This window comes from Microbacterium sp. SA39 (assembly GCF_000967865.1).
Classification (GTDB): Bacteria; Actinomycetota; Actinomycetes; order Actinomycetales; family Microbacteriaceae; genus Microbacterium.
In genome coordinates this window covers 166,839-392,256 of sequence record NZ_JXRU01000039.1, presented here as the reverse complement: position 1 = coordinate 392,256, position 225,418 = coordinate 166,839, and the positions used below count along the sequence as shown (strand labels likewise).

The 225,418-nt window shown below is 68.0% G+C and carries 227 protein-coding genes and 4 pseudogenes (2 of these 231 only partly in view); 101 read left to right on the top strand and 130 right to left on the bottom strand.

Features of this window, described 5'->3' with window-relative positions:
• Together RS85_RS18295 and RS85_RS18290 are read right to left on the bottom strand one after the other, a co-directional pair.
• A protein-coding gene (locus tag RS85_RS18295) for a galactose-binding domain-containing protein (protein ID WP_082087713.1) crosses the window boundary here: on the bottom strand, positions 1-2,213 show its 5' portion. Its footprint begins 460 nt before the window's first position; only the first 2,213 of its 2,673 coding nucleotides appear in the window; the start codon lies at positions 2,211-2,213; the stop codon falls past the left edge of the window.
• A 111-nt stretch (positions 2,214-2,324) separates the two neighbouring features.
• Entirely contained in the window at positions 2,325-3,224 is a 900-nt protein-coding gene (locus RS85_RS18290; protein WP_152642465.1) for a helix-turn-helix domain-containing protein, read from the bottom strand.
• Between the two features lie 93 nt (positions 3,225-3,317).
• Here RS85_RS18290 and RS85_RS18285 point away from each other — a divergent pair, with 93 nt between their 5' ends.
• On the top strand, positions 3,318-3,995 hold the full coding sequence (locus RS85_RS18285) for a response regulator transcription factor (RefSeq protein ID WP_046014852.1): 678 nt from the start codon (positions 3,318-3,320) through the stop codon (positions 3,993-3,995).
• Positions 3,988-5,325, top strand: a complete 1,338-nt coding sequence (locus RS85_RS18280) for a sensor histidine kinase (RefSeq protein ID WP_046014851.1) — start codon at positions 3,988-3,990, stop codon at positions 5,323-5,325. Before RS85_RS18285 ends, RS85_RS18280 begins: the two co-directional genes overlap by 8 nt.
• A gap of 92 nt (positions 5,326-5,417) precedes the next feature.
• Here RS85_RS18280 and RS85_RS18275 read toward each other — a convergent pair whose 3' ends face one another.
• Positions 5,418-7,631, bottom strand: coding sequence for a DUF7507 domain-containing protein (locus RS85_RS18275; RefSeq protein WP_046014850.1), 2,214 nt, complete (start codon positions 7,629-7,631; stop codon positions 5,418-5,420).
• 292 nt (positions 7,632-7,923) lie between these two features.
• On the opposite strand from RS85_RS18275, the gene RS85_RS18270 reads away from it, so the two are divergent.
• Together RS85_RS18270 and RS85_RS18265 are read left to right on the top strand one after the other, a co-directional pair.
• A complete protein-coding gene (locus tag RS85_RS18270) occupies positions 7,924-8,814 on the top strand; it encodes a hypothetical protein (RefSeq protein ID WP_046014849.1) in 891 nt (296 codons plus the stop codon).
• A 244-nt stretch (positions 8,815-9,058) separates the two neighbouring features.
• On the top strand, positions 9,059-9,850 hold the full coding sequence (locus RS85_RS18265) for a PepSY domain-containing protein (protein ID WP_046014848.1): 792 nt from the start codon (positions 9,059-9,061) through the stop codon (positions 9,848-9,850).
• A gap of 19 nt (positions 9,851-9,869) precedes the next feature.
• Here the strand turns inward: RS85_RS18265 and RS85_RS19135 are convergent, their stop codons facing one another.
• The 6 genes from RS85_RS19135 to RS85_RS18240 form a co-directional block, all read right to left on the bottom strand.
• The gene (locus RS85_RS19135; RefSeq protein ID WP_152642464.1) at positions 9,870-10,421 is read right to left on the bottom strand and encodes a CPBP family intramembrane glutamic endopeptidase; all 552 of its coding nucleotides are present in this window, start codon (positions 10,419-10,421) and stop codon (positions 9,870-9,872) included.
• Positions 10,400-10,558: a hypothetical protein gene (locus RS85_RS19800; RefSeq protein ID WP_160298656.1), complete on the bottom strand. Its 159-nt coding sequence runs from the start codon at positions 10,556-10,558 to the stop codon at positions 10,400-10,402. Before RS85_RS19800 ends, RS85_RS19135 begins: the two co-directional genes overlap by 22 nt.
• A gap of 346 nt (positions 10,559-10,904) precedes the next feature.
• On the bottom strand, positions 10,905-11,042 hold the full coding sequence (locus tag RS85_RS20225; RefSeq protein WP_160298655.1) for a hypothetical protein: 138 nt from the start codon (positions 11,040-11,042) through the stop codon (positions 10,905-10,907).
• 44 nt (positions 11,043-11,086) lie between these two features.
• On the bottom strand, positions 11,087-12,427 hold the full coding sequence (locus RS85_RS18250; RefSeq protein ID WP_046014846.1) for an aspartate aminotransferase family protein: 1,341 nt from the start codon (positions 12,425-12,427) through the stop codon (positions 11,087-11,089).
• A gap of 47 nt (positions 12,428-12,474) precedes the next feature.
• Positions 12,475-14,193, bottom strand: coding sequence for a glycoside hydrolase family 3 protein (locus RS85_RS18245; RefSeq protein WP_235282485.1), 1,719 nt, complete (start codon positions 14,191-14,193; stop codon positions 12,475-12,477).
• 98 nt (positions 14,194-14,291) lie between these two features.
• Positions 14,292-15,566: an MFS transporter gene (locus RS85_RS18240; protein ID WP_082087711.1), complete on the bottom strand. Its 1,275-nt coding sequence runs from the start codon at positions 15,564-15,566 to the stop codon at positions 14,292-14,294.
• Positions 15,567-15,662: 96 nt separating this feature from the next.
• On the opposite strand from RS85_RS18240, the gene RS85_RS19130 reads away from it, so the two are divergent.
• Together RS85_RS19130 and RS85_RS18230 are read left to right on the top strand one after the other, a co-directional pair.
• Positions 15,663-16,973, top strand: coding sequence for a TetR/AcrR family transcriptional regulator (locus RS85_RS19130; RefSeq protein ID WP_052703646.1), 1,311 nt, complete (start codon positions 15,663-15,665; stop codon positions 16,971-16,973).
• Positions 16,974-17,059: 86 nt separating this feature from the next.
• Positions 17,060-17,284: an RNA-binding S4 domain-containing protein gene (locus RS85_RS18230; protein WP_046014843.1), complete on the top strand. Its 225-nt coding sequence runs from the start codon at positions 17,060-17,062 to the stop codon at positions 17,282-17,284.
• Between the two features lie 10 nt (positions 17,285-17,294).
• Here RS85_RS18230 and RS85_RS18225 read toward each other — a convergent pair whose 3' ends face one another.
• Together RS85_RS18225 and RS85_RS18220 are read right to left on the bottom strand one after the other, a co-directional pair.
• Positions 17,295-17,792 (bottom strand): hypothetical protein, encoded by a 498-nt coding sequence (locus RS85_RS18225; protein WP_046014842.1) that lies wholly within the window; start codon positions 17,790-17,792, stop codon positions 17,295-17,297.
• 45 nt (positions 17,793-17,837) lie between these two features.
• Positions 17,838-18,377, bottom strand: coding sequence for a hypothetical protein (locus tag RS85_RS18220; RefSeq protein WP_052703645.1), 540 nt, complete (start codon positions 18,375-18,377; stop codon positions 17,838-17,840).
• A gap of 326 nt (positions 18,378-18,703) precedes the next feature.
• On the opposite strand from RS85_RS18220, the gene RS85_RS18215 reads away from it, so the two are divergent.
• The 5 genes from RS85_RS18215 (at position 18,704) to RS85_RS18195 (ending at position 21,986) form a co-directional block, all read left to right on the top strand.
• Positions 18,704-19,159 carry a hypothetical protein gene (locus RS85_RS18215; RefSeq protein WP_052703644.1) on the top strand — a complete coding sequence of 152 codons (456 nt, stop codon included), beginning with the start codon at positions 18,704-18,706 and terminating at the stop codon, positions 19,157-19,159.
• A gap of 144 nt (positions 19,160-19,303) precedes the next feature.
• Positions 19,304-19,738, top strand: coding sequence for a GPP34 family phosphoprotein (locus RS85_RS18210; protein WP_052703643.1), 435 nt, complete (start codon positions 19,304-19,306; stop codon positions 19,736-19,738).
• 115 nt (positions 19,739-19,853) lie between these two features.
• A complete protein-coding gene (locus tag RS85_RS18205) occupies positions 19,854-20,636 on the top strand; it encodes a DUF222 domain-containing protein (protein WP_046014840.1) in 783 nt (260 codons plus the stop codon).
• Between the two features lie 40 nt (positions 20,637-20,676).
• A complete protein-coding gene (locus RS85_RS18200) occupies positions 20,677-21,324 on the top strand; it encodes an HNH endonuclease signature motif containing protein (protein ID WP_052703642.1) in 648 nt (215 codons plus the stop codon).
• Between the two features lie 41 nt (positions 21,325-21,365).
• Positions 21,366-21,986, top strand: coding sequence for a cyclodeaminase/cyclohydrolase family protein (locus tag RS85_RS18195; RefSeq protein ID WP_046014839.1), 621 nt, complete (start codon positions 21,366-21,368; stop codon positions 21,984-21,986).
• Here RS85_RS18195 and RS85_RS18190 read toward each other — a convergent pair.
• From RS85_RS18190 to RS85_RS18150, 9 genes are all read right to left on the bottom strand, one after another.
• Positions 21,972-23,426, bottom strand: a complete 1,455-nt coding sequence (locus RS85_RS18190) for a glycoside hydrolase family 1 protein (protein ID WP_046014838.1) — start codon at positions 23,424-23,426, stop codon at positions 21,972-21,974. The genes RS85_RS18195 and RS85_RS18190 overlap by 15 nt on opposite strands.
• A 1-nt stretch (position 23,427) precedes the next feature.
• A complete protein-coding gene (locus tag RS85_RS18185; protein ID WP_046014837.1) occupies positions 23,428-23,790 on the bottom strand; it encodes a tautomerase family protein in 363 nt (120 codons plus the stop codon).
• 42 nt (positions 23,791-23,832) lie between these two features.
• Positions 23,833-24,786, bottom strand: a complete 954-nt coding sequence (locus RS85_RS18180) for an aldo/keto reductase (protein ID WP_200894869.1) — start codon at positions 24,784-24,786, stop codon at positions 23,833-23,835.
• 2 nt (positions 24,787-24,788) lie between these two features.
• Positions 24,789-25,559, bottom strand: a complete 771-nt coding sequence (locus RS85_RS18175) for a VOC family protein (RefSeq protein ID WP_082087709.1) — start codon at positions 25,557-25,559, stop codon at positions 24,789-24,791.
• Between the two features lie 105 nt (positions 25,560-25,664).
• The gene (locus tag RS85_RS18170) at positions 25,665-26,909 is read right to left on the bottom strand and encodes an ROK family transcriptional regulator (RefSeq protein ID WP_046014835.1); all 1,245 of its coding nucleotides are present in this window, start codon (positions 26,907-26,909) and stop codon (positions 25,665-25,667) included.
• A complete protein-coding gene (locus tag RS85_RS18165; RefSeq protein ID WP_052703641.1) occupies positions 26,906-27,688 on the bottom strand; it encodes a substrate-binding domain-containing protein in 783 nt (260 codons plus the stop codon). The genes RS85_RS18170 and RS85_RS18165 overlap by 4 nt, the downstream gene beginning before the upstream one ends.
• A gap of 48 nt (positions 27,689-27,736) precedes the next feature.
• A complete protein-coding gene (locus tag RS85_RS18160; RefSeq protein ID WP_046014833.1) occupies positions 27,737-28,525 on the bottom strand; it encodes a carbohydrate ABC transporter permease in 789 nt (262 codons plus the stop codon).
• On the bottom strand, positions 28,518-29,495 hold the full coding sequence (locus RS85_RS18155) for a carbohydrate ABC transporter permease (RefSeq protein ID WP_046014832.1): 978 nt from the start codon (positions 29,493-29,495) through the stop codon (positions 28,518-28,520). Before RS85_RS18155 ends, RS85_RS18160 begins: the two co-directional genes overlap by 8 nt.
• A gap of 37 nt (positions 29,496-29,532) precedes the next feature.
• Positions 29,533-30,906, bottom strand: coding sequence for an ABC transporter substrate-binding protein (locus tag RS85_RS18150; protein WP_046014831.1), 1,374 nt, complete (start codon positions 30,904-30,906; stop codon positions 29,533-29,535).
• A gap of 194 nt (positions 30,907-31,100) precedes the next feature.
• On the opposite strand from RS85_RS18150, the gene RS85_RS18145 reads away from it, so the two are divergent.
• Entirely contained in the window at positions 31,101-31,988 is an 888-nt protein-coding gene (locus tag RS85_RS18145) for a PhzF family phenazine biosynthesis protein (protein ID WP_046014830.1), read from the top strand.
• On the opposite strand, the gene RS85_RS18140 is transcribed toward RS85_RS18145, so the two are convergent.
• Complete coding sequence (locus RS85_RS18140) at positions 31,957-32,931, bottom strand: DMT family transporter (RefSeq protein WP_046014829.1); 975 nt, start codon at positions 32,929-32,931, stop codon at positions 31,957-31,959. The two genes, RS85_RS18145 and RS85_RS18140, sit on opposite strands and share 32 nt — an antisense overlap.
• A gap of 33 nt (positions 32,932-32,964) precedes the next feature.
• Between RS85_RS18140 and RS85_RS18135 the strand changes: the two genes are divergently transcribed.
• Both RS85_RS18135 and RS85_RS18130 read left to right on the top strand, forming a co-directional pair.
• Entirely contained in the window at positions 32,965-33,558 is a 594-nt protein-coding gene (locus RS85_RS18135; protein WP_046014828.1) for a TetR/AcrR family transcriptional regulator, read from the top strand.
• Between the two features lie 79 nt (positions 33,559-33,637).
• Complete coding sequence (locus RS85_RS18130) at positions 33,638-34,876, top strand: Fic family protein (RefSeq protein WP_052703640.1); 1,239 nt, start codon at positions 33,638-33,640, stop codon at positions 34,874-34,876.
• A gap of 70 nt (positions 34,877-34,946) precedes the next feature.
• Here RS85_RS18130 and pucL read toward each other — a convergent pair whose 3' ends face one another.
• From pucL to aceB, 17 genes are all read right to left on the bottom strand, one after another.
• Positions 34,947-35,894 carry a factor-independent urate hydroxylase gene (gene pucL / locus RS85_RS18125; RefSeq protein WP_046014827.1) on the bottom strand — a complete coding sequence of 316 codons (948 nt, stop codon included), beginning with the start codon at positions 35,892-35,894 and terminating at the stop codon, positions 34,947-34,949.
• A 7-nt stretch (positions 35,895-35,901) separates the two neighbouring features.
• Positions 35,902-36,246 (bottom strand): hydroxyisourate hydrolase, encoded by a 345-nt coding sequence (uraH, locus tag RS85_RS18120; RefSeq protein ID WP_046014826.1) that lies wholly within the window; start codon positions 36,244-36,246, stop codon positions 35,902-35,904.
• Positions 36,243-36,740, bottom strand: a complete 498-nt coding sequence (uraD, locus tag RS85_RS18115; RefSeq protein WP_046014825.1) for a 2-oxo-4-hydroxy-4-carboxy-5-ureidoimidazoline decarboxylase — start codon at positions 36,738-36,740, stop codon at positions 36,243-36,245. Before uraD ends, uraH begins: the two co-directional genes overlap by 4 nt.
• A complete protein-coding gene (gene bcp, locus RS85_RS18110) occupies positions 36,740-37,234 on the bottom strand; it encodes a thioredoxin-dependent thiol peroxidase (protein ID WP_046014824.1) in 495 nt (164 codons plus the stop codon). Before bcp ends, uraD begins: the two co-directional genes overlap by 1 nt.
• On the bottom strand, positions 37,231-39,717 hold the full coding sequence (allB, locus tag RS85_RS19390) for an allantoinase AllB (RefSeq protein WP_082087708.1): 2,487 nt from the start codon (positions 39,715-39,717) through the stop codon (positions 37,231-37,233). The genes bcp and allB overlap by 4 nt, the downstream gene beginning before the upstream one ends.
• Position 39,718: 1 nt before the next feature.
• Positions 39,719-41,500, bottom strand: a complete 1,782-nt coding sequence (gene gcl, locus RS85_RS18100) for a glyoxylate carboligase (protein WP_046014823.1) — start codon at positions 41,498-41,500, stop codon at positions 39,719-39,721.
• 39 nt (positions 41,501-41,539) lie between these two features.
• The gene (locus RS85_RS18095) at positions 41,540-42,418 is read right to left on the bottom strand and encodes a 2-hydroxy-3-oxopropionate reductase (protein ID WP_046014822.1); all 879 of its coding nucleotides are present in this window, start codon (positions 42,416-42,418) and stop codon (positions 41,540-41,542) included.
• A 65-nt stretch (positions 42,419-42,483) separates the two neighbouring features.
• Positions 42,484-43,287 (bottom strand): hydroxypyruvate isomerase family protein, encoded by an 804-nt coding sequence (locus RS85_RS18090; RefSeq protein WP_046014821.1) that lies wholly within the window; start codon positions 43,285-43,287, stop codon positions 42,484-42,486.
• A gap of 237 nt (positions 43,288-43,524) precedes the next feature.
• Entirely contained in the window at positions 43,525-44,355 is an 831-nt protein-coding gene (locus tag RS85_RS18085; protein ID WP_046014820.1) for a MurR/RpiR family transcriptional regulator, read from the bottom strand.
• Position 44,356: 1 nt separating this feature from the next.
• Entirely contained in the window at positions 44,357-45,382 is a 1,026-nt protein-coding gene (locus RS85_RS18080) for an ABC transporter ATP-binding protein (RefSeq protein WP_046014819.1), read from the bottom strand.
• Positions 45,379-46,239, bottom strand: a complete 861-nt coding sequence (locus RS85_RS18075; RefSeq protein WP_052703639.1) for an ABC transporter ATP-binding protein — start codon at positions 46,237-46,239, stop codon at positions 45,379-45,381. The genes RS85_RS18080 and RS85_RS18075 overlap by 4 nt, the downstream gene beginning before the upstream one ends.
• Positions 46,236-47,159: an ABC transporter permease gene (locus tag RS85_RS18070; RefSeq protein ID WP_046014818.1), complete on the bottom strand. Its 924-nt coding sequence runs from the start codon at positions 47,157-47,159 to the stop codon at positions 46,236-46,238. Before RS85_RS18070 ends, RS85_RS18075 begins: the two co-directional genes overlap by 4 nt.
• Complete coding sequence (locus tag RS85_RS18065; RefSeq protein WP_052703638.1) at positions 47,156-48,091, bottom strand: ABC transporter permease; 936 nt, start codon at positions 48,089-48,091, stop codon at positions 47,156-47,158. Before RS85_RS18065 ends, RS85_RS18070 begins: the two co-directional genes overlap by 4 nt.
• Before the next feature lie 5 nt (positions 48,092-48,096).
• Positions 48,097-49,665 (bottom strand): ABC transporter substrate-binding protein, encoded by a 1,569-nt coding sequence (locus RS85_RS18060; protein WP_052703637.1) that lies wholly within the window; start codon positions 49,663-49,665, stop codon positions 48,097-48,099.
• 160 nt (positions 49,666-49,825) lie between these two features.
• The gene (locus RS85_RS18055; RefSeq protein WP_046014816.1) at positions 49,826-50,662 is read right to left on the bottom strand and encodes a bifunctional allantoicase/(S)-ureidoglycine aminohydrolase; all 837 of its coding nucleotides are present in this window, start codon (positions 50,660-50,662) and stop codon (positions 49,826-49,828) included.
• A gap of 29 nt (positions 50,663-50,691) precedes the next feature.
• Complete coding sequence (locus RS85_RS18050; protein WP_046014815.1) at positions 50,692-51,945, bottom strand: DUF6986 family protein; 1,254 nt, start codon at positions 51,943-51,945, stop codon at positions 50,692-50,694.
• Entirely contained in the window at positions 51,942-53,567 is a 1,626-nt protein-coding gene (gene aceB / locus RS85_RS18045; RefSeq protein ID WP_046014814.1) for a malate synthase A, read from the bottom strand. The genes RS85_RS18050 and aceB overlap by 4 nt, the downstream gene beginning before the upstream one ends.
• A gap of 176 nt (positions 53,568-53,743) precedes the next feature.
• Between aceB and RS85_RS18040 the strand changes: the two genes are divergently transcribed.
• The 5 genes and pseudogenes from RS85_RS18040 to RS85_RS18020 all read left to right on the top strand — a co-directional run bounded on the left by RS85_RS18040 (position 53,744) and on the right by RS85_RS18020 (position 60,305).
• Positions 53,744-54,499 (top strand): IclR family transcriptional regulator, encoded by a 756-nt coding sequence (locus RS85_RS18040; protein ID WP_046014813.1) that lies wholly within the window; start codon positions 53,744-53,746, stop codon positions 54,497-54,499.
• Between the two features lie 275 nt (positions 54,500-54,774).
• Entirely contained in the window at positions 54,775-56,262 is a 1,488-nt protein-coding gene (locus RS85_RS18035; protein WP_046014812.1) for a xanthine dehydrogenase small subunit, read from the top strand.
• Entirely contained in the window at positions 56,259-58,652 is a 2,394-nt protein-coding gene (xdhB, locus tag RS85_RS18030; protein ID WP_046014811.1) for a xanthine dehydrogenase molybdopterin binding subunit, read from the top strand. The genes RS85_RS18035 and xdhB overlap by 4 nt, the downstream gene beginning before the upstream one ends.
• A gap of 17 nt (positions 58,653-58,669) precedes the next feature.
• The gene (gene xdhC / locus RS85_RS18025; RefSeq protein ID WP_046014810.1) at positions 58,670-59,533 is read left to right on the top strand and encodes a xanthine dehydrogenase accessory protein XdhC; all 864 of its coding nucleotides are present in this window, start codon (positions 58,670-58,672) and stop codon (positions 59,531-59,533) included.
• Positions 59,530-60,305 (top strand): annotated as a pseudogene (locus RS85_RS18020) (SDR family oxidoreductase). The gene xdhC and the pseudogene RS85_RS18020 overlap by 4 nt, the downstream one beginning before the upstream one ends.
• 153 nt (positions 60,306-60,458) lie before the next feature.
• On the opposite strand, the gene RS85_RS18015 reads toward RS85_RS18020, so the two are convergent.
• Positions 60,459-61,973, bottom strand: coding sequence for an NCS2 family permease (locus RS85_RS18015; RefSeq protein WP_082087707.1), 1,515 nt, complete (start codon positions 61,971-61,973; stop codon positions 60,459-60,461).
• A 12-nt stretch (positions 61,974-61,985) separates the two neighbouring features.
• Positions 61,986-62,516 carry a nucleoside deaminase gene (locus RS85_RS18010; RefSeq protein WP_082087706.1) on the bottom strand — a complete coding sequence of 177 codons (531 nt, stop codon included), beginning with the start codon at positions 62,514-62,516 and terminating at the stop codon, positions 61,986-61,988.
• A gap of 265 nt (positions 62,517-62,781) precedes the next feature.
• Here RS85_RS18010 and moaA point away from each other — a divergent pair, with 265 nt between their 5' ends.
• The 9 genes from moaA to RS85_RS17965 all read left to right on the top strand — a co-directional run bounded on the left by moaA (position 62,782) and on the right by RS85_RS17965 (position 70,096).
• On the top strand, positions 62,782-63,879 hold the full coding sequence (gene moaA / locus RS85_RS18005; protein ID WP_046014809.1) for a GTP 3',8-cyclase MoaA: 1,098 nt from the start codon (positions 62,782-62,784) through the stop codon (positions 63,877-63,879).
• A gap of 33 nt (positions 63,880-63,912) precedes the next feature.
• Positions 63,913-64,608 (top strand): spermidine synthase, encoded by a 696-nt coding sequence (locus tag RS85_RS18000; protein ID WP_046014808.1) that lies wholly within the window; start codon positions 63,913-63,915, stop codon positions 64,606-64,608.
• A 198-nt stretch (positions 64,609-64,806) separates the two neighbouring features.
• Complete coding sequence (locus RS85_RS17995; protein WP_046014807.1) at positions 64,807-65,049, top strand: hypothetical protein; 243 nt, start codon at positions 64,807-64,809, stop codon at positions 65,047-65,049.
• A gap of 44 nt (positions 65,050-65,093) precedes the next feature.
• Positions 65,094-66,203 (top strand): sensor histidine kinase, encoded by a 1,110-nt coding sequence (locus RS85_RS17990; protein WP_046014806.1) that lies wholly within the window; start codon positions 65,094-65,096, stop codon positions 66,201-66,203.
• Positions 66,200-66,817: a response regulator transcription factor gene (locus RS85_RS17985; protein ID WP_046014805.1), complete on the top strand. Its 618-nt coding sequence runs from the start codon at positions 66,200-66,202 to the stop codon at positions 66,815-66,817. Before RS85_RS17990 ends, RS85_RS17985 begins: the two co-directional genes overlap by 4 nt.
• A gap of 198 nt (positions 66,818-67,015) precedes the next feature.
• On the top strand, positions 67,016-67,258 hold the full coding sequence (locus RS85_RS19795; protein ID WP_046014804.1) for a hypothetical protein: 243 nt from the start codon (positions 67,016-67,018) through the stop codon (positions 67,256-67,258).
• Positions 67,255-68,385 carry a sensor histidine kinase gene (locus RS85_RS17975; RefSeq protein WP_052703636.1) on the top strand — a complete coding sequence of 377 codons (1,131 nt, stop codon included), beginning with the start codon at positions 67,255-67,257 and terminating at the stop codon, positions 68,383-68,385. The genes RS85_RS19795 and RS85_RS17975 overlap by 4 nt, the downstream gene beginning before the upstream one ends.
• A complete protein-coding gene (locus RS85_RS17970) occupies positions 68,382-68,999 on the top strand; it encodes a response regulator transcription factor (protein WP_046014803.1) in 618 nt (205 codons plus the stop codon). The genes RS85_RS17975 and RS85_RS17970 overlap by 4 nt, the downstream gene beginning before the upstream one ends.
• A gap of 95 nt (positions 69,000-69,094) precedes the next feature.
• Complete coding sequence (locus RS85_RS17965; protein ID WP_082087704.1) at positions 69,095-70,096, top strand: CPBP family intramembrane glutamic endopeptidase; 1,002 nt, start codon at positions 69,095-69,097, stop codon at positions 70,094-70,096.
• A gap of 84 nt (positions 70,097-70,180) precedes the next feature.
• On the opposite strand, the gene RS85_RS17960 is transcribed toward RS85_RS17965, so the two are convergent.
• Positions 70,181-70,888: an SDR family oxidoreductase gene (locus RS85_RS17960; RefSeq protein WP_046014802.1), complete on the bottom strand. Its 708-nt coding sequence runs from the start codon at positions 70,886-70,888 to the stop codon at positions 70,181-70,183.
• A gap of 78 nt (positions 70,889-70,966) precedes the next feature.
• Here RS85_RS17960 and RS85_RS17955 point away from each other — a divergent pair, with 78 nt between their 5' ends.
• Positions 70,967-71,512: a TetR/AcrR family transcriptional regulator gene (locus RS85_RS17955; RefSeq protein WP_160298654.1), complete on the top strand. Its 546-nt coding sequence runs from the start codon at positions 70,967-70,969 to the stop codon at positions 71,510-71,512.
• Between the two features lie 4 nt (positions 71,513-71,516).
• Here the strand turns inward: RS85_RS17955 and RS85_RS17950 are convergent, their stop codons facing one another.
• The 4 genes from RS85_RS17950 to RS85_RS17935 form a co-directional block, all read right to left on the bottom strand.
• Positions 71,517-72,677, bottom strand: a complete 1,161-nt coding sequence (locus tag RS85_RS17950; RefSeq protein ID WP_046014800.1) for a GDSL-type esterase/lipase family protein — start codon at positions 72,675-72,677, stop codon at positions 71,517-71,519.
• A gap of 46 nt (positions 72,678-72,723) precedes the next feature.
• Positions 72,724-73,362, bottom strand: a complete 639-nt coding sequence (locus RS85_RS17945; protein ID WP_046014799.1) for an ABC-2 transporter permease — start codon at positions 73,360-73,362, stop codon at positions 72,724-72,726.
• Positions 73,359-74,210, bottom strand: a complete 852-nt coding sequence (locus tag RS85_RS17940) for an ABC transporter ATP-binding protein (RefSeq protein WP_152642463.1) — start codon at positions 74,208-74,210, stop codon at positions 73,359-73,361. Before RS85_RS17940 ends, RS85_RS17945 begins: the two co-directional genes overlap by 4 nt.
• A 64-nt stretch (positions 74,211-74,274) precedes the next feature.
• Positions 74,275-74,898 (bottom strand): hypothetical protein, encoded by a 624-nt coding sequence (locus RS85_RS17935; protein WP_046014798.1) that lies wholly within the window; start codon positions 74,896-74,898, stop codon positions 74,275-74,277.
• A gap of 170 nt (positions 74,899-75,068) precedes the next feature.
• On the opposite strand from RS85_RS17935, the gene RS85_RS17930 reads away from it, so the two are divergent.
• Positions 75,069-75,737, top strand: a complete 669-nt coding sequence (locus RS85_RS17930) for a GOLPH3/VPS74 family protein (RefSeq protein ID WP_046015000.1) — start codon at positions 75,069-75,071, stop codon at positions 75,735-75,737.
• Positions 75,738-75,749: 12 nt separating this feature from the next.
• On the opposite strand, the gene RS85_RS17925 is transcribed toward RS85_RS17930, so the two are convergent.
• The gene (locus tag RS85_RS17925; RefSeq protein ID WP_046014797.1) at positions 75,750-76,184 is read right to left on the bottom strand and encodes a hypothetical protein; all 435 of its coding nucleotides are present in this window, start codon (positions 76,182-76,184) and stop codon (positions 75,750-75,752) included.
• Here RS85_RS17925 and RS85_RS17920 point away from each other — a divergent pair.
• The 3 genes from RS85_RS17920 (at position 76,171) to RS85_RS17910 (ending at position 78,898) form a co-directional block, all read left to right on the top strand.
• Positions 76,171-76,455: a hypothetical protein gene (locus RS85_RS17920; protein WP_046014796.1), complete on the top strand. Its 285-nt coding sequence runs from the start codon at positions 76,171-76,173 to the stop codon at positions 76,453-76,455. The genes RS85_RS17925 and RS85_RS17920 overlap by 14 nt on opposite strands.
• A 62-nt stretch (positions 76,456-76,517) precedes the next feature.
• Positions 76,518-77,216, top strand: coding sequence for an SDR family NAD(P)-dependent oxidoreductase (locus tag RS85_RS17915; RefSeq protein WP_046014795.1), 699 nt, complete (start codon positions 76,518-76,520; stop codon positions 77,214-77,216).
• A gap of 170 nt (positions 77,217-77,386) precedes the next feature.
• Complete coding sequence (locus RS85_RS17910) at positions 77,387-78,898, top strand: alpha/beta hydrolase (RefSeq protein WP_200894867.1); 1,512 nt, start codon at positions 77,387-77,389, stop codon at positions 78,896-78,898.
• Positions 78,899-78,956: 58 nt separating this feature from the next.
• On the opposite strand, the gene RS85_RS17905 is transcribed toward RS85_RS17910, so the two are convergent.
• Positions 78,957-79,397 carry a hypothetical protein gene (locus tag RS85_RS17905; RefSeq protein WP_046014794.1) on the bottom strand — a complete coding sequence of 147 codons (441 nt, stop codon included), beginning with the start codon at positions 79,395-79,397 and terminating at the stop codon, positions 78,957-78,959.
• Positions 79,398-79,654: 257 nt separating this feature from the next.
• On the opposite strand from RS85_RS17905, the gene RS85_RS17900 reads away from it, so the two are divergent.
• The gene (locus tag RS85_RS17900) at positions 79,655-80,875 is read left to right on the top strand and encodes a DUF418 domain-containing protein (protein ID WP_052703634.1); all 1,221 of its coding nucleotides are present in this window, start codon (positions 79,655-79,657) and stop codon (positions 80,873-80,875) included.
• Between the two features lie 80 nt (positions 80,876-80,955).
• Here RS85_RS17900 and RS85_RS17895 read toward each other — a convergent pair whose 3' ends face one another.
• The 5 genes and pseudogenes from RS85_RS17895 to RS85_RS17875 all read right to left on the bottom strand — a co-directional run bounded on the left by RS85_RS17895 (position 80,956) and on the right by RS85_RS17875 (position 86,144).
• Positions 80,956-82,791 carry an FtsX-like permease family protein gene (locus RS85_RS17895; protein ID WP_046014793.1) on the bottom strand — a complete coding sequence of 612 codons (1,836 nt, stop codon included), beginning with the start codon at positions 82,789-82,791 and terminating at the stop codon, positions 80,956-80,958.
• Positions 82,792-83,069: 278 nt separating this feature from the next.
• Positions 83,070-83,402 (bottom strand): annotated as a pseudogene (locus tag RS85_RS20125) (ABC transporter ATP-binding protein); the annotation flags it as partial.
• Positions 83,403-83,626: 224 nt separating this feature from the next.
• Entirely contained in the window at positions 83,627-84,358 is a 732-nt protein-coding gene (locus RS85_RS17885) for a helix-turn-helix domain-containing protein (RefSeq protein ID WP_046014792.1), read from the bottom strand.
• 42 nt (positions 84,359-84,400) lie between these two features.
• Entirely contained in the window at positions 84,401-85,528 is a 1,128-nt protein-coding gene (locus tag RS85_RS17880; protein WP_160298651.1) for a serine hydrolase domain-containing protein, read from the bottom strand.
• 139 nt (positions 85,529-85,667) lie between these two features.
• The gene (locus RS85_RS17875; protein WP_046014790.1) at positions 85,668-86,144 is read right to left on the bottom strand and encodes a carboxymuconolactone decarboxylase family protein; all 477 of its coding nucleotides are present in this window, start codon (positions 86,142-86,144) and stop codon (positions 85,668-85,670) included.
• Positions 86,145-86,307: 163 nt separating this feature from the next.
• Here RS85_RS17875 and RS85_RS17870 point away from each other — a divergent pair, with 163 nt between their 5' ends.
• The 3 genes from RS85_RS17870 (at position 86,308) to RS85_RS17860 (ending at position 89,400) form a co-directional block, all read left to right on the top strand.
• Positions 86,308-87,945, top strand: coding sequence for an alpha/beta hydrolase (locus RS85_RS17870; protein WP_082087700.1), 1,638 nt, complete (start codon positions 86,308-86,310; stop codon positions 87,943-87,945).
• A gap of 64 nt (positions 87,946-88,009) precedes the next feature.
• Positions 88,010-88,417 carry a RidA family protein gene (locus RS85_RS17865; protein ID WP_046014789.1) on the top strand — a complete coding sequence of 136 codons (408 nt, stop codon included), beginning with the start codon at positions 88,010-88,012 and terminating at the stop codon, positions 88,415-88,417.
• 32 nt (positions 88,418-88,449) lie between these two features.
• A complete protein-coding gene (locus RS85_RS17860) occupies positions 88,450-89,400 on the top strand; it encodes a CPBP family intramembrane glutamic endopeptidase (protein WP_082087699.1) in 951 nt (316 codons plus the stop codon).
• An 86-nt stretch (positions 89,401-89,486) separates the two neighbouring features.
• On the opposite strand, the gene bla is transcribed toward RS85_RS17860, so the two are convergent.
• Positions 89,487-90,431 (bottom strand): class A beta-lactamase, encoded by a 945-nt coding sequence (gene bla, locus RS85_RS17855; protein WP_046014787.1) that lies wholly within the window; start codon positions 90,429-90,431, stop codon positions 89,487-89,489.
• 1 nt (position 90,432) lies between these two features.
• Entirely contained in the window at positions 90,433-91,158 is a 726-nt protein-coding gene (locus tag RS85_RS17850; RefSeq protein WP_200894866.1) for a CPBP family intramembrane glutamic endopeptidase, read from the bottom strand.
• Between the two features lie 163 nt (positions 91,159-91,321).
• On the opposite strand from RS85_RS17850, the gene RS85_RS17845 reads away from it, so the two are divergent.
• A complete protein-coding gene (locus RS85_RS17845; protein WP_046014786.1) occupies positions 91,322-92,269 on the top strand; it encodes a GlxA family transcriptional regulator in 948 nt (315 codons plus the stop codon).
• 23 nt (positions 92,270-92,292) lie between these two features.
• On the opposite strand, the gene RS85_RS17840 is transcribed toward RS85_RS17845, so the two are convergent.
• Entirely contained in the window at positions 92,293-93,327 is a 1,035-nt protein-coding gene (locus tag RS85_RS17840) for a zinc-dependent alcohol dehydrogenase family protein (RefSeq protein WP_046014785.1), read from the bottom strand.
• 159 nt (positions 93,328-93,486) lie between these two features.
• Here RS85_RS17840 and RS85_RS17835 point away from each other — a divergent pair, with 159 nt between their 5' ends.
• The 3 genes from RS85_RS17835 to RS85_RS17825 all read left to right on the top strand — a co-directional run bounded on the left by RS85_RS17835 (position 93,487) and on the right by RS85_RS17825 (position 95,292).
• Complete coding sequence (locus RS85_RS17835; RefSeq protein WP_046014784.1) at positions 93,487-94,137, top strand: SDR family oxidoreductase; 651 nt, start codon at positions 93,487-93,489, stop codon at positions 94,135-94,137.
• A 75-nt stretch (positions 94,138-94,212) separates the two neighbouring features.
• Positions 94,213-94,950 (top strand): MerR family transcriptional regulator, encoded by a 738-nt coding sequence (locus RS85_RS17830; protein WP_046014783.1) that lies wholly within the window; start codon positions 94,213-94,215, stop codon positions 94,948-94,950.
• A 33-nt stretch (positions 94,951-94,983) separates the two neighbouring features.
• Positions 94,984-95,292 (top strand): hypothetical protein, encoded by a 309-nt coding sequence (locus RS85_RS17825; protein ID WP_046014782.1) that lies wholly within the window; start codon positions 94,984-94,986, stop codon positions 95,290-95,292.
• 5 nt (positions 95,293-95,297) lie between these two features.
• On the opposite strand, the gene RS85_RS17820 is transcribed toward RS85_RS17825, so the two are convergent.
• Positions 95,298-96,086, bottom strand: a complete 789-nt coding sequence (locus RS85_RS17820) for an enoyl-CoA hydratase/isomerase family protein (protein ID WP_052703631.1) — start codon at positions 96,084-96,086, stop codon at positions 95,298-95,300.
• 110 nt (positions 96,087-96,196) lie between these two features.
• Here RS85_RS17820 and RS85_RS17815 point away from each other — a divergent pair, with 110 nt between their 5' ends.
• Complete coding sequence (locus tag RS85_RS17815; protein WP_046014781.1) at positions 96,197-96,568, top strand: putative quinol monooxygenase; 372 nt, start codon at positions 96,197-96,199, stop codon at positions 96,566-96,568.
• Positions 96,569-96,615: 47 nt separating this feature from the next.
• Positions 96,616-97,218: a TetR/AcrR family transcriptional regulator gene (locus RS85_RS17810; protein ID WP_046014780.1), complete on the top strand. Its 603-nt coding sequence runs from the start codon at positions 96,616-96,618 to the stop codon at positions 97,216-97,218.
• On the opposite strand, the gene RS85_RS17805 is transcribed toward RS85_RS17810, so the two are convergent.
• Genes RS85_RS17805 through RS85_RS17795 form a run of 3 tightly spaced genes read right to left on the bottom strand, consistent with a single transcriptional unit; the run spans position 97,205 to position 99,586 of the window.
• Positions 97,205-97,993 carry an MBL fold metallo-hydrolase gene (locus tag RS85_RS17805; protein WP_046014779.1) on the bottom strand — a complete coding sequence of 263 codons (789 nt, stop codon included), beginning with the start codon at positions 97,991-97,993 and terminating at the stop codon, positions 97,205-97,207. The two genes, RS85_RS17810 and RS85_RS17805, sit on opposite strands and share 14 nt — an antisense overlap.
• A 2-nt stretch (positions 97,994-97,995) precedes the next feature.
• Complete coding sequence (locus tag RS85_RS17800) at positions 97,996-98,619, bottom strand: TetR/AcrR family transcriptional regulator (RefSeq protein WP_046014778.1); 624 nt, start codon at positions 98,617-98,619, stop codon at positions 97,996-97,998.
• A 55-nt stretch (positions 98,620-98,674) separates the two neighbouring features.
• On the bottom strand, positions 98,675-99,586 hold the full coding sequence (locus RS85_RS17795; protein ID WP_046014777.1) for an alpha/beta hydrolase: 912 nt from the start codon (positions 99,584-99,586) through the stop codon (positions 98,675-98,677).
• Positions 99,587-99,690: 104 nt separating this feature from the next.
• Here RS85_RS17795 and RS85_RS17790 point away from each other — a divergent pair, with 104 nt between their 5' ends.
• A complete protein-coding gene (locus RS85_RS17790; RefSeq protein ID WP_046014776.1) occupies positions 99,691-100,110 on the top strand; it encodes a MarR family winged helix-turn-helix transcriptional regulator in 420 nt (139 codons plus the stop codon).
• On the opposite strand, the gene RS85_RS17785 is transcribed toward RS85_RS17790, so the two are convergent.
• On the bottom strand, positions 100,107-102,860 hold the full coding sequence (locus tag RS85_RS17785; RefSeq protein ID WP_046014993.1) for an ATP-binding protein: 2,754 nt from the start codon (positions 102,858-102,860) through the stop codon (positions 100,107-100,109). The two genes, RS85_RS17790 and RS85_RS17785, sit on opposite strands and share 4 nt — an antisense overlap.
• A 166-nt stretch (positions 102,861-103,026) precedes the next feature.
• Here RS85_RS17785 and RS85_RS17780 point away from each other — a divergent pair, with 166 nt between their 5' ends.
• The 3 genes from RS85_RS17780 (at position 103,027) to RS85_RS17770 (ending at position 105,936) form a co-directional block, all read left to right on the top strand.
• Positions 103,027-103,788: a MerR family transcriptional regulator gene (locus RS85_RS17780; protein WP_046014775.1), complete on the top strand. Its 762-nt coding sequence runs from the start codon at positions 103,027-103,029 to the stop codon at positions 103,786-103,788.
• Positions 103,789-103,842: 54 nt separating this feature from the next.
• On the top strand, positions 103,843-104,985 hold the full coding sequence (locus RS85_RS17775) for a saccharopine dehydrogenase family protein (protein ID WP_235282483.1): 1,143 nt from the start codon (positions 103,843-103,845) through the stop codon (positions 104,983-104,985).
• Positions 104,986-105,069: 84 nt separating this feature from the next.
• Positions 105,070-105,936 (top strand): alpha/beta fold hydrolase, encoded by an 867-nt coding sequence (locus RS85_RS17770; protein WP_046014773.1) that lies wholly within the window; start codon positions 105,070-105,072, stop codon positions 105,934-105,936.
• Positions 105,937-105,961: 25 nt separating this feature from the next.
• Here RS85_RS17770 and RS85_RS17765 read toward each other — a convergent pair whose 3' ends face one another.
• Positions 105,962-106,864, bottom strand: coding sequence for an NADP-dependent oxidoreductase (locus RS85_RS17765; protein ID WP_046014772.1), 903 nt, complete (start codon positions 106,862-106,864; stop codon positions 105,962-105,964).
• 15 nt (positions 106,865-106,879) lie between these two features.
• The gene (locus RS85_RS17760; protein ID WP_046014771.1) at positions 106,880-107,617 is read right to left on the bottom strand and encodes an SDR family oxidoreductase; all 738 of its coding nucleotides are present in this window, start codon (positions 107,615-107,617) and stop codon (positions 106,880-106,882) included.
• Between the two features lie 70 nt (positions 107,618-107,687).
• Between RS85_RS17760 and RS85_RS17755 the strand changes: the two genes are divergently transcribed.
• Both RS85_RS17755 and RS85_RS17750 read left to right on the top strand, forming a co-directional pair.
• Positions 107,688-108,035 carry a MerR family transcriptional regulator gene (locus tag RS85_RS17755; RefSeq protein WP_046014770.1) on the top strand — a complete coding sequence of 116 codons (348 nt, stop codon included), beginning with the start codon at positions 107,688-107,690 and terminating at the stop codon, positions 108,033-108,035.
• 86 nt (positions 108,036-108,121) lie between these two features.
• Complete coding sequence (locus tag RS85_RS17750; protein WP_046014769.1) at positions 108,122-108,784, top strand: hypothetical protein; 663 nt, start codon at positions 108,122-108,124, stop codon at positions 108,782-108,784.
• A gap of 37 nt (positions 108,785-108,821) precedes the next feature.
• On the opposite strand, the gene RS85_RS17745 is transcribed toward RS85_RS17750, so the two are convergent.
• Positions 108,822-109,085, bottom strand: coding sequence for a hypothetical protein (locus RS85_RS17745; protein WP_046014768.1), 264 nt, complete (start codon positions 109,083-109,085; stop codon positions 108,822-108,824).
• A 13-nt stretch (positions 109,086-109,098) separates the two neighbouring features.
• Positions 109,099-109,812, bottom strand: coding sequence for an alpha/beta fold hydrolase (locus RS85_RS17740; RefSeq protein ID WP_046014767.1), 714 nt, complete (start codon positions 109,810-109,812; stop codon positions 109,099-109,101).
• Positions 109,813-109,969: 157 nt separating this feature from the next.
• Here RS85_RS17740 and RS85_RS17735 point away from each other — a divergent pair, with 157 nt between their 5' ends.
• Positions 109,970-110,215, top strand: coding sequence for a hypothetical protein (locus tag RS85_RS17735; protein ID WP_046014766.1), 246 nt, complete (start codon positions 109,970-109,972; stop codon positions 110,213-110,215).
• Between the two features lie 23 nt (positions 110,216-110,238).
• Here RS85_RS17735 and RS85_RS17730 read toward each other — a convergent pair whose 3' ends face one another.
• Entirely contained in the window at positions 110,239-110,838 is a 600-nt protein-coding gene (locus RS85_RS17730; RefSeq protein ID WP_046014992.1) for a TetR/AcrR family transcriptional regulator, read from the bottom strand.
• Positions 110,839-110,951: 113 nt separating this feature from the next.
• Here RS85_RS17730 and RS85_RS17725 point away from each other — a divergent pair, with 113 nt between their 5' ends.
• Positions 110,952-111,899 (top strand): alpha/beta hydrolase family protein, encoded by a 948-nt coding sequence (locus RS85_RS17725; RefSeq protein ID WP_046014765.1) that lies wholly within the window; start codon positions 110,952-110,954, stop codon positions 111,897-111,899.
• A 21-nt stretch (positions 111,900-111,920) separates the two neighbouring features.
• On the opposite strand, the gene RS85_RS17720 is transcribed toward RS85_RS17725, so the two are convergent.
• From RS85_RS17720 to RS85_RS17705, 4 genes are all read right to left on the bottom strand, one after another.
• On the bottom strand, positions 111,921-112,418 hold the full coding sequence (locus tag RS85_RS17720) for a universal stress protein (protein WP_052703629.1): 498 nt from the start codon (positions 112,416-112,418) through the stop codon (positions 111,921-111,923).
• Entirely contained in the window at positions 112,408-113,481 is a 1,074-nt protein-coding gene (locus tag RS85_RS17715) for a DUF5996 family protein (protein ID WP_200894865.1), read from the bottom strand. The genes RS85_RS17720 and RS85_RS17715 overlap by 11 nt, the downstream gene beginning before the upstream one ends.
• A gap of 16 nt (positions 113,482-113,497) precedes the next feature.
• Complete coding sequence (locus tag RS85_RS17710; RefSeq protein WP_162484841.1) at positions 113,498-114,235, bottom strand: flavodoxin family protein; 738 nt, start codon at positions 114,233-114,235, stop codon at positions 113,498-113,500.
• Positions 114,236-114,323: 88 nt separating this feature from the next.
• Positions 114,324-117,071 carry a helix-turn-helix transcriptional regulator gene (locus RS85_RS17705; RefSeq protein WP_046014763.1) on the bottom strand — a complete coding sequence of 916 codons (2,748 nt, stop codon included), beginning with the start codon at positions 117,069-117,071 and terminating at the stop codon, positions 114,324-114,326.
• A 163-nt stretch (positions 117,072-117,234) separates the two neighbouring features.
• Here RS85_RS17705 and RS85_RS17700 point away from each other — a divergent pair, with 163 nt between their 5' ends.
• Positions 117,235-118,062, top strand: coding sequence for a MerR family transcriptional regulator (locus RS85_RS17700; protein ID WP_052703628.1), 828 nt, complete (start codon positions 117,235-117,237; stop codon positions 118,060-118,062).
• Between the two features lie 30 nt (positions 118,063-118,092).
• Here RS85_RS17700 and RS85_RS17695 read toward each other — a convergent pair whose 3' ends face one another.
• Positions 118,093-118,656, bottom strand: coding sequence for an NADPH-dependent FMN reductase (locus RS85_RS17695; protein ID WP_046014762.1), 564 nt, complete (start codon positions 118,654-118,656; stop codon positions 118,093-118,095).
• Positions 118,657-118,874: 218 nt separating this feature from the next.
• Here RS85_RS17695 and RS85_RS17690 point away from each other — a divergent pair, with 218 nt between their 5' ends.
• Positions 118,875-119,270, top strand: a complete 396-nt coding sequence (locus RS85_RS17690; RefSeq protein WP_046014761.1) for a GNAT family N-acetyltransferase — start codon at positions 118,875-118,877, stop codon at positions 119,268-119,270.
• Positions 119,271-119,342: 72 nt separating this feature from the next.
• Positions 119,343-120,245, top strand: a complete 903-nt coding sequence (locus tag RS85_RS17685; RefSeq protein WP_046014760.1) for a CPBP family intramembrane glutamic endopeptidase — start codon at positions 119,343-119,345, stop codon at positions 120,243-120,245.
• A 238-nt stretch (positions 120,246-120,483) separates the two neighbouring features.
• Here the strand turns inward: RS85_RS17685 and RS85_RS17680 are convergent, their stop codons facing one another.
• The 4 genes from RS85_RS17680 to RS85_RS17665 all read right to left on the bottom strand — a co-directional run bounded on the left by RS85_RS17680 (position 120,484) and on the right by RS85_RS17665 (position 124,124).
• Complete coding sequence (locus tag RS85_RS17680) at positions 120,484-121,407, bottom strand: CPBP family intramembrane glutamic endopeptidase (protein WP_160298650.1); 924 nt, start codon at positions 121,405-121,407, stop codon at positions 120,484-120,486.
• 76 nt (positions 121,408-121,483) lie between these two features.
• Positions 121,484-122,365 carry a VOC family protein gene (locus tag RS85_RS17675; protein WP_046014759.1) on the bottom strand — a complete coding sequence of 294 codons (882 nt, stop codon included), beginning with the start codon at positions 122,363-122,365 and terminating at the stop codon, positions 121,484-121,486.
• Complete coding sequence (locus tag RS85_RS17670) at positions 122,362-123,027, bottom strand: NADPH-dependent F420 reductase (RefSeq protein ID WP_046014758.1); 666 nt, start codon at positions 123,025-123,027, stop codon at positions 122,362-122,364. The genes RS85_RS17675 and RS85_RS17670 overlap by 4 nt, the downstream gene beginning before the upstream one ends.
• Positions 123,024-124,124: an LLM class flavin-dependent oxidoreductase gene (locus tag RS85_RS17665; RefSeq protein ID WP_046014757.1), complete on the bottom strand. Its 1,101-nt coding sequence runs from the start codon at positions 124,122-124,124 to the stop codon at positions 123,024-123,026. Before RS85_RS17665 ends, RS85_RS17670 begins: the two co-directional genes overlap by 4 nt.
• Positions 124,125-124,179: 55 nt before the next feature.
• Here RS85_RS17665 and RS85_RS17660 point away from each other — a divergent pair, with 55 nt between their 5' ends.
• The 4 genes from RS85_RS17660 to RS85_RS17645 all read left to right on the top strand — a co-directional run bounded on the left by RS85_RS17660 (position 124,180) and on the right by RS85_RS17645 (position 126,927).
• Complete coding sequence (locus RS85_RS17660) at positions 124,180-124,668, top strand: MarR family winged helix-turn-helix transcriptional regulator (RefSeq protein WP_046014756.1); 489 nt, start codon at positions 124,180-124,182, stop codon at positions 124,666-124,668.
• A 109-nt stretch (positions 124,669-124,777) separates the two neighbouring features.
• Entirely contained in the window at positions 124,778-125,113 is a 336-nt protein-coding gene (locus RS85_RS17655) for a MerR family transcriptional regulator (protein ID WP_052703626.1), read from the top strand.
• A 72-nt stretch (positions 125,114-125,185) separates the two neighbouring features.
• On the top strand, positions 125,186-126,268 hold the full coding sequence (locus tag RS85_RS17650; protein ID WP_046014986.1) for an LLM class flavin-dependent oxidoreductase: 1,083 nt from the start codon (positions 125,186-125,188) through the stop codon (positions 126,266-126,268).
• Positions 126,265-126,927, top strand: coding sequence for an NAD(P)H-binding protein (locus RS85_RS17645; protein WP_200894864.1), 663 nt, complete (start codon positions 126,265-126,267; stop codon positions 126,925-126,927). The genes RS85_RS17650 and RS85_RS17645 overlap by 4 nt, the downstream gene beginning before the upstream one ends.
• A 4-nt stretch (positions 126,928-126,931) precedes the next feature.
• Here the strand turns inward: RS85_RS17645 and RS85_RS17640 are convergent, their stop codons facing one another.
• Positions 126,932-127,684 carry an SDR family NAD(P)-dependent oxidoreductase gene (locus RS85_RS17640; RefSeq protein WP_046014984.1) on the bottom strand — a complete coding sequence of 251 codons (753 nt, stop codon included), beginning with the start codon at positions 127,682-127,684 and terminating at the stop codon, positions 126,932-126,934.
• A 71-nt stretch (positions 127,685-127,755) separates the two neighbouring features.
• Between RS85_RS17640 and RS85_RS17635 the strand changes: the two genes are divergently transcribed.
• The 3 genes from RS85_RS17635 to RS85_RS17625 all read left to right on the top strand — a co-directional run bounded on the left by RS85_RS17635 (position 127,756) and on the right by RS85_RS17625 (position 130,004).
• Positions 127,756-128,736 (top strand): AraC family transcriptional regulator, encoded by a 981-nt coding sequence (locus RS85_RS17635; RefSeq protein ID WP_235282482.1) that lies wholly within the window; start codon positions 127,756-127,758, stop codon positions 128,734-128,736.
• 144 nt (positions 128,737-128,880) lie between these two features.
• Positions 128,881-129,273 carry an ester cyclase gene (locus RS85_RS17630; protein ID WP_046014755.1) on the top strand — a complete coding sequence of 131 codons (393 nt, stop codon included), beginning with the start codon at positions 128,881-128,883 and terminating at the stop codon, positions 129,271-129,273.
• Between the two features lie 44 nt (positions 129,274-129,317).
• The gene (locus tag RS85_RS17625; protein ID WP_235282481.1) at positions 129,318-130,004 is read left to right on the top strand and encodes a hypothetical protein; all 687 of its coding nucleotides are present in this window, start codon (positions 129,318-129,320) and stop codon (positions 130,002-130,004) included.
• 37 nt (positions 130,005-130,041) lie between these two features.
• Here the strand turns inward: RS85_RS17625 and RS85_RS17620 are convergent, their stop codons facing one another.
• From RS85_RS17620 to RS85_RS17615, 3 genes are all read right to left on the bottom strand, one after another.
• The gene (locus RS85_RS17620) at positions 130,042-131,238 is read right to left on the bottom strand and encodes a serine hydrolase domain-containing protein (RefSeq protein WP_052703625.1); all 1,197 of its coding nucleotides are present in this window, start codon (positions 131,236-131,238) and stop codon (positions 130,042-130,044) included.
• A gap of 131 nt (positions 131,239-131,369) precedes the next feature.
• Positions 131,370-131,657 carry a hypothetical protein gene (locus RS85_RS19925; protein WP_052703624.1) on the bottom strand — a complete coding sequence of 96 codons (288 nt, stop codon included), beginning with the start codon at positions 131,655-131,657 and terminating at the stop codon, positions 131,370-131,372.
• Positions 131,658-131,669: 12 nt separating this feature from the next.
• On the bottom strand, positions 131,670-132,554 hold the full coding sequence (locus RS85_RS17615; protein ID WP_052703623.1) for a serine hydrolase domain-containing protein: 885 nt from the start codon (positions 132,552-132,554) through the stop codon (positions 131,670-131,672).
• A 51-nt stretch (positions 132,555-132,605) separates the two neighbouring features.
• On the opposite strand from RS85_RS17615, the gene RS85_RS17610 reads away from it, so the two are divergent.
• Entirely contained in the window at positions 132,606-133,694 is a 1,089-nt protein-coding gene (locus tag RS85_RS17610; RefSeq protein WP_052703622.1) for a LacI family DNA-binding transcriptional regulator, read from the top strand.
• Between the two features lie 15 nt (positions 133,695-133,709).
• Here the strand turns inward: RS85_RS17610 and RS85_RS17605 are convergent, their stop codons facing one another.
• The 12 genes from RS85_RS17605 to RS85_RS17550 all read right to left on the bottom strand — a co-directional run bounded on the left by RS85_RS17605 (position 133,710) and on the right by RS85_RS17550 (position 150,152).
• Complete coding sequence (locus tag RS85_RS17605) at positions 133,710-137,543, bottom strand: carbohydrate-binding protein (RefSeq protein WP_046014754.1); 3,834 nt, start codon at positions 137,541-137,543, stop codon at positions 133,710-133,712.
• Positions 137,540-139,120, bottom strand: coding sequence for a glycoside hydrolase family 43 protein (locus tag RS85_RS17600; RefSeq protein WP_046014753.1), 1,581 nt, complete (start codon positions 139,118-139,120; stop codon positions 137,540-137,542). The genes RS85_RS17605 and RS85_RS17600 overlap by 4 nt, the downstream gene beginning before the upstream one ends.
• Positions 139,120-140,121: a hydroxyacid dehydrogenase gene (locus RS85_RS17595; protein WP_200894863.1), complete on the bottom strand. Its 1,002-nt coding sequence runs from the start codon at positions 140,119-140,121 to the stop codon at positions 139,120-139,122. Before RS85_RS17595 ends, RS85_RS17600 begins: the two co-directional genes overlap by 1 nt.
• On the bottom strand, positions 140,118-141,011 hold the full coding sequence (locus RS85_RS17590; RefSeq protein ID WP_046014978.1) for a family 43 glycosylhydrolase: 894 nt from the start codon (positions 141,009-141,011) through the stop codon (positions 140,118-140,120). Before RS85_RS17590 ends, RS85_RS17595 begins: the two co-directional genes overlap by 4 nt.
• The gene (locus RS85_RS17585) at positions 141,008-143,020 is read right to left on the bottom strand and encodes an alpha-galactosidase (RefSeq protein WP_046014752.1); all 2,013 of its coding nucleotides are present in this window, start codon (positions 143,018-143,020) and stop codon (positions 141,008-141,010) included. The genes RS85_RS17590 and RS85_RS17585 overlap by 4 nt, the downstream gene beginning before the upstream one ends.
• Positions 143,017-143,703, bottom strand: a complete 687-nt coding sequence (locus RS85_RS17580; protein ID WP_152642460.1) for a hypothetical protein — start codon at positions 143,701-143,703, stop codon at positions 143,017-143,019. Before RS85_RS17580 ends, RS85_RS17585 begins: the two co-directional genes overlap by 4 nt.
• Before the next feature lie 5 nt (positions 143,704-143,708).
• The gene (locus tag RS85_RS17575; protein WP_235282480.1) at positions 143,709-144,635 is read right to left on the bottom strand and encodes a carbohydrate ABC transporter permease; all 927 of its coding nucleotides are present in this window, start codon (positions 144,633-144,635) and stop codon (positions 143,709-143,711) included.
• Complete coding sequence (locus RS85_RS17570; protein WP_046014751.1) at positions 144,632-145,543, bottom strand: carbohydrate ABC transporter permease; 912 nt, start codon at positions 145,541-145,543, stop codon at positions 144,632-144,634. The genes RS85_RS17575 and RS85_RS17570 overlap by 4 nt, the downstream gene beginning before the upstream one ends.
• 73 nt (positions 145,544-145,616) lie before the next feature.
• The gene (locus tag RS85_RS17565; RefSeq protein WP_046014750.1) at positions 145,617-146,972 is read right to left on the bottom strand and encodes an ABC transporter substrate-binding protein; all 1,356 of its coding nucleotides are present in this window, start codon (positions 146,970-146,972) and stop codon (positions 145,617-145,619) included.
• Between the two features lie 207 nt (positions 146,973-147,179).
• Positions 147,180-148,067: an ATP-binding cassette domain-containing protein gene (locus RS85_RS17560; RefSeq protein WP_046014749.1), complete on the bottom strand. Its 888-nt coding sequence runs from the start codon at positions 148,065-148,067 to the stop codon at positions 147,180-147,182.
• A complete protein-coding gene (locus RS85_RS17555) occupies positions 148,064-149,107 on the bottom strand; it encodes an ABC transporter permease (protein WP_046014748.1) in 1,044 nt (347 codons plus the stop codon). The genes RS85_RS17560 and RS85_RS17555 overlap by 4 nt, the downstream gene beginning before the upstream one ends.
• Positions 149,108-149,165: 58 nt before the next feature.
• A complete protein-coding gene (locus tag RS85_RS17550; protein ID WP_046014747.1) occupies positions 149,166-150,152 on the bottom strand; it encodes a sugar ABC transporter substrate-binding protein in 987 nt (328 codons plus the stop codon).
• A gap of 153 nt (positions 150,153-150,305) precedes the next feature.
• On the opposite strand from RS85_RS17550, the gene RS85_RS17545 reads away from it, so the two are divergent.
• A complete protein-coding gene (locus RS85_RS17545; RefSeq protein WP_046014746.1) occupies positions 150,306-151,490 on the top strand; it encodes a Gfo/Idh/MocA family protein in 1,185 nt (394 codons plus the stop codon).
• Positions 151,491-151,538: 48 nt separating this feature from the next.
• On the opposite strand, the gene RS85_RS17540 is transcribed toward RS85_RS17545, so the two are convergent.
• Genes RS85_RS17540 through iolC form a run of 8 tightly spaced genes read right to left on the bottom strand, consistent with a single transcriptional unit; the run spans position 151,539 to position 160,607 of the window.
• Entirely contained in the window at positions 151,539-152,327 is a 789-nt protein-coding gene (locus RS85_RS17540; RefSeq protein ID WP_046014745.1) for a TIM barrel protein, read from the bottom strand.
• Positions 152,328-152,340: 13 nt separating this feature from the next.
• A complete protein-coding gene (gene iolG / locus RS85_RS17535; protein ID WP_046014744.1) occupies positions 152,341-153,351 on the bottom strand; it encodes an inositol 2-dehydrogenase in 1,011 nt (336 codons plus the stop codon).
• A 46-nt stretch (positions 153,352-153,397) separates the two neighbouring features.
• Complete coding sequence (locus tag RS85_RS17530) at positions 153,398-154,315, bottom strand: sugar phosphate isomerase/epimerase family protein (RefSeq protein WP_046014743.1); 918 nt, start codon at positions 154,313-154,315, stop codon at positions 153,398-153,400.
• Positions 154,312-156,240, bottom strand: coding sequence for a 3D-(3,5/4)-trihydroxycyclohexane-1,2-dione acylhydrolase (decyclizing) (gene iolD, locus RS85_RS17525; RefSeq protein ID WP_046014742.1), 1,929 nt, complete (start codon positions 156,238-156,240; stop codon positions 154,312-154,314). The genes RS85_RS17530 and iolD overlap by 4 nt, the downstream gene beginning before the upstream one ends.
• Positions 156,240-157,154 (bottom strand): 5-deoxy-glucuronate isomerase, encoded by a 915-nt coding sequence (gene iolB, locus RS85_RS17520; protein WP_046014741.1) that lies wholly within the window; start codon positions 157,152-157,154, stop codon positions 156,240-156,242. Before iolB ends, iolD begins: the two co-directional genes overlap by 1 nt.
• 11 nt (positions 157,155-157,165) lie before the next feature.
• On the bottom strand, positions 157,166-158,734 hold the full coding sequence (locus RS85_RS17515; protein ID WP_046014740.1) for a CoA-acylating methylmalonate-semialdehyde dehydrogenase: 1,569 nt from the start codon (positions 158,732-158,734) through the stop codon (positions 157,166-157,168).
• A 17-nt stretch (positions 158,735-158,751) separates the two neighbouring features.
• Complete coding sequence (locus tag RS85_RS17510) at positions 158,752-159,651, bottom strand: class I fructose-bisphosphate aldolase (RefSeq protein ID WP_046014739.1); 900 nt, start codon at positions 159,649-159,651, stop codon at positions 158,752-158,754.
• Positions 159,651-160,607 (bottom strand): 5-dehydro-2-deoxygluconokinase, encoded by a 957-nt coding sequence (iolC, locus tag RS85_RS17505; RefSeq protein ID WP_046014738.1) that lies wholly within the window; start codon positions 160,605-160,607, stop codon positions 159,651-159,653. The genes RS85_RS17510 and iolC overlap by 1 nt, the downstream gene beginning before the upstream one ends.
• A gap of 172 nt (positions 160,608-160,779) precedes the next feature.
• Here iolC and RS85_RS17500 point away from each other — a divergent pair, with 172 nt between their 5' ends.
• A complete protein-coding gene (locus tag RS85_RS17500; RefSeq protein WP_046014737.1) occupies positions 160,780-161,538 on the top strand; it encodes a GntR family transcriptional regulator in 759 nt (252 codons plus the stop codon).
• A gap of 102 nt (positions 161,539-161,640) precedes the next feature.
• Here RS85_RS17500 and RS85_RS17495 read toward each other — a convergent pair whose 3' ends face one another.
• A complete protein-coding gene (locus tag RS85_RS17495; RefSeq protein ID WP_046014975.1) occupies positions 161,641-162,165 on the bottom strand; it encodes a VOC family protein in 525 nt (174 codons plus the stop codon).
• 142 nt (positions 162,166-162,307) lie between these two features.
• Here RS85_RS17495 and RS85_RS20265 point away from each other — a divergent pair.
• A pseudogene (locus RS85_RS20265) lies at positions 162,308-162,382 on the top strand (WYL domain-containing protein); the annotation flags it as partial.
• 142 nt (positions 162,383-162,524) lie between these two features.
• Here RS85_RS20265 and RS85_RS20115 read toward each other — a convergent pair.
• The 3 genes from RS85_RS20115 to dnaB all read right to left on the bottom strand — a co-directional run bounded on the left by RS85_RS20115 (position 162,525) and on the right by dnaB (position 166,821).
• Positions 162,525-163,685: a serine hydrolase domain-containing protein gene (locus RS85_RS20115; RefSeq protein ID WP_052703620.1), complete on the bottom strand. Its 1,161-nt coding sequence runs from the start codon at positions 163,683-163,685 to the stop codon at positions 162,525-162,527.
• Between the two features lie 138 nt (positions 163,686-163,823).
• Entirely contained in the window at positions 163,824-165,290 is a 1,467-nt protein-coding gene (locus RS85_RS17485) for an amino acid permease (protein WP_046014736.1), read from the bottom strand.
• Between the two features lie 157 nt (positions 165,291-165,447).
• Complete coding sequence (gene dnaB, locus RS85_RS17480; RefSeq protein WP_046014735.1) at positions 165,448-166,821, bottom strand: replicative DNA helicase; 1,374 nt, start codon at positions 166,819-166,821, stop codon at positions 165,448-165,450.
• Positions 166,822-167,338: 517 nt separating this feature from the next.
• On the opposite strand from dnaB, the gene RS85_RS19595 reads away from it, so the two are divergent.
• Positions 167,339-168,352 carry a hypothetical protein gene (locus tag RS85_RS19595; RefSeq protein WP_235282479.1) on the top strand — a complete coding sequence of 338 codons (1,014 nt, stop codon included), beginning with the start codon at positions 167,339-167,341 and terminating at the stop codon, positions 168,350-168,352.
• A gap of 101 nt (positions 168,353-168,453) precedes the next feature.
• A complete protein-coding gene (locus RS85_RS17470) occupies positions 168,454-170,052 on the top strand; it encodes a chaplin family protein (RefSeq protein WP_046014733.1) in 1,599 nt (532 codons plus the stop codon).
• Between the two features lie 319 nt (positions 170,053-170,371).
• Here the strand turns inward: RS85_RS17470 and rplI are convergent, their stop codons facing one another.
• From rplI to rpsF, 4 genes are all read right to left on the bottom strand, one after another.
• The gene (rplI, locus tag RS85_RS17465; protein WP_046014732.1) at positions 170,372-170,824 is read right to left on the bottom strand and encodes a 50S ribosomal protein L9; all 453 of its coding nucleotides are present in this window, start codon (positions 170,822-170,824) and stop codon (positions 170,372-170,374) included.
• Between the two features lie 11 nt (positions 170,825-170,835).
• Positions 170,836-171,090: a 30S ribosomal protein S18 gene (gene rpsR, locus RS85_RS17460; RefSeq protein ID WP_045278473.1), complete on the bottom strand. Its 255-nt coding sequence runs from the start codon at positions 171,088-171,090 to the stop codon at positions 170,836-170,838.
• Positions 171,091-171,187: 97 nt separating this feature from the next.
• Positions 171,188-171,706 carry a single-stranded DNA-binding protein gene (locus tag RS85_RS17455; RefSeq protein WP_046014731.1) on the bottom strand — a complete coding sequence of 173 codons (519 nt, stop codon included), beginning with the start codon at positions 171,704-171,706 and terminating at the stop codon, positions 171,188-171,190.
• A 5-nt stretch (positions 171,707-171,711) separates the two neighbouring features.
• Positions 171,712-172,089, bottom strand: a complete 378-nt coding sequence (rpsF, locus tag RS85_RS17450) for a 30S ribosomal protein S6 (protein WP_046014730.1) — start codon at positions 172,087-172,089, stop codon at positions 171,712-171,714.
• A gap of 246 nt (positions 172,090-172,335) precedes the next feature.
• On the opposite strand from rpsF, the gene RS85_RS17445 reads away from it, so the two are divergent.
• Complete coding sequence (locus RS85_RS17445; protein ID WP_046014729.1) at positions 172,336-173,040, top strand: hypothetical protein; 705 nt, start codon at positions 172,336-172,338, stop codon at positions 173,038-173,040.
• 78 nt (positions 173,041-173,118) lie between these two features.
• Here RS85_RS17445 and RS85_RS17440 read toward each other — a convergent pair whose 3' ends face one another.
• The 3 genes from RS85_RS17440 to RS85_RS17430 are packed head-to-tail and all read right to left on the bottom strand — an operon-like array spanning position 173,119 to position 176,344.
• Entirely contained in the window at positions 173,119-174,435 is a 1,317-nt protein-coding gene (locus RS85_RS17440; protein WP_046014728.1) for a glycosyltransferase family 2 protein, read from the bottom strand.
• Entirely contained in the window at positions 174,432-175,418 is a 987-nt protein-coding gene (locus RS85_RS17435) for a hypothetical protein (protein WP_046014727.1), read from the bottom strand. Before RS85_RS17435 ends, RS85_RS17440 begins: the two co-directional genes overlap by 4 nt.
• The gene (locus RS85_RS17430) at positions 175,415-176,344 is read right to left on the bottom strand and encodes a WcbI family polysaccharide biosynthesis putative acetyltransferase (protein ID WP_046014726.1); all 930 of its coding nucleotides are present in this window, start codon (positions 176,342-176,344) and stop codon (positions 175,415-175,417) included. The genes RS85_RS17435 and RS85_RS17430 overlap by 4 nt, the downstream gene beginning before the upstream one ends.
• Positions 176,345-176,365: 21 nt before the next feature.
• Here RS85_RS17430 and RS85_RS17425 point away from each other — a divergent pair, with 21 nt between their 5' ends.
• The 14 genes from RS85_RS17425 to RS85_RS20260 all read left to right on the top strand — a co-directional run bounded on the left by RS85_RS17425 (position 176,366) and on the right by RS85_RS20260 (position 185,620).
• On the top strand, positions 176,366-177,526 hold the full coding sequence (locus RS85_RS17425; protein WP_082087691.1) for a glycosyltransferase family 4 protein: 1,161 nt from the start codon (positions 176,366-176,368) through the stop codon (positions 177,524-177,526).
• Positions 177,523-178,662, top strand: coding sequence for a glycosyltransferase (locus tag RS85_RS17420; RefSeq protein ID WP_046014973.1), 1,140 nt, complete (start codon positions 177,523-177,525; stop codon positions 178,660-178,662). The genes RS85_RS17425 and RS85_RS17420 overlap by 4 nt, the downstream gene beginning before the upstream one ends.
• The gene (locus RS85_RS17415) at positions 178,659-179,678 is read left to right on the top strand and encodes a glycosyltransferase (RefSeq protein WP_046014724.1); all 1,020 of its coding nucleotides are present in this window, start codon (positions 178,659-178,661) and stop codon (positions 179,676-179,678) included. The genes RS85_RS17420 and RS85_RS17415 overlap by 4 nt, the downstream gene beginning before the upstream one ends.
• Positions 179,675-180,577, top strand: coding sequence for a glycosyltransferase family 2 protein (locus RS85_RS17410; RefSeq protein WP_082087690.1), 903 nt, complete (start codon positions 179,675-179,677; stop codon positions 180,575-180,577). Before RS85_RS17415 ends, RS85_RS17410 begins: the two co-directional genes overlap by 4 nt.
• Entirely contained in the window at positions 180,574-181,554 is a 981-nt protein-coding gene (locus RS85_RS17405; protein ID WP_235282478.1) for a diacylglycerol/lipid kinase family protein, read from the top strand. Before RS85_RS17410 ends, RS85_RS17405 begins: the two co-directional genes overlap by 4 nt.
• Before the next feature lie 9 nt (positions 181,555-181,563).
• The gene (ppk2, locus tag RS85_RS17400) at positions 181,564-182,373 is read left to right on the top strand and encodes a polyphosphate kinase 2 (protein WP_046014723.1); all 810 of its coding nucleotides are present in this window, start codon (positions 181,564-181,566) and stop codon (positions 182,371-182,373) included.
• A gap of 54 nt (positions 182,374-182,427) precedes the next feature.
• The gene (locus RS85_RS17395) at positions 182,428-183,003 is read left to right on the top strand and encodes a helix-turn-helix domain-containing protein (RefSeq protein WP_052703617.1); all 576 of its coding nucleotides are present in this window, start codon (positions 182,428-182,430) and stop codon (positions 183,001-183,003) included.
• Positions 183,003-183,176, top strand: a complete 174-nt coding sequence (locus RS85_RS19790; RefSeq protein WP_160298648.1) for a hypothetical protein — start codon at positions 183,003-183,005, stop codon at positions 183,174-183,176. Before RS85_RS17395 ends, RS85_RS19790 begins: the two co-directional genes overlap by 1 nt.
• Positions 183,176-183,703, top strand: a complete 528-nt coding sequence (locus tag RS85_RS17390) for a hypothetical protein (RefSeq protein ID WP_046014969.1) — start codon at positions 183,176-183,178, stop codon at positions 183,701-183,703. Before RS85_RS19790 ends, RS85_RS17390 begins: the two co-directional genes overlap by 1 nt.
• Before the next feature lie 67 nt (positions 183,704-183,770).
• Positions 183,771-183,980: a type II toxin-antitoxin system HicA family toxin gene (locus RS85_RS17385; RefSeq protein ID WP_046014722.1), complete on the top strand. Its 210-nt coding sequence runs from the start codon at positions 183,771-183,773 to the stop codon at positions 183,978-183,980.
• A 9-nt stretch (positions 183,981-183,989) separates the two neighbouring features.
• A complete protein-coding gene (locus RS85_RS17380; RefSeq protein WP_046014721.1) occupies positions 183,990-184,187 on the top strand; it encodes a hypothetical protein in 198 nt (65 codons plus the stop codon).
• Positions 184,184-184,594 (top strand): hypothetical protein, encoded by a 411-nt coding sequence (locus RS85_RS17375; protein ID WP_046014720.1) that lies wholly within the window; start codon positions 184,184-184,186, stop codon positions 184,592-184,594. Before RS85_RS17380 ends, RS85_RS17375 begins: the two co-directional genes overlap by 4 nt.
• Positions 184,595-184,620: 26 nt before the next feature.
• Positions 184,621-184,914, top strand: a complete 294-nt coding sequence (locus tag RS85_RS17370) for a hypothetical protein (protein WP_152642459.1) — start codon at positions 184,621-184,623, stop codon at positions 184,912-184,914.
• 178 nt (positions 184,915-185,092) lie between these two features.
• Entirely contained in the window at positions 185,093-185,620 is a 528-nt protein-coding gene (locus RS85_RS20260) for a DUF2599 domain-containing protein (protein ID WP_160298647.1), read from the top strand.
• Here RS85_RS20260 and RS85_RS19590 read toward each other — a convergent pair.
• The 8 genes and pseudogenes from RS85_RS19590 to RS85_RS17330 form a co-directional block, all read right to left on the bottom strand.
• Positions 185,601-186,005: a hypothetical protein gene (locus RS85_RS19590; RefSeq protein WP_046014718.1), complete on the bottom strand. Its 405-nt coding sequence runs from the start codon at positions 186,003-186,005 to the stop codon at positions 185,601-185,603. The genes RS85_RS20260 and RS85_RS19590 overlap by 20 nt on opposite strands.
• Before the next feature lie 380 nt (positions 186,006-186,385).
• Positions 186,386-186,586, bottom strand: coding sequence for a hypothetical protein (locus RS85_RS17360; protein ID WP_152642458.1), 201 nt, complete (start codon positions 186,584-186,586; stop codon positions 186,386-186,388).
• A 155-nt stretch (positions 186,587-186,741) separates the two neighbouring features.
• Positions 186,742-187,578, bottom strand: a pseudogene (locus RS85_RS17355) (IS481 family transposase); the annotation flags it as partial.
• A gap of 132 nt (positions 187,579-187,710) precedes the next feature.
• Entirely contained in the window at positions 187,711-188,550 is an 840-nt protein-coding gene (locus tag RS85_RS17350; RefSeq protein WP_046014716.1) for an ABC transporter ATP-binding protein, read from the bottom strand.
• Positions 188,543-189,403, bottom strand: coding sequence for an ABC transporter ATP-binding protein (locus tag RS85_RS17345; protein WP_046014715.1), 861 nt, complete (start codon positions 189,401-189,403; stop codon positions 188,543-188,545). Before RS85_RS17345 ends, RS85_RS17350 begins: the two co-directional genes overlap by 8 nt.
• The gene (locus RS85_RS17340; RefSeq protein WP_046014714.1) at positions 189,400-190,308 is read right to left on the bottom strand and encodes an ABC transporter permease; all 909 of its coding nucleotides are present in this window, start codon (positions 190,306-190,308) and stop codon (positions 189,400-189,402) included. The genes RS85_RS17345 and RS85_RS17340 overlap by 4 nt, the downstream gene beginning before the upstream one ends.
• Positions 190,305-191,366, bottom strand: a complete 1,062-nt coding sequence (locus RS85_RS17335) for an ABC transporter permease (RefSeq protein WP_046014713.1) — start codon at positions 191,364-191,366, stop codon at positions 190,305-190,307. Before RS85_RS17335 ends, RS85_RS17340 begins: the two co-directional genes overlap by 4 nt.
• Before the next feature lie 11 nt (positions 191,367-191,377).
• On the bottom strand, positions 191,378-192,964 hold the full coding sequence (locus RS85_RS17330) for an ABC transporter substrate-binding protein (RefSeq protein WP_046014712.1): 1,587 nt from the start codon (positions 192,962-192,964) through the stop codon (positions 191,378-191,380).
• A gap of 130 nt (positions 192,965-193,094) precedes the next feature.
• Here RS85_RS17330 and RS85_RS17325 point away from each other — a divergent pair, with 130 nt between their 5' ends.
• Entirely contained in the window at positions 193,095-193,703 is a 609-nt protein-coding gene (locus RS85_RS17325; protein WP_327037223.1) for an Lrp/AsnC family transcriptional regulator, read from the top strand.
• Between the two features lie 114 nt (positions 193,704-193,817).
• Here RS85_RS17325 and RS85_RS17320 read toward each other — a convergent pair whose 3' ends face one another.
• Complete coding sequence (locus RS85_RS17320) at positions 193,818-194,171, bottom strand: hypothetical protein (protein ID WP_235282476.1); 354 nt, start codon at positions 194,169-194,171, stop codon at positions 193,818-193,820.
• Between the two features lie 91 nt (positions 194,172-194,262).
• Between RS85_RS17320 and RS85_RS17315 the strand changes: the two genes are divergently transcribed.
• Both RS85_RS17315 and RS85_RS17310 read left to right on the top strand, forming a co-directional pair.
• Positions 194,263-194,538, top strand: a complete 276-nt coding sequence (locus RS85_RS17315) for a type II toxin-antitoxin system Phd/YefM family antitoxin (protein ID WP_046014967.1) — start codon at positions 194,263-194,265, stop codon at positions 194,536-194,538.
• Positions 194,535-194,813, top strand: coding sequence for a type II toxin-antitoxin system RelE family toxin (locus RS85_RS17310; RefSeq protein ID WP_046014709.1), 279 nt, complete (start codon positions 194,535-194,537; stop codon positions 194,811-194,813). Before RS85_RS17315 ends, RS85_RS17310 begins: the two co-directional genes overlap by 4 nt.
• Positions 194,814-194,833: 20 nt before the next feature.
• On the opposite strand, the gene RS85_RS17305 is transcribed toward RS85_RS17310, so the two are convergent.
• On the bottom strand, positions 194,834-195,478 hold the full coding sequence (locus RS85_RS17305) for a Pr6Pr family membrane protein (RefSeq protein ID WP_046014708.1): 645 nt from the start codon (positions 195,476-195,478) through the stop codon (positions 194,834-194,836).
• A 54-nt stretch (positions 195,479-195,532) separates the two neighbouring features.
• On the opposite strand from RS85_RS17305, the gene RS85_RS17300 reads away from it, so the two are divergent.
• Together RS85_RS17300 and RS85_RS17295 are read left to right on the top strand one after the other, a co-directional pair.
• Positions 195,533-196,519 carry a hypothetical protein gene (locus tag RS85_RS17300; RefSeq protein WP_046014707.1) on the top strand — a complete coding sequence of 329 codons (987 nt, stop codon included), beginning with the start codon at positions 195,533-195,535 and terminating at the stop codon, positions 196,517-196,519.
• Positions 196,516-197,637: a hypothetical protein gene (locus RS85_RS17295; protein WP_046014706.1), complete on the top strand. Its 1,122-nt coding sequence runs from the start codon at positions 196,516-196,518 to the stop codon at positions 197,635-197,637. Before RS85_RS17300 ends, RS85_RS17295 begins: the two co-directional genes overlap by 4 nt.
• Positions 197,638-197,963: 326 nt before the next feature.
• On the opposite strand, the gene RS85_RS17290 is transcribed toward RS85_RS17295, so the two are convergent.
• Positions 197,964-199,325: a GAF domain-containing protein gene (locus RS85_RS17290; protein ID WP_152642457.1), complete on the bottom strand. Its 1,362-nt coding sequence runs from the start codon at positions 199,323-199,325 to the stop codon at positions 197,964-197,966.
• Between the two features lie 147 nt (positions 199,326-199,472).
• Here RS85_RS17290 and RS85_RS17285 point away from each other — a divergent pair, with 147 nt between their 5' ends.
• The 4 genes from RS85_RS17285 to treZ are packed head-to-tail and all read left to right on the top strand — an operon-like array spanning position 199,473 to position 206,091.
• The gene (locus RS85_RS17285; RefSeq protein WP_046014704.1) at positions 199,473-199,775 is read left to right on the top strand and encodes a hypothetical protein; all 303 of its coding nucleotides are present in this window, start codon (positions 199,473-199,475) and stop codon (positions 199,773-199,775) included.
• On the top strand, positions 199,772-201,982 hold the full coding sequence (gene glgX / locus RS85_RS17280) for a glycogen debranching protein GlgX (protein ID WP_046014703.1): 2,211 nt from the start codon (positions 199,772-199,774) through the stop codon (positions 201,980-201,982). The genes RS85_RS17285 and glgX overlap by 4 nt, the downstream gene beginning before the upstream one ends.
• Positions 201,979-204,327, top strand: coding sequence for a malto-oligosyltrehalose synthase (gene treY, locus RS85_RS19585; protein WP_046014702.1), 2,349 nt, complete (start codon positions 201,979-201,981; stop codon positions 204,325-204,327). The genes glgX and treY overlap by 4 nt, the downstream gene beginning before the upstream one ends.
• Before the next feature lie 15 nt (positions 204,328-204,342).
• Complete coding sequence (gene treZ, locus RS85_RS19580; RefSeq protein ID WP_046014701.1) at positions 204,343-206,091, top strand: malto-oligosyltrehalose trehalohydrolase; 1,749 nt, start codon at positions 204,343-204,345, stop codon at positions 206,089-206,091.
• Here treZ and RS85_RS17265 read toward each other — a convergent pair.
• From RS85_RS17265 to RS85_RS17255, 3 genes are all read right to left on the bottom strand, one after another.
• On the bottom strand, positions 206,088-206,486 hold the full coding sequence (locus RS85_RS17265; RefSeq protein WP_046014700.1) for a hypothetical protein: 399 nt from the start codon (positions 206,484-206,486) through the stop codon (positions 206,088-206,090). The two genes, treZ and RS85_RS17265, sit on opposite strands and share 4 nt — an antisense overlap.
• Before the next feature lie 75 nt (positions 206,487-206,561).
• Positions 206,562-207,155, bottom strand: coding sequence for a short chain dehydrogenase (locus RS85_RS17260; RefSeq protein WP_046014699.1), 594 nt, complete (start codon positions 207,153-207,155; stop codon positions 206,562-206,564).
• 79 nt (positions 207,156-207,234) lie between these two features.
• Complete coding sequence (locus RS85_RS17255; protein ID WP_046014698.1) at positions 207,235-207,684, bottom strand: DUF6069 family protein; 450 nt, start codon at positions 207,682-207,684, stop codon at positions 207,235-207,237.
• A gap of 95 nt (positions 207,685-207,779) precedes the next feature.
• Between RS85_RS17255 and RS85_RS17250 the strand changes: the two genes are divergently transcribed.
• The 3 genes from RS85_RS17250 (at position 207,780) to RS85_RS17240 (ending at position 209,230) form a co-directional block, all read left to right on the top strand.
• The gene (locus RS85_RS17250) at positions 207,780-208,406 is read left to right on the top strand and encodes a TetR/AcrR family transcriptional regulator (protein WP_046014697.1); all 627 of its coding nucleotides are present in this window, start codon (positions 207,780-207,782) and stop codon (positions 208,404-208,406) included.
• A 97-nt stretch (positions 208,407-208,503) separates the two neighbouring features.
• Positions 208,504-208,851: a FitA-like ribbon-helix-helix domain-containing protein gene (locus tag RS85_RS17245; protein ID WP_046014696.1), complete on the top strand. Its 348-nt coding sequence runs from the start codon at positions 208,504-208,506 to the stop codon at positions 208,849-208,851.
• The gene (locus RS85_RS17240; protein ID WP_046014695.1) at positions 208,838-209,230 is read left to right on the top strand and encodes a type II toxin-antitoxin system VapC family toxin; all 393 of its coding nucleotides are present in this window, start codon (positions 208,838-208,840) and stop codon (positions 209,228-209,230) included. The genes RS85_RS17245 and RS85_RS17240 overlap by 14 nt, the downstream gene beginning before the upstream one ends.
• A 12-nt stretch (positions 209,231-209,242) precedes the next feature.
• Here RS85_RS17240 and RS85_RS17235 read toward each other — a convergent pair whose 3' ends face one another.
• Positions 209,243-210,670: a CCA tRNA nucleotidyltransferase gene (locus RS85_RS17235; protein ID WP_046014694.1), complete on the bottom strand. Its 1,428-nt coding sequence runs from the start codon at positions 210,668-210,670 to the stop codon at positions 209,243-209,245.
• Positions 210,671-210,717: 47 nt separating this feature from the next.
• Here RS85_RS17235 and RS85_RS17230 point away from each other — a divergent pair, with 47 nt between their 5' ends.
• On the top strand, positions 210,718-211,323 hold the full coding sequence (locus tag RS85_RS17230) for a cyanamide hydratase (protein ID WP_046014693.1): 606 nt from the start codon (positions 210,718-210,720) through the stop codon (positions 211,321-211,323).
• Positions 211,324-211,338: 15 nt separating this feature from the next.
• On the opposite strand, the gene RS85_RS17225 is transcribed toward RS85_RS17230, so the two are convergent.
• The gene (locus RS85_RS17225; protein ID WP_046014692.1) at positions 211,339-211,632 is read right to left on the bottom strand and encodes a hypothetical protein; all 294 of its coding nucleotides are present in this window, start codon (positions 211,630-211,632) and stop codon (positions 211,339-211,341) included.
• Positions 211,633-211,883: 251 nt separating this feature from the next.
• Here RS85_RS17225 and RS85_RS20110 point away from each other — a divergent pair, with 251 nt between their 5' ends.
• Both RS85_RS20110 and RS85_RS17220 read left to right on the top strand, forming a co-directional pair.
• Positions 211,884-212,381: a hypothetical protein gene (locus RS85_RS20110; RefSeq protein WP_235282475.1), complete on the top strand. Its 498-nt coding sequence runs from the start codon at positions 211,884-211,886 to the stop codon at positions 212,379-212,381.
• The gene (locus tag RS85_RS17220) at positions 212,339-213,640 is read left to right on the top strand and encodes an alkaline phosphatase family protein (RefSeq protein WP_235282474.1); all 1,302 of its coding nucleotides are present in this window, start codon (positions 212,339-212,341) and stop codon (positions 213,638-213,640) included. Before RS85_RS20110 ends, RS85_RS17220 begins: the two co-directional genes overlap by 43 nt.
• Before the next feature lie 13 nt (positions 213,641-213,653).
• Here RS85_RS17220 and RS85_RS17215 read toward each other — a convergent pair whose 3' ends face one another.
• The 3 genes from RS85_RS17215 to RS85_RS17205 all read right to left on the bottom strand — a co-directional run bounded on the left by RS85_RS17215 (position 213,654) and on the right by RS85_RS17205 (position 218,135).
• Entirely contained in the window at positions 213,654-215,375 is a 1,722-nt protein-coding gene (locus RS85_RS17215; protein ID WP_046014691.1) for an MSCRAMM family protein, read from the bottom strand.
• Between the two features lie 103 nt (positions 215,376-215,478).
• A complete protein-coding gene (locus tag RS85_RS17210) occupies positions 215,479-216,534 on the bottom strand; it encodes an LLM class flavin-dependent oxidoreductase (protein WP_046014690.1) in 1,056 nt (351 codons plus the stop codon).
• Positions 216,535-216,563: 29 nt separating this feature from the next.
• The gene (locus RS85_RS17205) at positions 216,564-218,135 is read right to left on the bottom strand and encodes a DUF7059 domain-containing protein (protein ID WP_200894862.1); all 1,572 of its coding nucleotides are present in this window, start codon (positions 218,133-218,135) and stop codon (positions 216,564-216,566) included.
• 98 nt (positions 218,136-218,233) lie between these two features.
• Here RS85_RS17205 and RS85_RS17200 point away from each other — a divergent pair, with 98 nt between their 5' ends.
• From RS85_RS17200 to trxA, 4 genes are all read left to right on the top strand, one after another.
• Entirely contained in the window at positions 218,234-220,408 is a 2,175-nt protein-coding gene (locus RS85_RS17200) for a DUF6049 family protein (RefSeq protein ID WP_046014689.1), read from the top strand.
• Positions 220,401-222,035 (top strand): murein biosynthesis integral membrane protein MurJ, encoded by a 1,635-nt coding sequence (gene murJ / locus RS85_RS17195; RefSeq protein WP_046014965.1) that lies wholly within the window; start codon positions 220,401-220,403, stop codon positions 222,033-222,035. Before RS85_RS17200 ends, murJ begins: the two co-directional genes overlap by 8 nt.
• Before the next feature lie 103 nt (positions 222,036-222,138).
• Entirely contained in the window at positions 222,139-223,119 is a 981-nt protein-coding gene (gene trxB, locus RS85_RS17190; RefSeq protein WP_046014688.1) for a thioredoxin-disulfide reductase, read from the top strand.
• Between the two features lie 65 nt (positions 223,120-223,184).
• On the top strand, positions 223,185-223,508 hold the full coding sequence (trxA, locus tag RS85_RS17185; protein ID WP_046014687.1) for a thioredoxin: 324 nt from the start codon (positions 223,185-223,187) through the stop codon (positions 223,506-223,508).
• A gap of 489 nt (positions 223,509-223,997) precedes the next feature.
• On the opposite strand, the gene RS85_RS17180 is transcribed toward trxA, so the two are convergent.
• Both RS85_RS17180 and RS85_RS17175 read right to left on the bottom strand, forming a co-directional pair.
• Positions 223,998-224,330 carry a hypothetical protein gene (locus tag RS85_RS17180; RefSeq protein WP_046014686.1) on the bottom strand — a complete coding sequence of 111 codons (333 nt, stop codon included), beginning with the start codon at positions 224,328-224,330 and terminating at the stop codon, positions 223,998-224,000.
• Positions 224,331-224,339: 9 nt separating this feature from the next.
• Positions 224,340-225,418: the 3' portion of a sugar porter family MFS transporter gene (locus RS85_RS17175; protein ID WP_046014685.1), read on the bottom strand. Its footprint extends 370 nt past the window's final position; 1,079 of the gene's 1,449 nt are visible here — the last part of the coding sequence; the start codon falls outside the window, past its right edge; it ends in the stop codon at positions 224,340-224,342.

The following is a 225,418-nucleotide window of genomic DNA, read 5'->3' as shown; positions in this document are numbered from 1 at the left end:
GCCCCGGCGAGGCTGATCTTCACGAAGCGACCGCTCACGCCTCCCGTGGAGACGGTCTCCGAGGGGTTCGGGTGACCCGTTCTCGTCTGCGACCACACCACGGAGCCCGCAGCATCGAGCACCTCGACCTTGTATCCGGCGAGGCGGTCGCTGCAGCAGTCGGTACGGTTGTGCACCTCGATGTCGCCGATCGACTGCACGGAACCGAGGTCGACCTGCCACCAGGGGTTCGCCTGCCCGTTGGCGTCGGTGTGCGACACGGAGCCGCTCGCGAAGTTGCCGTCGGTGTTCCCGTCGACGGCACGGGCGGCCGTCGCCGCCCCGGACCACTGTGAGCTCTGCGTGGCCGCCTTGTTCAGCGCGAGGTTCGTCGCCGGCGGCAGGCCGGGCCCGTCGGTGCGGATGCTGAACTTCACGAGGCCGTTGTGAACGATCGACACGGTGAGCGTCTTGGTCGCAGCGTTCCACGACTGCGTCTGCGTGTACGGCCGGGTGGCCGTGGTGTCGGATGCGAAGGTGATCGACGGCTGCCCGCCTTGCCAGGTGCCACTCACCGTGAAGGTCGAGGTGCGGATGTCACGCGCCGAGCGGTCGTTCAGGGTGAGATCGGACGCCGTCTGCACGTTGCCCGCGGCATCCTTCACCGGGTTGCCCGACGCATCGAGCTTCACGCTCGTGTAGTCCTTGATGTAGCGGTAGGTCTGCCACTTGTCGAAGTCGGAGCCCGGGGCCTTCCCGTAGATCGTCTCGGTGCGCACGTTGTCCTTGTTCACCCGGTAGTTGTTGAGAATCACATCGACCTTGTTCGCGGACTCCGTCATCACCGCGAACGTGTGGTTGGGCGCCTCGACCTGGATGGAGGTCGCCGGCGAGCTCTTCGGCTTGAAGGACGACTTGGCTGTCATCTGCCGATTCTCGGCGTAGTTCATCCAATACCAGGTGCTGGTGTTACGGGTCAGGTAGGTGTTGCTGGAGAACACCTCCTGCGGATACCTGGCGTCGAACCATGCCTGGCTCTGTCCCGACGTGGCGATGTCCTCGAACATCGTCAGGCTCGTGTTCGGGATCGTGTTCGGCACCATCGGGATGATCCCGTACCGGCCGGTGCGGGGGAAGATGTTCGAGGTCGACGTGTCCCACATGGTCGACTGGTCGTAGACGCTGCCCTTGTAGACCATCTTGTTCTGATCGAGCACCTCCTGCTTCGAGGGGATCTTGATCGCGCCGGACTTCAGGTCGCGCAGGAACGGGATGATCGCGTACTCGTACCCGGCGAGGCGTTCGCCGTCGGTGACGTTGGTGAACCACTGCGCCTCGGTCTTGAACGCGGTCCCGCCCTGCGACACGACCTTCAGCATCGACTGCACGGTCATCGACTCGGGGTACTGCAGGATGTCCTTCCAGGTCTGGCTGCCCGAGGACCAGAGGCGTCCGTAGCCGTTCAGTCCCCAGTGCCACCAGTCCGACGAGGAGCCCCAGTTGCCGATGGAGCCCGAGAGCCACATGCCGAGGTTCAGCGCGTCGGTGTCGGTGTCGCCGTAGGACTCCTTGTTCATGAAGATGACGTTCTGGGGGTTCGCGCGAATGACGTTGAGCAGGCTCGCGTTCTCCTGCAGCCACTGGATCATGGTGCCGCCGGTACCGAAGATGTTCGTGTCGGTCCAGACGAAATGCAGGCCTTCATCGACCGACATCTGCACGAGTTCCGCCAGGTAGCCCGAGTGGTTGCTGCCGGTGAAGGATGCAGAGTTGTACAGCTCGGCGCCGTTCACGCCCTGCATCATGGTGTGCGTCTCGGCCAGTGTGCGGAAGAACGGAACCGGAATCCGCTCGGCAGCCGGGGTCTCGCCGTTGAGTGCCTGCACGAAGAAGGGGATGCTCGCAGCCTGGGCAGCGTTCGCCTGAGCGGTGATCCAGTCGGTCGTTGCGGGGATGTTCTTCAGGGACTGTCCCGCAATGAACATGACTACGGTGTTCTCTCGCAGGTCGGTCGGAATCTTGCCCCAGAGATCCGTCACGACGTCGGTCTGGTCCGGCCCCTCCCCGCCCTGGTAGAAGTTTGTGATGAACAGGGGCTTCTGCTGCGAGACCTCTCGTCGCAGGGGCTCGGCGGCGACCGCGGGTGCGGCCGCGACGATCACCGCCAACGGGGCGACAAGCAATGCCGCGATCGCGATGCCCACCCCTCGTCTGATTCGCTGTGAGAACGTCATCGTGTCTCCTCGGGCAATTATGTAACAGGGTTCTGTTATCTCTGCCTACGAGGCTAGGATTCGAGCCGAGATCGCGTCAAGCGGTTTCGTAATTCCTCCCACCCAGCGTGACTACCACTCCCACTCGATGGTGATCATGCCGGGACCGAAGTCGAACTCGACGTGAGAGGCCGAGTTCGCCACGACCTTCACCGGGAACACGCGCTGCCCGCCGTCCGTCTCCACCGTGGCCGTGCACCGACGCGGCAGGTATGCAGGGTCGAAGTAGACGAAGACGCCCACCTCGGCTTCGGGCCGCACAGCGACCAGACCCTGGATAAAGCTCGCTGCCTCATGCGCGTACTTATGATCCACCGACTCCCACTCGGTGAGCACGAGATCTCCCCGATCGAGGGGCGCGTGCAGTCGCAGGGTGGGGCGGATGATTCGCTGCTCCATGTCGTCGACGATGTCGACGAGGTCGCATCCGAGGACTCCGCGGACGACGGGTGGCGACACCTCCTCGGGTTCGATCGTGAGGAACACGGCGACCTCCCGCGCGCCGTCGACCCGCGCCTGCCACACGTTGCGGATGACGTTCCGAACCAATCGGCCGTCGGCATCCACGTGGGAGATGATCGTCGCCGAGCGCTCGGACAGCTGTCGGGCACCGCTCTCGTCGGTCACCTCGTTGTGCTCGAGTCCGACGAAGTCCGCGAAAGGGACATTGCGGTCCTGCGCCACGCGACGATTGCGCGTCAGGGTGCCGGTGAGCGCGTCTTCATGCAGGTCCAGCAACGACTCGATCTCGCGGACGACATCGAACGCGGTCTCCGCCGAGGGCTTTCGCCCGCCGGACTGCCACAGCGAGAGCGTCGCCACGCTGACCTCATGACCGCGATCCCGGAGACGCCGCTGCAGGCTCCGCAGAGAGAGTCCTCGACGTTGCATCCCCGCTCGCAGCGCCTCCGCGAACGCGCCGGAAGGCGACGCATCGGGGGCGATCTCAGGGTTCTCCATCCCCTTCGCCATGTCCACGACGGTACTCCGGGCGTTGTCGGAGCGATAGACAGGCGCCGAGTGCGCTTCAGCCACGGTTCAGCGTCGAGCGGCCACACTGGAGGAATGCGGATCCTGGTAGTCGACGACGAGGTGCGCCTGGCCGACGGGGTGCGACGCGGCCTCGAGGCGGAAGGCTTCGCGGTCGACGTCGCGCACAATGGCGTCGATGGACTCTGGCGGGCGCGCGAGACGCGGTACGACGCCATCGTGCTCGACCTGATGATGCCCGGGATGAGCGGATGGAAGGTGTGCGAGGCGCTGCGCGCCGAGGAGAACTGGACGCCGGTGCTGATGCTCACCGCCAAGGACGGCGAGTGGGATCAGGTCGAAGCGCTCGAGACCGGCGCCGACGACTACGTCACGAAGCCGTTCTCGTTCGCGATCCTCGTCGCGCGCCTCCGTGCTCTCGTGCGTCGCGGAGCGGTGGCGCGGCCGGCTGTTCTCGAGGCCGGGGACCTGCGACTCGACCCCGCCGCGCACCGTGTCTGGCGCGGCGATACGCCGGTGACGCTCACGGCCCGTGAGTTCTCGGTGCTCGAGTACCTGATGCGGCACCGCGGGCAGGTCGTCACCAAACGGTCCCTGATCGAGGGTGTCTGGGACGACGACTTCGACGGCGACCCGAACATCGTCGAGGTCTACGTCGGCCACCTTCGCCGCAAGCTCGACAAGCCGTTCGGGCGCGAGGCGATCGAGACGATCCGCGGCGCCGGCTACCGATTGGCGGCCGACGGTGGCTAGCGGCTGGTGGCGATCGGTCCGCGGCCGGACGACCCTCGGCGCGACGCTCGTCGTGGCGATCGCCCTCATCGTCGGTGCCCTGTCGTTCCATGCCGTGCTGAGCTTGAGCGTGCACGACAGCTCTCAGCGTGCGGCCGAGCAGCGGCTCGAGGAGCTCGGTGATCGTGTGGACGGGCCAGGAGGGCGGAACGCCGGCCCCGACGACAGAGACATCGAGTCGCTCGAGGACGACTTCGTGCAGATCATCGACTCCGACGGCGCGGTGCGCTCCGCGAGTGAAGACGCGCGCGAGGCGCTCGGCTCGACCGCACTCCCGCTCGCCGACGAGGCGCGGACGGTGACGATCGACGGCGAACCGATGCTCGTCGTGTCGGATGACCTCGACGGAGACGAGACCATCGTCCTGGCCACGTCTGTCGAGGACGACGCCGAGACCCTGTCGACGGTCGCGACTCTGCTGGCGGTCGCGGTGCCGCTCGTGCTGCTGCTCGTCGCCGGAACGACGTGGCTCGTGACCGGCCGCGCTCTTCGCCCGGTCACCCGCATCCGTCAGGAGGTCGACGGCATCACCGCTGAGCGTCTGCACCAGCGGCTCGCGGTTCCCGACTCCGGCGACGAGATCGCAGCGCTCGCGACGACGATGAACGGCATGCTCGACCGATTGGATGCCGCGGCGACGGCGCAGCGGCGATTCGTCTCGGACGCCTCGCACGAGCTGCGCTCCCCGCTGGCCACGATCCGCCAGCATGCCGAACTCGCGCAGGCGCATCCGGCGGTGACCAGCATCGCCGAGCTGGCTGAGGTCGTGTCGGACGAGGGTCTGCGCCTGCAGGGTATCGTCGAGGCGCTGCTGCTGCTCGCGCGGCTCGATGAAGGGGTCGCCCCGCATGACGAACCGGTCGACCTCGACGACATCGCCCTCGGCGAAGTACGCAGGCTCCGCGCCGCGGGCGTCGAGGTCGACGGTTCCGGCATCCGGGCCGCCCGCGTCTCCGGCGACCCGCGCCTCCTCGGTCAGCTGCTGCGCAATCTCGCCGACAATGCCGTCCGCCATTCCCGCAGACGCATCGCGATCGGCGTCACTCCGCGCGACGGGTATGTCTTCGTCACGATCGAGGACGACGGCGGTGGCGTGCCCGTCGAGGAGCGGGAGCGGATCTTCGAACGCTTCGTCCGCCTCGATGAGGCCCGTAGCCGCGATGCCGGCGGCAGCGGGCTGGGGCTGGCGATCGCCCGGGGCATCGCCACGGCCGAAGGTGGCTCGATCAGCGTCGATGACTCGCGCTGGGGTGGTGCGCGGTTCGTCGTCACACTGCCGCTGACCGCCTGACCGAGAGGACTCGCGGGCACGACCGATCGGCCGGCACGACCGCTGACAGCGTTCAGCCCCGGATCAGCAGGATCCGGGGCTGAACCGCCAGGTCAGATCGCTGCGACGCGTCGACGGACGACGATCAGAGTACCGACGAGCAGGAGCAGGACTCCGAAGGCCGCGAACGGAAGCGTCGACTCGGAACCCGTGTTCGCAAGCCCCGCCGCCTCGGCGGCCTGCGGGATGACGGTCACGTCGACGCGGTCGCTGGCTCCGACCGGCTGCCCCGACGGATCGTCACCGGAGACCGTCGCGGTGTTCAGCACCGACCCGGCGCGGCCGTCCGCGGCCGTTGTGACGTAGTTGGCCGTGCAGGTGAGGGTCTCACCGACGGCCAGGGTCACGGGCGCCGGAGTCGAGCAGTCCAGAGCGCTCAGGCCCGGCAGCGGATCCGTGATCGTGACATTCGAGACCGTGACATTGCCGGTGTTTCGCGCGACGAACAGATAGGTGATCGTGGCCCCCTGCTGGACGGACGACGACGACGCGGACTTGTCTATCGTCAGCGCAGGAGTCTGGGCCGTCGGAATGATGACCGGGTTCGAGGTCGCGGGCGGGATCGGCGTGGTGCTGCCGGGAGGCGTGCCCGTCACCGTCGCCGTGTTCACGATCTCGCCGCCTTCGATCTCGGCCTGGGTCACGGTGTGCACCCCTGTGCACTCCGTCACCGCGCCGGGAGCGAGCACGACCTCGTCGCACACGGCCGGAGTATCCAGCTGTGCGTCGGAGACCGCAACGTTCGAGATGGTCACGTTGCCGGTGTTCGTGGCGCTCAACGTGTAATCGATCTGCTGCCCGGCGGCGGATGCTGCCGTGGTCGTCGACGCCTTTACGATCGTCAGTGCCGGGGTCTGCACGGTGGGGATGATCACCGGGTTCGACGTCGTCGGCGGGATGGGCGTCGTGCTGCCCGGCGGCGTGCCCGTCGCCGTCGCGATGTTCTCGATCACGTCGCCGCCGTCGATCTCGGCCTGGGTCACCGTGTGAAGCCCGGTGCAGTCGGTCGCCGCACCCGGATCCAGCACGACGTCGTCGCACACGGCCGGAGCGTCCAGCTGCGCGTCCGTGATCTCGATGTTCGAGATCGTCACGTTCCCCGTGTTGGTGACGGCGAAGGTGTAGTCGATCTCCTGCCCGGCGGCAGACGCCGCGGTCGTCGTCGACGCCTTCACGATCGTCAGTGCCGGAGCCTGTGGGGTGATGATGACCTGATGATCTTCCACCTCTCCCGCGACACCGTTGACGACGAGCGTGAAGCGAGCCGTGGTCGTTCCCCCGGCGGCGGTCGTCCGGGCGGCGACGTCGCCGAAGGTGAGGACGACAGGTCCCGTGAAACCAGCGGCGACAGGAGCGGTGACCTGCTCGCCCGCTTCGAAGACGCCGTCCTGATCGAAGTCGATCCAGCCGGTGAGCGTGGCGGGAACCGGAGCGAAGTTCGTGACCTCGACGTTGACGGGGGCGGAAGGCGTCACGCCGCCGATGATGGTCGGGAAGGTCACTCCGTCGTCGGAGACGCCGTCGGCGCTCGCATCGGCGGACGGCTGCTCAGCAGGCTCCGCATCGACGGACTCTCCGACGAACGTCGCGCCGTTGATCTCGAATCCGGCGGCGGGGTACTGCGCGGGAGCGTCGCCGAAGTCGGATGCCAGGCTCGCGCAGGAGACGTTGATCCCGTCATAGCCCTCTCCGCCGAACTGCGGGCGGTACCCCCGCACGATCTGCGTGTCGTCGGCTCCGCAGAAGGGTCCGTTGAATCCGGCCGGCGCGTTGAGGTTCTCGTTGTCGCCTGCCAGGAGCGCGACGGGCGTCGCGGTGGTGTCCACGCGGATGCGTCCCTGCGCATCGAACCGCAGCGGCTGGCAGGAGATCTGAATCGTCGAGGCCCAGGGGAATCCTTGGCCCTGGAAGAAGTGCCCGCCCATCTGCGTCACGACCATGTTCGCGGGACAGGTGGCGACGTGGAACACGCCGTCACCATTGACGTACGACGGGAAATCGAGGTAGCTCGGACTCTGCGCGACGGTGATCGCGCTGGGCGAGTTCACCTCGATCGTGCCGCAGAGGAGGTCGAAGTCGTTGATGATGCCGCCGGCGACGTCGCCGGGGGCATTCGTGCGGTCCTCGACCCGAACGCCGACCAGCGCCTGGTCGGCGGGACACTCGTTGAGCGACCCCGCATCCTTGTTCGAGCCGATCGTGCCGTCCTGCACACTCGGTCCGAACTCCGGCGATTCCGCCGCGGCGGGCAGCGCGGCGCCGGCCATGAACAGGGTACTGACAATGAGGATCGAGGCGACGCGAGAACGCCGTCGGTGGCGAGCATGCGGAGTCGTATTCATGGCAGACCGATCGTGGGTGGGTGGGTGATGCGTATCGCTCGTCGGGTGAGGCGATGCGGTCCGCTTCGACAGGTCTCAGGCAGGAACGCCTCCCCAGCAGATCACGCTGTCGTTCACATCTCGGCGCGGATGTGAATCGCCGCGACACATGATGACTTGTTATGTCGGCGCTCTCCCGTGTCATGCAGAATCGGCGTAATCGCAGAGGAGAACCGGCATGGATGATGGATCGCCCGGGGTCGGCCGCGAGCCGCAGGGGGTCGGCGCCGCTACCTTCGACGCCCTGTTGTCGGTGGCTATCGGCCGCCGAGGACTTTCGCTCCGCGAGCTCCAGCAGCGCCTCGAGGAGCAGGGTTTCCACATCGGCACGTCGACGCTGTCGATGTGGCGCACGGGAGCCCGAGGACCGGAACGAGAGTCGTCGATCGAAGCGATCCGAGAACTCGAGCAGATTCTGCAGGTCGAGCGGGGTCACCTCACGGATGCGCTCGCCTCTCCTCGGCGGGTCGGTCCGGACCGGCATCGCCCATTCGCCACGGTGTTCGAGCTGCCGCCCAGCGATTTCACGGCTGAGCCCACGCCAGAGCTCTTCGAGCGCTCCGGTGCGGTCAGAGTTTTCGTCGACCAGGACAGCCGCATCCGTCGCACCGTCAACCGGACGCTCTGGCAGGGGCGGCGAGATGGAGCACGTGACGCCGTCATCTTCTACGGTTCGATCTTTCCCGATGTCGCTCCACCGCAGGTGCGCGGCACACTCGGATGCGACCTCGTCGACGTGTCCATCGACCCGGAACTGGAGCTGCTGCGAGCCACGCTTCGGCTGCACGCTCCGCTTCGCCAGGGCGAACTCGTACTGACGGAGCGGGAGTCCCTCCGCCCGACGGAGATGATCCCCGAGTATGCGATCACGACTGTGGCTCCCCGCCGACAAGCAGAGATCATCGTGCACATCGCATTCGACCCGTCGCATCCTCCCCGTCGATGCTGGGCGCTGGTCGAGGCGGAGGGACGATCTCGCACCTACAGCCTCGTCCCTCGCGCGTCGAGTGTGATGCATGCCGAGTTCGATTTCGGCCCCGGGATGATCACCATCCAGTGGGAATGGTGATCACGAGGCGATGCGACGACCCGTCACATGAGCCGTGACCTGTGAACGCGCTCATGGTCGACTGGTGCCCGGTTCTCCTGGTTGGGAGACCGGAGAGCCGAGCCGTCGTCTCCCCGACAAGGCGGCTGGCGGGTGAGGACCCCTCGAACTCACCCGCCGTTCTCCTCCCCCTCCGCGGGCCTTCCTGAAACGGTCTTCAGGTCGCTTCAGGAAGGCTTCAGTGCCCGCGCGGGAGCATCGTCACATGGACGACAAGACACCCACCCCCGACCAGACTCCCGACCAGCCGACGACGCCCGTCACCCCGACAGCGGATGCTGCTGCCCGCGATGCCGCGCCCGCTGAGCAGCCGATGGCTGCGCCTGCGGCATCCGCTCCTGGCGAAGCGAAGCCCCGTCGGAAGCGCGCACTCCTCATCGGTGGCGGTATCGCCGCCGCCGTCGTGCTCCTCGGAGGCGGCGTCGCCGTCGGTGCGGCGATCGCCGACGAGCTCGGCGAAGACGACGACCACCCGTCGATGTCGGACGGCTCGCACCAGGACGATGACCGGAACGACTCGGCGCAGGATGACCGCGCAGACGATGACGCCCGGGGCGACTCCTCGAATGCTGCGACCGGCATCGGCAGCGACTCGGCCGATGAGCTCATCGAGATCGCGCAGGCGGCGCGAGGCGCAGCAGACGGCGAGGTCACCTCGATCGACGCCAAGCGCGACGGCGCGTGGGAGGTGCAGCTGACCACGGATGCCGGCGACGAGACCGAGGTCCGTGTCGACGACCAGCTCGCCGCCACGGTCGTCGCGACGGAGGCCGCGGAGGGTGACGACACCGGTTCCGCATCGGCGCTCGATGACGACGCGATCCGCTCGCTCGTCGAGGCCGCGCTCGCCGAGGCCGACGGGATGATCACCGACCTCGACGTCGACAGCGACGACGTCACGCCCTACGACGCGTCGGTCCTCACCTCGGACAACCGCTCGATCGACATCTCCTTCACTCCCGAGTTCGCCGTCGTGGGCACCGACACCGACGAGTGAGTCACCGGTGGACCCGTCGTCAGTTCGCGACGACGGGTCCGCCTGCGGCAACACGGCTGCGGCGAGCGCGCACCGCTCCCACGATGACCAGCGCGATGGCGACGAAGGCCCCGAGGTTGAAGAGCAGGAAGCCGACCACATGCAGCGTTCCTGCCAGAGGGAGGGCGCTCACGTCGAGGTCGAGCGCGAGGTCCCAGAGTGCGTGGAGAAGGATCGGCACCAGGAGCGTGCCGGACACCCGCAGCGCGAGGTAGAGCGTGGCGCCCATCAGCGACGCGGTGAACGCCTGAAGGAGTGTCGAGTCGAGCGGCTCACCGCCGATGACGCCCACGAGATGCATGAGCCCGAAAGCCGCGGACGTGATCAGCATGACCGCCAACTCGGGAACTCGTGAGCCGCGCAGGCCCGACAGCAGCACACCACGGAACATGAGGTCCTCGACCAGGCCGACCGCGAGAGCGAACAAGACCTTGCCCAACAGGGCCACCGCACCGAGGCTCACCATCACCTCGGCCGAAAACCCCAGGCACGCGAGGGTCACGACCGCGATCAGCACGACGGGGCGCCCCACGCCCACGCCACGCGGTCGGGCTTGACGAAGATCGTCCTCGTCCAGCCGAGGAAGTACACCGCCGCCAGAAGAGCGAGGGCGAAGGCGCCGATGATGAGGCGTCCGAACCACTCCGGAGAATCGTCAGGCCGCAGCACATTCGAGGCTACATATGCTGTGACGAAGAACGCGAGCACGACGGCGGCAGTCTTCCAGCGCAGCGGGACGCGGTGGCCGCGTTCGTTCTGAGTCGTACGGTTGCTCGGGTCGTGCGGAGTCGTGCGGTGGTTCCTGTCCTGGTGAAGCAGTGAGAAGACGCGCCGCACCGACTGCGCGAGCGCCGTGCGTAGCGTACGGACGTCGCGTTCACACTCATTCGGAGGACTGTGGATGCCGCTGTGATCTGCTGGGAGTTCGACTGTGTCGGCCGGGGGGCCGGCGCCGTCGATCCTCAGCCGCCTGGTCCCTCACCAGGTGGCCGGGTGGGTGAGACCCCTCTGCGTCTCACCCACCCCCTCCTCCACGGTCCGTCCGAACGCGACGGATCACCCTCCCGGGTGCGATGTCGGGCACGACGAGCACGCCCGCCTCGGCCAGTAGGCGGTCGGCGTCGCGGGTGGTCGGGCCGTTGACGCCCTCCAAGGCCGCCTGCTCACGGTGAACTCGCGCCGGCGGTGTGGCCGGATTCAGGCCTCGATGTCGATGATGATCTCCTTCACCGTCTCGATGTAAGACGCGATGTCGTCGTCGGTCATCGCCAGCGACAGCGAGAACTCACCACGGGCGACGGGGAAGAAGCCTCGATTCGCAAGTTCGAGCGAGAATGTCTGTGTCTTCTCGGCATCGACGTTGCGCCAGTGATCGCGTTGGGTCTGCACGGTCATCCCTGGCTGCACGCAATACGCATAGGCGAGAGACGAGTAGCCGCTCCCGAAGATCGTGAACGGGCTTTTCCGTGCGGCGGTCCACTCACCCACCTCGGACAGGATGCGTGCGGCCATGGAGTTGAGACGGTCGTACGCCACTTCGTCGAGTGCGGTCATGCACGCGATGCCGGCAATCAGCGCGAGCCGGTGCCCGTGGTGCGTCCCGGAGATCGGCACGCGGCCGTCGGCAAGCACTCTCATGATGTCTGCGCGGCCACCGATTGCCCCGAGCGGTAGCCCGCCGCCGATGATCTTTCCCATCACGGTGATGTCCGCATCGATACCGTATGTGTTCTGCATGCCGTGGAACGAGGCCCGCAGGGTCATCGTCTCGTCGATGACGAGCAGGATGCCGAGTTCCGCGGTGACACGACGTAGCATCTGGACGAAGTCCTCGCGCAGGACGACGTGGCCGCCTGCGCCGCTTTCGAGTTCGACGATGACGCAGGCGAGTTCGTCGGCGTGATCGCGGAGGATCCGTTCGGTTCCTGCGTCGTCGTTCTGCGTGAGCATGACCACGTGCTCGACGACCGCGGCGGGGATGCCTTCACTGTCGGCGACCGGGCGGGGGTTGCTGTCGGACCCGTATTCCTCTCCGCCGTGCGGGTGGGCGGACACGCTGACCGGGTCGGTGAAGCCGTGGTAGCCCCCTTCGAACTTCGCGATCAGGGTTCTTCCCGTGAATGCGCGCGCAACGCGAACGGCACTCATCACGGACTCTGACGCTGAACACGAGAACTGCACCATGTCGATCGAGGCGACGCGGTCGATGAGGATCCGCGCCAGTTCCGCTTCCTCCGCGACCGGGTTGCCGAACGACGTCCCCGAGGGTATGGCCGTGACGAGCGCATCGCTGATCGCCTGGTTGCCGTGACCCAGGATGTTGACGGTGAAGTTGTTGTTCAGGTCCAGGAGTCGGTGACCGTCGACCGTGTCGATGTAGGCACCGTGGCCGCTCTCGACGAACACGGCGTGCGGGCCGAAGTTGAAGGATGTGCGGCTGTATCCGCCGGGGATCACCGCCCGTCCTTCCGCGGTGAGCCGCGCAGATGTCGCGAACTTCTCGCTGAAGCGACGAGCGGCGGATTCGAGCGTGAGCAATGTGGTCTCCTTGGTCGGTCTCGGTGGCGGGGTTGGGGTTGGTGTGATCAGGCCGGGGTGGTGCGACGGGCCGGGAAGGTGAGTCCATGGCCGAACGCGAATAGCGGATCGACGGTGTCGAAAGGCACGTCGGGACGAGATGAGACGACCGCCTCCATGCTGGACGGGATGTCGAAGGGCAGTCGGCCCCTGGGGGCATCGTGGCCGGTGAGGACGTCGAGGAGCGCGGTGGGGGCCGCTCCGAAATTCGCGATGACGGCAGCTGCCGAGTCGACGATCGGGCTGAGGATGGCGGGCCGGTCGAGAAAGACGTCGACGATGGTGGGCACGTGGACGGCGACGCGATCGATGTGATCGATCAGGTCGGCGGAGAACTCGAGCGATCCGGCATGGAAGTAGTTCTCGAACGACGTGGAGCGTTTCTCGAACGGGGCGTGGATGCGCAGGATGGCGACGTCTGCGTCAGAGGGCTCGTCGACAACGATGCCGTACTGCGAGGCGACGGCCGCGTTGATTCCCTCGACGTAGAGCCGGAGCCCGGAGGCCAGCGGAAGGATCGGACCGGCTGCCGTCTCGCGATTGGTGAGCAACGTCAGCGATGCGCGTTGCGCCCGTAGACCGGCCTCCAGAAACTCGGGTGCTCCGACGACCCGGGCTGCGCGAGCTTCGTCCACGTAGGGATCGTCGAACAGTCCGAGGGTGAACTTCTCGCGAAGAAGCCTGCGGGCTGATTCGTCGAGCCGATCCTCCGTGATCTCGCCGGCTCTGACCAGCTCCACAAGCACGTCGGGAGTGGCTTCGCCGCCGAGTTGATCGACGCCGGCATCGATGGCTTTCCGCATTCGCTCGGGCGGAGTCAGGTGCTCGACGCCCCAGGCGCGCGCGGGGAACGGTTCGTCGTCGACGACGGCGTCGGTGAGAAGCCCCCAGTCGGTGCAGACGATGCCGTCGAACCCGAGCTTCTCCCGCAGCAGCGTGGTGATCACGGACTTGTTGAAGCCGAAGCCGACCTCTTCGTGCTCGGTTCCCACCGGCATGCCGTAGTACGGCATCATCTGCGTCGTCCCCGCGGCGATCGCGGCGATGAACGGCTTGAGATGATGGTCGAACATCCCTCCCGGGTAGACCTGCTCGCGGCCGTAGGCGAAGTGCGGATCCTCACCGTCCTTTTGCGGACCGCCTCCGGGGAAGTGCTTGGTCATGGTGGCGACCGAGTTCGTGCCGAGCTCGGTCCCCTGGAAGCCGCGGATGTATGAGGTCACGAGCCGGCTGGTCAGCTCGGCATCTTCACCGAACGTATCCAACTGCCGCGCCCATCGCGGCTCCGTCGCGAGGTCGACCTGCGGGTGCAGTGCCACTCGGATGCCTACGGCCATGTACTCCTGCCGGGCGATGTCGGCGAACTGCTCCACCAGTTCCGGGTCTTGGGTCGCCGCCAGGCCGAGAGCCTCCGGCCAGACGGAGAACGAACCGGCCAGGAGGCCGGCCAGAGGGTTGTCGCTGTAGGAGTTACGCGGATCAGTCGAGATCGTCACAGGGATGCCGAGTCGGGTTCCCGCCGCCAACCGCTGGATGTTGTTGTTCCATGCCGCCATGGCCTCCGGGGTGCCGCCGGTGAGCAGATTGAAGTGATTCATGTGGCGGCCAACCACGTACTCGCTGTTGGAGGGGAGATCGAACTCCCTGTCGCCATCGGAGAGATCCCCGTCCGGGCCCATCGTGATCATCGTGTGGAAGAACAGGCCCGCCTTCTCCTCGAGGGTCATCTGCCTGAGCAGAATCTCCACTCGCTCCGCAACGCTCCGGCCCGTATCGAAGTAGCTCCTGTCGACCTCGGTATGTTCCTGATTCCAGAGACGCTGCATCACTTGGTTCCTTTCACGCGGTAGACGACGAAGGCGCCCGCGAGAGCGGCCGCGGCACCCAGCAGGTAGAAGAGTGAGTAGCCGCCGATCGCGGTGGTGGCGCCGAACCCGATGACAGCGGGGGCGATAGCGGGCGCGATGGACTGCGGCAAGGCGTTGGCGATGTTGATCACGCCGAGGTCCTTCGCGGTGTCCTCGACGTCGGGCAGCACCTGTGTCGCCAGGGCCAGAGAGACCGAGAGGAAGGAGCCGATGCCGAATCCGATCAGGCCCTGTCCGAGGATCACGGTGCTCACGTCGGGTGCGAAGGCGAGGACCACGAGGCCTGCAACCATGATGAGTCCGGCGGCGAGCACGAACGGCTTTCGGCGGTTGAACCGGTCCGAGAGGTACCCCGCGAGCGGTCCTGAGATCGCTTGTGCTCCGACGGCGGCGAGGTTGGCGATGAGGATGACCGTGATCGCGTCGCTCTCGGAGAGGCCGAAGTCGTCGGTGAGATACAGCGGGAGGAAGGTCGCGACCCCGGCGTACCCGAACATCACCAAGAACGTTGTGAGCCACGTCCAGCCGAAGTCGGGGTTCTTGCGGGGGTTGAACGCGAAGGAGCCGATGAACTCCTTGAAGCCGTACCGATCGGCAGGGCGGACCAGACGAACACTGTCCTTCAGCAGAAGAGCGAAGAGGACGGTGAAGGCCAATCCGATCGCGCCGGGCACCGCGAATCGAGTGAGGTCGGAATCCAGGAAGTTGACCGCGAACGTTCCGCCGAGAATCCCCAGCGAGGTCGTGATGCCGATGATCCCGGATGCCAGACCACGGCGCCAGACGGGGACCCTGTCGGCGATGGTGGCGTTGAGTGCGGAGAGAGCACCGTTGAGGGATGCCTGAACGAGGCACCACCCGGCGAGCACCACCCAGACGTTGGGGGCGAGACCGATCACGACGAGGGCTCCGAACCCGATCGCTGTTCCCCCGATCAGCCACGGGCGGCGCATCCCGAACCGGGACATCGTGCGATCTGAGAGCCGCCCCACGAGCGGGTTGAAGATGATCGCGAAGAGGCTTCCGACACCCATCACCAGGCTGAGCGCCCCGAGGGATTCCTCGCGGCTCGACGTGACGTGATTCAGTTTGAACGCGAGTGAAACGAAGACCGGTGTCAGAACAGCCAGGTAGATGCCGAAGTTCGCCAGACCCAGGGTGGGCAGATAGGCCGCGGAGACGGGGCCCACAGGTAGGGACCGAGTGGGGGGTGGCGTGGACTGCTCTGTCACGGTGTGCTCCTCAGATTTTCAGACGGAAGGTGTGGTGCTTACTGTAACTGAATATAGACGCGTTAGTAACTGAAAATAGAGTCGAATGTAACTATCATGTTTCACGCTCGTGACAGGATGGTGAGCGTGAGGAGCGCGCAAGAGACCAGAGCCGACGCTGCTTGGCGGACCCGGCAGAGCATCCTGCACGAAGGCCGACGCGCCTTCGCGGAGGATGATGTGCTGTCGGTGTCGGTCCAGAACATCGCGGATCGAGTCGGGATATCGCGCCCTGGTCTCTTGAAGCACTTCGCCTCGAAGGAAGCGTTGCTGGACGCGGTCGCTCTCGTTTTCGCCGATGAGACCAGCCTTGCCATGGGATCGGAGGCCCTGTCGAGTGGCGTGGCGGAACGGCTGTGGGATCAGGTCGACGGATACGCGGCGCTGTCGGCGATTCTCCTTTCTCGCGCGATGACCGGGCCCGATCGCGCCGCGGCGATGGCACATCATCAACGTCTCCTCTCGACCTCACCGATCGGACCTGAACTCGTCTCTCGGCCGAGTTCAGCGACCGATGAAGGCTCGGTCTCCGACGACGTGCGACTTCAGGTGGCCGTCTGGGAGGGATTTTCAGTGATGAGTCGTTACCTCCCCGAAATGAATCCTCCCGCTCTCTTCGCACGCGGGATCGAGAGAGGTGATGAATTCAAATCCGTGACGCCGAACATCCGGCCGCCCGCCTTAGCGCTTGACACCCTCCTCTTGGATCGCACCGGATACGAACCCGGGCATCGTCGGCGTGAAGCGATCGTGTCGGACGCCATAGCGATATTCGCCGAGAACGGGTTCGGAGGAACCACGATGAAGGAGATCTCGGAGCGGGTCAATGTGGCGCCTTCCACACTTCGGCACCACTTCTCCAGCAAGACCGAACTCTTCGCTGAAGTGATGCGGCAACGCGATAACGCGCTGGTCGCCAGGCGCGCGGGCGTCCTCCTCGATCCCGCGGAGGAACTGCTCGCCATCGGAGCAGAGGCGACTCGTGACGCTGAGGTGGAAAGCGGACTGATCGGGTTGTACGCCGTGCTATCCACGGAGGCAGTTTCGCCGAAGCATCCGGTCCACAGATATTTTCAGGAAAGGTTCGTCCGCACCATCGCCTACTTCGAGAACCTGTTCGCCCGTACAGCCTCGGACCGCGGACTCGACCTAGATGCTCGATTTGAAGCAATCTGGCTCATCGCTCTCTGGGACGGTTTGCAGTATCAATCCATGCTGGAAGAAGTATTCACTCCGTTCGACCTGCCCCGCATCCTCGGTGCGCACATCTCGGAGGTTCTCCAGCGGGGTGAATCCGGCATCTCGTCCGCGGCTGCCGACAGTTCAATCGAGGGAACCGAAGTCCATCGCGACGCAGAGGGTCTGTGACGGCTCCCCGAACCAGCGACATCCGCTGCCGCCGGTTCGCCGCTTCGTCGACGCCTGAGAAGCGGTCCGGCGGATACGATTCAGAGATGACGAACACGGATCCTGACGACGTCTCCATCGGCGGCGAGATGATCCGCCTCGGACAGTTCCTGAAGTACTCGGGACTCCTCGACTCCGGCGGCGACGCCAAGGAGGTCGTGATCGACGGCTACGTCATGGTCAACGGCGAGGTCGACCGCCGCCGGGGCCGACAGCTGCACGACGGCGATCTCGTGACCTTCGAGGGACGCACGGTGCGGGTCCGGCCCTGACTGCCTGCTGCTAGAAGGTGCCGTTGAACTGCAGGTTGCCGACGAGGACGGTCTCGACCGTGTCGGGCGCCACGGTGATCGTGTAAGTGCTCCCGGCCGGGAACGGCCCGGTGATCTGCACGTTGCCGATGTCGCCCGATTCCGCTCCGGCAGGCAGTGCTATCCGGTTCATCAGGGTGACGACGTTGCGCTCACGGAACGCCGTCCAGTTGGCTGAAGCGTTCACCAGCGTGTCCGCGATCCCGTCGATCTCCGGAAGGAAGATCGTGATCCGGAGCGAGTTGATCGGGTAGCCGACCGTCGAGGTCGCGCCGTTGTAGTTGGTGCCAGCCAGGAAGATTCCGGCATCCGCGAAGGCGTTGCCGGTGAGAAACAGCGTGCCGCCGTCCTGCGTGGAGGCCGCGGCCATAGGCGTGGCGACGGCGGCGGCGATCACGGGCAGGCTCCACGCGGTGCCTCGCAGGAGGCTCCGGCGATCGAGCCCGTGAGACTCGTCTGATCCGCGCATGGTTCCCCCCATTTACGCCCCGTGTGTTTTTACAGTGTAAGTCGATCACCAGCCCAGGAGTGCGAGGGCGCCGGTCGCGGCGGCAGCGACGGCGCCCGTCCACAGCACGATCGCGATGACCTGCCAGAGGATGACCCACTCTTTGCGCACACCGGATGCGACGAAGAACGCGGCCGTGAGCATGGTCGGTAGAGCGAGGGGCGCGATGAGGCTCGCACCGGGAACACCGAACCGCACCAGCCAGCGTCCGAGCTTTTCCCGGCCTTTGGACTTGTGCGTCGAGGTCGAGCCTGCGTCGCCGGACGACTCGCCGAGGTCTCTGTCGCCCGTCACGGTCGTCAGGGACGACGCGGTCGAACCCGAGCCGACGGCGGCAGTCGCCCGCTGAGACTCGGCGCGCGCGGCGCGCCGCGTCACGATGCTGCCGCGAACGCGCGAACTGAGCAGCACCACCGCGATCACGCACAGGATGTTCCCCGCCATCGCGGCGATCGCCGCGACGATCGGGTTGATGCCGGCGATGATGCCGAACGCAGCTGCTCCCTCGCCCTCGATGTAGGGGATGGCCGCGACCGCCGCGACCATCAACGGCTGAAGGATGTCGGGGACCTGATCGATGAAGTCCTGCAGTCAGGGGTACGGGTTGTCCATGTCTCTTCTCACTCGATGTCGGGCGCCGGGAGTCGGCATCCGCCTTCAGACGCAGTCAAGACTGTGTTCTCAGAACAGGGGTCAAGCCCGATCAAGACTGACAACGCCACGCGCAGATCGAGGCCGTCGGGTTCGAGAGCGGCGCGAACTCCAGCCAGGCACTGCTCGCGATCGATGCCGACCTCGCAGCGAGCATCGATCGCCAGCAGCGTGCGCGCGCACAGATCCGGGCCATCCTCGAGGGGGCGACGGCGACCGACGTGCCGGCCGGGTTCGAAGACGTCGCAGGAAAGCTGTCCGGACCCAACCGGTCACTCATGCTGGTCTACTCGCAGCTGTACGACGAGTCGGCCATGTCGGATGTCAAGAAGATGGTCCAGGACGAGCCCGACGACATGAACGATGAGTTCGATGCCCTCCCGGCCGACGCCGACGAGGCCACCCGCGAGCGCATCGCCGTCGCCCTCGCCCCGCAGCTCGCGCAGCACATCTCCGACTACCCCTGGCTGATGCAGCCCGCCGAGCACCTTTCCAAGGGCATGCGGGTGACGCAGGAGACGTTCATCGAGACGGTCAGGGAGCTGTACAACGAGGCGCAGCTTCACGTCCTGGCACGCGCGACCATTCTTGCGGCGGGAGCGGAGACCGCCTCCGCGCCGACAGACGACGCAACACCCGACGGAACGCCCGACGAAGGAGAATCGCATGTCCGATGACCTCGAACCCCAGTCCGCAGCGGAGGCGGGAAGCACTACCGATGCCGCGCGGATGTCGCGGGATCCGCTGCTCATCGAAGATGTGCTGCTTTTGCTCTTCCAGCCGATTCCGGGTCGATCGCGGGCGAGAACATCCTCTTCTACGTGCTCGGCGGCGCAGTGCTCACCGACCTCGCCCTCATCGGGCGGGCCGAAGCCGAGAAGCGCGCCCTCTGGACACGCGTCGAGGCGATCGGCGACGGTGCCATGCCAGATGTCCTGCTCGACCCGGCGTGGTCGTACCTGGCGGAAAAGCCGCGAGAGCGGCGGGCGTCGCTGATCGAGCGGGTGCGCGCCGCCCTCATCGACGGCGAGACGCCCGACCCGCGCACCGCGGCGAGCATCGCGCTGCTCTCCGCGAGCGGCACGCTGCCGCAGTTCCACGCGGAGATCCCGTGCAACGGTGACGTCTACACCCGCGGCAAGGAACTCGAGCGGGGTGACTGGGGTGCCGCCGCGGCATCCTCCGCAGTCGCCCGCACGACGAACGCGGTCATCGCGAATGCCGTCATCGCGGCGACCGTGCTGCCGCGGAACTGAGGGAGCACCCGCGCTGAGCTCTCGGCCGAACTGCCGTTGGCGCTCGTGCGCCGGGTTCTGTGACGAGGCAAGCTAGGATACTGCCATATTAGTACATATGTTCTAATATGGAGGTATGGCCCAGCGCACCGATCTCGACCTCGATCTGGAGGAGCGGCGTCGCGTGCTGGAGACGTGGGTGGAGAAGAAGCGCCAGATCGCGGTCCTCGAGGCCGAGGCGATGGAGGTGCTGGTCGAGCAGATCTGCTTCCACGAGTCGGATGTCGCGGGGAACGGGTTCCACCGAGATGCGATCCACCGGTCGATGGTGGCGGAGTTCGCCGCCGCGTCGCGGATCCCGACGGGGTCTGTCGAGTACGCGTTCGCCGATGCCCTGGTGGTGTCGACGGCGTTGCCGGAGGTGCGGGCGGCGTTCGCGGCCGGGCGGGTGAGTGTCGGGCATGTGCGGGAGATCGTGCGAGCCAGTGCGATCGTGTCGGAAGCGATCCGCAACAAGAAGGTCGACCCCGACGTGATGGGCCTCTACGAGACCGCGGTGCTGGTGTTCGCCGAACGCGAGACCGCGGCGCGCACGAGGGCGCATGCGAAGCAGGTCGCCGCGGCCCTGGTCGGGGAGACGGTCACCGACCGGCACAAGAGGGCAGCTGCGGAACGCTGCGTGAAGGTCCGCTCCGTCGGCGACGGGCTCGCCCTGCTGACCGCGGTGCTCCCGGAGTGGGCAGCCAACGCGATCGCCGACCGGTTGAACCGAATGGCCCGCCAGGTCATGAACACGCGCGATGATCGGGAACCGGTGCTCGACCCGTGGGCGTTCGACGAGTCCGGCGAGGGGCTCACCGTGGACGACTTCGCCCCGGACGACCCGAACTTCGATCCCTACGAACTTCGATCCCTATGAGGATGCCTTCGTCGACCCCTACGTCGTCTCCGGCGACGGAGTGATCTGCAGTGGTGACACGTTCGCCCTGGACCCGGAGGACGACGTCGAGCACATCCCCGCAGATACCCGGACGTGGGATCAGGTGCAAGCGGATCTGTTCGCCGATCTGCTGCTCACCGCCGACCCCAGTGCGGCCCACGGCGACGGTCTCGACAACGTCCAGGGCCGAGTGCAGGTCACGATCGCGGCTTCCACGCTCGCCGGTGCGGATGATCGACCCGCGGAGCTCGACGGGTACGGCCCGATCCACCCCGGCATCGCCCGAGAGCTCGCCGGGCGCAACACGGGGTGGAGCCGACTGTTCCTCGACCCGGACGGGATGGTGCGGGAGACCGACACCTACACGCCGACGGAGGGGATGCGACGGTTCCTGCGCGCCCGAGACCAGCACTGCCGATTCCCCGGATGCCGGATGCCCGTGCACCGCTGCGACGTCGACCACACCTACGACCATGCCCGAGGTGGTCAGACGCGGGTCGACAACCTCGCCCACCTCTGCCGGTCACACCACACCCTCAAGCACCCCGATGTCCCCGACGCGCACCGCTGGACCGCACGCCAACGCCCAGACGGCACCATCACCTGGCGCAGCCCTCTCGGACACACCTACGAAGACAGCACCCCACGCCGCGTCATGTTCGTCTGACTCAGGCGCGGACCGCGCGACGCCGGGTTAGTGTTGCGCCCATGGACCATGACGCCGACGTGCCGACATCCACACCGCTCGACGGGTGGCTGGCCGAGCTCGCTCAGCCGAACGGAGCTCCCGGTGGGGGCTCGGCATCCGGCGTGATGCTGGGGATCGCGGCATCCCTGCTGCGCATGGTCGCCGAGTACACCCCCGACGATCCGCGCGCGGAGGAATGTGGCCGCCGACTCGCCCGCACCCGAGAAGAGGTGCTGGCCGCCGTCCAGTCGGACGGCGTCTTGTCCGCGACCTTCGGGGCAGCACTCGGACTGCCGGCAGACGACCCGGACCGCGATCGTCGAGTGCGGGATGCGGCGCTCGATGCGGCCGAATCGTCCACACGGCTCGGTGCCATCGGAATCCGGTTGCTCCCTGAACTTCGCCTGCTCGCCGAGATCGGCAACCCGAACCTGCTGGCCGATCTCGCGGTGGCCGTCGAGGCGCTTCGCGCCGGTCTGTCCGGCGCGATCATCAACCTCCGTTCGAACCTGCGGATCGCCCGCAAACACGACGCTCCAGAAGAGGCGCTGACGGACCTCGACGCTGATCAGTCACGCCTCGGCGAGACCGCGCGCGAGATCGGTCACCTCGCCGGAGACCTCTCGTCACGCCTCGGGTGAGCGCGATGCCGACGAGCTGAACGCCGGTGAGCGCCCCAACGCACCGCCCAAGAAGGTCGAGAACCAGAGAGCGCTGTCTTTCGGGGTGCGCACCTGCGTGTCGTAGTCGACGTGCACGATGCCGAAGCGTCGGCTGTATCCCCAGGACCATTCGAAGTTGTCCATCAACGTCCACGCGAAGTACCCGCCGAGGGGCAGACCGCGCGCGACCGCCTCACGGCACGCGGCGACGTGATCGCGCAAGTAGTCGGTGCGCTCCACATCGTGGATGCGACCGTCTCCCGAGACGACGTCCTCGTAGGCCGACCCGTTCTCGGTGATGTACAGCGGGAGCTCCGGTGCACGCTCGTTCGCCATCTCCAGCACATCGAGCATCGCGTCGGGATGGATCTCCCAGCCCATCTGGGTACGGGGTGCGCCGCTCCCGACGAACACCACGCTCTCGCTGCCGGGGTACGCGCTGGGCGCCGTCGCGGTCGCCGCCGCGCCGGCGGCATCCGTCGACACCGCCACGGATTCCTTCGCCTCAGCCGCGACGGTATGACGGCTGTAGAAGTTGATGCCGAGGAAGTCGTTCGGAGCGGCGATGACCGCGAGGTCCTCAGAGGTCACGTTCTCGGCGAACCACCGCGTCTCGCCCAGGTCGTCGACCACATCCTGAGGGTAGACGCCCCGGAGCACCGGGTCGAGGAACAGACGATTGCTGAGCCCATCGATGCGCCGGGCTGCCTCGAGGTCTGCGTCCGACTCGCTCGCGGCGCGCACCGAGTACAGGTTCAGCGTGATACCCGCCTTCGCCTCGGGCCGGCGCGCACGGATCTCCTGCATCGCGAGACCATGACCGAGCAACAGATGATGCGCGGCGTGCGCTGACTGTGACCCCTCATGCCGCCCCGGCGCGTGATGACCGCTCGCGTACCCGAGGAACGCCGAGCACCAGGGCTCGTTCAAGGTGATCCAATTCGAGACCAGGTCGCCCAGCCCATCGACCGCGAGCGCTGAATACTCGGCGAAGCGGTGGGCGGTGTCGCGCTCGAGCCAGCCGCCGCGATCCTCCAGCTGCTGGGGCAGATCCCAGTGGTAGAGGGTCGCCCAAGGCGTGATGCCGCGTTCGAGCAGGGCGTCGGAGAGACGGCGGTAGAAGTCGATTCCCGCGTGGTTGACGGCACCGGACCCCGTCGGCTGCACGCGCGGCCACGCTATCGAGAACCGGTACGCGTCGACGCCGAGGTCGGCCATGAGCGCGACATCCTCGCCGAACCGGTGGTAGTGATCGTCGGCGATGTCGCCCGTGTCACTGCCCACGATCGCCCCCGGCGTGCGGCTGAACGCGTCCCAGATACTCGGCAGCCGCCCGTCTTCGTTCGCGGCCCCCTCGATCTGGTACGACGCGGTCGCCGTCCCCCACACGAAGGATGCCGGGAAGTCCACGCGCTGCACGTCAGGCCTCCTTCGACGGAGCGAGCCAGTCGCCGTCGCCGTTCTCGGACAGCGCGATGAGGATGTCGTCGCGTTTGATGCCGAGCGCTGCGAGCCGGTCGGCGATCAACTCTGCACCGCGCTGTTTGACCTCCGGACTGTAGCCGGTGTAAGCCAGGATCTGCACGAAGACGACGTCCGTGCGGTCGGCGTCGGGGAACGTACGGCTGTAGAACAGATCGCCCGGCTGATGCACCTGGAAGATCTGGAACAGGTCATCGGCAGGCATCTCCCAGCCGTCGACGAGCGCACTGTGGATCGCCTCGCTCATCTGCGGGCGGAGAGCCGCGAGCGGTTCATGGATGTCAACGCGGACGAGGGGCATCAGGGTCTCTCTTTCAGTTCGAGGGATGCGCAGGATGGGAGGTCAGCGGGCGGATGCCGCGTCGAGCCAGTGCTCGGGCGCAGGGAGGAGCGCTTCGAGCTCGTCCCAGAAGGCCTCGGGAAGGTCGGCCGTCGCAGCCTGGATCGTGGTCTCGATACGAGCGGGCTTGCTGATGCCGACGATCGTAGTGGCGAAGCGCGGGTCGCGGGTCGAGAAGCGGATCGCCGCGGTCGCGAGGTCAGTGTCCCATCGGCGGCAGGCGTCGCGCATCGCGGAGATCCCGCGGAGCGTCTCCGGCGGTGCGGAACGGTAGCCGTAGTCCGTTCGCGTTCCCGTCATATCGGCGAGGATGCCTCCGCCGAGAACGGCGGCATTGACGGTCGCCACGCCGAGCTCCCGGGCTCGATCGAGAAGGGGACCGGCGCTGCGGTCGACCAACGTCCACCGGTTGTGCACGAGGAGCACCTCGAACACCCCCAGTTCGAGGTAGCGGGCCAGCTCGTGGACGTCACCGCCCGCGAGACCGATGTGACCGATGTCGCCGCTGGCGCGTGCGTCGACCAGTGCGTCGACCGCTCCTCCCGGCTTCGTCATCTCGGCGAAGTCGTGGAACTCGGGGTCGTGCAGATGCACCAGCGGCAGCGGCGCGACGCCGAGGCGCTCGCTGCTCTCGGCGAGCGATCGGCGCACTCGCTCGCCACTGTAGTCGGAGCCCGCGGCATCCACCTTCGTGATCACGAGCACGTCGTCCGGCACCCCGCCGTATTCCGTGATCCCGCGTCCGATCCGCCTCTCGCTCTCGCCCCCCGAGTATCCGTTGGAGGTGTCGATGGTGCGGATGTCGCTGTCGAGCACGGTCTTCACGAGAGCGACCGCGGCATCCTCCGTCACCTCGTAGCCGAAGTTCTCCGGCATGCTGCCCAGGGGACCGCCGCCGAGCGTGATCGGACTGACCGCGAGCCCGGTCGAGCCGAGCGGGTTCAGGCTCCAGCGCATGCTCAGTCCTCGCCGATCGCCTGGACGAGCTGGTCGGCGTCGACGTAGAGGCGGTGGCCGTGCGCGGATCCGACGGCCTTCGCCGCAGCTGGCGCCGCACCCTCCAGCTCGACGGCGAGGAAACCAGGAGCAGTGAGCTGCGGCTCGCGCAACTCGACCTCGACCTTGCCGAACTCGAAGATCTCGAGCGAGCTGTCACCCGACCGCAGGTAGGTGATCTCGAAGCCGCGGGTGTCGCTGGGCTGGTGGATGCCGCCCATGAGCGTGTACCCGAGCTCGCCGAAGTACTCGTGCGCGGCGTGCGCATCGGCGACGGTCTCGGCGACATGGTCGAACCGGGGGCGGTCGGGGTCGCCGAGTCCCCAATCCTGGTCGACAGCATCCCGGTCGTACACCTCGTGGTACTGCAGCGCTCCCTCCACGAGCTCGACCAGGGTGCCGTCGGGGTCGTAGAAGAAGGTGATCCACACGTCGCCCTCGGCGTGGATCGGCTCGAGCTGGAAGGGCACGCCGGCGGCCTGAAGCGCGGCGACGCGCGCCTGAAGGTCGGAGACCTTGAAGCCGATGTGGCGGAACCCGGCCTGCAGGTCGTCGGCGATCCAGGAGGTCTCCGCCGGGGCCTCGATCTTCACGAGCTTGATGGTGGCGGTGACGGCGTCCAAGACGGCGCCCTCCTCGGTGACCTCGCGCGCTTCGACGCCGAGGTGGCGGGTGTAGAAGTCGACCGAGCGCGCGACGTCGGTGACGTTGATCAGAACGGAGGTGATGGCCATGGCCAGTCCTTTCTTCGGGGCCGGAGCCCGGTGGAAACAGCTTTGTGCCTTTAAGGCAGTTAGTTCGACAGAGGGAGAAGGGAGGAAGTGCCCGATGGGCCGGCGTCAGGTCTGGGCAGAGGCTCCCGCGACGGGACGGTCGAGTCGCGCGTGCGGGGTGAGCACGTGCTGCAGGGCGAGGGATGCGGCGCCGACCGCGGCCGCGTCGAGTCCGGGGTCGGACAGTTCGACCGAGACGCCGTGCAGGTCACGCGTGCGCGCATGCGATGCGATGTGCTCGCGGATGTGCCGGACGTAGATGGCACCGGCGTCTGCGAAACCGGGGCCGGCGAGATAGATCCGGTCAAGGTCGAGCAGATTCACCACCGACAGCATCGCCGCGGCCACGTATCGTGCCGAGCGCTCGATCAGAGCGAGACACCCCGCCTCTCCTCGAGCGGCGGCGCGGGCGATCTGATCGAAGTCATGGCGCAGATTGCGCTCACCACCCGTGATCGACAGCGCGGCCGCGAGCTCCGGATCGCCCAGCGCCTGAGCGACGACGGCACGCGGTGCCGCGAGCATCTCGAGGCAGCCGCGCGAACCGCACCAGCACGGCGGACCGTCGATGTCGAGCACCATGTGACCGATCTCGCCGACGTTCGACGAGGAGCCGCGGCTGAGGTTGCCGTTGGCCATCAACCCCAGGCCGAAGCCGTTCGACATGTAGAGCGTCGCGAAGTCCTGCGTCGCCGGCATCCGCCCCGCCCAGAATTGACCCAATGCGGCACACGATGCATCGTTGTCGCGCACGACCGGCAGACCGATCTGCGACTCGAGGGCCTCCTGGACGGCGAAGGACTCCCAGTCGTCCACGGTGAGCGACAGGCGCTCCGCGCCGCCGCGGATGTCGAGACCGGCGCCCGCGACGCCGACGCCCACGACGCCCGCGACCGGGATGTCGAGGTCCTGGAACAGCTGATCGAGCTCCTCCGCCATGCGGGCGAGCACGACGCTCGGCGCGGCCTGCCGGATGCCGGGCGTCACGACCTGCCCGACGACGTTGCCGCCGAGGTCGGTCACCACATAGGTGAGGCGCGCGTCATCGAGCGACACTCCGACAGCGAACCGTGACGGCAGGTTGAGCTCGATGAGACTCGGGCGCTTGCCGCCCGTGGAGTCACCGAAACCTGTCTCGACGATGAGTCCTTCGTCGATCAGCGACTTGATGATGCGCGTGATCGACGTCGCCGTCAGACCGGACATGTCCGCCAGCTCGATGCGGCTCACGATGCCGCTGGAGCGGATGAGGTCGAGCACCGCGCTGCGGGTGTTCTCCGACGACGGGCCCAGCCGCCGTGCGACGCTCACGTGCTCTCCCGGAGGACGACGAACGGATGCGGGGCGTCATCCGAGCCGGCGGGAGCCCCGTCGACGGCTTTCAGCATCCGGGCCCCCAGCAGGGCGCCGATCTCGCTTCCTCGTCGGTTGACCGCGGTGATCGACGGGCTCGTGCTCCGACACAACGAGGAGTCGGTCCACGACACGATCGCGACGTCATCGGGCACGCGGATGCCACGAGCCGAGAAGGCCGCGAGCACAGCGGCGGCGTGCACGTCGCTGTCGAACAACAGCGTCGCCGGCTCCTTCTCGACCACGCTCAGTGCCGCGATGACGGCGGCATCCGACGCCCGATCGGTGTTCACGACCTCGAAACGCTCGGAGGCGACCGCTGCCCGCGAACGCGCCGTGAAGGAGTCTGTGGGTCCGACGATGTAGACGACCCGATCGTGGCCGCGGCCTTGGAGGAAATCGGCGACCACGGTCACAGACGCGGCGACGTCGACCACGATGGAGGAGAAGTCACCCGAGTCGCCGGCATCCACCACCGCGACGAAGGGAAGGCCGAGCATGTCGAGAAGACCGGCCCGGGGGTCGTGCCGCCCGGCCCCGAGCAACGCGACGCCGGCGATACCCTCGGATTCCGCCCAGTGACGGTACATCCGCTCCTCCGACGCGTTGTCGTGGACGACACGGGTGAACAGCCCCAGGCCTTCGGCGATGAGCGGTTCGGCGAGCGAATGGACGAGCGCAGCGACGAAATGATCATCGGCGCTGCCGGCCGGAATAGCGAGACCGATGCCCGTCATTCGGTCCCCTCCTCGTTGCGTGGTGATGGCGTTCATCCTATGTCCCGCCTACTTGATGGCACCCGCCGCCATACCCCGCTCGAACTGCTTCTGAAGCGCGACGTAGGCGACGATCGTGGGGATGGCGGTGACGACGGCGGCGGCGAGCACCTTGGGAATGTCGTCGTTGTACTGGCGGCGGAAGAACTCGGGAAGAAGCGTGACCACGCCCATGTCGTCGTTGATCAGGAACACCTTCGGCAGCAGATAGGCGTTCCACGAGTTGATGAGCACGAGCACGACGAGCGTGACCGCGATCGGCCGGGCGAGCGGCAGGAGCACAGAGCGGAACATGCGCCAGGTGCTCGCGCCGTCGAGCCGCGCCGCCTCGAACAGCGTGTCGGGGATGCCGTCGATGTAGCCGCGGGCGATCAGCACCGTGAACGGAATCTGCAGGGCCGCCATCGGCAGGATCACCGACCAGAAGGTGCCGAGCAGGCCTAGAGCCACCGCGGTCGAGTAGAGCGGCGCGATGAGCACGACCTCTGGCAGGGTGAGTGCCGCCATCATGAGCCAGAAGAACAGCTCCTTGTTGCGGATGCGCAGCTTGGAGAACCCGAAGGCGGCCATCATCGTGGCGACGTAGACGATGACGATCGACACGGCCGCGATGAAGGCCGAGTTGGCGAAGAATCGGAAGAAGCCGGGAACCGAGACCACGGCAGCATAGTTGCCCCACCCCGACCCCTCGAACGACTTCGCCACCATCGTCCAGATCGGGATCACGAAGGGGATCACCGCGATCGTCAGCAGAACCTGCAACACGACACGAGCCGTGACCGAGCGCGTCTCAAACATCGGCGACCACTTCCTTCCTGATCTTCTCCTGCCGCTCTCGCGAGCGCAGCTGGATGATGACGGATGTCACGACAGCGATCACGAGCAGGATGATCGACAGCGCCGAGGCGTAGCCGAGGTTGCGGTCGGAGCTCGCGGTCTCGGAGTAGATCATCGTGCCGAGGAAGGCCGAGGAGTTCGCCGGCCCACCCTGCGTGATGAGCCAGACGTTGTCGAACAGCTTCAGCGCGGTGATGAGGTTGAGGATCGCCAGCGAGATCGTGATGGGGCGCACGCTGGGCAGGACGAGGGAGAACAGCACTCGGAAGTTTCCGGCGCCGTCCATCCGGCCAGCCTCCAGCATCTCGGGGTCCACCTGCGTCATCGCCCCGTAATAGAGGATGAAGCCGAAGCCGATCGAGCCCCAGCATCCGACCAGGATCACGACCAGGAGCGACGTCGTGGACTGGCCTATCCAGGACTGGGGGAGGAAGCCGAGACCGAGGGATTCGAGCAGGGAGTTCACCGTGCCGTTCGACTGCCACACCTGGATGTGCGCGGGGGCGAGCGTCGCCGGAGCCACGACGACCGGGATGACGATGATCACCTTGTAGACGTTCGCGAGGAACACCCTCGAGTGCAGGGCTGCGGCGAACATCACTCCCCCGATGACCTGCACGGCGAAGACGACCACGAAGTAGACCACGGTGTTGCGGATGGCCGTCCAGAAGACCGGGTCTGTGAAGGCGTCGACGTAGTTCTCCGCACCCACCGGCGTCATCCTCTGTCGCCCGCCACCCCAGTCGAAGAACGACAGGTAGCCGGAGTAGACGATGCTGTAGTAGATCAGACCCACCGAGACGATGAGCCCCGGGAGGATCCAGCGGAACCCGCCGGGGAGGAGGTTCGGGCGCTTGCGGCCCGTCACCCCTCCCCTCTTGCGGATGTCGGGACTCGCCGTGTTGAGCCGCAGCTCATCGGTCGATGTCATCGGAGTCTCTCTCACTCGATCGGATGCCGGTCCGCGCTCACTCGTCGCCGACGGAGCTCGGCTCGGCCGTGGCCTGCATCTGCGCGGCGATCTCCTCGATCGACATCTTCACCGTCGGGTCGAGTATCTGCTGGATCGCGATGACGATGGCGTCCAGGGTCGTCTCGGTCGTCAACAGCTGACGCGACTGCGTCGAGGCCGTGCTGTCGGTGATCAGCTGCTCGATCGCCGGCTGTTGCACCTCGTTGTCGACGAGGGTGATGGCCGACCAGTCGGGCTCGACGCCCTGGAGAGCCGGGAGCAGGTCGATCGCGTTCGCGACGTTCTGCTGGCCGTCCTCGCTCATGGTCATCCAGCGCACGAAGGTCTTGGCTGCGGCGATGTTGGGCGAGTCGGAGTTGATCGCGAGGCCGTAGTCGACCTCACCGAAAGGCTCCGAGCCGTTGCCCTTGCCTGCCACGTCGGGGAACTCCGCAGGCAGCTGCACGAAGCAGGTGGGGTCGGCGACACCGGCGGCCTCCATCGACGCGGCGCACGACTCGGCGCCGGCGTACTGGGTGTACCAGAAGCCCATCTGCACCATCGCCGCGTCGCCGCGCATGAATGCCTCGTTGGCGAGTGGATACTGCGGCCCGTCGAGGGCGTTCGACTCGATGATGCCGTCATCGCGCATGTCGGCGATGATCTGCAGGATCTCCACGCCCTGCGGGTCGTCCCACTTCGCCTCGCCGGTGGCGGCCTTGATGAAGAAGTCGGGATCGACCGAGTTGGCGATCGCGTGGAACATCTCGCTCGGGAATGTGTCCTCGCCCCCGGCACCCATCGTGAAGCAGGTCTTGCCGATCGCGGAGATCTTCGCGCAGGCGTCGACCCAGGAGTCGTAGTCGGTGGGAACCTCGGCGCCGGCCCCGTCGAAGATGTCCTCGTTGTACCAGAGGAAGCCGGCCGACATCCCTCCCAGCGGGAGCGACACCTGCGTGCCCTCGGAGTCCCTGAGCTGTTCGGCATACCCGCCGGCGAACGACGACTCCCAGTCGTCGCCGAGAGTCTCCTCGGCGAGCGGAGCGAGATCGATCGCGTAGGGACCCCACGTGTCGGGCGTGCCACCCGCGGCCGAGAGGTCGAAGACATCCGGACCCTTGCCCGACTCGAGCGCCGAGACGATCGTGTTGCGGAAGTCGACGTTCTCGAAGTTGCGGTAGGTCACCGTGATGTCGGGGTACTCCTCGTTGAACGCGGCGATGTAGCGCTCGGCGACGGGAGTGTCGGGCGTCCAGCCCCACCAGGTGACCTCGCCGGAGTCGGCGGGGGCGGCGTCGGCGTCGCCTGCCGCTCCCCCGGCGCAACCGGCGAGAACGATCGCAGCGGTCGCCGCAAGAGCGGCACAGGACAGATAGCGGGTCTTCTTCATTGCAGATCCTCACTTCGTTGTAATGAGCTGACGGAGGCCCGGATCATGCGGATCTCAGGACCTGACCTGGCCAACGATAAGTCGCGAAGATCATCGGCACAAGTACTTACACACATTTTGTTAGTTAGTTTCTCTGGCCACCTCCGTGTGTTGCTACGCTGAAGCCCTTGTCCAGGAAGCCGGAGGATCACTTCATGAACGTGCCCTTCTTCTGGGTGGACGTCTTCGCAGCCACTCCCCTGACGGGGAATCCGCTCGCGCTCGTTCCGGATGCCGACGCCCTGTCGACCGAGACGATGCAGGCCATCGCGCGGGAGTTCAACCAGTCGGAGACGACGTTCCTGGTGCCCCCGTCCATAACGGGGGCCGACCACCGGCTCCGGTCGTTCACGCCTGGTGGGTTCGAAGTGCTGGGCGCGGGACACAACGCGATGGGCGCGTGGCTGTGGCTGGCCCTCTCGAATCGACTCGACGAGGGCCGCGAGCAGTACGTGCAACAGATCGGCGACGAGCTGCTGCCCGTCGCCGTCACTCGCGACGAATCGGGCGGTGTCGTCGTCACGATGCAGCAGTCGGAGCCGCGTTTCCTGACGGCGGTCGGCGCGGATGCCGGCGGCGCTCTCGCCCGCGCCCTGGGGCTCGATGCGACCGCCCTCAGCGATCGCGCGGCGGAGGTCGTCTCGACCGGTGCCGAGCATCTGCTGGTTCCCGCGCAGAACAGGGAAGCCGTCGATGCGGCTCAGCCCGATACGGCAGCGCTCCGCTCCTTCCTCGCCGAGGTCGGCGCCGAGGGCTGCTACGTCTACACGACGGATGCCGACCCGGCATCCGGTGTCGATGCTTACGCGCGCTTCTTCAATCCGACGGTCGGGATCGCGGAGGATCCGGCGACCGGGACGGCAGCCGGACCCCTCGCCGCCCTTCTCGTGCGGGACGGCCTCGCGGCCGAGGGCACGTCGATCACCGTGGAGCAGGGGACTGTGCTCGGACGTCCGAGCCGCCTCGGGCTGCGGGTCGAGGGATCCGTCGTGACGATCTCGGGCTCGGGGATCATCGTCGCCGAGGGAGTTCTGCGCCTCTGACCTGGTCGGCCTCGGTGCGGTCGCTCGCCGCGTTGTCCTGCACCCGGGCGGCGCGCGCCTCGGACACGAGGACCATTCCCACGCCCACGCCGCAGAGCAGGAAGCCTAGGACCGTCACGATCGTGACGCTCTCGCCGAGGAGCAGCGCTCCGGCGACCGCCGTGAACGGGGCGATGAGGAACAGCAGCGCGTTGAGCGCCGTGATGCCGATCCGGCGCAGCAGCCACCAGTACAGGCCGTAGGCGGAGAGCGTCGGGAAGACTGCGGCGAGCGCTGTCGCGATCCAGAACGACGCCGACGCCGGCGGCGCCAGGGTGCCGGTCGCGGCGGCGAGCACCACGAGGGCCACCGCTGTGACCGTCGCATGCACGGTCAGCGTCGTCAGCACGCGGGTGGGTGCGGTCGAGCGACGCTGGATGATCGTGCCGACGATGAGGCACGCCATCGCGACCGCGAGCAGCAGGTAGACCAGCGGATGCGCATCGGACTGGCCGAACTGCGACTGCACGACGAACACGACGCCGAGGGCCCCCACGATCAGGCCGACCCACTGCATGCCGCGCACCCTGAGGCCGAGGAGCGGGCCGACGAGCATCGCGATCACGAGCGGCTGCACGGCGTCGATCAGAGCGACCGTGCCTGTGGCGATGCCTGCGGCGAGCGCGGCATAGACGGCGGTGCAGTAGCCGAACTGCGAGAACAGCCCGATGGTCGCCTGCCTCCGCAGATCGGATGCCGTCACCTCGCGAGCGGCACCCGAGGCGGCGAAGACGATCAGCAGGATCGCCGTGAGCGGCACGAACCGCCAGACGAGCAGTGTCAAAGGTTCGACATCGACGGTCGCGATCGCGGCGATGAGGAACCCCGAGCTCCAGGTGACCACGAATGCGACGGCGGCCGCCACGGTGAGCGCTGTGCCGAGTATACCGATCTGTTTACTCATGGTCTTGACTATACAGGTTGGTATACTCGGCGCATGACCCGGCCCGTTCCCGAGCTCGCTCCCCTCACTCCCGGCGCGCGCCGTGTGCTCGATGCGGCATCCGAGCTCTTCTACGAACGCGGCATCCACGCGGTCGGCGTCGACACCATCGCCGAGGCGGCCGGGGTCACCAAGAAGACGCTCTACGACCGGTTCGGCTCGAAGGAGGCGCTGGTCGTCGCGTACCTCCAGCACCGCGATGCGCGCTGGCGCGGCTTCGTGGCCGAGCGGCTTGCGCTCTCTGCGGAGCCGGGCGTCGAGCGGATCCTGACGATCTTCGACGCCTCCGAGTCCTGGGCCGGCGACAACAGCTCCAAGGGATGCAGTGCGATCAACGCGCGCGCCGAGATCGGCGACGGCCACGACGGCCACCCCGTCTTCCCCGAGGTGTCGCGCCAGAAGGTGTGGCTGCTCGACCTCTTCGAGGAGCTCTGCCGCGAGGCCGGTATCGACGACCCGCGTGAGATGGCGCGCGCCCTGATGCTGCTCTACGAAGGCGCGATCGTGACCGTCGGGATGGAGACGTTCGCGAATCCGTTCCCTACGGCGCGGAAGGTCGCCAAGACGCTGCTCGGTCAGGCGCGGTGATCGCGCCTCGGCGCCGGAAGTGCGGGAACTCCGATCTGTTACCAACAGATAACGGACTAAGTGTTGGTAAGATGAGTTCATGCCCACACCTGTCGGCAACACCATCCCGGTCGAACCGGTCGCGCTCGAGACCTTCGACTGGACGCCTCGCGCGCCGCAGATGCACTCCCGCGCCGAGGTCGAGCGGCAGACCGGATCCTATGAAGCGGCGATCACGCCCTCGATAGCGGCTTGGGCTCCTCGCCTATCAAGCGAAGATTCCACGGATGTGGAGGATGCGACTCGACAGTTGGTCGCGTTCGACCAGCATGCGCAGCGCACTCTCGGCAGCGGCAACCCAGCATTGGGGCCGATGACAGCGATCCTGCTGCGCACAGAGTCAGCGTCGAGCTCACAGATCGAGCATCTGACCACATCCGCGAAGCAGCTCGCCCTGGCCGAGATCGACGAGAGCGACAAGGCGAACGCACTGACCGTCATCGGCAACGTCCGTGCCATGGAAGCTGCACTGCAGTTGGCCGATGCCATCAGCGCTGACTCGATTCTCGCCACACACCGGGCGCTGATGCTTCATCAGCGCGGTTTCGATCCGGTCGATGCTGGCCGGTTCCGGTCCGAGCAGGTGTGGATCGGGCCCGGGGATGCCGGGCCCCGGACGGCCGACTTCGTCGCTCCGCACCACGACCGTATCCCCGATGCCATTGCCGACCTCGTCGCACTCATCCGACGCCAGGACCTGCCGGTGCTCGTTCAGGTCGCCGTCGCGCACGCGCAGTTCGAGACCATCCACCCGTTCCCCGATGGGAACGGCCGAACCGGACGCGCCCTCGCTCAGTCGATCCTTCGCAACAAAGGGCTCGTCGGCTCGACCGCAGTGCCGATCTCGGCCGGCCTTCTCGTCGATGTCGACAGATATTTCGGTGCACTGTCCTCCTTCCGCGAGGGGGACGCCGGTCCGATCATCCGCGAGTTCGCGATGGCGAGCCGCATCGCTGCGACCACCGGCACGAAGCTTGTCGACGACCTCGCCGCGCAACTCGCGGAATCCCGCTCGAAGATGAAAGGGATCCGCTCCGACGCTGCCGCATGGAAGCTTCTGCCGACCCTTGTCGGCCAGCCCGCCGTGAACACGAGGTATCTGATGAACGAGCTCGGATTCGGGGAGATGGCCGCTCTTCGTGCGCTCGACGTGCTCGTCGACCGTGGGGTCCTGACCGAGACGACGGGCAAGAGCCGCGGGCGCGTCTGGCAGCACCACGGCATCTTCGAGGTGCTCGACGACTACGCCGCGCAGATTCGCCGAATGTCTGCGCGCTGATCGTACGAGAAGCGGGTGGGGTCGGCATCGCTGCCCACCCCACCCGCATTCCTCCGGTCGCGTGCTCCGCTCAGCAGAACGCGGTCGCCGCCTCCCACGCCTGGGGCGCGTCTGCTTGCCCCTCGCGAGTCACAGCTGCCTCGATCAGACCGTACGAGCGGTCCGACGCGAAGAAGACCTCGTTCGGGTTGTCGAGCTCGAACGGCGCCAGGTCGACGACGAAGTGGTGCTTGTTCGGCATCGACATCCGGATCTCGGCGATCTCGGGATACGCCTCGAGCACGACACGGCCCATGTCGAACAGGGTGGTCTGCAGGGCGGCCGAGTAGCGGCGCGTGAACTCCTCGAGCAGCAGGCGCTTCACATCGTCGTAGACGGCGGTGAAGTCGAGGTCGTCCAGCACCACGCCCTGCGCATAGCGCCACCGCGCCGTGACCTCGGTCGCGAGGATGCGGTCGGTGGTCTCCTGCAGCGAGGTGTAGCGGTCGCGCGGGTAGCCGACGAAGCCGGACTGCGTGGTCTTCAGCACCGTGAGCCCCGTGAGGCCCGAGATGACGTGGCGATCTGCGCCCTCGGCCAGCACGACCGCGGTGCGGGTCTCCTGACCCTTGCGCACGAACGAGTGGTCGTGGCCCGCGCCCGCGACCGGGATGCGCTCCCACTCGTAGCTCTCCGCCGACCAGCGGCCGCCGTCGACCCACTCGAAGCTGCCGGTGAAGTGGTCGGCCAGACGCAGCAGGAACTTCTCGGGGGAGCCGATGCCGTCACGCGCGAAGGCGAACACCGTGTTCTTCTGAGTGTCGGTCGGCACGACGTGGGCGTTGTCTCCGGCGAGGTGCGCGGCCGCGAAGTCTCCGCGCAGCTGCGAGCTGACGTTCAGGTCTTCGATCTCGTGACGGTCGCTGTCACGGGTCACCTTGACGACGCGGACTTCGGCCTTGCCGTACTGGTTGGCACCGAGCACGATGCGGTCGGTCGGGGTCGTCGCCGCCTCGGTGCGGGTCAGGATGTCGGTCATGATCTCTCTAGCTTCCTCGGTAGGTCGAATAGGCGAAGGGGCTCAACAGCAGCGGCACGTGATAGTGCCGAGCCTCGTCATCGACGACGAACGCGAGCAGGACTTCGGGGAAAAAGGTCGGGGTGTCAGTCGCGGCGAAGTAGGCGCCGGTGTCGAAGCGGAGCCGGTATGAGCCCGACGGAAGCGCCTCCGGCCCGAGCTGCTTCGCTCGGCCGTCGGCATCCGTCACGGCATCCGCGATCGGCTCCCACTCCCCCTCGCGGAGGGCGAAGAGCTCGACGGCCACGCCCGGAGCCGGCAGCCCCCGGACGGTATCGAGCACATGCGTGGTGATGTGCGAGACGGTGGTCATGCGGTCACGGTTCCTCTCAGTCGGAGCAGTGCGATCTCGCTCAGCTGCTCTGCCACGACGAGGTCTTCGACCTCGGGGTCGTTCTGCAGGCGCTCCTGCAGGCTCGCCAGGATCTCGGCGGCGCTGCGCCCGGCGGCACGGATCAGGAAGACCCGCCCGAATCGTTCCTCGTAGGCGATGTTCCCGGCGCGGAGCGCTTCCTGGATCTCAGCATCCGAGGGATCGACCCCCGCCTGCTCCGAGCGCGACAGCGTCGATTCGCGGCTGTCGCCCTGCGACCGCTCACCGATGCGCGGGTGGTGCGCCAGCGCGGACGCGATCTCGCGGGGAGTGAACGGCTCGGCGACCACGGTCGCCTGCGTCACGAGCGCCTCGATCGAGGGGAACGGCCGGCGATCGACGAGTCCCTCGTACCAGCGGCCGACATCGACGCAGGGGCGGAGAGCCGCGACGGCCTCATCGCGGTCGGCCCGGTTGAACTCTTCGAGCAGCATCACTCTGACCCTCCCGATCCGACCGCGAGCGCCTCGCGGAGACGCGCGACGTGTCCGTTCGGGTCGACGTTGTACTCCACGGCGGACACGACACCCTCGGCATCGACGACGATCGTGCTGCGGATCACCCCGTCGAACGTGCGCCCGTTGACCGTCTTCTGACCCCACGCGCCCCAGGCCTTCGCCGTGGCGGCATCCTCGTCCGACAGCAGCGGGAAACTCAGCTGCTCGGCGTCGGCGAATTCGGCGAGACGGGATGCCGGATCGGGCGAGATGCCCAGCACGACGTAACCGGCACTCTGGAACGCACCGAGGTTGTCGCGGAAGTCGCACGCCTCGGTCGTGCAGCCGGGAGTGAACGCGGCCGGGTAGAAGTAGACGATCGCGGGAGTGCCGCGCAGCTCGGAGAGCGTGCGGGTGGCGCCCGTCGCATCGGTCAGGGTGAAGTCGGGCGCCTCCTGGCCGACCTCGAGCTCCTCGGACGAATTGATCATGTGCGTGCTCCAATCTCGACGCGGCTGCGACGCAGCAGGCGTCCGCGCGGCACATCCGCCGTCACCGGCACGCCGGCGAGGTAGGTCGTGCGCACGACGCCGCTGAGTTCGCGACCGTCGTAGGGGGTGATCGGATGCCGGTGTGCGAGAGCCGCGGCATCCACTCGGAATGTCTGTTCCGGGGCGAAGACCGCGAAGTCCGCGGCGAAGCCGTCTGCGATCCGGCCCTTGCCCTCGAGGCCGACGCGGGCCGCGGGCTTCTCCGACATGAGCGACACGACGTGCTCGAGCGTGAGCCCGCGCCGCCGCCCCTCGGTCCAGATCAGGGGCAGTCCCAGCTGCAGCGAGGCGATCCCGCCCCAGGCGACCGAGAAGTCGCCGTCTCCGGCGAACTTGAGCTCGGGCGTCGACGGCGAGTGGTCCGAGACGACGAAATCGATCGTGCCGGCGGCGAGACCGCCCCACAGCTCGTCGCGGTTGTCCTCTTCGCGGATCGGCGGGCAGCACTTGAATGCGGTGCTGCCGTCGGGGATGTCCTCGGCCGCGAGCGTCAGGTAGTGCGGGCAGGTCTCGACGGTCAGGTCGACCCCGTCGGCACGCGCCGCGGCGATGCGGCCGAGCGAGTCGGCGTTCGAGAGGTGCAGCACGTGGGCGCGCACCCCGGTGTCGGCGGCGCCGCGGATGACCTCGGCGATCGCGGCATCCTCCGCCGAGCGCGGACGCGAGGCGAGGAACGGCGCGTACTCGCGGCTGCCTGGCTGGATCGAGTCCTCGATGATGTGCGCGTCTTCGGCGTGCACGACCAGCAGCGAGTCGAGTTCGGCGAGCACGCCCATGGCCTCGCGCATCTCGTCGACCGAGACGTCGGGGAACTCGTCGACGCCGGACGGCAGCAGGAAGCACTTGAAGCCGTACACGCCCTCGTCGTGCAGGGGCGCGAGCTCGTCGATGTTGCCCGGGATGACGCCGCCCCAGAAGCCCACGTCGACGAAGACGCGCCCCTCGGCGACCGCGCGCTTCACCGCGAGGGCTTCGACCGAGACCGTGGGAGGGATGCTGTTGAGCGGCATGTCGACGATCGTGGTCACACCGCCGGCGGCCGCGGCCCGGGTGGCGGACTCGAAGCCCTCCCACTCGGTGCGACCGGGCTCGTTGACGTGCACGTGGGTGTCGACGAGTCCGGGCAGCAGCACCTCGTCGGCGGCGAGCTCGACGATCTGCTGCGCGTCGAGGCCGAGGCCCTGCGGCGCGATCCGGGCGATCAGGCCTTCCCGCACGCCGATCTCGACATCGGCGAAGGAACCGTCGACGAGCGCGCGGCCGCGCAGCACCAGGTCGAAGCGGTCCTCGGGCGACGCCGTCGTGAGCGACCGGACCAGATCCTCGGCGAGCTGCTCCAGCAGCTCCCCCGCGTTCTCGATGCTGCGCGCCGGATCGGGCTCGATCTCCGACAGAGCCCGCACGCCGGCGAATCCGGCCTCGGCGATCTGCGTCGGCGAGAGGGTGGTGCGACCGCAGACCGCGTAGACCGGCACCGCGGCGACCGCGGCCGAACGGGCCACGCCGATCGGCGTCTTGCCCATCAGGCTCTGCTCGTCCAGGCTGCCCTCGCCCGTGATCACCGCATCGGCGCCGTGCAGCCGGTCGGCGAGACCGGTGAATTCGAGGACCACGTCGATACCGGGTAGGCGGGTGGCGCCGAGGGCGATGGCGGCGAAACCCACACCACCGGCGGCCCCCGCTCCCTCGGCGGCAGCGGCCGTCGATGCGGTGACGGGCAGTCCGTCCGCGGCATCCAACACCGTGACGAGACGCCCGAGCCCGGCATCCAACTCGGCGACATCGGCGGGCGATGCGCCCTTCTGCGGGCCGAACACCACCGCGGCCCCGCGACGTCCCACCAGCGGGTTGTCGACATCGCTGGCGAGGATGATCTCGGCATCCGTCAGTCGATCATCGAGACCACTCAGATCCACCCGCGCGAGCGCGGTCAGGGCGCCGCCGAGCGGAAGCTCTACGTCCGACTCATCCAGCAGACGCGCTCCGAGACCCACCAGCAGACCCGCCCCGCCGTCTGTGCACGCACTCCCACCGATGCCGACGACGATCCGCCGGCATCCGGCATTCAGCGCGGCGCTGATGAGCTGACCCGTGCCGAGGCTCGTCGCACCGAGGGGATCCTTCCGCCCCTCCGGGAGCAGATCGAGCCCGGAGGCACGGGCCATCTCGATCACGGCCTCACCGTCGCGCACGGCGAACGCGGCCTCGATCGTCACCCCGGTCGGTCCCGCCACCGAGGCGGAGCGCGACTCGTAGCCCGCGGCGAGCGCGGCATCGAGCGTGCCTTCCCCACCGTCGGCGACGGGGATCGCGATGACCTCGATCGAGGGGTCGGCGCGGCGGGCCCCCGAGGCGAACCTGTCGGCCACCTCGGGAGCCGTGAGCGACCCCTTGAACTTGTCAGGGGCAACGATCAGACGCATGTCAGACCCTGGCGAGGGAGACGATCGCGGTCGGAGCGTCCTCCGGCGTGAGGGCGAGCTCGCCGAACTCGTTGACGTTCTCGAGCTCGGTCCCCATCGGGATATTCGTGACGCGCTCGAGGATCGCCTCGACGACCACGGGCACCTGGAACTCCTCGGTCAGCGCCTTCGCCTCGGCGAAGGCGGCGGCAAGGTCTTCCGGACGCTCCACGCGGATCGCCTTGCAGCCGAGACCCTCGGCCACCTTGATGTGATCGACGCCGTAGCCGTTGGTCTCGGGCGAGTTCACGTTCTCGAACGCGAGCGACACCTCGAAGTCCATCTCGAACCCGCGCTGCGCCTGACGGATCAGGCCGAGGTAGCTGTTGTTGACCACGACGTGAATGTACGGCAGCTTGTGCTGCGCACCCACCGCGAGCTCCTCGACCATGAACTGGAAGTCGTAGTCGCCCGAGAGCGCGACGACCGTCTCGCCCGGCTTGCCGCGAACGACACCGAGGGCCGCAGGACCGGTCCAGCCGAGGGGCCCGGCCTGCGCCGCGTTGATCCACTTGCGCGGACCGTACACGTGCAGCAACTGGGCTCCGGCGATCTGCGACAGGCCGATCGTCGTGACGTAGGTGACGTCCTCGCCGAAGGCGCGGTTCATCTCCTCGTACACGCGCTGCGGCTTCATCGGCACGTCGTCGTAGTGCGTCTTGCGCTGCAGGGTCGCCTTGCGCTCGCGACTCTCCGCTGCCCAGTCCGAGTAGTCCGGCAGGGTGCCGGCGGCCCGCCGCTCACGGGCGACCTCGAGGAACGCGTCGAGTGCCGCACCGGCATCCGACACGATCCCGAGATCGGGCGCGAACACGCGGCCGATCTGCGTGGGCTCGATGTCGACGTGCACGAAGGTGCGACCCGCCGTGTACTTGTCGACGGTGCCGGTGTGGCGGTTCGCCCAACGGTTGCCGATGCCGATCACGAAGTCGGATGCGAGCAGCGTCGCGTTGCCGTAGCGGTGCGAGGTCTGCAGGCCCGCCATGCCCGCGTTCAGCTCGTGGTCGTCGGGGATCGTGCCCCAGCCCATCAGGGTCGGGATCACGGGAACGTTCAGCACCTCGGCCAGCTCGACGAGCTGAGCGGATGCTCCGGCGTTGATGATGCCGCCACCGGCGACGATCAGCGGACGCGCACTCGCGGTGAGCATGTCGATCGCCTTCTCGGCCTGACGGCGCGAGGTGATCGGCTTCGCGATCGGCAGCGGCTCGTAGGTGTCGATGTCGAACTCGATCTCGGTCTGCTGCACGTCGATCGGCAGGTCGATCAGAACCGGACCCGGACGCCCCTCGCGCATCAGCTGGAACGCCTTCTGGAAGGCACCGGGAACCTGCGCGGCCTCGAGCACCGTCATCGCCATCTTCGTCAGCGGCTTCGCGATGGTCTCGATGTCGACGGCCTGGAAGTCCTCCTTGTGCAGCTTCGCCACCGGCGCCTGACCGGTGATGCAGAGGATCGGCAGCGAGTCAGCCCACGCGGCGTACAGCCCGGTGATCATGTCGGTTCCGGCGGGACCGGAGGTGCCGATGCAGACGCCGATGTTGCCGTCGGCCGAGCGGGTGTAGCCGTCGGCCATGTGGCTGGCGCCCTCGACGTGACGGGCGAGGGTGTGCCGGATGCCGCCGTTGGCGCGCATCGCGGAGTAGAACGGGTTGATGGCAGCTCCCGGAAGGCCGAACGCCTCGGTGGCGCCCTCCTTCACCAGGATGGCCACGGCGGCATCGACCGCACGCATACGAGTCATGAGAGTCTCCTAGAAAATCGGGTCGCTGAGCCCGGAGGGTCAGCTGCGGCCGGCCGACGCGGCGGTCAGCTTGAAGAGGCCGGAGTGGTCGAGGCCGCCGTCGCCCTGCTGCACGGCCGAGCCGACGAGCTGGGCCACGTGGGCGCCGAGGGGAATCGTGATGCCGGCCTGTCGTGCGGCCGCGGTGATGATGCCCATGTCCTTGTTGTGCAGGGCGAGGCGGAAGCCGGGCGCGAAGTCGCGATCGAGCATCTTCTGGCCCTTCTGCTGGAGCACCTTGGAACCGGCGAGACCGCCGCCGAGAACCGTGAGCGCGGCATCGGTGTCGACGCCGAAGGCCTCGAGGAAGATGATCGCCTCGGCGAGAGCCTGGATGTTGACCGCGACGATGAGCTGGTTGGCGGCCTTGACCGTCTGGCCGGCGCCCGCGGGGCCGACGTGGACGATGGTCTTGCCGACCGACTCGAGCACGGTCAGTGCATCGGCGAAGTCCTCCGCGGTGCCGCCGACCATGATCGACAGCACAGCGTCGATGGCGCCCTGCTCTCCGCCCGAGACAGGGGCGTCGACCGCGCGCAGTCCGTGGGCGGCGGCCTCGTCGGCGAGCTCCTTCGCGACGTCGGGACGGATGCTGGACGCGTCGATCCACAGCGCACCCTTGCGGGCGTGGGCGAAGATGCCGTCCTCGCCGCGGACCGCAGCGGCGACATCCGGCGAGTCCGGGACCATGGTGATGATGACGTCGGCGTCCGTGACCGCCTCGGCGATCCCGTTCGCGCCCTGTCCGCCGGCGGCGACGAGTTCGTCGATGCGCTCCTGCGTGAGGTTGTAGCCGGTGACCGTGTGTCCGGCCTTGAGGAGGTTCTTGGCCATGGGAAGACCCATGATTCCGAGACCGATGACGGCGATGCTGCTCATGATGATTCCTTCTGTACGGGGTGGCGGCAGCGGGCAGCTGCCGGGAGTCGGGGTGGGGGACGGCGTCAGCGGGTCGCGCTGACGCTCTCGGCTGCCCACGCGAACGCGGTCTCGATGGGCGCCTTGTATTCGAGGCCGATGTAGCCGGAGTAGCCGAGCTCCTGGCTGCGGGCGACCCAGGCCTCGATCGGCAGGGTTCCAGTTCCGGGGGCACCGCGGCCGGGGTTGTCCGCGATCTGGATGTGGCCGAACGAGGCGGCGTGCTGTTCGATGACAGCGGGCACGTCGTCGCCGTTGACGGACAGGTGGTAGAAGTCCGCCAGCAGGGCGAGGTTGCGGGCACCCGTCGCGGTGCGGACGTGGTCGATCACGTCGAGGGCGTCGGCGGCGGTCCGCAGCGGGTACCGGTCGGCGCCGCTCACCGGTTCGACGAGTACGGTGCCGCCGATCGGCGCGACGGCGGCGGACGCCGCGGCGAGGTTCTCGACGGCGACGGCATCCTGTGCCCGCGGGTCGACGCCGTCGATGCGGTTGCCGTAGAGGGCGTTGAAGCCCTTCGTGCCGAGGATGTCGCCGATGCCGGCGACGACGGCCAGGTTGTCGCGGAACTCCGAGCCGCGGGCGGGCCAGGAGAGGAGTCCACGGTCACCGCCGGGCATGTCACCCGCGTTGAAGTTCAGTCCGGTCAGGCGCACGCCGGCGTCACGGACGGCGGCGATGAACGCATCGACCTCGCTGTCGAGCGGGACCGAGGTCGAGAACGGCCACCAGAACTCGACGGCGTCGAAGCCGGCGGCCTTCGCCGCGGCCGGGCGCTCGAGGAGCGGCAGCTCGGTGAGGAGGATCGAGCAGTTCACCGTGTACGTCATCGTTCACTCGCTTTCACGCCGTTGTTTCCGTATTGCGGAAGTTGTTTTCTACTTGATGAAAGTGTAGGTGAGCTTTCGGGCGCCGTCAACCGTCGCTCGGCGACAGACCGTCGGCCGTGCGGAAGGCGAGGAACGCAACGGGATCGGGCTGACAGCGGATGCCGGGGGCTGTGCGGCCCTCGCCGACGTCGGCGATCGCCGGTCGACCTCAGCGGCCTGACGATTCCTGCGCGCCGCTCAGCTCCAGTAGGTCTCGAGTTGCTCGGCATCGTCCTCGAGCGATTCGAGCAGGCTGTCGACTCCGCGTACATCGCTGTCGCACATCGACTCGAGGAGCAAGGAGAGGAAGACCAGTACCGCCGGATGGGCGTCGAATACCGTTCCGGAGCCGACCGGAAGCCTCACGACGACGTCGCTCGGCCCGGTGGGCGCCGGTGGCGTGAACAGTGCATCCGTGATGATGACGCACGAATACCCGAGCCGTTGCGCGACCTGGATGGCACCGATGGCCGCCCGCGGATAGCGCGGCATTACGAGGAAGATCACATGCGTCGCGCCCGCGCGTCGTGCGCGAGCGAGCACATCGAGGTCGTCGTCGCCGATCTCGACGACCGAAGTATGGATCTTTCGTGCGAAGTAGGCGAGATAGTGCTGCAGATACTTGCTGGCACGCCAACCGGCGATCACGATCTGCGGGGAGCCCATCAGATCCGCACCGAGGCCGTCGATGACCTGCGAGGCGACCTGATCGCCGAGGGAGGCGACCTGAGCGCTTTCCAGATTGATGATGCGTCCTGCTTTGCCGCGCTGGTCACCGACGTCCGGATCGCGGGTCCACTCCTGCATGGCCTCACGAAGACCCGCGTATCCGCCGAATCCGAGTGCCCTGGCGAGACGGGTGACCGACGGCTGGCTCACCCCGACCGCCGAGGCGAGCTCCTGAGTCGAAAGGAAGAGTGCCTCGTGCGCGTGCGCGACGAGATACGACAGTATCCGACGGTGCGCGGGTGTCAGGCGTACGGCCTCCGCCCGGCGATGCAGTTCGTCGACCAGCGACAGCGCCTGCATCTCAGGCCGCGGGTGCCCGTTGTGCGCGGTCCGGACTCGAGATCACCTCGGCCGCGTCTGCTCGATCCCACAGATGGCAAGCCGATCGCGTTCCGGGCGGTGGCACCTCTCGCAGGGCCGGCTCTTCGGTGGCGCAGCGCTCGAAGGCGTGCGGACACCTCGTCCGGAACCGGCAGCCGCTCGGCGGGTCGAGCGGACTCGGCACCTCGCCGCGCAAGACGAGCTTGACCCGCTGGCGCTGGATCGCAGGATCGGGCACCGGGATGGAGTCCACGAGCGCCCGCGTGTACGGATGCGCGGGAGAGCCGAGCACGCGATCCGACGCGCCGACCTCCACGATCTGCCCGAGATGCATGACCGCCACGCGGTCGGCCAGACGTCGCACCACTCCGAGGTCGTGACCGATGAAGAGATAGGCGAGACTGAGCTCGCGCTGCAGGTCGGTGAACACCTTCGCGATCTGAGCTGCGGTCGAGACGTCGAGCGCAGTGAGCGGCTCGTCGCAGACGAGAAGCTGGGGGGAGAGAGCGAGTGAACGTGCGATGGCGACCCGCTGGCGTTGTCCACCACTCAGCGACGCCGGGCGCCGATCGAACCAACTGTCCGGAGCGCCGACCAGGGAGAGCAGGTCCCCTACGCGCTTTCGACGCTCTTGGCGCGTGCCGATGCGGTGCACGATCATCGGCTCCTCGATCGCCTCACCGACAGTCTGTCGCGGGCTGAGAGACGACAGCGGGTCCTGGAAGACGTACGACACCGAGCGGCGATATTCCCGCTTGGCCTGGCCGCGAAGGGCCGTGACGTCGCGTCCGTCGAAGCGGATGGTGCCCGATTCGGGTCGCTCGAGCTGAACGACGGCGCGAGCGAGCGTGGATTTGCCGCATCCCGACTCGCCGACCAGCGCCACGACCTCCCCCGCACCCACCGTCAGGCCGACGCGGTCGACTGCCGTGAGGCCGTTCTTGCCCAGTCGGCGCCCGCGATAGCGAACGACGAGTTGTTCGATGTCCAGCAGTGGTGAGGTCATCGCACCGTCTCCTCTTCGTTGTGCGCCTCTTCGTCCAAGCGTCCAGACTCGTCGACTTCGCCTTCGAGTGCGGAAAGCAGGCGCCGTGTGTATTGGTGCTGAGGCCGTAACAGCACGTCCTCGACGTCGCCGGTCTCGACGATCTCGCCGCGATACATCACGGCGACTCGATCCGCGATCCCGGCGACGACTCCGAGGTCGTGGCTGATCACGATCGTCGACATCTGCAGTCGTGACACCAGTCCGGCCAAGAGCTCGATGATCTGCGCCTGCACCGTGACGTCGAGTGCCGTCGTCGGCTCGTCGGCGATCAACAGGTCCGGTTCGGCGGCGAGCGCCACGGCGATGAGTGCTCGTTGCCTCATGCCGCCCGACAGCTCGTGCGGGAACTGACTGTAGCGTCGCTCCGGCTCGGACATGCCGACGAGCTGCAGGAGCTCGATCGCGCGCTGCTTCGCGTCGCGGCGTTCGACGTTGCCACCGCGGTGCGCCATCTCCGCGATCTGAGGCCCGACCCGGCGCACCGGGTTGAACGCGCCGAGAGCGTCTTGGAACACCACCGCCACCTTGCGTCCGCGGATCTGGTTGAGAGCGGCGACGTCGACGCCGATCAGTTCCAGACCGTCGAACTGAGCCGAGCCCGTGACCGAATACCGGGTACCCGGGGGCAGCAGCTGCAGGATCGACATCATGCTCACGGTCTTGCCCGACCCGCTTTCGCCGACGATCGCGAGCACCTCGCCACGACGAACGCTGAAGTCGATTCCGTGAACGGCCTCGACCTCGCCGGCCGCCGTCGTGAAGGAGACGCGGAGGTCTCGGACATCGAGGATCGCCTGGTCGTCTTGAGTCGTCATCGGGTTCCGATCCGTTCGGTGGCGCGGGGGGTAGCAGTCGGGTCGGTGTCGACCGGTGCCTCCCGCGGGACACGCCACCCGAGGAGACGGACACGCCACGCTGAGGGGGTCGATGCCCCGGCACCCTGGTTGTTGGCGATGGACTCGCCCGCCAGGTTGAGCACGACGACGAGCACCGTGATGCAGACGGTCGGCATGATTCCGAGCAGGGGCAGCGACTCGAGGTAGGGACGCGCCTCCGTCATCATCTGCCCCCACTCCGGTGTCGGCGGCTGGACACCGAGACCGAGGAAGCTGAGCGTGGCGAGCACGAGGGTCAAGGCACCTGCATCGGTGCTGGCGAAGACCACCACCGGGCCGCGGGCAGCCGGGATCAGATGGCGGATGATGATCCTCGCCGGCGACGCCCCCATGACCCGGAGCGCTTCGATGTACCCCTGGCGTCGGGCGACGATGATCTGACCTCGACTCAATCGCGCGTAGGGCGCCCAGGTCGCGATCGCCATCGCGAGCAGCAGATTGCCGTACCCGGGACCGAGCGTTCCGAGGAGGGTGAGGCTGGCGAGGAGGGTCGGAATCCACAGGAACGCGTCCACGATGCGCATCAGGATCTCGTCGACGACGCCGCCGAAGTACCCGGCGATCACACCCACCGTCATTCCGAAGATCGCACCGATGAGCACGACGGAGCCCACAGCGAGGATCGTGGTCTGGGCTGCGACGAGGAGTCTGCTCAGCTGATCCCGACCCAGTGCGTCGGTGCCGAGCAGGTACTCGGCGCTCGGCCCTTCGAGGGCACGGAGCGGGTTCACCGCCAGCGGGTCGTACGGGGCCAGCAGCCCCGCGAAGAGCGCCACGGCCACGAGGACGATCGCGACACCGACCGGGAAGGTGAGACGGAAGCGGCGGAGGGCGTTCATACGGTGCTGCTTTCTCGGCGGACGCGGGGGTCGACCAGCGCCTGAAGACCGTCGACGATGAGGCTCTGCACCACGAAGACGAGAGCGAAGAGGAAGAGTGAGGACTGGACCACCGGCACGTCACGGAACTGGGCGGCGTGCGCGAAGTACTGCCCGAGGCCGGTCAGGCCGAAGATCGCCTCGATGACGACCGTGTTGATGAAGACCAGACCGAACTGCACGCCGATCACGGCGAGCAGGCCGGTGAGCGTGGCCGGAAGCGCCTCGCGGAGGACGACCCGCGGGAGGCTGTAACCACGACTGAATGCGGTGGTCACATAGGCCTGCCGCATCTCGTCTCCGAGGGCGGTGCGCAGGACTCGGGAGATCGCTCCGGCTGGCGCCAGACCGAGTACCAGGCACGGAAGAACCCATGACTTGAACCCGTCGTCGGTCCCGGACACCGGCAACACCCCCAGTTGGAGTGAGAAGTACAGGATCAGGATCAGCGCCAACGCGAACGCCGGGATCGAGACGGCGAACAGGCCGACGAACCGAAGGATCCGGTCGATGGCTCCGCCCGGGCGCATCGCAGCGATGAGGGCGAGCGACACGCCGAGGATGATTCCGAACCCGAGGGCGCCTCCGGTCAAGGTGAGGGTCGTCAGCGCTCGCTCGCCGACGTCCTGGGCGATGGGCACGTTCGTCTCGATCGAGCGTCCGAGGTCGCCTCGGACCGCGCCCGACACCCATCGCCAGTACTGCTCGAAGAACGGATCGTTGAGTCCGTACTCCTCACGGATCTGCTCGACGAGTTCCGGGCTGCCGACAGAACCGGTCCGTTGCTTGGCGACAGACTGAGCGAGGTCGCCCGGCGCGAGGCTGATGAGGCTGAAGCTCAGGAACGATGCGATGACCAGGACGCCGAGCGCCCCGAGAATACGGCGGAACACGCGGATCAATCCGCCAGCAGGATCTGGATCGGCAGTCCGTACTCGGTCGGCGCGAGCGTGAAGTCCTCGATAGAGTCGCTGGCCGCCCAGATCCGGCTCGGCCACACCAGCGGCACGAACCCGTATTCGTCGGCCATCGCCGTGTAGATCGAATCGTACGCCGCCGTGGCTTGGCCGTCGGTCACGGCCCGCTGGGCTTCGACGATGCCGGCATCCACCGCGTCGCTCTGGAAGACCCGCCCATCGACTCGGTCGCCTGTGGAGAGGAACATGAAGGTCAGCGTCGTCAGCGGGTCGTACGGGGCTCCGTACGTCTGGTAGAACGCGAGGTCGTAGTCACCTCGGCTGATCCGATCGGCATACGTCGTCGTGTCCACCGTCTCGATCGTGACGGTGACACCGATGGTCTGGAGTGAGGCCTGCACCTGCTGCGACAGCAGCCGCGCACCCGGGAACACCGAGTCGCTGACCACCATGTTGAGCTCGAGCGGCTCGCCGTCCTTGGTACGGGTGTCGCCGCTGAGCTTCCATCCGGCCTCGTCCAGGACAGCGCCCGCGGCTTCGGCGTCGAACGCGACGCCCTGCGGCGCGCTCGGGGCGTTCGCGATGTTGGGCGGGTACAGCGCATCGGCGGCTTTCGCGTAGCCACGGTAGTAGACGTCGGCGAAGACCTCGGTGTCGAGCGCACCCGACACGGCTTCGCGCACCGCGGGATCGCTGCCGGGGCCGTCCAGGAAGTTGAAGCCGAGCAACAGCGTGTTGAACCCGTCGCCGGTCACGAGTTGGACATTGTTCGCATCCTTCAGCTGGTCCGCTTCGATCGGCGAGATCGGAGCGAGCCAGTCTCCGCCGATGACGTCGACATCGCCGGAACGGAGCGCCAGGGCTCGGCTCGCGGAGTCGTCGATGATCTGGAACTCCAGCTCTTCGTACTTCGGCGTGCCGTCCCAGTAGTCGGCGTTCGGGGTGAACGAGCCACCCTGATTGTCGTTCCGGTCGATCACGTAGGGGCCGGTACCGATCGGTCCGAGGAACGTTCCCGCCGCGTCGATGGACGCGGGACTCGCGAACCGCACAGGCCGCACCAGCGTGAGTTCCTGGAGCAACGCGCTGTACGGCTCGGACAGGGTGAGCGTCAGCTCGAACTCGCCTGTCGCTTCGACGGAGCTGATCCGCTGACTGGAACCGATCGACAGGTACTCGGGCTTACCGACCCACTGATCGAAGTTCCATTTCGCCGCCTCGGCGTTGAACGCCTCGCCATCGGTGAAGGTGACGTCATCGCGGAGGGTGAACACCGTGGTCAGACCGTCTTCCGATGTCTCCCACGACGTGGCGAGCGCAGGCACGAGATCGCCGTCCTGTCCGTAGCGGATCAAGGGCTCGAAGATGAGGTCCTGGGCGGGGAAGTCGCCGGCCATGACGCGAGGGTTCAACTCGCCCAGGGGGTGGCTGACGGCGAAAGTGATCGTGCTGCCGTCGTCGGCAGGCGCAGCCGGCGAGCAGGCGGCCAAGGAAGCGATGAGGGCGACCGAGAGCGCGGCGGCCGTGATCGTGCGGCGGGGCAGATACAAGGGAGCTCCAGACGGGTGGCGGATCGTGGACGGGGTTCGACGTGCTGTGAGAACAAACCCTGGTGGATGAAACGTATGAGATCATTCACGCGATTGCCGATTCTGTTACAAACTGTTCACAATTCGAAGGTTGCTCCGACACCGTTGGACTGCGGCGGGCTCAGATGCCCGGCCCGAGCATCACCTGCCGGTTCACGTCCTTGTACAGCAGGTACCGGAACGGCCCGGGCCCCCCGGCGTAGCAGGCCTGCGGGCAGAACGCGCGCAGCCACATGAAGTCGCCCGCCTCCACCTCGACCCAGTCGTCGTTGAGCCGATAGACGGCCTTGCCCTCGAGCACGAAGAGTCCGTGCTCCATGACGTGCGTCTCGGCGAAGGGGATGGACCCGCCCGGCTGGAAGGTCACGATGTTCACGTGCATGTCGTGCCCAAGGTCGTCCGGGTCGACGAAGCGGGTGGTCGCCCAGGCTCCGTCGGTGTCGGGCATCTCGCGCGGCACCACCTCCTGGTCGCTCGTGACGAACGATTGCGGCACGGCGATGCCCTCCACTCGCTCGTAGAGCTTGCGCACCCAGTGGAAGCCCGCGGCATCCGTCCCGTCGTTCCGAAGCGACCAGGTCTCGCCCGGCGCGAGGAACGCGTAGCCGCCGGCCGCGAGAACGTGGCGCTCCCCCGCGATCGTCACGGTGAGCTCGCCGGTGGTGACGAAGATCACGCCCTCGACGCCCGCCTCGGGCTCGGGGCGCTCGGCGCCGCCGCCCGGCTGGATCTCGACGATGAGCTGCGAGAACGTCGTCGCGAAGCCTGCGATGGGCCGGGCGATGATCCAGGAGCGCGTCTTCGTGAACCCGGGCAGATTGCTGGTCACGATGTCGCGCATGACCCCCTTGGGGATCACGGTGTACGCCTCTTTCACGATCGCGCGGTCGGTGAGCAGTGCGCTCTGGCCGGGCAGTCCGCCGGCCGGTGTGTAATAGGCAGGTGTGTAGTAGCCCATGATTCTCCTGGGGTCGAGTGGTGAGTGCGTCAGGCGAAGGCGAGCCGCGGATGAGCGAGAGCGATGAGGTCGCCGACACCGACGCCGATGTCGGCCGCGACCTCGGCGTCGCCGATGGCCCCGCACTGCACGCCGCGCAGCACGAACCACGCCAGCGCCCGCGCGGTCGCCGGCTCGTCGAGCACCGCGCCGGACGACTGCTCGAGGTACGCCCGCAGCCGGGATGCCGCGGCCGGGAAGCCCTCGAGATAGAACGCGTACGTGGCGAGATACCGCGTCGGCAGCTGGTGGGCGTGCAGGTCCCAGCCCTGGTAGTAGCCGCGCTCGAGCGAGCGGCGCACGAGTCGGGCGTGCAGCGCCCAGGCCTCGGCCTCGCGATCTCCCAGGGGCAGGATGTTCGTCGAGCCGTCGGACAGGCGGATGCCGGTGCCGGCGACCGCGAGCTGCATGATCTCCTTCGCGAGATCGGCGACCGGATGCTCCATCGACTGCTGCCCCGCGGCGATGCCGAGCGAGGCGCTGTAGTCGTAGGTGCCGTAGTGCAGACCCGAGATGCGACCGGGTGCCGCGAGCGGCAGCTGAGCCAGCGGCGAGCGCCCGTCGGCCCCGAGCACGAGCTGCGGCGTCTCGACCTGCACCTCGAAGCGGATGCGCCCTTCGGCGAGGCCGTGCGCGCGTTCGAGGGTCGCGGCGGCATCCGCCATCGCCTCGACCTGCGCGACGGTCGACACCTTCGGGAGCGTCAGCACGAGCCCGTCGGGCAGGCCACCCGCATCGATCAGGGCGCCGACGAACAGGTCGAGCGTGCGCAGTGCGCGCTCGCGGGTCGCACTTTCGAAGCATTTGAAGCGGATGCCGATGAACGGCGGCGCCGCGCCGGCGGCGACCGCGGCCGAGACCTGCTCCGCAGCGTGCACGGCATCCGCATCCTCGCTGTCGCCGCGATCGCCGTAGCCGTCCTCGAAGTCGAGGCGCAGATCTTCGATCGGCTCGGCGAGGAGCTTCGACTCGACGCGCTCGGAGACGAGGGAGACCAGAGCGGGGTCGATCCCGACCTTCGCGGCGAGCGACTCCATGCCGCCGGCATCCGCCACCGCGGCGAGCGCCTGGGCGCCCCACTGCGCGGCGAGGTCAGGCGTGAAGCGGTCGGCGGGGACGTAGACCGTGTGCACGGGCTGCCGCGTGCCGTCGTCGCCCGGGTAGGCCGAGCGCAGCAGCTCGTCGGTCGCGACGAGACGGCCGGCGATCCGCGACCGGTCCGCGTCGGTGAAGACGCCGCTCATGTCGCGGCTCCCGCCGGCACGGTTGCGGTGAGGTGGTCGTAGGCCGGCAGGGTGAGGAAGTCGACGTACTCCTCGTCGAGGCAGATCGCCTTCACGAGGCGGGAAGCAGGCGCGTAGTAGGCGGCAAAGGTGTCGGCGTCGACGCTCGCGCGGAGCTTGTCGACCTCCTCGGTGAGCAGCCGCTCGACCAGCTCGGCGGTGACCCGCTCCCCCGAGTCGGCCAGCTGCACCCGGTTGTGCAGCTGCTGCCAGACCTGCGAGCGCGAGATCTCCGCCGTCGCGGCATCCTCCATGAGGTTGTTGATCGCGACCGCGCCGTTGCCGGAGAGCCAGACCGCGGTGTACGTCACGGCGACGGAGAGGTTCGACCGCAGGCCGACCTCGGTGACGTTGCCGGGAGCGGATGCCACGTCGAGCAGGTCGTCCGCGGTGACCGACACCTCGGGGCGCTGACGGTCGAGCTGGTTCGGGCGATCGCCGAGCACGCCGTCGAAAACCTCGCGGCAGATCGGCACGAGGTCGGGATGCGCGACCCACGAGCCGTCGAAGCCGTCGTTCGCCTCACGCGTCTTGTCGGCGCGCACCTTCTCGAACGCGGCCTTCGTCGCCTCGAGGTCGTTGCGGTTCGGCACGAACGCGGCCATGCCGCCCATCGCGAAGGCACCCCGACGGTGACAGGTCTGCACGAGCAGCTCGGTGTAGGCGCGCATGAACGGCGCGGTCATCGCGACATCCGCACGGTCGGGCAGCACGAACGCCTCGCCCTGATCGCGGAAGACCTTGATCATGCTGAACAGGTAGTCCCAGCGTCCGGCGTTCAGGCCCGAGGCGTGGTCGCGCAGCTCGTAGAGGATCTCGTCCATCTCGAAGGCCGCGAGGATCGTCTCGATGAGCACCGTGGCGCGAACCGTGCCCTGAGGGATGCCGAGGGCGTTCTGCGCGTGCACGAAGATGTCGTTCCAGAGGCGCGCCTCGAGGTGGCTCTCCATCTTGGGCAGGTAGTAGTACGGACCGTGGCCGTTGGCGATGAGCTGGCGGGCGGTGTGGAAGAAGTGCAGCCCGAAGTCGACCAGCGCTCCGCTGCCCTCCTCGCCGTCGACGATCACGTGACGCTCCGGCAGGTGCCAGCCGCGTGGGCGGGTGACGACGGTGGGCCGGTGCACATCGGTGCGGAGCGCGTACGGCTTCCCGGCGGGAGATGTGTAGGAGAGGATGCCGCGGGCGGCGTCGCGCAGGTTCTTCACTCCGCCGACGACGTTCTCCCAGGTGGGGCTGCTCGCGTCTTCGAGGTCGGCGAGCCACACCTGCGCCTGCGAGTTCAGCGCGTTGATCGCCATCTTCGGCGGGGCGGCGGGGCCGGTGATCTCGACGCGACGGTCGAGCAGGGCGGGCGGAGCGGGGGCGACCTGCCACTCGGACTGACGCACGCGCGCGGTCGAGGGCAGGAAGTCGATGCGACCGGTACGCGCGATCTCGTCGCGCCGCTCGCGTCGCGCGTCGAGCAGCTCGCGACGACGCGGGTCGAAACGGCGATGGAGCTCCTCGACGAAGGCGAGGGCCTCGGGGGTCAGGATGTCGTCGGCACCGTCGATGCGGGCTTCCCGGGTGATCTGGATGGTCATGCGACCGCTTCTCCTTCATGGAGCGCCACGACGCGCTCCTTCGTCAGCATTGTTCGCTCTGTGGAGAATATCCTCCGCATCGTGGAAACTCAAGAGCTCGGAGTGGCGATGGGATAGCCTGATCGACAGATCATTTCCACCATGCGGATACTTCACCGCGCACGAGAGGTTCTCGAATGCCTGCAGGAGCGTCCGACGGCGTCAAGTCCGTCGCCCGAGTCTTCGACCTGTTGGAACTCATCGCCGATGCCGGCGGCGATGTGACGCTGAGCGAGCTGGCGACATCCGCCGATCTCCCGCTTCCGACGATCCACCGCCTGCTCCGCACTCTCGTCTCACTGGGGTACGCCCGCCAGCTTGCGAACCGCCGCTATGCACTGGGCCCGCGGCTCGTGCGCCTCGGCGAGGTGGCCAACCGCAAGTTCGGCCAGATCGCGATGCCGCAGTTGAAGGACCTCGTCTCGCGCCTCGGCGAGACGGCGAACCTCGCCACGATCGACGGTGACCGCGTCATCTACGTGTCGCAGGCACCATCGCCGCACGCCATGCGGATGTTCACCGAGGTCGGCCGTCGCTCCTACCTGCACGCCACCGGCGTCGGGAAGGCGATCCTCGCGCAGCTCAGCGACGACGCCGTGCGCGACATCATCGCCCGCACCGGCACGCCCGCGGCGACCGAACGCTCACTCGACTCCCTCGACGCGCTGCTCGCCGACCTCGCCCTCACGCGCGAGCGCGGCTACGCGATCGACGACGGAGAGCAGGAGATCGGCGTGCGCTGCTACGCGATGGCCGTGCCCGGCATGCCCGTGCCGACCGCCGTCTCGGTGTCACTGCCGATCGCTCGCGTGGACGACGGGTTCGTCGAGCGCGCGATACCGGTGCTGGCCGAGATCGTCGGCGAGATCTCGGCCGTCGCGAACGCCACCTGATCCCGGGCCGGCAACTTCTGCGGCCATGCGAAACTTCTGCGGCCTCAGTCGTGAGATCGGGCCGCAGAAGTTCGGAATGGCCGCAGAACTCGGCGCGCTCCACTTGACCGCGAGCCACGGTCCGGCATACCCTTTCCAAGGGTCAGAATTATGTTTCCGCTTGATGGAACCAACCGGCACAGTGCAAGGTCGCCATCCGGATGCATAGACTCGCACGATAGGACCAGTCCCGGCATCCGCTCCTCAGAGCACCGGCGGGACTGAGGAGATCTCCCATGAATGACATCGCTGTCAACGTCAATGGAAAGACCCGTGCTCTCGCCGGCACGCCCGCGCACACCACCGCGCTGGACTGGCTGCGCGACACCGGGCTGTCGGGCAGCAAGGAAGGCTGCGCGGAAGGCGAGTGCGGCGCATGCGCCATGCTGCTCGCCACCCCCACTCCCGATGGCGGCACCGCCTGGACTCCGGTGAACGCCTGCCTCGTGCCGGTCTACGCCCTGAACGGCCAGGAGATCGTCACCTCGGAGGGGCTCGGCAGCCCCGACAACCTGCATCCGGTGCAGGAGAAACTGGCCGAGGCCGGCGGATCCCAGTGCGGGTACTGCACCCCGGGCTTCGCCTGCAGCATGGCCGGCGAGTACTACCGCAGCGAGCGCACGCCCGCCGAGACCACCCCCGACGAGGGCGGCACCGGACACGACGACGGCATCCCCGGGCACGACGCCGAGCACGGCCCCAACGGCTTCGACCTGCACGCACTGAGCGGCAACCTCTGCCGCTGCACGGGGTACCGGCCGATCCGCGATGCCGCCTACGCGCTCAGCAGCCCCGAGAGCGACGATCCCCTCCATCAGCGTCTCCACGAGCCGGCCCCCGAGCCGGTGCCGACGGATGCCGTCGTCGACGGTCGCCGCTTCGTGCGACCGGCCACGCTGACCGAGGCGCTGCAGCTGCTGCAGGACGAACCGGATGCTCTCGTCGTCGCAGGATCCACCGACTGGGGCGTCGAGGTGAACATCCGCGGCAGCCGCGCCCCCTTCGTCGTCGCGATCGAGCAGCTCGAAGAGCTCCGCACCCTCACCGTGTCCGACGACGTCATCGAGATCGGCGCGGCCCTGCCGCTGTCCGAGGTCGAGACCCGCCTCGACGGCGCGGTGCCGCTGCTGGCCCAGCTCTTCCCGCAGTTCGCCTCCCGCCTCATCCGCAACCGCGGCACCTTCGGCGGCAACCTCGGCACCGGCTCCCCCATCGGCGACACCCCGCCGGCGCTGCTGGCACTGGGCGCGAGCGTCGTGCTGGTGTCGACCTCCGGCGAGCGCGAGGTCGCGCTGTCGGAGTACTTCACCGGTTACCGCCAGTCGGTGCGCGAGCCGGGCGAGCTGATCCGCGCGGTGCGCATCCCGCGTCCGCTCGCGAAGGTCACCGCCTTCCACAAGATCTCCAAGCGCCGCTTCGACGACATCTCCAGCGTCGCCATCGCGTTCGCCCTCGACATCGAGGACGGCATCGTCACGTCCGCCCGCATCGGCCTGGGCGGTGTCGCCGCCACCCCGCTGCGCGCCTACGCCGCCGAGGCGGCACTGATCGGACAGCCGTGGAACGTGGCCACGGTCCGCGCGGCCGCAGAGCAGATGCGCGCCGAGGCCACCCCGATGTCGGACCACCGCGCGAGCGCCGACTACCGCTCGCTCATGCTCAACACCGCCCTGCTCAAGCTCTACAGCACGACCGTCATCGAGTCGAAGGAGGTGTCGGCATGAGTGCTCTCGCCGATCGTCCCGCCCACCCCGTCGTCGGCCTCCCTGCCGCTCACGAGAGCGCCGCTCTCCATGTCACCGGCGCTGCGATGTACACCGACGACCTCGCCGCGCACACCCACGGCGTGCTCACGGCCTGGCCGGTGCAGTCCACGAACGCGCACGCCAAGGTCACGATCGACGTGTCCGGTGCATATGAGGTGCCCGGTGTCGTCCGTGTGCTGACGGCCGACGACGTCCCCGGCATCAACGACGCCGGCATCAAGCACGATGAGCCGCTGTTCCCCAGCGAATCCTGCTTCTACGGGCACGCGCTCGTCTGGGTGCTCGGCGAGACGCAGGAGGCTGCGCGCCTCGGTGCCGCCGCGGTGGCCGTCGAGTACGAGCCGCTCCCGTCGCTCATCACGGTGCAGGATGCCATCGACGCCGAGTCGTACCAGGGCATCGCCCGCACGGTCGAGCGCGGCGACGCGGCATCCGCCCTCGCCTCCGCCGCCCACGTGTTCGAGGGCGTCACGGAGTTCGGCGGACAGGAGCACTTCTACCTCGAGACCCACGCCTCGCTCGCGATCCGCGACTCGGAGGGGCAGTACTTCGTGCAGTGCTCGACGCAGCATCCGTCCGAGACGCAGGAGATCATCGCCCACGTCCTCGGCATCCATTCCAACGAGGTGACGGTCCAGTCGCTGCGGATGGGCGGCGCGTTCGGCGGCAAGGAGATGCAGCCGCACGGGTTCGCGGCCATCGCCGCGTTGGGCGCGAAGCTCACCGGACGCCCGGTGCGCCTGCGCCTCAACCGCACGCAGGACATCACGATGACCGGCAAGCGTCACCCGTTCCACATCAGCTGGAAGGTCGGGATCGATCAGAACGGCTACCTGCAGGGTCTCGACGCGACGCTCACCTGCGACGGCGGCTGGAGCCTCGATCTGTCGGAGCCGGTGCTCGGGCGCGCGCTCTGCCACCTCGACAACGCCTACTGGATTCCGAACGTGCACGCGCACGGGCGCATCGCGAAGACGAACAAGGCCTCGAACACCGCGTTCCGCGGGTTCGGCGGGCCGCAGGGTGTCTTCCTCATCGAAGACATCCTCGGCCGCGTCGCACCCGCGATCGGCATCGATCCGCTCGTGCTGCGGCAGCAGAACTTCTACCAGCCCGGTCAGAGCACGCCCTACGGCCAGCTGGTGAAGGATGCCGGCCGGATGGGCACCATCTGGGATCAGCTGCGCGACGAGGCGGATGTCGTGGCGCGCCGCGCCGAGATCGAGGCGTTCAATGCGACCAGCCCCGATCTGAAGCGCGCCCTGTCGATGACGCCGATCAAGTTCGGCATCTCGTTCAACTTCGCCGCCTTCAACCAGGCGGGCGCCCTCGTGCACGTCTACAAGGACGGATCGGTGCTGATCAACCACGGTGGCACCGAGATGGGCCAGGGCCTGCACACCAAGATGCTGCAGGTAGCCGCGACCGCGCTCGGACTCGAACTGCACCAGGTGCGCCTCGCGCCGACCCGCACCGACAAGGTGCCGAACACCTCGGCCACCGCGGCATCCTCGGGCACCGACCTCAACGGCGGCGCGGTCAAGAACGCGTGCGAGCAGATCCGGGAACGGATGGCGAAGGTCGCCGGCCGGCTTCTCGGCGTCGACGAGCGCGATGTGCACTTCTCCGGCGGCATCGTCACCGGTCTCGGCAAGCCCGACCTGCAGCTGGCGTTCGCCGAGGTCGCCAACGCGGCCTATCTGCAGCGCGTGCAGCTGTTCGCCGCCGGGTACTACCGCACCGAAGGTCTGCACTGGAACCCGGAGATCATGCAGGGCTCCCCCTTCAAGTACTTCTCGTACGGCGCTGCGGCGACCGAGGTCGAGGTCGACGGGTTCACCGGGGCCTATCGCGTGCGCCGGGTCGACATCGTGCACGACGTCGGCGACTCGCTCTCGCCCATGCTCGACATCGGGCAGATCGAGGGCGCGTACGTGCAGGGCGTCGGCTGGCTCACGCTCGAGGAGATGCGCTGGGATGCGACCGACGGCCCGCACCGCGGGCGCCTGCAGACACAGTCGGCCTCGACCTACAAGCTGCCGAGCTTCTCGGAGATGCCGGAGGAGTTCAACGTCCGTCTGTTCGCGGATGCCCGCGAGGACGGCGCGGTCTACGGCTCGAAGGCCGTCGGCGAGCCGCCGTTCATGCTCGCCTTCAGCGCCCGCGAGGCGATCCGCGATGCGGTCGGTGCGTTCGGCCCGGTGGGTCACTCGGTCGTGCTCGGCTCTCCCGCGACGCCCGAGGCGGTGTTCTGGGCGGTGCGCGATGCGCAGTCGGCTGCGGAGGGCGAAGCGGATGCCGAGGCCGACGCGGACGTCGCCGCTCGCGAGCTCGCGACCGCCGGCTGACTCATACCCGACATCTCATGGACTGGCTCGATGCTCTGCAGGAGTTCCGCGAACGGCGGACCCCCGCTGTCGTCGTGACCCTGGCGATCGTGCGGGGTCACGCGCCGCGCAACGGCGGCGCGAAGATGGTCGTCGCCCCCGAGGAAGTCTTCGGCACGGTCGGGGGCGGCAATCTCGAGGCCACCGCCATCCAGCGTGCCCGCGAGATGCTCGCCGCGGGAGCGGCCGAGCCGCAGCTGCTCACCCTGACCCTCAGCGACAAGGCGACGACCGAGTACGGTGTGCAGTGCTGCGGAGGAGAGGTCACGATGATGCTGGAGCCGATGCGGGTCGTGCCGGCCGTCGCCGTGTTCGGGGTCGGGCACGTCGGGCTCGAGCTCGCCCGCATCCTCGCCCGGCACGAGGTCGAGCTGCACCTGATCGACTCCCGCTCCGAGATGATCTCGCCGGAGCGCCTCGGCGTGCCCGGGCAGAGCGGTGCCTTCGCGGATGCCGTCGCCCGCGTGCACATCACGCACGCGCGGGTGCCGGAGTCGGCGCTCACCGGCCTCCCGCCCGGCGCGCACGTCCTCGTGATGACGCACGATCACGTCGAGGACCTCGCGGTCGTCGACCAGTCGCTGCGGACCGAGGGCATCGGGTCGATCGGGCTAATCGGCTCGTCGTCCAAATGGGTGCGGTTTCAGAAGAAGCTGAGAGAGCTCGGCCAGACGGATGCCGCGCTCGATCGCGTGACGACACCGATCGGCATCCCCGAGGTCACGGGCAAGCAGCCGGCGGTCATCGCGGTCAGCGTCGCCGCGCGCATCCTGCAGCTGATCGACGAGGCGGCGCCGGTCGAGCCCGAAGAGCATGCTGCGTCGGAAGACGAAGCCGAGTGAGCGCCACACCTGCTCGCGCCAGCGCCATCGTCACGGGCGCCGGCAGCGGCATCGGCCGCGCGGTGGCCCGTGCCCTGCTCGTCGACGGCTTCGGGGTCACCCTCGCCGGGCGCCGGAGTGCACCTCTGCACGAGACGGCCGCGTTCGGGGACGAGCCTGCGGCGCAGCATCCGGACGCCCATATCGTCGAGACCGACGTCACGGATGCCGCGCAGGTGAACGACCTCGTCGCCCGCCACGTCGCGCGATTCGGACGGCTCGATGTCTTCGTCAACAACGCCGGGGTCTTCGGCCCGACGGCCGACGTCGGCGACCTCGACCCCGCCGACTGGGATGCGACCCTCGCCGTGAACCTCACGGGCGCTGTTCTGTGCGCCGGTGCCGCGTTCCGGCAGATGCGGTCGCAGTCACCGATCGGTGGGCGCATCATCGACAACGGCTCGATCTCGGCGCAGACCCCGCGACCGCTCTCGGTCGCCTATACGACCACGAAGCACGCGATCGCCGGGCTCACGAAGTCGATCGAGCTCGACGGCCGCGCGCATCGGATCACCGCGACGCAGCTCGACATCGGCAACGCCCGCACCGAGTTGATCGGCGCGCTGGTCGGAGACGGGCCCTGCAGGCCGACGGCTCGCGCCTTCTCGAGCCGACCATGGACGTGCAGCACGTCGCCGACCTGGTCGTGCACCTCGCTCGGCTGCCCCTCGACGTCAGCGTGCCGCAGCTCACCGTCACCGCCGCGGGCATGCCGTTCATCGGCCGCGGCTGATCCGACCGTCGCCCCTCTGGCACTTTCGAATCGCGCAAATGGGTCATGCCGCGCCTCGGGATCGACCATTTGCGCGATTCGAAAACACCGACGCGCCCCGGCATCCTCCATCCAGGAGGGCACCGGGGCGCGAATCGGCCGAGCGGACGAAGGCTACCCGACGAGCATCGTCTCGATCGGGCCGCGCACGAAGTAGAGCATGAAGCCGGCCGCGACGACCCACATCAGCCAGTGCACCTTGCGGGCACGCCCCGAGAAGGCGTTGATCAGGGCCCACGAGATGAAGCCGACCCCGATGCCGTTGGCGATCGAGTACGTCAGGGGCATCGTGACGATCGTGAGGAACGCCGGGAGCGCGACGGCGAAGTTGGTGAACTTGATCTCCTTGATCTGCGACATCATCATCGCGCCCACCACGACCAGAGCCGATGATCCGACCTCGATCGGCACGACCCCGGTGAGGGGCGTGAGGAACATCGACAGCAGGAAGAGCACGCCGACGACGACCGACGACAGCCCGGTGCGGGCGCCCTCGCCGATGCCCGAGGCACTGTCGACGAACACCGTGTTCGACGAGGTCGACGTCGCACCACCGGCGACGGCTCCGAGGCCCTCGACGACGAACGCCGAGCGCAGACGCGGGAAGGTGCCGTCCTTGTAGGCGAGACCGGCGTTCTTCGCGAGACCGGTCATGGTGCCCATGGCGTCGAAGAAGTTCGAGAACACGAGGGTGAACACGAGCATCGTGGCGGCCAGCATCCCGATCCGTCCGAACGATCCGAGCAGATCGAACTGCCCGATCAGGCCGAAGTCGGGGATCGTGACCAGCGAGGTGGGGAGCTCGGGGATGGTCATGTGCCAGCCGTTCGGGTCCTCGAAGCTCGGCCCGAGCTTGAGGAACGCCTGCGCGATGATCGCGACGATCGTCGCGACGACGATGCCGATCAGGATGCCGCCGGGCACCTTGCGCGCCACCAGCACGCCGATGAGCACGAGGCCGAAGAGGAAGATCAGAGTCGGAACGGAGGTGATCGAGCCTCCGTCGCCCAGCTGCACCGGCGGGCCGCCGGGCGTGCGGTTCACGAAGCCCGAGTCGACGAAGCCGATGAACGCGATGAAGAGCCCGATGCCGACGGTGATCGCGGCCTTGAGCGGCTGCGGCACGGCGTTGAAGATGGCGGTCCGGATGCCGGTGGCTCCGAAGAGCACGATCAGCAGCCCGTTGATCACCACGAGACCCATGGCCTCGGGCCAGGTCACCTGACCGACGACCGACACCGCGAGGAACGAGTTGATGCCGAGACCGGCCGCGAGCGCGAACGGGAGCCGGGCGATCAGGCCGAACAGGATCGTCATGACGCCCGCGGTGAGACCGGTGGCCGCGCCGATCTGCGCCTGCTGGAGGGCCTGGCCCGCGACATCCTCGGTGCCGCCGAGGATCAGCGGGTTCAGGATCACGATGTAGGCCATCGTCACGAAGGTGACGATGCCGCCGCGGATCTCGCGCGGCACGGTCGAGCCGCGCTGCGTGATCTCGAAGAAGCGGTCGAGGGCGTTCTTGGGCTCGGCGTCGACGGTCGTCGTCGCACCGGTCGGCAGCGGCGGCAGCGGGACGCGGCCCGTGCTCTCGTCTTCGGAGGCGCCCTGCGTGGAGGGGTAGGAGGTCATCGTCGGCTCCGGTCAGTAGTCGGTGCGAGTGGAGGTCTGGTTCCACTCGGTGAAGGGGGCGACGCGGTGGGCGGGGGCGAGGGTCTCCTGAGCGACCGGCATGAGGAAACGGTCCTCGGGGCCGCCCTCGAAGTAGCGGTAGAAGAGGGCGTCGTCGAAGCCGGCATCCGCAGCGTCGTCACGGTCGGCGGCGAAGTACACCCGCTCGACGCGGGCCCAGAGCGACGTGGCGAGGCACATCGGGCACGGCTCGCAGCTGCTGTAGAGCACGGCGCCGGTGAGGTCGAAGGCGCCGAGACCCTGGCAGGCGGCGCGGATGGCGGTGACCTCGGCGTGCGCCGAGGGGTCGAGGTTCGCGGTGACGCGGTTGACGCCTTCGAAGACGCGTCCGTCGGCCGAGACGACGATGGCCCCGAACGGGCCGCCTTCGTTCCGCACGTTCTCGGTCGCGAGGTCCACTGCACGTGCGAGGTACTCAGCCGGCGTGGGCTGGGCGTCGGCGTGCGTCGTGTCAGCAGACGTAGTGATACCGATGGTGTCCATGGTGGGAGAGCTTCCTTGCTTTCTGCGCGGACCTGACGAGGCTTTCCACGGGCTACCCGTGCGGGATCCTCATCGATCCGCGTGCTGTGTCGTACGCCCCTGGCTCGGATCCTCGTGGGGCTCCGGGGCCCTCTGACACTAACAGCGATATCCTGGTTCGTCCACCCTTTTCGGAATTACACTTCCACGATGCGAGAATGGCTGGAGCAGGCTCCCCGCACATCCGCGGGTGTTACGTTTGCCTCACGCGAGAAAGGGGTGGGGGATGTCGATCACACCAGCTCCCGCCGACGGCCCCTCGCCGACCGGCGCCTTCCGGCTGCCGTCGAGCGGCGGACTGCTCGACACCCTGGACCGGCCGCTCCGAGATCTTCGCATCTCGGTCACCGATCGCTGCAACTTCCGCTGCGTGTACTGCATGCCTCGCGCCGTCTTCGGCAAGGACTACGCCTTCCTCGAGAAGGACGAACTCCTCAGCTTCGAGGAGATCGAGCGGATCGCCCGGGTCGCCGCCGCGCACGGCGTGCGCAAGCTGCGACTCACCGGCGGAGAGCCCCTGCTTCGCCGCGGCATCGAAGAGCTCATCGCGCGGCTCGCCGCGCTGCGGACCCCCGACGGCAAGCGCCTCGAGCTCGCGTTGACGACGAACGGCTCGGCGCTGGCCGTGAAGGCGCAGGCACTGAAGGATGCCGGACTCGATCGCCTCACCGTCTCGGTCGACTCCCTCGACGACGAGCTGTTCCAGCGCATGAACGACGTGCGCTTCCCCGTGTCGCGCGTGCTCGACGGGATCGATGCCGCGCACGCCGTGGGAATCGGTCCGATCAAGCTGAACATGGTCGTCAAGCGCGGTCTGAACGACGGCGAGATCGAGGCCATGGCCACCCGGTTCAAGGGCACGCCCTACACGCTGCGATTCATCGAGTACATGGACGTCGGCACGTCGAACGGCTGGTCGCTCGACGAGGTCGTGTCGTCTGCCGAGATCGTCAAGCGGATCGGCGCACTGTTCCCGCTCGAGCCGGTCGGTGCCGCTGCCACCGGCGAGACGGCCCAGCGCTGGCGATATGCCGATGGCACCGGTGAGATCGGCGTGATCTCCTCGGTCACCAACACCTTCTGCGGCACCTGCAACCGCGCCCGCATCTCGACCGAGGGCCGACTCTTCACCTGCCTCTTCGCGACCGAGGGCCACGACCTGCGCAGCATCCTGCGCAGCGGAGCCGGCGACGACGAGCTCGCAGCGGCCATGTCGTCGATCTGGGGCGCGCGCGACGACCGGTACTCCGAGATCCGCTCCAGCCTCACCCCCGAGCTCCGCGCGGCGCGGCCGCGCATCGAGATGAGCTACATCGGCGGCTGACGCCCCGGTGCGACCCGCCGAGAGAGGCGCCGAATGATCGCACGTTTCGAAGAGCTCGACTGGCAGGAGACGCGGATGGGCGAGCTCATGCTCCGCCGCCGCGAAGACCCCTCGACCGGCGAGATGATCTACGAGGTGAAGCTCCAGGACGAGTACCTGATGTCGAGCCTGTTCACAGTGGCCGAGGAAGAGCTCGCGACCCTCGGCCTCGCCGCGTCGACCGGGGATCAGCTCAGGGTGCTCGTCGGCGGACTCGGACTCGGGTACACCGCGGTGACGGCGCTCGGCGATGAGCGCGTGGCACGCCTCGAGGTCATCGACGCGCTTCCCGCCGTGATCGGGTGGCACGAGCGCGAGCTGCTGCCGGTGTCGGCGACGCTCGTGCGCGACGACCGGACGACGCTCACCCACGACGACTTCTTCGCCGTCATGCGCACAGCGCCCGCCCGTCGGCACGATGCGATCCTGCTCGACGTCGACCACTCGCCGCGCCACACGCTCGATCCGACGCACGCCGACCTCTACACCGAGGCCGGCCTCACCGCCCTCGCACGGCATCTCGCCGACCAGGGCGTGTTCGCGCTGTGGTCGGACGATCCGCCCGACGACGACTTCATGACGACGCTCGCCGCGGTCTTCGACGACGCCCGCGCGCACGTCGTCGACTTCGACAACCGCCTCACCGGAGGAGTGTCGTCGAACACGGTGTACGTCGGCGTGCGGCGCTGATCAAACCTGATCTCCGATTGCAGGTCCGGATCACACTTGCAGGTCGGATAGGCCTGTTTCGACCTGCATCTGTATCGTCGACCTGCGCTCGGCACTCGAACGGGGTCGGTCAGGCCTGGACGGCGACGCGCTCCTGTCTCGAGGAGCGGTGACACGGTGTCACTACCAGGCGAGCCGGCCGGCGCGAAGGATCGAGGTATGAAGGCATTCGATCTCTTCCTCAACGCCACGGTCGCGTTCTCTGCGGCGGTGTTCCTCGCGTACCTCGGGCTGCTGTGGGACTACGGACTCTTCACCACGCTTCCAGCGGGGATCACGGGATTCTTCTTGGACCGTCCGGTGTTGCAGTATGTGGCTCTGGCGCTCGTCGTCGGCGCGCTCATCGCGAAGGTTCCGGTGAGGAAGGCCATCAGACAGCAGCATCCGACGGAGAAGGGGTAGTCATCGACAGCGACGGATCGACGAAGGCGCCCGCGATTCCGCGCATGCGCCGCATCGTGATGGGGTCGGTGATCCTGGCCATCGCGCCGCTGTCGGTGATCGGCGTCGTCCTGACGAGCACCTCCTGGGGGGAGGCACTCTTCCTCGCCCTCACGCTTCTCTTCACGACGACGCTCATCAAGGAGTGGCGTCTCGACGGGTACACCCCTCGCGCGGTGTTCCTCTTCGTCTTCGCCGGCGCGGCCTATCTCTATGGCGCGTTCTCGGCGAACAGCCCGATCAGCTTCATGCCCGTCGCGCTCGTCGGCGCTCTCCTGGTCATGAAGGTCAGGAAGCATCGCGTCTCGGCGGTGATGCTTCTGGCGGCAGGCGTGGCGGCTCTCGGCGCGGCGTCCTTGCTGACGAACCCCCTCACCTCCGCACTGGTGGTCCAGTTCATCATCGTCCCCGCGTTCGGAACCCTGTACATCGCCGCCGTCGTCTTCGTCGGAGAGCTCGCGTGGAGACTGGTGCGGGAGGCGGAACGCGCGAAGGAGATCGAGTCGGCGCTCGCGGTCGCCGAGGAGCGGGCGCGCTTCGCGGGCGACCTTCACGACATCCAGGGCCAGTCGCTGCACGTCGTCAAGCTCAAGGCCGCTCTCGCCCAACGCCTCCTGAACCATGATCCCGTGCGGGCGAATGCCGAACTCGCGGAGATCCGACAACTGGTCGACGACACGATCGCCAAGACCCGCGAACTCACGTACGCGCGGTACGAGATCGATCTGGTCGCCGAGCTGGAGAACACCCGGGCGCTCGCCGAGGCATCCGGCATGCGGGTCAGCATCCGCTCCGATCTCGGCGGCGATGTCGAGCCGCACCCGCTCCTCGCCCACACGCTCCGGGAGGCGACGACCAACCTCCTCCGCCATGCGGATCCCACCTGGGTCACCATCTTGGCGAGTCCCGGCGGAGTCGAGATCTCGAACGACGGCGTCCCCGCCGGCGGCGAGATCCACCCGCGGGGTCTCGCTCGACTCGCGCGCCGGATCACGGATGCCGGCGGCGAGCTCGACTTCGTGCAGCAGGCGGAGATCTTCACCGTCAGCGCACGGATGGCTCCCCGCTCCGCTGCCCTCGAAGAAGCGAGAGCCGACGAAGGAGAGCGAAGATGACCGACGGCGACAGCATCCGGATCGTCCTCGCCGACGACGAGCAGCTCCTCCGCTACGCGCTCGGGGCGCTCCTCGCCCTCGATGGCGCGATCACCGTCGTCGGCGAGGCGGCCGATGGGGCCGAGGCCGTGGCGGCGGTGCTGCGCGAGCGACCGGACGTTCTCGTCATCGACCTCGAGATGCCCGAGACCGACGGCCTCCACGCTGTCGAGGCGATCCTGCGCGATGCTCCGGAGCAGAAGATCCTCATGCTGACGCGGCACGCCCGGCCCGGCGTTCTGCGGCGAGCACTCAAAGCCGGCGTGCGCGGTTTCATGAGCAAGTCGGCGGACCCGGAGCTGATCGGCGACGTCATCCGTCGCCTGCACGAGGGCGGCCGGTGGATCGATCACGACATCCTCGAAGCCTCGGTCATCGATGACTCGCCCCTCACCGAGCGCGAACTCGACGCACTCCGCGAGACGCGGGAAGGGTACTCGGTCAAGGAGATCGCCGCGCGGCTGCACCTGGCTCCCGGCACGGTGCGAAACTACCTTTCGAGCGCGATGCAGAAGACCCACACGGCATCGCGGCAGGATGCTGCGCGGAACGCCCGGGCACGGGGCTGGCTCTGAGATCCGCGATCTCTCACCGGCCGATCCGACCCTTGACCCTGTGGCTGGAACAGAGTCTTGAATCGAACCAGCGCGGGCCTACCGCGTCTTTCGGTCCGACGCAGCGCGAAGGCAACCATCGTCGGTAGTGACGAGTGTCACAAGACCTGATGACGCTCGCCACTACACCGAGTGAGGCCGGGTCGCGAGGCTGGAAGCATGAAAACTCTGGACATCCTGTCGAACGTGGTCATCGTGCTCGCGATCACCGTCTTCTCGTCGTACGTCACGTACTACTACTACGACATCGGTCTGCTCGTATCGCTGCCCGAGGGCATCACGAGCTTCTTCATCCAGAACGGCGCGCTCCAGTACGTGGCGCTCGCGATCCTGGTCGCGGCTGTGATCGGGAAGGCCCTCATCGGGCGCGCCATCAAGAGACAGGCGCGACGGACGACGTGACGACCGAGGAACCGATCGAGAGCGAAGACCCGATGACGGCGCCCATGCGGCGTCAGGCGATGGTGACCGCGGTGCTGACCATCGCCCCGCTGACCCTGCTCGGGGTAGCCCTGACGACCCAGAGCTGGTGGGAAGGGCTCGTCGTCGGCGTCAGCTTCGTGCTGGTGCTGGGCGTGCTGCGCGAGTGGAATCTGGACGGGTATCCGCCTCGATCGGTCTTGGCGGTCGTCGGCACCACGATGGGGTGGATCGCCGGTGCGCTGCTGATGACGAATCCGCTGGGATTCTTCCCGCTCGCGCTCGTCGGAGCACTGATGCTCGCGAGGGTCAGACGCCGCTTCCTCTGGATCGTGGTCTTCGCTCTCGCTGTGACCTCGATCGGCGCGGTGGCGTTCCTCTTCCATCCCCTCACGGGTGAACGGGCGGCGATCTACCTGCTCCTGCCGTTCCTCGGTGTCCTCTTCGTCGCGGCGGTGATCCTCGTGAGCGAACGGGCGTGGCTGATCGGCCGACGATTCGAACGCCTGAAAGAGATCGAGACCCAGCTGGTGGTCGCGCGTGAGCGTGCCCGGTTCGTGAACGACCTGCACGACATCCAGGGCCAGTCGCTCCATGTGATCAAGCTGAAGTCCGCGGTGGCGTATCGGATGGTGCGGGACGACCCGGAGCGGGCGGAATCCGAGCTCCTGGAGATTCGCCGCCTGGCTCGTGAGACCATCTCCGAGACACGCGCCATGACATTCGACCGGTATGAGCTGAACCTCGCCGTGGAGATCGAGAACGCCCAGCGCCTCTGCGAGTCGGCCGGCATCTCCGTCCACGCGGATGTCGACCTCTCGGGCGATGCACCGGCGCCGCCGATCCTCGCCCATGTGCTGCGTGAAGCGACGACCAATCTTCTGCGTCACGCGCGGCCCACGGTCGTCAGCATCGCGGCCACAGCAACCTCGGTGGAGATCGGGAACGATGGCGTGGCTGAGACCGACGGCGATCCGGAGAGAGGACTGGCGAGATTGCGGGAGCGCGTCGGGGCGGCGGGTGGCGTGATGACCGTGATGCGCGGGCCGAACCGTTTCGTCGTGCGCGCGGATCTCGCACCCGAGCAGCTCGGCGAGGTGACGTCATGACCGCCGACGGTCTCATCCGTGTGGTCCTCGTCGACGATGAGCACCTGCTGCGCTCTGCTCTTGCCACGCTGCTGCCCTTGCACGGGACGATCGAGATCGTCGCCGAAGCCGCGAACGGTGCCGAGGCGGTCACGGCTACGCTCCGATATGGGCCCGACGTTTTGGTCATCGATCTCGAGATGCCGGAGTTGGACGGACTCGATGCCGTCGCGCGCATCAGGGAGCAGATCCCCGGCCAGGCTGTTCTCATGCTCACCAGGCACGCCCGCCCGGGAGTGCTTCGGCGCGCGCTCAAACTGGGCATCAACGGCTTCCTCAGCAAGAACGCCGAGCCGGAGGAGATCGCGGTCGTGATCCGCGAGGTGGCGGCGGGTGGGCGGTGGATCGGCCGCGATGTGCTGGAGGCTTCCGTCGTCGATGACTCTCCCCTCACCGAACGAGAGGCAGACGTGTTGCGCGGGGCGTACAGCGGACATTCGGTGAAGGAGATCGCGCGCAGCCTGCATCTCGCCCCCGGAACGGTGCGGAACTACCTGTCGAGCGCGATGCAGAAGACGGGAACCTCGACGCGCTACCGCGCCGCTCACGTCGCCCTCGAGCGGGGCTGGCTCTGAGCCTCACGACACAGGATCGCCCCCATCGGAGCCGTGTCATCACCCGGTGACTTCTGACACTACTGTCGCGCCTCGGCGCTGAAGAGGCTGGAATCATGCACCTCAACAATCCGCATCTCGTCGTCAACGAGAGCACACCCCGTCCCGACAAGTCTCCCGAAGGTATGAAGATCGTGCCGCCCGGGGTCGAATACCATCGCGTTCTCGCCGACGACAAGCGCCGCATCGGTCGCGGCATCCTCGCGATCGTGCTGGTCGTCGGCGGCATGTGGGCGGCGATCCTCGGTTTCGCCGTTCTCGCCCGAATGGTGGACGGGATGCTCGGCGTCCCGCAGTCCGGCGAAGGACGAGGCCTCCTCACTCCGACCATGCACGCGTTCGGATGCTTCGCCACCGCGCTGCTCATCCCGTGGAGCATGCTCGTGCAGCACGGGCTGTACCGTGTGCCCGGCGCGTCGTTGCACTCGGTGTTCTCACGTTTCCGGTTCCGGCTCTTCACCCGCACGCTGTTCATCATCGCGCCGCTGTTCGTGGTGCTCAACGTCGTCAGCAACGTCATCCTCCCCACGGAGTCCGTGGTCTGGCTGCAGAGCGACCTTCTCTGGCTGCTCGCCGCGACTCTGCTCCTCAGCCCGCTGCAGGCCGCCGGCGAGGAGTACGGCGTGCGCGGTCTGATCTTCCGGGTGGCCGGAAGCTGGGGTCGCGGACCGCGGACCTCGCTCATCCTCGGGGTCGTCGTCTCGGCGCTCGTCTTCGCCGCGTTCCACCTCTCGTTCGATCCGTACCTTTACATCTGGTATTCCGTTCTGGCCGTGTCCTCCGCGCTGATCACCTGGCGTTCAGGAGGCATCGAGATCGCGGTCGTCCTCCATGCCGCCTTCAACACGCTGAGCTTCGTCTTCGCTGTCGGAATGAGCGGAGATCTCACTGCGGGGCTCGACCGTTCGGTTGCGGACCCCTCGAGCGGCATCGCTCTGATCGGACCCTGCCTGGTGGTCATCGCGACGCTCGTGGTCGTCTGGTTCCGCACTCGCCATACCGGACCGATGACGACTCCCGCCGTCGAATCTCAGCGCCCGGCGGCCTTCACGTCGTAGCCCGCACCCGCCCCGTTCCTGCGGCGCCGCAGGTGTGTCCAGCCCTCGGGCCGCGGCGCCGCAGGTGTGTCCAGCCCTCGTAGCTCAGCCGGTGATCATCGCCCCGTAGCGCGCGGTGGGGTCGAGGTGCATCTGTCCCTTCAGTCCGACGGTGATCTCGTCGGCGAGGATCTCGATCGCGCCGGCTTCGATGCCGTCCAACGCGGCGGTCACGATGGATGCCGGTGAGCTCTTGGGCGCGTCGATCCCGGCACTCATGTCGGTCTCGACGAGGGCCATCAGCAGTCCGGCGACCTGTGTGCCCTGGGACGCGAGTTGTACGCGCGTGGCGTCGGTGAGGCTCCATGCCGCAGCTTTCGTCATCGCGTACGACGTGGCGCCGGGCGAGGAGAACCAGGCGGCCGCCGAAAGGACGTTGAGGATCGCGCCACCGCCGTTGGCGACGAGGATCGGCGCGAACGCACGGGTGAGGTGGAGGGGACCGAAGAGGTTCGTCTCGAGATCGTCGCGGATCGTGGCGAGATCTCCTCCGAGAAGATCGGTCCCCGACGCGACACCGGCGTTGTTGATGAGCAGTGTGACATCGCGAGCCTGAGCTGCCACGGCCCTCACCTGGCCTTCATCTGTGATGTCGAGCGGAAGGGCGTGAACGCCGTCGACGTCGATGGGGTCGACGTCGCGGGCGGTCGCGTAGATCTTGGCGGCGCCGCGTTCCCGCAGCTGTCGCACGAACTCCGCTCCGATGCCCCGGTTCGCGCCGGTGACCAGGACGACTGCGTCTGCAATCAGCATGTGACTCTTTCTGTAGTGATCATTAGGAAATACCCACGCTAGCAGATCACTAGCGTCCGCTATAGAATGATGGACATCATGGCAGGCAGACCCAGATCCTTCGATCCCGAGACGGCGTTGATCGTCGCCATGGAGCAGTTCTGGCGCGAGGGGTACGAGGCGACGACCATCGCGAAGCTGACCGAGTCGATGGGAATCACGCCGCCGAGCCTCTATGCCGCGTTCGGGGACAAGGACGAACTCTTCGCCGCTGCGGGGAAGCTCTACGTCGATACGATCACCGCACAGTTCGAGAAGGCCCTCGCGCTACCGACTCTGCGGGAAGCGGTCACCGAGATACTCGTCCTGACCGCCGCGGCGCACACCGATGAGGGCACGCCTCCCGGATGCTTCCTGGCGAGCGAGCCGAGACTCGCTGCACAACGAGCGGCCTTGCGGGAGCGACTCGCGCGACGGGTCCAACAGGCCGTGCAAGATGGTGACGCACCGGAGGGCACCGACGCCGAACAGGTCGCGAGCTACGTCATGGCGGCGCACAGCGGCATGTCATCCCGCGCACGCGACGGCGCCTCATCGGCTGCGTTGATGGCTATCGCGCAGATGGCGCTGAACGCGCTGCCCTGAGCCGTCAGCCCACTGTGCCGACCTCCCCGAACACTCCGTCGACGACGAACACCCTCTCCGCGAAGCGGCGCGCGATGAGCCGGTGCGCCTCGGCGTCCGGGTGCAGCGCGTCCGCGAAGGGCAGCTCGTCGGCATCCGCCGCGCCGAACAGCTCGAGTCCGTCGAGGTAGTGCAGGTTCGCATCACTCGACCGCGCCTCGACGATCGACCTGAGCGCGTCGCGGATCACCTCGAGAGTGAGCCGTCCCTGCAAGGTGTCGCCCGGCGCCCCGGTCGCGATGAACTTCATCTTTCCGGTGTCGAGCGTCTCGGGGTCTATCGCAGCGGGGCCGGGAGTGGCCTCGTGGATGCCGCAGTGGATCGGCGAGACGATGAGGAGCGGCGTCTCTGGATGTCCGTCGCGGATGGTGTCGATGAACCCGTGCACGGCCGGCACGAACGCCCGCAGTCGCATCGCGTCGAGGTTCACCACGTTGATGCCCAGCTTCACGCTGATCGCATCCGCCGGTGCGTCGCGGATCACCCGGGCCAGGAACGGGTCGACGAGCGCGCTGCCGCCGAAGCCGAGGTTGCGCAGGTCGACGTCCGCCTGTCGAGCGACCGCCACCGGCCATATCTCGCTCGGCGAGAGCGCGTTGGAGCCTTGACTGATCGAGCTCCCGTGGTGCACCCACAGCGGGCGGTCATCGCGCACAGCCCGCACGGGCGCATCGGAGCGCAGTTCGATCAGCTCGATCACCTCGTTGTGCGGCAACCACAGCGCGACGCGCTTGCTCTGTGGAGAGAGGCCCGTCAGCACCGTGACGTGGTGCTCGCCCGTGCGCACGGTCGAAGAACCCGTCTGCAGATCGACCTCCACCACGTCGCCGCCGCCGAGCTCATCCCGGACATGCAGCGCACCGTCGACGAAAGCGTCGATCCGACCTCGCGGACGCTCCACGTCACGGTAGACGACGCGGGAGGGATGCGAGACGAGTTCGACTCGTGTCGCCGCGGTCTCGAACTCGAGACGGACGCCGGAGGGCTGCTTCTCCATCGCGAGCAGCTGAGGATCGGGGAACTGCCGACGCACCCACTCGGGCAGTCGATGCACCGCCAACCCCCGAGGTGTCTGTTCCGCCCCGGCGATGCCGCGGACGAGGTCGTCGAGAGGCGCGATGATCATCCGGATATCCTTCCATGCACCGGAAAATGCGGTACGACGTTTGTCCTCACAGCGAACGTCGGCGGTAGGCGGCCGCGGCGGCGGCCGCGCCGATCGCGATGCCGATGATTCCGACCCCTGCGGCGATCACGCCGATGGTGGAGACCGGAAAGCTCTCGAAGTCCGACAGGCCGTCCAGCGCGCCCGTAGCCTGCGCCAGCCACGCGATGGCGGCCAGTGTCGCCGAGGGAGCGTATGCCATGTATCGAGCCCGGGCGTACCCGATGCGGAAGAACACGGGCAGCTGCAGGGAGAACGACAGGCCCACGATCGCCAGAGCGACCGCGTGCAGCAGCAGGAGCAGGTCGAAGGAGATCGCTTCGCTCCGGACCGCCGCGACCACGAACGTCACGACCGTCGCGATCAGCGCGGCCAGCAGGTAGTAGGCGAGAAGCGACAGCGTGCGGCCGATGACGACGGAACGACGCGAGACCGGGAGGATGCCGTAGAGAGTGTCGAGCCGCCCCCGTTCGTCGCCGAGGAAGGCCGTCGACAGCACGAGCGAGGTGACCAGGGAGGCACCGATGATCGCGATTCCCGGCACCGGAAGGATGACAGCGATCACCGCGATGAACGCCAGGGGCAGCAGTGCCTGCCTGTGCAGGGTCCAGGTCTGAAGGTCGAACCGGGCGAAGACGAAGGTCACGAGATCCGCGCTCCCGCGTCGTCGTCGAGGTGGATGATGAGGTCGTCGATGCTCGCCTCGTCTACGACGACCTCCGGGCCGAGACCTGCGGAATCGTGGGAGCGCGCGAGCGCGACCCATCCGTCATCCGCTCGCTTCAGGCCGATCAGGCCCGACGGAGGCGGTGTCCCGTTGCCGCGGACCACGGCGAAGGAGCGCACGACGTCGGAGAGCGGGCCGCTCTGCGCGACGCGACCGTCGGCGATGACCACGAGGGTGTCGGCGAGATCGTCGAGGTCGGCGGTGATGTGCGTGGAGAAGAGCACTCCGTGCTGCGGATCCTGCATGAACTCCCGGATGAGCGCAGTCACCTCGCGTCGCGCTGCAGGATCGAGCCCGCTCGACGGCTCGTCGAGGATCAGCAGCTCGGGCGACTGCGCCAGCGCGACGGCGAGAGCGAGCTTGACGCCCTGGCCGCGCGAGAGATGGTCGATGCGTCGCGCGGTGGGCACGCCGAGTCGATCGCGCGAGGCGACGAAGCGCTGCTCGTCCCAGCCGGGATAGAACGGCGAGAGACGTCGGCCGAGGGAGTCGACGCTCCAATCGGGCATCGCCGCCGGCCGGTCGAACGCGACCCCGACGCGGGCCAGCCCTTCAACCGAACCCGATGGCTGCCCGAACAGCTCCGCCCGGCCTGCATCCGGGATCTCGAGCCCGAGCAGAGCGCGGATGATCGTCGTCTTGCCCGCTCCGTTGAGGCCGACGAGGCCGACGACCTCTCCGCGACGCAGTTCGAAGGATGCCCCTCGAATCGCGAAATCCGCTCGGCCGATCTCGAGATCCTCGACCCGTGCCATCACTTCGGTCATCGCTTCTCCTGTTCGATCGATCACTCCGAGCGATTCGGCCGCCGCCTCGCGATGAGGCGTCGTCTCACCAGCCCAGCAGCGCCAGGACACCCGCCGCTGCGGCAGCTGTAGCGCCTGTCCACAGCACGATCGCGACGAGCTGCCAGAGCAGAACCCACTCTTTGCGCACGCCGGATGCGACGAAGAAGGCCGCGGTGAGCATCGTCGGCAAAGCGAGAGGAGCCAGGATGCTGGCGCCGGGAACGCCGAACTTGACGAGCCAGCGCCGCAGCTTCGTGCGCCCCTTGCTCCCTCGCGTCGTTTCGTCTTCTTCGCCATCGGCCGCCGCAGCATCGGTGGCGACCGTCGATGCAGTGGTGCCCGTCGACGACGAGGCGGCGCTCGAATCGGCCGGTGTGGTCGTGCCGGCTGATGCGGGTGCCGACGCGGCCGATCGAGCCGCGCGTCGTGCGACGACACCGCCACGGATGCGGGATCCGAGCAGCACGACGCCGAGCACGCAGAGGAAGTTGCCCGCCATGGCCGCAAGGGCCGCGACGACAGGGTTGATGCCGGCGATGATGCCGAATGCGGCGGCACCCTCCCCCTCGATGTAGGGGATGAACGCGACCAGCGCGACCATCACGGGCTGAAGAAGGTCGGGAACCTGGTTGATGAAGTCCTGAAGCCAGGGATAGGGGTTGTCCATCGGTTGTTCGTTCCTCGTGTCGGATGCCGCGACCGGAGGGTCACCGGTCGCTCTGAATGCAGTCAAGACCCTGTGCCCAGGACAGAGTCAAATGTTCGGCTCCGAGGCACACCCGACCTTGACCCGGTCCTGGGAACAGGGTCTTGACTGAACGCATGCGCGAAGAACTGATGTCAGAAGAGCCTCTCATCGTCGAAGACACGCTGCTTCTGCTCTTCCAGCCCGACTCCGGCACCATCGCGGGGGAGAACATCCTCTTCTACGTGCTCGGTGGGGCGGTGCTCGCCGACCTCGCCCTCGCCGGCCGGGTCCAGGCGGAGGAGCACGGCCTGTTCACCCGAGTGCGGGCGGCCGGTGCGGGCGAAGCCCCCGATCCGATCCTCGAACCGGCACTGACATCGATGTCGAAGAAGGCGCAAGACGTGCAGACCGTGCTCGCCGGCTCCGGCCCTCTTCTGCGTGAACCGGTCCTCGACCGGGTCGTCGCTCGCGGCGACCTGCACCGCACGGAGGGCAAGGTCCTCGGATTCATCCCGACGACGAAGATCACGCTGGCGAGCGATCGCCGGGCCGGACTGATCCGCAACGTACGGGCCGCGCTCATCGACGGCGAAGAGCCCAGCGCCCGGACCGCGGCGAGCATCGCCCTGCTCTCGGCGAGCGGAACGCTTCCCCAGTTCCACGCGGAGATCCCCTGGGGCAGCGATGTCTACACGCGCGCCAAGGCGATGGAGAACGGGGATTGGGGTGCCGCCGCCGCATCGAGCGCGGTGGTCCGCACCATGAATGCCGTCATCATGAACACGGTGATCGCGGCGACCGTGCTTCCCCGGCTGTGAGGCGGGAAGGCCTCATCCGTCGGTGCCGGTGAGCTGCTCTTCGAGGAGGACCAGTGCCCTTCGCTGTGCCACGTTGAGAACGGCATCCGAATGCGCGCCGAGAAGGAGGCCGACGGCGCGGGAATCGAACGGCGGGACGGGAGCTGCGATCTCGTTCACGAAGGGCGCGAGCACCGCCCCCAAGCGGTGGCCGACCGACCGGATCTCCTCGTGCGTCGCCGCGGCGGGGAGTGCGCCGAGGGCGTCCATGGCGGCCGTCAGCTCACCGACGACATCCGGGGCCGTCAGGCGCTCGTAGATGCGGGTCAGGTCGATCATCGCCTCCTCGCCGGCCACCCGCGCCAGCAGCAGCGACTGATCCCGATCGATCCTCGCCATCTCGCGCGAGACCGACCACGACGGCGACCCGGAGACGCTTCTCTCGCGCGACGAGATGCTCGTCAACATCACCCTCTACTGGCTCACGGGAACCCCGGCGTCGTCAGCCCGCATCTACTGGCAGAGCATGCGCACCTTCGAAGACCTGCCCGTACGGATACCGGTCGGATACAGCCGATTCCCTCGCGACATCTGCCGCACGAGCCGTCGATGGGTCGAAGAGCGGTACCCGACTCTCGCCTACTACAACGAGATGCCCAGAGGCGGCCATTTCGCAGCATGGGAGCAGCCGCAGCTGTTCGTCGAAGAGGTGCGCCGGAGCTTCCGAGCCTCGCTGTAGCTCCGAGTTGACCCGGTCCCCGCAACACGGTCATGCACTCGACATCGACCGAAGGAACAGATATGCCACTACTCGCCATCATCGGAGCAGGCCCCGGTCTCGGCCTGTCCCTGGCTCGCCGATTCGGACGCGAAGGTTTCACCATCGCGCTCGTCTCGCGAGATCAGGCAGGGCACGATGTGCTGGTCGCCCTTCTGGCCCGCGACGGTATCGTCGCGCAGGGCCATTCGGCCGACGTCACCGAACCCGCGTCGCTCACGGCGGCGCTGGGACTGATCGAACGGGACCTCGGCCCGATCGACGTGCTCGAGTACTCTCCCAAGCCCGGTGCGAACGCCGCCGAGCTGGCTCCCGTCGCCTCGACGGAGATGACCGTGGCCGACGTCTCACCTCAGCTGCAGTACTACCTGTTCGGTGGGATCACCGCGATCCAAGGGGTTCTCCCGCAGATGCGCCGGCGCGGAAGCGGGACGATCCTCGTCACGACCGGTGCCAGCTCCGGCCCCGTCCAGCATCCGCCCTTCGGGAACATCGCCGCAGCTTCCGGAGCGCTGCGGAACTGGGTGCTCAACCTCCACGAGGCCCTCCGTGCGGAAGGCGTCTACGTCGCTCACATCGCCCTCGCCGCCTGGATCGGAAAGGGCGGCCCCGACTCGGATCCCGACCGAATCGCCGACCAGTACTGGAGGCTCTATCAGGATCGGCAGCAGCCCGAGCTGTTCTGGGTGGACGCGACCATCGGTCAGGAGAAGTCCGACTGAAATCACCGGAGTCGGTGTGCCCGTTTGACCGTGTGCCGGGGACACGAGTTGTGATCGATGTCGAGGTGCTTCGTGCGGAAGAGCGCGAGCGGACGACGGAGGAGGACCACATGCGTGCCCGATGGAGAAACGGCGAACGGCGACGAGCGACGAGGTCTCTGGTGGGGGTGGTGGCTGTCACGTCCGTGCTGCTGATCGCCGGATGCAGTGGCACGAGCCCGGACGAGGGCGCGGCGGACGCGTCCGGGCTTGAGAATTTCATGGAGCAGGACCTCGAGTTCGGGGCGTGCGACCCGAGCATCGTGGGATCGCAGCCGCCGGTCCCGGAGATCATCGAGGTCGCCGAGAAGACGGAATGCGCCACGCTCGAGGTCCCGATGGACTATGAGGACCTCGACGGACAGACGATCGACATCGCCGTCACGCGCAACGCCGCAACCGGCGAGGACCGCATCGGCTCTGTCGTCTTGAATCCGGGTGGGCCCGGGGTGCAGGCGACGACCTTCTCGCCGCTGATCGCTGCTCTGTGGGCGGGTGGTCCCGTGACGGAGCGCTTCGACATCGTCGGCTTCGATCCGCGCGGCGTCGGACTGACCGAGCCGGCCGTCGACTGCTACACGGATGAGGAGCGCGATGCCGATGAACCGTTGGCCGCACTCGGAGCGTGGACGGAGGAGTCTGCGCGCGCGATCGTCGAGAAGTGCGCGGACGGGTCGGGAGGTGCGGAGATGCTCGCTCACCTCGGGACCCGGGATGTCGCTCGCGACATGGACGTTCTCCGCGCGGCGCTCGGTGACGAGAAGCTCACCTACGCGGGCGCGAGCTACGGCACCCGACTCGGGGCGGTGTATGCGGAGATGTTCCCCCAGAACGTGCGGGCCCTCGTTCTCGACGGCGCCGTCGACCCCCTCAAGAACACGGCTGATCGCAGGGTCCAGCTCAGCGCGGGACTGCAGGCCTCGTTCCAGCGGTTCGCTGACTTCTGCGCGACGCAGGCGGCGTGCCCCCTCGGAACCGACCCCGCGCAAGCCACCATCGCTGCGCAGAATCTTCTCCGACCGCTCGTCGATGAGCCCCTGCTGTCCACGGACGGCCGAGAGGTCGGCTTCCTCGCCGCGGGCGAGGGCATCATCTCCGGACTGTACGCGGAAGCCAGCTGGCCGGCTGTCATCGCGGGGCTGACCGAGCTGCAAGCGGGTCGGCCCGACGCCCTTCTCGCACTCCGCGACGGATATTACGGTCGAACGGAGAGCGGAGAGTACGCGAACGACTACGAAGCCCTCTTCGCCATCAACTGCCTCGACGAAGAACGGCTCACGGCAGACGAGATGACCGCTCTCGGCAATCAGCTCAACGAATCAGTGCCGTTCCTCGACCCGGGAATCACCCCCGCGACGCAGGACGGATGCGAATTCTGGCCAACCGAGCCGACCCTCGGCTTCCCCTACGCCACGGGCGTCGAGGGCCTTCCTGAGGTGCTCGTGACCTCCGTCACCGGAGACCCCGTGACGCCCCACGAAGGTGGGATCAGCCTGGCCGAGACCCTCGACGCGCGGTTGCTCACGATCGATGGAAACCAGCACGGCTCATTCGCCTCCCGCAACGAGTGCGTCGACGGGGTCGTCGCCGACTACCTCGTCGACCTCGAACTGCCGGATGAAGGGGCACGCTGCGCGCTGTGAGCCCTGTCACAGAGGCCGGCCAGAGGGCTGGTCTCTGGAGAGGTTCCACGCTCTCCTGTTATCTGGTCATTCGGGCGACCGAATCGAGCATCCGACCGGGGTCGTCCAGCAGCTCACGCATTCCGGGGTCAGCGAGAAGGCGGTCGAGCATCTGCTGGGTTGCGATGATCTGCAGGTGCCAGTACCCGCCGAAGTGGTGACGGTCGATGTCGAGACGGTACTGTTCGCCACCGGCTGTGACGTCGACCGCACCGGAGGGCGGTTCCAGATCCCACATCTCGAGGTTCAACAGCCGCACGGGCACGCTGATCGCCCGGGCGGCAACGCCGGGAAACCGGAACCGTGATGTCGGGACGTGAAGCGTGATCCCCTCGATCTCTTCCCAGGCGAATGCCTCGAGTGCGCCTACGCCGAGACGTCGACTGATCCCGTCGCGGCTGAGCAGGAGGTGGGTCTTCCACCTGTTGCCCAGCACCACACCATCGGCCGTAGCCTGCATCAGCCCGAAGCGTCTCGGCGGCCCGGCGTTACTTGATTCCCTACGGATGCTCATACGGCATTTGACAGCGTGTGGTCGGGACCGGATCAAGTCGGAGGTCCGCGTAGAGTGCCTTCTCGAGTTCGGCGCGCCCGAATTGTCGCGCATCGCTGTCATGTCACCCGATGACATCTGACACTACTGTCGCCCTGTCGGCGCCGCGAAGACTGGAAGACCATCCCCGTCTGACGCAGCTTGCACCTGCCGAAAGGATCTCCGTGTCCGCACCTCCTCAGGCCGGCGCAGGGCCGATCGCCCCGACGCGCCCGTCCCAGCGCCTTCTCGCACCGGACCTGGCGCGGGGCGTGATGCTGCTGCTCATCGCGCTGGCCCACTCCCGCCAACTGCACGCCGGGGGCAACTCGCTCACCACCCCCGCCGGTGGCAGCACGTTCGACGTCGCCGTCCAATGGCTCCTGACGACCTTCGTGGACGGACGCGCCGCCCCGCTGTTCGGAATCCTCTTCGGCTACGGCCTCGTCCAGATGACCCGCCGATACATGGGTCCCGAGGGCGACCCGAAGCAGGCCAGGCAACTCATCCGCCGGCGCGGAGTCTGGCTGATCGTGTTCGGGGCCGCGCACGTCATCCTGCTGTACAGCGGAGACATCATCGGCGCGTACGGCGCGTTCGCCGTGATGTTCGCCGGGGTCATCTCCTGGTCCACCAGGCGGCTGTGGACCGTCATGGCGATCACCCTGGTGTTCGGGGTCGCGGCCGCGGCGCTGCTCCAGCTCGTCACCCCCTCGAATTCGCCGTTGGCTGTCGGGCCCACGCTGTTCGACAGCGCGCTCCTGCGCTCCTCGGCGCTGGCGGTTCTGCCGATCGCCGCCGTCTCGATGGCACCCTCCGTCCTGATCGGGGTCCTGGCCGCGCGGATGCGGCTGCTGGAAGAACCCGACCGCTTCCGGCCGCTGCTGCGCCGTTTCGTCCTCATCGGGTTCCCCGTGTCGGCGCTCGGCGCGCAGCCGGTCGCGCTCCAGGCTCTGGGGCTGTGGACCCCCGGGAACCCCGGCATCGACGCCGCCGCGCTGGCGCTGTTCGCAGGCACGGGGATCGCCGGCGGGCTCGCGTTCCTGGCCCTGATCGCGCTCGTCGCCTACCGATTGCAGGACCGTCGGGGCCTGATCACGACCGCACTGGTCGCGTGCGGCCGACGCTCGATGACCTTCTACATCGCCCAGTCACTGGTCTGGGTGACCTTCACCGAACCATCGCTGCTAGACCTCGGCGGAAAGCTGGGCGCCGCCACCGCCGCCGGTCTCGCCGTCGTCACCTGGGTGATCACCGTCGTCATCGCCTACGCCCTCGACCGCACCGGGCGGCGAGGACCGTTCGAAGCCCTCCTGCGACATTTGACTTACCGCAACAGTCCGCGCCGGCAACCCGCTGCGCCACTGAACGACGCCCGGACATCCGATCTGAAACGAAAGTCATGACGACTGCAGCACCCGGCTCCCGCCACCTCGCGGCGCTCCCGGAGGGCGTGGAGTATCACCGAGTGGGACGTCTGCGCCGATCATCGAGGCATTCGACTTCGGGCGGGGACCACCATGGCCGTTGTCGCGATGATCACGATGACTGCCGCCAGCGCTGCGTAGACCGGCCAGTCGATCGCCGGTGTGATGCTGCCGAGCATGCCGTAGGCGACTCCGATCAACGCGGGAAGCACCGAGAGCGTGCCGATGACGAGGGCCGTGACCGTCACGAACAGCGACTCGATCGCCACCATCGAGGTGAGCTGACTGCGTGTGGCACCGACTCGTCGCAGAAGGGCGAACTCCGGCCTGCGCGCCCCCGTGATCATCCCGAGCGTGTTGGCCGCGGCGATGGCGACGAAGAAGAGGAGCACGAACAGCAGGATCGCCGAGAGCTGCTGCTGAGATGCTGCGCCGGTCACGGCGGCTTCCACGTAGTCATCCACTGACACCGTCTGCAATCCCAGGGACGTCAGGTCCGCCGAGCCCCTCGCGAAAAGCACCTCTGCGGCTGTCGGCCTGACCGCCTCGGGCACTGCGGACTCGTCGATCACGAAATCGCCGAACGCGAGACCGCGGTCGTAGACCGCGACGATGGTCGCGGTCGTCTCGGGTGAGCCCGCGTATCGCAGACCCGCGGTGTCGCCGACAGTCATTCCGGTGCCGATCAGGAAGTCACTGCTGACGGCGATCGTCGCCTCACCCGTGAGATCGTCGAGCGATCCCGCGGTCACCCCCACGTCGATCATCCCCGTCGTGCTGCCATCGATGGTGCGGATGCCCGCCTGCTCCCACGGCAATCCCTCGAGATCCTCGCTGTCGACATTCACCTCTGCGACCACCGTCGAACTTGCGACCACGGCGTCGATACCCGGGGCGGCGGCAACCGACGCTTCCTGCTCGGGGCTGACACCGTCAGGCGAGGTGATGATCAGATCGGATCCCAACCCGTCGCGCAGCTGCATGCCTGCCGCATCGACGAGGCTTCCGTTGACGCCCGTCTGCACGGTCCCCAGCGAAAGGAACAGGGCCAGCGGAATGATGGCCGTCGTGAGCCTGCGCGAGAATCCGCGGGTGTTGACGAGCGCGAGCATCCCCGGCGCGTTGCTCGACGACCGCGTCGCCCGGGCCGCACGCCTGGCGATTCCCCCGATCAGTGCCGGCCCGGCGAGGGCCGCGGCGCTGATGAGAAGGAACGCCGATGTCGCCCCTGTGGCACTCCCGAGGGTGCCAGGAACGAAGAACGGAGTGCCGGCGATGACGATGCCCGCCAGGAACAGGCTCGCTGCTGTGATGCGCCGTGCGAGCGACAGCTGCGACGACTCCGCGCCGGAACCGCGAACGGCAGCGGTCGCGCTGACGCGGGTGATCCTACGCGCAGCAAGCCGTGCGGCGAGCAGCGCCGTCGGGAACAGCAGGAGCAGGGCGCCGACCAGCGGCAAGGGCGAAAGGGTCAGCGCAGTCCCGGCCGGCACGATGCCACCGGATACGAGCACCGGCATCAGCAGGCTGGCCGCGAACAGGCCGGGGATGGCGCCCAGCGGAGCTGCGACGGCGAAGACGAGCACGACTTCGGCGTTCACCATCGAGCGCACCTGGGCGGGGGTGGCTCCCACGGCGCGGAGGAGAGCGAATTCCGCGCTGCGCTGGCGCAGGGCGGAAGAGAACGTCGAGGCGTCCACGAGCACGACCACCAGGATGGCGGTGCCTGCGAACGAGCCCGCCACGGTGACCAGCAGCGGCGCGTCGACGCGGATGCCGGTCTCCATGAGCACGCCATTCGCCGACAGCAGTGCGGCCGCGAACAGGACGATGAGAAAGCTGCCGACGAAACTGGACCTGTGAGCGCGTATCGCCGCGCGGGCGAATGACCACATGGCCTCAGCGACCCAACTCGACGAGGCGAGCAGCGATCTGGCTGGTGGTGGGCGATGAGCTCGCCGGCCAGCCTCCCGTCGGCGAGGAACAGCACGTCATCCGCGGTCGCCGCGACGTGCGGGTCGTGGGTGACGAGCACCAGCGTCTGGGAGAGCCGACGGGCGGCATCGCGCAGCACGCCGAGCACCAGGTCTCCGGTCCGGCGATCGAGCGCGCCGGTCGGCTCGTCGGCGAAGACGACCGTAGGCCGGGTGATGAGCGCGCGGGCGATCGCCACACGCTGGGCCTGGCCTCCGGACAGCTCACTCGGAAGGCGATCGGCCATCCCGTCGAGCCCCACCGAGTCGATCAAGTCCTGCTGCCACCGCTCATCGGGTCGCCGTCCGTCCAGCAGCATCGGCAATTGGATGTTCTCACCGACAGTGAGATGGCTGATGAGGTTGTATGCCTGGAAGACGAAGCCGATGTGGCGGCGGCGAAAACGTGTGACGGCATCCGGTGACAGCTCGGTGATGTCCGTGCCGCCGATGATCACCTGGCCGCTGGTCGGGGTGTCGAGCCCGGCGGCGAGGTTCAGGAACGTCGACTTGCCCGAGCCCGACGGACCCATGATCGCGGTGAACGCGCCGGGCTCGATGTCGAGCGAGATGCCCTGGAGCGCTGCGACCGGCTCGGGGCCGTTGGGGTAGGTCTTCGTGAGGTGCATGAGGCGCACGGCGGACTCGGACATGGTGGTTCTCCCGTCTCGGCGCCGAAGCTCAGCACATGGTTCAGGGAACACCCTGTGCCGAGAACGAGGTCAAGCTCACCGACACCGTCCGAGCCTGACGGCGCTCACTCGGATGCTTCGACCGTCGCCAGCGCGATGGCGGTGCCGCGGGCGATCACATCGAGCTGGGCGGGGTTGTAGAGAGCGGCGACCGATTCCGCGACCATCTCCCAGGTGAGCTGCGGCCTTCTCTTATGGTGGGCGAGGGGATCTCGCAACCACGGGTATGCCTGGAAATCATGAGCCAGCCCCACCGCATACCTCACGGCCAGAGCGCTCCGCGTCTCCTCTTCGGCATCCGGAGGAAGGGCGTCGAAATCGAGCCGCACGTCTTCGGGATCGGACTCGAGCATCGCCCGGATGTCGCGCATGGCCTCATCGTCGTAGACCTGCGCGTAGATGAGCATCAGAGACCGGTCGGTGGCTGTGAGACGCGAACCCATGTTCTCGAAACCCGGAGGCATGTCGGCGGTCGTCGCTCCGTCGGCGATCGTGCGGATCTGTGCTCGTGCCTCCTGAAGTCGCTCGATCGTAGCGGCGAGTTCGGCATCGATGTCTTCGAGCGCGGCGGCCGCACGATCGTCGCCCGCGGCCACGCGGTCGATCTGATCGACCGGGACCCCGAGTTCGCGCAGACGCCGGATCCGCAGGAGCTCCACGAGGTGCCGCACCTCGTAGCTCTTGTAACCGTTCGACGACCGCTGGGGCTGCTCGAGCAAGCCGACCCGATGGTAGTGCCGTACCGTGTTCACGGTTGTTCCGGCGAGGTCGGCGACCTCTCTCGTGCTCCATCCCATGACGCCCCTCGCCCTCCGTTGTCGACTACTCCATTCTGCCGCTCACAGCTCGCAGATGGCGGTGTCGATCAGGTCTCGCAGACGCTGTTCCGACTCGGCCTTTCTTCCGTTCTTGGTGACGACGATCGCGGCCGCACGGCCGTCTTCCGTGGCGGCGACCCGGCTCACGGTGCCCGGCGCGTCACCCCCGTGCCCCCAGGCGGTCACCCCGCAGCTCAGCTCGAAGGCGATGAGGCCGAGGCCGTAGGCCGCTCCCGGCCAGATCGAGTCCGCCGGGATCGTCTGCTGCATCTCGGCGAGAAGAGGCGCGGGAAGGAGCTCTCCCTCGGCGAGCGCCGAGAAGAACGTGGTCATGTCCTCGGCAGTCGAGACCATCGCGCCGGCCGCGTGCGCCCACGAAGGATCGAAGTCGGTGTAGTCGATCGGCGGATCCGCGAGCGGGATGTAGCTGCGCGGGTGCTTCCCTCGGATCTCCTCCTCGCCCTGCTCCGGGAAGTAGGTGTCGTCCAATCCGAGGGGCTCGAGGAGACGTCGTTCGAGCTCTTCTGCGAACGGCCGACCGGCGACGGCCTCGACGAGGAGACCGGCGAGGATGAAGTTCGCATTGCTGTAGCTCAGCGCCGCTCCCGGTGCGTTCTCGACGGGGTTCGTGAACGCGAGATCCAGCGACGCCCGAGGCGAGATGTAGCGATGCTGCCAGGGGATGAGATTCTGCCCGATGTCATTCGACATGTCGGGGAGGCCGCTGGTGTGCTGCAGCAGCTGGCGAACGGTGATGTCTGCACCCGTCACTTCCGGGTGTCGGATGACGCCGGGAAGATACGTCTCCACCGGCTCATCGAGCGAGACGAGACCTTCGTCGACGAGTTGCATCACGATGACGGCGGTGAATGTCTTCGTGTTGCTGCCGATGCGCACCTGATCTCCGGCGCGCGCCTTCTTCGTCTTGCCCAGCTCGAGCACGCCGGCCGCCAGCGTCTTCACGCGGTCGCGGTCGTCTCGGACGGCGACGAGGGCTGCGGGCCACCCGTCGAGCTCCATCGTCTCGGCGAGTGCGGCACGCACGTCGGAAGTCGGCACCGAGGTGCGCGCCGGCGAACCGGCCACGACACCGCTTCCGGCGATGAGCACCGCGGCGGTCAGGGCACCGAAGATCCTTCGATATCGCATGTTCATCTCTCTGTCCGGAATGTTCGCCGACTCCGCGTCGCAGCCGAGTCCTTTCGCTTCAGGAGACACCGTGTGGTGAGCACAGGGTCAAGTCCCAGCGAGCGATGACCGTCTTGACCCTGGTGACCCTCGCGCGGGTTCAGCCTCGGATGACGGCGCCCTCGACATCTCGCGGACGCACCGGGTGCTCGCTGAGTATGGAGATGCGGTTGAAGGCGTTGATCGTCACCGCGACCCATTCGGCTGCCACGAAGGTCGGATCTCCCAGAACGGACAGCGCACCGGACAGATCCGCGGTGGACTCCTCCGTCAGGGGAAGCACCGTGGCGGCTTCGGCCACCGCGAGGATCGCCTTCTCGCGCTCGTCGAAGAGTGAGCTCTCCCGCCACGCGGGGAGCATGTCGAGCTTCTGCTGAGGGATGCCGGACTGCCGCGCCTCGCGACAGTGCAGATCCAGACAGAAGGCGCACGCATTGATCTGAGATGCCCGCACCTTGATGAGCTCGGACTCCTGCGCCGAGAGGCCCCCTCGCGCCGCCGCCTCGCGTATCGCCGACGAGAATGCAACAGCCGCCTTCCACGCGTCCGGCATGACCTTGTCCACGTACGGTCGCATGTGACTCCTTCTCGGCGGATGTCTCTCACTCGCATGTCGCGATACCAGTATCGGCGCAGTCAACTCCCTGTTGTCAGCACAGAGTCAAGATCAGCGATCTCGCGAGCGGATCTCGCCCACCGGCTTTGACCCTGTCGCGGGAACACGGTGTTCCCTGCTGAGCATGAAACGATCGAGCAACAGATCCTCACCAGAATCCGTCCGGGCGAAGCGTCGAGCGCGCGGAGGGTGGCGCGCGGCCCCCGGCGTCGCGATCGTCGCAGCACTCGCGGCGGTGCTCACGGCTTGCACAGCACCGGGCGGAGTGCCGGCGGATGACCCGCGCAGCACGCAGATCCCGGCACTCGAGGAGTTCCACACCCAGGAGCTCGCGTGGGAGGACTGCTCCGACTACGCGATCACAGCCCAGGATGAGAAGTACTTCCCACTCGCTCCAGAGGCGGAATGCGCGCGGATGCAGGTGCCGCTGGACTACGCGGATCCCGCCGGTGACACAGCGTCGGTCGCCGTGGTGCGGGTACCTGCACGGGGCGAGTCTCAGGGCTCGCTCTTCTTCAACCCCGGCGGCCCCGGCGGTGCCGGCCTGCTCGGCACGATCGGCGCATCCTCGCTGATGACGGAGAGCGCGGTCACCGAGAGCTTCGACCTGATCGGCTTCGATCCCCGCGGTGTCGGGGCGACAGAACCCGCGATCGACTGCAAGCTCACCGACGGCTCCGCCGAGGGTGCGGACCTGCTCGCGAGGATCGGCTCCCCGATCCCGACGCTGACCGAGGATGACACGAAGGAACTGGCCGACCGTTGCGCGGAGGGCTCCGGCGGGATGGAGGCCCTCGCGAACGTGGGCACCCGCACCACTGCGAAAGACATGGATGTGCTGCGCGCGGTGCTCGGAGAGGACAAGCTGAACTTCCTCGGCCAGAGCTACGGCACCCGGCTGGGCGCGATCTACGCCGAGGAGTTCCCCGAGAACGTCCGGACCATGATCCTCGACGGCGCGTTCGACCCGAGCCTCGGCTCGCAGGAGCGGCTGCTCGCGTCCTATGGCGGATTCCAGGGCTCGTTCGAAGACCTCGCCGCGTTCTGCGCCACACAGGCAGACTGCCCCCTCGGGACCGATCCGAGCGGCTGGACCGCAGCCCTCCAGGGCATCCTTCAGCCTCTCGTCGACAACCCCGTGCCGGCGGGCGACACCGAACTGAACTTCGATGCCGGGCTGGGGGGCGTGCTTGCCAGCTTCTACAGCCCTGACCTCTGGCCGCTGGCGATCGAGGGGCTGCGTGAGGTGCAGCAGGGTCGCGGCGATCAGCTGCTGCAGCTGGCGACCGGCATCGCCGGCATCTCCGACGAGGGGCAGAGCTCGAACATGACCGACGCCTCGATCGCGATCAACTGCGTCGATGAAGACCTGCTCGACGCGGACGAACTCGCCCAGCTGCGCGAAGACACCTTTGCGCAGGCGCCGATCATGGATTCGGGCACGGCGGCCGACGAGTCCACGCGCGACAAGTGCGCGGACTTCCCGGTCACGGGCGAGCTGGGCATCCCCTACGCACAGGACATCGAAGGCCTTCCGTCGACATTGGTCATCTCGCTGACGGGCGATGCGGCCACGCCGTATGGGGGCGCCGTCGACCTCGCGAAGACGCTCGGAAGCACGCTCCTGACGGTGGAGGGCGAGGGGCACACGGTGATCGGCAAGGGGGTGAGCGCCTGCGCAGACGCTATCGCGGCCACCTACCTCCTCGATCTCGAGCTTCCGGAGAACGCTCCGGAACTGACGTGCGCGGTGAACCAGTGACGGTCGACCGTGTTGTCGCCACAAGGCCTTCAATGAAGCATCACCACCCGACGAAAGGCATCTGATGACCGTGCACCTCAGCCACCCCGAAGGTCTCCTCGAGCAGGAGGAGTACTCCCCGGTCGCCAGCGCGATCGGAACACGATTGGTGCTGCTTGCCGGGCAGGCATCCGTCAGGCGGTCCGGGGAGGTGACCTCCACCGACCTGGCGGGTCAGGTCCACACCGCGCTGCAGAATGTCGCCGTCGGAGTCGCCGGTGCCGGCGGCTCCGTCGCCGACGTCGCTCGGCTCACGATCTACGTCGTGGGCTGGACGCAGGAGATGGCGGAGCCGCTCTTCGACGGCTTGGCGCGGGCGCAGGCATCCGATGGCTTCGCCACGCCGCTGCCGCCGATCACCGTGATCGGCGTGCAGGCGCTCTGGACGCCCGAGCTGCTGGTCGAGATCGAGGCGACAGCCGTTCTGCCCTGATCGAAGCGCCCGACGAAGAGAGAAAGACGACAATGAGTGCACTCACCGGCGATCATCACGACCCCTCACCCCTGACCGAGCCACGCGCCGCCGGAGAGGTGCGACCCGGTCCTGCGATGTCGCCTCTCGACGGCAGTCGCCCTTTTGGAATCCACTACCGGATGGCGTGGTGGAAGTCGATCATCGTGATCGTCACTCTGCCCCTGACTCTGGTCGTCACCCAGCTGGCGTTCTATCTGCTGGCAGGTCTCGCCGAGGGCCGCGACCCGTTCGCGCAGGACCTCTCTCCGTTGAAGCTCCTGGGCGCCAACCTCGGCACGGGTGTCACGGCACTCGTGGCACTCGTGCTGGTCGGGCGCTTCGCGAAGGTACCCTGGCGATTCGTCTTCAGCGCACCCCGCCGGTTCGATCGGCGTCGCCTGCTGATGTACTTCCTCGGGTCGCTTGCGATCGTCGGAATCGCCTTCGCGCTGGTCGGCCTCACCGCCGCGGCGGCCGTCGGGTGGACGACCCTGAGCATCACGAGCACGACGGTCGGCATCCTCGTCGTCGTCATCCTCTCGACGCCGATCCAGACGGCCGGCGAGGAGATCATCCTCCGCGGTGCCGTGCTTCCGGCGGCGGGATCCTGGTTCCGCTCCGTGAAGCCCGCCTTCCTCACGGGCCTGGTGATCTCCAGCCTGATGTTCGCGTTCCTGCATGGATCGACGGACCCGATGCTCTTCGCGTATTACCTCGTGTTCTCGGTCGCGACAGCCGTGATGGGACTCCTCACGCGAGGGCTCGAGGCTGCGATCGCCTTCCACACGGCCAACAATCTGGTCGTCACCACGATCAACGCCCTGTTCGCCGGAGGCGGCGCGGTCGCCGTCGAGCGATCGGAAGGAGCTGCCGGGGGCCTCGCGCTTCTCATACCGGCGGCCGCGAGCCTCGCCGCACTGACGATGGTCTGGCTGCGGGAGCGCCGACGTCGCACCGCCTGACCGCGAGGAGACGTCGAAGGCGGCGCCGGACGAGAAACCCTCGTCCGGCGCCGCCTTCGTTCTGCGTGGCTCGAGCTGATCGATTGTCAGCGGCTCGAGAGAGAGTCGAACACGAGCGCGGCAGCCTCGGCGAGCACCTCGTCGATCGGTTCCGCGTCGACGTCATGACCGCGCGTCAGGATGGCGATGACGATCGGTTCTCGGTCACCGGGCGGCCAGGCGATCGCGATGTCGTTCCTCGTTCCGAATGCCGCAGAGCCCGTCTTGTCGCCGATCGTCCAGCCCTCCGGGGCCGCGGCGCGAATGAGCGCGTCACCGGTGGTGTTCCGCTGCAGCAGGTCGATGAGCCGGGCCTCGTCATCGACGTCGAGCGCGTCGCCGAGCGCGAGGTCGGCGAGCGTGGTCGCCATGGCCCGCGGAGTGCTGGTGTCTCGATCGTCCCCCGGAGAGACGTCGTTCAACTCCGGTTCGATCCGGTCGGCGTTCGTCGTCGTGTCACCGACGTCGCGGAGCATGGTTTCCATCGCTTCCGGGCCACCGAGGTGGCGGAAGAGCAGGTTGGCCGCCGCGTTGTCACTGAACCGCACCGCGGCGTCCGCCGCTTCGAGGAGGGACACGGTTCCGCCGACGCGCTGTTCGATGACCGGCGAGTACGGCACGAGGTCGTCCGAGGTCACGGCGATGGGTGCGTCCAGCTGCTCGTCCGTGGTCGTCGAGAACACGAGTCCGGCGGCGATCGCCTTGATCGTCGAGGCGAAACCGAAGCGGTCGTCCGGGCGGTACTCGACGGTCCTGCCGCTGCCCGTGTCGATCGCGTAGACGCCGACCACCACATCGAAGCGCTCCTCCAGCGCGGTGAATCGGGCGGGGTCCACCGGGGCAGGCGTCGACGTCGCGGGGACGGTGCTTGTCGGGGAGGCGGAGGTCGGCTCGGGCGCACCCGAGGGTGCGCAGGAGACGAGCACGACGGCGGCGAAGGATGCGATCGCTGCCGAGAGGAGTCGGCGGATGCCGGTGGGGTGCGAGTTCATCTCAGACCCCCGATCCGAGGCCGAGGAACAGCACGAACACCGGCAGAGCCAGGTTGTTGACGACGTGCACTGCGACGGCCGGCCAGATCGATCCCGATCGTCGGGCGACCTCGGCCGCGATGATCCCGACCACGATGGCAGTAGGCAGAGCGAGGTTGATCCCGTGGAAGAGGGCGAACACGACGGAGCTGCCGAGAACCGCCACCACCGCACCGTAACGAAGCAGGCCCCGCATGAGCACGCCGCGGAACAGGAGCTCCTCCCCGAAGGGCACGAGGAAGGACAGGCACACGAAGGTCACGATCAGAGCGACCACTCCCCCGTTTCCGGCCTGCTGGAACGGCACCTGCGCGTCTGCGCCGAAACCGAGTGCGATGAGACCCGCATTGACCGCACCCTTCAGCAGGAATGCCACGATTCCCGCACCCACTCCGATGAGAAGCCACCGCCAGGTCGTGCGGCGCACGCCGAAGACGGCAAGGGAGCGGATGCGGATGGCGAAGGCGACGCCGAACCCGACGAACCCGACGGCCGCCGACCATGCTGCCAGGGTGAGTCCGTAGGCCACGGGATCGGTCGGAAGGAAGGGCGCGAGGAGGACGAGGGCGCCCATCACGGCGGCGGCTGCGCCGAGACCTGCGACGATCTCCGGCCAGCCGGGCAGTCTCTCGGTCTCCGTCCTCTCGGCGGATATGTCGGGCAGTGTGCGGTGCGGACGGTTGGTCACGCTGGCCTCCTCAGGTTGAAGTTCATACCTCAGTGAAAACCCTGTTCTGGGGGCAGAGTCAAAAGCGTCAGCGCCAGCCACACCCCCCGGTGGCGGTAATCGATATGTGTGCAAGGATGATGCCACGGTGGTGTCCTCACCGGCTCGGATCAGGAGGTCGGTCATGCCGAACCCGCACAAGGTGGTCGTCCTCGTGCTCGAGGGCGCGCTCCCTCTCGACGTCGGCATCCCCGCAGAGGTGTTCCACCCTGACACCGGCTTCCCGTACGAGGTGTCCGCCTGCGGCGTCGTCGCGGGAACCGTCCCATCGAACGGCGGCTTCGGATATGCGGTCCCGCATGGGCTCGAAGCGCTGGCGGATGCCGACACGATCATCGTCCCCGGCTACGCGCCCTCTGGGAGACCGATCCCCGCGGAGGTGTGCGACGCCCTCCGCAGCGCAGCGTCCCATGGTGTCCGCATCGCATCCATCTGCTACGGCGCCTTCGCTCTGGCGGATGCCGGTCTGCTCGACGGCCTGCGTGCGACGACGCACTGGGATGCGGCGGAGAAGCTCGCGAAGCGGCATCCGCAGATCTCCGTGGAGCCGAACGTGCTCTTCGTCGATGAGGGATCGGTGCTCACCTCCGCGGGGGCGGCCGCGGGCCTCGACCTCTGTCTGCACATCGTCCGCTCCGATCTGGGTGTCGGCCCGGCGAACGAGATCGCGCGAGGCCTCGTCACGGCGCCCTTTCGCTCAGGGGGTCAGGCCCAGTACCTTCCGAAAGCCGTGGACGCCTCTCAGGGCGAGACGCTCGCGGCGACCAGGGAATGGGCGCTGACGCAACTCGCCGAGCCGGTCACGATCGCCGAACTCGCCGCGCACGCACGGATGTCGGCGCGCACGTTCCTGCGACGGTTCGCCGAAGAGACCGGTACGACTCCTCTGCAGTGGATTCTTCGCGCTCGAGTGGACACCGCCCGGGAGCTCCTCGAGAGCACCCGGATGCCCGTTGACCAGATCGCGGACCAGGTGGGCCTGGGCACCGGGGCGAACCTCCGACTGCACTTCCGCCGGTTGCTCGACACGTCGCCCTCCGAGTATCGCGCCACCTTCGCGGGACGGAGCTGACCCCGCGGAGGTGACGCGCCAGCTCAGGCCTGCGCGGCCACCCCGTCGTGTGCCGTGATGCGCTCGGGAAGCGCGACGGTCGTCCCGGCCACATCGATCGCGACCTTGCCGTGGAGCACGTACGACCGCCTGTTCTCCAAGAGCTCGTGGGCCTCACCCACGCGATCGAGAGGGAGGATCGCACCGACGACGGGCTTCACGAGTCCCCGCTCGACGAGGGCGGTCAGCGCATCCAGCTTCCCGCGATTCTGCCGCGTGAAGATGAAGTGATAGGCGGCGTTCACCCCCCACGCCTCGATGAGATTCTGCGGCTGCGCGATGTCGACGATGGTCACGACCCGTCCATAATCGGCGAGTGCGAGGGGGCTTCGGGTGAGGGCGTCGCCGCCGATCGTGTCGAGGACCACGTTCACACCCTGCCCCTGGGTGATGTCGGCGACCGCATCGACGTAGTTCGTCGCGGCGTAGTCGAGTGCGACGTCCGCGCCGAGAGAGCGCACGAAGTCCAGATCAGCGGCCCGCGCGGTGGTGATGACCCGCGCGCCGATGGCCTTCGCGACCTGGATGGCGATCGAGCCGACACCGCCCGCTCCGCCGTGGATCAGGATGGTCTCGCCGACGGTGAGCTGCGCACGCGTCACGAGTGCCTCCCATACCGTTCCGCCGACGAGCGTCAGGCTCGCCGCCTCGAGGTGGCTGATGTTCGCCGGCTTCCGGCCGACGAGGTCGACGTCGGCGACGTGCTGCTCTGCGTACGAACCCGCGCCGCCGAAGATCTGAGGCGTGTAGTACACCTCGTCGCCGACACCGAACTCGGTGACGTCGGAGCCGACTTCCTCGATCACACCGGAGATGTCGTGGCCGGTGATCGCGGGCAGGGGCACGTGGTCGGGATAGTCCCCCCGCCTGATCTGGAGGTCGAGGGGGTTCACGGCTGTCGCATGGACGCGGACCCGCACTTGGCGCGGTCCGACCTGCGGCACGGGGACATCTTGCAACTCGAAGGCGTCGGCTCCTCCGAAGCGGGTGAGCACGACGGCTCTCATCTGATCGGTCATCTCTGGTCCTTCCGAGTCGGGGCGGATGATGAGCCGCGACGGTGAGGCATGGATCCAGTGTGGCCAGCGGGATGAATGTGTACCAGTGGCGTGAATGCCATTATCCGCGAGGATAACGCCACGGTCCTGTTTCGCGATTGACTCGGTGCTCACCACAGGGTGTTCCGTGGTCGTACCGGTACTCCCGCAGGCCGCGACGAGCGAACGAGAGGAGGGGTTGTCGCAGACCTCACCGCTCAGACGGGAGTCGACGCGGTGGTCGCGTGCGCGACAGACGCTTTCGGCGACGTGGACATCCTCATCAACAACGCGGGAATGACCGCGGTGTCCGACTCCGCCGCCTCGCTCAACCGCGGAGGCGGGTTCCTCGGCCACTGGCATGCGTCGCTCGATCGCAACTTGACAACGACATTCCTGATGACGCGTGCGGTCGCGGGGCCCATGGAGTCGTCCGGTTACGGCCGCATCGTCAACGTGTCGTCGGTCTCGGGACCCGTTGCGGCGTACCCGGGCGACACGGCGTATCACGCGGCGAAGGCGGGCATCGTCGGACTGACACGCTCGATGGCGATCGACCTCGCGGCGGCGGGCGTCACGGTGAACGCCGTCGCTCCGGGCTGGATCGACACGGCTTCCGCCTCCGAGAGAGAACGCCGCATGGGCAAGGCCGCGCCCGTCGGTCGGTCCGGCACCGCTGCGGAGGTCGCGTACGTGATCGCGTTCCTCGCCGGAGAGGGCGCGTCGTACATCTCCGGACAGCTCATCACGATCGACGGGGCCAACTCCATCGCCGAGGAACGCGGGCGCTGACGATCGGCCGGCGAAGCTGACGTGGGCGAGCCCCGGTCTTGACCCTGTGGCGACGACAGGGTGTTGGATCTGCACATGACCTGGAGTACACGAGAGATCGCCGACCTCGCCGGGACGACCGTCAACACCGTCCGCCACTACCACCGCGAAGGCCTGCTGGAACTGCCGGAACGCACGTCCAACGGCTACAAGCAGTACACCGTGCGACATCTCGTCCGACTGCTGCAGATCCGTCGTCTGCGAGACCTGGGCGTGCCACTCGACCGCATCGATGTCGTCGGTGACGAGGGCGGGGCGGCGATGGACGCACTCCACGCAGTCGACGCCGATCTCGGGCTGAGCATCGAGCGGCTGCAACGCGCGCGCGCCGAGATCAGGGCGATCCGCGAGGGGGCATCGCTCACGGATGTGCCGTCGGGCTTCGAGCGCCTGGCGAAGAAGATGTCGACGTCGGAACGTTCTCTCATGCTCATCTACGCCCAGCTCTACGACGAGGAGGCGATGGCCGACATCCGAGAGATGCTCGCCCAGGAGCCGGAGGGCGCGAGCGTGGAGTTCGATTCCCTGTCTGCCGACGCCGACGAGGCGACCCGGTCGAGGCTCGCCGAGTCCTACGGCCGCACGCTCGCTCGGCACCTCCACGACTACCCCTGGCTCAGCGACCCGAAGGCGCACCTCACCAAGAGTCCGAACGCGACGCGTGACACGTTCGTCGAATCGGTGTCCGCCCTGTACAACCCGGCCCAGCTCGATGTCATGGGCCGCGCCAGCGTGATCGCGCACGCACTGATCGAAGGAACCGACGACGCTTGACCCCGTGGTGGGGACAGGGTGTGCGATGAAGCCATGCATACCGCCCTCTACGAGATCACGGTGCAGGTCGTCCCTGTGCTGATGATCGCCCTCTTCCTCGACACGCGCATCGCGCTGGCGCGCACAGCGCGCTCGGCGCGCTCGGAGCGGCTGCAGACCGCGGTCTTCCTGTTCCTGTGCGTCGGCGCGTTCGTGGTCTCGCTGCTGATCGTGGCCGACGTCCTGGTGCGGGGCCGTGTGACCGATGCCCTGGTGATCAGCGCGCTGATCGGATGCATCGGCCTCATGGCCGCGAAGGCCTGGACGCGCCTGACGGCTGCGCCGAAGCGGGATGCGCAGTGAACCGATCACCTGCCGACGAACGGCGGATGGACGTAGTCCTCGCCGTTCGTCGCCGTTCGAGCGATCTCGTCGATCGCGTTCTGCGTGTCGACGGAGTCGTACAGATCCATCGAGAGATCGAGCATCAGCGCGTCAGCGCCGACGACTCCTCCGCTGGACCACGCTTTCAGCAGAGCCCGCGTGGCGGCGTAGCCTCGGGTCGCGCCGCGCGCGAGTTCCGCGCCGAGTCCGTCCGCGGTCGAGTCGAGCTCTCCGTCCGCAACGACCCGGTACACGAGCCCGATGCGTTCAGCCTCGACCGCATCGATCGTTTCCGCCAGCAGAACATGGGCGGCGGCTCGGCCCCGGCCCACCCGCTCGGCGAGGCGCTGCAGGCCGCCGGCCAGCGGAGTGAAGCCCGTACCCGCCTCGACCCACGTGAAGGTGGCCGTCTCGCTGGCGACGATGAGGTCGGCGCGCAGGGCGAGTTCGTAGTGTCCGCTGACGACGGCGCCGCGGACGGCGCTGATCGTGGGAATGCGCAGAGCCTCGATCGCTGCGTAGGCCTGATTCACCTCGGCGATGAAGGTACGGAACCAACTCGCATCCTTCCCCGGCCACTCGGGGACATCACCGCCGGCGCCGAAGTCCGCACCCTCTGCGCGGATGATCAGCGCGCGGATGCTGCTGACGCTCGCTTCATGCACGGCGTCGAGGAGGTCGTCGGCGAACTGTCGTCCCAGCTCGTTGCGCGGCGGGTTGGCGAGCACGAGGCTTCCCACATCGCCCCGCTGCTCGAATCTGATCGTGCTCATTGGAGTGGCCCTCCTCGTCAGTGAATCGAATCGACCGCCTGTGTCGATGATCTCGACACTAGATCATTCTTGACTATATAGTCAAGAACTACGGAACCACGGAGGCGAGAATGGAAACGACAGCTGTGAAGAATCGCGAAGACAAGACAGGCGTGACGTTCAACGCCTATTACCGGGTGCATCCCGACGATCGGCAGAAGTTCATCGACGCCGTCGCCGACCACATCCCGTACACGGCCGCACAGCCCGGTTGCGTCTTCTACGTGTTCGCCGCCGACATCCTCGACCCGAACACGTTCCACCTCTCGGAGGGATGGGAGGACGAGGAGGCGATCACGATCCATCACGATTCCGCCCCCTTCCGCGAAGCACTGAACGAAGTGATGACGTCCGTGCGGATCCTCGACCATCAGGGACAGCGCTACGAGATCGCCGCGCACGCCGACGGCTCCCCTCCCGGGGGCGTGACCGTCACCGCGTGACCCGTTCGTCCGTGCCCTGCACGCTGCCGCGGCGGTAATCTCGAGAGATGGCGCGCCCACGGAAATTCGTCGAGGAGGACGTCGTCCTCGCTGCGGCGAGCGCCTTCGTCGCCAAGGGGTACGGCGGCACGACGATCGAGGATCTGACGAAGGCCACTGGTCTGGGAAAGCAGAGCCTGTACAACTCGTTCGGCGGGAAGCGGGAGCTGTTCCTGCGCGCGCTCGCTGCCAGCACGACGCACATAGTTGATCGCGCCCGCGAGAGCCTGGCCGTCTCGACGAAGACGCCACTCGACCGCGTTCGCGGGCAGCTCTTCGCCCTCGCCCTGCTCTTCAGCTCGTCGGGACCCATCGACTCCCTCTTCACGAAGGCGACCGTCGAGCTGGGCGATCGCGATGACGAGGTCGCCGCAGCCGCCGGCGAGGCGCTTCGACGACTCGAGACGGAGTATCGGGACTGCCTTGCTGAGGCCCGCGACAGCGGCCACATCGCCGCCGACTGCGACCTGGAATCCCTCGCGACCTACTTCGTCGCCGTGACTCGCGGGATGGAGGTCCTCGGTCACGCCGGCGCGAGCCTCGAGACTCTGCAGTCCGTCGCCGCCAACGCCATGGAGGCGATCCCGCTGAGCGACGTCACGCGACGGTGACGTGCCCCCCGGGCTGACGCACGACGGGAGTGATCCCCCGCTCGCGGGCGCTTCGCTCGAACCGGCCGACGGCGTCCGGCGTCTGAGCGTAGAGCGGCGGCCGGTCGAGGCCGTAGTGGATGGGCATCGCCGTGTGAGCGCCGAGGATCTGGGCGGCGATGGCCGCCTGCTCGGGGAGCAGCACGGCGGGGACCGGACTCGACGGAGAGTGCCCTGGTACGCCTTCCAGGACGGGACCGTTGATGGGGAGCAGTGCGACATCGATGCGACCGACGAAGTCCCGGATGCCCCACCAGAAGCCGTGGAACATCGTGTCGCCCCCATGGAAGACGCGGACGCCGCCGGCCTCGACGACCCAGGACACCTGGGGATCACCCAACGCGTCGACTGCCGGCACCGCCGTCACACGGAAAGCCCCGACGGTGCGACTGTCCCACTCTTCGACCTGTTCGGTTCGGAGGCCGTGCGATCGCAACGAGTCCTCCATGTGCAGCGCGCTCGGCTCCTGCGCGAACGGCCCTCTGCCGGCGACCGGCCGGAATACCCGAGCCCCCGGGCGCAGCGCCCGCTGAAGCGCCGCAGGATCGGTGTGATCCCCGTGGAGATGACTGACCAGCGCCAGATCGATCTCGCCGGTACGCGAGGGCGGCGGGAGCGGTTGATCGAGCGTCAGCGCTTCGCCGAGCGGCGCCTTCTCCTCGAGGAGATCGATGACGAGGATCTGACCGTCGTGTTCGATCTCGACGCCCGCCCACCCCAGCTTGCGGATCCTCATGGTCATTCCTTCCCTGCGAATGCGGTGTACTTCAGTGAATCGAGATGAAGTGCCGCGATGGCCCTCAACGTCGCGACCGGGCTCCCCGACTGCGAGAGCACCCTGATCCCGGAGATCGCGGAGACGACCAGGAGCGCAGCATCCGACGAAGAGAGATCCGACCGCAGCGATTCGTCGGCCATCCCGTCCTCGACCGCGACGGCGAGGAGCGCGACCTGGTCCTCCTGATAGCGACGCAGCATCTCCGCGACGCGGGGATCATGCTCGCCGATGTCAGGAGACATCCGCGTGGCCACGATCATGCAGCCCGCGGCGTGCCCGCGCTCCCGCGCCTCGGCTTCCTCGTCGAGAACGGAGTCGAGCAGCGCCGCCAGCCTTCGCTCGCCCGAGAGCTCCGCATCCGTCAAAATGCCCGACTGCTCCTGCAGCGTGCGCGCGATGTGGCGCTCGAGCGACCGCACGAACAGCTCGTCCTTCGACACGAAGGCGTTGTACAGACTGCTGCGACTGACGCCGGCTGCGGCGCAGAGCTGCTCGGTCGACGTGTCGGCGAACCCGTGCACGCGGAACTGCGCGGTGGATGCATCGAGCACGGCGAGCTCTTCGAATGCGCGTGGTCTGCCCATCCCTCGACGTTATCACTGTTTTGTACTTAGAAATCCAGAACACCGATTGACGCGGTCAGAGATACTCGCCATAGAACGCGGCGAGCCGCCCGACGGCCTGATCGACGTACCGCGGCTCGTCGTACATCTCGTAGTGTCCAGCCCCCTTGATCACGAGCAGATCCACCGGGTTCGGCGCGAGCGACCACAGCTTCATCCCCGCCTCGTATTGACCCGTGTTCCCCTTGCGGCCCGCGATGACGACCTGGAGCGGCTGGGTCAGCAGCGGATCGACGAGGTGGAAGGCGTCGAATCCCAGAAGAACGGAGTCGCCGCGCGCGAGCCGGCGATTCGTCGAGTGCTCGTTCCCGCCGCGCGGAGTGCGGTAGTAGGTGATCCCCTGAGCCGTGTCGATGTCGGTCATCCCGGCCGCCACCGCCTCCTCGACGGTCTCGGGCAGCCAGGCGACCCGGTCGAGCTCTCCGCTGACGGCTTCCCGGGTGCGGGCGGCGGCAAGAGCATCGAGCTCGGCCGCGACGCCGTTCTGCGCGAAGCTGCGGAAGGAGGCGCCGATGTCACCGGCCACGACGGTGCCGAGCGCCTTGATGCGGTGGTCGGTGCGGGCAGTGTGCACGGCGTATCCACCGCCCGCACAGATGCCGAGGGCTCCGATGCGGTCAGGATCGACCCCCGCGACCGTGACGAGCGCGTCGATGGCGTACGAGATGTCCTCCCCGCGGCGGTACGGGTCCTCCAGGTCGCGGGGCTCGCCTCCGCTCTGGCCTTGATGGGCTGGGTCGAAGGTGAGCGCGATGAATCCCTTCGCCGCGAGTCGCGAGGCGTAGTTGGCGCCGATCTGCTCCTTCACGCTGCTGCCGGGCGTGGCGAGGACGATCGCGGGATGCCGGGTGGATTCGTCGAACCCGTCCGGCAGATGGAGGTGGGCGGCGAGAGAGATCGGGCCTCGGGGTATGGAGATGCGCTGCATGACGGAGTTCCTTCCTCATAGGATGACTCTGCTCGAACTGATTCGAGCGTCCGTTTGTACAGAATCGAACTAGTACGAAACTGTACCATTTTCCTGGGGGTTCGATGCCCGAAGCGATCGACGATGACGGCGCTGAGCTCTGGAAGCTGAACCAGCGTCTGCTCACCCGGGTGCTCAACGCCGCCGCCCCGCAGTTCGAGGACGTGGGCATCGAGACGAAGGAGTTCTTCGTCCTCGATGAGGTCGATGCGAGCAGGTACCCCGCCGAACTCGCCGCTCAGCTCATGCTGCCCAAGGCCAGCGTCACGATGTATCTGCGGAACCTGGTGGCGAAAGGGCTCGTGCGACGGGAGATCGATGAGGATGACCTCCGGCGACACCGGCTCACGACCACCGAGAAGGGGCGCGAGGTTCGTGCCGCCGCGCTGGATGCTCTCGCGGTGGAGTTCGCCACGATGATGGGCCGGCTCGACGCTCGTGATCAGGCCGAGTTCCGTCGGATGCTGATCACTCTCCTGACCTAGTCGGGAAGCAAATCCTTCAGCTGTCGGCGCGAGGTGATGCCGAGCTTGGGGAAGATGCTGCGCAGATGCGCTTCGATCGTGCGCGGGCTGAGGAAGAGCTGCGCACCGACTTCCTTCGACGTCGCTCCCGTCGCCACCAGGCGGGCGATCTGCAGCTCGTGGGCGGTGAGGGAACCGGCCGGGTGGGCCGACCTCTTCCGGGGGTTCTCGCCCGTGGCGCGAAGCTCGCGGGCGGCGCGGGCGGCGAAGGCCTCCGCCCCCATGGAGGCGAGCGAATCGTGGGCGATGCGGAGCTGCTCGCGAGCATCCTGACGGCGACCCTCTCGGCGCAGCCACTCCCCGAACACGAGATGGGTGCGGGCGAGATGACCGTTCATCCCGGATGCCCGCAGCCTTTCGAGCGCTTCCCGGTAGTGCCCCTCGGCGGCCTCGTCGGCACTGACGAGCGCGCGCGAGCGCGCCGCGAGTCCGAGTGCCCAGTCGGTACCGCTCGCGTCGGCCCGCATGCAGAGCTCCGCGAGTGCGGTCTCGGCGATGGCGCGCTCATCCGCCCGGACGGCGGCCTCGACCAGCTCCGGCAGCGTGATGCTGCTGTTCGAGATCTCATCGGTCTGACGCGCCCGCACCGCAGCGGCGACCGCCGCAGGGTAGTTGCCCAGCCCGTTGTGCAGCACCGCCAGCGCATAGTGCGCCGTCGCGACCGCCGCCCCCTCCGTCCGCGGCGCCGAGCCCTGCGTGCGCGTCGCGTGCAGCCGAAGGGTCTCGTCCTCGCGTCCGCACCATGCAGCCAGGAAGAGTTGGCCGAAAGGCTGAGGGATCGCACCCGTCGCCGTCGTGATGGCCGCTCCCTCGGCAGCCGCTTCTTCCGCCTGTGTGAGCTCGCCGCCGAGCACCAGCATCGCAGTGTGCGCGGCGAGAGCCCCCGGAAGGGTCGTCAGCGCACCCAGCTCGCGTGCCAGTCGCACGTTGCGGACCGCCAGGATCCGGGCCGCCTCTGCGTCGAAGAGCCCGGCGGCGCTCCGCGTGGCCAGCCACATCCATCGACGGCTTCCCATCTGTCCCACGGCTTCGCCGTCGAAGCCGTGGTCTCGGAAGGCCTCGAGCGCACGATGCATCGCAGGAGCGCCGGCCGCGTACCCCTCGGTGAACGTGACGATGAGTGCGTCGAGCAGATCGTCGGCCGGCAGCGGTGGCCCAGGCGGCGCGGGTGCCGCGAGAGCCGCACGCGCCACAACTGCTGCGCCGCGCTTCTCGGCCGTTCCCCCGATGATCATCGCCGCGTCCAGGGCGTGCAGGTAGGTCTCGCGCGACAGCGAGGCGTCCAGCGGCGCCAACGTCTCGGCCGCGTCGAGCAGCATGCCCGGTGCGTCGCTCCCCTCCGTGCGGTGGAAGGCGAGCCGCGCGCGGAGCAGCTCGACGCGCGCGCGCTGCAGGTCGTCGAGCGGACCGGCGGATGCCATCGTCGCGAGCTCCAGAGCGGCCGCGAACTCCCCGGCGTCGTGTCTGGCGTGCGCAGCCTCGAGCGCCCGTCTGGCGCGGTCGACGGGCGCCGGCGTCAGCTCCGCCGCCCGCTGCAGGAAGACGGCCGCAGCGGCCGCACCGCCGCGGGCCAGCGTTCGCGCGGCCGAGTGCTCCAGCTCCAGCGCCGCGTCCTCGTCAGTCCCCAGCACGGACTGCGACCGGTGCCACGCGCGCCTATCGGGATCGACGTGTCGATCCGTCGCAGCGGCCAGCGCCTCGTGCGCCCGGCGTCGCTCCGCCGGCGTGGCCGCGCGATAGACGGCGGAGCGTACGAGCGGATGCCGGAACTGCACGCGCGCGCGGATCTCGACCAGGCCGGATGCCTCGGCCGGCGCGGCATCCTCCCTGTCCAATCCGACGTTCTCGACTGCGCGCCACAGCAGCGGAGCATCGCCGGTCGGGTCTGCGGCGGCGAGGAGGAGCAGCATCTGGGCGCCCTCCGCCAGCCCGGCCGAACGCTGCCGGAAGGTCTCCTCGATGCGCCGCGGAACGCTGAGCGCGTCGGGTGGCTCGAATCCGCCGGCCCAGCCTTTGAAGCTGCGCGGCAGCTCGAGCAGTGCGAGCGGGTTACCGCCCGCTTCGGCGAGGATCCGCTCGCGAATACCTTCATCGAAGGGCGTACGGAACTCCTCGGCGAGCAGAAGGAGAGCGTCGGTCTCGCCGAGGCCCGTCAGCCGCAGTTCCGGCGCCAGATCGACGAACACGTCGATCTGGCCATCCCCGACCTCGCGTCGCGCGAAAAGGAAGGCGATACGCTCCGCCGTGATCCGACGGGTCACGAACGCCAGAACCTGCGCAGACGCATGGTCCAGCCACTGCGCGTCATCGATGAGGCACAGAAGAGGCTGCGCCTCCGCGGCTTCGGTGAGCAGATTCAGCGTCGCCAACCCGACCAGGAAGTAGTCCGGAACCGTTCCGCCGCGCAGCCCGAACGCGACGTTGAGCGCCGACTCCTGCGGCTGAGGGAGGGCGCTCATCCGGTCGAGCAGCGGCGCGCAGAGCTGATGCAGTCCCGCGAACGCGAACGGGGTCTCGGCTTCGACACCCGTGCAGCGCTCGACGCGGAAACCTTCGGTGAACGCGTGCTCGCGCGCATGATCCAGCAGCGCCGTCTTGCCGATGCCGGCTTCCCCGCGCACCACGAGAGACCCGCTGCGCCCGACCTTCGCCTCGGCCAGCAGTGCTTCGACGACATCGCGTTCCGCGCGGCGCCCTAGGAGATTCGTCAGGTCTGCTCCCGCCGGATGGGGGTGGGTGTGTCCCCACCACAGGGTACTGCGGGACGCGATTAGGTGAAAGACACCGACGCGAGCACACGCACCGCGCTGGGAGTCTGGCGACACGGCAGAGACGGCATGGGCCGAAACCGCAGGACCGACACCAGGAGACGAAGAAGTGACGTGGAGCACGCGGGAGCTCGCAGATCTGGCGGGCACGACGGTCAACACCATCCGGCACTATCATTCGCTGGGCCTTCTGACGGCACCGGAGCGACGATACAACGGCTATAAGGAGTACCGGGTGCACCATCTCGTGCGCCTCATCCAGCTGCGGCGGGTCGTGGAGCTCGGGGTTCCGCTCGCCCACGTCGATGTCGCCGCGGGGCACGGGATCGCCTCGCACGATGAGTTGCGAGAGCTGGATGAGCGGGTCGTGGCCGAGATGGAGCGCCTGCAGCGCGCACGGTCCGACATCGCCGCCCTGCTCAGTGTGCGGGCACCCGTCGACACACCTCGAGGCTTCGAGGCCATCGCCGCCGATCTTTCGGAGCCCGACCGGTCCCTCATCCAGATCCTCACCCGGCTGCACGACGAGGCCTCGGTGTCGCGACTGAAGCAGATGGTGGCAGACGAGTGCGCGGAAGGCCGGAAAGCGTTCACGGCCCTGCTTCCCGACGCCTCGGAGGCCGACCGGCGCCGGGTCGCGTCCCTCCTGGGATCGGACGGTGCCAACTGGCGCTCCACGGACCGCCCGTGGCTGGTCGCCGGCACCGGTCACCGCCGTGCGAACAGTCAGGAGACGCGGGCCGCGCTCGCCGAAATCGTCGTCGAGCTCTTCAACTCGGCACAGCGCGACGTGCTCCGCCGCATCGCCGTCGCGGCGGATTCGGCAGAGATCCAGCGTCTCCGCCGAATCCCCGAAGTTCAGTCGGCCTGAGCCGACCTCGGGTGCGGAGTTCCCGCTGATCGACGATTCAAGATGGAGAGCAGTGTGAACAGAGAGTTCGATCTCGTGGTGTTCGGAGCGACCGGATTCACGGGTCGCCGCGCGGCGGAGTACATCCGAGACCACGCCCCGGCGGGACTGCGGTGGGCTGTGGCCGGGCGGAATGCCGAGCGACTCGCGCAACTCGAGACGGGCGCAGCCGTCGTGGTCGCTGATGCGACCGACCCCGCACAGTTGACTGCTCTGGCCGCACGGACACGTGTCGTCCTGAACATGGCGGGGCCGTTCCGACAATTCGGCGATCCCCTGGTCGATGCGTGCGTCGATGAGGGAACCCACTACATCGACATCAGCGGCGAGGTCAGTCGGATCCGCGAACTTATCGATCGACATCACGCGGTCGCGACCCGGAAGGGCGTGGCGATCGTCCCTTTCGGCGGAGTGAGCTCCACTCCGGCGGACATCGCGGCAGCTGTCGCGGATCAGCGTCTCGGCGGTCTCCTGCACACTGCGTCGCTCATCGTCCGCATCCGTGGAGGCATGTTCAACGGCGGCACGGTGGCCAGCATGATCGAGGCGAGCGAGAACGGCGACGACGCGGAAGAACGAGACCCTCTCCTGCTCGGCCCGGAAGGGAGAACGCCACGGCCGGGCGAGAAGGATCCCCGCGGGATGACGTTCGATCGCCGGTTGCGCGCGTGGCTGGTTCCGTCGCCGATGGGGGTTTCGGACACTCGGGCGATCAGGCTCGCATCATCGCTCCGCGGACAGGACGTGACCGTCCAGGAGCATCTGGCTTTCGACGGGTGGGCGGGCCTGTTCCCGGCTGTTCAGCTTCAGGCAGGGCTCGCGGTGATCGCCGCTCTATTGAAGTTCCGCCGGGGACGAGCACTCTTGAGCCGCCTCGTCCCGCCCGGAAACGGACCGAGCGAGGAGCAGATCGCTCAGGGCTTCTATCGACTCGATCTGCATGGAATGGATGCGCGAGGTTCGGAGACCGTCGTCCACGTCTCGGGAGCCGGCGATCCGGCGAACAGGATCACCGTCACTTCTGCGGCTGAGATCGCGTTGAACATGGCGGACCCGGCCGCACCGGTTCCGTTGCGCGGTGGAGTGGTTCCTCCTTCCATCGCCCTGGGAGCCTCGTTCGCCGAACGCCTCACGTCCGCGGGGATCATCTTCGACTGACGTCGGGTGCGGCCTTGACCGTGTGGCAGGCACAGGGTCTTCGATGAGAACGACCGAACGACCGACCGAGAGAACGGACTCCCCATGCCCGCTGTCCACCACCGTACCGTGCTCGTCGACGGGCACGAGGTCTTCTATCGCGAGGCAGGACCCGCCGACGCCCCGGTGCTGCTGCTCCTGCACGGCTACCCGACCAGCTCGCACATGTTCCGGCACCTGATCCCGGCCCTGGGCGACACGCATCGGGTGATCACGCCGGATCACATCGGCTTCGGCCGTTCGGCGGCGCCGTCGGTCGACGAGTTCCCCTACACGTTCGATGCCCTGACGGAGGTGACGCGCGGTTTCCTCCGCGAACTCGGCGTCACGCGGTACACCGTGTACGTGCAGGATTACGGCGCACCCATCGCCTGGCGCCTCGCGCTGGCCGATCCGGATGCCGTCGAGGGAGTCATCTCGCAGAACGGCAACGCCTACGAGGAGGGATTCGTCCCGGAGTTCTGGACGCCGATCTGGGCGTATCACGAGGATCCGTCCGACGAGAACGAAAGGGCACTGCGCCCGGCCTTGGAGAGGGATGCCGTCGAGTGGCAGTACCTGCACGGCGTGCCCGACCCGACCCTCGTCGATCCCGATGCGTGGGAGCACGACCTCGCGCTCCTTGCCCGACCGGGAGTCGACCGCGCGCAGCTGCACCTCTTCGGCGACTACGCGACCAATCGGGCGCTCTACCCTGCGCTGCAGGAGTGGCTGCGCGCCAGTCGGGTGCCCGTGCTCGCCGTCTGGGGCCGCAACGACGAGATCTTCGCCGCGGCCGGCGCTGAGGCCTTCCGGCGGGACTCACCCGACGCGCGTATTGAACTCCTCGACGCCGGGCACTTCCTGCTCGAATCGAACCTCGACGACGTCGTGCGCATCATCCGCGACTGGCTGCGCGCCCGCAGGGCCTGACCCGCGAGTGCTCAGCCCGTCGAACTCAGGGCACGCTGACCACGACTTTGCCGACTCCGCCGGCGGCCAGCTCGTGCGCCTTCGCGATGGACGCGAGCGGAAGCACCTGATCGACCCGCGGCGAGAAGAGCCCGCGGCGGCCGAGGTCGGCTGCGCGTTCGAGAAGGGCCGAATCGTTGGCAGCATCCACGGCACGGATGCCGAACTTCGAGGCCGCGCCCTTGTCGGCGACGGTCACGACGCGCGCCGCATCCCCCACGATCGCCAGCAGATCGGGAAGCGACGGCGAAGGCGCGGCGTGCACCGCCGCACGCACGCCTTCCGGCGCGATCGCGGCGACACGATCGGCGAGGCCAGGACCGTACGTGGTCGGGACGACTCCGAGAGCGGTGAGGTGCTCGTGGTTCTCCGGTCGGGCCGTGCCGATCACCCGTGCGCCGGCGGCGAGCGCGAACTGCGCCGCCGCACTGCCGACTGCACCGGATGCTCCCTCGATCAGGATCGTCCGGCCGTCGAGGTCACCGAGCGCGTCGACCGCTCCGGCCGCGGTGACGGAGGCGAGCCCTGCGGCAGCCGCCTGCTCGACGGTCCATTCTGGGGGCACGGCACTCCAGGCCGTCAGCACCGCGAACTCCGCCGTGGTGTCGCTCACCCCACCGAGCCCGAAGACGAGATCGCCGACGCGGGCGGTCGTCACTCCATGGCCGATCTCGTCGATCACGCCGACTGCATCGCGACCGGGGATCGCCGGCAGCGGCAGCGGAAGAAACGCCTGCAGGGCACCCGCCCGCAGCAGGTAGTCGATCGGGTTGACGCTCACCGCTCGCACGGCGATACGCACCGAGTTCGGGCCGGCATGCGGTTCGGGAGCCTCGTCGACGATCAGGACGTCGGGATCTCCGTAGGTGTGGAAACGTGCAGCGCGCATGTTGTTCGTCTTTCTTCAGGCGATCGCGAAGCCGAGCTGGGCGTAGAACGGCGACGGATCCTTGTCGAGGGAAGCCTTCACTCCGCGCGTCCAGTCGTCGGCGAGCACCTCGATGTCGCCGCGCTCCGTGCCGTCGAGGATTGCGGTGGCGATGTCCGCCGGGTCTTCCTTGGGTCCGTCGTATCCTGCCGAGAAGTCCGTGTCGAACGCCCCGGCATGAGCGGCCACGACCCGAGTGCCCTGCTCGGCGAGCTCGAGCCGGAAGCCGTTGGTGAGGGCCCAGGCCGCGGCCTTGCTCGCGTGGTATCCGTTCGTGCCCGGGTGCGCGAACCACGACTGCGCGGAGAGCACGTTGACGATCGTGCCTCCCCCGCCGGCGGCGAGACCGGGGGCGAACGCCCGCACCATGTGCAGGATGCCGCGGCTGTTGGTATCCATCTCGGCCTCCAGGTCGGCCAGCGGGCTGTGCATCAGGGTTCCCGGCCGGTTGATGCCGGCGTTGTTGATGAGCATGGTCACGTCGGGTGCCGCCGCGGCCGCGGCTGCGATCTGTGCAGCATCCGTCACGTCGAGTTGGATGGGGATCACGCCGGGGAGGTCGATGCTCTCGGGGTTGCGCGCGCCGGCATAGACCTTCGCCGCACCGCGCTCGAGCAGCTGCTGGACGAGGATGCGGCCGAGGCCACGGTTGGCGCCCGTCACAAGGGCGACGGATCCGACGATGGGTGAGGAAGACGTGTGATTCGTGGTCATGGTGATACCGTAAGACCTGACGTTGACGTCAGGTGCAAGTCCCGAGTCGCAAGTGAGCGAGGAGCGAGTCATGAGAATCGGCGAATTGGCGGCGCGAGCCGGCGTGAGCGTGCGCGCCCTGCGCTACTACGAGGAGCAGGGCCTGCTGCACAGCGAGCGCACGCCCGGCGGTCAGCGCGAATACGACGAGGCGGCGGTCCAGCGCGTGGCTTTCTTCCAGATCATGTACGCCGCAGGGCTGTCGAGCAAGCGGATCGCCGAGATGCTCCCGTGCATCGACAGCGGCACGACGGACGTCGACCAGCGACGGATGTTGGAAGACGAGCATCGGCGCATCGTGTCGCGCATCGACGAGCTCATCGACGTGCGCGATCGCCTGGAGGTCATCATCACCGCAGCATCCGACCGCGCCGCCTGATCGAGCGGACGATATGACACGGTGTCACTTGTTCTCATGACACCGGCGCACTACTCCCGCGAACCGCGATGGAGTGCGATGGAAACATGACCACTCCGCAGATATCCACCGAGCCTTCCGCACGCGTGCCGTTCTGGCGACGACCCTTCCGGGTCGTGCGCGAGAACATGCGCGTCTACCTGATCCTCAACGCGGCGGCCTATGGGCTCGCCGTCATCGGGTTCGTGATCGGCCTCATCTTCCCCGACCTCGTCGCCGCCGAGGCGGCCGGGCTGGAAGCGAACGGCACCGGCGAGCTGGTGCGCTGGCTCTTCAACACTCCCCCGCTGTTCGCCCTGATGATCCTCGTCGTGAACATCTTCCGCCTGAGCGCCCTGACGATCGTGCTGCCGTCGCTGATCGTCCCGTTCGCCGGCCTCGCGTTCTTCGGGCACTGGGCAGTGACGACGGGCATTACCCTCGTCCAGACCACGCCCGCGGGATGGGTCGCCATGATCCCGCACTCCCTGACCTTCCTGATCGAGCTGCAGGCGTACATCCTCTTCCTGCTCGGCGCGTTCCTGATCGGCAAGTACTGGCTGTCCCCGCGCACCGCGCAGGCGAAGAACCGGCGCCAGGGTTATCTGCGTGGCCTCCGCCAGCTGGGCCTGCTCGCGCTCCCGGCGCTCGTGCTGCTGATCATCGGCGCCGTCTGGGAGGCGTACTCGCTGCGCTACCTGGTGGGTCCGCTCGGGCAGCTGCTGCTCTGAGACGCGCACCTGCGCGCCGTCCTGGCTGCCCTGCGCATCACCTGAGAACCGCGCCGTCAGGCCCGGTTCCGGCATCCCGCCGCTTCAGGGCGCGGCTGAGGAGGATCTTCCCGATCGCCGCCGCGATGAGCAGGCCGAGCGCCACGTACTGCAGAGCGCCGGCGCTGAGGAAGAATCCGGACACTCCCGAGGGGAGCGTCTTGAACAGACCGAAGTCGAAGTAGTGGTATCCGACGTACGCGAGGAACAGCATCGCGGAGAGAAGGATCACGGCGTTGAGGACGAGGCTGAGGATCTTCATGCTGCAAGCCCGCTCAGCCCAGTTCGGCGATCGCCTCGCCGATGAGGTCGGCGACGGCTTCCGGGTTCGAGACCATGACCGAGTGCGAAGCCCCGTCGATCTCGACGGTCTTCTTCGAACCCGCCCGATCGGCCATGAACCGCAGCCCCTCGGCAGGGATGTTCTTGTCTCCGGTGCCGAAGATGAACCACGACGGCAGCGTCTTCCAGGCCGGGGTCGTCGACGGCTGAGCCTCGCCGAGTGCGAAGTCGCGGATGGGGCGCTGCGTCGCCGCGGCGATCCGAGCATCCGCGATGTCCACGTCGGCCGCGAACTGGTTCGGGAACAGTTCGCGGTCGACGATGAGGTCGTTGGTGCCGTCTTCGAGCGGATAGGCGCGAACGGTATCGCCGAGGGTGCTGCCCTCGAACTGCCCGGTCAGTCCGAGCGCCGTCTCCCCCTGGTCGGGAGCGAACGCCGCGACATAGACGAGGCCCTTCACCGCCTCGCTCCCCACGGCGGCTTCGGTGATCACGGCGCCTCCGTAGGAGTGACCGACCAGGAGGACGGGCCCGTCGACCGACTCGACGGCGCTGCGCACGTTCGCGGCATCCGTCGTCACGCTTCGCAGGGGATTCGGCGTCGCGAACGCCGGGACACCGCGCATCTGCAGGGCGCTGATCACGCCGCTCCAGCTCGACGATTCGGCGAAAGCGCCGTGGACGAGGACGACTGTGATCTCGGTCATGAGTTCTCCTTCAAAGGGCCGCGCGAGGCAGGATGCAGCCATGGAACACCGTGTTGCTGCCACAGGGTCAACCCCTTCTGCGACCCGGGGCGGGTGCTTCGCTCGCCCCGACACGAACGCTTGACCATGTGGCAGCAACATGATGTGAAGTGACCTCATGACGAACAACGACGGTCAGCACTGGTTTCAACGCTGCAGCAAGTCCGCGCAGGAGTGGCTCCTCCACAACCCCGGGATGCCCCTGACCACCGAGGCCATGGACGCCGTGATCGGTGCCGGTGGATCTCTCGTCCGCAGATCGGCCTCCGGCGACGCGCAATCCGAGGCGTACTACCTCCATCCCTCCGACAGCGCCTATCTCGTCGAGCTGCGAGCGGCCGGCGTCACGGTGGGCAATCGGTAGACCGGGATGCTCCCGGCTTCAGATCAGGCGGTGGGGTCGTCAGCTCCCGAAGCGAGCACTCCTGAGATGAGCAGCTGCACGAGGGCACCCGCGTCGTAACGAGGGTCGGAGCCTGCGCCGATGCAGAGATTTCCGATGCCCTTGAGCACGTTGTAGCCATCGGCCGAGCCCGCCGCACGCTCCGGCCCGAGGGCCGCCTCGAGAAGTGAGCCACAGACCGGAACCAGACGCTCGACGAAGTAGGTGTGCAGGGCACGCGCGTCCGCGGTCGTGCCCTGCAGCGCACCGGCGAGCCCGTGCTTGGTGACCAGGAAGTCGACGAACAGGGCGACCCAGGCACGCAGCGCCGTCTCCGGCGTCGCACTCTCTGCCAGCAACCGGGGGCCGGCATCGGCGCACGCCTCCACCTGGTGCCGATACACGGCGACCACGAGATCTGGCCGTGTCGGAAAGTGCCGGTAGATCGTGCCGACCCCGACGCCGGCTCGAGCCGCGATCTCGCGAACGGGCGCGTCGACGCCCGATTCCACGAAGACGGACGCTGCAGCGTCGAGCAGCAGCTGAGCGTCACGGCGCGGGCGACCCACCTGCCGCCCGGCGTCCCCGATCTGATCGTCCGACATGAACTCTCTTTCTGCGCGCACCATCGGCTTGCATTACGGATCACTGTTCCGTAATGTTATGGATCGTTGTTCCGATATCAGTATCGCAGACCAGCCAGCCGGAAAGGCATCTCATGAGTTCCTCCCTCGCGCACACCCTCGACGCCATCGTCGGCGAGGGTGCACCCGTGGTGTCCGTCGCCCCCGTCGAGCTGTCCGCCCCCGGCCGCCCCGTGCCGCTCCAGGTACGCGTGTCCGCCCCGGCATCCGGCACCGACCTCCCGGTCGTGCTCTTCTCGCACGGCAACGGCTGGAACCTCGACGGCTACGCCCCGCTCACGGCATTCTGGGCCTCCCGCGGATTCGTCGTCATCCAGCCGACCCACCTCGACTCCCGACGGAACGGGTTCGGGTTCGACCATCCGGTGTTCCCCTCGATCTGGACGGAGCGGATCGCAGATCTCACCCGCATCCTCGACCAGCTCGATGCCATCGAAGCGGCCGTCCCGGGCCTCGCCGGCCGGATGGACCGCAGTCGCGTCGCCGTCACCGGCCACTCCTGGGGCGGGCAGACCGCGCAGGCCCTGCTCGGTGCGCGGATCCTCGACGAGGCAGGAGAGGTCGGTGACGACATGTCCGACAGCCGCGTGAGTGCGGGGATCCTCTTCGCGGCGACCGGTCTCGCAGGCGACGATCTGCACCCGTTCGCGCAGGCGAACTTCCCGTTCATGCGTCCGTCGTTCGCCGAGCTCACCACACCGACCCTGGTCGTGGCCGGCGACCACGACCAGTCGAAGATGTCGAGCCGCGGACCCGACTGGTTCACCGACGCCTACACGCACAGCCCGGGCGCCACCGACCTCCTCACCTTCTTCGGTGCCGAGCACGGACTCGGCGGGATCGTCGGCTACGAGGTCGCGGAGACGACGGATGAAGACCCGCAGCGAGTCGCCGTCATCCAGCGACTCAGCACCGCCTACCTCCGAACCGCGCTGCACGTCGACGAGAGCAGCTGGCCCGCTGCCCGCGCCGCATTCATCGACGGCATCGAGCCCATCGGTCGAGTCGACAGCAGGCGCTGAGCGCTGCAGCGCCGCGATCTGTCACGTCAGGGTGCGGCTCCGCCAGGGATGGACGACCCCGGTGGGGACGATGACGACGGGGCGCGACTGGTGGCGGGCGAGTCGGAGAGCGACCGAACCGTTGAGGAATTCGCGAACGGCCGCGCCGATCTCGTCCCGGCGGGTGCCGATCACGAACATCGATGCGTGTGTCCGCTCGGCGAGATCGTGCAGTGCCATCGCGGGGTCGCCCACGTGCTGGAGAACCGTCCAGCGCGCCGGCGAGTCCGTCAGAGCCACGTCGGCCTCGGCCTGGACGACGGCAAGATCTCTTCGGCCGCGCCGCAATGCTTCGCTGACCGCCTCGCCCGGAGCGGCGCCGTCCGGATCCGGCGCGTCGATCACCCGGCTCGTGTCGATGTGGGCGACGATGAGCGGCACGCCCGTCGCCACCGCGAGCGCGCTCGCATGTCGCAGGACCGCGGGGTCGCCACCGGGGATGTGCCCCGCGATCACCGCACCCTCATACTCAGTCGTCACGATGACCTTCCGTCATGTCTTCGAGCCGCTCGAGGTGGGTCCGCTCCACCGAGGGTCGTTCCTTCGTCAGTGATTCGTACGGTGATCGATCGCGCGAAGGAGCCGGCGGTGACCTGGTGCGGCGGACGTGGTCCCATCGGCTCGGATCGTCTTCGAGCATGTCCCTGTCCCAGCCGCCGTGTTCGGCGGCGGCCCGGTACGCGCCGTGCAGGAACTCGAGCACCGCCCCATCGGGATCCTCGGCGTCGGCCACCATCTCGTAGGGCAGCAGGAACTGACCGTTCTCGACGCTGTAGTAGGCGCCGTCCACGCCGATCGGATGCTCCGCGAACCCCTCCGGTTCCGGATACGCATACGCGTAGAACGCGCCCTGCTCTCCGCCGCCGGGCCAGAATCCGCAACTGAAGAGCTCCTTCGAGTACCCCTCCACCATCACCCAGTCGCCGACGTTGGGAGCGCCGCCGGGGTGCTCCGGCGCATCCCTGCCAGAGAAACGGGTGCAGGCGAGGTCCATCGACCCCCAGAAGAAGTGGACGGGGCTGACCTTGCCGACGAAATGCGACCGGAACTCCTCCATGGTCCGGTGCGCCTGCATCAGCTGCTCCCAGAACAGGCGAGCCGCCGCCGGGTCGTAGGACGCGTGCTCGGTGTCCTGCGCGAACGGGATCGCGGATTCCACCTCGTTGGGCCCCGAGGAGATCTCCGCGTCGATGCCCAACTCGCTCAGAGCGCGCAGGACCCGGTCGTGGAATCCCGCGACCGGCACCGCCTCCAGTCGGATGTTCCGTGATCCGCCGTCACTGCTGCGAATCCGGAGTCGATGGTCGATGAAGTCGAACTCGAGATCGAAGAGCCGACGACCGGCCGGGATGCTGCCCGTGCTCAGCCCGCGAGGAGTGACGTACAGCGTCACCTGCCACCAGTGGTTCACCAGCGGTGCGTGCGCGAGCCGCACCTTGCCGACGATCTGCGTCCACATGTGCAGCGTGTCGCGAGTCGCCGTCCAGTCATCCACCCTCAGACGCGGCCAGCCTGTGGCCTCCGAGGTCGTGTCCGTGCTCATGTTCTCTCCGTCCCGCTCAGCGGTACTCGGGGTTGAGCTGGTGCGGGGAGCAACCCGCCGCCCACTCACTGCGGCGGTTGCCGTAGGCGGGAACACCTCCGGCGCCCTTGAGCATGGCCGCGAGGTGCAGCAGGTTGTACGTCATGAACGTCGTGTTGCGGTTCGTGAAGTCGTTCTCCGGGCCGCCCGACCCCGGATCGAGATACCCCGGTCCGGGTCCGGCCTCGCCGATCCAGCCGGCGTCGGCTTGCGGCGGGATGGTGTAGCCCAGGTGCTGCAGGCTGTACAGCACGTTCATGGCGCAGTGCTTGACCCCGTCCTCGTTGCCCGTGATGAGGCAACCCGCGACCCGGCCGTAGTACGCGTACTGGCCCGCGTCGTTGAGCTGTGCGGAGCCGCCGTACAGACGCTCGATCACCCGCTTCATCACCGAGCTGTTGTCGCCCAGCCAGATCGGACCGGCGAGGACCAGGATGTCGGAGGCGAGCACCTTCCGGGAGAGTTCGGGCCACTCGTCGACATCCCAGCCGTGCTCGGTCATGTCCGGCCACACCCCGGTCGCGATATCGCGATCGATCGCGCGCACCACTTCGACCTCCGCGCCGTGATCGCGCATGATCTGGCTGCTGATGCGGATCAGCCCATCCGTGTGGCTGGGCTCGGGCGACCGCTTCAGGGTCGCATTGATGAACAGCGCCCGGATCCCCTCGAATCGCGGCATCGTCGCGCCGTCATCCGAACTCCTATCGATCATCAGAGACACCTTCCTCGCGCCAGCGGACCGGCTCGCCTGTCAGTGAACCCCGTGTTCTCACAACACAGTCAAGAGCGGGGATGTCGATCTACGGGGGCAGGAGGTTCTTCAGCTGTCGGCGAGAGGTGATGCCCAGCTTCCGGAAGATACTGCGCAGGTGTGCGTCGATCGTTCGTTTGCTGAGGAAGAGTTCCGTGCCGACCTCGCGGGATGTCGCCCCGGTGGCCACCATACGGGCTATCTGCAGTTCGTGGGCGGTCAGCGCGTCAGTGGGCCGATCCGAGCCTCTTCGCGGGTTCTCTCCGGTGGCGAGCAGTTCGCGGGCGGCCCGGGCGGCGAAGGCATCGGCACCCATCGCGGTCAGCGAGTCGTGCGCGATCCGGAGCTGCTCGCGAGCATCCTGGCGTCGTCCACTCCGCCGCAACCACTCCCCGAAGACGAGGTGAGATCGGAAGAGGTCGCCTCTCACGCCGGAGGCGGACAGCTGTTCGATCGATGCCCGATAGTGGCCCTCGGCACTGTCGTCGGTGGCGACCAGCGCACGAGAGCGGGCGGCCAGTCCGAGTGCCCAGGGGGTATCGCTCGCCTCCGCGCGCGCGCAGAACTCTTCCAGCGCCGACTCGGCGAGCTTCCGCTCGTCCGCGCGTACGGCTGCTTCCACGAGCTCGGGAAAACTGATGCCGCTGTTCGAGAACTCATGGGTCCGCGTGGCCCGTGCGGCGGCCTCCACCGCGGCGGGGTAGTTCCCTCGGCCGTTGTGCAGGACCGCCAATGCGTAGTTGGCGGTCGCGGTCAATGTGCCGCCGTTTCTCGTTCGCGTCCTCTGGCCGCACTCGGCGTAGAGACGTCTGGTCTCCGCCTCCTGTCCGCGCCACGCGGCGACGATGAGGCGCGCGTAAGGCTGCGCCACGGCTCCCGTCGCGCGCGAGATGGCGGCGCCCTCCTCTGCCCGTTCCGCCGCCTGCCGAAGGTCACCGCAGAGCGCCAGGGTGGCGGACAGGGCCGCGAGCGCCCCAGGGAGCGTGGTCAGGGCGCCGGCTTCTCTGGCGAGGCGGACGTTGCGTTCGGCGAGCACGCGCACGATCCCGTCGTCGAAGATCGCGGCCGCTGCTCGGGCGGCCGACCACATCCATCGGCGACTTCCCATCTGGCCGATCGCTTCGCCGTCGAAGCCGCGGTCGCGAAACGCCTCGACAGAGCGGCGTACTGCGGGAACACCTGCGGCATATCCTTCGGTGAACACGAGCACGAGCGCGTCGAGCAGCTCATCCGCCGGCAGGGGCCGACCGGGTGGCCGCGGTGCGGCGAGCGCAGCCGTGGCGACTTCCTTCACCCCGCGCTTCTCGCCGGACCCGCCGATGATCATCGCCGCGTCCAGTGCGTGCAGGTACGTCTCCCGCGAGAGCGAGGCGTCCAGCGGGGCGAGGGTGCGGGCCGCGTCCAGCAGCATCCCCGGCGCGTCGCCCCCCTCCGTGCGGTGGAATGCCAATCGTGCCCGGAGCAGCTCGAGCCGAGCGCGTTGCAGATCGTCGAGCGGGCCCGTCTCGGCGACTGCCGCCAGATCGAGAGCCGCGTCGAACGCCCCCGCGTCATGCTTGGCGTGCGCCGCCTCGAGAGCCCGCCTCGCCCGGGCGTCGGGACCAGGGGAGATCTCCGCGGCGCGTTGCAGGAACACAGCCGCAGCCGCCGCTCCGGCTCGCGCAAGCGTGCGCGCGGCCGAGAGCTCGAGCTCGGTCGCGGCGCCCTCATCCACGTCCGCCACTGCCTCGGCACGATGCCAGGCGTGACGGTCGGGGTCTATCCGCTGGTCGGTCGCGGCCGCCAGCGCTGCGTGGATGCGGCGCCTCTTCGCCGGGGCGGCTGCCCGGTACACCGCTGAACGCACGAGCGGATGACGAAACGACACGCGTGCGCCGATCTCCAGGAGCCCCGAGGCCTCGACCTCTTCGCCGGCCGACTGATCGGTACCGAGCAGGTCGAGCGCCCGCCGAAGTAGTCGGGCGTCTCCGGTCGGATCGGCCGCGGCCACCAGAAGCAGCGTCTGCGCATCGGCCGTCAGGCCCGCCGATCGGCGTTGGAACGTCTCCTCCACGCGTCGCGGAACGCCGGCGACGCCCGGCGACTCGAACCCGCCGGCCCATTCCGCCGATCTGATGTTTCGCGGCAGCTCGAGCAGCGCGAGGGGGTTCCCGCGAGCCTCGGCGAGAATCCGATCGCGCACGGCGTCGTCGAGTGTCGCGTGGACTCCCTCGTCCAACAGCATCCGCGCGTCGCTGTCGACGAGGCCCTCGAGACGCAACTCTGCTTCGAGATCGGTGAAGGCGTGGATCTCGCCGGCAGCGACATCGCGCAGCGCGAAGACGACGGCGATGCGTTCCGCCTTCAAGCGCCGGACAACGAACGCGAGCACACCGGCTGATGCCTGGTCGAGCCACTGCGCGTCGTCGACGAGGCAGAGCAGGGGGGTTTCCTCGGCGACCTCGGTCAGGAGGTTCAAGGTGGCGAGTCCGATGAGGAAATGATCCGGGGCGTCGCCCTCGCGAAGGCCCAATGCCACCTCGAGGGCGGCCTGCTGTGGCGCTGGGAGCGCCCCGACGCGATCGAGCATCGGCTCGCAGAGCTGGTGCAGCCCCGCGAAGGCGAATGGCGTCTCCGACTCGACCCCGATGCAGCTCTCTACCCGGAATTCCAGAGCCACGGCCGACATGCGGGCGTAGCCCAGCAGCGCGCTTTTCCCGATTCCGGCTTCGCCGCGCACGACAAGTGACCCGCTGCCTGCGTTCCTCGCCGAGCTCAGCAGGTCGTCGATGACCTCGCGCTCCGCGCGACGTCCCAAGAGCTTCGTCAGGTTCTGCTCCAGCCGAGTCCGTCGGATGCCTGTCCTTGCAACAGGGTACCCGGGCACCGGCACCCCGTCCGATGCCAGGGCTCCGCCGCGGACAAGAATAGGCAACTTCCGCCGACGCGAGTCAGTACACGGTGGGGCGAACCTGTCTGACATGGCAGCCACACGAGGAACGGCCTCCGCTGGCGGACGATCAGCAGACACGGTCGCATGGAGTACGCGCGAACTCGCAGACCTGGCCGGAACGACCCTCAACACCGTTCGGCACTATCACTCGCTCGGCCTTCTGGATACACCCGAGCGCAACCGCAACGGCTACAAGCAATACCAGGTCACCCATCTCGTCCAGCTCCTGCAGGTGCGTCGCATCGCCGAGCTGGGGGTACCTCTCTCGAAGCTCGCGGCCGCCCGTAGCGATAGCACCGGGTTACGGGCGGAGCTTCGGCAGGTGGACGCCGCTGTCGCAGCCGAGATCGAGCGCCTGTGCCGCGCGCGGTCCGACATCGCCGCGATACTGGACGTTCGCGCTCCCATCGACGCGCCTCGAGGCTTCGAGACGGTGGCGGCGCAGCTCTCCGAGTCCGACCTCGCACTCATCCACATCTGCGCCCGCGTGTACAGCGCGAGCGGATCGTTCCGGCTCAGAGAGATGGTCGCCGAAGAACCCCCCGCTCTGAGGCGGGAATTCGACGGGTTGTCGTTCGACGCGGAGGAGGCCACCCGGCAGCTCCTCGTACGCCGGATGGCCGCTGAGACCTCGAACTGGCGGTGGGCTGAAGTTCTCTGGTCGTCGGAAGAATTCCGATCCCCGGACCTCGCTCGGGAAGAAGCCCGGAGGACGATCGGCGCGTCCGTGAACGAGTTCTACAACGCCGCCCAAAGCGATGTGCTCCGTCGCGTCTCCTCGTCCCTGCGAGATGCACCCGTCGAGCACCGAAGTCGACCCGGCGATGCGCCGTCGCTCTTCGACGTCGTCGCCTGACTCAGAGATGATCCCGGACGGCGAAGCGACTCAGGACGTGCGCAGAGGCTTCAGCGCGGTCGTCCAAGCCTCGAGCTGGTCGAACAGCGTGCTCGCCCCGGCATCGTGATGCGGTGCCGGGGTGAACACGGAGTAGTTCTCGAAGTCGGTGACGAGGGAGAAGCTGAGCTGCTGACGCACGTGGGCGATCTGCAGTTCGCTGGCGATCGCGCGGAGGTGCTCGATCGCTCGGGCGCCTCCGACGCTGCCGTAGCTGACGAAGGCGGCGGCCTTGTTGTTCCACTCTCCGTAGAGGTAGTCGATCGCGTTCTTCAGCACGCCGGAGATCGAATGGTTGTACTCGGGGGTGACGAAGATGTAGCCGTCGTACTGGGCGATCTTCTGTGCCCACTCCTTGGTGTGCGCGTTGGCGTACTGTCCCATGGCCGGCGGGAGCGCCTCGTCGAGATGCGGCAGCGGGAAGTCGGCGAGGTCGATGAGTTCGTAGGCGGCGTCGCGGGTCTCGGCGCGGTCGAGGACCCAGCGGGCCACGGCCTCGCCGTTGCGTCCTGGTCGGGTGCTGCCGAGGATGATGCCGATGCGGATGCTGCTCATGGTGGTCTCCCGGGGGGCGATGGCTTCGAGCGGAATGCTCGCTCCGTGCAGTCGACACCATGTCCCAGGGACCGGGTCAACCCGGCCGCCACCACGTTCATCTCGGGGATTGACTAGGTCGTGGGAACACAGTCTTTAGTGATCTCGAGGCGCACATATCCTTCGGCGGCGCCGCATCAAGAACGTCGAGAACGACGTCGAGAAGACGAGAGACCCTCATGACCCGCGAACTCACCGACGCCACAGGATCGAAAGTATTCATCGAGTTGGTCGACGGCGCCCCGATTCGGTCGTACTCGATCCGCCTCGCCTCCGTCTCCTCGCCTGCCGGCCGCGCGGACTTCCTGGAGCCCGTGTCCGACGAGGCCGTTCGCGTCTTCTTCCACACCGAAGTCGACCCCGAATTCAGCGGGCGCGGTCTGGCAACTCAGCTGATTCGCACTGCTCTGGGAGACGCGATCGAAGAGAACATCGTCGTCGTTCCCGTGTGTCCGCTCTTCGCCGCCTACCTGCGCACGCACGGCGAGGCCTACCTCGCGGAGGGAGGGAAGTTCCGCGTACCGCGACGAGCGGATCTGGCACTCGTCAGCCAGGCCGTGCGCGCCGAACGATGAACTGTCGAGTCCGGCGGACGACTGCCCACTCCGCAAGAATCCTTCCCCACTGAAACAGAGAGCGACAACGCCATGGCACAGACCAACACGGCCGTCGAGTATCACCGTGTACTCGTCAGCGACAAACGCCGCATCGGGCGCGGCATCCTCGCGCTCGTCCTCCTCATCGGCGGCATGCAGGCATTCATCTTCGGGCTCGGAATCGTCGCCGTCCTGATCGATACAGCGATCGGGACAGAGTCCCGGGCCGGATACACCCCGCTGCTCAACGCGGTCGGCGCGTTCTCCGTCGCGCTGCTGATCCCGTGGAGCATGCTCATCCAGCGCTGGCTCTACGGGGTGCGAGGCGGGTCTCTGTCGTCGGTTCTGGGGCACTTCCGCTTCGATGTCTTCGGCCGTGCCCTGATGATCCTGCTCCCCGTGACCGTGGTGGTGCAGATCGTCTACTACTGGGCCCCGTTCCCGCAGACCACCTGGGCATGGCACGAGCTGCTCCTCCTCGTCGCCACCGCCCTCGCTCTGACCCCGTTCCAGGCCGCGGGTGAGGAGTACGGCTTCCGCGGACTCATCCTCCGCGTCGTCGGCAGCTGGACACGCAACGCCCGTCTCGGACTCGTGCTCGGCATCATCGTCTCCAGCGTGCTCTTCGCGCTGGTCCACGTCTCCACCAGCGGCCTGCTGAACGTCTGGTATCTCGTCTTCGCCGTCGGCACCGCCTGGATCACCTGGCGGACCGGTGGGCTGGAGATCGCCGTCGTGCTGCACGCGGTGTTCAACACGACGCAGTTCGTGATCGATGCCGCCCTGCAGATCGATCCGACGGTCGCGACCGACCGGTCCGCCGGCGCGATCGACGCGAGCGTCCTCATACCCGTACCGCTCATCATCGGGGCTGTCATCGTCGTGGCCATCCGCACTCGCCGCAGCGGAACCGCCCTGACGCCGGGATCTGTGCACGACGGTACAACCCCCTGACGAAGCGGCCGGTTCACGTGGGCCGCACGTGAACCGGCCATCGATCGGCTCCCACGGTTCGCGGCGTCTGCAGTGACGATCACATGCGAGCTGTCAGGCGATCGTCGCTGGCGGATGCGAGAAGCAGCCGCGGCACGACGTCGATGGAGCCCGCATCGGCACATGCTGCACCGCATCCGTCAGATAGTCCGATACCAGGGAGCCGATCATGCGGAGACCTCCCCTCGGCCGACGTCGCTCACGCGTGCTGTCGCTTCTTCTTGGCGCGCTCGACAAGCCAGACCATGACCACCACCGCGACGTTCATCACCATCAGGATGAGGACCGCGGCGCCAGGACCGGCGCCCACTCCCCGGTCGATCGTCGCCGACTCGCCTCCGGCGAACAGGGCGTTCACGATGCCGACGAGCAGATTGTTCGCGACATGGAACGCCATGGCCGCCTCCAGACCCCCGCTGAGCAGACCCATGACGGTCGTGCAGGCGGAGAAGACGAAGAGATAGCTGACGAGCCACGGATCCAGCGTCACGTGAACGGCGGTGAACAGCACACCGGAGACGAGGATGCCGAAGATGACGGCGAGGCGGGTGCTGCGGAACCAGGAGCCGGCGGCCGGGATGAGCACGCCACGGAAGGCGATCTCCTCCCCTGCGGACTGCAGGGGAACGCCGACGAGGCTGACGAGGATGATGGCGATCGTCGTCGCTCCGACGGCGAACGCGCCGCGTCCCATCGAGCTGGGCGCGACCAGCGAGGTGACCAGGGTCACCAGCCCCACGAGGACGGCGGACCCGAGGAGATAGATGCCGACTCGGCGCCAATCGAAGGCTCGGCGGTGGCGGAACACCGCCCGCCACGACACCTTGGCCATGGCGGCCACCAGCATCGTCATCAGTACAGCGGTGATCGCGGTGCTGATGCCCGTCGCGGCGATAGAGAGGGGGGTGAGAGAGGGCCGGTTCGGGTCAGCCGGCCCTTCGATCGCGACGACCCCTTGGAAGACGATGATCTGGACGAGGAGAAGCGTCACCGGGATCGCGATGAGGACGATGATCGACTTCCACCGCGCCATGCGGAAATGGACGCCGAAGGGACGATCGGGAAGGGTACCGGAAGCGACCGGCAGGTCGTCTCGGTCGGTGGGAGCGTTGCTTGTCGTCATGGTGTCAGCCCACATGTCGGTGGAACACAGTCAAGACGCACGCACCGACGTCCTCGCCGAGCCTCGTGCTCTCGAATCAGGCCGAGGACCGCGCCAGGACGGCGTTCTTCCACGGGTCATCGAAGGCGAGCGTCGCCCCGTCGTCGCGCACCGCGATCCCGTGGTGGCGCAGCCGCTCCCCCAGCTCGCCCAGGTCATCCGTGCTCGGCAGCTCGAGGTCGACGCGGCCCAGGCCGAGCGCCGACATCCGTGGGCCCGCCCCTCGCGAGTTCCACACGTTCATCGCCATGTGATGGTGATATCCGCCGGCGCTCACGAACAGCGCGGACCCCTGGTAGTCGGCCGTCTCATCGAAGCCCAGCGCGCCCACGTAGAACGCTCGCGCCGTGTCGACGTCGCCGACCGACAGGTGCACGTGTCCGACGGATGCCGCCTCCTGAGCCGTGCCGCCGGCCGCGGCCTCCTCGGTGAGATGCTCGCGGAGGAACGCGTTCGGGTCGAGGAACAGCGAGCCCATCTCGACCTTGCCGTGCGTCCACGACCACTCGGTGCGCAGGCGATCCCAGTACAGTTCGACGCCGTTGCCCTCGGGGTCGGTGAAGTAGAACGCCTGGCTCACGAGGTGGTCGGCACTGCCGGAGAACGTCTGGGCCGCCTTACTCGCAACCGAGTACACGGCGGCGGCGAGCGCCGTCTGCGACTCGAACAGGATCGCTGTGTGGAAGAGTCCGGCCGAGCCCTGCGGTGCGTGACGCAGCGCCGGGGTGTGCTCGAGTACGACGATGGGTCGGCCGGCGCGGCCGAGGGTGACGGTGTCTCCCTCGGCGCCGAGCACCTGCAGCGTGACGACGTCTCGGTAGAACTTCGTCATGCCGTCGAGGTCCCCCACGAGCAGCGTCACCGCACCCATCGCGGTGCCATCGGCCAGGTGATCGGATGCCGGGATCAGGGCGCTCATGCGACCTCCTGCTCGACGTCGTCGGCAACACCGGTCAGCACACTGAGTTCATCGATCGAGACGTTCGCTCCGAAGGCCGGTTCCCCCGGCTCGAGCCGCGCCCCAGCGGAGAGCGCGCCGATGACGAGCGGGTCGAAGCCCCATCGGTCGATGAGCTCCGCGACGGTCTCGACGTCGTCGGGGGAATCCCCGGCGAGGGCGATGGCCTTGCGACCTGCCTCTTCCGGTCCACGGGCCTCGTCCTCCAGGTCGTGATAACCCATGTGGTTGAACGCCTTCACAACCCGCGCACCGAGCAGGAACTGCTGCACGGCCTCGCTCGACGACACTCCCTGCTCCAGCACCGAATCGCGTGGGCCATCGACCTCCCACCAGTGGTTCATCGCATCGATGACGAGCGTGCCCACGAGCTCGGTCACCGGCAGGGACCAGTACTTGCTCAGCGGCAGGGCGAGGATCACGACGTCGGAACCCCGCACGGCGTCAGCGGCGCTCACCGCGGTCGCCCCGGGGGTGAGGACCTCCGTCGTCAGCGCGATCTTCGCCGGGTCGCCCGAGCCGGCGATGAGCACCCGGTGACCTGCGGCGAGCGCCAGGCGAGCCAGCTCCGTGCCGACCTTGCCGGCGCCGAGGATGCCGATGGTCTGTGCAGCGCGGGTCATCGCACGACCTCCGGCACCCGTTTCTCGGCGAGCAGCTCGCGCACTCGAGGGATGACCTGCGTGCCGTACAGCTCGACCGATCGCAACCGTGCGGATGCCGAAACCGTGCCTGCTGCGGAGTAGATCATGTCGAAGCGGCCGACGTCGAGGGTGCGGATCGACCGTGCGATCTTCTGCGCCACCGTCTCGACCGAGCCCACGTACATCGACCCGTCGACGACCTCGGAGTCGAACTCCTCCCGGCGGATCGGCGGCCATCCGCGGTCCGCGCCGATGCGGTCGCGGATCACCCGGTAGCCGGGGTAGAACAGTTCCTTCGCTTCCTCGTCGGTCGCGGCGACGAAGCCGGGCGAATGCATCCCCACCGGAAGGGCGGGCTGACCCAGCTGTTCCGCGGCCTTCCGGTACAGGTCGACGTACGGGGCGAACCTCTCCGGCTTCCCGCCGATGATCGCCAGCATGAGGTTGAAGCCGTAGTGGGCGGTCCGCAGCACGGACTGCGGCGATCCGCCGACACCCACCCACGTCTTCAACCGCCCGGATTCCGTCTTGGGATGCACGTCGGCGTCGCGGAGCGCGGCGCGGGTCGTGCCCTCCCAGGTGACGGGCTTCTCGTCGAGGAGGCGATGGAAAAGGTCGATCTTCTCCTCGAACAGCAGCTCGTAGTCCTTCAGGTCGTACCCGAAGAGCGGGAACGACTCGGTGAACGAACCGCGGCCCAGGATGACCTCGGCGCGTCCGTTCGACAGCGCGTCGACCGTCGCGAACCGCTGGAAGACGCGCACCGGGTCGTCCGACGACAGCACGGTCACGCCGGATCCCAGACGGATGCGCTTCGTCGCGGTCGCGATGCCGGCGAGCACGGTCTCTGGGCTGGAGATCGAGTACTCGGGCCGGTGGTGCTCGCCGACGGTGATCGCGTCGATGCCGGTCTCATCGGCCAGGATCGCCTCGTCGACGACGGCGCGGATGGCCGCAGCGGGAGACAACACATCGCCGCGGTCATCCCGTGGTAGATCGCCGAAGGTGTCGATGCCGAACTCGATGGTCGAAGGTTCGCTGTTCACTGTTCTCTCCCATGGGTGTCTAATTGACATCTACATCATTCCAGAAGTGATTCACGTGTCAATTAATTCCCGAAGGGGGAGGTCGATGGGCGCACCTCGACGCAGTGAGCTTCCCACGAGCGAGCAGTTCGCCGTCTGGCGTTCGTACATCCAGACCGTCGAGATACTGCGCGCTCGGGTGCAGGCGAAGCTCCACACAGACTCCCGGCTGTCCGAAGGCGACTACAAAGTGCTGCTTGAGCTCAGCGACGCCGAGGGGAAGTCGCTCCGCTCCTCCGAACTCGCCGCTCGCATGGAGTGGGAGCGCAGCCGCGTATCCGGCCAACTCGGTCGCATGGAGAAGCGCGGGCTCATCCGACGTGAGCCGTGCGTAGACGACGCCCGCGGGTCGCACGTCACCCTGACCGAGGAGGGCGCTCGAACCTTCCGAGCGAGCACCATCCCCCACCTGCAGGCCGTGAAGACCTACTTCGTCGATGCGTTCACCGACGAGCAGCTCGCCCGCATCGACCAGACCACCGCCGCGCTCCGCGCACATCTCGATCTCCCGCCACTGCCCGGCCCGGCCGAGTGATGCGGGTCTGGTTCGAAGGCGAGGAGTTGACTGCGTTCCGGGAACACGGTTTCAGATGGTACTGACGTGAGCGCGGTCGGACGGCGCGTCCGGGGAGGGACGGCAGCATATGGCGTGGAGCACTCGAGAGCTCGCCGAACTCGCCGGGACGACCCTGAACGCCGTTCGTCACTACCATCGCGTCGGAATCCTGGATGAGCCCGACCGCACGAGCAACGGCTACAAGCAGTACGAGGTGCGGCATCTCACCCGCCTGATCCTCATCCGCCGACTGCGCGACATGGGCGTGCCGCTCGATCGGATCGAACAGGCCAGCTGCCCGGATTCGACCGAGGCTGCGCTCGGAGCGATCGACGCCGAGCTCGCTGAGAACATCGAACGACTTCAGCGTTCACGATCAGAGATCGGCGCGATCCTGCGCGGGTTCTCGAACGACGGTGCTTGACCGTGTTGCTGCGACATGGTGTCGACTGACGTTGAGCCGGAGAACGGTCCGGCCGCCAGGAAGGAGAACGACATGGCGATGATGCCTGTGCAGTTCGGGGTCGACAGTTTCGCGGATGCGATGTCCGACCTCTCGGGTCGGGTGCTCAGCGACGCCGAAACGCTTCGCCGCACGGTGGACCAGGGTGTCCTCGCCGAGGAGGTGGGTCTCGACTTCTTCAGTGTCGGCGAGCACTACCGATCCGACATGCTGGACTCCGCCCCTCCCGTGATCCTCGCCGCCATCGCCGGGAAGACGTCGCGCATCCTGCTGGGCACGAGCGTGACCGTGCTCTCGACGCAGGATCCGGTGCGCGTGTTCCACCAGTACTCCACGCTCGACGCAGTGTCGGGCGGACGGGCCGAGCTGGTCGTCGGACGCGCCTCGACCATCGACTCCTTCCCGCTGTTCGGGTTCGACCTCACCGACTATGAGAACCTCTTCGAGCAGAACCTCGACCTCTGGGTCAAGCTGATGCGCGAGCATCCGGTCACGTGGGAGGGCACCACCCGCGCAGCGCTCGAGGCGCAGACCCTCTACCCGCGTGTCGAGGGCGGCTCACTGCCGACGTGGGTCGGCGTCGGTGGCAGTCCCGATTCGGTCGTGCGGGCTGCTCGCCACGGCCTACCGCTCATGATCGCGATCATCGGCGGGAGACCCCAGCGGTTCGCCGGTCATGTGGAGCTGTACTACCGGGCCCTCGCGCAGTTCGGGCACGAGCAGCTCCCGGTGGGACAGCACGCCATCGGGCACATCGCGCCGACGGACGAACAGGCCGCCGAGGCGTTCTGGCCCGCGTGGGAGACCACGATGACCCGCGCCGCCGGGGAACGGGGCTCGCGTCCGCCGACGCTCGAGTCGTACATGCACGAGGTCGAAGAAGGAGCCCTGATGATCGGCTCGCCCGAGACGGTGGCCACGAAGATCGCCGACTGCGTGCGCACGCTCAACCTCAGCCGGTTCGACTTCAAGTACGCGCTGGCTCCCCTGCCGTGGGAGCACGGGAACAGGTCGATCGAGCTCTTCGGACGCGAGGTCGTGCCCCGCGTGCGCGAACTGCTCGGCGACTACACGCCGACCGAGCGGGTGTCGACCTACGCCGAGGCCCGCTCATGACTCGCCTGAGCACGCTCATCCTCGGCGCGACCGGCGCTGTGGGAGGCCTGCTGGCGGACATGCTCGTCGAACGCGGCGACGAGGTGACCGGTCTCGTCCGCGGCCCGGAGCAGCAGCAGGGTCTGACCGATCGCGGCATCCGCAGCATTTTCGGCGACCTGTCCGTCATGACGATCGATGGCCTCGTCGACGCGTTCACCGAGCAGGACGTCATCGTCTACAGCGCCGGGTCGAACGGCGGCGCGCGCGACGTCACGACCGCGATCGACGGCGAGGGCGTGCGGCGAGCATCCGAGGCCGCGCGGATCGCCGGAGTACGCCGGTTCGTCCTCGTCTCGGTCATGCCGGAGTCCTGGCGCGAACGCGATCTCGAAGACGACGTGGAGTACTACTTCGCCGTGAAGAAACGGGCCGAGGTCGCGCTCACCCGCACCGACCTGGACTGGGTGATCCTCCGGCCGTCCCTGCTCACGGACGAACCGGGGCGGGGCCGGATCTCTCTCGGCCCCGCCCAGATCCATGACAGCATCACCCGCCACGATGTCGCCGCGACCCTGGCCGAGATCGTGCATCAGCCCGGCATCCGCCGCCGCATCCTCGAGGTCGACGCAGGTCGCACGCCGATCGCGGAGGCCGTCCTCGGTCATGTCTCCGACTGATCGCTCAGACCTGGTTCGTGCCGCCGTCGACGTAAAGGTTCGAGCCGACGACGTAGCTGCTCTGCTCCGAGGCGAGGAAGGCCACGACAGCGGCCGCCTCGTCGGGATGCCCCATGCGTCCCTTCGGTACGGTCGCGGCGACGTGATCCTTCATGGCGCGCGCGGTCTCCTCGTCGCCGAAGGCGGCGGTGCCGCCCGGCGTCTCGATCCACGCCGGCGAGACGACATTCACCCGGATGCCGCGGCCCTTGAGCTCTGTCGACCACGTTCGCGCGAACGAGCGGACCGCCGCCTTCGATGCCGCGTAGGCGCCGAAGGCCTCCATTCCGCGGTCGGCGGCGGTGGAACCGATGAGCACGATCGACGCGCCCTCGTTGAGAAGCGGCAACGCCTTCTGGACGGTGAACAGAAGCCCCCGCGTGTTGACCGCGAACGTCTGGTCGAAGTGCTCCTCCGTGGTCTGCTCCAGTGTCGCGAACGATCCGACAGCCGCATTGGCGACGAGCACGTCGATGCCGTCGCGACGCTCCCGGACGGCTGCGTACAGCGTGTCGAGAGCGGCGAGGTCCGAGACGTCGCCGACCACGCCGGTCGCCCGATCGGCGCCGACCGCCTCGACCGCGGCTGCCAGCTCCGTCTCACGTCGACCCGTGAGGAACACATGCGCTCCCCCGCTCGCCAACTGTCGGGCTGTGGCGAGACCGATCCCGCTACTGCCGCCGGTGATCACTGCCGTCTTGCCCTCGAACTGACCCATGACGCCTTCTCCCTTGCCCTTGTTCCTGCCTGACGAATCCATCCTGATTCGTGCGGGAGTACGATCGCTCGTTGGAAATCCTGATCTCTTTACCGATCGTCCAGGAGGACATGATGCTCGGATACGGTGACCCGGTCGCCGACGCGATCGGACTGTTGCGCCCTCGGACCGTCATCGGTCCGAGCCTGCGTGCCTCCGGCGAGTGGGCACTGCCTTTCGGAACGTTCCCCCACGTGCGCATCGGCGGTCTCGTCACCGGCTCCTGCTGGCTGATCCTCGAAGGGCACGAACCTGTCCGACTCGAGCAGGGAGACACCTTCCTGCTCGGCAACCCGCCGGCCTACCGGCTGGCCAGCTCACCCGATGCCGATCCGCGCGCCGTAGAGGATGTCTGGGCAGCGGGTGTCGACGACGACGTGGTGCGCCTGGGGCCGGACACTCACGAGGACCTCTACCTCTGCGTCGGGCACATCGCGTTCGACGAGGACAACGCGTCGCTGCTCATCGACCTGCTGCCGCCGCTCGTGATCGTGCACGCGTCGGACCCCCGCGGCGCCCGACTCGCGCAACTGATCGACATCCTCGCCAATGAGGTCGGCGTCGGCGCCGCCGGTGGTCCGCTCGTCGAGAATCACCTCGCACAGGTGCTGCTCGTGCACATGCTGCGGGTCCATGCCGGGCAGACCGAACGGCCGACGGGCTGGTTGAGCGCACTCAACGAAGACGGCATCGGTGCGGCGCTGCGTGCCGTCCACGCCGACGTGGCGTACCCATGGACCCTCAAGGAATTGGCCGACATCAGTCACATGTCCCGGTCGACCTTCGCGCATTCCTTCAAGAGCCATGTCGGGGTTCCACCACTCGCGTACGTCACCCAGTGGCGGATGAGCCTCGCTCGCGATGCGCTCGCACGCGACACGATGCCGATCTCCGATCTCGCCTGGTCGACGGGCTATCTCTCCGAGAGCGCGTTCAGCACCGCGTTCCGTCGTGTGGTCGGTTCCTCGCCGGCCCAGTTCCGGAGCACGGCTCGGCAGGCGGTGAGCGCCTGAGCCGCTCTTCGCGGCGCCCGGACGATCGGTAAGTAAGTGCGGATTCTGAATGATCCGGAGTCCTCCCCCGGGGAGGCACGATGGTCCTGCCCGCGAACCCGCAGGCAGATCGAGCCCGCACGACGGGCAGGAAAGGAAGAAGTCATGTCCGATTTCGACATCCGTGAGTTCTACGGCCGGTACGTCGACGCGATCAACGCGCACCGATGGGACCAGATCGGCGAGTTCATGGCCGACGAGATCCTCTCGCACGGTCAGACCGTGACCCGCGAGCAGGGTGTGGCCGCGTTCGCGAGCATCACCGACGCGATGCCCGACTATCAGGTCGAGGTGCTGAAGCTCACCGTCTCGGGCGACACCGTCGGCAGTCACGCCATCACCCGAGGGACGCCCGCGAAGGAATGGCTCGGGGTCGCCCCGACCGGCAAGGCGATCGAGATCGACGAGGTGACCGTCTACCGAATCAGCGACGGCAGGTTCACCCAGATGTCCAACGTCTGGGACATCGACGCCCTCCGGGAGCAGTTGCACGGCTGAGCGCTCATTGACCATGTTCCAGGAACAGGGCTTCTCATAGAAGCATGTCCGTGTTCGACGAAGACGATGCCGACGCGCTCGGCATGCTCGGAGATGCCGACGACGGCACGATGCCCCGCCGCCAGAAGCGCGGGGACGGGCGTCCACTCGAGCCATTCCGGTGGTGGCACCTGGTGACAGGGCGGAAGCTGTTCGCGCTGACGGTGCCGCGGCCGGGCGCGCCGGATGCGATGTACGCGGTGGACGTGCGGACCGACGACGACGGCGACCCTCGTGCCCACCTCTACCGCGACGGGGCGCATGCCGTCGTGTCGAAGCTGCCGGCGAAGTTCGCCGTCGAGGGTGGCGTGATCCAGGTGGCGGCGGGTACCTACGGTCTCCGGCGGATGCACTACGTCACGCCCGACCGCTCCGAGCACCTCCTCACCCCGCATCCGAGATCGGCGATCGGCCGCCGCCTCCGACTCGATCATTCGCATCCGGTCGCGAGCCGGTGGATCGCGGGGACCGCGATCGTCTTCCTGATCATCGGTGTGGCAGTGAATGTGCCTCAACTGGCGCAGGTGATCTCCGAGATCCCACCGATCGCGGAGCGCTTCGGCACGTTCGTCTCGCCTATTCATCTCCCCCTCTGGCTCAACATCACCCTCGGCGTCGGCGCGGCCCTGGCGAGCATGGAGCGCGGCCTCCGCCTGCGCTACCACTGGGCGCTCGACGGCCTCGGCAACTGAGCGACCGGGTGACGGGCGTGACGGATGCCGGCACCCGTCATCGATCTGCTTCCGCGGCGAGAATCCGGGCGACTGCGCGGAACATCTGATCTGCCGGGTGGGCCCTGTCGGCGAGGTTCGACGCGTTCATGAACGCCGCCACGGTCGCGCCCGATTCGGGATGATGGAAGACGGCGGCCGTGAAACCGAGCCCTTCGCCGTTGTGTCCCCACCATCCGTCCGTCTCGCCGATGCCGAGGGCGTAGATGTCGTAGGGCGGGCCGGCATCGAGGGGTGCCCCCTCCTGGCGCTCCTTCTGGGTCGCGGGCTCCAGGAGCACACCGGTGCCGAGCGTCTGCCCCCACACGAGAGCGTCATCGAGAGTGCTGACCATAGACCCCGCCGGGCCGAAGATGGACTGGTTCTCGGGTTGCGGTGCAAGGGTCCCCTCGTCCGGCGCGTAGCCCACGGCGTGCGGCTCCCTCCATGTGGCCGCATCCACGATGTACCGTGTGCCGGTCTGTCCGAGAGGCGCGAGGATGCGCTCGTCGAGGACGTCGGCGAAATCCTGACCGGTCACCTTCTCGATGACAGCGCCGAGCAGGTTGGTGTTGGCGTTCGTGTAGACCTTCTCGCTGCCGGGAGCGAACTGCGCAGGCTTGCCGAGCATGAAGCCGTTCAGCTCGTCGAGCGTGAAGACGGTCTCGGGGTCTTCGATGAACGCCGCGATGAAGTCGTCGTCGGTGTAATCCGCGTTGCCGCTGGACATCTCCGCAAGCTGCCGCAGCGTGATCTCGTCGCCCGCGGTGACCCCGTCGACGTACTGTCCGATGGTGTCATCGAGGCTCGCCTCTCCCTCGTCGACGAGCTGCAGCAGCAGGGTGACGGTGTAGGACTTCGTGACGCTGCGCAGAGGCCACGCCATGTCTGAATCGACCGGCGCGCCCGCCTCGACATCGGCGATGCCGGTCGCACTCGTCCACGACCCCTCACCGGGGATCCACACGCCGACGGCGGCCCCGGGCACGTCGTACCCGGCCATCGTCTCGTCGAGCGCTTGCTGCAGTCGGGACTGCAGCGCTTCGGGCAGGTCTCCCTCCGGAGCCTCCGGTCGAACGACCTCTGATGTCGCCGAGGGTGCAGGATCCACGGTCGCGGGGCCCGCGCACCCGACAGCGACGAGGATGCCGACTGCGATGGCTACGCCCCGCAGGACGCGACCGGATCTCCGGGCTCGATGGTCGTGGTGACGCAAGGCGGTCCTCCTCCTCTCGGCCGACCCGCGGAGCATGACGCACCGCTTACCGTCGACCATGGCAGATGCCGTCCGCGCGCGCTATGGACGTAGGTCCCCTCTCGGCCCGAGCATCCGTCGACGCGCCGCGCTCAGGCGTCGACCCGGCGGTCCGCACGGCCGGTGTGCAGGTAGAGGGCACGACCGGTTCCGTCGTCGCCGACGAAGGCGAGCGGCAGGTGCACGCCGTGCGTCGGCTCCACCGGGATCAGGCTGTCATCCGCCCAGCCGACCAGTTCGACGGGTTCCGGTGCCGGGCCGAGTTCGGCGAAGATGCCCTTCATGGTGCGGTCGACCCAGATCCGGCCCTCGTCATCGAGGCGCACGGTCGAGTCCGAGACCGACGAGGAGTAGGTGCCGAGGATGCGCTCGAGATTCACCTCGACCGGAGCTCACGGCGGCACGGGCAGCGACGGGACCGTGACGCCGGCGAGCTCGTCGAGGATCTTCGTCATCAGCCGGAGGTACAGGGAGATCGGAGTGCCGCCGTTCGTGAGAATCGCGACGGCGACGCCCGCCTCCGGCACGATCCGCAGGAACGCGCTCTGCCCGATGGTGCCGCCGTCGTGGCCGATCACCGGCCCGCCCGCCCAGTCGTAGAGCGACCAGCCGAGACCCCAGGCGCTGCCCATGAGTCCGAAGTCGGGCACCTCGACCTGCCGCGTCTGCATCGCGGCGACGCTCTCGGGCGACAGCATCCGTGTTCCGTCGGGAGCGATGCCGCCATCGATGTGCATGCGCGCGTAGGTGACGAGGTCGCGCGCGGTCATCGCCAGCATCGCGCCGGCAGGAGCGTTCGAGCGCACCAGGCTCCACACCGGTGCGGGCACCGGCTCGCCGCCGTCCTCCGCCGGGAGGTGGCCGAGAGCGGCACGGAACATGATCGCCTCCGACGCGTCGGTCGCGACATGGGTGAGGCCCAGCGGATCGGCCAGGTGCTCGTGCAGCGCGCGGTGGAACGGCTTCTCGCGCAGCACCTCGACGATGCGGCCGAGCACGACGAACGCGGCGTTGTTGTACGAGAAGCGCTCACCGGGTGCGAACAGCTGCGGGGTGTCGGCGATCACCTCGAGGTACTTCTCGACGCAGTCGTCGGCGGCCCCGGTGTCGATGAACAGGTCGCCCTCGAATCCGCTCACGTGGCTGAGGAGCTGGCGGGTGGTGATCGCGGCGGCCGCGGCCGCGTCGCCCAGCGAGAATGCCGGGACATAGTCGCGCACCGGCGCGTCCAGGTCGAGCAGCCCCTGCAGCCAGCGCGTACTTCCTCGGTTGCGCAACTAGTTGCGTCGGACCGCGCCTCCGACCACACGTCACGGTAGATTGCCGTTGTGACCACCTCGATCGACAGCATCCCGCCTGCCCGTCGCTCGGCGACGCCCGGGCCGGAGAGAGGCGGGGGTGCGACCCTCGCCGATGTCGCGCGACGGGCGGAGGTCTCGCGCGCCACCGCCTCCCGGGTCCTCGCCGGCCGCGCCGCGGGCAAGTCTGCGAGCCATGCCAGGGTGCTCGCCGCCGCGGAGGAGCTCGGTTACGTGGTGAACGGCCTGGCCCGATCGATGATGGGCGTCGGCCGGCGCAGCATCGCCTTCGTTTCCAGCATGATGGTCGGTCCGACGTTCGCCACCATGGCCGGCGGCGCCGAAGACATCGCCACGGCGAACGGCCACCTGTTCACGATGTGCACGACCGGCGGAGACGCCGACCGCGAGGCGGCACTGATCGAGACGCTCAGCGAGCAGCGCGTGGCGGCCGTGCTCCTCGTCGGCTCCACACCCGCGACGGAGGAGTTCGACGAGCGGGCCCAGCGATACTCTGCGACGCTCGCACGTGTCGGCGCGCAGCTGATCCTCTGCGGTCGCGCAGCACTCCCCCACCATCCGCACATCGCGTCGATCGACTACGACCACCTCGGGGGTGTGCGCAGCGGAGTCGAGCACCTCGTGGAGCTCGGGCACCGCCGCATCGCCTTCCTCGGCTCGCTCGACGAGATGACCACTCCGCACCAGCGCTTCCTCGGCTATCAGGCCGGACTCGCGGATGCCGGGATCGCCTACGACCCCGCGCTGGCCGCGCAGAGCAGCAACGAATCGGATGCCGCGGCGGCGACGACCATCGCGTTCCTCCAGGAGCATCCCGAGGTCACGGCCATCGTCTGCCAGACCGACATCATGGCCGTCGGCGTCTGCCGAGCCCTGAACGCCCGAGGCATCGCCATCCCCGCGCAGATCTCGGTCGTGGGCTTCGACGACATGCAGCTCGTCGCCGACCTGACACCATCGCTCACGACGATCCGCGCCCCCTTCCACGACGTGGGCGAACTCGCCGGCCGCATCGCGGTCGGCGAGCCGTACGACGGCCCGGTCGTGCTGCCGAGCCGGTTGATCGTGCGCGGGTCCACCGGCCCCGCCCGCGCCTGAGCAGCCCCGCACCCGTCAGTACGCGCCGAGGTCCTGCCAGGGCCCGTTCGCACTCCGCGGCTCCTGATTCCGGGTCCACCACTTCGCGCGGAACGTACGGCCGTCAAGAGCCACGACCTCGCCGCCGGTGTACACGAACGACGAAGTCCAGGCCCGCACACCGTCACCGGCATCCGGTACGAGCGCACCCTGCTCCATCCACGAGCCGGTCGACGAGCTGTCCGGTGCGACGGTGCTCGTCCACCACTGCGCGGTGTAGATCGAGTCGCCGTACGAGACCTGGTCGCCGGCATCATAGACCGCGGTCGGATCCCACGCGGGAACCGCCGACGCCGTCGTCACCGCCCCGAACAGGATCAGCTCGGCGACGTTCAGGATCTGACCGTTGACGAGGCGGATGTATCGATAAGCGGTGTCGTCCTGCACGGTCCAGGCCTGCCAGTCGAGCGTCTTCGCCGGCGCCTGCGGGGTGAGCCGCGTCCAGGTGGCCAGGTCGTTCGACCCCTCCAGCCGCATGTCCGCGATGCGCGACGTGCCGAAGCCGTCCTGCCGCACGAGCAGCTCGGCCGCGGTCAGCGAGACCGTCGTGTCCGGACCGAAGTCCCACATGTTCCCGTAGAGGCCCGAGTTCAGCCGGGTGTCGGAGTGGGTCGCGGCATTCCCGTCCAGCATCCGAGCGGTGTACTGGGTCCAGGCGGCATCGGCGACGCCGTCCGGTCGCAGCACCGTGGCATCGCGGAACGCCGAGTCGATGCGCCCGCTGTCACTCGACAGGAACAGCTTGGACCCATCGGTCGTGGCGTGGATGGTGTCGGCTGCACGGCCGTCGGCCGTGGCGAAGTCGAGCGTGAAGCCGATGCGGCCCGCCGGTGCCGCACCCGCGGGGAGGGTCGCGGTGGCGGTCCACTTCCCCGCGGATGGCGACGAGACGGTCGCGGGGAGACCCGCCACGGTGACGGCGACATCGGTGTTGCCTGCGGGACCGGTGATCGTCAGCTCGACGGTGTCGCCCGCGACCACCCGCCCGGCGACCGCGTCGCCGGAGCCGATGGCGACGGTATCCATCGTTCCGACGGCCTCGCTGCGCGTGCCGTCGATGCGCAGATCGGCGATGCTCCAGATCCCCGGGTACGCAGGATCCGAGGGAACGCCCGGCTCATCGACCTGAAGCTTGAGGAACCGGAACGTCGAGTCGCGCACCTCGCTGCGCACCGGGATCCACTCGATCGCGGCATCCGTGCCCGTGTTCGGATTCTCGGTGAGCAGCGTCCAGGTCACTCCGTCCTCCGAGCCGTAGACGTTCGTGCCCTCGGCGCGGTTGGTGAAGGTGTCTCGCGCCTGGAAGCCGAACCGCTCCGCGCTCACGCGGAAGCTCGCACCGAAGTCGAACACGATGCTCGGCACGCGCTGGTCGCCCCAGGTCGTCTGGTTGTCTCCGTCGGTGATCGCGGTCAGTTGCGCCGCCGTGAGGGGTGGAGCAATCACGAGCGAGCGGTAGTCGAGCGTGCCGTCCGGCAGCTCCGGGCTGAGCGCGACGAGGCCCGAGACCGCGTCGCCGAGGCTCCTGAGAAGCGTCGCGAAGGCGGGCGCATCCGCCGTCCCGGCCCCGTCGACCGCGGCGGCGCGCGCTTCCTCGAAGCGACCCCAGCTCACCGAGGTGTACTCCGCGCCCTCTCCGGCGCGCCCGACGAGTTCGTCGATCGCCGCCTCACGGCTCTCCGCGACCGTGATGGTCACCGGCAGCGCCGTCACCGTCGTGCCGTCGGATGCCACGACGGTCATCTCCGACTCACCCGACTGCCCGGGCGACCAGCTGAGCTCGGCGTTGTTCAGCGCCGCGCCGGACGGCGCACCCTGCAGCGCGAGGGTGACGGTCTCGCCCGCGGCATCCGTCGTCTGGATCTGGCGTGTCCACGGCTCGCCTGCGACCAGCACCGCATCGAGCGACGGCGTATCCGCGAACACCGGCGGCGTCAGCACACCGTTCGCCTGCGCCAGAAGCCCGGCGACGTCGACCTTCGCGTCCGAACCGGTCGCCCGCAGGAAGAGGATGTTCTCTCCCACGGCCCCGGGAGTCTTCGCCAGCGCCAGATCGAACCAGACGTAGCGCCACTCCCCGCCCGTGTCGGGCACGACGATCTCGGCGAACGGAGCCTCGGCCGCCGTACGCGATGCCTCCAATCGGGCAGAGCCGTCGCTGCGGACCTTGACCCCGACCAGCGACTGCGAGGCGCGATCGCCCCAGATCGCTCGTCGGATCGCGAGGCGGGCGTCGTCGGCATCCGCATCGAGACGGATGAACGACGTGCCGTCCGCTTCGTCGCGCACGGCGCCGTCGCCGAGCGGCGACCCGAACGTGCGCACCGACAGCTCGGCGCTCGGTGCGAGCGGTGCCACCGTGTCGTCGACCTCCGCGAGCTCTTCGGGGAAGGCGACCCAGTACTCCGCTCCGGTGTAGTCCGAGCCCCGATCGTTCCAGAAGTTCTGCACTCCGCTGCCGTAGTAGTAGAGCGGACCGTCCCTCTGCTCGTAAAGCTCGGCGACGTACGGTGCGGCCTCGTCGACATCGACGTCGGCGACGTAGCGGTACTGCAGGTACGCCTCGCTGAGCGGATCCTGCAGTCGGCCGCGGTAGGCCTGCGACAGCGCACCGCCCTCATTCGCGGGCACGAACGGCACCTCCTCGCCCATCATGAAGGCGTAGAACGTGTCGGCGCCCTCGAGTATGCGGTTGTCGAGGAACCCGTACGGCGAGACGGCGTCTTCCGCATCCGACACCGTGCCGTCGACGGGATCGAGCTTCGTGCCCTGCGCGTCGACGATGCGGGCGAGCGCGATGAAGATGTCGACGTCGCCCTGGCCGTGGGCCTGATCGCGCAGCATCTCCATGTGCTGCACGAACGGGGCGCCTGTGGTGTTGGCGGGGTCGTCGGCCGGGATCTCGCGGAACAGCTGGGCGAGCGATCCGTTGACGTTGCCGCCGTACAGGTCGTGCTCGCTCTCGTAGCCGGCGTTGACCGTGAACCACTCGACGCGCTCGGCATAGAGGTCGGCATCATCGAGGAAGATCGCGGGCGAGATCATGCCGATCACGCCGTACAGGTGCTGGTTCCACAGCCGGTTCTTCGAGGACAGGAAGGTCTCGAGCACGGGGCGGACGAGGTTGTCCTCGATGCGCTGCTCGTCGGCATCCGTCCAGCGGAGGTCGTAGCCGTCGAGCGTGTCGTTCACCGGGTCCGTGCTGCGGATGAGCTCGGCCGCGATGAGCATGTAGTACAGCGGCACCCCGGTGTGGATGTGGGCGTCGGGGAAGTACGCGTACTTCGCGGGGTCCAGGCCGCTCCAGGTGCGAATCACGTGCAGCGCGTTCGCCCGGTACTGCTCGTCGCCCGTGACCGCGTACTGAAGGGCCTGGGTCATGGCGCCGATGCCGTCTTTCAGCGCGCTCGTGCGCATCGCCGCGCTCGCGTACGCATCGTTCTTCGGCGTATCGGTGCCCGGCTGCGCGTTCTCGGCGCGGAAGTCGAGCGATGCGTAGCGGGTGTCGACCATCGCGTCGTAGTAGCTCGCCCATGGGTCGACGCCGGCTCGCACCTGCGTGCGCATGTTCTCGAGGTTGTCGGCCGTGAAGCCGATGCCCGGGTGCGCGAAACCGGCGTCGCTGACCGTCGGCACGATCTCGGGCAGCGGGGCCTGCATGGCGGCTGCGAGCGGCGCGCCAGCGGCCGGGGGCGCGGGCTTCGATGCGGCGGTCGCGGGCGGTGCGGCGAGGAGCGCACCGCTCAGCGCGATCACGCCCGCGGTCAGTGCACCGATCGTGCGTCGGATACTGCGTCGTCGGATCTTCATCGATCTCTCTTCCGTGTGAGCTGCAGCGATACATCAGCGAAGTCGGCCGACCAGCTGCGGCCGTCGAGATCGTCCGCACGGATGCCGAAGAACAGGCCCGTGAAGCGGAGCCGCTCGCCGTGGTCGTCGGAGAGCGTCCAGGCCGGATACGCACCCGGGACCTCGGTCCAGACGTCGTCGTCCACCGCGGCCAGGGCGAACCGGAGGTCGGGTCCGTCGAGCACAGCGCGCATCCGCACCGCGCCCTCGGGCACAGCGACCGGCGCCGAGCGCGTGGTCTGCGAGCCGTCGCGGCTCACGACCCGCACGTGGCGGCCGTTTTCGGCATCCGACCCGAGCTGCAGCCAGATCCAGCCGTTGCGGTCGTACCAGGCGATGAGCCCGGCGAGCTCGCGCGGGCTGGTCGGCGCGGCATCGAGAGTGACGTCGAAGGATGCCCGATGCTCTTCGACCCTCGTGACGATCATCGACTGATCGAAGACGGATGCCGGCGAGTGACCGCCGCGCAGCCGCAACCATCCGGGCCTCGCGGCCAGGTCGGCGGTGGCGGGGTCGAGAGGTGCGCGCAGCGTCGACCAGCGTCGCGCGTCGAGCCGCGGGGCGTCGAAGCGCTCGACGAACCCGTGCGACGCCGCGCGCTCCGGAGCGTCGCCGGCGACCTCGACCTCCACCGCGGCGTGATGGCCGCCCTGCGCGAGGCGGAGCCAGCCGTCGACGAACTCCACCTGCTGCAGGCAGGTCTCGCGGCCGAGGGTGCTGTACCGCTCGCCGAGGTGCAGGGTCGGTCGACTCGCGAGGTGCACCAGCATCCACTCGCCGTCCGGCGTCTGCACGAGCTCGCCGTGCCCCGCCTTCTGGAGCGGGAGGCCCGGGTCGTCCCGGCTGGTCAGCACGAACGGCTGGGCGTCGCGCTCATACGGTCCGAAGCGGTCGCGTGACCGCGCGACCGTGATGGCATGGTTCCAGCCGGTGCCACCCGCGGCGATCAGCAGGTGGTACCAGTCGCCGACGCGATAGAGGTTCGGACCCTCGACGAGAGTCGGCTCCTGATGGATGACCCTGGCCCCTCCCGACGTGCGCTTCTCGTCGGGCAGGTACTGCTCGAGCACGAGACCGCCGAACGACGGATGCTCGGGGCGCTGGTCCCACTGCACCCCGACCACCCAGTGCGTGCCGTCGGAGTCGTGGAAGAACGAGAAGTCGAAGCCTCGAGAGCCCAGATGCACCGGCTCGCTCCACGGGCCGTCGATGCTCTCGGCGGTGACGAGGTAGTTGTCGATGTCCTTGTCATCGCCGTCCATCGAGCGCACGATCGAGTACGCGAGCCAGAACAGTCCGTCGGAGTGCGAGAGGCTCGGCGCCCACACGCCCCCCGAGTCGGGGATGCCGCGAAGATCGAACCCCTCGTCCAGCGCATGTCCGCGCACGGTCCAGTTCACGAGATCGGTCGAGTGGTGGATGCGCACGGCCGGGTGGAACTCGAACGTGCTGGTGGCGATGAAGTAGTCGTCGCCCACCCGCAGGATCGACGGGTCGGGGTTGAATCCGCGCAGGATCGGGTTGCGGATGACGCTCATCACACGACCCCCGGCACACGCTCGAATCCGACGAAGGCATGGCCGGCGACGTAGCGTGCCACCTCGTCCACGACGTCGCGGCCCAGACGATGCAGCTCGTTGCCCGTCGCGCCCGCGATGTGCGGGGTCAGCGTGACGTTCGGCAGGCTCCACAGCTCGTCATCCGCCGCGAGCGGCTCGGGCTCGGTCACATCGAGGATCGCGTCGATCCGCCCTGCCCGCAGATGGCCGCGCAGGGCGTCGTGGTCGATCAGCGAGCCGCGGGCCGTGTTGATCAGCACCGCGCCGTCGCGCATGACGTCCAGCTCGTGAGCGCCGATCATGTGGTCGGTCTCCGCCGTCGCCGGTGCGTGCAGCGAGACGATGTCGGATGCCGCGAGCAGATCGTCGAGATCCACCTTCACACCGCCGAGGGATACAGCCTCCTCGGCCGTGGCATAGGGGTCGTAGATCAGCACGCGCAGATCGGTCGACTGCAGCAGCTGCGCGACGCGACGGCCGATGCGAGAGGCCCCGATCAGCCCGACGGTGCGTCCGAAGTTGCCGCTGTCGAGCAGCACGGCCTCGCGATCGACGGGCTTCCGGCCCTCGCGATAGAGCTGCTCGGCGTAGCGTGCGCGCTTGCCGGCGAGCACGATCGTGGCCGCGGTGTACTCGGCGACGGCCTGGGCGTTGCCCTCTCCGGCGTTCGTGAAGACGATGCCGCGTCTGGTGGCCTCCCCCGTGTCGAGCACGGCGCTCGCCGCTCCGCCGGCGAACACGACCGCGCGCAGGTTCGGCATCCGGTCAAGGAGGTCCTGGTCGACGCGCGGGCAGCCCCAGCCGGCGAGAAGGATCTCGACGTCTTCGATGAGCCGGGCGGCCGCTCTGCTGTCGAACTCCGTGAGCACCTCGGCGCTGACGTCGACCAGGTCGCGCAGCCGTTCCCGGTGCGGGCCGAAGAGGTTCTCGGCGAGAGTCGGCGGGTTCATCGCGATGATCGCGCGGGGACGGGGGTTCACAGCTTCAGCTCCTCGATGCTCCAGTCGTCGCGCCAGATCAGTTCGGCGCGACCCTCCTCGACGCGCAGGGGCAGCCAGATCGGCGCGGAGGATGCCAGGTCTTCCCGATCCCAGCGATCGCCGATGTACACGTGCGCGCCCTCGACGGGCAGCACGACGCTCACCTGCGAGTCGAACGTGCGGCTGCCGACCGGAGCGACATCCTGCCACGGCGACCAGGGGCCCTCGAGTGCCGGTGCGGTGGCGTACTTGTTGTCGTTGAGGTCCCACCCGGTGAGATCCGACCCGAACAGGTAGTACACGCCGTCGTGGCGGATGAGGGTGGGCGACTCGTATCCGATCTCGGGGCGATCCTGCTGGCGCAGCGTCGCGACCACAGCTTCGACGCCGCAGAAGTCGGGTCGCAGCCGATAGATGTGCAGACCGTTGTCGCGATCCTCGGACAGCAGGTAGCCCACGCCATCCTCCTGGTAGACCCCGATGTCGCGACTGAGGTTCCCGAGGGGGCGTTCACTGCCGAGGTACTCGTACGGGCCCTCCGGCTCGTCGGCGATGGCATAGCCGACCCGGGCGTCGGAGTAGTCGGCGCTGTCGATGTGCACGATCAGCACCCAGCGGCCGTCGGGGCGCTGCAGCGCCTTCGGACGCTCGACGATGCGATCCGCGGCGAGGTCTCCCGACCCCGCGGCGAGCGCGTCGCCGACATACTCCCAGTCCGCGAGATCGGTCGAGCGGTAACAGGCCACGGCCGTGAACCGGTCGCCGGCCGTCTTGTCCTCGCCCCAGGCGTACCAGTGGCTGCCCACCTGCCGGATGCCGATGCCGTGCAGCTGTGCGACGCGTCCGCGGTCGTCGGTGAACAGCTCGCCGGTGCGGATCGTGCCGCTCATGCTCGCGCCTCGCTGACCCGGAGCACACGCGCGCCGAGTCCCTCGACGGTGTCGATCCGGATGCCGTCGTCGCCGCTCTCGATCTTCCAGACCTCGGACGCGGATGCCGGGAACAGGGTCTCGGCGCTCCGCACGCCGGGGATCGTGAACGAACGCGGCTCCTCGGCGCGGTCCCACAGGAACAGCAGGGTCTGCGCTTCGCCGCGCAGCCCGAGGCAGACGAGATCGTCGTCCCAGCCGGGCAGACCGAGCGGCCAGAACGGCACGCTCACGGCGAGGTCCGAGCGGAGGGTCTTGTGCAGCTCGACAGCTTCGCCGACGAGTGCGCGCTGAGAGGCACGCAGCTCACCCAGGAAGCCCGAGAGGTAGAGGCGTCCGCTGAGACCGGAGACGAGCGTGAACGCCGTCTCGGCATCCGTCATCCCGACCGCCGGATACGCCCAGTTGCCCGCCTGCTCGGGGGCGATGGATGCCGGGGCGGATGCCGAGATCGGCGGGTACAGCCGGAAGTCCTGCTGGTCGCTGGTGGACTGCAGGTGCGTGCGCGACAGCAGCGCGTAGTCGGCGCGCATGGCGCCGGAGGAGCAGTTCTCGATCAGCAACCCCGGATGCCGCACCTGCACCTCGTCGAGCCAGTCGCCCAGAGCGCGGACGTGACCGAGCAGACCGTCTCCGGCTGCCGTCGCCTGCCATTCGGTGCCGGCGCCGGGGTTGATGTTGTAATCGAGCTTGAGGAAGCTCACGCCGTAGTCCCGCACGATCCGGTCGACCGTCTCGTCGAGGTGCGCGCGGGCTGCCGGATGCCGGAAGTCGAGGTGGTAGCGGTCGTGCTCGCGTACGCGCGCGCCGAGACGCCGGAAGAACGCCTCCTCGGGCAGCGTCTGTGCGACGGGGCTGTTCACGCCGACGACCTCGGGCTCGAGCCAGAGACCGGAGCGCATGCCCTTCGCGTGGATCTCGTCGATGATGCCGCGGAGGCCGGCGTCGTCGAAGCGGCTCGGGGCCTCCTGCCACTCGCCGACCCTGTCCCACCAGTCCCCGATCGCCGGGTCGGCGAACCAGCCGGCGTCGATGCAGAAGACCTCGGCGCCGGCCTCGGCCGCCGCCCGGATCAGCGGGCGCAGCGCCTCGGAAGAGGGCTGCCCCATGAGCGTGTTCATGAAGTCGTTGTAGACGATCGGCAGCTCGGGGCCGTCGACGCGCCGGATCGCGCGGCGGTGCGACGTGAGGTCGGCGATCGCGGCGTCGAAGCCTCGCACGGAGGCGGCGAGCGCGACGGGCACCGTGACGAACTCGTCGCCCTGACGCAACTCGTGGGCGAACTGGTGCTCGAGATCGGTGGGACCGAGCAGCGACAGGGTCAGACCGTCGAGACCCTGGCTGAGGTCGACGTGCCAGCCGGCGCCGCTCTCGATCTGCCACGCGACGGCCGCGCCGTCCCGGTGCACCAGGGCGCCGACGGGAAGGTGCTCCCCCGTCGACCAGGCGCCGTGGCTCGTCAGCGTGGCATGGCCGCGCCCGTCCTGCGCGTGGATGGGGAGGGAGAGCGGCGGCAGCTCGTCGGTCAGCGGACGGCGGTGCCAGCGGTTCTCCGCGAGCCATTCGCTGCGCGCGGTCAGCAGGTCGTACTCCCGACCCCCGTGCGGCCCCACGCCGAGGCCGATCGTGACCGAGCTGACGGCGGTGAGCACGACCGGCTGCGCGCTCGTGCCGCGGAGAGTGTGCTGCACCCGCACCGCGGCACCCGAGAGGGCGAGCACGGTCGTGACCTCGAGGCCCGTGTCCGGGTCGCGCTGCACGAGGGTGACCGCGTCGGGTGCGGCATCCGCTCGTTCGAGGCGCAGGCGCGCACCGAGGGCCGAGCGCACGTAGGCCTGGCTGGTGCGCGCACGCTGCTCGGCTGCCGTGAAGATCTCGACGAGTGCGGCCGGATGCCCGTCGGCGACGGCCAGAGTCGCCGGGGCATCATCACCCCACCCGATCGTCAGTCCGCCGATCCGCGCGATCATGCGCCGACCCGCTCTCGCGCACCCGCGAAGCCGAGCGTCCGGTTGCAGATCGTGGCGCACACCGCGGCGAGCGCCGGTGCCGACAACCAGGCCACCGCACCGATCACCGGAAGAGACGTGGCGAGAGTCGCGAGCACGGCGAGCAGCAGCCACACGAGTGGGAGATGAGGGCGCTGCAGCACGATCCGAGTCGCGGCGAGAGCGTACGCAGCCCCTCGGAGCGGCGAGTCCGACAGGAACGTCGACGACACCACGATCGCCGCGGCGACGGCCGCCACGGCGACGGCGCCCAGCAGCACACCGGCATCCGCTCCGAGCAGTGCCACGTCGTAGCCCAGCACCAGAACCGCGGCGCTCAGCACCAGTGCCGATCCCCAGCGATGCCGAACGGCATCGGCGAGCCCGCTCCAGAAGACCCGGGCGACGTGCGGCTCCGAGTCGAGCAGCGCGGCGGCTGCCCGCATCAGACCATGCAGCCCGGGCACGACGGTCAGGGCCGCGGCGGCTGCGGCCCAGAGTGCGAGATGCGTCGCCTGCCAGCCGACCAGCGCCTGAAAGGCCAGCAGGGGCACGAGGCACGCGACGAACGAGAGCGAGACGAGGAAGTAGCGGAACGCTCCGAGCAGCAGCGTCGCGATGATGCCGTCGTAGCCGAGGAGCCGGCCGAGGCGTGAAGTGGTCACGGTCGTCATCCCTTGACCGCCCCGACCGACATGCCCTTGATGAAGTAGCGCTGGAACGCGGCGAAGATCGCCACCGAGGGGACGATCGCGAGGATCGCACCCGTGTAGATCAGCTGCCACTGCGACGTCAGCAGACCCACCATGCGGTTGATCGCGACGTTGATGGTTCCCGCCGACGACGAGTCCAGGAACACCAGCGGAATGAAGAAGTCGTTCCACAGGCCGAGCGACTGGATGATGACGAAGGCCGAGGTCACCGGCAGCAGCATCGGGAAGACGATCAGCCAGAACGTGCGCAGGCGCCCTGCGCCGTCGACGTGAGCCGCCTCTTCGACCTCGATCGGGATGCCCTTGATGAAGCTGCAGTAGAGCAGGATGCCGAAGCTCGCCGCCCCGCCGAGATGCACCAGGATCACCGAGAGCAGGGTGCTGTAGAGGCCGACGTCGTCGAACCCCTTGACCAGCGGGATCATGCGCACCTGGAACGGGATCATGAGTCCGGCGATGAACAGCACGTACAGGAAGCGCGACGTGCGACCGCCGATCCTCTCGATGCCGTAGGCCGCCATCGGCACGATGATGACCAGCATCAGCACCGTGCCGACCGTGATTATGAGGGTGTTCAGCACGGCCTCGAGGAAGTCGGTCTGCTCGAACAGGGCGACGTAGTTGTCGAACGCGAAGGATGTGGGCATGCCCATCGGATCCTTCGTGATCTCGGCGTACGAGCGGAAGGAGTTCAGCAGCGCGTAGATCACCGGCGACGCGACGATCAGCACCAGGATGCTGAGCACCACCATCACGACGATCTCGCCGATGGACCACTTCTTCTTCTCCCGGCGCTGACGCCGAGGGCGGGGGATGCGGGCGAGCCCTGACGGGCGCTGCTCCGGTTCGATCTTCATGGTGACCTGGGTCATCGTCTCGGTCATGCCTGGATCTCCCTCTTGCGCATGTAGGCGTTCGCGGCGACGGTGCTCACGATCACCACGATGAAGAGCACGACGGCAGCCGCCGACCCGAACCCGGCCCGGTATTCCCCGAAGCCGACCTTGTAGATGAAGAACGCCATGGTCTCGCTCACGAAGCCCGGTCCGCCGGACGTCAGCACGAGCACCTGATCGAAGATCACCCATCCGGCGATCATCGCGAGCGTCATGTTGACCGTGACCGCGCCGGCGATCATCGGCCAGGTCACGTTCCAGAAGACCTTCGCGCCGCTCGCACCGTCGATCCGCGCGGCCTCGACCAGCTCCTGCGGCACGGACTGCAGGTTCGCGAGATAGATCAGGGTGGTGTTCCCACCGAGCGTGAAGCACGTGATGAAGAGGATCACCCAGATCACGATGCTGCTGTCGCCCAGCCAGTCGCGGGCCCACTCGGGCATGCCCATGTCGCGGAGCACGGTATTGACGGAGCCGAAGTTGAAGTTCAGCAGGTACTTCCAGATCGTCGCCATGATGAAGGCGCTGACCAGCGCCGGGAGGTAAACGGCCGTCCGGAAGAACCCCTGCGCGTGGTTGAGCTTGTCGAGCATGAGGGCGACGACCAGCGAGATGACGTTGATGATCAGCGCCGAGCCGAGCCCCAGGACCAGGGTGTTGCGCACGGCGTTCCAGAAGCGGCTGCTCGCGACGATGTCCTCGTAGTTCTGGATGCCGACGTAGGAGTAGTCGTCGCTGATCCCGTCCCAGTCGGTGAGGCTGAGCTGCACGGTCTGCAGCGAGGGGACGATCACCATCAGGAGATAGATCACCAGGGCCGGGAGGACGAAGCCCAGCATGGCCAAGCGCCCTCGTCCGAATCGGGGCCGCACGCGGACCTCGGTGTGTGCACTCATGTTCTCTCCTTGATCGATCAACGCTCGCCGGGATGCCGAGGGCACGGTCGGGGCCGCGCCCTCGGCGTCGGACTCAGCCGGCTGCGGCGACCTGCGCCTCGAGTTCGGCTTGCACTTTCGCGATCGTCTCGTCGATCGTGGTCTGGCCGTCCTGCATCTCGATGCGCGACTGCCGGAAGAAGGTGTTGACCGAGCTGAAGGTGCTGAGCGTGGGGGCGTTCTCGTACCAGACGAGGTTCGGGTTCTCGAGCAGCCCGAAGAAGTCCTCGGCACCGGGGATGGTGTCGTTGCGCTCGACCTTGTTGGATTCGACGATGTTGGGCGAGATCCAGCCGCTCGCCTCCATCAGGTTCGCCGCGTCGACCGAGTAGAAGTAGGTGAGGAACTCGACCGCCGAGGCGTACTCGTCCTCGTCCTCCGCCGCCTGCGCGGAGATGGCGAGGCCGCCGGCGGTGTCTCCGACGACGCTGTTCTTGAGGACGTTGATCTTGCCGTCCTCGTCGGGAATGATGAACAGCCCCGCGTCGAACTCCGGATCGACCTTGTTGATGTCCATGAGGCGGCCGAGCCCCGCCGACGAGGTGGCCATGACCGCCTGGTCGTTGACGAGAAGGGTCGTGGTCTGGGCATCCGCGGTGGACTGCCACCCTTCGAGCACGTACTCGTCCATGATCATCTTGAGCTCTTCCAGCGGAGCCTTGAGGTCGGCCACCGAGGCCTGGCCCTCCGCCGCAGCGTTCCAGAAGCCGCCCTCGTCGCTGTACTCGGCGAACACGGGCGCGGCGAGCGGCTTCCACAGCTGGTCGGCGGGCCACACCTCGGCGGCGGCGGTGGCGAGAGGAACGTCGCCGTTGGAATTGATCTCCTCGAGCAGGTCGATGAAGTCGTCGTAGGTCTCGGGGACCTCGAGCTTGTGCTCCTTGAAGTAGGTCTTGTTGTAGACGATGTTCATGCCGAGCTCGCCGTTCAGCGCGCTGTACGGCACGGTGTACACCTCGCCGTCTTCGGCGGCGGCGAAGGCATCCGGCTCGAGGAGTTCGGTGACCTCCTCGGGGATGCCGGCGAGCTTGCCGGCATCGACGTAGGTCAGGGTGTCGCGCATGTCGACGACCGCCGGCCAGTTGCCCGTGGCATCCACCGTCTTGAGTGCGGTCGCGTAGTCGGAGCCGGCGGGCAGAGGATCGAGCTTGACCTCGGTGGTGTCGCTCTGTTCGTTGAAGGCGGTGACGACCTCGTCGACGACGGCGTTCCAGGTCTCGTCGCCGGTCGCGTAGAGGAACCTGATGGTGGTCTTCTCGCCCGGCGCCGCTGCCGCGTCGCCGTCTCCGCCCCCACCGGCGCAGCCGACGAGCGCGAGAGCAGAGGTCGCGACACCGGCGGTCACCAGAAGGAAGCGGCTGCGTGCCGTCCGCGTCTTTGCGTTGTGCATGTGATCTCCCTTGATTCGTGCCGGACTCTCGTCGGCAAGAACGACGGTAGCCGAGCGGATAGCGGTTTCCAAGCACTTTCTGTAACTAGTTGCACATTGATGCGGAAGCAGCCAGGATCGACGATAGCGACGCTTGTCGTGCCCGGAGGGCGGAGACACGACAGCGAAGCCCAGCGTCACGTTGACGCTGGGCTTCGCCGGGGTCGGTCAGTCGACGCGCGTGTCGGACGGATCCCGCAGAACACCGGGAAGGCTGTCGGCCTCCTTCTCGATCTCCCGCACGAGCGAAGAGTCCGGGCCGAGAGTCTGTTCGAGCTCGTGGGCCAGGGAGTCCAGTTCGGCGCCGCCGGCCATGAGGCTGGTGAGTTCCGCGAGGTCGATCTCCGACTTCTCGTAGTTACCCAGGCTCGTGCCGCGGTTCAGCAGCAGGAATCGGTCTCCCACAGGGAAGGCGTGGTGCGGGTTGTGCGTGATGAACACCACGCCGAGCCCCCGGTCGCGCGACCGCGCGATGTACTTCAGAACGACACCGGACTGCTTGACTCCGAGCGCGGCCGTCGGCTCGTCGAGGATTAGCACGCGGGCGCCGAAGTGCACCGCGCGGGCGATCGCGACGCACTGGCGCTCCCCGCCGGAGAGTGTTCCGATCGGCTGATCCACGTCACGCAGGTCGATGCCCATGTTCGCGAGCTCGGTGTAGGTGACCTCTTTCATCCGCTTCACGTCGAGGCGGCGGAGGGGACCCCGCCCCTTCGTGAGCTCGGAGCCGAGGAAGAAGTTGCGCCACACGGGCATCAGCGGAACGACGGCGAGATCCTGATACACCGTGGCGATTCCGGCATCCAGCGCCGCTCTCGGTGAAGAGAAGGTGACGGGTTCGCCATCCAGGAGCATCTCTCCTTCGCTCGGCGTGTGAGCACCGGCGAGCATCTTGATGAATGTCGATTTCCCCGCGCCGTTGTCGCCGAGGACGCAGGTCACCTGGCCGGCGTTCACCGTCGTCGAGACGCCGCTGAGCGCGTTGATCGCCCCGTAGCTCTTGCCGACGTCGCGGACCTCGACCACGGGGATCGCGGTCGCTGTGGTCGTGCTCATTTCGTCCCTCCGGCTCGAAGACGCACCCAATGGTTCAGGAAGACGGCGAGCAGGAGCATCGCGCCCAGGAAGGTGCGAAGCCAGTTCGTGTCCCACTGCGCGAACGTGATGCCCTGGAAGACCATCCCGTAGATGAGGGCGCCGAGTGCGGCGCCGATCGCCGACCCGAAGCCACCGGTCATCAGGCAGCCTCCGACGACGGCGCAGATGATGTAGATGAATTCCTGACCCACACCCGTGTTGGCCTGCACCGTCGAGGTGCGGAACAGCGAGATCATTCCGACGAGCCAGGCGGCTCCTGCCGTCACCATGAACAGGCCGATCTTGGTCTTGAGCACCGGAACGCCCACCTGGCGCGACGAGTTCAGCGCACCGCCGACGGCGAAGATCCAGTTGCCGGAGCGGGTGCGCAGCAGCACCCAGGTCGCGAGTGCCGCGACGAGGAACCACCACAGCACGGAGATGTAGAACGTGCCGCCGCCGATCTGCATCGAAGACCCGAACACGGGCTGGATCGTGTCGTAGAACGGCACCTTGGTCATCCCCTGGATGGCGACCTGTCCCGTGATGAGCTTCGTGACGGCCAGGTCGATGCCGGCGAGGACGAAGAACGTGCCGAGGGTGATGATGAAGCTGGGCAAGCCCGTCTTCATCACGAGGATCCCGTTCAGCGCACCGATCGCGAGCGCTGCAGCGAGCGAGATCACGGCGGCGACCCAGATGTTCACGCCATAGTGCGTGGTCAGGACTCCGACGATGAGAGCGGTGAATCCCGTCATCACGCCCGCCGACAGATCGAACTCGCCGCCGATCATGAGTAGAGCGACTGCGACCGCCATGATGCCGAACGTCGAGGCCGATTCGAGCCAGACACCGGCACCCGCCATGGTCATGAACGTGTCCGTGTACACGGAGAAGAAGATCATCACCGCCAGCGCGGCGACGAGTGCCCCGATCTCCGGGCGGGCCAGCAGCCGTCGCACCGGCTGACGCTCCATTCGCGGTCGCGTCGCGATCGTCACTATGTCCGTCGTGGTCATCGTCGGCTCCTTTCTCGAGCAGGAGCCGGAGGTGTGCCCTCCGGCTCCGCGGGGTGGGTCAGCGCGTGCCGTTCTTCGCGAACTCGGCGACCTCGGCCGCGTTGTCCTTCGTGACGAACGCGGGACCGGAGTAGACCGGCTGACCGCCGCCGATGTCGTTGCCGTTCAGGCTCTTCAGGTAGAGCGCGGTGACACCCAGGAAGCCCTGTACGTAGGGCTGCTGGTCGACCGCGAACAGGATGCTGTCGGCCTCGATGGCACTGACGACGTCCTCGGAGAGATCGAAGGTCGCGACCTTCGCCGCGCTGCCGGACTCCTCCACGGCGCCGACGGCGTCGATCGCGTACTGGCCGCCGAGGGTGAGGACGGCGTCGATCGAGGGATCAGCCTGGAGCTTCGACTTGATCGTCGCCTTTACCTCGGCGTCGTTGGTGCCGTCGACCTGGAGGTTCTCCATCGACCCGCTGAAGGCCTCGGTCGCCGCGGCGCATCGCTCTTCCAGGCCGATGTTGCCGGCTTCCTGGATGACGCAGAGCGCCTTGGTCGCGCCTTCCTCGCCGAGCCGTTCGCCGACGGCCGCGCCAGCGATCGACTCGCTCTGCCCGATGTGGGTGATCGCCCCGAACTCCTTGAACTTCTCGAGACCGGAGTTGATCGTCACGACCGCGATGCCTGCCTCGACCGCGCGCTCCACACTGTCCTTGACGCCGTCCGGGTTGGCCATCGAGACGACGATCCCGTCGACTCCCTGCGCGATCGCGTTGTCGATGAGCTGCGACTGCTTGGCCGGATCGGGGTCGGAGTTGTAGGTCACGTCGACCCCGTAGTCGCTGCCGGCCTGCTCTGCGCCCGACTTCACGCGATCCCAGAAGGAGTCGCCGGGGGCGGAGTGCGTCACGACCGCGTAGGTGAAGCCCTTCGACTCGGTGTCGGCGCCTCCACCTCCGTCGCCGTCGGTGGTTTCCTGACCGGTGCCCGAGCAGGCGGACAGCAGCAGGACTGCCGAGGCCACCAGTGCCAGGCCGCCGAGGAGGCGCTTGTTCATGTGATTTCCCTTTCGGTGAGGAACGCAGTCGACATCGACTGATCGCATCCTGTGACGTCGGTGTCGGGGAGATTCTGACATCGACGATGAATGTTTGTCAAGACATTCTGTCAATGCGTAGAGTGGGCACACATCTCCGCTGAAAGGACAGCCATGACCAGCAGGGCGCACATCGGTGTGGGGCTCATCTCCGTCGGATGGATGGGGCGCCTCCATTCCCGCGCGTATCTGGCAGCACCCCGGCACTATCCCGATCTGCCGGTGACGACCGAACTCGTCGTCGCAGCCGATACCGATCCGCACAGCCGCGCGCATGCGACCGACGTCATCGGCTACCGCGAGGCGGTATCCGACTATCAGCAGGTGCTCGATCGGGACGACGTCGATGTGGTCTCCATCTGCTCGCCGAACTTCCTCCACCACGAGATCGCCATGGCCGCCATCGCGGCCGGCAAGCCGTTCTGGATCGAGAAGCCGATGGGCCGGAGTGTGCGCGAGTCGAGCGAGATAGCCAGAGAAGCGGCGGCAGCCGGACTGATGACGGCGGTGGGGTTCAACTACCGTCATGCCCCGGCGGTCGCGCATGCGAGGAAGCTCGTGAGCGAAGGGGCACTGGGGACGATCACCAACGTGCGCATCGCGCTCATCGCCGACTACTCGGCCGACCCTGACGGTGCCCTCACCTGGCGATTCCAGCGCGACCGCGCCGGGACCGGCGTGCTGGGCGATCTGCTCTCACACGGCGCCGACCTGGCGCAGTACATCGTCGGACGGATCTCGTCAGTCAGCGGACTGACCGAGACCTTCATACGCGTCCGCCCGCTGCCCGCGTCGGGCGCGGCCAGCCACTTCAGCAAGGGGGCGAGCGGCGGCCCCACGGGGGACGTCGAGAACGAGGATTATGCCGCGGTCCTCGCCCGCTTCGACTCGGGAGCGGTCGGCGTGCTCGAATCGAGCCGCGTCGCGATCGGTCCCCGCGCGGAATACCGGCTCGAGGTCTACGGCACCAAGGGGTCGCTGCGCTGGGACTTCCAGCGACTCAACGAGCTGCAACTCGCCGACGACACCTCCGGTTACCGCACGATCATGGTCGGACCGGGGTACGGCGATTTCGCGAACTTCCAGCCCGGCGCCGGGACGAGCATGGGCTTCGACGACCTGAAGACGATCGAGGCGTCGCTGTTCCTGCGATCGGTCGTGGAGGCGCGTCAGCTCGCGCCCTCCGCTGCCGACGCTTGGTCGGCATCCGAGATCGTCGATGCGGCGGTGCGCAGCGCCGCGTCCGGCTCGTGGACTCCGGTCGCCGCCGTCGAGGGCACGACCACCTACGACGCCTGACGGAAGGGGCGGGCGATCCCCATCGCCCGCCCAGCCTCCCCTGACCGATCAGCCGGCGAAGGCCGCGCGGAAGGCGCGGAGCGCATCCTCCGGGTCGGACGACGCCCATGCCTCCAGACCCACCACGCCGTCGTACCCGAGATCACGCAGCGCGGCGGCGACCGCCTCGTAGCGGATCTCACCGGTGCCGGGCTCGCACCGCCCCGGCACGTCGGCGACCTGGATCTCGCCGATCCACGGCAGCGCCTCCCGCACGAGTTCGATGAGGTTCCCCTCCCCGATCTGTGCGTGATAGAGGTCGAGATTGAGGCGCAGTGCCGGCGAGTCGACGGATCGGACGAGTGCGAGAGTGTCGGCCGCGCGGGCGAAGGGCGTCCCCGGATGATCGACTGCGGTGTTCAGATTCTCCAGCGTGAAGACACGGCCCGCACGGGCGCCGAGTTCGGCCAGCCGTGCGAGCGTGTGGGTCGCGAGGCCCCAGTCGGAATCGCTCACGCTCTCGCGCGGATGCATCGGTAGGCCGTTCGGGTCCAAGCCGGTGCCGTGCAGATTCAGCCGCGGCGAGTCGATGACATCCGCCATCCGTAGCGATTCCTCGGCCGTGTCGAGCAGTTGCGCGATCCCGTCCTCGGTGATGAGGTCGCCGCGGAGGTAGCCCGTCATCGAGGAGAAGACCGCTCCGGTCGCTGCCAGGGCGGGCAGGTCCTTCGTGCTCCAGTCCCAGATCTCCACCTCGAAGTCGAGGTCATGCAGCCTGCGTACCCGGTCCTCGAAGGGGAGCTCTGTGAAGAGCATCTCGGCCGATGCAGCCAGTCGGAACGTTCCTGGTGTCGTCATCAGCGCCTCCCGATCAGCCGAGCGACACGGGCACGACGACACGCTCGGTGGCCGAACGCTGGGCTGCGTCGGCGAGTACGAGTGCCGCGCGGCCGTCCTCGAACGTGGGACTCGTGGAGGCTCCGCCGCGGGCGAGCTTGATGAACTCGCGCAGTTCGGCCGCATAGGCCACGGCGTATCGCTCGAGGAAGAACTGCTCGTACGGGGGCTTCGCCTCGACCGCGTCGGCGGTGGACAGGCTCACCAGGCTCGAGGGGGCGTTGGCGACGTGCAGCACCCCTCGTCCGCCGAAGGCCTCGATGCGCTGGTCGTACCCGACCGAGCTGTGTCGCGAGTTGACGATCGTGACGATCGCGCCGGATGCCGCGCGCAGCGTCGTCACGGCGGTGTCGAAGTCCCCGTGCTCCCGGGCTCCGTCGTCGAACGTCGTGGTGCCGACCGCCGACACCTCCACGATCTCGGGCAGGAAGAAGCGCGCCATGTCGAAGTCGTGGATCGTCATGTCGCGGAAGATCCCCCCGGACACGGCCACGTACGCCGCGGGCGGAGCCGACGGGTCGCGGCTGATGATCGTCAGCTGCTCCAGCGCACCGATCTCACCCGCAGCGACCCGAGCCCGGGCGCTGGCGAACGACGGGTCGAAGCGGCGATTGAACCCCAGCGCCACCGGTACACCGGCGGCGGCCACCTTGGGCCGCAACGCGTCGACGCGCGCGATGTCGAGATCGATCGGCTTCTCGCAGAGCACGGGGATGCCGGCATCCACCGCCTGCGCGATCAGGTCGACGTGCGTCGGCGTCGGCGAAGCGACCAGGACGGCATCGACCCCGCCCGAGGCGAAGATCTCGTCGGCATTGTCTGTCGCCGTGCCCCCGTAGGTCTCGGCCACGGCCCGGGCGCCATCGACGAAGGGATCGGCCACCCAGCTGAGCATCGCCTCCGGATCAGCGGCGATGCTCGCGGCGTGGACCTGGCCGATGCGACCGGTCCCGATCAGGCCGAAGCGGAGGGGTGTGTGAGTCATCGGTGTTCCTTGTCGTGCTCTCGGTGGTGGATGGATGGAAGGGAGGTCAGGCCCAGGTGTTCAGAACCTCGCGGTTGCGGACCTGGTCGGCGGCGCGCGCGGCACGGAAGTCGGCGACGGAGATGTCGGGCCCGTTCAGCACGTCCTGCTCCACGACGATCCACCCGTCGAAGCCACGGCGCTCGACCGCGTCCATCACCGCGGTGAGATCGATGTCTCCCTGGCCGAACGCGACGAAGGCGCCGGACGACCACACCTCCGGCATGCCGCCGCCGGCAGCGAGGACGCGTCGCAGTTCGGAGAGGTCCACATCCTTGAGATGCAGATGATTGATCCGGTCGCCCCAGCGCGACACCGCCTCGAGCGGATCGCCCCCCGCGATGAACAGGTGCCCGGTGTCGAGCGTCAGATCGATGTCGACGTTCGCCAGGAATCGATCGATCTCATCGGGCGATTCGACGAAGGTTCCGGCGTGATGATGGAACGTGGGCTCGAGCCCGGCGGCGCGGACCAGTGCGGCGGCGCGCTCGGTGTTGGCGATCAGCCGCCCCCATGCGACGTCGGTGAGGCGATCCACCTCGCCGCCGCGGCCAGGAGACGCCCGTCGGGCCGCCGAGCCGTCGTCGGCGAGCGTCGGAAGCGGAAGGCGGGAGGGGCCGTCCTCGGCCGCCTCGGAGAACACGCGCAGAGCATCGTGCAGATCGGGGAGCGCCGCCTCGAATGCCTCGTCGTCCGAAAAGGGAAGCTGCACCCATCCGCCGGCGAGATCGAGGCCGTGACCCTTCAGCCGGGTGCGGAGCTGCTCCCCGCGACCGAAGTACCCCAGCGGGCCGAGATCGACGCCCCGGTAGCCCGCTGCGGCGAGGATCTCGAGCATGTCGTCCGGCTGGATCGTCTCGGCGCCCTCCGGGGTCATCTCGAACACGCCGAAGCTCACCGGCGCCCCTGCGACTGTCGCCTTCATTCGCCCGACTCCTGTCCCAGCAGCGGCCGCTGCGTGATGCGCAGCCGCTCGTACTCCGTGCGCGCCCGCTGGCTCGACGGGAGGCTCGACACCTCGGGGACCGGCACATCCCACCAGCCCTCTCCCCCGGGCGCGTAGACGCGGGGATCGCTCTCGATGTGGATGACGGTGGCCCTGTCGGAGGCCTTCGCCGCCGTGACCGCAGCCGCGAGGTCGGTGACCGCATCCGGGCCGGCAGCGATCTCGATGACGTCGAGGCCATAGCTGCGAGCATTCATGGCGAGATCGACGGGGAGCTTCCGCTCCCCTTGGAAATTGCGCTCGTCAGGGTCGTACTCGCGGTACATCGTGCCGAAGCGCTCCGATCCCACGGTCTCGGACAGATGCCCGATCGAGGCGTACCCGTGGTTCTGGATCAGGATGACGATCAGATTGATGCCCTCGGCGACCGCGGTCACGAGCTCGGTGTTGAGCATGAGGTAGGACCCGTCGCCGACCATGACGATGACGTCTCGGTCGTCGCCGTCGGCGAGCAGTCCCCGCTTCGCGCCGAGCCCCCCGGCGATCTCATAACCCATGCAGGAGAACGCGTACTCGACGTGGTAGCCGAGGGGATCCCGCACTCGCCACAGTTTGTGCAGGTCGCCCGGAAGCGAGCCCGCAGCCTGCACGATGACGTCTCTCGCGGCGCTCGCGCCCTGGATGGCGCCGATGATCTCGGGCTGCCCCGGAAGAGCGCGTCCGCGGGGGGTGAAGGCGTCGTCGACGAGCGCGTCCCACCCCTTCTTCTCCCGTGCGACGTGCTCGGCGTGCTCGCTCGGGACCCGATACCCCTGGAGCTCGGTCGACAGCGCAGCGAGCGCCTCCCTGGCATCCGCGATGAGGGGGAGCTGCGAGCCGTGCTTGTAGGCGTCGAACGATGCGACGTTGATGTTGACGAATGCCACGTCGGGGTTCTGGAATGCCGTGCGCGATGCGGTGGTGAAGTCGCTGTACCGGGTGCCGATGCCGATGATGATGTCGGCCTCGGCGGCGAGCCGGTTGGCGGCGAGCGTTCCGGTGGCCCCGATGCCGCCGAGGTTCTGCGGATGATCCCAGTTGAGCGTTCCCCCGCCCGCCTGCGTTGTGGCGACGGGGATCCCGGTCGCTTCGGCCAGAAGACGCAGGTGATCTTCGGCGCCCGAATAGATCACGCCCCCGCCGGCGACGATGATCGGCTTCTTCGCGGCGCGGATCGCGGCGACCGCGCGGGCGAGCGGTGCGTGCTCGGGAAGCGGACGACGGATGTGCCATTCGCGGTCCTGCAGGAACTCGAGGGGCACATCGACGGCCTCGGCCTGGACGTCTTCGGGAAGCGCGATCGTGACGGCACCGGTCTCTGCTGGATCGGTGAGCACCCGCATCGCGGCGAGCGCGATCGAGTAGAGCTGCTCGGGGCGCTGGACGCGGTCGAAGAACTTAGAGAGCGGACGGAAGGCGTCGTTGACGGTGAGCCCGGTGTCCCATGGCTGCTCGAGCTGCTGCAGCACCGGGTCGGCCACCCGCGTCGCGAACGTGTCGCTGGGCAGCAGCAGCGCCGGCAGGCGGTTGGTGGTCGCCAGCGCGGCACCGGTCAGCATGTTCGTGGCGCCCGGCCCGACGGATGCCGCCGACGCGAGTGTCGCGCGACGACGGTGCATGCGGGCGAACCCGACCGACTGATGCACCATCGCCTGCTCATTGCGTGCCTGGTAGTAGGGCATGAGGTCGGGCTGCTCGACGTTCACCTGCTTGAGCGCTTGGCCGATGCCCGCGACGTTGCCGTGGCCGAAGATGCCGAACATGCCGGGGATCGTGCGTTCGCGGATGTCGCCGTCGACCGTCCACTGGTGTCCGAGGAACTCCACGAGAGCCTGACTGACCGTCATCCGCTTCGTCGTCGCCATCACTGCCGTCCTTCTGTATCGTCGCCGAAGGGCAGGCGGACATCGACCTGCTGCCCTCTCCAGGTGTCGCGCACCCACGCGTGCGCAGGGTCGTCGCTGATGAGCCATTCGCGTTCGGGATCCGGGCCGGCCATCACGTTGAGGTAGTACAGGTCGTAGCCCGGTGCCGCCACGGCGGGGCCGTGGTAGCCGTAGGGCACGAGCGCGATGTCTCCGGAGCGCACCATCGCGTTGATGTCGATCTCGCCGGCGGGCGAGGAGTACGCGCTGAACATCCCGAACGCCGCTGTTTGCGTGGCACCCGAGCCCGCCGCGGGAGCGGCTTCGAAGTAGTAGATCTCCTCGAGGCGCGACTCGCGGCCCGGCACGTGCTCGTCGTGCTTGTGCGGCGGATACGACGACCAGTTCTCGGCGGGAGTGATGACCTCGCACACGATGAGGCGCGCGGCGTCGAGCGCCTGCGGGGTGCCGAAGTTGTGCACCTGACGACTGGATGCTCCGGCGCCCCGCAGCTCGACGGGTGTCTCGGCTGCGGTGATGTGGCGGCTCGGCCTCACGACGGTGGTCGGCGACGTCGCGACGGCGACCCGGCCCTCTCCCGTCAGCTGCGCCGTGGAGTCGGCGGACAGGTAGAGCACATCTGTCGGACCCTCGAAGACGGAGGCACGCCCGACGAGATGCGTCGAGGTCGTCGATCCGGCCGCGGTGTGGACGATGTCGAACGAACCCGCGAGAGGGATGACGATGCGCTCGACACCCCTGTCCGACAGGTACAGAGAGTCACCCGATGTGATCTCGGCCACGCGGATGCCGGTGTGCTCCCAGCCGGGGGTCTGCTCGTCGACGATGCTCTCCCAGCCGTCGTGGGTGAGCGCGCCCCGCCGGTGGAACCAGCGCTGGTTCGTGGTGCTCATACCGGGTGTCATCAGTCGTTCTGGGGGAATCCGAGGTTCAGGCCGCCGTGCGTGGAGTCGTTGCGCGTGGCGGGGTCGATCCAGCGAGCCGTGACGGCCTTCTCGCGCGTGAAGAAGTCGAACCCATGCACACCGTAGGCCTTCGCGTCGCCGAAGAGGGACTGCTTCCAGCCGCCGAACGAGTGATACGCGACCGGGACCGGAATCGGCACGTTGATGCCGATCATGCCGACCTGCACCTCGTTCTGGAAGCGACGGGCGGCTCCGCCGTCGTTGGTGAAGATCGCGGTGCCGTTGCCGAACTGTCCCGAGTTGATCAGGTCGAGGCCTTCGTCGTACGACTGCACGCGTACGACGGACAGGACGGGTCCGAAGATCTCCTCCTGATAAGCACGTGAAGTCGTCGGGATGTCGTCGATGAGGGTGGGGCCGAACCAGAACCCGTCCGCATGCCCGTCCACCGCGAGACCGCGGCCGTCCACGACGATCTTCGCGCCATCCGCCTCGGCGATGTCGACATACGAGGAGACCTTGTCGCGGTGCGCGTCGGTGATCAGCGGACCCATGTCGGGCTCCCCGTTCTCGTCGCCCGCGCCGTTGCCGATCCGGAGGCGCCCGATGCGCTCGGTGATCTTCTCGATGAGCCCGTCGGCGACCGGCTCGACGGCCAGGACGACCGAGATCGCCATGCACCGCTCGCCCGCCGCACCGTAGCCGGCGTTGACGGCCTGGTCGGCGACCAGGTCGAGGTCGGCGTCGGGGAGGACGAGCATGTGGTTCTTCGCGCCGCCGAGAGCCTGTACCCGCTTGCCGTGCTTCGAGGCGGTCTCGTAGATGTACTGGGCGATGGGCGTGGATCCGACGAACGAGATCGACTGCACGACCGGGCTCGTGAGCAGGCCGTCCACGGCGAGCTTGTCTCCCTGGAGCACTGTGAAGACGCCGTCCGGCAGACCGGCTTCCTTCCAGAGCTGCGCGAGCCAGAGCGCGGCGGACGGGTCCTTCTCGGAGGGCTTGAGGATGACCGCGTTGCCGGCGGCGATGGCGATCGGGAAGAACCACATCGGGACCATCGCGGGAAAGTTGAACGGTGAGATGACACCCACGACGCCCAGCGGCTGCTTGAGCGAGTACACGTCGATGCCGGTCGACGCGTTCTCGCTGAAAGCGCCCTTGATCAGATGCGGGAAGCCGGTGGCGAGTTCCACGACCTCCTGTCCTCGCAGGATCTCGCCCATCGCGTCGGAGACCACCTTGCCGTGCTCGGCGGTGATGATCTCGGCGAGTTCCTGCTTGCGGGCGTTGAGGAGCTCGCGGAAGGCGAAGAGCACCGTCTGCCGCTTCGCGATCGAGTAGCCGCTCCAGACGTCGTAGCCGCGCTGCGCGGACGCGATGGCGTGGTCGATCTCGGCCTGGTCCGCCAGCGCGACCTGCGCCCGGACGGCACCGGTCGCCGGGTTGTACACGGGGGCCGTCCGTCCGCTGGTGGAAGCATGCTCGGCACCGTCGATCCAGTGCGTGAGAATGCGGATGCCGGAGTCGGAGCCGTCACCGACGGGTGCGGTCTGCGTCGTGCTCATGGTTCATTCCTTCGGTGTCAGAGGATCGGGTGGACGAGGCCGGCAGCGATGTCCACAGCTGCGGCGACGTTCCCGTCGGGTGGATACAGCAGAGTTCGGCCGACGGTCAGACCGCGCACCCCGGGGAGCGAGAGGGCGTCCTCCCACGTGGCGAAGGTCTCGTCGGGATCGGCACCGGAGTCGCCGCCGAGGAGCAGGGTGGGCATGGTCGTCGCGGCCATGACGCGCTCCATGTCGTCGACGACGGGGAGTTTCATCCAGGTGTAGGCGCTCGACGATCCGAGCCCGGAGGCGATCGCGATCGACAGGATGACGGCATCCGTCGACAGGTCGTTCACTATGCGGCCGTCGACCCATCGGCTGAGGAACGGCTCGAGCATGATGGGGAGCTTTGCGGCCGCGGACCGGCTGACGGCGTCGGCCATCGCGACGAGGGTCGCCGAGGTGCCGGTGTCATCGAGGTTGACCCTCAGCAGGGTCTTCGCGACGTCGATGCCCGCCGCCACCATCCCGGGCACGTCGTATGCCGTCATGCGGTCGTCCATCTCGAACGATGCGCCGCGCAGGCCGCCTCGGTTCATCGAGCCGACGACGATCTTGTCGTCGAGCAGGCCGAGAGCCGCGAGGTCGTCGATGATGTCCGGGGTGCCGAGCACACCGTCGACACCGGGTCGGCTCAGTGCGAGCGCGAGCCGGTCGAGCAGGTCATAGCGATCCGCCATGGCGGTCGGGTCCGCACCCACGGCCAGGGCGCCGCGAGCGGGATGATCGGCGGCCACGATGAACAGGCGCCCATCACCGCGCAGCACGTCGCGGCGACGGCGCCCGGTCAGCGCCTGTCCGATCGTGTGGGGTGCCGAGGCGCGCACGGCACGAAGGCGGTCGAAGTCCTCCGGAGCGAGGAAGGAAGGAGCCATCAGCGCTCTCCTGCCTCGATCAGAGCGGTGACTTCGTCTTCGGTCGGCATAGCGGTCGAGCACTCCAGTCGCCCCGCCACGATCGCTCCCGCGACGTTGGCGAAGCGCAGGATGCGCTCGAGGCCCCATCCCGCGAGGAGTCCATGGCACAGCGCGCCACCGAATGCGTCGCCGGCGCCGAGGCCGTTGACCACGTCGACCACGTGCGGAGGAACTTCGACGGTCTCACTGCGGGTCTTCGCGAGCACACCTTTCGGGCCCTGTTTGACGATGGCGAGTTCGACTCCGCGCTCGAGAAGGGCATCCGCAGCTCGCCGCGGCTCGGTCTCGCCGACCGCGATCTCGCATTCCTCGCGGTTGCCCACGGCGACGCTCGCGAACTCGAGTGCGCGCTCGACCTGCGCACGCGCGTCCGCAGGCTCCGCCCAGAACATCGGCCGGTAGTCCAGGTCGAACACGGTCGTCCCCTCGGTGCGGGTCTGCAACGCGGCGTGGTGCGCGGCGCGGCTCGGCTCCTGGCTGAGGCCCGTGGTCGTGAACCACAGGATCCGGGCGGTGCGGATGGCGTCGAGGTCGAGGGCGTCGGGAGAGATGTTGAGGTCGGGCGCCTTGGGCTCGCGGTAGAAGTACAGCGGGAAGTCATCGGGCGGGAAGATCTCGCAGAACGTCACCGGGGTCTGCAGCGTCTCATCGACGAACACGTAGCGGGGGTCGACTCCGAGCCGTCGCAGTTCGCGCAGGAGATAGCGCCCGAACGGATCGTCGCCGACGCCTGAGACGAGGGCCGTCGAGCGGCCGTAGCGTGCTGCGGCGACGGAGACGTTGGCGGCGCTGCCGCCGAGGTACTTGCCGAACGTGGTGACGTCTTCCAGACCCACGCCGGACTGGAGCGGATAGATGTCGACGCCGAGCCGGCCGAACGCCAGCACGTCGAGAGGGAAAGTGTTCTCGGTCATACTCCGGTGTACAACTCTCTGCGGCGTCTCGAAGAGCACCCGCATCGTCGGATCATTTGTCCTGACAATAGCACAAGGGTTGTCGAGCGCAACAGCCCGAGTGATGAACTTCCGAACATGGAAACACGCATGTTAGATTGTCGGGTCAATACAGCGAGGATGGATCGGACGCATGACAGACGACGTGGTGCAACTCGATGCCCTGCTGGCGACACTCGACAGAACCGGACCCGTCCCGCTCTACTTCCAGGTGTCCTCCGCCCTGGAGCGAGCCATCCGCTCAGGTGAGATTCCTCCCGGCGCCCGACTCGAGAACGAGATCGCCATCGCCAAGCGCCTGGGGCTTTCGCGGCCGACGATCCGTCGCGCGATGGAGGAACTCGTCGACAAGGGTCTCCTCGTCCGCCGACGCGGGATCGGCACGCAGGTCGTGCAGGGGCAGGTGACGCGACAGGTCGAGCTGACGAGCCTCTACGAAGACCTGCAGAGCTCCCATCACGAACCGGGCACGCGCGTGCTCGAGCACGACACTCGACCCGCCGACGCCGAGACCGCGGCGGCGCTCAGCGTTCCCGTCGGATCGGAGATCGTTTATCTGCGACGCCAGCGATCCACGGACGGGGTGCCCGTGGCCGTCCTCGCCAACTATCTGCCGGCCGAATTCGCCGACATCACCACCGAGCAACTGGAGACCAAGGGCCTGTACCAGATCCTGCGCTCCCGGGGCGTGACGATCCGGGTCGCGAACCAGCGGATCGGGGCACGACGGGCGCACGGCGACGAGAGCGCTCTCCTCGACATCGACAAGGGTGGTCCGGTGCTGACCATGGAACGCGTCGCGTATGACGCGTCGGGAAAGGCCTTCGAAGTCGGCCACCACTGCTACCGCCCCGACATGTACAGTTTCGCGACGACGCTCGTCGCGAAGTAGTTGCATCAGCGCGCCTCCGAGGTGCCTGACCTGAACGCTCATCCGCGGTATCACCGAGGTACGTGGGATCGATCGCCACGAGTGGCTGTCCACCCCCGGTGCTCAGGGAGTGGGGGCGCTGCTGCGTCGGTGGCTGCGGCCGCTGAGTTCGGCGTCGAGGGTCTCCTGTGCGATGCGCATCTGCTCGGCATATGCGGGTTCCTGCAGCCGCTGCCACATGACGTCCTCGGGCACGTCCTCGACGTGACTCACCACCCACCAGATGTTCCCGAACGGGTCCTTGATCCGTCCGCCGCGCTGGCCGAAGGCGCTGTCGCTCAGTTCGGTGACGACCGTGGCACCGGAGGCGACCGCCTTCGCGAAGGTGTCGTCGGCATCCGGGACCCACACACGGAGAAGACTCGGCATGGCGGGCCATTCCGGACGCTGATCGAAAGCGAGGACGACCGTGTCTCCTACCCGTATCTCGCCGTGTCCGATGGAACCGTCCTTCGTGGCCACGCGCGCCAGCTCTTCACCGTCCAGCACGTGCGTGATGAAGTCGAGTAGGCCCCCGGTGTCGCTGGTGACGACCCACGGAGCGACGCTCGTGTACCCCGAGGGAGTGGTGTTCGTCGTGTCGTTCATGATGCTTCCCATCTGCTCGTTCTCGCTGATGGGATCGACGTTAGAGGCGAACTAGGTCTGATCCTGTCCTGGTTCGACCAGATGATGACAACATGGTCGGACCCACCGCACGCCTCCTCGCCGTGTCTAGCCCCGCCGGCTCGTCGACGCACAGGGGCGCTGGTACCTCGTCGCGTTCGATGTCGAGCGGGACGCGTGGCGCACGTTCCGAGCCGACCGGACCCGCGAACCACGGGCGACGGGTGCGCCGGCGCGTCACACGATGACGCATGCGGAGATCCCTGCGCACCTGGACGCCGGCGAACGTGCGCTCGAACCGACCTACCGCGCCGATGGTTCACCGCCCCCCGTTCCTCACCCTACGGACACGTGTGGGCGAGGCCGGCGATCAGGACGTCGTTCACGGCCCGGAAGATCGGGTCTGTCGCCGGATCGAACGAGCCCCCGGTGTACGCCACCGTCACGACACGTTCACCGTCGGCGCTGGCGAGGGTGATCGAGTTGTATCCGAACCCGTTGCCACGCTGACCGTAGACAGGCCCTGCCGGTTCGGTGCCGCAGGCGTCGCCCCCGGCGAGCACGCCCAGACCATATCCCTCGGCCCCGACCGCACGCATCTGCGCCAGCGTCTCCTCCTCCAACAGCTCCCCACCCTGGAGAGCAGCGTTGAAGACCCCCACGTCCCCGACGGTGGAGATGAGAGAGGCTCCGTACGACCAGAAGGACGGCTCGAACTCGGTCATGTCGACGTGTTCACCGTCGACGCTCATATACCCCCGAAGAGCACGGTCGGGCATCGCGCTGCCGTCCGGATGGGCGGTCTCGTCCATGCCGGCGGGCTCGAACACCCGCGCGGACATCAGGTCCGGGACGGTATCGCCGGTGACCTCCTCGGCGATGAGGCCGAGCACCGTGTATCCCGCGTTGGTGTAGTGGAAAGCTGTTCCCGGCGCGGCATGCCACGGCTGCTGCTGAGCGATCGCGACCAGTTCCTCGGGCTCGTACGTCTTCTCCCGTCCGTCGATGACCGCCTGCACGTCGGGGGCGAGGACAGGGATGTAGTCGGGCAGCCCGCTCGTGTGAGCCAGCAGTTGACCGATCGTCACATCGCCGGGCGCGGACGCGAGGAGACCCGGGAGCACTTCTTCGACGGTGGTGTCGAGCGAGATCTCCCCCTCTTCGACGAGCTGCAGGATGACGACGGCGAGGACGGTCTTCGAGATGCTCGCGATGCGCACCGGATCGTCCGCCTCGGCGCTGCGCTCCTCATCGAGGTCGGCCACCCCTTCCGTCCATTGCACAGCCTCGTCGCCATTCCGTACGTCCACGACGACGGCGACGGCGCCGGCGCCGATGACCCCTGCCACGGCATCCGCGATCTCGGGACCGACCTCGACGCCTGGGCTGCCCGTGGGTTCCGGCGCGGCCTCCGGGGGCGCAGCACATCCGGCGAGCAGAGCTGCCGTCACGGCGATCGTTGTCGCAGCGCTGAGCGTGCGCGTCCAGTCCGTAGGCATCATGGCGCCTTTATACACGCTGCGAGTGACCATCCACTCACACGTCCGTCAGCGAAGTTCGATGAGCCCCGCGTTCGTGGGCACGAACCCGCAGGCGTCGAAGGAGGGCCTGACAACCATCCCAGCGAGCGGAGCCGGCACTCAATCGATCTTCGGTGTCTGCGTTGCCTGCTTCTCGGCGTGGCGCGGACTGTTCGGGTTCATCAGGGAGTGCCTGCGGCCGTATGCGAAGTAGATGATGAGGCCGATGATGAGCCAGCAGCCGAAGCGGACCCAGGTCTCCCAGTGCAGTTGCAGCATGAGGAAGCCGGAGGCCAGCACGCCGAACGCGGGAACCAGCGGCATGAACGGGAGCTTGAAGGCTCGCGGGGCGTCCGGGCGCTTGTAACGGAAGATGATGACCGCCAGGCAGACCACGACGAACGCGGCGAGGATGCCGATGTTGGTGAGGTCTGCGACTGCCTTGATCGGGAACACGCCCGCGAGGAGCGCAGAGGCGACGCCGGCGATCCAGGTGACGCGCTGCGGGGTGCCTTTTCGGTCGGTCTTGGCGAACCACCCCGGGAGCAGCCCATCCCGGCTCATCGAGAACCACACACGGGTGACGCCGAGGAGGAAGGTGAGCATCACGGTGAGGATGGACAGGACGGCGAAGACGGAGATGATGGTGGCGATCACGGGCAGCCCGACGCTCGCGAACGCGGACGCGAACCCGGCCGTGGGGTCGATCTCCTCCCAGTTCTGCATGCCCGTCAGCACGAGCGTGGCAGCGACGTAGAGCAGCATCGCGATGACCAGCGACAGGATGATGGCCTTCGGCATGTGCTTCTTGCCGTCCTTCGCCTCCTCGGCGGCAGTGCTCATGGCGTCGTAGCCGAACACCGCGAAGAACACGGTGGCGGAGCCGGCGAGCACAGGGCCGAAGCCGTTGGGCATGAAGGGGTTGAAGTTGTTCGCATCGATGTAGAAGACGCCCAGACCGATGATGAACAGGATCAGGAGCACCTTGATCGCGACCGCGATGAGCTCGAAGCGCCCGAACGCCTTGGTTCCGCGGGACAGGATCCACGTCACGAGCAGGCAGACGGCGATGGCGGGGATGTTGACGATTCCCCCTTCGCCCTCGTCGGCCGTGGACGTCATCCACGCCGGCATGTGGATGCCCACCCCGGAGAGGAAGGCGTCGAAGTAACCGGAGATACCGATGGCCACGACGGCGACGATGGCGATGTACTCGAGCAGCAGGTCCCAGCCGATGAACCAGCCGATGACCTCGCCGAGGGCGACGTAGCCGTACGTGTACGCGGACCCCGCCCGGGGGATCATGCCGGCGAACTCGGCGTAGGAGAGAGCGGCGGCCGCCGATGCCAGGCCGGCGATCAAGAAGGAGATGAGTACAGCGGGTCCTGCTCCCGGGGTGTCTTCGCTGCCTGCCGCCACCAGCCCTGCGAGGGAGAAGATGCCGACGCCGATGATGCCGCCGACGCCGATCGCCGTGAGCTGCCACAGACCCAGCGACTTGAAGAGCCCGCCGTTCTTGCTCTCGTCCTCCATGTAGTCGATGGGCTTGCGCCGCATGATGGACTGGGATGAATTTCTCGCACTCATCAGATGCTCCCTCCGTAGGTGCCGTCACCATCACCGCCCTGTGATGGTCAGCCCAGTATCCACCTGATGGCACCCAGCGAAAGGTGACTGATGCTGATCACTACTGTTCAGGCTCGACAATGAATGCCGACCGCCATCTTCAGACGGAACCGACAATTCAGTTGAAGTCGCCGCCCGGAGCCATGTCCATGAAGCGCGAGTAGTGACCCTGGAACGCGACCGTGATCGTCGCGGTCGGACCGTTACGGTGCTTGGCGACGATGAGGTCGGCCTCGCCAGGACGCACATCCTTGTCGTAGACGGACTCGCGGTGCAGCAGGATGACCATGTCGGCATCCTGCTCGATCGAGCCGGACTCACGCAGGTCGCTGATCGCGGGTTTCTTGTCCTGCCGCTGCTCCGGACCACGGTTCAGTTGCGACAGCGCGATGACCGGGACCTGCAGCTCCTTGGCGATGAGCTTGAGGCTTCGCGAGAACTCGGAGACCTCCTGCTGACGCGACTCGACGCGCTTGCCCGAGGTCATCAGCTGCAGGTAGTCGATGATGACCATGCGCAGACCCTCACGCTGCTTGAGCCGACGGCATTTCGCGCGGATCTCGACAAGCGTCATGTTGGGGCTGTCGTCGATGTAGAGCGGGGCGTCGTTGATGCGACCGCGGGTCGCGGCGACGGTGGTCCAGTCGCGCGGGTCGAGCGTTCCCTTTCGCATGTTCTGCAGCGGGATGCCGCCCTCGGCGCTGAGCAGACGCATCGCGATCTCGCTCTTGCCCATCTCGAGCGAGAAGAAGATCGAGGGGAAGTCGTGACCGATGGATGCCGCGCGCGCGAAGTCGAGCGCGAGTGTCGACTTACCCATGGCGGGTCGGGCGGCGACGACGATCATCTGGCCGCCGTGGAGCCCGTTCGTGAGCTCGTCGAGTTCTTTGAACCCGGTCGGGATGCCGGTCATCGAGCCGTCGCGGCCGTTCGCGGCCTCGATCTCCTCGATCGCCGCGTCGACGGCCGTGGTGAGCGGGACGTAGTCTTCGGCGGTCTCGGTGCCGGTGACCGAGTAGATCTCGGCCTGGGCGTTGTTGACGATGTCGGTCGCGTCGCCCTCACCCGCGTAGCCGAGTTGCACGATGCGCGTGCCGGCGTCGACCAGGCGCCGCAGGATCGCGCGCTCGTTGACGATGCTCGCGTAGTAGCCGGCGTTGGCAGCCGTCGGCACGATCGAGGTGAGGGTGTGCAGATAGTCGGCGCCGCCGGCCTTGCCCAGCTCCCCGGTCTTGATGAGCTCGTCGGTGACGGCGACGACGTCGGTCGGCTCGCCGTGCGAGTACAGCGAGAGAATCGCCTCGAAGATGAGCTCGTGCTTGGGAATGTAGAAGTCGGCGCCCTTGAGCGTCTCGATCACATCGGCGACGGCATCCTTCGACAGGAGCATTCCGCCCAGGGCGCTCTGCTCGGCGAGGAGGTCGTGCGGAGGCGTGCGCTCGGGCGGGCGATGCCCTCCCAGGCGCTCCTCTGAGATGTCCGCGATCGACACGCTGTTCCCTTCGATGCGACGTTTTCCGAATGCGCCGCCTCGAGGGACGGGCTGTGTGTCGGGCCGTTCCGGCCGCCGTGCACAGCGAATCAGGAGCCCCCGACATTCGGTCGCTCGACCACGGTACGAGCGCCGAGAACCGGGTGCAACACGGCCTGTGGATAACCCTGTGGAGAGCGTGCGGACAAACTCGGAGTGTCTGTGTAGAACCGGTGTGGATAACCCGGTGGATGGGATCGAATATCGGTTCTGTTAAGTGCGTTGATCAGGTGTTTCCTGATTCCCCAGCCTGTGGATGGAAACGGGCTTCAATGCATGATTGAAGGTTTCCCCATCCTGTGGGGACATGTGTAGAACTTGGGGAAAGTCAAGCCGAGATTTCACCGGGCGCGTCATCGCAGGATGTGTCCTCGCGGCTGCGCGAAATAGCCCTGGACAACGCGCAGAAGCGCGAGTATCGTCAGCGCATCGGCACTGACTGTGTCGATATGCGTTGCCTTCAGAGGGGGAGGTTGACGTGGACGCTCGGGCCACCCGACGCGGCGTTCCCGCCGTCGTCATCTGGGGTGGCTTCGGCGCGCTGGCTTGGGCCGCACTCACGGTGCTCACCGGTGGGGGCAGCGCCTACGCCGATGAGGCGAATGGGCCGTTGGACGGCCTCACCTCGACGGTCGAAGAGACCGTGACAGCCGTCGCCGCACCCGTCGTCAACCAGGTGGTCGCCCCCGTCGTCACCCAGGTCGCCGCACCCGTCGTGCAGGCCGTGACCGCGCCGGTGCAGCAGGCGGCTCCCCCGGTTGTCGCCGCCGTCGCAAAGCCGGTCACGCAGGCCGTCGCACAGGTGCCGGTCGCCGCACCCGTCGTGCAGGCCGTGGCGCCGACCGTGCAGGCCGTGGTCGAGACGGGCACCGACCTGCTGATCGATTCTCCCGCCTCGCACGTCGTCGACCCGATCATGGATGCCGTCACCGGTCTCCCGATCGTCGGCGAAGTCGTCGAGGATCTCGGCACCCGCGACCTCGTGGACTCCGTCGTCGACGTGGTCGACGACGTGACCGGAGTGATCGGCGGGGTCGTCGACGCGACGGTCCCGCCGATCGTGGACGGTATCGACCCCGCGCTGCCCGACCCCGCACTGCCGGGAACCGTACTCCCGGTCGCGGGCGGGTCGAGCGATCCCGGATCATCGAGCTCTCTCACGCAACTCTCCGCGACAGCATCCGGTTCATCCGTCTACGCCACCGTCCCCGCGCTCGCCACTCAGCCCGTGGCCCCCGCCAGCATTCCCACGGTCGTGATCGGCGAGCGCGGGGCTCCGGGGGCGAGCTCCGACGCGCCCTCCGGCGCCCCACCGGGCGCTCCGGTCTCCCCGACTTCCTCCGCCGGTCCCGGCGGAGGTGCCAGCAGCGCCTTCGCCCGCCTCGGCGACGTCGGCGTAGACCCGCTCCGTGCCTGGGACCGGGTCACCGGCCCATCCGACGACGCCCTTCCGGGGTCGCCGGTCGCCGACACCGACAACTCTCCTGACTGACTGACGGTCGCGCCGTGCCCTCCGGGGTCGGCAGATGCAGTGCTGCGCGCGCACTTCGCCCGCACCATTCAGACTCCCCCAGTCCAGTCAGGAGAAACATCATGCGCACTTCCCTCAAGCGGGTCCTCTGGGGCACGCTCATCGCCGGCGGGGTCACCCTGTTCGGCGCGACGGCCGCGAATGCCGCCGAGACATCCGGAGACGACAGTCTTCTCTCCGGCACGCAAGCGGTGGCCGTGGTCACCGCGCCGACCACGGTCGTGGACAACGCGATCTCGGTGCTCGGCACCTCCACCGCGCAGGCACCCGCTCCGGCGCCCGCGCCGGCTCCGGCACCCGCCCCGGCACCCGCGCCATCGGCACCGCCGCCGCCTCCCGCACCCGTTGCGGAGACGAGCGGCGACTCCGGTGGGGCATCCGGTTCCCAGGCCGTGGTGACCGTCACCGCGCCCGTCACGGTGACCGACAACGCGGTGAGCGTTCTCGGCACCTCTTCGACCAGCACTCCGGCGGCGGATCCCCAGAGCGGGGCTCCCCAGGCCTCGACTCCCCCCGCCGGAGTGCCGTCCGTGACGACCAGCGGCATCGACGGCGTGCTCTCCGGCACGCAGGGGGTGCTGCAGGTCGATGCGCCGATCACCGTGTCCGGCAATGCCGTCTCGGTGCTCGGTGAAAGCTCGACCGGCGGGTCGCCGCAGGGAGCCGCAGCACCGGCTCCCGGAACGGCCGCGCCGATCGCGGCTGAGACCGACGGGACGGATGCCGTCGCCGGCGGCACCCAGGTCGTCGCACCGGTCACCGCACCGATCACGGTCGGCGGCAACGCCATCTCCGTCCTCGGTGAAAGCGAGGTGACCGGGTCCAAGACCGGCACCCCCACCACGGGAACCGGGACCGGAACGCAGGGATCGACCTCAGGAGACGACTCGGTCCTCGGTGGGACGCAGGTCCTGGCTCCCGTCACGGCTCCGATCACCGCGGTCGGCAATGCGATCGCGGTCGGCGGTGAGAGCACGGTCAGCGGCTCGTCGGGTGCCCCGGCATCCGGTGGTCAGGCCGGCGCTCCGACGAGCGCGGACACGTCCGGCTCGGACGGTGTGGCCGGCGGCACCCAGGTCGTCGCCCCGGTCACGGCACCGGTCTCGGTCGTCGGTAACGCCATCTCGGTCGTCGGCACCAGCGCGGTGACCGGCGGTTCGGGCACCGCTCCGGCGCCGGTGGCTCCGGCCATCGGCGGGATCAGCACCTCCGGCATCGGGGGCCTCCTCGGGGGCACCCAGGTCGCTGCGCCGATCACCGTCCCGATCACCATCGGCGGCAACGCCATCGCGGTGATCGGCGAGAGCACGGTGACGGGCCCGGGCACCGGTCCGGGAACGGATCCTGGGACTGACCCCGGCACGGACCCCGGAACCGACCCCGGTACGGACCCGGGTACGGACCCGGGTACGGACCCGGGGACTGACCCTGGAACCGACCCCGGAACCGACCCCGGAACGGATCCTGGGACCGACGCGGGAACCAACCCCGCAGCGGGCCCGGCATCCGGCGCAGCGACGGCATCCGCGTCGGCCGCCGCAGGCGGAGCGGAAGGACTCGCCATGACCGGCGGCTCCCCGGCATCCGGTCTGATCGCACTCGCCGCACTCCTGCTCCTCCTCGGAGCAGGAGGCCTCCTCCGCCGTCGTCTGACGGCGTAGCCCAGGCGCCGGCGGTGCGGTCGTCCTCGGGGAGGAGGCCCCGCACCGCCGGTGCGTCGACGTGCCATGTGCCATTCGCACCTGCGTGACGTCGACGCGCGGATGCCCCGCGGCCCCACCGCGGGGCATCCGTCATGCCCTCAGGCGCTCAAGTTCTGCGGCCGATCGCGCGTTCTGCGGCCTTGTGTGCCGATCCTGGCCGCAGAAGTTGCCAATGGCCGCAGAAGTTGCCAGCAACCCCGCACCCGGGAAACGCCGAACGCCCCCTGTCCCGGAGGACAGAGGGCGCACGTCGACGGGCTCAGTGACCCATCGGGAATTACTTGGCGGCGACGACCTGCAGCGTGATGACCGCGGTCACGTCGTCGTGCAGACGAACGGTGGCCTCGTGGTCACCCGTCGACTTGATCGGCGAGGTGATGTGCACCTTGCGCTTGTCGATCGCACCGATACCGGCGGCCGCGACAGCGTCGGCGACGTGCTCGGTCTTGACCGAACCGAACAGGCGACCCGATGCGCCCGCCTTGACGGCGAGACGGACCTTGGTGCCCTCGAGAGCGGTCTTGAGTGCGACAGCGTCGTCACGATCGTGGATCGCGCGTGCCTGACGCGCGGCCTGGATCGAAGCGACCTGCTTTTCGCCACCGCGGGTCCACGACGTGGCGAAACCCTGCGGGATGAGGAAGTTGCGGGCGTACCCGTTCTTGACCTCGACGACGTCTCCGGCGCTACCCAGCCCGGCGACCTCGTTCGTGAGAATCAGCTTTGCCATCTCGATACCCCTTACCGGCCGGCGCCAGCGTAGGGCAGGAGCGCCATTTCGCGCGCGTTCTTGATCGCCGTGGCGATCAGACGCTGCTCCTGCACCGAGACACCGGTGATACGACGGGCGCGGATCTTGCCGCGCTCCGAGACGAACTTGCGGAGGGTGGCGACATCCTTGTAATCGATGAGACCGACCCGGATGGACTTCGCGGGAGCGGTGGGCTTGCCACCCTTCCGCGGCTTGCGGCGGTCGCCGCTCGACTTTCCAGCCATTGGTTTTCCTTAATGATGAGCGGATGCCGGAGCATCCGAAGTTTCCAGTTCCGTGCGTTTCGTCTCGGGCTGGCGCCCTCGCTCAACGACCGGTCGTTCAGAAGGGAGTGTCGTCGCCGAAGCTGCCCGGAGTGCTCCAGGCGTCCGCGCTGGTCGAGGAACCGGGCGTGGACCACGGCTCTTCCGACACCTGCTGTGCGGGACGGGCCTGCCCGCCACCGGCACCGCCGGCACCACCGGCACCGCCGGTCGACGCCGCACGGGTGACCTGCGCGGTCGCGTACCGGAGCGAGGGGCCGATCTCGTCGACCTCCAGCTCGATCGCGGTGCGCTGGTTGCCCTCGCGGTCCTGGTAGGAGCGCTGACGAAGACGGCCCTGCGCGATGACGCGCATGCCCTTCGTCAGAGAACCCGCCACGTGCTCGGCGAACTCGCGCCAGACGGACGCACGGAGGAACAGCGCATCGCCGTCCTTCCACTCGTTCGCGGCACGGTCGAAGTTCCGAGGCGTCGATGCGATGGTGAAGTTCGCCACCGGCAGCCCGTTCTGCGTGTAGCGCAGCTCGGGGTCGGCCGTGAGGTTTCCCACCACGGTGATGACGGTTTCGCCAGCCATGGCGCTTAGGCCTTCGCAGCCTTGGCGGCCTTGGCGGCCTTGCGGGCAGCCTTCTCTTCGGTGCGCTTGGCTTCGAATGCAGCCATCGCCTGAGCCTCTTCCGAGCGGAGGACCTTGGTGCGCATGATCTGCTCGTTCAGCTTCAGCTGACGGTCGAGCTCCTGCGTGGCCTCGCTGGTAGCGGTGAAATTGACGACGGCGTAGATGCCCTCGTTCTTCTTCTGGATCTCGTAGGCCAGACGGCGCTTACCCCAGATGTCGACCTTGTCGATCGAGCCACCATCGTTGGTGATGACCTTCAGGAACTTGTCGAGCGTAGGTGCGACCTGGCGCTCGTCGATCTCGGGGGTCAGAATGACCATGAGTTCGTACTGGTGCGTCACTTACCCACCTCCTTCGGACTAGTGCGGCTTCCGCGTATCTCGCGGAAGCAGGAGGGTGTGTGATTGTGCCCGCCAGAAGGCAGACAACCTTCACAGTCTAACGGAACGGCGGGCTCATCGCGAACGCGGATGCCGTGATGGGGAGCGCTGCCCTCACGCAGGGTCGAAAGATCGCGGTCATCTTTGGCATGCTTGAGGCGTACCCCGGTGATCGCCATCGGGGTATACGACCGAAGGGGGGACGCCATGCGCGTCAACAAATGGGGGGTCGGCGTCATTCTCGCCGCCTCAGTTCTGCTCACGGGATGCGCGGGCGGTGGCTCCGACAAGCCGGCCGACGCGAAGCCCAGCGCTGAAGCATCCCAGGAAGCCGAAGCACCCACGTCGGACTGCCCTGAGCTGGCCGAAGGCGCGACCGTCGACGGATCCGCACTCGGAGCCTGCATCTCTGAGGCCATGACCGACACTGCGGGATACGCGGCGAAGACCGGCGTCATGGGCATCGACTCGACGTCGCGGTTCAACCCGTCGGAGAAGGCCCTCGAGTCGATCTCCCCCGTCGGATCGGTCGTCGTGATCGGCGACGACGTCTGGGTGAAGTCGTCGACGAGCGAGTGGCAGGCTGCCGATCCGGCATCCAGCGACCCGATCGTCGCCGCGCTCAGCACGAGCGCCCAGAACATCTCCTCGATCGACCCGGCCGCTGCCGCCGCCGCGATCTCCGGCGACTTCACGATCACCGGCACGGGCGAGCGCCTCGGCCAGAAGGTCTTCCTCGTGAGCGGACAGGTCGAGCAGCAGGGCACCGCTGTCGACGTGGTCTTCGAGGTCACATCCGACTACGTCAACCTCGCATCGACCAGCACCGCCTCTGCCGGCGGTCAGACCGTCGAGGTCAAGATGGAGATCACCGAGTGGGACGTCGCGCAGGACATCGTCGCCCCGATCTGATCCAGAACTGAACACTGCGGGCCGGGGCTTCTGCCTCGGCCCGCAGTGTTTCCGGCACCGCAGTTCCGACGTGGCGGCTCAGCCGAACTGGTCGGGTCCGCCCCACCCGCCGACCCATGCCTCGACCCGGGGATCGGCACGAAGAAGGCGGATGCCGGGGGCCTCGAGCCGCGCGACCTCGAAACCCTCCGCCGTGCCCCAGCGGTCGGCCCGGCGCACGGCGCGTCGCGAGCGCAGCACACCCAGGGCGGAGCCGTCGGCAGCACGCAGCGCGACGGTGCCGACATCGCCCGCGCCGAGCCCGGCGACGCACTCCGTGATCCACGACGCATCGAGCACCACGATCGGGCGTTCGATCTCCCAGACCACCCGAGCATCCAGTCCGGCCCCATCCGCGAGACCCGAGCCGACCACGATGCGCGGGTCGTCCGCGGGCGCCGTCGCACCGGCATGCAGCACCACGCGTGCCCGCGGAAAGGCCGCGAGCAGCGAGTCCACGGCGATGAACAGGGCCGCCGGAGTGTGCGCACCGGTCAGGCGCACGACGAGGTCGGGCGCGTCCGACCACAGCCCTCTCGGCGCGGACCCCGCGACGGGGATCGACGTCGTGAGCCGCAGGGTCTGCGCGTTCGCACGCTCGAGCCCCGAGCCGTCGCGCTCCGACCACTCCGGTCCGTCGTGCCACGCCACGGCATCCGGCACGTGGGCGAGCACGGCGCCCGCCTGCCACAGTCGGTGCGCCCACTCCCAGTCCTCACCGCCGTAGGTGGTGAAGGACTCGTCGAAACCGCCGGTCTCGTCGAACAGCCGCCGCGAGCAGGCCATGACCGCGCCGATGACGAAGCGGTAGGAGCGGTCGTCGGCGTCGCGCAGATTGCGGCTGCGCGCATACTCCTCCGCCAGCCACGCCGGCTCGGGCAGCTCGCGTCCGGATGCCGCGTCGATGACGGGCGCGTCGGGACGGATGCCGCTGAAGTCGGCGTGCCGACGGCGACCGACGGTCAACGCCTCGGGAAGGAGGGCGGGGAGCCGGGTGAGCGCTCGGACGTACCCGGGTTCCGGGGCCGTGTCGGCGTCGAGGAAGCACAGCACGTCCCCGCTGCTCGAACGGACACCGAGGTTGCGCACCGCGGCGAGGCGGAAGCCGAGGTCGTCCTGCCGGGCGACGATCACGCCCTCCGGAACCGCGACTACGCCCGGGGAGCCGTCGTCGGCGACGACGATCTCGAGCAGCTCCCGGGGATAGTCCTGGGCAGCCAGGGCGTGCAGCGTGCGGGCGAGTTCGGACGGCTGGTCGTAGTGCGCGACGATCACCGAGACGCGTGGGAGCGCATCCGGCTCCACCCCGTCGAGCTCGTCCCAGCGGTTGCCGACGACCCACGGATGCCGCGTCACCGGTCCAGCCCGTCCCACCACTGGAGGTACGCCTCGGCCACCTCGGTCCACGACATCGGCAGTCGCGTGAGACCGTGCCACGTCGTCTCGGGCCGCGCGTGGGCCTCGCGCACCGCGGCGGCGAGGTCGGGCTCGTCGCCCGTCAGGAGCGTTCCCGGTCGCAGCGCCGCCATCTCGTCGATGTAGCGGTTGCGCACCGCCACCGGTCGCCGGCCCCAGTTGATCCAGGAGGCGAGGGAGCCGGATGCCGAGATGTGCCGGTGCGCGATGACGGGCACCGACACCGCGCGGCCGCGGCGGGCGATCTCGTCATCCTCGAGCCATCCGGTCACGTCCACGCTCACGCCGAGGTCAGCGGCGCGGCGCACGAAGGCCTCGAGGTCGGCGGCATGACCGTCCGAGGCGCGGCCGAGCACCGTCATCCGAGTGATTCCGGCGGCGGAGGCCGCCAGCGCCGCCTCATCGTGCCCCTTGCCGGGGTAGAAGAAGCCGAGCACGCCGACGGAGCCGTCGGGCTGCGACCGCTCTCCGGCATCCTGCAGCGCGACGGGGAGGGGAATGCTCGTGACCGGGCCCGACCACACATCCTCTTCGACGAGCAGCGAGTGCTCGTGCTCGCTGTTGACCACCACACCTCGCGCTGCCGCGGCCACGAGCGCGTACGCGGCCCGCCGCCGAGGCAGGTTCCGCTCGCCGTCGGACGCCTGCGGAAGGTCGTGCAGCGTGACGCTGACCGGCCGGCGCGCGGCGAGCGCGGCGAACACCCGTGCCGCCTCCTCGGGGGAGTCGCCCCACAGTCGGTCCGTGAAATGCGCGTGCACCGGAGTGGCGTCGTCGATCGTCTGGAGAGCTGTCGTCTCGAGCTCGGCCGGCTCGACGACTCGCAGCGCCGGCCGTCTCGCCCGCACCGCGGCGGCCACCTCGCGCGCGTACATCGCGACGCCGTGCGTGCCGGGGTGCACGAGCAGCAGCGGGGCGCTCATGCCGCCCGCCAGACGGCCAGGAGCGGAGCGAGACGGTCCACGGCGGCATCCACGAAAGCGGGGTGGGCGGCGTACCACTCGGTGTGTGCGGCACGCACCTCGGCATCGTCGATCACGGCGCGCTCGACGATCCAGTGCGCACGCGGCTCGTCCGGCAGCGACCAGGCGTCGACGACCTCGGGCGCGAGCGGCGCCTGCACCGCAGCGAGCAGGGGGCGCCCCGGGTCGGGCCGCTCTCCCGCGAAGCCGAGCATCTCGAGCACCCGGGCGCCGAGTGGCAGCCACACCGCGTTCCCCGGGTGATTGATCGTTCGCGCGTGGTCGGCGGTGACCTCGTCGAAAAGGTCGGACACGGGCACATCGGCGTTCTGCTCACGGACGCGCAGGGTGTCGATCGAGGACTGTCCGACGGCGCGCACCGCCTCTGGATGCAGCGCGGCGACGACGGGGATGCCGGCGGCAGCCGCGAGCGTACGGACGTCGTGGTACGCCACGAGGGGCGGATCGCCCTCGATGCCGGGCACGCGGATCGCGGCCTGGAAGGGATGCAGCCCTCCGAAGCGCACGGGCGGCACGGTCAGCATCCGGGCCTCGGTGACGGCGGCGATCTGGCGGGTTCCCAGCGGCAGGTCGCGATAGTCGTCACGGATCGGCTGGCTCACCACGATGTCGGCCGAGCGGACGACCTCGTGCAGGCGGGCGGTCTCCGCGGCATCCATCTCGAAAACGGGAGGTACCCTTACGAAGCGGTGTTCGGGAGAGTCGATCACAAGACGCAGCGACTCGGCCTGGCAGTTCCCGAGGATCACCCCGAATCGCGGGGGCAGGGGCGCGTGCCCGAAGAACTCCGAGTAGTGCCGCTGTCGCGCTAGCACCGCCGAGGCGTCCGGCGCAACGCCCGTGCTGGAATCGCGGCTATGGCTCATCCTATGAACGTATACCTCTGAATCTTCTCGTCCTTCCCCCTTGCATCGCAGCGGCTCCAGCATCGTGGCACGCGCATCCGTGCACTCAGTCACGCTCAGGAGAACCGCATCCGCACCGAACTCGACCCGATCCGCGTCGCCTCGATTCCCGCCGCCCACCCCTATGTGCGCGCCATCACCGATCCTCGACGGGTGCATGTGCTGCCCGATCCTCCGGTACCCGGGGCGCCCGCCGACCAGTGGTGGCCGCCGGTGGCCCTGACGGCGGAGTGGCTCGTCGCGCACGAGGCGGATTACGACGTGCTGCACGTGCACTTCGGACTCGAGTCGTTCTCGCCCGATGAACTGCAGGGTGCGCTGGATGCCGCTCGGCGGGTCGGGCGCCCGGTGGTGTACACCGTGCACGACCTGGAGAACCCGCAGCTCGTCGACCAGCAGCCGTATCGTGCGCTCCTCGATGTGATCGTCCCCGCCGCCGACCGACTGCTCACGTTGACGGAAGGCGCTTCTGCGGAGATCCGGCAGCGCTGGGGTCGTGAGAGCCAGGTGCTGGCGCACCCCACGCTCCTCGAGCGCGTCGTCGCGACCGGGCGCGGGGATGCTGAGGCCATCCGCGTCGGCATCCATCTGCGAGATCTGCGCCCGAACATCGCGGCTGAACACGCGATCCACGCTGCCGTGGGCGCTGCCGCACTGCTCGTCGAGGCCGGAATCCCGGTGCAGTTCGACGTGCTGATGAACGAGCGCGTGCGCGACGAAGAGGCGGCAGCCCGAGTACTCGCGACTGCCGAGAGGCATCCGGCCGTCCGGGTACGGCGCACTCCGCATCTGACAGACGCCGAGATCGAGGAGTGGCTGGGCGGCATCGATCTCTTCGTGCTGCCCTATCACCACGGCACCCATTCGGGCTGGGTGGAGCTCTGCTACGACCTGGGGGTCCGGGTCGCCGGCACGGACGTGGGGCACATCGGCGCCCAGCATCCTGACGATTTCACCGCGATCGACCTCGACGACGCGCAGACGCTCGCCGACGCCGTGCAGCTCACCGCGGGGACACCACGCCCGTCGGAGCGTGCCGGTGTGGTCGAGGAACGCCGTAACGCACGGGCGGCGGAACGCGAAGCAGTGCGCGCGGCGCATGCCGATGTGTACGCCGCCGTGTGCGCCGAGGTCCGCGCGTGAGCGGGTCGCCGCGGCTGCGGATCCTGGTCGTCGCACCCGAGCGGCATGCCCTCCGGCAGCCGCACGCCGGAGGCCTCGAGACGGTGGTCTGGAATCGGGTGCGCTGGCTGCGCGAGCACGGACACGACGTGCAGCTCTGCGCCGCCGAGGGATCGGACTTCCTCGGTTCCGACGCCGCTCTCCATCTGCCGCGGCCTCACTGGCATCGCACCCGCGACGCCTCCGACACCGACTTCCCCGAGGGGCACCGCCGGCTGCTGTCGGCGGCGTTCGATCGGGTACGCGACTTCCTCGACGTTCCCGCGACCCGGGTCGACGTCGTGGACAACCACAGCCTGCACGGCGATCCGATCCTGTGGAGCCGCGACATCGGCATCCCCGTCGTGACGACCCTGCACACCCCGCCGCTGTCCGACCTCGTGATCGCTGCGAACGCGCTCGACGGCTCGTCGCCGCATCGCTTCCTCGCCGTCAGCCAGTACACCGCACGTGCCTGGTCGGCCGAGGGAGTGGACGCGTTCGTCTTCCCCAACGGCGTCGACACGACGCAGTGGAGCCTGGGTGCGGGAGGCGGCGGCTGGGTGTGGTTCGGGCGGATCGTGCCCGAGAAGGCGCCTCACCTCGCCATCCTCGCCGCCCGTCGTGCCGGTGCGCGACTGAAGCTCGCGGGCCGCATCGGCGATGCCGCCTATTTCGCGCGCGAAGTGGAGCCGCTTCTCGGCGACGGCATCGACTACGTCGGCGCGCTGCACCACACCCAGCTCTGCGATCTCGTCGGTGCGGCGTCGGTCGCCCTGGTGACCCCGGTGTGGTCGGAGCCCTTCGGTCTCGTGATGGCCGAGGCCCTGATGACCGGAACGCCCGTCGCCGCCTTCGACTCCGGCGGAACGAGCGAGGTGCTCGCCGGCATGCCCGGCACGGCGATCGTCCCCGCGGGTGACGTCGGCGCTCTGGCGCGCGCGGCCTCCTCCCTTGCCGAGGATTCCGGCGCCTGGTCCTCCCGGGCTCGCGTGCGTGCGGCCGCCGTCGCCCGCTACTCGCTCGATCGACAGCACCGCGAGATCGAGCGCGTGCTCACCGTGTCGGCGCACGGCGTGACCACGGCATCCGACCTCGTCGAGGCGGTGCGAGCGTGATCGGCTGGTACGTGCACCACCACGGCTGGGGACACGCGACACGGATGCAGGCGATCCATCCGCATCTCGACAGCGAGGTGACGGTGTTCTCGAGCCTGCCCCGGCCGTCCGGACTCGGCGCGGGCACGATCTGGGTGCGACTGCCGTCGGACGCGGAACCGGTCACCGGTTCCGACGGTGTGCTCCGCGACGCGCATGAGTTCGGCGACGTCACCGCCCATGGCGCGCTGCACTGGGCGCCGATCGGGCACCCCGGGCATCAGGCACGTCTGGCGGCGATCGCGGAGTGGATCGCGCACAACCCCGTCGAGGCGTTCGTGGTCGATGTCAGCGTCGAGGTCGCGATCCTCGCGCGTCTGCTCGGAGTTCCCACCATCGTGCTCGCGCAGCCGGGCGAGCGGACCGACGCGCCCCACCGTCTCGGGTACGACCTCGCCGACCGCATCCTCGCTCCGTGGGCCGCGGGCACGATCGAGACGGCGGAACTCGCCGATCGAGAGGACCGCGTACGCCGCGTGGGGGCGGTGTCGCGATATGACGGTCACGCGCGCGACGCGGCCCTCGATGGCGATCCGGATGCTCGCCGCGTACTGTTCCTCAGCCGGACTCTCGACGCGCCTCGGCTGCAGGAGACGACGGCGCTGCTGCAGGCGGACGGCTGGATCGTCGAGTCGGCCGGTGCCGGAGAGAACGATCGCGTCGACGACGTGTGGCCGCTGCTGTGCCGCGCCACCGTGGTGGTGAGTGCTGCCGGTCAGAACGGCATCGCCGACCTCGCCGCTGCGGATGCCCGGGCCGTCGTCATCGCGCAGGACCGTCCGTTCGAAGAGCAGGAGGCCACCGCCCGCGTGCTGGCCGCGCAGGGGTACGCGCAGACCGCGTCGGCCGATGTCTCACCCGAAAAGCTGGTCGAACTCGTCCGCCGTGCGGCCGAGACTCCGCCTCGATGGGACGGATGGCAGGTGCGAGGTGCGGCGGCCCGCGCCGCAGCCGCGATCGAGGAGCTGGTGTCATGACCCGCGTGGCCGTCATCACACCGGCATCCGAGAACCGACTCGCCCATCTGCACCGCCAGCGTCTTCTGCTGCGCGAGGTGCAGACGCCCGAGGTCGAGGTCGTGCGCATTGAGGCCTGGCTCGACGAAGAGGCGCCGCCTTCTCCCCCGGCTATTCCGACCGTGCACGTGCCGCCCGGACGGAACGGCATGCGCGTCGGCGCCGCGCGCAACGCGGCCGCGCGCCTCGCGATGGAGCACGGCGCCGACCTGCTCGTCTTCCTCGACGTCGACTGCCTGCCCGGGGCCGAGCTGCTGGAGAAGTACGTCGCCGCCGCACGAACGCACCCCGACGACCTGCTCTGCGGGCCGGTGACCTACCTCGAGAGCGTGCAGCGCCCGTCCTCCCTCGGCGATCTGGGGGCGATGACCCGGCCCCATCCCGCGCGCCCTCTCCCGCCGGAGGGCACCGTGGTGCGGGCGATGGATGCCGAGTTCGACCTGTTCTGGTCACTCTCGTTCGCGGTGACCCCCGCGACCTGGACGCGACTCGGCGGCTTCGACGAGGTGTACGAGGGCTACGGTGCGGAAGACACCGACCTCGGCCGACGCGCCCGCGCGCGCGGCATCGGACTGCAGTGGGTCGGCGGCGCGCACGCGTACCACCAGTGGCATCCTGCCGGCTCTCCGCCGTGGCGTCATCTCGGCGACATCCTGCGCAACGGCGCCCTGTTCGCGGCGCGCTGGGGCGAGTGGCCGATGGGCGGCTGGATCGACGCCTTCGTCGAGGGCGGCGCCGTCGAAGCTCATGATGGCGGCTACCGGCGGGTGACGGATACCGCCGGACCACTGGACAAGGGCGTGAGTTCAGAGCATCCTGCTGCTCATCCGATCAACGACGACCGAGGGCACCACTCGTGACAATCGAAACATCCCGGCAGACCGCTGCCGTCATTTACAACCCCGTGAAGGTGGACCTCGACGCGCTGCGAGCCGCCGTGATCGCCGAAGCGGAGGCCGCGGGGTGGGCCGAGCCGACCTGGTACGAGACATCGGTCGACGACGTCGGTCAGGGCGTCACCCGGCAGGCGCTGGACGATGGCGCTGATCTGATCATCGCCGCCGGCGGCGACGGCACCGTGCGCGCGGTGGCGGAGGCGGTCCGCGGTTCCGGCACCACCGTCGCCCTGCTCCCGTCCGGCACCGGCAACCTGCTGGCTCGCAACCTCGACCTCACGCTCGACGACATGCCCGGGTCGGTGCGGTCCGCGTTCACCGGCGTCGATCGAAAGGTTGACCTCGGCGTGATCGACATCGAACGCGAGGACCGCACGCGATCCCGGCATGTGTTCGTGGTCATGGCCGGCATGGGCATCGACGCGAAGATGATCGACAACACCGACGAGGATCTCAAGGCCAAAGCCGGATGGGCTGCCTACCTGAAGGCGATCGTCACCTCGCTGCGCGACCCGAACGAACTGCGGATGCGGTACCGCCTGGACGAGGGAGAGACCCAGCGCGAGACGCTGCACACGGTCATCCTCGGCAACTGCGGCTCGCTTCCGGCGAACATCCTGCTGCTACCGGACGCCGTCGTCGACGACGGCCTGTTCGACGTGATGCTGATGCGCCCGGGTGGCGTGGCCGGCTGGCTTCGCGTGTGGTGGAAGGTCGTCTGGACGAACGGGGTCCTTCGACGCACCCGAGCCGGGCGGGCGGTGGCCGGGGAGCATCGCGACGACGACGACCTGCGCTACGAGACCGGCACCCGCTTCACCGCCCGTCTGTCCCGCCCGGAGCAGATCGAGCTGGACGGCGACGGCTTCGGCAAGGCCGTCGCCTTCGACGCCTGGATCGAACCCGGCGCACTCACCGTGCGTGTTCCCGCCGACGACTGAGAGAACACCATGGCTCACAAGAAGCGCAAGCGCGCGCGGATGGACAAGGCGAAGTACGAGAAGGAGCTGCGGCGCCTTCAGATCGAACTCGTCACCATGCAGCAGTGGGTCATAGCGGCCGACGCGCGCGTGCTGGTCATCTTCGAGGGCCGCGATGCCGCCGGAAAGGGTGGCGCGATCAAACGCGTGATGCAGTACCTCAACCCTCGGCACGCCCGTGTGGTCGCGCTTCCCCAACCCACCGAGAAGGAGAAGGGCCAGTGGTACTTCCAGCGATACATCGAGCGACTCCCCACCAAGGGTGAGATCGTGCTGATGGACCGTTCCTGGTACAACCGCGCCGGAGTCGAGAAGGTGATGGGCTACTGCACGGATGAGGAGTACGACCGCTTCCTCGCGCAGGTTCCCGTGGTCGAGCAGATGCTCGTCGACGACGGCATCATCCTGCTGAAGTACTGGTACTCGGTGTCCGACACCGAGCAGGAGAAGCGGTTCCGGTCGCGGCTGAACGACCCCATGCGACGGTGGAAGCTCTCCGAAACGGACCTGCTCTCCATCACCCGGTGGGAGGACTACTCCCAGGCGAAAGACGCGATGTTCGACGTCACCGACCGCGAACACGCGCCGTGGTGGTCGATCGACAGCGACGACAAGCGCGCGTCCCGGATCAACACCATCAGCCACCTGCTCAGCCAGATTCCGTACAAGCGGCTCGAACCGGAGAAGGTCGACTTCCCGGATCGTCCTGCGGCCGCGGAGAAGCCCCGTCCGCCGATCGACAAGCACGAACTCGTCCCGGATCACGCGGCGACCCTGTAGACCTCGCCTCTGCGGTAATATGTTCCCAAACACATATTGCTGAGGAGGTGTCCTGTGAACGCCAGCGCGGTCCTCGTGCGTGCCGCTCGCAAGAGTCGCGGCTTGACTCAGGCTCAGCTCGCGGAGCGCGTCGACATCGATCAGGGCCGCGTATCGCGTTACGAAGCAGGTGCCGAGGTCGAGTTCGGAACGATCGGGCGGCTGCTCGCGGCCAGCGGTCATCGGTTGTACTCGGCACCCACACGCAGAGATGATGCCGCGACGATCGCCTCGGCGGTCAGGGGCCATCTGCGAGCAGGCGACAAGCAGAGTGCGCTCCGCGAGCTCATCCAGCTCAGTGACAACCTCCTCTCCGAACACGGGCTGGTTCGCGGCATCCTCGGGCTCGCCGAGCCAGAGCCCACGGGCGATGCTGCGTGGGATGCTGCGATCGCCGCGCTCGTGGACCTTCGGCTTCGCCAAGAAGGGCTGCCTTCTCCCGCCTGGGTCGACGCTCCGAGCCGCAGACTGCCGCAACGACGCACCCTGGACGTGGATCCTGCCGATCCGATCCCGACAGTCGCGGATGTGCCGGCCGAATTTCTCGATCGAGGCGTTCTCGTCTGGCGTGACACCCTGGCCAGCGTCTGATGACCGATTCCCTCGATCGTGACGACATCATCTCCGGGCTGCGCGATCTGTACGTGAAGAATCTCGACCCCACCTACACGCAGGCCCCGATCGTCGTGGTTGACGAACACGACCACTGGAACGGCTTCCGCCCCGACTGCATCGATCGCATTGCAGCTGCGGGGGTGAAGTGATGGAGAACGTCAGCAGCCCTCTTGTAAAGGCGATCAAGCAGACATGGAAGGCGATCCAGCGCCGACACAGCGACGTCCCCGAGGTCGTCGCAACCCTCGCATCCGGCACCAGCGCCCGGGGCATGAAGATTGGTCACTTTGCCGCTGATCGTTGGCTACGCGGCGAAGACGCGATCCACGAACTGTTCATCGGTGGCGAAGGGCTCGCGCGCGGGGGAGTGGGCACGATTGGCACCCTTCTGCACGAGGCGGGGCACGCGGCCGCAGCTGCACGCGGCATCCAGGACACCAGCCGCCAGGGCCGCTATCACAACAAGCGCTTCAAGGTGGTTGCAGAGAGCTTCGGGCTCACGCTCGACCAAGTCAGTTCGATCGGGTGGTCAGTCACCACGGTTCCCGATGCCACGGCCGCGCTGTATGCCGCCGAGATCCGCAGGCTCGATGCGGCGATCACCGCCCACCGCCGCGCGGAGACGACCGGCTCAGGGGGGCGCACCGGTAACAACAACGGCAAGGCAGCCGAGTGAAGCCGCGGCGGCAAAAAAGTTCAATGCGGGGTTGTGTTGATAATGCAATGGGGGGTAGAATATAATCATGACGAAGCCGCAGAAGTACCGGGACGTGAGCCGATTCCTACGCTCGCAAGGGTGGGAGAACACCCGGACGCGGGGGAGTCACCATATCTGGCAGTCCGAGGATCGGACCCAGACGGTCTCAATCCCCGTTCACGGTGACAGCGTGAAGGCGGGGATTGTCCGCCAGGTGCAGACCGCATTCCCGAACACCCCGAACAACTGGAACTGAGAGGGCCGCATGAGCACGCGAATTCTCGTCACGCACAAAGGTGAAACCGGCTATCTCCGTAGTGAAACCGGCATCGACCTGCGGACGCGATACGGCGTCACGTTCGACCAGTCGCAGACCGCGACGTATCAGAACCGCGCCAGAGCAGAGCGGGTGGCCGAGAAGGTCGCTGCTCGCTTCGAGCGGGTAGAACTCGAGGAGGTATGACGATGCACAAGCTCAGCGCACGCGCGTTCCGCGACGATGACGGGACATGGACGATCGAGATCCCCGAACTCACGTCAACCAGTCCCAGCGGTGCGACGATCGTTGCCACGGGCTCCGCAACGACGTTCCGCGGCGTCTCGAAGGCGGCCCGAGATCTCGCCTCAGCCTGGCTCGACGTCGAGCCCGCAGAGGTAGAGGTGGCCGTGGCCGTGGACGCGCCCGACAACATCGTGCAGATGATTCGCGAGAGCGATCGGGCCGAGGAGGAGGGCAACCGAGCCCGCGCCCGCGGCGCGCAGCTGCGCCGTGAAGCAGTCCAGGCGTTGCGCGAGCAGGGTTACCCTCTGGAAGCCGCGGCGTCCGTGCTCGGTGTTAGCTTCCAGCGCGTGCAAAAGCTCGCCGGCTAATCGCCACAAGACGACGGAGGAGCCACATGCCCAACCCCACACAAATGACCGTGGCCCAGTTCTCGCCCGAGCGCATGGTCCCCTTCATTGGCCAGAAGGTGCTCGTCACGATTACGAGGCCGGCAGCCGGATCAGGCACGCAGCTGATGCGCTCCGTAGCCGGCGTCCTTGCCGGGGTGCATCGCCCGAACTACTTGGAGCAGGAGTCGGACTCCGGCACCTGGCCGTCACTCTGGTTCGAGCACCAGACAGGCGACGTCAAGATCCCCCTTGCTTACTCCGACGCAAGGGTGAACGTCATCACGAGAAGGGGAAGTTGATGCGTCAGTCGATGAGCGAAGCATAATCGTAGACTCCCCAACAGGCAGTTTCTCACTGACAGCGCCGGCCGACACCATAACAACCGAGTTTCAGCCGGTGCTTATGCAAGACGCCAGCGCATTGATCGCGATCGTAATTTAGGCACCAGGCAAGGAAGAATTCTCGTTTGACCTGGACGTGCCTGCCGGTGCCGCTCCCATCCTGCAGAACGACGGGTCCATCATCTTCCAGGACGACGAGGGGAACTATCATGGTGGCATTGCGACGCCATGGGCCCGGGTTTCATACGGAACCGCGGTACCAACCCAGTTCGAGATCATCGGCCGAGACCTCGTTCAGCGAGTCGAGCTAGATGACGTGCCTGCTGACGCCTACCCGGTAGTGGCTGACCCCTGGGCTGGACGCGCCTTGGTCGCGGCGGCGTGGGTCACCAACCAGAGTGGATCCGCTTACATCGTCAACGCGACACCGACATCCTGGGGTGAGTTCTACCGAGGTATCAATACCCACGCGGCGCACGTCGCTGAGTTAAAGGCCAAGCTGGGTACTCTGGCAAGCAAGGTCACAGCAACGATCGACAATCAGTTAGTCTGTCACGTGGCTTACGGTTACTTGTCGGGAGGAAAGACCTACAATATGGAGTCTTATCGCCCCAACATTCACTGGTCACTACAGGGAAACCCCGTCACTCAGTGCAACCCCTAGTTTGTTGTGCGGTCGGCGGCAGAAAGATCATGCCGTCGGCCGCACAGCCTGTCAAAAAACAGCCTGACCGATCAGCAAAGCGAGCAGATAGACTACAACGCCGCCGCCGACCAGCGCAATGTGCCATAGGAGGGAAGTTTTCCAGGCTTGCGCCGACGATCCCGGCGAACGCGATAGCCCATTCGTTGACGCCCAGGACGGACCGAATCTGGCTCCCGGCGACGATCGGCAGGAACACCGCAACGGCGATCGCCACCGCCCCGGCGAACAGAGCCGAACGGCCGGCGTCGCCCTTTCTCGTGGTGCGGCCCATCGGGTGAGCGATGATCCAGAAGGCCAGGATGCCGCCCACAACCGCCGCAACGCTAATGATCGAGTCAGCCATGCACCGAGGATACGACCGAGCGCGGACAGAGCACAGGCCAGCCGACGTCTCGGAGGTGGTTCGTTCTTTCGGCTGAGGACGGCGCAGGTGTTCGAGGGTTCCCGTGTTGTGAGGTTCGATCGCGTTTGAGAGGTGTTCGGAGAGCGACAGGCCTCGCCCCGTGCGGCCGTTGCCGCGAGTTCATCAGGCAGATAGATCCGTTCAACTTGGGGACCACCGTCTTGCTCAGCCGCGGCAGGACGGCACCGCTAACGCGATCTGCTCCCTGAATCGGCATGGCCAGAGCCGGAACTGCCCGCCTCTCCGCAGTGAAGACGCGCCATGAGCCCGAGGCCGCTGCGCGCTCCATGGAGGGCACCCGCTCCTGCCTCCGCGAAGCGTCAGTGACGGATCGAGCGGATGGCAGCGATCAGGATCCCGAACGCGAAGACCGGGGCGGCCGCGAACGAGGACCGCCAATTGCCGTTGAGGAGTGGGAGTCCGATCGCCACGGCCAGTGCAATCACGAAGATTCCGATGATGATGATGCGCCACAGCGTGTCGGTTCGAGTCCTGGTCGTCTCAGGCGTCAGTTCGCTCATGAAGACATGATCTCGCGTCGCCACCGCCGCCGGTGTAGGCCGTTCGGGGGACAACGCGCGGCTCGGACTGACGTACCGCCTCAGTTCAGAACAGCCGGAATGTACGCCTAGATATTCTTCCCCGGGAGGTTGTGAACGCGGGCTGAGGAACCAGGGGTGCGGTTGAAGCGTTCAACCTTGCCGTTGGATTGCGGTCGGAACGGGCGAGTTCGAAGGTGCTTGACGTTGGCGCCGAGTGCTGCGGCGAATATGTGCGAGCGATAGCAGGCGCCATTGTCGGTCATGACCGCGGTGACGGTGCTGCCGTGCTCGGCGAAGAACGCGCGAGCACGAATGCAGAAGCCGGCTGCGGTCTCGCCGCGCTCATCTTCGAGCCGTTCCGAATAGGCGAGCCTGGAGTGATCATCGACGGCGTGATGCAGGAACACGTAGCCGCGTGATGATGACGCGCCCCGGCGGGCGGCCCGATCACGGGCAACACCGGCTTGACGATCTTGCGTGGAGCCGCGGCCGTGCATGCGCCAACCGCCGCCGTCGGGGATCACACCGAGCTTCTTGATATCGACGTGGACGAGCTCGCCCGGGCGGCTCATTTCGTAGCGGATGGGCTTGGGCTTGCGGATCGGCAGGCCGGTGGACTGGTCCAGGTGCTCCAGCAACGGCATCCGATAGCGCGTCAGGACCCGGCCGACCGTCGAGCGCGGAATGCCCAGATGCCAGGCAATGCGATGCGGACCCCAGCGACGCGTGAACCGCAGAGCGATCACACGCCGCTCAGCGCGCAACGACAGCCGCGTCGGCGACGATACCGGCCGAGAGCTGCGGTCCGTCAGCGGCAGCCCAGCCCGATAGCGGCGCGACCACCGCGACGCCGTCGCCGGCGAACACTGGAACCGCTGCGCAGCGACGCGCACCGACCAACCGTCATCAACAATCAACGAAGCAAGACGACGACGCCCTTCCGGCGTCAAGGGAGCATTAGCGTGAGTCACGAAGACCTCCGGTGAACGAAGTGAGGGTGGTACCCACATCCTCCCGGAGGTCTTCGCTACGTCAAACGTTCACAACGTCCCGGGGAAGAACAGCTAGCCGCATGGGCCGACCGAAGGTGGCAGCACCTCCGGTCAGTTCAGGACAGCCGGGATCTCCGCCCAGACCTCGCGGTCGCCCACCGACGGCGCGACCGGGATGCGTCCGGCTCCGTCCGGCTCCGGAATCGCGGCGAGCAGCGCCCGGGTGTACGGATGCTGCGGCGCCGACCACACCTGATCGGTCGGCCCCGACTCCAGCACGCGCCCGGCGAACATCACGAACGTGCGGTCGGCGATGCGGCGGACCACGGCGAGGTCGTGCGAGATGAACAGCATCCCGGCCCCCGACTCCGCCACGAGGTCGCGCATGAGGGCGGCGACGCTCGTCTGGGTCGACGCGTCGAGCGCTGAGATCGGCTCATCCGCCACCAGGAGCGACGGGCGGGCGGCGAGCGCACGGGCGATCGCGATGCGCTGCTTCTGCCCACCGGAGAACTGATGCGGGAAGCGCGACGCCATCTCTGCGGGCAGGCCGACGCGCTCGAGCCACTCGGCGACCGTCGAACCCTCGGCGCCGCGTGCACGCGCGGTCGCGATGCCATCGGCGATCTGGTCGCCGACCCGCCGCCGCGGATTCAACGACGTCGACGGGTCCTGGAACACCATCTGGATGCCGGTGAGCGCCGTCGCACGACGACGGATGCCGAGCGGCGACACGGGCGCATCACGGAAGAGCACGGTGCCCGCTGCGGCCTTCTCGATGCCGACGACGGCGCGGGCGAAGCTCGACTTTCCGCTGCCGGACTCGCCGACGAGCGCCACGGTCTCACCGGGCGCGACCCGCAGCGACACCTCGTTCACGGCGACCACGGGCGGGTTGCCCGGGTACCGCACGACCACGTCGCGGGCGTCGAGGACGGCGACCTCACTCATGTGCATCCCCTTCGTCCGCGGCATCCGCCGGCGCGGCATCCGCGCTCTCGGCATCCGCGATCTTCGACCCCGGCAGCGCGGCGAGCAACGTCCGCGTGTACTCGTGCTGCGGATCGCGGAACAGCGTCTCGCGGTCCGCGAGCTCGACGATGCGCCCGTCCTTCATCACGGCGACCTCGTCGGCGATCGCGCTCATGACGCCGAGATCGTGCGTGACCAGCAGCACGGCGAGATTCCGCTCGATCGCGAGATCGCGCAGCAATTGGAGGATGCCGGCCTGCACGGTCACGTCGAGCGCCGTGGTGGGCTCATCGGCCAGGAGCACTTCGGGGTCGCACGCCAGGGCACAGGCGATCGCGATGCGCTGGCGCTGTCCGCCGGAGAACTGGTGCGGGTAGCGCTTGAGCGCTTCCGCCGGGTTCGGCACCTGCACGGTCTGGAGCAGCTCGACGGCGCGCTCCCGGGCGGCCGGCCCCTTGAGCCCCAGGTGCACGCGCATGTGATCCGTGAGCTGACGCCCGATCGGGAGCTGCGGATGCAGGGATGCCGACGGGTCCTGGAAGATCATCGCGATGCGCTTCCCCCGCACGCGGTTGAGCGCGCGGCGGCCGAGGCCGAGGAGCTCCTCCCCCGCGAGCGTGATCGAGCCGCCGGTCCGCGCCTGACGCGGGAGCAGCCCGAGTACCGCGAGCGAGGTCAGCGTCTTGCCCGACCCCGATTCGCCGGCAAGGCCGTGGATGCGACCGGGCAGGAGTTCGAGCGAGACGCCGCGGACGAGCGGACGTCCGATGTCGATCGTGAGATCGCGGATGCTGAGGGTGGCGTCGCGCGTCGCGACGGCGCGGGCGCTCATGCCAGCACCCCCGCGGACGCCTGGTGCTCATCCTTCTTCTCGTGCACGACCTCTGCGGTCGGGTCGAGCACGTCGCGCATCGCGTCGCCGAGGAAGTTGAACGCCAGCACGACCGTCAGGATCGCGAGCCCGGGGAAAACCCCGAGCCACCAGGCGTCGAAGTTCTGCATCGCGCCCGAGATCATCGAGCCCCACTCCGCCGTCGGGGGCTGCGCGCCGAGACCGAGGAAGGAGAGACCGGAGAGGAGCAGGATCGCCGCGCCGATGTCGAGCGTCGCGAGCACCAGCACGGGGCCGGCGATGTTCGGAAGGATGTCGACGAACAGCGTGCGCACCGGCGAGTGGCCGAGCAGGCGTCCGGCGATCACGTAGTTCTGGCCGCGCAGGCTCAGCACGATGCTGCGCGTGACGCGCGAGTACTGCGGCCACGACACGACGATCGCCGCGATGACCGCGTTGAAGAGCGACGGGCCGAGGGATGCCGCGACGACCATCGCGAGGATCACGGTCGGGAACGCCATGAACAGGTCGGTGATGCGCATGAGCGTCTCATCGAGCCATCCGCCGAAGTACCCGGCGAGCGCGCCGACCACGGTGCCGATGATCATGGCCGCGATCACGAGCATGAGGGCCAGGGGCAGGCTCACGGTCGCACCGGTCATCAGACGGGAGAAGATGTCGCGGCCGTTGCCGTCGGTGCCGAGAAGAGTGTCGATCCCCGGCGGCTGCAGGCGCGGGAGCACCTGGGCGTTCGGGCCGTAGGGCACCCACCACTGGGCTGTGAAGGCGACGATGATCCAGGCGCCGGCGATGACCGTGCCGATGATGCCGAGGGGCGTGCGCCAGGCACGCGGCCAGCGGAAGCGGAAGCGCCCGGCCGGGGATGCTGCGGCGATGCGGCTCATGCGATCCTCACTCTCGGGTCGAGGACGCCGTACAGCAGATCGACGACGAAGTTGATGAGGAGGTAGATGACGCCCACGACGAGACCGACGCCCATGATGCCGGGAAGGTCGAGGTTGGCCGCCGAGTTGTAGGCGTACGTGCCGAGGCCCGGCCAGGCGAACACCGACTCGACGAGGACGGTGCCGGAGAGCAGCGAACCGAAGGCGACGCCGACGATCGTGAGGATCGGGAGCGAGGCGCCGCGCAGCACGTAGTCGAGGATGACGCGCATCGCCGGGAGTCCCTTGGACCGCGCGGCGCGCACGTAGTCACTGCCCAGCACCTCGAGCACCGAGGTGCGGATGAACCGGGTCAGCAGGCCGATCGTGACGAGCGACAGGACGAGCACGGGAAGAGCGAGGTGAGCGAGCGCATCGAAGAAGCCGACAGCGTCGCCGTTGAGGAGGTAGTCGACCGTGTAGAGGCCGGTCACCCGGGGCGGCGGGGTGATCGACGGGGAGATGCGTCCCGAGCCCGGCGCGATGCGCAGCTCGAGGAAGAAGACGTAGAAGCTGACCAGTGCCAGCCAGAACGTCGGCACGCTCAGTCCGATCAGCGTGACCACGCGGATCACCTGATCGGTGACGAGTCCGCGGCGGTAGGCGGCGAGCGTTCCGAGCACGATGCTGACCGCGAGGCTCAGGATGATGGCACCGATCGCGATCTCGATGGTCGCGGGCACCGCCGTGGCGAGGTCGCTGGTGACCGGGCGCCCGGTCACCAGCGACGTGCCGAGGTTCCCGCGGAGCAGGTTCCCCATGTAGATGAAGTACTGCACGAACAGCGGCTGATCGAGTCCCTGCGCTTTGATGAACGCCTCGCGGGTCTCCGGGTTCTGCGAGGCGCCCTCGCCGAGCGCCGCCGAGACCGGGTCTCCCGGCACCAGGTTGGTGAGCGTGAACGTGACGATGGTCACGCCCACCAGCAGGAGCAGAGAGGTGCCGGCCCGGCGCAGCAGGTACCCGACCAGGGGCGATCTGCGCCGCTGCGCCTGGCTCTGCACCGCCACCGTCGTCATGGAGGCCCCGCTCAGCCGGCCGGGGCGATCTCGGCGATGTCCATCTCCCAGACGGAGTTGTACACCGCGCCTTCGACGTCGCCCGCGGTCGCGATGTTGCGGCCGGGCACGATCAGCGGGACGAAAGGTCCCTCGGCCTGCATGGCCTCGGCGAACGCGGTGAACGCCTCGGCACGCACGGCCTCATCGGTCGCGCTGGCCGCGCCCGCGGCGATCCCGGCGATCTCGGGGTTGGCCTCGGCTGCCCAGCCGGAGCGGAGTCCGACCTTCAGACCCGGGGCGAAGGGGAGGAAGTTCGCGGAGTCCGCGTAGTCCGGACCCCAGAACCACAGGCCGAAGCCCTCGGTGCCTGCGACGTAGGCGTCGAGTTCGGTGGCGAACGGTGCCGGGGCGAGTTCGACCGTGATGCCGGCCTCTTCGAGCTGCGCCTGGACGCGCTCGGCGAGCGGGGTGAACTCCACGCCGCCGACCGGGTAGTCGTTCGGGAACTGCAGCTTCAGGGTCTGACCCGTGTAGCCGGCTTCTGCGAGGGCTGCCTCGGCCTTGTCGAGGTCCTGCTCCACGCCCGTCTCGAGCGCGCCTTCGAATCCGGGCGGGATCACGCCGGTCGCCTGCACGGCGCCGGCACCTGCGAGCTCGAGCAGGGCGTCGTAGTCGAGGGCGTAGCGGATCGCCTCGGCGAGCTTGACGTTCGCGAGCTCGCCGGCGACGGCATCCGACTGGTTGAGCAGCAGGAAGATCGTCTGGCCCGACGGGACCGATTCGACCGTGAGGTCGTCGCCGAGGCCGGCGACCTGGTCGCCGTTCAGGTCCATTGCGACCATCGAGTCGCCGCCCTTGAGGTTGGCGAGCTGCGTGGCGCTCTCCGAGACGTTGCGCACGACGACGCGGGAGTACTCCGATTCCTCGTCGCCGTTGTACTCGTCGTTCTTGGTCAGCACCACCTGCGAGCTGAGGTCGAGGGTGTCGAGGATGAACGGGCCGGAGCCGGCCGACTCGCCGTCGAGGAACTCCTGGGCGGTGTCGGAGCCGTCGGTCGTGCCGCCGTTCTCCATCACGACATCCGCGTTCACGATGCCGAGAGCCGGGTTCGCGAGAATCGCGGGCAGCTGCAGCAGCGGAGTCTCGGAGACGAACGAGATCGTCTTGTCGTCGACCTCGGTGATGGTGAGGCCGCCGAGGAGGAAGTTCGGCTTCGCCTCGGTCATGCCCTGGATGCGCTGGAGGGTGAAGACGACGTCCTTCGCCTCGACCAGGGAGCCGTCGGAGAAGACGCGGTCGCCCTCGAGCGTGAACGTGAACTCGGTCGCCGCCTCGTTCTGCTCCCACGACGCGAGACCCGGGACAGGCGTGGAGACGTCGGAGCCCTCGAAGTCGACGAGCGTCTCGTACAGGGCCTTCGCGATCATGTTGCCGGTCGGGTCGTAGGTGTGACCGGGGTCGGCCGTCTCGATCGAGAACGCGGTGTCGATGACGAGCGAGTCGGCACCTCCGGACTGGTCGCCGTTGTTGGCGGAGTTGCCCCCGGAGCAACCGGCGAGCGCGAGGAGAGCTGTGGCTCCGATCGCGATGACTGACGTGCTGCGACGTGACGACATGAGAGCCTCCAGAGGCGAGGAGTACATTCGGGTGTGGTCGACCCAGATGTGGACGACCGGTGATCAGATTCGCATCATATGCGACGATGTGTCCAGAGAGTACGGGTCGCACCGACATGCTCTGTCCAGAATGATGCGCCAAGGGAGCAATATGTCCAGCAAGGATGCCGAACCGTCGAAGCATTCTGGACGAAGTGCTGCCCCTTTGGACGAGACCGCATACAGAATCCTCGATGTGCTGCGTGATAACGGTCGCGTCTCGATCGCCGCGCTCGCCGACAAGGTGGGCATCTCGAGGGCGAATGCGTACACGCGCGTCGAATCCCTCATGCACGACGGCGTCATCACCGGGTTCAGCGCTCGGGTCGATCAGGCCAAGGCCGGACTCTCGATCGGTGCGCTCGTCTTCGTCACCGTGCTGCCCCAGGCTTGGGCGTCTTTCCGAGACCGTGTGCTGGAGATGCCGGATGTCGAGTGGTGCGCCATCACGACGGGCGAACACGACGCGATGCTGCTGATCCGTGCGGTCGACGTCAGCGGTGTGCACGAGTTCTCGACCGGTGTGATCGCTCAGCTGCCCGAGGTGCGGACCGTCGTCAGCGTCGTGGTGCTCGACGAGGTCATCCGCCGCCCGTACCTGCTCCCCGGCGATCTGCCGGAGCGCAGCGTCGAGGTCCCGCTCGGGATGACGCGCTGGACGCCGGCCTCGCCCGGCCGCGACGCGCTCCCGCCCCGTTGACCATGCTCCGGTCGTTGAGCGAGCGCCAGCGAGACGAAACGCAACGACCGGTCGTTGAGCGGGTCTTCGGCTCGCTCCGGTCGTTGAGCGAGCGCCAGCGAGACGAAACGCGCGTCAGACGATCTCCTCGCACACGCTGAGCTGCGGGAGCCCGTGCATCTCGTAGTGCTCGACGAGGCGGACGCGCCCGTCTTCGGTGAGCTCGAGCTCGCTCTCGCCGTCTCCTGTCACCACGGTGCCGTCTGCGACGAGAACGTGCACGAACGACACCCAGATCGTGTCGGCCGTGCGCGTGCCGACGAACTTGCCGAACGTGACGGTGTCGCCCTCGTACCCGCCCCAGATCGCGCCGTCACGCTCGAAGTACTTGAAGACGCTGGGCGATTCGGGGTCGACCGCCGAGGTCGTCGACGACACCATCCGGAATCGGCGGCCGTCGAGGGAGGGGATCGTCGCAGTGGCAGTCACCCCTCGATTATGCGGGAGCCGTGAGGCGCGCTCGCACCGTAGGCCAGTATTATGGCTACCCATCGGCCTGAAATCAGGCTAATCTGTGTGCGTGCACACTGTCTCCCTGAGTGAAGCCAAGGACAAGCTCTCCGGCCTGGTCGATCAGGTGGAGCGCGAGCACGAGATGATCGAGATCACCCGTCACGGCCACGCGGCCGCAGTCCTGATCAGCAAGGATGCCCTCGAGTCGCTGCATGAGACGCTGTTCTGGCTGTCGCAGCCCGGCATCCATGAAGATGTCGCCGATGCCCGCCGCCAGCTCGATGCCGGCGAGACTCACAGTGCCGAGGACGTGCGAGCTCGCTACGGTCTTCGACCTCTATGACCTGGGACGTCCGGTTCTCCGACGCCGCCCTGCGCGGGTTGGATCGGCTGCCGGTGAGGATCGCACAGGCGGTCATCGAGTTCATCACCCGCACGCTTCCGGAGAATCCACTTCGCATGAGCAAGCCGCTGCAGCGCGATTTTGAGGGTCTCCGATCCGCGCGACGCGGCGACTACCGAGTTTTCTTCAGCCTGAATGAGGAAGCAGGCACTCTTCTGGTCGTGAGAATCGCGCATCGCCGCGACGCCTACCGGCCACCCGCGCCGACAGCCTGAGCGCCGGCCCGCGCAGATGATCAGGCGGGATGCCGTCGTCCCCGCCGGATTCCGCCCCACCTGCTCGCCACCCACACCAGCGCTCCTGCAATCACGATCGCCGCGAGCAGCCACGCGATGTGCACGCGCAGTGACGCGACTCCCCGTTCCGGCAGCAGGAATCCGTACGGCACCCACCCGTCCGTCGCGCCGCGGACGAGGACCACGATCAGCCAGGCAACGGGGTACGGCAGCACCATCCACAGCTGACGCCACGGCAGGCCTGGACGATCGCCGACCAGCAGCCAATCCAGCGCGACCGCGACGGGGAACACCGCGTGAAGAAGCACACTCATCCACGGCGGGGCCGTGCCCGTGCCGGGCACGAGGACGTTGTAGACGATCGCGACGACGAGCAGATAGGCGGTGGCGATTCCCCGCATCATGGTCAGCCAGGACGGCGCTGAACGTCCGAGGATGCCGAAGACGCCGGTCGCGATCAGGACCAGGGCGGCGATCAGGCTCGTCTGGTTGGTGAAGTAGCCGAAGTAGTCGAACGGGTTGCTGTCATCCGCCGCGAGCCGCAGGACGTATCCGTAGGCGAGGACCGCGATGACCATAGTCCCCACAGCGATGCGGGCGGACGCCCACCCGACACCCGGCTGGCGGACAACGACATCGGACATCACATCGACAGCATAGGAGGGACACATCCCGACGACCGCGGGTACCGTGGTCGCATGGAGTGGATGGCGAACCCCGACGTCGGTGCCTGGCTGCGCGAGCACCTCGATGCGAGCCCGACGACGATGCACGTGGCTGTCCCGCACGGTTACCCGGCGTACGCGCGGGTGTTCCATCCCGCACTCGTCCGCTCCCTGCCCGATCGTCACGTGCCCACGCACGATGAGTGGGACCGGATGCCGGATGCCGAGCGGCAGCGCCTCACCGAGCTCTTCGTCGATGAGCGAGCGACCTGGGCCGAGACGGCTGAGGCGTTCGGCACCACGTTGCATCCGTTCGCGCAGTGGCAGCGGCTCGTCCGCACCCCCACGGACACCGACTGGCGAACCCGCATCTCTCCCGACGGCCGCGAGTTCAGCGCACCGATCGAGGGCGAGCTCGACGCGGTCCTGCTCTCCGCGATCGCCGAGCATCTCGCGGCGCATACAAGCACGCCGGATGCCGGATTCGCAGCTGTCTGGGAGGGCTACGGCGGTCTGCTCGGCTTCTTCGGCGAGGCGCCGTCACGTGCGTTCCTCACCTTCACCGACGACCCGAACCACCAGGAGATGTTGAACCGCAGCACGCACGATCCGTTCAACAACGTGTTCCGCAAGCCGACCTGGCAGGACGGCATCCTGTCGCGCGAGATCTCCGAGGGGCCACGTCTGGAGCTTCCGGATCGCAACCACGTGCTGTTCTCCGCACCGCCGCGCGCCTTCGCCGACCCCGATTGGGTGCGGCAGGTGCCCTGGCGGGACCCTTCGACGGGCTCAGGGAACGACCGGGCCGAACACGGATTCCTTCCGCAGGCCCACAGCCCCAGCATCCTCTGGCCCGAGGATCGGGCGTGGGTGCTGGTGTCGGAGGTCGACTTCGACTCCACGATCGTCGCGGGCTCGGACGAGCTGATCCGGGAGATCTGCGCCGACGACCGTCTCGAGGCGCTGCAGATCCCGGAGGGCGCCGACCTCACCTGGGACGCCGATCAGGTGAACCGGTGACCTCACCCCAGCCGCCGATCACCTTCGACCCCCGCCCGCTGACCGAACCGGTCGATGCCGTGGCCGTGCGGGCATTCACCGCCGAGCTCCGCGCGCGGCAGACGACGACCACCTCGGCGTCGACGATCATCGGCATCGTGGCGGCCGGCCTCGCCGGCGTCGTGGTGCTGCCGATCATCGTGACCGTGATCGTGAGCCTGGCCGCTGCCACCGGCTCGCCCGTCGGGGCAGCCATCCCGCTCGTGCTGATCGGGCTCGTGATCGTCGGCGTCATCATCATGATCCTGGTCGGGGTGCGGGGTGCCCAGGCGACGCGCTATCGGCTGAGCCGCTTCGCGCAGGCGAACGGCATGACCTACGAGCCGAAGGTGACCGATCCCCCACTGCCCGGCATGATCTTCAGCCTGGGCCGCTCGCGGCAGTCGACCGACCTGATCCGCGGAACCCGGCCGAGGTTCGTGGAGTTCGGCAACTATCAGTACACCGTGCAGTCGGGGAAGAACTCGACCACCTACCGGTGGGGCTACGTGGCGGTGAAGCTCGACGTGCCGCTGCCGAACATCGTGCTCGACGCGCAGGGCAACAACGGCTTCGGGTCGAACCTGCCGGCGTCGTTCCAGAAAGAGCAGCGCCTCTCGCTCGAGGGCGACTTCGACCGTTATTTCACGCTCTACTGCCCTGAGGGCTACGAACGCGACGCGCTCTACCTGTTCACGCCCGACATCATGGCGCGGTTCATCGACAACGCCGCCCAGCTCGACGTCGAGATCGTCGACGACTGGCTGTTCCTCTACACGCAGCGCAAGGTCTCGACCCTCGATCCCGCCACCTGGGCGTGGCTGTTCGGCGCGGTGGGCGCGCTGCTGACGAAGTTCGATCAGTGGGCGCGATGGCGTGACGAGCGGCTGCTCATCGAGAGCCCGGATGCCGCGGCGACGGCATCCGCCCTCGTTCCACCCGCGGGTGCACAGCTGCCTTTCGCCCCGCCCGTCGGGCTGCTCACCCCTCCGCCGGGTGTGGCACCGCAGGGGCGCCGTCTCAAGCGCGGCGGCGCCTGGCTGCCGATCGTGGTCATGATCTGCTTCGTGGTCTTCTGGGTCTTCAGCCGGCTCAACTGAGCCGTGCCGCAGATCTCGACGCGCAGAGACGGGGAGAGTGTGGGGGTGGGTGTCGGCTGGGGACCGAACTCCCACCCCATCCCCCCTCGGGATCGAAAGAAGATCGACTCTCCCTCCGCATGACGGCTGACGCCGTCCGCGCCCGCGGTCAGCTGGGGACTGACGCTGCTCGGCGCATACGTGAATGGTATACCGGCAGAGGTTGCAAACCGTTGCGTCTATGCGCACGCATGGGATGGGCCACCTCTCTGACTTTCGAATCGCGCGATTTGTCGGTTCTCGGCCAAATAACCGACCACTTGCGCGATTCGAAAGCCAGAAGGAGCTCAGCCGCGGTCGAGGCGCTCGATCCGGGCGACCAGCGCCGCGCGCTTGGGTGACCGTGCGGGGAGCATCTCCAGCGCGAGGCGCAGCACCTCGGCATCGCCCTGCCCCTCGGGGATCTCGGCGTAGGCGAGCAGCACATCGAGGCTCGCCTCGGAGAGCATGACCTCGCGGAGCGCTCCGCGGACGGAGTCGCGGAACTCCTCGACACCCGGCGACGTCGACTCGGGCAGGACGGCACCCCGATACGCCGTCAACGCGACGCGGTGGGCGCCCCGGTCGAGCAGTGACAGCACGTCGTGGGCATCCGTCTCGAGCGCGACGGGCAACCGGTACGGTCGGGACTCGGGCACGAGGTCGGGGGCCGTGCGCTCGAGCACCTTGCGCAGCCGCACCATCTCGGGCCGCAGCGTGTCGGGCGACACACCGGGGCCGTACACCAGCTCGCAGAGCCGTTCGGCGGAGAGGCCCTGACGGTGCACGGCGAGCATCAGCAGGATGGCGGCGTGCCGGGCGCTGAGCTCGATCATCGACTCCTCGCGCTCGGACTCCGTCTCCAGACGCGCCCGGTCACGACCGAGCACGTGAAGCGTCGCGCGAGCGGTCTTCAGCGGGCGGGACTTCACCGGCGAGGAGGGGGACAGCGGCACGTCGTTGCGCTCCCGCAGCCGCGTGACCATCAGCTCGGACTCGACGGCGCGCGCGGTCGCGTCGACCAGCAGACGCGCCTGGGTCGTGACCACCTCCGGGCCGCCGGTGATGTCGATCACGCCCAAGACTCGCCGCGTCTCGGGGTCGCGCACCGGAGCGGCCGTGCATGACCAGGGGTGCACCAACCGGTTGTAGTGCTCGGCTCCGTGAATCTGCACCGTCTGTCCCAGGGCGAGCGCGGTTCCGGGTGCGGTCGTGCCGACGGCATCCTCCGACCAATTCGCCCCCGCGACGAAACCCATGTCGTCGGTGCGCGAACGCAGCTGCCGGTCGCCCTCGATCCACAGCAGCCGACCGGCCTTGTCGCCGATCGCGATGATCACGCCGGAGTCCTCTTCCGTGTCAGGCAGCAGCAGCGCGCGGATCATGTCCATGCTCGAGGCCAGTGGGTGCGCGAGCCGATACTCGTCGAGTTCGTCACTGAACAGATCGAGAGGAGGGGCGCCCTCGGGCCCGACGCTGCCCCGCCACGACCGCTCCCAGGATTCCCGGACCAGGGGTCGGACCTCTTGCAGGCGTCGGTCGTCGAGATTGCCGGCCAGCATCTCCTCCCGCGCGCGCTCGATGAGCACGCGCGACGCCGGCGGGAGCGATTCGCGTGAAACCTGCCACAGCGCGGTCACAGCGGTCTCCGATCGTCGAAGAGGATGCATGTTTCCCTCAGTGTAGGAGCCGGATGCCGCGCGCGATACCGGTATATCGGTTGCTCTTTACCGGCTTTCTCACGCCCTGGCAATACCGTTTCCCGATTCTCTGCGCACTCGTACGGTGAGGGGAACAACACCGAGTCAGGAGGTCGCATGTCCGTCAGAACCCCCGTCCCCACTGGCTCCGAGACGCGCGAGGGTCCCGGATCGGAAGCCTCGGCCGCAACGAGCCGACCTGTACAGCCGCGAGCAGAGCTGGCCGATTTCGATCGCTACGTCGTGAGCCTGGACGGCCCGATCGGCTACGTCGAGGTCGTCTCTCCCGTCTTCGTCTGCTACCTGGGTCACCCCTACGCGATGGCCGAGGAAATCGCTCAGGTCCTCGACTTCGAGCGCGCGGTCGAGACCGTCGCAGAGCGAGCCGCCGTGTCTCGTCGGCCTAAGCTCGCTCCATGAGTCTTGAGATCTGGCCTGGATCGGCATACCCGCTCGGAGCGACCTTCGACGGACAGGGAACGAACTTCGCGTTGTTCAGCGAAGGCGCAGAACAGGTGGAGTTGTGCCTGTTCGACGACGACGGCAACGAGGAGCGCGTGCCGCTGACCGAAGTCGACGCCTTCGTCTGGCACGGCTACCTGCCATCGGTGCAGCCGGGGCAGCTGTACGGCTACCGCGTGCACGGTCCCTTCGACCCCGAGAACGGCAAGCGGTTCAACGCGAACAAGCTTCTGCTCGACCCTTACGCGAAGGCGGTCGCCGGCGACATCGAGTGGGGACAGGCGCAGTTCGGCTACGTCTTCGGCGACCCGGATTCCCGCAACGATGACGACTCCGCGGCATCCATGGTCAAGGGCGTCGTCGTCAATCCGTTCTTCGAGTGGGCGGGCGACCGCCTGCCGAAGACGCCCTACGCACAGACCGTGATTTACGAGGCGCACGTGAAGGGGCTCACCGAGCGGCACCCCGAGATCCCGGAGGAGCTGCGCGGCACCTACGCCGGCATCGCCCACCCCGCGATCATCGAGCACCTCACCCGCCTCGGCGTCACCGCTCTCGAGCTGATGCCGGTGCACCAGTTCATCGACGACTCGGTGCTGCAGGAGAAGGACCTCTCCAACTATTGGGGCTACAACACCCTCGGCTTCTTCGCCCCGCACAGCGGCTACTCGTCGAGCGGCGAGCACGGGCAGCAGGTGCAGGAGTTCCGCGCCATGGTGCGGGCGCTTCACGCGGCCGGCATCGAGGTCATCCTCGACGTGGTCTACAACCACACCGCCGAGGGCAATCACATGGGACCGACCCTGTCGATGCGCGGCATCGACAACGAGGCGTACTACCGCCTCGAAGAGGATCGGCGCTACTACACCGACTACACCGGCACGGGGAACAGCCTCAACGCCGGCAGCCCGCATGCGCTGCAGCTCATCATGGACTCGCTGCGGTACTGGGTGACCGAGATGCACGTCGACGGTTTCCGGTTCGACCTCGCGTCCACGCTCGCCCGCGAGTTCTACGACGTCGACCGGCTCGCGACGTTCTTCGAGCTCGTGCAGCAGGATCCGATCGTCTCGCAGGTGAAGCTGATCGCCGAGCCGTGGGACGTCGGACCCGGCGGATACCAGGTCGGCAACTTCCCGCCGCAGTGGACCGAGTGGAACGGCAAGTACCGCGACACCGTGCGCGACTTCTGGCGCGGTGAGCCGCAGGCGCTCGGCGAGTTCGCCTCGCGCCTGACCGGCTCGGCCGATCTGTACGAGCACTCGGGACGCCGTCCCGTCGCTTCGATCAACTTCGTCACCGCGCACGACGGCTTCACGCTGCGCGACCTCGTCTCCTACAACGAGAAGCACAACGAGGCGAACGGCGAGGACAACAACGACGGCGAATCGCACAACCGCTCCGACAACATGGGTGTCGAGGGTCCGACCGACGATGAGGCGGTGAACCGGCGACGAGCGCGCCAGCAGCGCAACTTCCTCGCCACCCTGCTCCTCTCGCAGGGCGTGCCGATGATCTCCCACGGCGATGAACTGGGTCGCACGCAGCGCGGCAACAACAACGGCTACGCGCAGGACAACGAGACGACCTGGGTCGACTGGGAGGCCGCCGACCTGCCGCTCGTCGAGTTCACCGCGGCCGTGGCTCGGCTGCGGCGACGGCATCCGACGTTCCGGCGCAGCCGGTTCTTCAACGGACGCCCCGTCGACATCGACGACGACCGCATCGCCGATGTCGTGTGGCTTCGCCCCGATGGAAGCCCGATGAAACCGTCCGACTGGGATTCCGGGTTCGGACGGCTCGTGGGCATGTTCCTCAACGGCCAGGGCATCCGCGAGAAGGACATCCGCGGGCACGCCGTCACCGATGTGAACTTCATCGTGTACTTCAACAGCGGAGACCAGCCGGTCGACGTGTCGCTTCCGGATGCACGCCACGGCGAGCATTGGCACGTCGCGGTCGACACCGCAGGCGAGCTGGCGGACGGCTCCGACCACGCGGCGGGCACGGAGCTGACGATCGAAGCCAAGTCGCTCCTCGTGCTGCAGGAAGTCGTCGGCGTGGAAGCGTCGACCGATGACTCGGTGGATGCGTCGCTGCGCATGCAGAACGATCAGGCGGACGGGGTGGCCCCCGCGCCGAAAGCAGAACAGGCGACCTCATGACGCGACGACCGATCTCGACCTACCGGCTGCAGATCAGCGACGGCTTCACGCTCGGTGAGGCCGCGGGGGTCACCGAGTACCTCGCCGACCTCGGCGCCGACTGGGCGTACCTGTCGCCGCTCCTCGCGGCCGTGCCGGGGTCGAATCACGGCTATGACGTCGTCGACCACTCCCGAGTGGACCCCGACCGCGGGGGTGCCGCGGGCCTCGAGCAGTTCGCGGGAGCCGCGCGCGCGGCGGGGCTCGGCATCCTGGTCGACACCGTGCCGAATCACGTCGGCGTGGCGGTGCCGCGGCTGAATCCGTGGTGGTGGGACGTCCTCCGGCTGGGTCGCGGCTCCCGGCACGCGGTCGCGTTCGACATCGATTGGCCGGCCGGCGGGGGCAGGCTGCTGCTGCCGATCCTCGGCGCATCGCCCGAGGAGGCGATCGCGAACGGCGACCTCGCGGTCGACACGACCCCGGCCGACGACGCGCCGGATGGCATCCTGACGTACTACGACCACGTCCTGCCGCTCGCTCCCGGGTCGGGTGAGCACGCCGACGACCTGGACGCGTTGCTCGCCGCACAGCACTACGAGCTGCGGTTCTGGGAAGACCAGAACACGGCGCTCAACTACCGCCGGTTCTTCGCGGTGGTCGAGCTCGCCGGCATCCGCGTCGAACTGCCCGACGTCTTCGCCGAGTCGCACCGCGAGATCGCCCGCTGGGTGCGCGACGGTCTGGCCGACGGCATCCGCGTGGATCATCCCGACGGGCTTGCCGACCCGGCCGGGTACCTCGAGCAGCTGGCCGACGCGACCGGGCGTGCCTACACGCTCGTCGAGAAGATCCTCGAGCCGGGCGAGGCCCTCCCCGCGTACTGGCGGACTGACGGGACGACGGGATACGACGCCCTCGCCGAGCTCGATCGCGTGTTCGTCGATCGCGAGGGGGTCGAGGCGCTGACCGGGCTCGATGCGCGACTGCGCGCGGACTCGGGACTGCCCGACGCGCAGAGCTGGCCCGACCTCATCCACGATACGAAGCTGATGATCGCCCACGAGCTGCTCGGCTCGGAAGTGCGGCGCCTGGTGCGCACGCTGCCGCACGGCATCGTGCAGGCCGATGAGGCGCTCGCGGAGCTGCTCGCCTGCTTCCCGGTCTACCGCTCGTACCTGCCGGAAGGGGTCGTGCACCTGCGGCACGCCTTCGCGGAAGCCCGCCGTCGCCGGCCCGACCTCGCCGTCGCCTTCACCGAACTCGAGCCGCTGCTCGCGGATCCCCGAACAGAGGTCGCGCAGCGCTTCCAGCAGACGAGCGGCGCCGTCATGGCCAAGGGCGTCGAGGACACCGCGTTCTACCGGTACACGCACCTCGGCTCGCTGACCGAGGTCGGTGCTGATCCGTCGATCGCCTCCCTCTCGGTGGACGAGTTCCACGACGCGCAGCGCGCGCGGCTGGCGGGCTGGCCGCACTCGATGACGACCCTCTCGACGCACGACACGAAGCGGTCGGAAGACGTGCGGGCGCGGCTCGCCGTGCTCTCCGAGATCCCGGAGCGCTGGGCCGAGGTTCTCGGTGAACTGCGCGCGGTCGCCACCACGGGCCACGGTCCGCTCGATGCCCTGATCTGGCAGGCGGCCGTCGGCGCCTGGCCGCTCTCCTCGGAGCGCCTGCTCGCGTATGCGACGAAGGCCGCCCGCGAAGCCTCCGAGGGCACCACCTGGCAGCACCCGGATGCCGGCTTCGAGGAAGGACTCGCGGCGATCGCGAGCTCGATCGACGGCGAGGCCCGGCCGATCGTCGAGCGCTTCGTGGCGGAGATCCTGGATGCCGGACGCTCCAACTCCCTGTCGGCGAAGCTGCTGCAGCTCACCGGCCCGGGCGTGCCGGACGTGTACCAGGGCTCGGAGCTGTGGGACTTCTCGCTCGTCGACCCGGACAACCGGCGCCCGGTCGACTTCGCTGCACGAGCCCGCCTGCTGCGCGAGCTCGACGCCGAGGCCGGTCGCGGCATCCTTCCTCCGATCGACGACTCCGGTCGCGCCAAGCTGCTCGTCACCTCGCGTGCCCTGCGCCTGCGGCGCGACCATCCCGAGCTGTTCCGCTTCTACCGTCCGGCCGTGATCGAGGGCGAGGCGGCGGATCACGCAGTCGCCGTGCATCGCGGCGGCGCGACGGCGGTGGCGACACGCCTGCCCGTCGGTCTCGCCCGGCGTGGCGGCTGGGGCGACACCGTCATGATGCGACCCGACATCCCCGGAACCGATGTGCTCACCGGGCGACGTATCGAGCCGGGAGCAGTGCGACTGGCCGACCTGTTCGCCACCTACCCCGTGGCGCTGATCGAACTCGCCCGCTGAGAGAGGGAACGGAACATGACCGAGGTGTGGGCGCCGCGCGCGCGGCGGATGCGGGTACAGCGGCTCGATGCCGACGGCGCGACCCTCGAGGAGAGGGAGCTGGATGCCGGGAAATCAGGGTGGTGGAGCACCGACCTCGCTCTCGCCGACGGCGACCGGTACGGCTTCCTGATCGATGACAGCGACCAGCTGCGGCCGGATCCGCGGTCGCGCAGGCAGCCTGACGGGGTGCACGCCGCCTCCGCGGCCTTCGATGCGGGTGCCTTCGCCTGGAGCGATGGATCGTGGTCCGGTCGGGAGCTCGCCGGCGGCCTCATCTACGAGCTGCATCTCGGCACCTTCACGCCCGAGGGCACACTCGATTCCGCGATCGCGCGCCTCGACCACCTCGTGGATCTCGGAGCGACGCACGTCGAGCTGCTGCCGGTCAACGCATTCAACGGGCAGTGGAACTGGGGATACGACGGAGTGCTCTGGTACGCCGTGCACGAGGGCTACGGCGGTCCCCAGGCGTACCAGCGATTCGTGGATGCCGCGCATGCGCACGGGCTCGCGGTGATCCAGGACGTGGTGTACAACCACCTGGGACCGAGCGGCAATTACCTTCCGGAGTTCGGTCCCTACCTGCGTGACGGTGAGCGCAACACCTGGGGCGATTCGGTGAACCTCGATGAGCCCGCGGTGCGCGACTACATCGTCGAGAATGCGCTGATGTGGCTGCGCGACTTCCATGTCGACGGCCTGCGGCTCGATGCCGTGCACGCCCTGCACGACGAGCAGCCGGTCCACATCCTCCAGGAGCTCGCGGAGCGCACCGATGCCCTGTCGGAGCAGGTCGGTCGGCCGCTCACCCTCATCGCCGAGTCCGACCTGAACGATCCGACGATGATCCTTCCCCGCGACCGGGGCGGCTACGGGCTGACGGCCCAGTGGTCGGACGACTGGCACCATGCGGTGCACGTCGCTCTCACCGGCGAGACCGTCGGGTACTACGCGGACTTCGCTGCGAAGGATGCCGTCACCAAGGTCTCGGAGGGCGGCTTCTTCCACGACGGCACGTACTCCTCCTTCCGTGGTCGCGCGCACGGGGCGCCGATCCCGGCGGACGTTCCCTCCTGGCGTCTCGTCACGTTCGCGCAGGATCACGACCAGATCGGCAACCGAGCGGTGGGCGACCGCCTCTCCGCGACGTTGTCGACCGATCGACTCGCGGTCGCCGCAGTGCTGACACTCACCGCTCCCGGCACGCCGATGCTCTTCATGGGCGAGGAGTGGGGCGCGTCGACGCCGTGGCAGTTCTTCACCTCGCATCCGGAAGCCGATCTCGGTCGCGCGGTGTCGGAGGGTCGCAAGGCCGAGTTCGCGCGGATGGACTGGGACACGGATGCGGTGCCCGACCCGCAGGACCCGGAGACCTTCGAGCGCTCGCACCTCGTGTGGGACGAGCTCGAACAGCCCGAGCACGCGCGACTCCTGGCGCTGTACCAGGAGCTCGCCGCCCTGCGCCGTGATCGCCCCGAGCTGACCGATCCGGATTCGTCTCGAACCTCGGTCACCGTGCGCGAGTCCGACGGCTCGCCGCAGCACCGCATCTATCGGATCGAGCGCGGCGCGCTTTCGGTGCTCGTCAATCTGTCAGAGGCGCCGGCGGAGTTCGAGATCGCGGCGGACGGGACGGTGCTCGTATCGACCGCGGAGATCAGGGCGGATGCCGCTTCGCTCGTCGTGCCGCCGGATGCGGCAGCCGTCGTCGGAGTGCTCTAACCCCAGAAGATCGGTAGCAGGGAGGTCGCGAAGCCGAGAGCGGCCGCGCTGAGCATCACGATCGAGATCGTCGTGCACGCGCGCTCGAACGGCGACCGGGCCTCGAGGCGCATGTCCTCGGCATCGTTGACGGAAACGTAGCCGACCGGCTCCGGCATCTCGGCGAGGTGACGCGCCTCTCCCGGCGACAGCGGTCGTGTGCAGGTGCGATCCGCGGTCGACCAGACGGCGATGGGCCGATCCTCCAGGTCTTCGAGGACGGTGATCTCGACGCGGACGCGCGAGCTCTCGAGGGCACGCACCAGCAGACCGATCAGGAGCAGCGGGATGCCGACGATGAGACCGACCCAGCCGATGACCTCGCCCACCGCGGCGACGCCGTCAACGATCTCCACAGTCAGCCAGACGGTGGGGGCGGGGGGCGGAGAGACTCATCGAGCCGAGCCTACCCGGACGGCGTTCGGCGGTGGTCACACCGCGAGGATGCGGCCTCGGATGATGCCCTCGACGGCGCGGACGTAGGCTTCGCCCACCTCCGCGTCGGTGACGGGACGGTGCCCCGGGAACGCGGAGTGATATCCGGGCGAGTTCTCCAGCACGTCCGGCGAGACCGCGTTGATGCGGATGCCGCGCGGGGATTCCGTGGCGGCGGTGATCACGAACGATTCGAGCGCGCCGTTGGCCATGGCCGCTGCCGCGCCGGTCGCGATGGGCTCGCGTGCCAGCACTCCACTGGTCAGGGTGATGGATCCGCCGTCGCGCACGTGGGAAAGCGCCTGAGTCAGGACCTCGATCTGCGCGAGCGTCTTCTTCGTGAAGGCGGCGACGTAGTCGTCGCGGCTGAGCTCGGTGAGCGGCTTGAATCCGACCGAGCCGACCGCCACCACGACGGCGTCGACCTCGCCGACGGAGGCGAACAGCTCGCGGATGGACGCGGGGTCGGTGACGTCGACGGAGGGCTCGGAGTTGCGGGACGCGCGGATGACCTCGTGACCGCGGCTCTCGAGTGTCGATGCGACGACTCCGCCGATGCTGCCGGTCGCTCCGATGACCAATGTCCTCATGCCCGATGCCCTCTCGTCGATTTCCCCACACGACGATCGCGGGGGGACTCCACCGTACAACGGGGCTCAGACGTGGTGCTCAGGCGCCCGGCGCCTCGTTCCTCGATCGCATCGCCAGCGCGTACGCGGGCACGGCGACCGCGACGACCACGAGGTGCATCAGCATGAGGGCGATGACCCCGGCCGTCGTCGTCCCGGGGATGAAGCGGAAGGCGAGCAGCAGCACGTCGGGGACGAAGGAGAGCAGCGTGAGAACCGGCACGAGCACCCGGAGGGCGCGGCGCGGGTCGCGGGCGCGACGGTGGATCAGCACCCAACCGGCCCATCCCGCGGCGATGCCGAGTGTCGTGAAGAGCGCATAGGCGGGGAACGTGAGGGGGCCGTACGTCGATGGCGCGCCCGCCGCTACCGCGACGGCGGCTATGACCGTGTTCACTGCGATGGCGATGATCACGGCGGCGACGAGGATCGCGGCGGTGCGAAGACGCGGCCGTGAGGCGACGCGTCCGGCGAGGGGTGATGCGGTCATGGCTGCTCCCGGAGCGGTAGAGGGGAATACGGTTCCGATTGGTCCCGTTATTCGGTTACGGTACCACTGAGTCCCGGAAGGTACAATGAGTGCTCATGGACAAGGGCGAGGACTCGAGGGCATCCGGTCGCCCCCGCGACCCCGAGGTGGAGCGCGCGATCCTCACCGCGACGCAGGAGCTGCTCGTCGAGTCCGGGTTCGCCGGCACGACGATCGCCGCGGTCGCGAAGCGCGCCCAGTGCGGCAAGTCCGCGATCTACCGGCGGTGGGAGTCCAAGGTCGACCTCGTCGTCGCGGCGGTGCGCGCGCTCCACATCACCACGGAGACGCCCGACACCGGATCGCTGCGCGAGGACCTGGTCGCTGCGGCCCTGCACTTCGCCCGGTCGGACGAACGTTCCGGACGAGTGCTCGCGAGCCTGCTGAGCGAGCTCGGCCGCGACCCGGAATTGCGCGAGGTGGCGTACCGGACGATCGGCGAGCCTCCGGTGGTCGCGCTGATCGCGGTGATCGGGCGCTGGATCGAACGCGGCGAGGTATCGGCCGACGTTCCTGTCGCGCTCATCGCCGGCATCGTGCCGACCGCGGCCTTCGGGAGCGTGATGCTTCGGCAGCGCGCGCTGGAGGTGGAGGCGGTGACGGAGCTCATCGATTTCGTGGTGTTGCCCGCGCTCGGCGTCTCCGCCGGTACGGCGGGCCCGACGCCGGGCGGCGGCCGGTAGCGCGCGGTATGCCGGAATACGATCGCGACAGCTGGTCGGAAGCCCTGTCCTGGCGCGTCAGCCGTTGCTAGCATTGTGCTGTCAGAGGAGACGCGAGATGGCAACGGTGACGATCCGGAATCTGAGCGACGAGGTCGTCGCGGCTCTGAAGGAGCGCGCGCGGCGGAACTCCCGCTCCATGGAGGCGGAAGCTCGCGAGGCACTGATGAACCTCGTGCAGAACAATGATGCGAGCGGCGTCGAAGCGGATCTGGCGAGGCGACTTCCACCCCTGCGCTGGTCGGTTCCCGGAGAGGAGGTCATGGCTCGCATTGCGGCCAACCCCCCGACCGCCGAGCAGACGCGGGTTGCCGCGGAGTGGGCGGAAGAGCTGCGTGCCGAGCGCGAAGATCCGCTCTTCGACTATCGAATAGAGGATCCATGGGAGCGCAATGCTTCTGCTTGATACGAACGTGCTCATCCGAATCGACGAGGTCCGCCCGCCGACGGAGGACGTCGTCCTCAGCGCTCTCACCTACGCAGAGCTTCGTTTCGGCATCGAGCGCGCACGCGATCCCCGGATGAGACGTCGACGATCGATGGAACTGGCGCGACTGAACGCGATCTTCCCCACGCCATGGTTGTCGTTCGATCAGCCTGCGGCCGACTCCTACGCGCGACTCGCCGCGCGCGTGTCGACCCAGCGGGCCTCCCACGCGCGGAGTACTGACATCATGCTCGCGGGACACGCGAACTCGCTCGGCGCGAAGCTGATGACCTTCAACGTGAAGGACTTCGATCTCGTCGCCGACGAGGTCGAGATCGTGGTTCCCGAGCTGCGCTGAACGCGCCCCCAGTCAGCCCCTCGCGGCCCACCAGTCGCGAAGCCGCTGCTCCGCGGCATCCGCCCCGAGCACGCCCTCATCGAGGCGCAGCTCCAGCAGGAAGCGGTAGGCCTCCCCCACCTCACGCCCGGGCTTGATGCCGAGCACCTTCTGGATGCGGTTGCCGTCGAGCTCCGGGCGGATGGAGTCGAGCTCCTCCTGCTCGCGCAGCGCCGCGATGCGCGACTCGATGTCGTCGTAAGCGCTGGCGAGGCGGCCGGCCTTGCGCTTGTTGCGCGTGGTGACGTCGGCGCGGGTGAGGATGTGCAGCCGCTCGAGCCGATCGCCCGCGTCGCGCACGTAGCGGCGCACCGCGGCATCCGTCCACGTGCCTTCGGCGTAGCCGAAGAACCGCAGGTGCAGTTCGATGAGGGTGGCGACGGCATCCGTCGTCTCGGTGTCGAACCGCAGGGCCTGCAGGCGCTTGCGCGCCATGCGCGCACCGACGATGTCGTGGTGGTGGAAGGTGACCACTCCCCCGTCCTCGAGCTTGCGGGTGCGGGGCTTGCCGATGTCGTGGAGCAGGGCGGCGATGCGCAGCGGCACGTCGGGGGCGGCACCAGGATGCCGGGAGTGCTCGAGCTCGATCGTCTGCCGGAGCACCGTGAGCGAGTGCTCGTAGACGTCTTTGTGATGGTGGTGCTCGTCGACTTCGAGCCGCAGCGCGCTGACCTCCGGGAGGAACTCGTCGATCAGGTCGGTCTCGACCAGCACGCGGATGCCGCGGACAGGGTCATCCGACTGCATGAGGCGCACGAGCTCGGACTGGATGCGCTCGGGACTCACGATCTCGATCGTCTTCCGCAGCTGCGTGACCGCGTCGAACGTGTCGTCGTCCACGCGGAAGCCGAGCTGGGCGCTGAAGCGTGCCGCGCGCAGCATCCGGAGCGGGTCGTCGCCGAACGAGACCTGCGGATCGGCGGGAGTCCGCAGGATGCCGGCGAGGAGGTCTTCGACCCCGCCGGTCGGGTCGACGAGCTTGACGGAAGGGACCTGCAGGGCCATCGCGTTGACGGTGAAGTCGCGGCGCACGAGGTCGCCCTCGATCGAATCGCCGAACTCGACGGTCGGCTTGCGGGTGACCCCGTCGTAGCTGTCGGCGCGGTAGGTCGTGATCTCGACCTGCTCGCCCTGCACCCGGGCGCCGATCGTGCCGAACGCACGGCCGATGTCCCACTGCGCGGTCGAGATCGGCTTGACGATCGCGAGGATCTGGTCGGGCGACGCGTTGGTCGTGAAGTCGAGGTCGTGCGTCTCGCGACCGAGCAGGGCGTCGCGCACAGGACCGCCGACGACGGCGAGATCGAGACCCGCATCCGAGAACGCCGTGGCGAGGGTGCGGACGACCGGGTTCTCGGCGAGCGCACCGAGACGGGCGAGGCCGTCAGCCATATTGAGCATGGGTTCCAGCGTACCGGCGCGGTGTCCCGGAGGTAGTCTGAGCCATCATGCAGCTGAACGAGTTCACGCCTCCTGCCACTCCCGTGGCCCGCGCGGCGCGCGCCCTGGCGGAGCAGTATCACTCCGAGTCGATCCTCAACCACGTGCTGCGGTCGTGGCTGTGGGCCGAGGCCTTCGCGATCGTCGAGGACCGCGGGGACATCGACCACGAGCTGCTGTACGTGTCGACGATGCTGCACGACATCGGGATCGTGCCCGAATTCGACAACGTGCACCTGTCGTACGAGGAGGCGGGCGGGCATGTCGCCGTGGCCCTCGCGACGGGTGCCGGATGGGACGCGGGCCGCAGTCACCGTGCACTCGAGGTCATCGTCCGGCACAACTGGCCCTCGGTGGATCCCGCGATGGATGTCGAGGGCTATCTGCTCGAGATCGGCACCGGACTCGACATCTCGGGTGCCAGGCCCGACGCGCTTCCGGCCCCCTTCATCGAGGAGGTGGTGGCGGAGTATCCGCGTCTGCAGCTCGCGCAGGAGTTCGGCGACGGTGTCGTGGATCAGGCGGAGCGCAAACCGCACACCGCAGCGCATCGACTCGTCGCCGGTGGCGTGGTCGGCAAGCTGGCGAACCACCCGCTCGAACGGTCGGTCTGATTCGCGCTGGGAAGGTCAGAACAGCGGGTTCTCGCCCTTGGCCTGCGCGATGGCGCGGGTGCGTGCCTGCATCAGCCGCAGCAGAAGCATGCTGAGCAGGAAGCCTCCGGCGAGCGCGACCGCGACGATGTACCAGATGCCGATCTCAGGATCGATCAGCTGCAGGCCGTAGACGATCGCGACAAGCACCGCCAGAACCACTCCCTCGACGAGGGCAAAGGTGAGGAAGAGCCGCGTCTGGCGACGGCCGTAGTCCGCGACCACCTCTCGCACGCGGGCATCGATCGAGGAGTCACCGGCGTAGGTCATGAACTCACGCTAGCGGCCGGGTCGCGAGATACGCTCACCCGCTCACGCGTCAGACCGCCGAGCGAGGCGGGTGCGGCGAGCATCCTGCCGCACGAGGCGCGAGGAACGCACCACTTCTGCGGCCGATGCCAACTTCTGCGGCCCCACAGGGCCATCGAGGCCGCAGAACGTGGCAATGGCCGCAGAAGTCGGCGGCAGCGGCATCCGCACACCCGTTCCCCCCGCGCCGGCATCCCCATAGGATCGGCCTCGTGATCGAAGACGACTCTCCCCCCACGCCCGTCCCCTCTCGACGAGGGTTCCTGAAGATGGGCGGAGCCGCACTAGCCGGGGCCGTCGTGGGCGGGGCCGGAGGCGCGGCCATCGGCGCGACGATCGCGGCGAATCAGCGCGACGGCTTCGCCTCGGACCCGGATCACTTCGCTGCACTCACCCCGCGCAGCGCCCCCGGATTCGACCACATGGTCGTCGTGATGGGCGAGAACCGCTCCTTCGACAACATGCTCGGCTACCTCTACTCGCAGGACGACCTCCCCGAGGGCGAGACCTTCGAGGGTCTGGCGTTCGGGAAGCACAGCAACACGTCAGCCGAGGGCGAGACCATCGACGCGCACGTCTACATCGGCGAGACCGACACGATCATGAGCCACCCGAACCCGGACCCGGGAGAGGCCTACCCCACGTCAACACGCAGATCTTCGGCACCGTGGAGCCGAAGACCAACGCCGACCTGTTCGAAGATCAGATGACCGCGCCGTACAACATGCCGGTCCACGGCGAGAAGGCGACGATGTCGGGCTTCCTCGAGGACTACATCATCAACTTCCGGCGTCTGCGCAAGGGAGAGCGGCCGACCACCGTCGAGGCGCGCCACATCATGGGTTCGTTCTCGCCCGAGATGCTCCCCGTGCTGTCGACGCTGGCGACCGAGTTCGCGGTGTTCGACCACTGGCACGCGGCTGTCCCGTCACAGACCTTCTGCAACCGCTCGTTCTTCCATGCCTCGACCTCGCACGGCTTCGTGACGAACCAGGCGGGAGGCGGCTACGACAAGTGGATAGACGCCCCGGCGGCGCCGACCGTGTTCAACCGCCTGGAAGACAAGAAGATCAGCTGGAAGATCTACATCGACAAGCTGCAGATGGTGTCGTTCACCGGGATGCTGCATGCCCCGGTGCTCGAGAAGTACTGGCGCACCGAGCACTTCGGCACCATGGAGGACTTCTACGAGGATGCCGAGAACGGCACCCTTCCGGCCTACGCGTTCATCGAGCCCCGGATGGTCTACAACCACAACGACTTCCACCCGCCCTTCGGCTCGCCGCGCGGCAGCGAGGCCGACGGCGAGGAGGTGTACGACAGCGCGATCTCCGACGTGCGCGCGGGCGAGAAGCTGATCCATGACATCTACGACGCCGTGCGGACGAGCGCCACCGCCGACGGCTCCAATGCCGTCAACACCCTGCTGCTGATCACGTTCGACGAGCACGGCGGATGCTACGACCACGTGCCGCCGCCCGCAGCCACCAAGCCGATGACCGAGACCGAGGCCGGCGAGATGGGCTTCAGCTTCGACCGGCTCGGATGCCGGGTGCCGGCGATCGCCGTCTCGGCCTACACGAAGCGCAACACGATCATCCACGACGAGATGCACCACGGTTCGGTGACGGCGACTCTGTCCCGCATCCACGGGCTCGAACCGCTCAACGACCGCGACGCGACGGCGAACAACCTGCTGAACGTCGTCAACCTGACGCAGCCGCGGCATCCGGCCGACTGGCCCGTCACGAAACCGGCCTACTCGCCGCCGAACCCCGAGCAGGCGAAGCCGCACCCCGACAAGAAGGAGCACCTGAAGCCGCTCACGCCGCCGGCACGCGGACTCCTCGGCCTCCTCATCTCACGCTTTGGCAAGGCCGACGAGCCCGAGCCGCAGACGTTCGCCGACGCCTATCGCCTGCTGCACAAGCACGGCGAGGAGCTGTTCGGACCGCCGAAGGGCAGCTGACTCCGTCCTGAAGTCACTCCCGGGTCGAACGGCGCCGAGCCACGATCGTCAGCGTCGCCCCGAGCAGCAGCACGAGCGCCCCACCAGCAGCCCAGGCAAGTGTCTCCGGTCCGAGACCCGTCCCGGGAAGACTGCCGCCGCCGGCGCCGGCGCCGCCTCCGCTGCCGCCTCCGGGAGACGGATCAGGTGACGGATCAGGCGACGGAGGCGGCGGCACCACGACCGCGGCGAGCGTGAAGTCCTGCTCGACGACGGCTTCTCCGGCGGCGGTGATCACGACCATCCGGGTGGCGGCGCCGACCACGGTGCTTCCGGTCGGCGGCACGACCGTGAGCGTGTAGGTGCCCGGCAGAAGCGAGCCGAGACCGAAGACGCCGTCGGCATCCGTGGTCAGCTGTACCGAACCGGCAGGGCCGACGACGTCGATGACGACCCCGGCGGCGGGTGCTCCGCCGTCCGTGCGCACCGTGCCGTCGAAGGCGCCCAGGCGGGCGAGCTCGAAGTCGACGTTCTCGACGTCGGCTGCGGCGACCTGCTCGTTCCTCGTCACGGGCGTCGTCGCGACGTAGCCTCCGGGTGTGGTGATGGTGACGTCGTAGTCACCCGCGGGCAGGCGCGGAAAGACGTAGCCGCCGCTCCCGTCGGTCACGGCGGTGATCACCGACGCGCCCGGACCCGTCGCGGTGACCGTCACGCCCGAGACGCCGGCCCCGTTCGCACGGACCGTTCCGCTCAGGCTCGGGCTCTCGGCGACCTGGAAATCGACGTTGTCGATCGGGTCTTCGCTGCCGACGGGGACGGTGAACGGTGGCGGTGAAGTGACGAGCGTGTAGCCGTCAGGGGGCGTGATCGTGGCGGTGTGCGTGCCGACCGACACCTGATCGAACAGATAACGGCCATCCGCGTCGGTCGTGGTCGTCTGTCCGTCGATGGTCACGGTCACGCCCGCAACCGGGGCGCCGTCGTCATCCAGTACCTGGCCGGACACCGCGACCGGAATGATGTCACGCACAGTGAAGTCGGCGACGGCATCCCAGGTCTGGTAAACGGGGAAGCCCGAGCGACGCGTGAAGAAGAAGGTGAGCGAGCTGATCGGCGCCGCCGGCTCGAACCACGCGGCCGACCCGCTCGTGTCGGCGGCCGCGGCGTTTCCGGTGAGCGTGAGCGCGGCCGGATCCCACGCGGGCACGTCGGTGGCGACGCCGGTGCACGAGGGCTTGCCGGCGACCCCGGGAGCACAGTAGTTGAAGCCGCCCTGGAAGCCGAGGGCTGCGGCGTCGAGAGCCTGTCCATCGGGTCCGATGGCCTGGATGCGCACGGCATCCGCATCGATGTCGCCGAGAGCGAAGGCCCAGCCCGACGTGGGTGTGGGGCTGGCGAAGGAGTAGGTCGTCGTCGAAGGGCCCGTCGCGTTGTCGGCCTTCGGCCGCAGGTTGAGGTACGGCTGGTTGCGGCTGGAGCCGTACTTCGCGCCGATGGGCGTGCCCTCGGACAGCCAGGTCGACGCTCCGGAGATCACGGCCACGCCGCCACCGCGGGAGTCGCTGGTCATGGTGGCGGTGAGCTCGGGCTGCGCGGCGACTTGCACGGTGGTCGTGTACGCGCCTGCGGAACCGGCGAGGGGCTGCCAGGTCGCCCATGAGCTGGTCGTCGCCGCGGCCGCCGGAATGGTGCCGATGAGCACGGCCACCATGGCGATCGCTCCTGCAAGAATCCCGCTCCGACGCGCACGCATGCGGCCAGAGTACCGGTATATCGGTCCCCTGCGAAGCGTTCTCCGAAGGGTCGTCTCGATCCCGATGACGGCGGGAGCGAGGCGGCATCCGCCGTCCTGAGGATCAGATCGCGTCGCCCTGAACGGGGCCCTCCGTGTTGGACTTCCAGCCGAGCGCCGGTGCGACGTGCGTCGCGAACGACTCGAGCACGTGCAGGTTGTAGGCCGGTCCGAGCTGGTTCGGGATGGTCAGCAGCAGGGTGTCGGCCGACATCACGGCCTCGTCGTTCTTCAGCTGCTCGATCAGCACATCGGGTTCGGCCGCGTAGGTCTTGCCGAACGTGGAACGGAATCCATCGATCACGCCGATCTGGTCGCCGTTCTCCTCGCTGCGCAGCCCGAAGTACGCCCGGTCCATGTCGGAGATCAGCGGGAAGACGCTGCGACTGACCGAGACGCGGGGAGCACCCGTGTGCCCGGCGGCCTTGTACGCCGAGCGGAACAGGTCGATCTGCTCGCGCTGCAGCTCGTGGAACGGCTGCCCCGTGGCCTCGGTGATGAGGGTCGAGCTCATCATGTTCAGGCCCTTGCGGCCGGTCTCCTCCGCCGTGGCGCGCGAGCCGGAGCCCCACCAGATGTGATCGCGCAGCGTGGGCGACTGCGGTTCGATCGCGAGGTAGCGCCCTTCGCCGACCATCCGCGGGTCACCGGGGGCGATCCGCTCGCCGTCGATCGCGCGGAGGAAGATGTCGAACTTCTCGCGGGCCAGCACGCTGCCGCGCTCGGGATCCTCTTCATCGACGTAGCCGAAGGTCTCGTATCCACGGAGGGCCGTCTCGGGTGAACCACGGCTCACGCCGAGAGCGATCCGTCCGTCGGCGATGAGGTCGAGGGCCGCGGCCTCCTCTGCGAACTGCAGCGGGTTCTCGTAGCGCATGTCGATCACGCCGGTGCCGACCTCGATGCGCTGGGTCCGTGCGGCCATGGCTGACAGCAGCGGCATCGGAGACGCGGCCTGCCGCGCCCAGTGGTGCACACGCACCGAGGCGCCGTTGACGCCGATCTCGTCTGCGCCCTCGGCGATCTCGATCGTCTGCTTCAGCATGTCGCCCGCCGTGCGGGTCGCCGAGCCGGGCACATCTGCGTAGTGCCCGAAGGAGAGGAATCCGAAAGCCTTCATGATGTATTCGAACGAATGGATGCCGTGGGCTATTCCCCCGGCACGAGGAAGCCGTCGAAGACGAGCGCCCGGATGCGCGGTTCGAGCTCGGTCCAGAGATCGGCCAGGGGCACCTCGAAGAGGTCGGCCAGCGCCGCGACGATCTGACCCACGGTGAGCTCGCCGTCGCACGCCCCGACGAACGCGGCGAGCGCCGGGTCGACATTCAACGTGCGAGCGAAACCGCCTCCCTGATGCAGCTCGATCACGCTCGGGTCGTCGTTGCCCGGCAGCAGGTGCCGCGCCTCGGTGACATCGGCCGCCGTCACGAGGGTCGCGGGCACTCCACCCGCCAGCAGATCGTGCGCGGCCAGGCCGGTGGCGAGCGCGGCTCCCACGTTCGACACGGGCTGCGACACCCTCTCCTTGCGCCGGACCGGTGTGCACCCCGCTGCTTGGGTCCCTGAGCCCGTCGAGGGGCCTGAGCCTGTGGGAGCGCCTGAGCCCGTCGAAGGGCGCCGAATCAGCACATATCCGAAGCCGACCGAGGTGACTCCGCGCGCGGCGAAGTCGTCGAGCCAGGCGGTGAGCAGCGGTGTGAACCCGGGGTCTCGCGGTGTGGTGCCGCCGTCGCGGATCCACAGCTCCGCGTAGCCGAGGGGAGTCAGCTGCTCCCGTTCGATCACCCAGAGGTCGAGATCTCCGGGAACCCACGCGTCGAGGCGCGCGAGTCCGGCAACTCCGCCCCGGGACTCCCAGTTGCCGAGAAGCTGGGCGATGCCGCCGCTCGTGAGGAACGCCGGGGCGGTGCGCACGAACTGCTCCACCAGCGCATCACCGACCAGCCCGCCGTCGCGGTACTCGTACGCGGGCACGCCGTCGACGCGCGGCGTGATCACGAACGGAGGGTTGGAGACGATCAGGTCGAACGCCTCCCCCGCGACGGGCTCGAACATGCTCCCCTGCCGGAACTCGATGTTGCTCACTCCGTTGAGGCGCGCGTTGAGCTCGGCGTAGGCCAGTGCCCTCGAGGAGATGTCCGTCGCGATGACCGTGCGCGCGCGGCGCGCGACCAGCAGGGCCTGGATGCCGCAGCCGGTGCCGAGGTCCAGCGCGCGATCGACCTCGATCGGCACGATCGTCTCGGCGAGCGTGCGCGATGCTCCACCAACTCCCAGCACGTGATCCGCGGGCAGAGCACCGTCGAGAGCGACCTCGTCGAGGTCGCTGGCGATCCACCACTCCCCGACCCCCTCGGCGTCGACGAACGACTGCGGTCGAAGGAGGGCCGCGGGCGTCACGATCTCGGCATCCGCTGTCGACAGTCCGAGCGCGACGAGACCGTCCACCCCGAGCCGCGGAAGCGCCTCGGCGACGGCGGCTCGCGGCTGCGGGATCCCGAGCACCAGAAGGCGACCCAGAGTGGCCAGGACGCCGGAGTCGCCCGCGACCGCACGCAGGATCGGCTCGCGCATCCCCCGGGCGAGGGCATCGTCCGCCTCCTCGCCCCACAGGCGACGCAGCGGTTCGGAGCGGAAGTCCGCAGCGTCGAGGTCAGCGGCGAGCGCGGCGCTGCCGAGCGCCTCGGGGACGGGTGCGGGGGTCTCGGACACGGCCGTCACTCTACGCGTCTTCAGGGTTCTCCTTCCTCCGGCCTCCTAGAATCACAAGGTCAGTACTCACGAGCAGCCCCCGTCCGGGGCGTTCGAGGAAGACCTTCATGTCCGTGAAAACCCCCGAAACCGGCTTCCGTGCGCGCCTGCAGCAGCTCGCGCGCAGGACCGCCGTCTTCGCGATCGCACTGACCCTCGCCTGCGTCGCCTCGCCGGGTGCAGTCAGTGCGGCAGAGACCCCGCCGGCCGATGACGAACAGAGCGTCGAGCTGTACGTCTCCGCCGGCCTGCGAGGCACCATTGCCCCCGGGTCTTCGACGTCGGCACTCCTCTCGGTGCGGAATCGCACGGACTCGGAGCTCACTGCCGGACGCGTGCGCGTCGAGATCGGCACCACCCCCCTGGTCGACGACGAGGCTGTCTCGACGTGGTTCGACGACGAGGAGGCCGCAGGCGAGTTCACGACACTGGGGACCGAAGGCACCGAGCCCATCGACGCCGGTGAGTCCTCGACGGCCACGGTCTTCGTCCCGGAGACGACGATCGGCGAGCTCTCCCCCGGCATCTACCCCCTGCGCGCGGAGCTGACGGGCGCGACCACCGGTGGTCCGACGGCCGACGACGAGGTCGCTCGCGACACCACGGCGACGAGCGTCCTGGTCGTGGCGGCGACATCCGCTTCTCTCGTCGGCGTGCTCGTACCGATCACCGCGACCCCGGCCGACGGCGCACTCCTCACGACCGACGAGCTCGCGGCGCTGACAGCTCCCGAGGGTTCCCTCACCGCTCAGCTCGACGGCGTCGCGGGCACCACGGCGGTGCTGGCCATCGACCCGTCGATCCCCGCCGCGATCCGCGTCCTCGGCACGGCGGCCCCGGAACAGGCGACAGAGTGGCTCGCACGGCTCGATGAGCTTCCGAACGCCCGCTTCGCCCTGCAGTTCGGCGATGCGGACGCCGCGGTTCAGGCGCAGGCCCAGCTTCCCGAACTGCTCCAGCCGCTCACGTTCGCGCCGTTCCTCGACCCCGCGAATTTCCCGCTGGCGCCGGCCACCGACCCACCGGCGACCGCGACCGCCGGAACGACGGAGCCGACGCCGGCTCCATCAGACGCGCCGCCCCTTCCTGATGACGAGGAGCTCACCGCCGTCGACGGCGCGCTCCCGCGCATCCTGTGGCCGCGCGCGGCGGTCTCTCCCGATGACCTCGCCGCCTTCGCCGGTTATCTCGGCGAGGGCACGACCACGATCGTCTCCTCCTCCACGGTCGGCGGTCAGAGCGCCGCGCGTGCGGAGGTCGACGGTCACGATCTGCTCGTCACCGATGCTGCCGCCTCGGCGGCACTGTCGGATGCCGCAGCCGAGGCCGACCCCGCCGCTCGCCAGCGCCTGCTCGCCGAGTCGGCGGCCCGGATCTTCCTCGCGGAAGCACGCGCTCCCGGGGCTCCGCTATTGCTCGGGCTCGAGCGTGAGGAGACCAGGGCACCCGACGCGTTACGCGAGGCGATCTCGGCGGCCGACTCGATCGGATTCGACCTCGGCGCTCTCCGCGAGACCGCACCGGCCGCAGCCACGATCTCCGTGGAGCCGGACACCACCGGAGTCGAGCATGTCGCGAACCTCCTCGCCGACGAGCAGGCGCTCGGCGCTTTCTCGAGCATCCTGGCCGATCCGCAGGTGCTGTTGAGCCCGGAGCGCATCCGGATCCTCCGCACGCTCGCCGTCAGCACTCCACCGGAGGCCTTCACGCCGAGCGTCGAAGCACACCGCGCTCTCACCACCGCGACGCTCGGCGCCGTCAGCATCCCTCCGTCGAGCACGATCCAGCTGCTCTCGGCGAACGCCGATCTCCCGATCCGAGTGCGCAACGACCTGCCCTGGCCCGTGACGGTCCAGCTGACGGCCTCGCCGACCGACCCCCGGCTCGAAGTGAAGCCACTCGTCGAGACGGTCGTGCAGGCCAACAGCACTCTCACCGTCAAGGTGCCCGTCTCGGCCCGCGTCGGCAGCGGCGAGGTCGACCTCCGTCTCGCCCTCCACAGCCCCACCGGGGTGCTCATCCAGGGCGACCAGATCATGCGGGTCGCCGTGCGCGCCGACTGGGAGACGATCGGACTCGGGGTTCTCGGCACCCTGGTCGTGCTGCTCATCAGCTTCGGCGTGCTGCGCACAGTGCGCCGCAAGCGCCGGGAGGCAGCCGAGGCAGCCGACGTTGAGAGCGCCGCCGCCCTCGACGCCGCCGCCCTCGAAGCCGCGGAACCGAAGGACGGACGTGGTGAGTAGCCTCGGCCGCGCGAGCGCCGTCATCGGCGCCGGAACCCTCGTATCGCGCGTGACTGGGCTGCTGCGCAGCATCGTGCTCGTCGGCGTGCTCGGATCGGTCAGCTCCGGTGCTGCCGATGCCTTCACGTACGCGAACCAACTCCCGAACAGCGTGTTCTCCCTCATCTCGGTCGGGATCCTCACTGCGGTGATCGTGCCGCAGATCGTCAAGGCGACGGCGGATGCCGATGGCGGCAACGCCTTCATCTCGAAGCTCTTCACGCTGGGAACGGTCGTGCTGGTCGTCCTCACAGCCGCCGCCACGGCATCCGCACCCTGGCTCGTCCAGGTCGTGGCGGGACAGGCGAAGCCCGAGATCCTCGCCCTCGCCACCGCTCTCGCATACTGGTGCCTCCCGCAGATCCTGCTCTACGGCCTCTACGCCCTGCTCGGCGAGGCGCTGAACGCCCGCCGGATCTTCGGACCCTTCACCTGGGCTCCCGTCGTCAACAACATCGTCTCGATCGCCGGCTTCCTCGCCCTCGGGGCTCTCTTCGCGCCGGTTCCGACCGTCGCGGCGGAGTGGACTCCGCCGATGATCAACCTCCTCGGCGGGACCGCAACTCTGGGGATAGCCCTCCAGGCGGTCGTTCTCCTGGTGTTCTGGCGACGCACGGGTCTCGCGCTCAAGCCCGACTTCCGGTGGCGTGGCGTCGGTCTCGGAACGGTCGGGCGGCTTGCCGGCTGGACCTTCCTGATGGCTTTCGCGAGCCTGGCGGCCGGAACGCTGCAGGGGTTCATCATCAGTGAGGCCGCGGGAATCGATGCCTCCGCGACGGTGACGACCAACGCGTGGCTGATCTTCATGCTGCCGTATTCGGTCATCGTGCTGTCGATCGGAACCCCCTACTTCACGCAGATCAGCGAGCACGCCGCTGCCGGGCGCGACGACGAGGTGCGTGCCGACATCGGTCGCAGCATCCGGACGCTGCTGTTCTTCATAGCGGCGGCGGTCGCTGCCGTGGCTGCAGCCGCGATCCCGGCCTCGCGGGTCTTCACGAAGGACACCGAATTCGTCACGGCCGAGGCAGCAGCACAGTCCGCAGCCCTCGTGCTGCTCTGCTACCTCCTCAGCCTCATCCCGCTCACGATCCTGTTCATCGTGCAGCGGACGTTCTACGCCTACGACGACACCCGGACGCCGTTCTGGTTCACGATGTTCCAATGCGTGCTCATCGCCGCGACAGCGCTGGGTGCGTGGGCTCTGTTCCAGAGCGGAGTCATCCCTCTTGCCGCTCTTGCGGCGACCGTGGCACTGGGTCAGTCGATCGCCAGCATCCTGCAGACCGCGGTGGCCGCCTGGCTGCTTCACCGCAAGATCGGCGGTCTCCAGGTGCGCTCCTGGATGGCTGCCCTCGGTCGGTTCTCCATCGCCGCCGTACCCGCGGGCGCGGCGGGCTGGGCCGTCTTCCTGCTCTGCGGCGGCATCGACGGGTGGATGCTCGACGGCCAGCTCCTCGGCGCCCTCGGCACCGCGATCATCGGCCTCGTCGTGGTCGTCGTGTACCTCGCGATCCTCGCCCTCATGCGGGCTCCGGAACTCAAGGTCGCCGGTTCGCTCGTGCGCCGATTCCTTCCGGGCCGCTGAGCGCGCCGCGCGGCCTCGGCACAGGGAATGCCGCGCGGTTACCATGGGTTGAACAACTCGGGACGTCTTTCGGCGCCACCGCAATTTCTCAGACGGAGAGCACATGCGTCAGGTCATCATCATCGGTTCCGGCCCCGCCGGATTCACGGCCGCCATCTACGCTGCACGCGCGAACCTCAAGCCGCTGCTCATCGCGAGCTCCGTCGAGGTCGGCGGCGAGCTGATGAACACCACCGAGGTCGAGAACTACCCGGGGTTCCCCGAGGGCATCCAGGGTCCCGAGCTCATGGCGAAGTTCCAGGAGCAGGCCGAGAAGTTCGGCACCGAGGTGCTCTACGACGACGTGACCGAGCTCCAGCTCGACGGCCCGGTGAAGACGGTCACGCTCGGCAGCGGGGCGGTCCACGAGACGCAGACCGTGATCTACGCCACCGGTTCCGCCTATCGCAAGCTGCACATCGACGGCGAAGAGCGCCTCTCCGGCTACGGCGTCTCGTGGTGCGCCACCTGCGACGGTTTCTTCTTCCGCCAGAAGACGATCGCGGTCGTCGGCGGCGGCGACTCGGCCATGGAGGAGGCGACCTTCCTCACGCGTTTCGCCGACAAGGTCTACGTGATCCACCGCAAGGAGACCCTGCGCGCCTCGAAGATCATGCAGGAGCGCGCATTCGCGAACGAGAAGATCGAGTTCGTGTGGAACAGCGAGGTTGCCGAGGTGCTCGGTGGCGACGCCGTCTCCGGCGTGAAGCTGCGCAACACGGTCGATGGCAGCCTCAGCGAGCTCGCGCTCGACGGCCTCTTCATCGCAATCGGCAACGACCCGCGCACACACCTCGTGCACGACAAGCTGAAGCTGACGTCCGAGGGCACGATCTGGGTCGACGGCCGCTCGTCGGTCACGTCGGTCCCCGGGGTCTTCGCCGCCGGCGACGTCATCGACCCGACATACCGGCAGGCCATTACCGCTGCCGGCACCGGCACAGTGGCCGCCCTGGACGCGGAACACTTCCTCGCAGACCTCGAGGACGCCTCTGTCGAGGTCCCCGCTGCAGAGGCAGCCGAGATCCTCACGGCCTCCGTCTAGGCGCGGGAACAGTTTCACCTCGTCTGCTGTTGTAGCTGACGAACCTCGAATCAAGGAGAACTCTGATGAGTGCAAAGGCTACGAGCCAGGCGACCTGGGAACAGGACGTTCTGCAGGCCGACGGTCCCGTGCTGGTGGACTTCTGGGCTGAGTGGTGTGGCCCTTGTCGTATGGTCGCGCCGGTTCTGGACGAGATCCAGGCCGACAACCCCGACAAGATCACGATCCTCAAGCTCAACGTCGACGAGAATCCCGAGCTCGCGATGAAGTACCAGATCACGTCGATCCCGGCGATGAAGGTGTTCGACGGCGGTGAGGTCAAGACGACCATCATCGGCGCCAAGCCCAAGTTCGCGCTCGAGAAGGACCTCGCCGCATTCATCGGCTGATCCTCTGAGACCCGTCAGGGCCGTCACCTCTTCGGAGGTGGCGGCCCTTTCTGTGTCCGGCTCTCGGTCGTTGAGCGAGCGACCTCCCGGTCGGTCGTTGAGCGAGCGAAGCGAGACGAAACGTACTCATCTCGTGGTCCCGGGCTCCGGGATGTTCCCCTCTCTCGCAGAGCGGGTTCCCTCCCGCTGCGCGGGGCACGATTTTCGGAGATGTTCATGAACTGCGGATGCTTTGAGTGCAAGCATCCGATATTCGTGAAGATGGCCGCAGAACTTCGCATGCGGATGCCGCGCGATGGCGCAGTCGTCGAGTGAAACGAGACGCTGACACACGTGTACAAACAAGAGCCGCGGCACTCCGACATCCGCATGACCGCGGGAGTCGGGGTGTTCCCGGCGTGAGCATCGGGAGGGGCCCGCGCAGCGGGAGGGAACCCGCTCTGCGAACGAAGGGAACGCCCCGACTCCCGCCGCCCCGCAAAGGAGACCTCAGGAAGACGCGACCGTCGGATCCCAACGGCGATGACGCTGCTTCTCGTCGAGCAGGCCCCACACCGCGGGCGTCAGCTCCGGGTACTCGAGCGCGATCTGACGCAGCACACGATAGTGGCGGGCGGCGTTGGGGCGCACACCGTCGTTCGCATTGATGTTGTCGGCCCTGAGCAGGTGCACGACGAGCTCGTCGACGCTCGGCAGCTCCTCCATGAACTCCCACGGGTCCTCGCCGCCGAGGAGGCGCTCCTGGATCAGCACGGCGAGCTCGTCCGCCGCTTCGGCACGCAGCACTTCCAGGCTGGCGCGGCGCTGTACGGACTCGGACATGCTTCCAGCCTACGTCCGACTCGGACGCCTCCGGCGCTCGACCTTCGTGTCTTCGCGCATGTCCTCGAGCTCCTTGCCCTTGGTCTCCGCGACCTTGAAGTACACGAAGAAGAACGACAGGAGTGCGAAGAATGCGTAGAAACCGTAGGCGAACGGAAGGCCGATCGCCGAGAAGGCCGGGAACGTCGTCGAGATGAAGAAGTTCGCCACCCATTGGGCTGCTGCCGCGACGGCGAGGGCGCCGGCGCGGATGGAGTTCGGGAACATCTCCCCCAGAAGCACCCAGACGAGCGGCCCCCAGGTCGCTCCGAAGAACACGACGAAGCCGTTGGCGCAGATCAGTGCGACGGTCGCCCACGGATCGGGGAGAGTCACCGCGCCCTCGGCATCCAGCGTTCCGAACGAGAAGGCGAGCGCCATCAAGCCCAGCGTCAGCGTCATTCCCACCGAGCCGACGAGCAGCATGATGCGCCGGCCCACCCGGTCGACCAGCAGGATCGCGACGATCGTGACCACGATGTTCGTCACCGAGGTGATCACCGTGATGAGCAGAGCTTGGGATTCGCCGAAACCGACGGACTGCCACAGAGTCGTGGAGTAGTAGAAGATCACGTTGATGCCGACGAACTGCTGGAAGACCGAGAGCAGGATGCCGACCCAGACGATCGGCTTCAGCCCGAGGCGGTTGCCGCGCAGGTCCCGCAGCGACTCGGTGCGCTCGGTGTTGAGCGTGCCGGTGATCTCCGCGATCTTGGCCTTGACGTCGACCGCGCCGGTCACTGTCGTCAGCACCTCGGAAGCCTTCTCGATCTCACCCTTCGCGACGAGGTAGCGCGGCGACTCCGGAAGGCGCATCGAGATCACGCCGTACACGATGGAGGGCACCGCTCCGGCGATGAACATCCAGCGCCAGGCATCCAGTCCCCAGAGCGGCTCTGCCGCTCCCCCGGCGACGTTGGCGAGCATCGCGTCGGACAGCAGCGCGATGAAGATACCGGTGACGATCGCCAGCTGTTGCAGCGAGCCCAGACGTCCCCTGATGTTGGCGGGTGAGACCTCGGCGATGTACGCCGGTGCGATGACGGATG

Bases quoted from the DNA above. Each gene is read 5' to 3' on its own strand.
- RS85_RS18290 (WP_152642465.1), bottom strand. From the start codon at position 3,224: ATGGCGAAGGGGATGGAGAACCCTGAGATCGCCCCCGATGCGTCGCCT.
- RS85_RS18285 (WP_046014852.1), top strand. From the start codon at position 3,318: ATGCGGATCCTGGTAGTCGACGACGAGGTGCGCCTGGCCGACGGGGTG.
- RS85_RS18275 (WP_046014850.1), bottom strand. From the start codon at position 7,631: ATGGCCGGCGCCGCGCTGCCCGCCGCGGCGGAATCGCCGGAGTTCGGA.
- RS85_RS18270 (WP_046014849.1), top strand. From the start codon at position 7,924: ATGGATGATGGATCGCCCGGGGTCGGCCGCGAGCCGCAGGGGGTCGGC.
- RS85_RS18265 (WP_046014848.1), top strand. From the start codon at position 9,059: ATGGACGACAAGACACCCACCCCCGACCAGACTCCCGACCAGCCGACG.
- RS85_RS18245 (WP_235282485.1), bottom strand. From the start codon at position 14,193: ATGACCCTCGAGGAGAAGGCGGGCCTGTTCTTCCACACGATGATCACG.
- RS85_RS19130 (WP_052703646.1), top strand. From the start codon at position 15,663: ATGTTTCACGCTCGTGACAGGATGGTGAGCGTGAGGAGCGCGCAAGAG.
- RS85_RS18230 (WP_046014843.1), top strand. From the start codon at position 17,060: ATGACGAACACGGATCCTGACGACGTCTCCATCGGCGGCGAGATGATC.
- RS85_RS18225 (WP_046014842.1), bottom strand. From the start codon at position 17,792: ATGCGCGGATCAGACGAGTCTCACGGGCTCGATCGCCGGAGCCTCCTG.
- RS85_RS18220 (WP_052703645.1), bottom strand. From the start codon at position 18,377: ATGGTCGCGGCGGTCGCGGCCATCCCCTACATCGAGGGCGAGGGAGCA.
- RS85_RS18205 (WP_046014840.1), top strand. From the start codon at position 19,854: ATGGCCCAGCGCACCGATCTCGACCTCGATCTGGAGGAGCGGCGTCGC.
- RS85_RS18195 (WP_046014839.1), top strand. From the start codon at position 21,366: ATGGACCATGACGCCGACGTGCCGACATCCACACCGCTCGACGGGTGG.
- RS85_RS18185 (WP_046014837.1), bottom strand. From the start codon at position 23,790: ATGCCCCTCGTCCGCGTTGACATCCATGAACCGCTCGCGGCTCTCCGC.
- RS85_RS18180 (WP_200894869.1), bottom strand. From the start codon at position 24,786: ATGCGCTGGAGCCTGAACCCGCTCGGCTCGACCGGGCTCGCGGTCAGT.
- RS85_RS18175 (WP_082087709.1), bottom strand. From the start codon at position 25,559: ATGGCCATCACCTCCGTTCTGATCAACGTCACCGACGTCGCGCGCTCG.
- RS85_RS18165 (WP_052703641.1), bottom strand. From the start codon at position 27,688: ATGACGGGCATCGGTCTCGCTATTCCGGCCGGCAGCGCCGATGATCAT.
- RS85_RS18160 (WP_046014833.1), bottom strand. From the start codon at position 28,525: ATGTTTGAGACGCGCTCGGTCACGGCTCGTGTCGTGTTGCAGGTTCTG.
- RS85_RS18155 (WP_046014832.1), bottom strand. From the start codon at position 29,495: ATGACATCGACCGATGAGCTGCGGCTCAACACGGCGAGTCCCGACATC.
- RS85_RS18150 (WP_046014831.1), bottom strand. From the start codon at position 30,906: ATGAAGAAGACCCGCTATCTGTCCTGTGCCGCTCTTGCGGCGACCGCT.
- RS85_RS18145 (WP_046014830.1), top strand. From the start codon at position 31,101: ATGAACGTGCCCTTCTTCTGGGTGGACGTCTTCGCAGCCACTCCCCTG.
- RS85_RS18140 (WP_046014829.1), bottom strand. From the start codon at position 32,931: ATGAGTAAACAGATCGGTATACTCGGCACAGCGCTCACCGTGGCGGCC.
- RS85_RS18135 (WP_046014828.1), top strand. From the start codon at position 32,965: ATGACCCGGCCCGTTCCCGAGCTCGCTCCCCTCACTCCCGGCGCGCGC.
- RS85_RS18130 (WP_052703640.1), top strand. From the start codon at position 33,638: ATGCCCACACCTGTCGGCAACACCATCCCGGTCGAACCGGTCGCGCTC.
- pucL (WP_046014827.1), bottom strand. From the start codon at position 35,894: ATGACCGACATCCTGACCCGCACCGAGGCGGCGACGACCCCGACCGAC.
- uraH (WP_046014826.1), bottom strand. From the start codon at position 36,246: ATGACCACCGTCTCGCACATCACCACGCATGTGCTCGATACCGTCCGG.
- uraD (WP_046014825.1), bottom strand. From the start codon at position 36,740: ATGCTGCTCGAAGAGTTCAACCGGGCCGACCGCGATGAGGCCGTCGCG.
- bcp (WP_046014824.1), bottom strand. From the start codon at position 37,234: ATGATCAATTCGTCCGAGGAGCTCGAGGTCGGCCAGGAGGCGCCCGAC.
- allB (WP_082087708.1), bottom strand. From the start codon at position 39,717: ATGCGTCTGATCGTTGCCCCTGACAAGTTCAAGGGGTCGCTCACGGCT.
- gcl (WP_046014823.1), bottom strand. From the start codon at position 41,500: ATGACTCGTATGCGTGCGGTCGATGCCGCCGTGGCCATCCTGGTGAAG.
- RS85_RS18095 (WP_046014822.1), bottom strand. From the start codon at position 42,418: ATGAGCAGCATCGCCGTCATCGGTCTCGGAATCATGGGTCTTCCCATG.
- RS85_RS18090 (WP_046014821.1), bottom strand. From the start codon at position 43,287: ATGACGTACACGGTGAACTGCTCGATCCTCCTCACCGAGCTGCCGCTC.
- RS85_RS18085 (WP_046014820.1), bottom strand. From the start codon at position 44,355: ATGCAGGCGCTGTCGCTGGTCGACGAACTGCATCGCCGGGCGGAGGCC.
- RS85_RS18080 (WP_046014819.1), bottom strand. From the start codon at position 45,382: ATGACCTCACCACTGCTGGACATCGAACAACTCGTCGTTCGCTATCGC.
- RS85_RS18075 (WP_052703639.1), bottom strand. From the start codon at position 46,239: ATGACGACTCAAGACGACCAGGCGATCCTCGATGTCCGAGACCTCCGC.
- RS85_RS18070 (WP_046014818.1), bottom strand. From the start codon at position 47,159: ATGAACGCCCTCCGCCGCTTCCGTCTCACCTTCCCGGTCGGTGTCGCG.
- RS85_RS18055 (WP_046014816.1), bottom strand. From the start codon at position 50,662: ATGGGCTACTACACACCTGCCTATTACACACCGGCCGGCGGACTGCCC.
- RS85_RS18050 (WP_046014815.1), bottom strand. From the start codon at position 51,945: ATGAGCGGCGTCTTCACCGACGCGGACCGGTCGCGGATCGCCGGCCGT.
- aceB (WP_046014814.1), bottom strand. From the start codon at position 53,567: ATGACCATCCAGATCACCCGGGAAGCCCGCATCGACGGTGCCGACGAC.
- RS85_RS18040 (WP_046014813.1), top strand. From the start codon at position 53,744: ATGCCTGCAGGAGCGTCCGACGGCGTCAAGTCCGTCGCCCGAGTCTTC.
- RS85_RS18035 (WP_046014812.1), top strand. From the start codon at position 54,775: ATGAATGACATCGCTGTCAACGTCAATGGAAAGACCCGTGCTCTCGCC.
- xdhB (WP_046014811.1), top strand. From the start codon at position 56,259: ATGAGTGCTCTCGCCGATCGTCCCGCCCACCCCGTCGTCGGCCTCCCT.
- xdhC (WP_046014810.1), top strand. From the start codon at position 58,670: ATGGACTGGCTCGATGCTCTGCAGGAGTTCCGCGAACGGCGGACCCCC.
- RS85_RS18015 (WP_082087707.1), bottom strand. From the start codon at position 61,973: ATGACCTCCTACCCCTCCACGCAGGGCGCCTCCGAAGACGAGAGCACG.
- RS85_RS18010 (WP_082087706.1), bottom strand. From the start codon at position 62,516: ATGGACACCATCGGTATCACTACGTCTGCTGACACGACGCACGCCGAC.
- moaA (WP_046014809.1), top strand. From the start codon at position 62,782: ATGTCGATCACACCAGCTCCCGCCGACGGCCCCTCGCCGACCGGCGCC.
- RS85_RS18000 (WP_046014808.1), top strand. From the start codon at position 63,913: ATGATCGCACGTTTCGAAGAGCTCGACTGGCAGGAGACGCGGATGGGC.
- RS85_RS17995 (WP_046014807.1), top strand. From the start codon at position 64,807: ATGAAGGCATTCGATCTCTTCCTCAACGCCACGGTCGCGTTCTCTGCG.
- RS85_RS17990 (WP_046014806.1), top strand. From the start codon at position 65,094: ATGCGCCGCATCGTGATGGGGTCGGTGATCCTGGCCATCGCGCCGCTG.
- RS85_RS17985 (WP_046014805.1), top strand. From the start codon at position 66,200: ATGACCGACGGCGACAGCATCCGGATCGTCCTCGCCGACGACGAGCAG.
- RS85_RS19795 (WP_046014804.1), top strand. From the start codon at position 67,016: ATGAAAACTCTGGACATCCTGTCGAACGTGGTCATCGTGCTCGCGATC.
- RS85_RS17970 (WP_046014803.1), top strand. From the start codon at position 68,382: ATGACCGCCGACGGTCTCATCCGTGTGGTCCTCGTCGACGATGAGCAC.
- RS85_RS17965 (WP_082087704.1), top strand. From the start codon at position 69,095: ATGCACCTCAACAATCCGCATCTCGTCGTCAACGAGAGCACACCCCGT.
- RS85_RS17960 (WP_046014802.1), bottom strand. From the start codon at position 70,888: ATGCTGATTGCAGACGCAGTCGTCCTGGTCACCGGCGCGAACCGGGGC.
- RS85_RS17955 (WP_160298654.1), top strand. From the start codon at position 70,967: ATGGCAGGCAGACCCAGATCCTTCGATCCCGAGACGGCGTTGATCGTC.
- RS85_RS17950 (WP_046014800.1), bottom strand. From the start codon at position 72,677: ATGATCATCGCGCCTCTCGACGACCTCGTCCGCGGCATCGCCGGGGCG.
- RS85_RS17940 (WP_152642463.1), bottom strand. From the start codon at position 74,210: ATGACCGAAGTGATGGCACGGGTCGAGGATCTCGAGATCGGCCGAGCG.
- RS85_RS17935 (WP_046014798.1), bottom strand. From the start codon at position 74,898: ATGGACAACCCCTATCCCTGGCTTCAGGACTTCATCAACCAGGTTCCC.
- RS85_RS17930 (WP_046015000.1), top strand. From the start codon at position 75,069: ATGTCAGAAGAGCCTCTCATCGTCGAAGACACGCTGCTTCTGCTCTTC.
- RS85_RS17920 (WP_046014796.1), top strand. From the start codon at position 76,171: ATGCTCGTCAACATCACCCTCTACTGGCTCACGGGAACCCCGGCGTCG.
- RS85_RS17925 (WP_046014797.1), bottom strand. From the start codon at position 76,184: ATGTTGACGAGCATCTCGTCGCGCGAGAGAAGCGTCTCCGGGTCGCCG.
- RS85_RS17915 (WP_046014795.1), top strand. From the start codon at position 76,518: ATGCCACTACTCGCCATCATCGGAGCAGGCCCCGGTCTCGGCCTGTCC.
- RS85_RS17905 (WP_046014794.1), bottom strand. From the start codon at position 79,397: ATGCAGGCTACGGCCGATGGTGTGGTGCTGGGCAACAGGTGGAAGACC.
- RS85_RS17895 (WP_046014793.1), bottom strand. From the start codon at position 82,791: ATGTGGTCATTCGCCCGCGCGGCGATACGCGCTCACAGGTCCAGTTTC.
- RS85_RS17885 (WP_046014792.1), bottom strand. From the start codon at position 84,358: ATGGGATGGAGCACGAGAGAGGTCGCCGACCTCGCCGGAACAACCGTG.
- RS85_RS17880 (WP_160298651.1), bottom strand. From the start codon at position 85,528: ATGCGATATCGAAGGATCTTCGGTGCCCTGACCGCCGCGGTGCTCATC.
- RS85_RS17875 (WP_046014790.1), bottom strand. From the start codon at position 86,144: ATGCGACCGTACGTGGACAAGGTCATGCCGGACGCGTGGAAGGCGGCT.
- RS85_RS17870 (WP_082087700.1), top strand. From the start codon at position 86,308: ATGAAACGATCGAGCAACAGATCCTCACCAGAATCCGTCCGGGCGAAG.
- RS85_RS17865 (WP_046014789.1), top strand. From the start codon at position 88,010: ATGACCGTGCACCTCAGCCACCCCGAAGGTCTCCTCGAGCAGGAGGAG.
- RS85_RS17860 (WP_082087699.1), top strand. From the start codon at position 88,450: ATGAGTGCACTCACCGGCGATCATCACGACCCCTCACCCCTGACCGAG.
- bla (WP_046014787.1), bottom strand. From the start codon at position 90,431: ATGAACTCGCACCCCACCGGCATCCGCCGACTCCTCTCGGCAGCGATC.
- RS85_RS17845 (WP_046014786.1), top strand. From the start codon at position 91,322: ATGCCGAACCCGCACAAGGTGGTCGTCCTCGTGCTCGAGGGCGCGCTC.
- RS85_RS17840 (WP_046014785.1), bottom strand. From the start codon at position 93,327: ATGACCGATCAGATGAGAGCCGTCGTGCTCACCCGCTTCGGAGGAGCC.
- RS85_RS17830 (WP_046014783.1), top strand. From the start codon at position 94,213: ATGACCTGGAGTACACGAGAGATCGCCGACCTCGCCGGGACGACCGTC.
- RS85_RS17825 (WP_046014782.1), top strand. From the start codon at position 94,984: ATGCATACCGCCCTCTACGAGATCACGGTGCAGGTCGTCCCTGTGCTG.
- RS85_RS17820 (WP_052703631.1), bottom strand. From the start codon at position 96,086: ATGAGCACGATCAGATTCGAGCAGCGGGGCGATGTGGGAAGCCTCGTG.
- RS85_RS17815 (WP_046014781.1), top strand. From the start codon at position 96,197: ATGGAAACGACAGCTGTGAAGAATCGCGAAGACAAGACAGGCGTGACG.
- RS85_RS17810 (WP_046014780.1), top strand. From the start codon at position 96,616: ATGGCGCGCCCACGGAAATTCGTCGAGGAGGACGTCGTCCTCGCTGCG.
- RS85_RS17805 (WP_046014779.1), bottom strand. From the start codon at position 97,993: ATGAGGATCCGCAAGCTGGGGTGGGCGGGCGTCGAGATCGAACACGAC.
- RS85_RS17800 (WP_046014778.1), bottom strand. From the start codon at position 98,619: ATGGGCAGACCACGCGCATTCGAAGAGCTCGCCGTGCTCGATGCATCC.
- RS85_RS17795 (WP_046014777.1), bottom strand. From the start codon at position 99,586: ATGCAGCGCATCTCCATACCCCGAGGCCCGATCTCTCTCGCCGCCCAC.
- RS85_RS17790 (WP_046014776.1), top strand. From the start codon at position 99,691: ATGCCCGAAGCGATCGACGATGACGGCGCTGAGCTCTGGAAGCTGAAC.
- RS85_RS17770 (WP_046014773.1), top strand. From the start codon at position 105,070: ATGCCCGCTGTCCACCACCGTACCGTGCTCGTCGACGGGCACGAGGTC.
- RS85_RS17765 (WP_046014772.1), bottom strand. From the start codon at position 106,864: ATGCGCGCTGCACGTTTCCACACCTACGGAGATCCCGACGTCCTGATC.
- RS85_RS17760 (WP_046014771.1), bottom strand. From the start codon at position 107,617: ATGACCACGAATCACACGTCTTCCTCACCCATCGTCGGATCCGTCGCC.
- RS85_RS17755 (WP_046014770.1), top strand. From the start codon at position 107,688: ATGAGAATCGGCGAATTGGCGGCGCGAGCCGGCGTGAGCGTGCGCGCC.
- RS85_RS17750 (WP_046014769.1), top strand. From the start codon at position 108,122: ATGACCACTCCGCAGATATCCACCGAGCCTTCCGCACGCGTGCCGTTC.
- RS85_RS17745 (WP_046014768.1), bottom strand. From the start codon at position 109,085: ATGAAGATCCTCAGCCTCGTCCTCAACGCCGTGATCCTTCTCTCCGCG.
- RS85_RS17740 (WP_046014767.1), bottom strand. From the start codon at position 109,812: ATGACCGAGATCACAGTCGTCCTCGTCCACGGCGCTTTCGCCGAATCG.
- RS85_RS17735 (WP_046014766.1), top strand. From the start codon at position 109,970: ATGACGAACAACGACGGTCAGCACTGGTTTCAACGCTGCAGCAAGTCC.
- RS85_RS17730 (WP_046014992.1), bottom strand. From the start codon at position 110,838: ATGTCGGACGATCAGATCGGGGACGCCGGGCGGCAGGTGGGTCGCCCG.
- RS85_RS17725 (WP_046014765.1), top strand. From the start codon at position 110,952: ATGAGTTCCTCCCTCGCGCACACCCTCGACGCCATCGTCGGCGAGGGT.
- RS85_RS17715 (WP_200894865.1), bottom strand. From the start codon at position 113,481: ATGAGCACGGACACGACCTCGGAGGCCACAGGCTGGCCGCGTCTGAGG.
- RS85_RS17710 (WP_162484841.1), bottom strand. From the start codon at position 114,235: ATGATCGATAGGAGTTCGGATGACGGCGCGACGATGCCGCGATTCGAG.
- RS85_RS17700 (WP_052703628.1), top strand. From the start codon at position 117,235: ATGGCAGCCACACGAGGAACGGCCTCCGCTGGCGGACGATCAGCAGAC.
- RS85_RS17695 (WP_046014762.1), bottom strand. From the start codon at position 118,656: ATGAGCAGCATCCGCATCGGCATCATCCTCGGCAGCACCCGACCAGGA.
- RS85_RS17690 (WP_046014761.1), top strand. From the start codon at position 118,875: ATGACCCGCGAACTCACCGACGCCACAGGATCGAAAGTATTCATCGAG.
- RS85_RS17685 (WP_046014760.1), top strand. From the start codon at position 119,343: ATGGCACAGACCAACACGGCCGTCGAGTATCACCGTGTACTCGTCAGC.
- RS85_RS17680 (WP_160298650.1), bottom strand. From the start codon at position 121,407: ATGACGACAAGCAACGCTCCCACCGACCGAGACGACCTGCCGGTCGCT.
- RS85_RS17675 (WP_046014759.1), bottom strand. From the start codon at position 122,365: ATGAGCGCCCTGATCCCGGCATCCGATCACCTGGCCGATGGCACCGCG.
- RS85_RS17670 (WP_046014758.1), bottom strand. From the start codon at position 123,027: ATGACCCGCGCTGCACAGACCATCGGCATCCTCGGCGCCGGCAAGGTC.
- RS85_RS17665 (WP_046014757.1), bottom strand. From the start codon at position 124,124: ATGTCAATTAGACACCCATGGGAGAGAACAGTGAACAGCGAACCTTCG.
- RS85_RS17660 (WP_046014756.1), top strand. From the start codon at position 124,180: ATGGGCGCACCTCGACGCAGTGAGCTTCCCACGAGCGAGCAGTTCGCC.
- RS85_RS17655 (WP_052703626.1), top strand. From the start codon at position 124,778: ATGGCGTGGAGCACTCGAGAGCTCGCCGAACTCGCCGGGACGACCCTG.
- RS85_RS17650 (WP_046014986.1), top strand. From the start codon at position 125,186: ATGGCGATGATGCCTGTGCAGTTCGGGGTCGACAGTTTCGCGGATGCG.
- RS85_RS17645 (WP_200894864.1), top strand. From the start codon at position 126,265: ATGACTCGCCTGAGCACGCTCATCCTCGGCGCGACCGGCGCTGTGGGA.
- RS85_RS17640 (WP_046014984.1), bottom strand. From the start codon at position 127,684: ATGGGTCAGTTCGAGGGCAAGACGGCAGTGATCACCGGCGGCAGTAGC.
- RS85_RS17630 (WP_046014755.1), top strand. From the start codon at position 128,881: ATGTCCGATTTCGACATCCGTGAGTTCTACGGCCGGTACGTCGACGCG.
- RS85_RS17625 (WP_235282481.1), top strand. From the start codon at position 129,318: ATGTCCGTGTTCGACGAAGACGATGCCGACGCGCTCGGCATGCTCGGA.
- RS85_RS17605 (WP_046014754.1), bottom strand. From the start codon at position 137,543: ATGAAGATCCGACGACGCAGTATCCGACGCACGATCGGTGCACTGACC.
- RS85_RS17600 (WP_046014753.1), bottom strand. From the start codon at position 139,120: ATGAGCGTCATCCGCAACCCGATCCTGCGCGGATTCAACCCCGACCCG.
- RS85_RS17590 (WP_046014978.1), bottom strand. From the start codon at position 141,011: ATGAGCGGCACGATCCGCACCGGCGAGCTGTTCACCGACGACCGCGGA.
- RS85_RS17585 (WP_046014752.1), bottom strand. From the start codon at position 143,020: ATGATCGCGCGGATCGGCGGACTGACGATCGGGTGGGGTGATGATGCC.
- RS85_RS17575 (WP_235282480.1), bottom strand. From the start codon at position 144,635: ATGACCGAGACGATGACCCAGGTCACCATGAAGATCGAACCGGAGCAG.
- RS85_RS17570 (WP_046014751.1), bottom strand. From the start codon at position 145,543: ATGAGTGCACACACCGAGGTCCGCGTGCGGCCCCGATTCGGACGAGGG.
- RS85_RS17565 (WP_046014750.1), bottom strand. From the start codon at position 146,972: ATGCACAACGCAAAGACGCGGACGGCACGCAGCCGCTTCCTTCTGGTG.
- RS85_RS17560 (WP_046014749.1), bottom strand. From the start codon at position 148,067: ATGAGCACGACCACAGCGACCGCGATCCCCGTGGTCGAGGTCCGCGAC.
- RS85_RS17555 (WP_046014748.1), bottom strand. From the start codon at position 149,107: ATGACCACGACGGACATAGTGACGATCGCGACGCGACCGCGAATGGAG.
- RS85_RS17550 (WP_046014747.1), bottom strand. From the start codon at position 150,152: ATGAACAAGCGCCTCCTCGGCGGCCTGGCACTGGTGGCCTCGGCAGTC.
- RS85_RS17545 (WP_046014746.1), top strand. From the start codon at position 150,306: ATGACCAGCAGGGCGCACATCGGTGTGGGGCTCATCTCCGTCGGATGG.
- RS85_RS17540 (WP_046014745.1), bottom strand. From the start codon at position 152,327: ATGACGACACCAGGAACGTTCCGACTGGCTGCATCGGCCGAGATGCTC.
- iolG (WP_046014744.1), bottom strand. From the start codon at position 153,351: ATGACTCACACACCCCTCCGCTTCGGCCTGATCGGGACCGGTCGCATC.
- RS85_RS17530 (WP_046014743.1), bottom strand. From the start codon at position 154,315: ATGAAGGCGACAGTCGCAGGGGCGCCGGTGAGCTTCGGCGTGTTCGAG.
- iolD (WP_046014742.1), bottom strand. From the start codon at position 156,240: ATGGCGACGACGAAGCGGATGACGGTCAGTCAGGCTCTCGTGGAGTTC.
- iolB (WP_046014741.1), bottom strand. From the start codon at position 157,154: ATGAGCACCACGAACCAGCGCTGGTTCCACCGGCGGGGCGCGCTCACC.
- RS85_RS17515 (WP_046014740.1), bottom strand. From the start codon at position 158,734: ATGAGCACGACGCAGACCGCACCCGTCGGTGACGGCTCCGACTCCGGC.
- RS85_RS17510 (WP_046014739.1), bottom strand. From the start codon at position 159,651: ATGGCTCCTTCCTTCCTCGCTCCGGAGGACTTCGACCGCCTTCGTGCC.
- iolC (WP_046014738.1), bottom strand. From the start codon at position 160,607: ATGACCGAGAACACTTTCCCTCTCGACGTGCTGGCGTTCGGCCGGCTC.
- RS85_RS17500 (WP_046014737.1), top strand. From the start codon at position 160,780: ATGACAGACGACGTGGTGCAACTCGATGCCCTGCTGGCGACACTCGAC.
- RS85_RS17495 (WP_046014975.1), bottom strand. From the start codon at position 162,165: ATGAACGACACGACGAACACCACTCCCTCGGGGTACACGAGCGTCGCT.
- RS85_RS20115 (WP_052703620.1), bottom strand. From the start codon at position 163,685: ATGATGCCTACGGACTGGACGCGCACGCTCAGCGCTGCGACAACGATC.
- RS85_RS17485 (WP_046014736.1), bottom strand. From the start codon at position 165,290: ATGAGTGCGAGAAATTCATCCCAGTCCATCATGCGGCGCAAGCCCATC.
- RS85_RS17470 (WP_046014733.1), top strand. From the start codon at position 168,454: ATGCGCACTTCCCTCAAGCGGGTCCTCTGGGGCACGCTCATCGCCGGC.
- rplI (WP_046014732.1), bottom strand. From the start codon at position 170,824: ATGGCAAAGCTGATTCTCACGAACGAGGTCGCCGGGCTGGGTAGCGCC.
- rpsR (WP_045278473.1), bottom strand. From the start codon at position 171,090: ATGGCTGGAAAGTCGAGCGGCGACCGCCGCAAGCCGCGGAAGGGTGGC.
- RS85_RS17455 (WP_046014731.1), bottom strand. From the start codon at position 171,706: ATGGCTGGCGAAACCGTCATCACCGTGGTGGGAAACCTCACGGCCGAC.
- RS85_RS17445 (WP_046014729.1), top strand. From the start codon at position 172,336: ATGCGCGTCAACAAATGGGGGGTCGGCGTCATTCTCGCCGCCTCAGTT.
- RS85_RS17435 (WP_046014727.1), bottom strand. From the start codon at position 175,418: ATGAGCGCCCCGCTGCTGCTCGTGCACCCCGGCACGCACGGCGTCGCG.
- RS85_RS17430 (WP_046014726.1), bottom strand. From the start codon at position 176,344: ATGAGCCATAGCCGCGATTCCAGCACGGGCGTTGCGCCGGACGCCTCG.
- RS85_RS17410 (WP_082087690.1), top strand. From the start codon at position 179,675: ATGACCCGCGTGGCCGTCATCACACCGGCATCCGAGAACCGACTCGCC.
- ppk2 (WP_046014723.1), top strand. From the start codon at position 181,564: ATGGCTCACAAGAAGCGCAAGCGCGCGCGGATGGACAAGGCGAAGTAC.
- RS85_RS19790 (WP_160298648.1), top strand. From the start codon at position 183,003: ATGACCGATTCCCTCGATCGTGACGACATCATCTCCGGGCTGCGCGAT.
- RS85_RS17390 (WP_046014969.1), top strand. From the start codon at position 183,176: ATGGAGAACGTCAGCAGCCCTCTTGTAAAGGCGATCAAGCAGACATGG.
- RS85_RS17385 (WP_046014722.1), top strand. From the start codon at position 183,771: ATGACGAAGCCGCAGAAGTACCGGGACGTGAGCCGATTCCTACGCTCG.
- RS85_RS17380 (WP_046014721.1), top strand. From the start codon at position 183,990: ATGAGCACGCGAATTCTCGTCACGCACAAAGGTGAAACCGGCTATCTC.
- RS85_RS17375 (WP_046014720.1), top strand. From the start codon at position 184,184: ATGACGATGCACAAGCTCAGCGCACGCGCGTTCCGCGACGATGACGGG.
- RS85_RS17370 (WP_152642459.1), top strand. From the start codon at position 184,621: ATGCCCAACCCCACACAAATGACCGTGGCCCAGTTCTCGCCCGAGCGC.
- RS85_RS19590 (WP_046014718.1), bottom strand. From the start codon at position 186,005: ATGGCTGACTCGATCATTAGCGTTGCGGCGGTTGTGGGCGGCATCCTG.
- RS85_RS17360 (WP_152642458.1), bottom strand. From the start codon at position 186,586: ATGAGCGAACTGACGCCTGAGACGACCAGGACTCGAACCGACACGCTG.
- RS85_RS17350 (WP_046014716.1), bottom strand. From the start codon at position 188,550: ATGAGTGAGGTCGCCGTCCTCGACGCCCGCGACGTGGTCGTGCGGTAC.
- RS85_RS17345 (WP_046014715.1), bottom strand. From the start codon at position 189,403: ATGAGCGCCCGCGCCGTCGCGACGCGCGACGCCACCCTCAGCATCCGC.
- RS85_RS17340 (WP_046014714.1), bottom strand. From the start codon at position 190,308: ATGAGCCGCATCGCCGCAGCATCCCCGGCCGGGCGCTTCCGCTTCCGC.
- RS85_RS17335 (WP_046014713.1), bottom strand. From the start codon at position 191,366: ATGACGACGGTGGCGGTGCAGAGCCAGGCGCAGCGGCGCAGATCGCCC.
- RS85_RS17330 (WP_046014712.1), bottom strand. From the start codon at position 192,964: ATGTCGTCACGTCGCAGCACGTCAGTCATCGCGATCGGAGCCACAGCT.
- RS85_RS17325 (WP_327037223.1), top strand. From the start codon at position 193,095: ATGATGCGCCAAGGGAGCAATATGTCCAGCAAGGATGCCGAACCGTCG.
- RS85_RS17310 (WP_046014709.1), top strand. From the start codon at position 194,535: ATGACCTGGGACGTCCGGTTCTCCGACGCCGCCCTGCGCGGGTTGGAT.
- RS85_RS17305 (WP_046014708.1), bottom strand. From the start codon at position 195,478: ATGTCCGATGTCGTTGTCCGCCAGCCGGGTGTCGGGTGGGCGTCCGCC.
- RS85_RS17300 (WP_046014707.1), top strand. From the start codon at position 195,533: ATGGAGTGGATGGCGAACCCCGACGTCGGTGCCTGGCTGCGCGAGCAC.
- RS85_RS17290 (WP_152642457.1), bottom strand. From the start codon at position 199,325: ATGCATCCTCTTCGACGATCGGAGACCGCTGTGACCGCGCTGTGGCAG.
- RS85_RS17285 (WP_046014704.1), top strand. From the start codon at position 199,473: ATGTCCGTCAGAACCCCCGTCCCCACTGGCTCCGAGACGCGCGAGGGT.
- glgX (WP_046014703.1), top strand. From the start codon at position 199,772: ATGAGTCTTGAGATCTGGCCTGGATCGGCATACCCGCTCGGAGCGACC.
- treY (WP_046014702.1), top strand. From the start codon at position 201,979: ATGACGCGACGACCGATCTCGACCTACCGGCTGCAGATCAGCGACGGC.
- treZ (WP_046014701.1), top strand. From the start codon at position 204,343: ATGACCGAGGTGTGGGCGCCGCGCGCGCGGCGGATGCGGGTACAGCGG.
- RS85_RS17260 (WP_046014699.1), bottom strand. From the start codon at position 207,155: ATGAGGACATTGGTCATCGGAGCGACCGGCAGCATCGGCGGAGTCGTC.
- RS85_RS17255 (WP_046014698.1), bottom strand. From the start codon at position 207,684: ATGACCGCATCACCCCTCGCCGGACGCGTCGCCTCACGGCCGCGTCTT.
- RS85_RS17250 (WP_046014697.1), top strand. From the start codon at position 207,780: ATGGACAAGGGCGAGGACTCGAGGGCATCCGGTCGCCCCCGCGACCCC.
- RS85_RS17245 (WP_046014696.1), top strand. From the start codon at position 208,504: ATGGCAACGGTGACGATCCGGAATCTGAGCGACGAGGTCGTCGCGGCT.
- RS85_RS17240 (WP_046014695.1), top strand. From the start codon at position 208,838: ATGCTTCTGCTTGATACGAACGTGCTCATCCGAATCGACGAGGTCCGC.
- RS85_RS17235 (WP_046014694.1), bottom strand. From the start codon at position 210,670: ATGCTCAATATGGCTGACGGCCTCGCCCGTCTCGGTGCGCTCGCCGAG.
- RS85_RS17230 (WP_046014693.1), top strand. From the start codon at position 210,718: ATGCAGCTGAACGAGTTCACGCCTCCTGCCACTCCCGTGGCCCGCGCG.
- RS85_RS17225 (WP_046014692.1), bottom strand. From the start codon at position 211,632: ATGACCTACGCCGGTGACTCCTCGATCGATGCCCGCGTGCGAGAGGTG.
- RS85_RS17215 (WP_046014691.1), bottom strand. From the start codon at position 215,375: ATGCGTGCGCGTCGGAGCGGGATTCTTGCAGGAGCGATCGCCATGGTG.
- RS85_RS17210 (WP_046014690.1), bottom strand. From the start codon at position 216,534: ATGAAGGCTTTCGGATTCCTCTCCTTCGGGCACTACGCAGATGTGCCC.
- RS85_RS17200 (WP_046014689.1), top strand. From the start codon at position 218,234: ATGTCCGTGAAAACCCCCGAAACCGGCTTCCGTGCGCGCCTGCAGCAG.
- trxB (WP_046014688.1), top strand. From the start codon at position 222,139: ATGCGTCAGGTCATCATCATCGGTTCCGGCCCCGCCGGATTCACGGCC.
- trxA (WP_046014687.1), top strand. From the start codon at position 223,185: ATGAGTGCAAAGGCTACGAGCCAGGCGACCTGGGAACAGGACGTTCTG.
- RS85_RS17180 (WP_046014686.1), bottom strand. From the start codon at position 224,330: ATGTCCGAGTCCGTACAGCGCCGCGCCAGCCTGGAAGTGCTGCGTGCC.